Source organism: Micromonospora chokoriensis (assembly GCF_000718555.1).
In the GTDB taxonomy this organism is placed as follows: domain Bacteria; phylum Actinomycetota; class Actinomycetes; order Mycobacteriales; family Micromonosporaceae; genus Micromonospora; species Micromonospora chokoriensis_B.
Genome location: NZ_JOAN01000003.1, coordinates 1 through 224,038, shown reverse-complemented (window position 1 = coordinate 224,038; position 224,038 = coordinate 1). Strand labels below are relative to the sequence as shown.

The window sequence follows — 224,038 nt, the reverse complement described above, 5'->3', positions numbered from 1 at the left end:
CGGCGACGAAGTCGTCGACCACGTCCTCGTGGAAGCGGTCGGCCATGTCCCAGACGTAGAACGGGATGCCGATCACGTCGGCGGCCCGGCGGGCGTCCCGGGAATCCTCCAGGGTGCAGCAGCCGCGCGCTCCGGTCCGATAGGTCTGTGGGTTGCGGGCCAGCGCCAGGTGCACGCCGGTCACGTCATGCCCGGCCGCCACCGCGCGAGCCGCCGCCACGGCCGAGTCAACCCCGCCCGACATCGCCGCCAGAACCCTCACCGACCGACTCCCTTCACCGTCCGCACAGCAACCCTATCCACCAGCTCCGAAAACCCCCGAACCCTGCTCAGCGGGGGGTGCGGAGGGCGGCGGCCCGGCGGGCTCGGTCTACCGCCGCCGGGAGGGCCGCGATGAGGGCGTCGACGTCGGCCTGGGTGCTCGTGTGGCCCAGCGAGAAGCGCAGCGAGGATCGAGCGCGGTCGTCGTCGGCGCCCATCGCGAGCAGCACGTGTGAGGGCTGAGCCACGCCGGCCGAGCAGGCGGAGCCGGTCGAGCAGGCGATCCCCTGGGCGTCGAGCAGGAGCAGCAGAGCGTCGCCCTCGCAGCCGGGGAAGGAGAAGTGCGCATTGCCGGGCAGCCGGTCGGTCGGGGCGCCGTTGTAGATCACCTCGGGCACCGCCTGACGGACCCGCTCGACCAGGTCGTCGCGGAGCGCGGCCACCCGGGCCGCGTACTCCTGCTGGCCCTTCACGGCCCTCTCGACGGCGACCGCGAAGGCGACGATGCCGGCGGTGTCCAGGGTGCCGGAGCGGATGTCGCGTTCCTGGCCGCCGCCGTGCAGCAGCGGCGTGGCCGCCACGTCCCGGGCGAGCAGCAGCGCGCCTACCCCGGTGGGACCACCCAGCTTGTGCCCGGTGATGGTCAGCGCGGAGACCCCGCTGGCGGCGAAGTCGACGGGCACCTGACCGACCGCCTGGATGGCGTCGGTGTGGAACGGCACGCCGTGTTCGGCGGCGACGGCGGCCAGCTCGGCCACCGGCTGGACGGTGCCCACCTCGTTGTTCGCCCACATCGCGGTGACCACGGCCACCCGGTCGGCGTGGGCGGTCAACTCGGCACGGAGCACCTGCGGGTCGAGTCGACCGGCGGCGTCCACCGGCAGCCAGCCGACCTCGGCGCCCTCGTGCTGGGCCAGCCAGTCGACCGCGTCCAGCACCGCGTGGTGCTCGACGGCGCTGGAGACCACCCGGCGGCGGTCGGGGCCGGCTCCCCGGCGGGCCCAGAAGATGCCCTTGACGGCCAGGTTGTCGCTCTCCGTGCCGCCACCGGTGAAGATCACCTCGGAGGGCCGGGCGCCCAGCACGGCGGCCACCTGCTCGCGTGACTCTTCGACCCGGCGGCGGGCACGGCGGCCCGACGCGTGCAGGGAGGACGCGTTGCCGACCTCGCGGGCGGTAGCGACGTACGCCTCCAGTGCCTCGTCGAGCATCGGAGTCGTTGCCGCGTGATCCAGGTAAGCCATCACCGTTCAGCGTACGGCCGACACCTTGGGGGCCGGATGCCGGAGGGGACTCCACCCAACGGCCGGGATGGAACTCCCACCCCGGGCCCGGTCAGGCGGGCACCGCGGTGACGACGATGTTGTCGCGGTATTTGCGCGCCTTGGCGTCGAACGGCCCGCCACAGGTGATCAGAGTCAGCCGCGGCTTGCCGTCGCGGGCGAAGTACCGGTCCAGCGGGATCTTGGTCTTGGCGTACTCCTCCCGGGCGACCACCCGGTAGCGCCGGGCCGCGCCGTCGCTGCCGGTCACGGTCACCGTGTCACCCTGGTCCAGCTCTCGCAGCCGGAAGAACGCACCCCTACCCTGCTCGGCGCTGTCCACGTGACCGGCGACGACCACCGAGCCGGCATCCGCCTCAAGGCCGGGGCCGTAGCGGTACCAGCCGATCTCATCGACGCTCGGCGGCACCTCGAACTCGTTCGTCCGCTCGTTGATGCCGACCGCGTCGACGGTGGCGGTGACGTCGATCGCCGGGATCAGCAGCCGTACCGGCGGGATGGTCTCCGCGCTGGAGGGCAGCTCACCGGCGGTCACCGGCACGGACGGGTCGCCGCTGGCGGTAGCGGTCGGCGGGGCGCTGGCCAGCGCGCTCGCCTGGGCGGCACCCACGGTCCTCGCCGGCTGGGCGGCGCACGCCAGCAGGGCGGCGACGGTGAGCGCGGCAACGCCGGCGGCCAGGGCCGCCAGCGCGCCGCGATTGCGCACCGTCACTTGCGGCCGGTCCGTGCGGTCGCCATCCGCACCCCACCACCGAGCAGCAGGAGTACGCCGGCACCGGTGAGCACGTACCACCAGGTGCCCACGCCCGTGCCGGCCTGACCACCGTCACCGCTGGGCACGCCGCCCGGGGCGGAGTGCAGGCCGGTGATGGTCTGGGCCACCACGTCGAGGGTCTTGCCCTCGGCGGAGCCGATCGCGTAGACGATCGTGGCGGTGCCCTCCTTGAGGTTGAGGTCCGCCGGGCCGATGGCCACGGTGTCGGTGCCGGCCAGCACCACGTCCGCCTTCACGTTTCCCGCGTCGACGTCGCCCTTGGCCTCGTTGGGGTTGGTGAGGCCTTCGAAGACCGGGGTGCCACCGGCGCGTACGTCGACCGCCGGGGCGGCGGCGGTGTGCCGGACGATCAGCCGGGCCTTACCGGCAGCGACCTTCGAGACGTCGTTCACGAACGGCGTGATCTTCGGCTGGCCGGCGGCGTCGAGGTGCGCCGCGATGCTGATGTTCGCCCCGCCGGGCACCGCCGCGTTGTCGGCCTTGAGGATCGCGCTGCCGATCGGCTCGCCGGGCTTGGTGAGCGCGATGTCGTAGTCGCCCTCCTCCAGGTTCAGCGGGCCGGCGACGTCGCCGGGCTTGAAGTTCTCCAGCGTCTTCTTGCCGTTGACGTAGACGTCGACCGGGGTGTCCGGGATGCCGTGCACGACGGAGACCTTCGACGTGGCGGCGTACGCGGGGGTGGCGGTGAACGCGCCGACGCCAGCGAAGGCCAGCGCGGCGACCGCGCCGCCTGCGGCGACCCGACGGAAGTACGAGAGCTGCATGTCTGCCTCCTGATAGTTGGTGCTGATTCGTCAGGCCTGGCTTGCAGAACGGGTTACGCCGACTCTCGGACGGCTGGATGCGAGTTGGCGGCGCTTTTCTTTTCCGGCTCCGACTGCATCCAAAGCGGGCCCAGGGGGCGAAGAGCTGCTGAGATGACATCGACCGGAGGAGTGGGGCGAGGGCTGTGGCAGCTACAGTCGGGCATGCCCCATCGAAGGCGAGCCGCCCGATGACGGCCTCACGACAGGAACCGGACCCTGCAGTGGACGACCTCGACCGCCGGTTCCAGGCCGGCGACGACGTGGCGCTCCGCGAGGCGTACGACCGCTATGGTCGTGCCGTGCTCCACCTGGCCACGTCCATGCTGGCCAACCGCAGCGACGCCGAGGACGTCACCCAGGCGACGTTCGTCGCCGCCTGGCTGGGCCGTGACACGTTCGACCCGGCCAAGGGGTCGCTGATCGGTTGGCTGCTCGGCATCGGCCGGCGGAAGGTGATCGACCGGATGCGCGCCTCGGCCCGGGAGACCCGGGTGGTGGAGACGGTTCGACAGCTGCCCGAGCCTGCGCCGGCCGACCCGGACCCGGACCGCGTGGTGGACCGGTTGGTGATCGCCGACGAGCTGGCTCGGCTCCCCGACGACCAGCGACGCATGCTGGAGTTGGCCTTCTACGACGACCTGACACACCAGCAGATCGCCACGGTGACCGGAGTGCCGCTGGGCACCGTGAAGAGTCACATCCGGCGCGGCATGGCGAGCTTGAAACGCAGATGGGAGGTGGACGGTGCAGCACCTGGACCACGACCGGCTGGTCTTTCTGGCGCTCGGTGAGAGCGAGGCGGACAACGGGGAGCGCACCCACCTCGGCACCTGCGCGCGCTGCCGCACGGAGCTTTCGACCCTCCAGCAGGTGGTGGGGCTCGGCACCGAGACGCAGGACCTGGCCGGCCTTCCCGACCCGCCGCAGCACGTCTGGCAGGGCATCGAAGCCCAGGTCAGAGCCGCGTCGGCCGGGTCGACGCGGACCGAGGCCCGTCGACCCCGGGTGCCCGGGCAGGCCCCGGGAACGGCCGTCGAGTCGACGGTTACCCGACTGGACCCGACGCGCCGGTCCCGCCGGGGTCGTGGTTGGTCCCGTTGGGTGGCCACCGCGGCGACCGCGGCCGCCGCTGCGGCGGTCGGTGTGCTGGGCACCGTCTCCGTGCTCCGACCGGACGACCCGACCCCCACCCCGACGACGCCGGTGGTGGTGGCGAGCGCCCCGCTGGCGGCGTACGGGTCGACGCCGCCGGCCGCCACGGGTGACGCCCGGGTTCTCCAGGACGGCCAACTACATCTGCATGTGGCGAATCTCCCGAGCGTCCCGGGGTACTACGAGGTCTGGCTCATCAATCCGACGACGATGAAGATGTTCTCGGTCGGCACCCTGGGGGGTGGTCCAGACGCCCTGCTGCCCCTACCCCCGAATGTCGATCTCAAGAGCTACTCGGTGGTCGACGTCTCCGCCGAGCAGTACGACAACAACACCAGCCACTCCGGTGACAGCCTGCTGCGGGGCACCCTGACGGGCTGATCGGCGGGCCGGTTCAGCTCCCCGGCCCGCCGGTCAGCTCCCCACACGGCAGTGGCCGCCCGGGAAACGGGCGGCCACCGTGCTGTCGCAGGGTCACTTGCGCTTGCGGATCTCCTCGGCGGCCTGCGGAACGACCTTGAACAGGTCGCCCACCACGCCGAAGTCGGCCAGCTCGAAGATCGGCGCTTCGCCGTCCTTGTTGACCGCGACGATGGTCTTCGAGGTCTGCATGCCGGCCCGGTGCTGGATGGCACCGGAGATGCCGAGCGCGACGTAGAGCTGCGGGGAGACCGTCTTACCGGTCTGGCCCACCTGGAACTGGTGCGGGTAGAAGCCGGAGTCGACGGCCGCCCGGGACGCGCCAACCGCGCCGCCGAGCAGGTCGGCCAGCTCCTCGACCAGCTTGAAGTTGTCGGCGTTGCCGACGCCCCGGCCGCCAGAGACGACCACGCCGGCCTCGGTCAGCTCGGGGCGGGAGCCCTTCTGCTCGGCGACCCGCTCGACGACCTTGGCCAGCTTGTCGGTGTCGGTGACCGACACGCTGAGCTGCTCGATCGCCGGGGCGGCCGCCGCCGGGGCGGGGGTGACGGAGTTGGGCCGGACGGTGACCAGCGGCAGGCCCTTGGTGACCTTGGACTTGACGATGGTGGAGCCGGCGAAGGCGACCTGCGTCGCGGTGCCGTCGGCGTCCAGGCCGACCACGTCGGTCAGGATGCCGTTGTCGAGCTTGACGGCGAGCCGGGCGGCGATCTCCTTGCCCTCCTGGGCCGAGGCGAGCAGCACGGCGGCCGGCTGCACCCGCTTGACCAACTCGGCCAGCACGGTCGCCTTGGGGGCCACCAGGTAGCCGTCGATCTCGTCACCCTCGGCGGCGTAGATCTTCTCCGCGCCGTACTCGCCCAGCTTGCCGCTCAGGGCCTCGGCTGCGCCGGTGCCGCCGAGCACCACCGCGCTCGGGGTGCCCAGCTCACGCGCGAGGGTGAGCATTTCCAGGGTGACCTTCTTGACGCCGAATTCCTTGGTGGCTTCGACGACGACGAGAACCTCAGACATGTCAGATCCCCCTCTCACACGAACTTCTCGGTGGCGAGGAACTCGACCAGCTTGACGCCGCCCTCGCCCTCATCAGTGATCTTGGCGCCGCCGGAGCGCGGCGGGCGCTTGGTGTGCTCGACGACGGCGCTGGTGGCACCGTCGAAGCCCACCTCGTCGGACGCGACGCCGAGAGCGGCAAGCGAGAGCGTCTGCACCGGCTTCTTCTTGGCGGCCATGATGCCCTTGAAGGAGGGGTAGCGCGGCTCGTTGATCGTGTCCCAGACGGAGACCACGGCCGGGGTGGAGGCGGTGACGACCTCGTAGCCCTCCTCGGTCTGCCGCTCGACGGTAAGCGTCGCGCCATCGACGGTGAGCTTGCGGGCACCGGTGAGCGCCGCGACGCCCAGCCGCTCGGCGATCATGTGCGGCATGACCTGGACGCGGCCGTCGGTGGACTCGGCGCCGCAGATGACCAGGTCGGCACCGAGCTGACCGAGAGCGGCGGCGAGCACCTTGGAGGTGGCCACGGCGCAGGAGCCGTGCAGGGCGTCGTCCAGCACGTGCACGGCCTTGTCCGGGCCCATGGAGAGCGCCTTGCGGATCGACTCGGTCGCCCGGTCCGGACCCATGGTCAGGATGGTGACCTCGCCGCCGTGGGCCTCCTTGATCTTGAGGGCCTCCTCGATGGCGTACTCGTCCATCTCGTTGATCACGTTGTTCGCCGAACCACGGTCGACGGTGTTGTCGTCATTGCGCAGGTTGCGGTCCGCGCCCGAATCAGGCACCTGCTTGACGAGTACGACGATGTTCATCGCGCTTCGACGACCCTCCTGTGTGGTGTTGCGATTCGCTCGCCCGGTCTGGGGCGCAGCGTCACCCGTAGGTCGACGCCAGGTCAACCGTGGGCTGTTGTGCAGTTGCCCACGGCGCAATGTTACCTGCCAGTAGGTTGCGCTCCTGCGGCACTCAGAGTGACACAGCTCACCGACGCGCGGACGGTCAGGCCGGCTCGGCCAGCGCGACCCGGATCTGGTCGATGGCTGCCGCCTCGACGGGGGCCACCCCGTCGTGCGCCCGGGCCACCCGGTCCGCGGCGGCCAACACCAGCGAGCGGTACGCCTCCACCTCCTGCGGCGACTTCTCCCGCAGGATCCGCACCGCCTGCCCCAGCGCCGGCAGCACCACCGACTCGATCTCCAACTGCGAGTCTCGGGGCAGGCTCGGCAGCGGGCCGGTGGTCAGCGCCTCCTTGACCGTGCCACTGGCATCGGCGAGCGCGCCGGACGCGGCGATGCTCTCCCGGATCACCCCCAGGACGCCCGGGTCGGCGTTGGAGACCAGGAAGACCGCGCCGAAGGCACCGGTCTTGAGGGTCAGCCGCTCCTCGTCCGTCAACCGCTGCTCCATGATCACGGAGTGTAGACGTACGGGGTGGTCGTGGTGACCGCGACGAGGCCGAGTCGCTGGAGGATCGGCCGGCTGTCCTCGGAGCAGTCGACCTGGATGAGCGTGCGACCCCGCTGCTCGGCCAGCCGGGCCCGGTAGTTGACCAACGCCCGGTAGATGCCCTTGCGCCGCCACTGCGCCAGCGTCGAGCCACCCCAGAGCGTGGCGAAGCCGGTGTTCGCCAGGAACCGCACCCAGCCGGCGCTCACCACCACCCCGTCCACCTCGGCCACCACCACGGTGATCGAGTTTGGGTCGGCGTCGATCTCCTTGGCCAGACCCCACACGAGGTGCGAGCGGTCCTCCTGCCAGACCTCCTCCTCCATGGCGGCGATCCGCTCCAGGTCGGCCCGGGAGGTCACCTCACGCAGGCGTACCCCCTCGGGAACCACAGGCAGCGCGGCGGCCAGCGGCGCGACCGGCCCGACCACGACGGTCTCCCGGTCCTCCGGTACGAAGCCGGCGGCGCGCAGGCGGTCCGCGAGGTCAGCCGGCTCGTCGTGTTCGTTGAGCTTCCACTCGACCGACATGCCGCGCTCGCGGAAGTAGCGCACCTGCCGGGCGATCAGCTCGTCCAGCGCGTCCCCGGTCAACCCGCCCAGGTCGCGATAGGTCAGGAAACCACCGGCGTCGAGCCCGATGATGCGGACCAGCGGCCCGTCCCGCTCCACGGTCACCCCGGCCGGGATCGGGTCGGGGATCTCCGGGCGGATCTGGTTGTCATAGGCGGCACGCAGCGTCATTGCGTCGAGATCAGTCACCGGCCCAGGCTAAGTGGGGAGGGAAGCGAATAATCGACACCGTGTGGAAGACGATCAGGCGGTGGTTCGACCCGGCCGAGTCGGGCTCGGTCGGCGAACGGCCCGACTACCGCTTCTCGCTGGCCAACGAACGGACCTTCCTCGCCTGGCTACGCACCGGGTTGGCGCTGGTCGGCGGCGGGTTGGCCGCCGCGCAGTTCCTGCCGCCGCTGCCGATGAGCCACCTGCGGGAGGTGATCGCGGTGGCGCTGCTGCTGCTCGGCGCGGCGGTGGCGATCCGCGCAGTGGACCACTGGGCCCGTACCGAGCGGGCCATCCGGCTCGGTCGGGAGCTGCCCGCGTCCCGGTTCCCCGCCATCCTCGCCCTCGCCGTCGGCGCGGGGGCGGTGCTGCTGGTGGTCGCTGTCCTGCTGCGGGCGATCGGCGGGCGGTGAGCAGCGGACGCGACCCGGGGCTACAACCGGAACGCACCCGGCTGGCCTGGCGGCGCACCCTGCTCACGGTGACCGTGGTGACCGCGCTCGCCGTCCGGCTGGCGTCGACCGGCGACCCGACCGGGGCGCTGATCGCCGGTGTCATCGTGCTGGTGTGGGGCGCCCTGCTGGTGCTCTGTTGGCCACGCGGCACCGGCACCGGTCCGGCCCGCACCGGCGGGCGGACACTGCCCCTGGCCACGGTGGGCACCGTGGCGCTTGCGTTACTGGGAGTGCTGCTGGTGATCCGCGGACTGTGGTGACGCGCATCGGTGCGCCATGATGGGTGGATGGCCCGGCTGTACGTTCTCCTCTTCCTGGTGCAGATTGTCCTCGCCGTCTGCGCGCTGATCAGCTGCCTCTCCGCCGAGGAGGGTCAGATCCGCGCCCTCCCCCGGATCGCCTGGGTGCTGATCATCTTGTTCTTCCCGCTGGTCGGCTCGATCGCCTGGTTCGTCGCCGGCCGGGAGCCCAACCCGGGTGCCCGCAAGGGCTGGCCGGGCGGGATCGGCACCACCGAGCGGCAGCGCCCCCGGCCGGTCGCCCCCGACGACGACCCGGAGTTCCTCCGCTCCGTGCAGGAGCGCGCCCAGCAGCAGGACCAGGAGCTGTTCCGCCGCTGGGAAGAAGACCTGCGTCGACGCGAGGACGACCTGCGCCGCCGCGACGGCGAGCCGCCGCGCGAGGGTGACCGCCCCGAGGTGTGAACGCGCCGAGGTGTGAACGCGCCGCCGCCGCCCGGGCAGGGCGACGGCGGCGACAGCTGCGACTCAGGCCAGGTTCGACGACCGGGGGTACGCGTCGGTCGGGTCGGTGAGCACGTTCACCAGGTACGGCACTCCGGAGTCGAACGCGCGCTGCAGCGCCGGGCCAAGATCGGCTGCCTTGGCGACCGTCTCCCCCGCTCCGCCGAGCGCGCTGACCACCGTGTCGTAGCGCAGCTCCGGCTGCAGGTCGGCGGCCACGTCGTAGCCGTACATGGCACGCATCGGGTGCTTCTCCAGCCCCCAGATGCCGTTGTTGCCGACCACGATCACCACCGGCAGCTTCTGACGGACCAGCGACTCGACATCCATCAGCGAGAAGCCGGCCGCGCCGTCGCCCATCAGCACGCAGATCTGCCGGTCCGGGTGACTGACCCGGGCGCCCATCGCGTAACCCATGCCGGTGCCCAGGCAGCCGTACGGGCCCGGGTCCAACCAGGTGCCCGGCTGCGCCGGCTCCAGGTACCGCCCGGCGTACGACACGAAGTCGCCGCCGTCGCCGATGGTGATCGCGTCCGGGGCCAGCACCCGACGCAGCTCGCCGTAGATCCGGGCCGGGCGGATCGGGTCGGTCTCGGCGGCCATCTCCGCGGCGTCGCGCGCCTTCGCCGCGTCTTCGGCGACGCGCAGGTCGGCGATCCAGTCGGCGTGGTCGGCCCGGTCGCCGGAGTGGTCGGCCAGCGCGGAGAGGATCAGGCGCAGGTCGCCGGCGGGGGCGGCGGCCGGCTGCACGTGCGTCGCCCGCTGGCTGGGCGCGTCGACGATGTGCACCACCTTGGCGTCACCGAAGTCACCGAAGCTGAGCCGGAAGTCCAGCGGGGTGCCCACCACCACGACCACGTCGGCGCCGGAGAGCGCGGCCCGGCGGGCCTTGGCGAACGCGAGCGGGTGCGTCGGCGGGAGCGAGCCGCGACCCATGCCGTTGGTGAAGACCGGCACCTGTAGCGCCTCGGCGGCCTCGCGCAGGGCGGCGACCGCGTCGCCCGCGTACACGTCGGAGCCGGCGATGATGACCGGTCGCTGCGCCCCGGCGATGAGCATCGCGGCGCGACCGACCTCCTCCGGATCCGGCGCGATCGGGTCGACGCCGGTCACGGCGGGCAGGTCGGTCTCGGCGACCGAGAAGACCGTCTCCAACGGAAAGTCGAGGAAGGCCGGGCCACGGTGCGGAGTGAGCGCGGCGTTGAGCGCGGCACCCACCGCGCGCGGGATGTCGTCGGTGCTGAACACCGTCTCGGCGTGCTTGGTGACCGGGGCGACAAGCGGCAGGTGGTCCATCTCCTGGAGGCTGCCGGAGCCCCAGCGGAACGCGGGCGCCCGGCCGCCGAGCACCAGCACCGGGGAGGCGTTGAAGAACGCGCTGGTCAGACCGGAGATGCCGTTGGTGACACCGGGCCCGGCGGTGAGCACGGCGAGGCCGGGGCGGCGCTGCAACTTGGCCACCGCCTCGGCGGCGAAGACCGCGGACTGCTCGTGCCGGACGTCGTAGATCGGGAAGTCGGTCTTGTACGCGGCGTCGTAGAGCGGGAAGACGTGCCCGCCGGAGAGCGTGAACATCTCCCGTACGCCGTGCGCGCGTAGTGCCGCGAGCGCCAACTCGCCGCCGTGACCCTCGATCCGCTCCGTCATGTCGCTCCCATCGTCCGTGGCCGGGATCACAGGTTACCGGCCAGTCACCTGCCGCCCGGACCGTGGCCCCGACTCACGGCGGTCGTCCAGGTCAGCGCCGCCGAAACGGCCGAGCCCGCCCGGTGGGGTCGTCCACCGGGCGGGCTCGGTCGGTACAGCGCTGAGGGTGTCAGCGCGTCTTCAGCACCACCGACACCGGCTCGGTCCGGTACGGGGTGTCCGTCTCGAACGCCAGCCGGGCCGCGTACTCACCGTGCCCGGCGACGGCGGCAACGGCGGCCGACACCCGGACGGTGACGGTCCGGCCCGCCGGGATGGTCACCTCGGTCTTGTTAGCCGACAGCCACGACACGTCGGTGCCGCGGATGCAGGACTCGGCCCCCGGCAGTTGGTACGCGGCCGCGGACAGGTCTTCGACCTTGTCCAGACCCGCGACCTGGAAGGTGCCGCAGGCGGCACCGCCCCGCATGCTGGGCTGGGGAAGGTCCAGCAGCCGCGACCAGAGCCCGGTCGCCGCGTCGAACTCCCACACCTGGGCCGAGACCCCGTTGCCGGTCTTGCCGCCCATCAGCCGCAGCTTGCCGTTGACGCTGACGGACGTCATGCCGTAGTTCGACGCCGGCAGGCCGGTCGTCGGCACCCAACTGTTCGACTCGGGGAAGTAGCGGTACGCCGCCATGGTCGAATCCCGCTGGACCGGTAGGTAGCCACCCGCGCACATCAGCCCGTCGCCGATCGCACCGCAGGAGAGGAAGGCCGCGCCCTGGGGGTAGTCGGCCAGCGGGGTCCACCGGTCGACGTCGGGGTCGTAGCGGTACACCCGCTGCGAGGGCGGGCCGCAGCGCGCATCCTCGCAGCCGGAGACCACATACAGCTTGCCGTCGAGCGACACCGCCGCGCCGCTGTAGAGCCCCACGGGCAGGTTCGCCCGGCGCGACCAACTGTTGGTCATCGGATCGTAGGCGAAGGTGGTGTTCGTCACCTCGCCCAACGTGTTCGTGCCGCCGGTCACGTAGAGCTTGCCGTCGACGAAGCCGCCTACGGCACCGCCGCGCGGCTCGGGCAGGTCGGCGATCCGGTTCCAAGTCCGGGCCTGCGGGTCGAAGACCCACCCCTCTCGCAGGGTGTACTCGTAGCTGAGGCCGCCCACCGAGTACACCGTGCCGTCGTTGTCGGCGACCACGTTGTCGGCCACCCGCATCGGCAGGTCGGGCATGCTCACCCACGCGCTGCCGTCCCCCGCCTGCTGCGACGGCGACTGCGCCGAGCGGGCGGCGACGAGCTTCGCGTCGCTTGTGTAACCGCGGTCCTGCTCGACCAGCCGGACCGTCATCGGCTGCTCGCCGTCGTTGGTGAGCCGGATGTCGCCGGTGGCGGAGCGACCTGGCTTGGCCGAGAAGGACAGCGCCGACTCGTCGACGGTCAGCCGCCCGCTCTCCAGCAGCCAGTCCCGCTGTACGACGCGGTCGCTCTTGACCTTCAGTTTGCCGGTGGCGTCGGCGTACCGCAGACCGGTCACGGTCATCGGCACCTGGCCGTCACCCTCGGCGAAGAGCCAGTAGAAGCCGTCGCCGAGCGCCGGGTCGTCGGCCGTGTCCAGGCTGGTGGCCTTCGCCGTCACGTCGGTGCCGGCCGAGACGGTGGCACCGACGAGCGCCCCGCCCGTGTTGTCGTCCCGGATCTGCCCGGCGATGATCCCGCCCGGCACGGCGGCACACGTCCGCCTACCGACGAAGGCGTTGTCCAGCTGCCACCAGTAGGAGGCGGAGCCCTCGTAGCGGAACCGCGCCTGCACCCCGGACTTCCCCGCCGCCTGCGGGACCGGGATCTCCAGGTGCCCGCGTACGTCGACGTCCGGGAGGCGGAACGCCTCCTTCCAGGTCGCCCCGTTGTCCAGGCTCAGCTCGACGAACCCCTTCTGCACACCGAAGTTGGAGGAAGGGAAGTCAGTGTCGAAACCGATCACCGGGTTGGTGATGCCGCGCAGATCCATCGACGGCGTGACCAGGGCCGAGTTGAGGTCGCCGGACTGCTCCCAGGTATTGATGACGGCGAACTCACCCTGACCGCCGGTCAGGTTGCCCTGCTTGCCGCGGTCGTCGAAGCGCCAGGTCTGGCCGGCACCGGACTCGTCGGTGACCCGCCAGCCGTCCTTCGGCCCACTCGCCCAGCCGGCGAAGTCGGAGCTGAGGCCCTGGTACTTCCAGGCGTACCCGGGCGCCGAACAGGTCGAGGCGTCGATGGCGAGCTTCACGTTCTTCCGGATCTCGCTCGACCCCCCGTTGGCCTCGGGACCGACTGCGGCGGACACCGTGCTGGTGACGTACCCCGGCATCTGCACCGGGGAGACGTGCAGCGCGTAGTCGCCGATCGGCAGATCCACGTCGTACCGGCCGGTGTACGGGTCGGTGAAGACCGCGTCGCCCGGGTAGCCGTCGATAGAGACCTTGGCGTAGATCGGCCAGCCGTGCCCGGAGGCGTCGGTGACGACACCGGTGACGCGCCGGGTCTGCATCGCGGTCATCGTGAGGTTATTGGTCACGCTCGTCTTGGCGACAACGGTGACCTTGGCCGGCTGTGGTGCCTGGTAGCCGAACTCGGTGGCCACCACGTCGTACGTGCCGACCGGGGCGAACAGGCGGTAGCGGCCCTGCTCGTCGGTCACCGCGTCGTACGTCGCGCCGGTCGAGTCGGTGACGGTGACGGAGACGCCGGCGAGCGGGCCCTCCGGCTTGCCGTACGAGTTCTTGCCGCTCGTCACCGTTCCGACGATCTCGCCGGCCGGGCCGAGGGTGAGCGCGGAGACCCCGTTGGGGCTGCCCAGGCCGGTGGGACCGTCCCAGCCGAAGCCGGCCTCGCACCGCAGGTCGCCGCAGTACCCGTTCGAGCCCTGGGTGATGTCGAAGAGACCGGCGGCCTTGTCCTTGCGGTACGGGTAGGTCACCGGGTACGTCCCGGGTAGCGGATCGCCGGCCAGCGCGGACATCGCCGCGACGAGCGGGGCGGCCAGTGACGTTCCGCCCCACTGGGCCCAGCCCTCCTGGCCGAGGGTGTTGTAGACGGCCAGGCCGGACTCTGGCGCGGCCGTGGCGGAGATGTCGGCGCTGGCGCGCTTGTCATCGCAGCGCGTGTCGATGTCGGCCTGGTACGCCGGCTTCGCCTCGTAGAGGGAGCAGCCGCTGCCCGCCGATGTCCACGCGGTCTCCGACCAGCCACGGGCCGAGGAGCGGTTCCGGGTCAGCTGGGTGCCGCCGACCGACAGCACCTTCGGGTGGGTCGCCGGGTAGCTCTGCACGTTGCCGATGTCGCCGCTGGACACCGTGATGACGACGCCCGGGTGGTCGTAGTGGGCCGCGAAGTAGCTCTGGTACGGCTTCTCACCGGGGACGCCGTACGAGTTGGAGACGGCGACCGCGCCGAGCCGGACCGCGGTGTCGACGGCACGGCCGAGGTTCTCCCCTCCGTTGTCGTCGGCCTGGACGAGCAGGATGTTGCACTTCGGGCAGGCCGACGAGACGGCATCCAGGTCCAGAGCGGCCTCGATCGACCAGCCCTCGTCCTCGATCGGGTAGTTCGTCCCGCCGTTCTGATCCACCTTCCGGAAGCAGCCGTTCGCGGTGGTGCAGGGCGGCAGTCCGTAGTGGGCGCGGAACACCGCGAGGTCGGCCTCGGCGGCGGCGTAACCGAACGCGCCGACGATGGCCACGGTCTGGCCGGCGCCGCCCGAGGGCAGCTTGTAGGCGGACTTGATGTCGGCCGGCCCCAACGCTCCCGGCGGCGGGGACGTCGTCTTCAGGCGTCGCTGGCTGTCCTGGCTGGAGAGACTGACGGCGAAGCAGCGGGCCCAGGGGCCGTCCTTGCCGGCCTCGGCGGCGGAGGCGGTGTTGCAGCCCGCGGGCGTGTACCGCCGCGCGTCCCAGTCAGCGGAGGGAGACGGGCTGGGCACCGGGGCCGCCTGCGCCGCGGTGACGGGCAGCGGGCCGGTGGCCAGCAGCGACAGTGTGACCGCGGCGACCAGCCCGCGCAGAAGGACCCGCTGGGTCCGTCTCCGGCGTAAGCGCTCGACCATCCAGTTACTCCTCGTCAGAAGAATCATGGACACGGCTCGCCGTTGAGACCGCGAACGCACCACCCGCCAGGCGCGCATGATCCCTGACACAAAAACCGGCGTACGTCGAAGGATGATCTTGGCATGGACCAGAAAGTACGGACAATGTCCCGGGGCATTCATGTTCCGGACAGCTGGCTGGTTCCCGACGGAGGCCTCGGATGTGGCGTGCGGTGGGCGTGCCCGAGCCCGACGGGCTCGTGTACGAGGCGCTGGCTCGGCGTCGCCAGGCGGCCCTCAACGATCTCCTCGGCGACGTCGCGCTCTCCCGGGCACAGCTGAGAAGCGCGCTCGGCCGCCTGGTCGACGGTGGCCTGGCCAGTCGACTACCGGGCCGCCCGGCCCGCTACGCGGCAACGTCACCGGACCAGGTGGCTACCTTCCTGATCGCCGAGCAGGAGCGCGAGCTGCTCCGCCTGCGCCGGCACGCTGACGAGTTGGCCAAGGACATCCGGCGGCACGAGGGGCCGGGTCAACACCCGGCCGAGCTGGTCGAGGTCATCGAGGGGGCCGCGAACCTCCGGGCCACCCTCGTCCGGCTGCAACGTGAGGCGCGGGTGCAGATTCGCGGCATGGACCGGCCGCCCTACCTGGACAACCCGGCCAGTGGCAACACCGAGGAGACCCAACAGCTCGCCGACCGCGGCCTCACCTACCGGGTGATCTACGACCGGTCGGCGTTGGCCATCCCGGGGCGGATGGCGGAGATCTGGCGGGGCATCCAGTCCGGCGAACGCGCCCGAGTCGCCAGCAACGTGCCGATGAAGATGCTGCTCTGCGACGACCGGTTCGCGCTCATCCCCGTCCTGGCGGCTGGGCAGCTGACCGACGCCGCGTACCTGGTGCACCCGTCGTCACTGCTGGACGCGGTCGGCGGGCTGTTCGAGGCGCTCTGGGAGCGGGCCGTCGCCATCAACCGCTCGGTCGGCGGCGCGCGGAACGGCCCGCTCGGCCCGACCGAGGGCGGGAGCGGCCCGACCGCTGAGGAGCAACCGGACCGACTCACCGACCGCGACATCGAGCTGCTCGGCCTGCTGGCCGGCGGGGCCACCGACGAGAGGATCGCCCGGACGCTGGGCTGGAGCGTGCGGACCGTGCACCGACACGTACACCGGATCATGGCGATGGTCGGCGCCGAGACCCGATTCCAGGCCGGGATGGAAGCGGTCCGGCGCGGCTGGGTGTGACGACCCCGGGCCGGTCAGCGGCCGGTGAAGCCCGGCTTGCGCTTCTCGACGAAGGCCGCCATGCCCTCCCGCCGGTCGTCGGTGGCGAACAGCGCCGCGAAGAGCTGACTCTCCCAGGCCAGGCCCGAGTTCAGGTCCATGTCCAGGCCGCCGTCGACCGCCAGCTTCGCCGCGCGCAGCGCCTGCACCGGCCCATTCAGGTACGGAGTGATCAGCGCGACGGCCGTGTCGTACACCTCTGCGGCCGGGGCGACCCGGTCGGCCAGACCGATCCGCAGCGCCTCCTGCGCGTCCACCATCCGCCCCGACATGATCAGGTCCTTGGCGCGGGCCGGGCCGATGAGGCGGGCCAGCCGCTGGGTGCCACCCGCACCCGGGATGACGCCCAGCTTGATCTCCGGCTGGCCGAGCTTGGCGTCCTCGGCGACCACCCGCCAGTCACAGGCCAACGCCAGCTCGCAGCCGCCACCGAGCGCATACCCGGTGATCGCGGCGACGACCGGCTTGGGGATCCGGGCGATCGCGCCGAGCGCGCTGGACAGGTTCGCAGCCCGCTCAGCCATGTCCACGTAGGACATCTCGGCCATCTGCTTGATGTCCGCTCCGGCGGCGAAGACCTTCTCCCCGCCGTACACGATGACGGCGCGGACCTCGGGATCGGCGGTGGCCGCCGCGGCGGCGGCGCGCAGCTCCTCCTGCACCTGGGTGTTGAGCGCGTTCATCGGCGGCCGCTCCAGCCGGATCGTGCCGATGCCGTCCTTGGTCTCCAGCCGAACGAACTCGCCCACGCTGCCCTCACTTCCTCGTCGAAGTCGCGTGCCAACCTTACGACCCGGCTCGTTTGGGTAAGTAGTGTGGTGTCAGCCCCGTGGGCGGGAGTCCAGCCATGACGACGTACTACGACGACAGATCGGTGCAGGTCACCTCGACCACCGTCCGCGTCGACGGCCGCAGCTACGCGCTGGCCGACATCACCGTGATCTGGCACCGCCGTGGCACCCGTTCCTGGCGGGTCCTGGTGGGGCGGGGTGCGATCGGTGCCGCGCTCGCCGGTCCGCTTGTCGCCGCGGTGCTCGGCATCGGCCTAGCCGTCTGGCTGCACCGCTCACCCACCGTGACGATCGCGATCGTCGGCGCGTCGGTGCTGGTCGGGTTGGCCGTCGGGCCGGTCGCCGACTTCCTCTTCGAACACCTGGACCGCTCGTACGCCCGGGGCAGCCGCCAACTGGAGATCTGGGCCCGATGGCGCGGTCAGCCGGTGCGCTTGCTGCACACCCGCGACGCGCTGCGTTTCGGGCAGATCTACCGAGCGGTGCAGCGCGCGGTAGAGCACAGCCAACCGGCCCGCCCCGTCACCCGCCGCTAGCTCCCCGGCTCTGGCCTTCGTCCCGGCCCTCCCCCGACGAGGTTCGAGCGCGACGAGGTTGCCTGCCGGTGGTTAAGCTTAGTGATGACCCTCTATTACCGGGACGACGCGGTGCAGGTGACATCCGAGTCGATCCGGGCGGGCGGTCAGGTGATCGCCCTGTCCGACGTGACGTTCGTCTGGCACGAGCGGGGGCAGAAGACCCTGGCCGTACGCGGCCGTGTGCTGGGTCGCGGTGTGCTGGTCCTGCTGCTCTCGCTGCCGCCGCTGGTCGCGGTGGTCTGCGTGCTGTCACTGGCGTGGTCGGCACAGGACCGGGGCAACTGGCAGCTGGCGCTGATCATCCTCGCCGCCTGCGCGGTGGGGGCGTTGGCGCTGACACCGTTCCTGGAGATCCCCCTGGGCTGGCTGGACCGCTCCTACGAGCGCGGCAGCCACGTGCACGAGCTGTGGGTGCAGCACCACGGCCGGGAGGACCTGCTGGTGCGCACACCGGACGCGCTACGGTTCGGGCAGATCTACCGGGCCGTGCAGCGCGCCGTCGAACAGCAGGGGGACCATCGATGACCACCCGCCGTGGCGAGGCCGTCGCTTTGGCCGGCCTGCTCGCCGCAGCCGGCGTCACCCATCTGGTACGCCCCGGCCTCTACGACCCGATCGTGCCGCGCGCGTTGCCCGGCCCGGCCCGGTTCTGGACGTACGCCAGCGGGGTCGCCGAGCTGGCCGTGGCGGCGGCGGTCGCGAACCCGGCCACCCGGCGGGCCGGCGGTCGGGCCGCCGCCGCGCTCTTCGTCGCCGTCCTGCCGGCGAACGTGAAGATGGCCGTGGACTGGCGACACCGCCGCCCGACGAAGCGGGCCATCGCGTACGGTCGGGTGCCCTTGCAGGCGCCGTTGATCTGGTGGGCGCTACGGGTGGCCCGCGCCGACACAGCCGGTCGAACCTCACGCTGACCGGCCCCGTCGGGCGGTTGTGGCACAGCCGACGCACACTTGATCCCATGGCGATTCCCCTCCCCACCCCGGCCGCCGTGGTTGGCCTGACCCGCTCCGCTCTCGACCAGGCGCTCGGCTCGGCCGCCTCGATGGCCGCCGTGCCCGCCCGCGCGTTCGCGGTGCTGGACGGGGTGGAGGCGTTGCTGGCCCGGATCAACGGCGTGGTCGACCGGATCGAGACCACCCTGGACCGGACCGACCAGGTTGTCGCGAAGGCTGACGCCGTGGCCGACCGGGCTGCCGGCACCGTGCAGACCGCTGCGCAGGCGGCCACAACCGCAGCCGAGCTGATGGCGGCGTACGAGCCGGCGCTGCGCCGGGCCGCACCGATGACCGAACGGTTCGTCGAGCAGCTCAGCCACGAGGAGATCACGGCGGCGATCCACCTGATCGACGAGTTGCCCAAGCTCAAGGAGCACCTGACGGCGGACATCCTGCCGATCTTGGCCACGCTGGACCGGGTCGGTCCCGACCTGCACGACCTGCTGGACGTGACCCGCGATCTCAAGCTCGCCGTGGCCGGCATCCCTGGGCTGGGCATGCTGCGCCGACGCGGCGAGAAGCTCGTCGACGATCCGGCCCTCTGAGCGCCGCCGGCCTGCGCACGGACGGGCCGGTGCGGTCAGGCCGGAACGTACAGCTCGTCGATCTCGGCGCGCTGCGGTAGCGCCACCGAGGCACCGAGCTTGCGGACGCAGGCAGCGCCGGCCGCCGCCGCCCAGCGCACCGCGTCGACCAGGTCGCGCCCTTCGCCCCAGCCGACGGCCAGCGCGGCGGTGAACGCGTCCCCCGCGGCGGTGGAGTCGACCACGTCGACACGTACCGCCGGCACGTGCACCTCGGTGCCGTCCCGGTCGACGTACCAGGCGCCCTCGCCGCCGAGCGTGAGCACGGCCCGGGGGGCCAGGTCGAGCAGCGCGCGGGGCTCCTCCCGACCTCGGCCGGCGAGCGCCTGTGCCTCGCCCTCGTTGACGACCAGCAGGTCCACGGCGGCGAGCAACTCGGGCGGGAGGTCCCGTGCCGGGGCGGCGTTCAGGATGACCCTGGTGCCGGCGTCGCGGGCGGCCACCGCGGCGGCGGTCACGGTCTGCACCGGGATCTCCAATTGGGCGACCAGGACGTCCGCCGCGCGTACCGTGGCCAGCTCCTCGTCGGTGAGGCCGACAAGCGCGTCGTTCGCTCCGGGGGTGACCACGATGGCGTTCTCCCCCTGGGCGTTGACCATCACCAGCGCTACCCCGGAGGCGCCGTAGACGACGCGCAGCTGACTGGTGTCCACGCCGGCCGCGGTGATGCGGGCCTTGAGGGTGACACCGAAGCCATCCGAGCCGATCGCGCCGAGGAAGGTGCAGGAGGCGCCGGCCCGGACCGCGGCCACGGCCTGGTTGGCGCCCTTACCGCCGGGCACCATCACGAAGTCGGTGCCGAGCATGGTCTCGCCGAGTCGCGGCAGCGCGGGTGCCATCGCGACCAGGTCCATGTTGGCGCTGCCCACCACGGCAACCCGGGTCTGCGGCACGGTCGTCTCCGCCCGTTCCGTCGCTCAGGCGGCGCGGGCCGTGAAGCGGTCGCCGGACCGCTCGACGACCAGCGGCAGACCGAAGGTCTTGGAGAGGTTGTCACCGGTCAGCACCTCGGCGAGCAGGCCCTGGGCGACTACCCCGCCCTCGCGCAACAGCAGCGCGTGGGTGAACCCGGGCGGGATCTCCTCCACGTGGTGGGTGACCAGCACCATCGCCGGGGCGTCCGGGTCGTACGCCAGCTCGGCCAGCCGGGCGACCAGGTCTTCCCGACCGCCCAGGTCGAGCCCGGCGGCGGGCTCGTCGAGGAGCAGCAGCTCCGGGTCGGTCATCAGGGCACGGGCGATCTGCACCCGCTTGCGCTCGCCCTCGGAGAGGGTGCCGTAGCGGCGTTCGGCGAGGCCACCGACGCCGAGTTGGCTCAGCAGCGCCTTCGCCCGCGACTCGTCGCCACGGTCGTAGTTCTCCCGCCAGCGGCCGACCACCGACCACGCGGCGGTCACCACCACGTCGCTGACCCGCTCGTCGGCGGGCAGTCGCTCGGCGAGCGCGGCGGTGGTGAGCCCGATCCGGGTACGCAGCTCGTTGACGTCGGTGCGGCCGATGCGCTCGCCGAGCACGTGGGCGACGCCCGTGGTGGGGTGCAGCCGGCCGGCGGCGAGGTTGAGCAGGGTGGTCTTGCCGGCGCCGTTGGAGCCGAGCACGACCCACCGCTCGTCTAGTTCGACGCGCCAGGTCAGGTCCTCCAGGAGGGCGGTGCCAGAGCGGCGTACACCGACGCCGTCGAGGCTGACCACCAGATCCGGGTCCACGAAAGCGGCGGCAGGCGCGGCGCCGGCAGCGCCGGGGATCAGGTCACCAGTCACCGCACCATCCAACCACGCAGCGCCGAGGCGCCCCCCCATGGGCGGCGCCTCAGCCATAGGGTGAAGCGCCGTGTCATTGATCACCAAGACCGAAGGACGGTTCATGCCCCGTCGAGGTACGGAGCCGCGCCGATGAGCGCGGTCATCGAGATCGAGGGTCTGCGCAAGACATTCCACAGCATGCGCAGCGGCCGACGCGTGGCGGTGGACGGGTTCGACCTGCTGGTCGAGGCGGGCCAGATCCACGGCTTCCTGGGCCCCAACGGCTCTGGCAAGACCACCACCCTGCGGGCGCTGCTCGGGCTGGTACGTGCCGACAGCGGGCGGATGACAGTGCTCGGCGAACCGTCGCCGGAGCTGCTGCCCCGGGTGGCGGGCCAGGTGGGCGCCATCGTGGAGAGCCCGCAGTTCTTCGGCAACTTCAGCGGCTACCGCACGCTGCGGTTGTTGGCCCGCGCCGGTGGGGTGCCGGTCTCGCGGGTTGACGAGGTGCTGGATCTGGTGGGCCTGAGCGACCGGGGCGACGAGCGGGTGAAGGGCTACTCGCTGGGCATGAAGCAGCGCCTCGCGGTGGCGTCCGCGCTGCTGAAGGACCCGCGATTGCTCATCCTGGACGAGCCGGCGAACGGGCTGGACCCGGCGGGCATCCGGGAGATGCGGGACCTGATGCGGTCGCTGTCGGCCAGCGGGGTGACAGTGCTGGTGTCCAGTCACATCCTGGGCGAGATCCAGCTGATCTGCGACCACGTCACGATCATTTCCCGGGGGCGGCGGGTCGCGTCCGGCCGGGTGGACGAGGTGCTGGCGGGCCACGATCGGCATGAGTTCCTGGTCCGGGTGGCCGAGCCGGAGCGCGCCGTCGAGCTGCTGCACGCGGCCGACCTGACGGCGGTCGTGGACGGTGAGGCGTTGGTGGTGGGCGGGGTGGACGACCCGACGGTGATCAGCCGGGTGCTCGGTGAGCAGGGGCTGTGGGTGGGCGAGCTGACGCCGCTGCGGCCGGATCTGGAGAGCGTCTTCCTGGAGCTGACCGGCGCGTACGAGCATCCGTCGGTGCCCCGGCAGGTCGACGACTCGTCGCTGCCGCACGGCGAAGCTGTGATCGATCTCGACCGGGGGGTGGACGCGTGAACCTGGTGCGTGCTGAGTTGGAGCGGCTGTCCGCGCGTCGCTTCGTGCAGCTCATGGTCGTCCTGTTGGTGTTGGCGTTCGCCGTTACGGCGGCGACCACGCTTGTCGGCTCGCACAAGCCGACCGTCAGTGAGCTGAACTCGGCGCGGGAGCAGGCCGCCGACGCGCGCCGGAGCATGGAGGTCACGCACCAGCAGTGCCTGGCGTACCAGGATGACTCGTTGCCGTCCGGCACGAACGAGACCTTCCCCTCCGACTGCTCGGCGATCGACCCGATCCGGCAGGACCGGCTGCCGATCGCCGCGGACTATCTGTCGGGCGTGTTCAACTTCGCCGACCAGGCGCGGCCGCTGCTGTACTTCCTCATCGCGTTCCTGGTGCTCTTCGGGTTCCTGGTGGGTGCCTCCTACATCGGCGCCGACCTGAACTCGGGCGGCGTGGTGAACCTGCTGCTCTGGCGACCGCGCCGGATGACGGTGCTCGCCGCCAAGTTGGGCACCCTGCTCGGCACGGTCCTGGTCCTGGCCCTGCTGGCGTCGGCGGCCTACCTCGCCACGTTCTGGATGATCGGGCAGACCGCCGGGTTGCCGGGCCGTCTGGACGGCGACTTCTGGCGTTCACTCGGCGCGGTGCACGGCCGTGGTCTGGTGCTGGTGTTGCTGGCTTCCGCGGTGGGCTTCGCGATCGCCACGCTGGGTCGGCACACGTCGGCGGCGCTCGGCGCGCTCGCCGCGTACGCGGTGGTGTGGGAGTTGGGCGGTCGTCTGGTGCTGGAGATCATCGACGCCCGGCGGCCGGATCGGCTGATGCTCTCCAGTCACATCGGTGCGTGGCTCAGCGGTGGGGCCCGGTTCTTCGACCCCCGGCTCTGTGCCGGCAGCTCGGGTACCGACTACTGCGAGGGTTTCTACAGCCTGACCTGGCCGACAGCTTTGGCGGTGCTGCTCCTACTCACCGGCGGGCTGACCGCGGCGGCGTTCGCCGTGTTCCGGCGTCGCGACCTGATCTGAGTCGCGGTCCGTCGGGTCGCCCGTTTCCGGGTGGCCCGACGGACCGGCAAGTGGCAAGAGCTTGCAACCTGCGGACGTCCGATGAAATATTCCTTCACATGACCGCCGCAGCGGGCTCAGCCGACGGTGGAGCCGAACACCTCGTCGCGCACCGCGTCGAGGGCGGTGCGCAGCGCGCCGTGCAGGATCGGCTCCTCGGTCAGCCCGGTCGGCACCACCCGAGGTTGCACCAGAGTGATCGCCGCGACCTCCTGCTGCACCCGGTCGGCGAGCGCGGCGCCACCGGCCTGACCCACCTCGCCGGCCAGCACGACCAACGGCGGGTCCAGCACCACGCAGGTGCTGGCCACACCGAGCGCGAGCCGACTGGCCAACTCGTCGAGCATCGGGCCACCGTCGGCACCGGCCGCCACAGCCGCGCGGACCGCCTCGGCGGCGTCGGCGTCGGGGTAGCCGTGCTCACGGGCCACCGCGCGCACCGAGTCCGCGCCGATCAGCTGCTGGAAGGCCGGCTTGGCGCGACGGGACACGTCGCGCGGAATGGGCGCACCGGGCACCGGCAGGTAGCCGATCTCGCCGGCCGCACCGCTGCTGCCGTGGTGCAGCCGCCCGCCCAGCATGATCGCCAGGCCGACACCGGCACCCACCCAGACCAGCACGAAATCCCCCAGCCCCTGGGCGGCGCCGGACTGCGCCTCCGCCACCGCGGCCAGGTTGACGTCGTTCTCGAAGACCACCGGCGTGTGCAGGTCGTCCCGGAGCGCGGCGAGCAGACCACTGTGCCAGCGCGGCAGGTTGAAGGCGAAGGTGATGTCGCCGGTGCCGGGATCGACCAGGCCCGGCGTGCCGAGCACGATCCGTCGTACGCTGCTGAGCTGCGCCTGGGCGCTGCTCGCCGCCTGCACGACGGCGTTGTGCACCACGCCCACCGGGTCGTCGGTGTCCCGGGTCGACTGCTCCACCCGGCCGATCACCGCACCGGTGATGTCGGCGCACGCGGCCACCACCCGATCCGGCCCGACGTCCACGCCGACCACGTGCGCGCTGCCCGGACGGACGGCGTAGAGCTGGGCGTTCGGCCCCCGCCCGCCGGCCTGCTCGCCGACCCGCGTGACCAGGCCACGCTCCTCCAACCGCTCGACCAGTTGCGAGGCGGTGACCTTCGACAGCCCGGTCAGCTCGCCGAGTCGAGCCCGGGTCAGCGGGCCACGTTCGAGGAGCAGTTCCAGCGCGGCACGGTCGTTGAGCGCCCGCAACAGGCGGGGGGTGCCGGGCAGCCGGGTCGCACTCATGACACGTCCTCTATTTTTAGTAAACTTTGCTAACCATAAAACGACCTGCGAACGGGTAGCCGTAGCGTAACGGCCACCCGGCGGTGGGACGCTCGGCCGATCGGCAGGGCCAAGACCACCACCGGTACGACTTTTCGTACCCGCGGGAGCACCGAAGGGGGAAGATCACGTGGGGTTGGATCCAGGACTGCGCCGGCTGGCGCTGGGCACGCTGCTCGCCGCGTACCCGGGACCGGTCCCGCCGGACTGGGCGGTCGACCTGCTCGCCGACGGGCTGGCCGGGCACACCCTGTTCGGCACCAACGTGCACAACCCCGCGCAGGTGGCGGCGAGCACCGCCGCGCTGCGCGCCGGCCGGCCGGACGTGCTGATCGCCATCGACGAGGAGGGTGGCGACGTGACCCGGCTGGCGCACGCCACCGGCAGCCCGTACCCCGGAAACGCCGCCCTCGGCGCCATCGGCGACGTGGCGCTCACCCGACGGGTCTACCAGTCGATCGGCGCCGACCTGGCCGCGCTCGGCATCAACGTCAACCTCGCCCCCACTGTCGACGTCAACACCGCCGACGACAACCCGGTGATCGGCACCCGGTCGTTCGGCGCGGACCCGGTGCGGGTGGCCGCCCACTCGGCCGCCGCCGTGACCGGGTTGCAGGCCGCCGGCGTGGCCGCCTGCGCGAAGCACTTCCCCGGGCACGGCGCCACCATCGCCGACTCCCACCACGAGCTGCCCACCGTGGACGCCTCGCTGGGCCTGCTCCGCCAGCGGGACCTGCCGCCGTTCGCGGCCGTCGTCGCCGCCGGCGCGCGCGCCGTGATGACCGCGCACATCCGGGTGCCGGCGCTCACCGGCGCCGACCCGGCCACCTTCAGCCGGGCCGTCCTGGTCGACCTGCTGCGCGCCGAGTACGGCTTCACCGGCACCGTCATCACCGACGCGCTGGAGATGAAGGGCGCCGCGGTGGCTGCCGGCGGGGTGGGGCCGGCTGCGGTCCGGGCCCTGAGCGCGGGCGCCGACCTGCTCTGCATCGGCGCGAAGGTCGACGCCGAGTTGGTCGAGCGGGTGGCCGCCGAGATCGTCGACGCGCTCACCGATGGCCGGCTCAGCCGAGCGCGGGTCGAGGAGGCCACTGGCCGCGCCGCCGACCTCGCCGCCTGGACCCAGGCTGCCGGCGGGTCGCCCGCCATCGAGGACACCGAGCTGGGGTACGCGGCAGCGCGCCGAGCGGTCCGGGTGGAGGGCCTGCTCACCGGCCTGGACCAGCCACTTGTGGTGCAGCTGCACACCGAGTCGACGATCGCCGAGGGGCGAGTGCCGTGGGGCCTCGGCCCACACCTGGACGGGGTGCCGGAGCTGCGGGTGATCGCCACCGAGACCGACCCGGCCACCCTGCGCGGGCTGGCCGGCGACCGTCCCATCGTGCTGGTCGGACGCCACCTGCACCGGCTACCCGGCGGCCCGGAGCTGATCGCCGACCTGGCCGCCCAGCACCCGGTGACCGTGGTGGAGATGGGCTGGCCGGCACAGTGGCGACCGGCGGGCGTACGCGCCTTCGTGACCACGTACGGCGCGAGCCACGCCAACGGTCGCGCGGCGGCCGAGGCGCTCGGCCTGGCCCGCTGAAGACCCAGCGCCATCCGGTCGGGCTCCAGACTCGACCGGATGGCGCCCTCGGCGCTGCCCGACAGTGTCCACAGTCACCAGCCGCCGCTTCTTGAACATGTTCAACACTCGCCCTAGGCTCATGGCGTCGGTAGTTGAACACGTTCAAGAAGGGCGTCCACATGGACATCAAGGTCTGGATGTACGTGATCTACCTCGCGGTCAGCGTCGGCCTGACCATCTGGGTGGCTCGGGCACTGTCCCGCAACGGGCAGGTCTTCCTGGAGGAGGTGTTCGCCGAGGAACGACTCGCCCGAGCAGTCAACAGCCTCCTGGTGGTCGGCTTCTATCTGCTCAACCTCGGCTACGTCACGGTGGCGATGAAGCACCCCGACCCGGTGACTTCGACAAGCCAGGCCATGGAGGAGCTGTCCCTCAAGATCGGCCTCGTGCTCCTCGTGCTCGGCGCGCTGCACTTCTTCAACGTCTTCGCACTGGGCCGCTACCGCCGAAACCGACTCCGTCAGCTCGCCACCCACCCTCCGATCACCCCGATCGGCCGACTCCCCATGCAGCCCACCCCACCCGGATCACAGCCGGTCGGCGCGCACCCGGTCGGCGCGCACTCGGCTGGCCCGCACCCGGCTGGCCCGCACCCGGCTGGCCCGCACCCGGCTGGTCCGCAGCCGGGTGCCGGCCCGACGAACAACCCACCGACCCGATGACCGTGCCACCGGCCGACGGCGTCGGCCGGCTCCCGGGTCCCACCGTGCTCGGGGGCGGTGGGATCCGGGGGTTCACCGTGCTGTTCGACGCGGCCTGCCCGCTCTGCCGTGCCGCCCGCCGGTGGTTGGCGTCCCGCGCCCAACTCGTACCCCTGGAGTTCGTGCCCGCCGGCTCCGCCGAGGCCCGGCGGCGCTTCCCCGCCCTGAACCACGACGCGACACTGCGCGACCTCACCGTGATCGCCGACAGCGGCGAGGTGTACGCGGGTGACGGCGCCTGGTTCGCCTGCCTCTGGGCGTTGGCCGACCATCGGTCCATGGCCGAGCGGCTGGCCCGACCGCACCTGCTGCCCCTCGCCCGACAGGTGGTGGCCGCCGCCTCGGCGGTGCGGGAGCGGGTCCGCGACCCATCGGCCGAGCCGACCGACGACCTGGCGGGATACGGTGACCCCGATGACCGAGCAGCCTGCCCCGACGACCACTGCGGGTGATCCCGCCACCGCCCGAGGCGAGCAGACCCGGCAGCTGATCCGGGACACCGCGATGCGGCTGTTCCGCGAGCGCGGTTACGCCCAGACCACCATGCGGGCGATCGCGCAGGAGGCCGGCGTGGCGGTCGGCAACGCCTACTACTACTTCGGCTCCAAGGACCACCTGATCCAGGAGTTCTACGCTCAGTCCCAGGTCGAGCACCGGGCCGCCGCGCAGCCCGTGCTGGACCGGGAGGAGTCGTTCGGCGCCCGGCTGGCCGGAGTGCTGCACGCGGGGGTCGACGTGGTGACGCCCTCGCACGAGTTCGCGGCGACCTTCTTCAAGACGGCGGCCGAGCCCACCTCCCCGCTGAGCCCCTTCTCCGCTGAGTCCTCCGGCCCCCGCGAGGCGTCCATCGAACTCTTCGCCGAGGTGCTGACGGGCTCGACCGCCAAGGTCGACGCCGAGCTACGCCAGCAGCTACCCGAGCTGCTCTGGCTCGCGTACATGGGCGTGATCCTCTACTGGGTGCACGACCGATCGCCGGGACAGGTCAAGACCCGCCAGTTGATCGACGGGGTCGTGCCATTGATCGACCGGCTCGTGGCGCTGTCCCGACTACGGGTCCTTCGCCCCGTGACCCGACAGGTCCTCGACCTGATCCGCACGCTACGTCACTGACCCGGCCGACGTTCCCGGCCAACGAAGCCGCAGGTCAAGTCTGGTTTTCGACACTCCGAACCGACAGCTCCAGCCTTGCCCCGAGCCCGTTCGATACGTAGCGTGATCGACACGCAGCGGCTCGCTCACGGCGAGGCCGCTACACCCGCAACCGGGGGCCTGGGGGGAGGTTGCGGACCGTGGATCCGGCCCGGGATCCACGGTCCGCGCCCATTGCGACCCCGCTCAGCGCGGATAGACCCCGTACGCGCGCCAGCCCCGGTCCGGGAAACCGGCCGCCTCGGCGACCCGCGCCGAGGCGTGATTGTCCCGCTCGTGTAGGTAGGTGGGCACCGCCCCCTCGTCGAGGACCCGCCGTGCCGCCTGAGCCACCAGTCGACGGGCGAGGCCGCGGCCCTGGGCGGCCGACACGGTGCCGACGGCCAACTCGCGCCCGTACGCGTCGTGCCGTTTGATCCCGGCGCCAGCCAGGTAGGCGCCGTCCGGGTCGCGGACCACCAACACCGGAAGGTCGAAGAGTCGCAGCCACGGCGGCAGCCCGGGGGCGGTCGGCTCGGTCCACTCCCCCACGTCGGGCAGCGGCGCGGGTGCCAGGCTCCACCGGAAGGGGCCGTCGTGCACGCAGAATTCGGGCCGACCGACGGTCTCCGGCAGCGCGGCGAGCAGCCGCGTCGGCGTACGCCGCGTCAACGCGCGGATCGCCGCGACCCGGTCCGGCGCCACGGAGAGCACTGCGCTCTCCCCGGTGTCCACGGCGAGCGCGGGGCGTAGCCGGCCATCCCAGGCCGGCTCGGCCCGCCGCTGCGAGGCGACCACGTGCAACCCCGGCCCGGCCGGCCACTGGCCGAGCCAGGTGGCCAGGTGCAGGTGAAGTCGCCGGTCGAGCACGCGCACCTCCCGGTCAGCCGACTCGTCGTGGATCACCGTACGCCGGACAGCAGGGACGGGCGGACGATACGTCCGGGCCGGGCGGACGGGAACCAGGTGCATGAATCGACCGTCATATGTATTTCCATACCTGGACACCTTTGTTTGGGACGGTAGGCGCATGCCGATTCAGCCGAACGACCACTACCAGCAGAACCCCGAGCGACTCTGGCGGGCGGCGGAGACCGCCGGGGGCAATCCGCCCCAGCCGCGCTACCGGAACCCCCGGGCGGTCGGCGGCGGAGCCCTGTCGTGGGCCGGGCTGAACGAACTGCCCGTTGGCAGCTCCAGTCGGCACCGCCTGAACACCCACTGACGCACCAAGCGTGGTTCAGTTTTGGTGCATTAATAGCTCCCACCTTGGTGTATTGTCACGCCATGACTCGCATCACCGTAGACGTGAACGACGAGTGGCTGGACGCCGCCAGGGAGGTGCTTGGCACCGACACCAAGGTGGCCACCATCAATGCCGCACTCCACGCGTTCGCCGTACGTCGGCAGGCCCGCGAGATCGTGTCTGCGTTCGACCAGGTGGAGATGGACTTCGCCGGCTCTATCGATGCGTGGCGTTATGGCGGCGGTCGCGACCTGAACTCGCTCGCCGAGCAGGCGCGCGACACCGAGGCAGCTTGATGGCTGGTCAGATTTACCTCGCGGACACCTCGGTCTACGTCCTACAGGGCCGCCACGCGTCGGTTCGGCGGCGTTTCGAGACATTGCTGACCGAGGGGCGGCTGGCCGCCTGCCACATGACCAGCCTGGAATACCTCAACAACGCACCCCATCCGAAGGGGTACGAAATTCTCTGGCAGGCGCTGCGCGGGCATCGCTGGATGGACGTGTCGACAACAGCCATGGACCGCGCCCTAGCGGTTCATCGCATCCTCGCGGCTGACAGTCAGCACCGCAACTTCCGGCTACCCGATCTGATCATCGCGGCGACCGCTGAGGAGAACGGCGCGACAGTACTGCACTATGACGCCGACTATGACCGGATCAGCGCTGTCACCGGCCAGCCCACCGAATGGGTGGCACCGAAGGGCAGCCTCTGAACGTTCGTGCGCGGGGCGACACACCGGAGGAGGTCCAGCGGCGGCTTTCGCACACCTGTCGGGTAATTTCTTGTGGTCCGTCAACCCGGCCTACGACAGGAGAAGCTCCGCGCATGGGCAAGAAGACGATCCACGTCTCCGACTTCACCGGCACGGTTCTACAGCAGGACGACGAGGTGGTCCGCGTCGTCGTACTGGAGCACCCGGACCTGGTCGCCGGGCCCGTGCAGTTGGACGCCACCCCGGGCGAGGTGGAGAGCATCGACGACGCCGCGCTGGACGTGGCGGTGGTCGAGATCCACGACCGGCACGGTGGCGGTGAGCCCCGTCGGGTGGTCTTGACCGCGAGCGAGTTCGACGCGATGGCCACCGACATGCCGATGGCGCAGCTGTTGAAGACGGCCGAGCGGGTCCGCCCACCGAAGGCCCGCAAGAGCGCCGAGAAGATCGACTACGGCACGTTGGAGCACGCCGGCAGGCCGCACCGGGGCCGGGTCACCGAGGAGGAGGCCCGTCTGGTGCGCGAGCAGCTCGACGAGGTCAACAAGCGCCTCGCCGACGCGGGCGTGCGCCAGATCGACCCGGCCGATCCGGAGCACGCCCTGCGTTACGGCTTCCCTGAGGCGCCCTGACCTCGGGCCCTCACTCCTTGGCGGCGACGACGGCGGCGAGGGCGGCGGCAAGGTCGCCCTCGACCGCCGCCTTCTTCAGGCCGAGGTTGGTGAGCACGCCGTTGCCGTCCTCAAGCTCCAGCAGGGCGAGCAGGATGTGCTCGGTGCCGACGTAGTTGTGCCCGAGGCGCAGCGCCTCCCGGAAGGTCAGCTCCAGCGCCTTCTTGCCGCGCGCGTCGTACGGGATGAGGTCCGGAACCTGCTCGGCCCGCGGCGGGAGTACGGCGCCGACCGCCTCGCGCACCGCCTCGGGGGTGGCACCACGACCAGCCATCACCCTGGCGGCCAGCGCCTCCGGCTCGGCCAGCAGGCCCAGCACCAGGTGCTCGGGCCCGATCTCGGCGTTGCCGCTGGCGCGGGCCTCCTCCTGCGAGGCCATCACCACGTTGCGGGCGCGGGGGGTGAACCGGCCGAAGCCGGCGTTCGGGTCGAGCGCCGCAGCGTCGGTCGCCTTCGGCACGAAGCGCTTCTGGGCGGCCTGCTTGGTGACACCCATGCTGCGGCCGATGTCGGTCCAGGAGGCGCCCGAGCGCCTGGCCTGGTCGACGAAGTGCCCGATCAGGTGATCGGCGACCTCGCCGAGGTGGTCGGCGGCGATGACCGCGTCGGTGAGTTGGTCGAGCGCGTCGGTGTGCACTGTCTTGATCGCCTGGATCAGGTCATCGAGCTTGACGGTGTTACTCATCTGAAGAGGATCTGTCATGCGTCAACCATAGGTTGACGCATCCGGCTCGTCAACCTTGAGTTGACGATTCGATCATGCTGCCATCGCGGCGTACTCCGGTAGGCGCTGGGCCACGGCCGCCGGGGCCGGCATGGCGGCGATCTCCTCGGCGACAGCGCGAGCCGCGTCGCGCTGCTCGGCGTTGCCGTGCTGCGGCAGCAGGCGGTGGACCTGCTCGGCGATGGCGCCCGCATCCACCTCCCCGGGGAGGAGCCGAAGACCAACCCCGGCCGCGGCGAGGGCCTCCGCGTTGGCGAACTGGTCCGCGCCCTGCGGCAGCAACAACTGGGGTACGCCCGCCGCGAGCGCGCCGAGGGTGGTGCCGCTGCCCCCGTGGTGCACCACCACGTCGACGAGCGGCAGCAGCTCCGCCTGCGACACCCAGGACTGCACGGTGACGTGGTCGGGGAGCTCACCAAGCTGCTCCGGAGCAACCCGGCCCGCCGCGACCACCACCTGCGCGTCCAGCGTCGCCAGAGTGGCGATGGCCGTGCGGAGCAGTTCCGGCGTACCGAACGCCGTGCCGAGGGTCAGATAGATCAACGGCCGGGACGCCGGACGGCCCACCCACTCGGGCAGCGGGGCCGGTGTCGAGAAGGGCACCGGCCGCAGCTCGATCCGACGTTCGGTGGCGAGGAAGTTCCGGTCCTGCAGCGAAGGCGGCCAGATGTCGAGGTGCGGCCGACCGACCACCTCGGCGTTCCTGGTGGGGAGTTCGAGGCCGATGCCGTCGGGGAACATCCGGCCGAACCCGTGCCAGATGCCCGGGATGCCGGCCCGCTGAGCCGCGACGGCCGCCCCCGGCAGCCCCCACTCGTGCACCACCAGGTCGGGCCGCAGCCGCGCCAACTCCGGTTCGAGATCCTCGGCGTACACCTCGTAGAAGGCGTCGCCGGGACGGAATGGTCGCAGGCCGTGCGCGGCGAGCGGCTCGTGCACCGCCGAACCGGCGGCGAAGTGCACCTCGTAACCGGCATCTCGGGCGGCGATCGCCAGCGGGATCAGCGGGTAGGTGTGACCGACGGACGCAAGACTGGCGAACAGCACACGCATGGCGTCGGACCCTACCTGCCGCACAGTCGGGCCGGTCGCGTCCGACGGCCCCGTATACGGTGGGCTCCGGTCGAGCGCGGTTCACCAGCGGGGAGGGCGGTCATGCGTCTGCACGTGGGGTGCGCCATGTGGAGTCACAGGTCGTGGCCGGGCCACCGGCTGCCACCCGCCGAGCGCCTGCGGCACTACGCCAGTTGGTGCGACGCCGTGGAGGGCAACACAACGTTCTACGCGACCCCGGCCCGGGACACCGTGGCCTCGTGGGCGGCGCAGACGGACCCCGACTTCCGGTTGGTCCTCAAGCTTCCCAAGGTGATCACGCACGAGCGTCGGCTCACCGACGTCGGCGCACCGCTGCGCGCCTTCCTGGACGCGATCGAGCCGCTCGGCCCGCGCGCCCACGCCCTGTGGATCCAGCTACCTGGTTCGTTCGGCCCCACCGACGTCCCGGCCCTGGCCCGTTTCCTGGAACGACTCCCGCAGTCCCACCGGTACGCGGTGGAGGTCCGCCACCCCGAGTTCTTCACCGACGCCCGCGCGGCCCGACTGCTCGAAGCGACCCTCGCCGCCGCGTCCGCCGAGTGGATCCCCTTCGACACGACCGCCTTCTTCGCGAGCCCGCCGACAAGCGACGCGGAACGGGACGCCTGGACCAAGAAGCCCCGCGTGCCGCTCCGGTCGCTCGCGCTGACCGACCGGCCGATCGTCCGCTACCTCGGCCGCGACGACTCGACGCGCACGGTTCAGGGGTGGCAGCACTGGGTCGACGTGACCGTCACCTGGCTCCGCGAGGGACGCTCGCCGACGATGTTCATCCACACCCCGGACAACGCCGACGCGCCGGCGCTCGCCCGGCGGTTCCACGAGGAGGTACGGGCCCGCGTACCCGGGCTCGACGCGCTGCCCGAGCCGATCCCGGTCGAGCCGCTGACGCTGTTCTGACTGGCTCGGTCAACGCTGCTGGTCGAGCAGTTCGTCGAGGTGGGACGCGGTGCTGATCAGCGAGAGGTGGCTGAACGCCTGTGGGAAGTTGCCGATCTGCTGACCGGTCGGGGCGATCTCCTCGGAGTAGAGACCGAGTGGGTTGCTGTAGGTGAGCATCTTCTCGAAGGTCAACCGAGCGTCGTCGAGCCGACCGGCCTGGGCGAGCGCCTGGACGTACCAGAAGGTGCACATGTTGAAGGTGCCCTCGGTGCCGGCGAGGCCGTCCGGTGAGGCCTTCGGGTCGTAGCGGTAGACCAGGCTGTCGGAGACCAGTTCGGCGTCCATCGCCCGTAGCGTCGACTCCCACATCGGGTCGGACGGCGAGATGAAGCCCAGTCCGGCCATCGCCAGCAGCGACGCGTCCAGGATGTCGGTGTCGTAGTGCTGCACGAACGCTTGCCGCTTCGGGTGGAAACCGCGCGTCATGACCTGCTCGTAGATGGCGTCACGCTGGGCGGTCCAGCGGGTGATGTCGGCAGGGCGCCCTCGACGCTGGGCGACGCGGATGGCACGGTCGAGCGCCACCCAGGACATCATTCGCCCATAGGTGAAGTCCTGCCGACCGGACCGGGTCTCCCAGATGCCATCCTCGGGTTGGTCCCAGTGCGCACAGAGCCAGTCCATCAGCTCTGCCGTCTTCCGCCACCCCCGGTACGGCGTGATCAGCCCCTCGCGGTCGGCGAGGTCGAACGCGACGAGGGCCTCGCCATAGATGTCGAGTTGCAGCTGACCGGCCGCCCCGTTGCCGATTCGCACCGGCGCCGACCCGCGGTACCCCTCCAGGTGGCCCAGCACCTCCTCCTGAAGGTCCGGTGAACCGTCGATGCGGTACACGATCTGCAGGGGCTGGCCTCCGTCCCGGGCCTCGGTGATACGGGCGCCGAGCCAGGACAGGTACTTCTGGGCCTCGTCGGTGAAGCCCAGGCGGAGCAGCGCGTGCACCGAGAAGGACGCGTCCCGGATCCAGGTGAAGCGGTAGTCCCAGTTCCGCTGCCCGCCGACCTGCTCCGGCAGCCCCGCGGTGGGTGCGGCGACCAGAGCCCCGGTCGGCGCGTACGTCATCAGCTTGAGCGTCATCGCGGACCGCTCGACCATCTCCCGCCAGCGGCCGGTGTAGCTGGATCCGCCCACCCACCGCCGCCAGTAGTCCCGGGTCTCGGCGAGCAGTTCGCACGCCTCCTCGGTGCTGAGTGCTCGAGGCGCGTGCGGGCTGGCCGTCTCCAGGCTTACCCCGCCGATGTCGCCCGCGTGCAGCGTGAACGACGCGGACACGCCCTCCGCGTCGCGGTGGAAGTCCCCCACGTGGAACGCCCGCTCCACGTTCTTGAAGGCGCAGAGGGTGAAGCTCAGGGTCTGGCTCCGGAAGACGTCACCCTCGGGGTGCACCTCAAGCTCGTACGGATCACGCCCGTAGTTGAACCGCGGGCGGCAGTCGAAGCGGAACCGCATGCTCCCCCGGACCATCCGGACCAGTCGGATCAGCCGGTGCTGGTCGGTGGCGTGCTCACCGGTGACGGGCATGAAGTCCAACAACTCCCCCACCCCGTCGGCGCTGTGGAAGCGGGTGATGAGGATCGGCGTTCCGGGAAGGTAGAGCTGCTTGCTGGTGTAGTCGATGCCGTCGGGCGCGACCTGGAAGTGGCCGCCCTTGCGGCGGTCCAGCAACGCGCCGAATATGCTCGGCGAGTCGAACCGGGGCGCACAGAACCAGTCGATCGCGCCGTCACTGTCGATCAGCGCGGCGGTCTGTAGATCGCCGATCAGTCCGTGGTCCTCAACCGCTGGGTAGCTCTGCACGCTCTCCCCCGCCATCCGTCCTGGCAATGGCGGCGACTACCCGGGATCTGACGGACTATTCGGCCGGCCGGGGCGTTGCTGCCGTCGGCCTGTGGCCCGGGACGGGGCGTACGCCAGCGTCAGCCCCGTCCCGGCACGCTCAATCAGTACGCGCGGAAGCTCTTGAACTCTCCCTGCCCGAAGGTCCGGAGCGTGCCCAAACCAACTTCCCACCCGGAGCAGTCCGTCGTGTAGTAGAAGAGGGTCTGCTGGACGTTGCTCCAACCGATGAGGAGATCGGCGGTCGGGGGCACCGGCTCGCAGGAGCCAGTCGGCGCCGGGTAGTGCGCCACCGGCGTCTTCCCGCTGTAGAGCACCAGGCCGGTTTCCTGAGTCTGCGCCGAGGCGGGCGAGGCCAGGGCGCCAAGTCCGGCGGTCATGACTGCGGCCATGGTCACCACTGCACCGGCTCGCTTTGCTCTTGCTCGCATACGCACACTCCTACGTCTCGATGGGACTGACGATCATCCTCGCGGCGCTTCGTTGACACCGCAAGCATTTAGTTGAGTTGTTCACCTAACTCTCAGCCGACGAGGCCGACACTCTGGAGCGCCGTCCACTACGGAGGCGAATCGTCCGCCGTCGCCGATAGCGTCAGCACCGACGACATCGACGAGAGGACACCTGATGAGCCTGCGGGGATTTGCCACCCTCAACATCTGGGCGGACGACGTGGAGGCGGCCACCGCGTGGTACGCGGACTTCCTCGGCGTCGAGGCGTACTTCATGCGCCCAGGCCCCGACGGGCGCCCGGCCTACACCGAGTTCCGCATCGGGGACTACCAGGCCGAGCTGGGCATCATCGACCGCAGGTACGCGCCGGCCGGCACGACCACGGGGCCCGGCGGCGTGATCATGCACTGGTACGTCGACGACCTCGACGCGACAGTCGAGCGGCTGCTGGCGATGGGTGCCACGGAGTACCAGCCGATCACTCCGCAGGGGGATACCGGGTTCATCACCGCGTCGGTCGTCGACCCGTTCGGCAACGTGCTGGGCGTCATGAAGAACCCGCACTACCTCGACGTCCTCGCGTCGCTGAAGGCGACCTGACGTGGCTGGCCGGACTCAGTCCCACTCGTCCCGGTCCGCCGTCCGCCGCAGCAGCGCTGCCGCTTCGTCGGCGTCCAGTCCACTGGCCATGAGCAGGTCGTGTGCCGCCGTACGGAACTCCCCGACGGCGATCATGCCTGAGTAGCCCAGCCGGTGCGTGTGCGGCCGGGTGGGATCCGGCGCGTCGGCTCCCTGCGCCCGGCCGACCAGCTCGACAGCCGCCAGGACCTGCTGCCGCGCCTCCTGCGGCTGCGCACGCGCGCGGATCGCGCATCTCAGGGTCTGCACGCTGTCGGCCAACAGGTCGATGGCGGCGGAGAACTCCTCCGGCACCGGCTCGCCGTTCCGGAGCGCCCTCGTGAGTCTCCTCGTGATGGCCCGGCAGCTGTAGAGGCTGCGCTCCATGTGCCGGACGGCGTCGGTGTAGAAGCCCAGGGACGGGCGTTCCCGCCACCGCAGCGGCGCCAGTCGCACCACCTCCTGTGCGGCGCCGAGCCCCTCGTCCAACGCGGTCAGCCGGGCACCGAGACCCCGTAGCGTGTCGAGGCTCCGCTGGGCGCCGCCAAGATCCCGCAGGCGCAGCGCCGCGGCCAGGTCGTGCATGGCGGCGATGGCGGGGTCGAGGACGGGTTCGGCCAACCGCCGCACGGTCCGCTGCGGATGGATGGGCACCAGCAGCAGACCGACCGCCAACCCGACCAACCCGCCGACCGCGGCGTCGACGAAGCGAGGGACGGACAGGTCACGCACGGGCGGCTCCAGGGTGGCGATGAGCACCGCGGTGCCGCCGGCCTGCGTGAGCAGTGAGCCGCCGCCCTTGAGCAGCACGGCGACGATGATCGCCAGCACGACTACCACGCCGGTCTGCCACGCCCCGATGCCGAACAGCGGCATGAGCGCGTCGCCGACGGCGAGCCCGAGAACCACCCCGACCAGCAGCTCGACGGTGCGTCGCAGGCGTGAGCCCATCGAGGCGGCCACGATGCCGACCGCGGTGGTGGGTGCGAGCACCGGAACGGGATTGTCCAGGAACTGGTACCCCACGAACCAGGCGATCGCGGCCGCGACGCCGGCCTGCACGGCGAGCAGCCCAAAGAGGCGCAGCCGCCAGGCACGCGTGCGCAGCCCGTGCCGCACCCGCTCGCGCAGCCGGGCCCAGACCCGGCCGGCCCGGAACCCCCCGTGCGGGGCCGGGTCGGTGTCGGCTGCCGGCTCCTGCTTGGCGGGCATCCGCGCCGCTTACCCAGCCGAGACGCGACTATCCCGGCATCGGTGGCTGCGGGTCGGGCCCGAACCAACTGCGGAGCCGTCAGCGCTGTGGTATCAGCCGGCGATCGGGGTCACAAGATCCATATCATGCGGTCGGATCGTGGATGGTTCGACCCGTCTCGCCGAGCCTCCCTTGTGGAGTGCGAACATGCCCGCCATGGATATCTACGAAGACAGCCGCACCGTGTCCCGCGCCGACCTGGCCGGCTGGTTGCGGCAGCTGGCGAACCAGCTCGAGTCTGACGGCCGGATCTTCTACGGTGCCGCTGGTGCGGTCGCCGTCGCCGACAAGGTGAAGTGCGAGCTGGAGATCGAGCGCGAGAACGAGACGGAGGTGTCCGTCGAGATCGAGTTCTCCTGGACCGAGCCGGCGCCCGTGAAGGCGGCCGACGAGGTCGAGGAGACCACGAAGGAGGCTGACGAGGTCGAGCAGCCCGAGAAGGACGCTGAGACGACCGAGGCGACGCCGCAGGCCTGACCAAAACCTCGATGCCCTAGGGTGCTGCGCGGTTGATGACAGGCGAGGAGAGTCATGACGAGCGCCGTACACAGTCGCAGGCATCGATTGGTTGACGTGTGCCAGGAGTTGGTGAGCACGTCCTGGTTCAACCTGGTCAGCTTCGTCGTCATTCTCGTTAACGCGGTGGCGCTGGGTTTGGAGACGTACGGCCAGTCGGTCGTCGTCGCCGGCGCCCCGCTACGGGCCCTCGAATACGCGTGTCTGGCCTACTTCGTGGTCGAGTTGCTGGTGCGGTTCGGCGCGCACCTGCGCAACCCGGTCAACTTCTTCCGCGACCCGTGGAATGTGTTCGACCTGCTCATCATCATCGCCCCGCTGGTGCCCGGCGTACGCGAGAACGTCACGATGCTGCGCCTGCTGCGTCTGGCCCGCATCGTCCGCGCGTTCCGCCTCTTCCCCAGCCTGCGCATCATCCTCGTGGGAATCCGACGCAGCCTGCCCGGGCTCGGCAGTTTTCTTCTGGTCACGGTCCTCGTGCTGTACGGGTACGCGATGCTCGGCTGGATGATGTTCGGTGCCGCCCTGCCCGAGCGATTCGGCACCGTCGGGCAGGCGATGCTCACGCTGTTCCTGCTGCTGTCGCTGGACGGCATCACCGACACGCTCCAGGCCGGCCGTGAGGTCACCGAGTGGGCGGTGCTGTACTACGTCTCGTACATGGTCGCCGCCTGCTATCTGCTCACCAACCTGCTGGTGGGTGTGGTCATGAACGCGCTCGACGAGGCCCATCAGGAAGAGCGCGCGGCGGCGGCGCAGGCCGCCCGGCCGACAACCGACTCCGACCTCGACGAGCCGTCGGTCCACGAGCAACTCGCCCAGCTTCGCGCGATCATCACCAACCTTGAGGATCGGCTGCCGGAGGCCACTTCCGGCACTCCACGCGGTTAGCTCGCAGCCGGCCGGAGTCAGCTAATCCCCTGTGGAGCGCTTCGCCACCTGATGATCTAATCAGCCGGAAATTTCAGGTACGGGCGGGATGCCCGCCCGTAGGCTCGAAGGAGTGCGCATGACTGTCGCCGCCGATTTCTCCAAGCTGGTCGTCAAGGCATACCAGGAGAAGAGCCTCGCCGAGCTTGTCGACTGCCCGGTGAACGCGATCACCGGCGTCAGCGCGGGCGACGCCAAGCTGCTCAAGGAGGCGTTCAACATCGTCACCGTCGGTGACCTCGGCCGCAGCCCGTACTTCCGCACCGCTCAGGCGATCGTCGCCCTGACCGGCGCCACCAAGTAACGCCCTCGATGGCCGAGCGCCCGGCGGGAATACCCGCCGGGCGCTCGTCGTACCTTCTCTACTGCCGTACCGGTCAGATCCCGCCCAACCGAGCACCACACGGCGATGCCGGATCGAGCGTGACGTCGTACGTCAGCGTGAAGCCCGCGCTGACCGTCTGCCGCTTGGCCGACGCGGTCCACCCGTCCCGGCTGACCAACGCCTGGTACGTCCCGGCCGGCAGCCAGGAGACGTAGTGCCCCTGGGCGTCAGCCTGCACGGTGTAACCGGTCTTTCCGCCGGTGCCGGCGAGGTTGAGCCGGACGCTAGCCGCCAGCGGCAGCCGCTGGCCGGCACAGGTCAGGCCGGTGACGGTCCCCTGGATCTTGCCCCAGTCGGCGGGGGCGGTGACCCCGACGTTGACACCGACGTTCGACACCGGGTACGGGGTGTCCGCCTTGAAGCCGAACTCACCCCGGTAGGCGCCGGGCTGAGCGATGCCCGCCTCGGCGGTCGCGTTCACGGTGACCGTGATCGTCTTGGACGCCCCGGCCGCCAGCGTGAACGTGGCCGGCGTCGTCTCCAGCCACGGCGCGTCCGCGGTGTCGCAGCCACCGTATCCACTCAGGTGCTCGGCCTCGCTGGTGAGACCGTTGGGCTGGAAGCCACCGAACTTGTACAGGCCGCAAGCCATCGCGCCGCGGTAGGAGGCGACCTGCACGTTCGGCAGGTCCCGCCAGGCTCGGGCTCCCGGGTCGTACGCCACCGTCCGGTTGGTGACCGATCGCGGGGTGCTGGTGACTCCGCCGGAGACCACCAGCAGGTTGCTCGCCACCGCGGTCTGCGAGCCCCAGAGATCGATCGGCAGATCCGGAAGCTGCGTCCAGACGTTGGTCGTCGGGTCGTAGCCGTAGGTGCTCCGGTTGGCCTGCTCGGCAGCCCCACCGGCGCAGTAGACACCGCTACCGATACCGCCGCACGCGACGTACGCCACGCCCAGTGGGTAGTCGGCCACCGCGCTGAACGTCCGAGCACTCGGGTCGAAGAGCACCACGTCCTTCTTCAGCTCGACGCAGTCCCCGTCGGCGCAGCCACCCACGATGACGATCTTGCCGTCGACCACCGCCGTACCGGCCGCAGCCCGGGGCACCGGGTTCATCGTGCCGACCAGCGTGCTCCAGGTGCCCTGCTTGGGGTCGAAGACGTCCACCGCGGGGATCGCGGAACCCGTCGCGGACCAGCCACCGAGCACATAGATCTTGCCGTTCACCACCGCCGCCGAGGGCCTGCTCCGCCCCCGGGGCATCTCGGCCAGCGCACTCCACCCAGAGGTGTCCGGGTCGTAGCGCCAGAGCGATCGCTCCGCTCCGCTGCCCGCACCGCCCCCGATGGAGTAGACCTTGCCGCCGACGCTGACGGCGGCGTTGTCGGTGATCTGCGCCGGGGCGTTGGCGATCGGGCGCCACGCCGAGTCGCTCGCCTGCGGCGCGGTGGACGGGGACTTGGCCCCGCTGGCACCGACCGGTCCGCCGGTCATCGCCCTGGTGATGCCGGAGACCGGCTGCTCGACGAGTGCCGCCCCCTTGCGGGCGGTGAGCCCGTCGGGTTGCCCGGCCCGCTTCAACACCTCGACCGTCGCCGGCGCGCTGCCGGTGTTCTTCACCGTCACCGTCGTGGACCGGGTACTGCCGTACGGCTGGTTCACCTCGATGCCGGTCTGGCTGACGGTGACCCGCCCGACCTTGAGCGCGATGTTCGCCTTGTTGACCCGGTCCGCGACGACAGTGACATCCTTGAGCGCCGTCTGGTACGGACGCTTGGCCGCCTCGAACGTGTGCGTCCCGGTCAGCGTGGAGAGTAGCCAGTAGAACCCGTCACCGATGTTCGGGTCGGCCGGCGTCGCCTCGGTTACCGCCTGCTGCGCGGGTGCGTCCGGGCTGGCGACGGCGACCCCGTTGACCCCGTCGCCGGTGTTCTTGTCCGTGACGAAGCCCGCGACCAGCCCGGAGGCCGGGGTCGGCGTGCAGGCATGGTCGACGACCTCGACGTTGTCCACTCCCCACCACCAGGCGTAGTAGCCCTGGTAACGGAAGCGCACCTTGACCTTCGTCGCACCCGCGGCCATCTCAAGCGGGACCACTTCCTGCTTGGGGCCCTGCCGGTAGTCGTCACCGTGCCAGACGTTCTGCCAGCTCGTTCCGCCGTCGACGGAGACATCGACGTCACCCATGTCGTCGGGGCTGGTGGCCAACAGATCGCTGTTGAACCGCAGGTACGGCGCGCGGGTCCCGGCGAGGTTGAACGTCGGCGAGATCAGGTCAGAATCCTGCGGCTCGTCGCCCTGCAGGGAACTCTCGGCGACGGCGAAGTTGCCGCTGCCGCCGGTGTGGTTACCGCGGTTGCCCGGATCGTTGAAGGCCCAGGCCGGAGAAGAGGTGCGGTCGACCACCGACCAACCGGCCGGCACGCTGGTGCCGTCGAAGGTCTCGGTGCCGGCCAGCGGCGCGGAGAAGCTGCCGGCGTAGCCCGGGGTGGTGCACCCGTGGTCCACCGGAACCTTGATGTTGGCCGTCTTCGCCACGTCGGCCACCTGCACCGTGCTGGTCACCTTGCGGTAGCCGGCGTAGTTCGAGGTGGTGACCAGGGTGTGGGTGGTGTTGGCCGGCACGCTGAACGAGTAGTTTCCGGTGATCGGGTCGGTGAAGACCGGCCCACCGGGACGTCCACTGACATCGATCTTGGCGTAGAGCGGCCAACCATGGCCGGAGCCGTCGGCGACCTTGCCGGAGACCGTCACCATCGGCTGCGCCGCCAGCGCGAAGTTCTCGGTGCGCGAGCTGCCCACGGCCACCGTCACCGTCACGGTCCGGCTCACGTAGCCGTACGCGGTGGCGGTCACTGTGTGTTCGCCCGGCGTCAGAGCCAGCGTGTAGTCGCCATCGGTCCCGGTCGTCACCGCCGGTGCTCCGCTGGCCGCGATCGTGACCCCGACCAGAGGCGCACCGCTGGCCGAGTCGGTGACCCGGCCACTGACCCGGCCGACCGCGCCGCGCGGCGACTTGAGCACCGCCTGGTACGCGTTGAGCCGGCCCTCGCCGAAGACGTTGTTGAAAGCAGCGGTGCCGCCGCACTCGGTCGCGTCGACGTCGGTGGCGGTCTCGTTGAGCAGCTTCTCGGTCGCGGCGAGGTCACCGCGCAGGCTCGGCGCGGCGGACCACATCAGCGCCACCGTCCCGGCAACGTGCGGAGTCGCCATCGAGGTGCCGCTGATCGTGTTGTAGCCGCTGCCGGGCCAGGTGGACCGGACGTCCTCGCCGGGGGCGGAGATGTTCGGCTTGATCCCGCCGTCCGCCGACGAGGTGCCCCGGCTGGAACGGTCGTAGACCTTGTTGGCCGAGTTGTAGCCACCGACCGCGTACGACCCGGGGTAGTCACCCGGGGAGCTCACGGTGTCGCAGTTGGGGCCCTCGTTGCCGGCGGCGAAGGCGGCGAAGATGCCGGCCGCGTCCCAGGCGTCCACGACCTGCTTGTACCAGAGGTCGCCCTGGCCACCGCCCCAGGAGTTGTTGATGATGTCCGGGCGCAGGTCGGGGCGAGGGTTCTGCCCGTTACGGTCGGTCGGGGCGAGCATCCACTGACCGGCGAGCATCAGGGAGCTGTTCGAGCACCAGTCGCCCTCGCACGCCTTCGCGGCGATCCACTTGGCGCCCGGCGCCACACCGACCTGGTTGCCGGCACCGTCGTCGCCGACCATCGTGCCCATCGTGTGGGTGCCGTGGCCAGAGGTGTCGCAGGGCAGGCCGCCCTGGCAGACCCCGGACGGGTCGACCCAGTTGTAGTCGTGGTTGAAGGTGCCGTCGCCGTTGTTTCCCCGGTACTTGCCGACCAGGGCCGGGTGGTCGTACTGGACGCCGCCGTCGATGTTGGCGACGACGACGCCCTCGCCCCGGTCACCGAGCTCGTCCCAGATCCGCGGCGCACCGATGCTGGCGACGCCCCACTCGGGCGTGGCCGCGTCGGCCTTGGCGGCGGTCTTACCGGGCGTCGGCTTGACCACCTGGAACTTCCGGACCGACTCGATCTTGGCCACCTCGGGACGGGCGGCGATCGTGTTGAGCAGGGCCGCGTCGCCGTCGACCTGCACGGCGTTCGCGATCCAGAACGGGGTGTACTTCGCACCCTTGTTCCTGAGCAGGCCACGCAGGCCCGCCTGGGTACGATCGGCGGTGCCGATGAGCTGCTGGTGCACCTCGGCGGCCTGGGCGTCGGCGTCTCGCAACCTCGACGCCGCGTCCAGCTTCGCCTGCTCCTTCAGGTAGACAATGAAGGTGGCGCTGCCCTTGCCGGCCAGATCCTTGCGCACCTGGGCGTCTACGTCAGCTTGCGCCGGGGCAGCGAGGGCGACCACCGGTTGTGCCGTAAGGCCGAGGGCGGCGGCCATCGCAATGGCGACCGTCGGCCGGACGATGCGCCGGCCTACCCTCCGGCCTGTTGATGGTTCTGACAACTCTCCTCCAATTCGGCGGCACCCGATCGACTCGGGTGCGCCCGCATCGACGGCTCCGGGGTAGCCGGCGCCGCCCGATCTCGCATGTGCACGGTGGATGACCTGTTCACACCAGGCCCTGGCCATCTTCAGTACAGACGCACGCAAGATCAATGCGCCCGAACTGTGAGGTCCAATTCACTTTCCGGCCGCAAATCCCTCGTCCTTGCAGGGATGCGCCAGCAGTGTTCAAGTTCGGTGACCAGCATGTTTCGGGCGTGTCAACCGCTCAGCGGCGACATGCGGAGCGGGGCACTCACCGTCGAGTTTCGACGGTGAATGCCCCGCAGCCGACGTGCGCGTCAACTCACTGCGCCGCTCGCAGCGTCCGCCACACCGGCGTCAGTTCGACGGGCTGCCGTAGACGGTCAACTCGACCGAGTCGACGAATTGGCAGCCGTCGTACGGGCCGGGGCACGTGCCACCCTCATCGGCGACCTGGTTGCCGAGAATGGTGTAGCGCACGTACCGAACCGCCTGAGTGGCGGCCGGTGCCAGCGCGACGCTGTTCATCACATCACGGTTGGCGATTCCGAAGTGGCCAGTCGAGGCGACCGTCCAGGCGTTGCCGTCGGGCGAGGTCTCCACCCGGTAGTCACCCGCCGAGGCGCTGCCGTCGTCCCCGCAGGTGCCCGACGGGTTGATCGCGATCTCGCTGACGTCAACCGGCGCGGGGAGGCTCACCACGATGTACCTCGGGTCCATCGGCCCAGTCGGGCTGGCGAAGACCGCCTCGCTGCCCCAGCCGCTGCCCTGCGACTGATCGATCAACGAGCTCGGGCCGCAGGTGTACTCGGTGTAGTCGGGCCCGTTGAAGTCGACGACCGCACCGCCGCCGCTCAGCGCTGCCCAGTCACGGCGCAAGGACCAGTTCTGCACGTTTCGGCCTGGCTCGATGGTCAGCTTGGTGGCCAAAGCCGGGTCGAATCCGGATTGCGATGAGGCGATGACCTTCGGATAGGTGCCCCGGACGATGTCGGTGATCCGGTACGTTCCGGTCGCGTCCGTGGTGGCGGTGTAGGAGCCGGCAAAGCCAGAAGCGTGACCGGCAAGCGAGACCACAGCGCCGGCCACCGGCGCACCGGTGCTCTCCTGGGTCACCTTCCCGGTGAGCGTGCCGCGCGGCGCGTTCGGTCCTGGCGGCATCGAGAAGTCCTCGACCGGCCGGGTGTCGTCACCGCCCGTCGCGCCGGCGAACCAACCCATCCCCCGGGCCGCGAAGACCTTCCAGATCTGGGCCCGCTTGCGGCCCTCGTTGACGACCAGGTCGGCCTGCAGGATCGAGTTCCGCATGTCGAGGAACGACGGATTGGTGGGGGCCAACTCCATCGCCCGGGTCACCAGCGATTCGCTCAGCGACTGACCCAGTGCCGTACGCAGATCCCAGAGCGTCTCAGCCCAGATCTCGCCATCGGAGTGGACTTCGACACCGCGACTCACTCGGCCGAAGTCACCATAGGTGTAGCCACCTGAGCCGGCCTCGGGGTTTCCTGGGCAGATCGACGCCTTCGCGCCCACCGGGCAGTCCAGCGGCTGGGTCCGGATCCCGAGCCCAGCGGTGAGGTAGTCACCAACCACTAGCTGACCCGGCGCGGCCGTGTCCTTGGTCAACCCTTCGTTGACGAGGTAGTCGAGGGCGTACCAGTCGCTCCACGCCTCGCCCATCGCGCCGCCCTGCGGGCCGGTCAGGGTAGAAACGCCACTGGCGTCCACCACCAGCCGATTCGAGAGACCGTGGGTGTACTCGTGGTAGACGACGTCTGCCGAGTCACCGGAGTTGCCGGCGATGACCGGGTCCGTGCTGTCGGTGGGGTCATGGAACAGATACATCTGCATGGTCGGCGCAATGCCGTCCGGCGGCGTGCTCATGTTCGCGTTGTTCACGTGCCTGCTGTTCGGAAGACCACCTGCGGTGTTCGCCCCGTCGAGCCCCTGGACCTCCACGGCGTCGCCATCGGTCACCTCGAAGTTGCCCGCCGCCGAAGTGAAGCCGATCGGCGACTCGGCGAGGTGGTCGTGGAAGTTGTTGGCGAGGAAGAAGAGCTGGGTGGCGTTCTGCTTCGCGTTGGCCTGCCAGGAGTACGGCACCTTCGGATCCCACGAGCACTGCCCCGCTGCGGAGCAGGGCGCGCCCACCTGGCTCGTGAAGTCCTTGAACGGGTACTCGAAGCGCCCCGGCGAGCTGGGGCCGACCTCTTCACCCTGGTCGGCGACGTCGTTGTCGTTCAGGTCGAGGAAGACATGCGCGTTCGCCCCGGAGAGGGTCGACGAGCCCTTCGGCAGCCACTGGCCAAACGACTTGCTCCGCTGGTGGCCCGCCGCGCCCGGCGCCCCAGGACTCAGGGTCCACGCGTCGCCGCGGTCGTTGGCGACCAGGTCGGACCGGAAGAGAACCCGGCCGCTCTGCGCGTCGATGACGTGCAGGTAGCCCTCCTTGCGCAGCACGGTCTGCCAAGCCACGCGCAGGCCGCCAGGGGCCTGGAAGACCACCCGCTGGGCCTGATCGCCCGAGCTGAACTCGGTGAGCTGCGCGGCGTCGGCGCGCTGGGCGGTCACCTTGGCTGCGGTCGAACCGGCCACATCGCGTAGCGCCGCGTCGCGGGCCTGGGCTGCCGTCACCTTGGCGAGCCCGGTGGTCGCCGACAGGGTCGCCACCGGCGACCCGTTGACCTGAATCAGCCGGCCGTCCTTGGTGACATCGGCCTTGAGGCCACCACCGAAGAGCGGGACTCCGTCCACCGTCTGCTGGAGGCTCAGGTGATGCGTGCCGGCGATGTCTACGTAGTCCTTGCGCAGCCGCAGGGCGTCGACCTCGTCGGCGTCGAGCATGAACACGCCCTGATGCGCCTTGATGTAGCTGAGCGCGACGGTGAGCGGTGGCCGGTGGCTTGGCCCGGTGAGAAAGCCGTCCAGGCGGGCCACCTGACGCGGCGTGCTGGTGAACGGGTCGATGTCGACGATCCCCTGGATGCCCAGCTCGGACCGGAGGCTGACCACCGCGGCAGACGTGTTGGCCGTCGTTGACGCGCGCCGCGCGTCGATGGCGGCAGAGCTGCCGCTGCCGGTGCGAACGTCATACGGCTTGAGCCGCTGGCCGTTGCCCTTCGCCGGGGCGGGAGCAGACCCTGCGGCATTCGGCGCGGCGTGGCCGACCGTCGGCGAGAGACTGAGGCACAGGACCGCCGCGGCTGCGGCGCCCATAGCCAGCCGTGCTCGCCGGTAGCGGTGGGTCTCTCCACTCGGGGAGAGCGGCCCTGGTGCAGGTGCGTGTTTCACGTGTTCCTCTCGTAACAGGTCGCCCGGAGACCCGAGGATCGGGCTTCTGGGCGTTAGGCAGAACAGGGGACAGCAGCCCAAGGGATGTCCGCTAAGGCACCGCAGTGCGCTGCACGCCCAATGACGAAGCGGGGGCGCTCGCTGTCGAATACGACGGCGAGCGCCCCCGCCTCAGGGGTCGGGTCAGCTCAGGGAGCTGCTACCGCCCGGCTGCACCACGCCGTTCACGGTGAGCTTGTACGGCGCGTACTGCGTCACCTGCTCGGTCGGGTCGTCGTACGCCACGATGGCCACGACCTTCGGGAACGCGTCCAGCACGGCCAGCTCCAACTTGCCGATCGTGACGTCGGACTTGCCGTTGGACTCGAACTGCCAGGCGATCGAGTGCTTCTCGTCGATGCCGACGAGCCGCAGGTTCCAGTTCTTGACCGCGGTCGGCCGGATCTCCGTGGGCGAGTCGAACGGTGCCAGGCTGGCGCCGTCACTGACCGTCTTGCCACCGACGGTGATGTCGTCGAGCAGCAGGCCGCCCTCATTGACGCCGCCATCGCTGACGTAACGGAAGCCGAGCAGCACGGTCTTGCCGGCGTACGCCGACAGGTCGTACGAACGCGCCTCGAAGCCCTCGGTCGTACCGTTCAGCGCCGGGCCGAACGGCCCGTCGACGGTGTGGTCGCCGGGGATCGCGGTGTACGTGGTGCCACCGTCGGTCGACACGGTCACGTAGCCGTAGTCGTAGCCGAACTCGGCGCCGTACTTCGCGGTGAACCGCAGCGTCGGGTCGGTGGTGGGCACGGCCACCGAGGTGACCGCGGTCGAGTCCAGGTTGCTGGCGTTGCCGGAGAAGAGAACGGCGTTGCCCGGGCGGTCCGCGTCCTGAGTGGTGGTCGTCCACGTCAGCGGGAGCGCGGGCAGGGTCTTCGCGCCCTGGAACTTCACCGACTTCAGGTCACGGCCGCTGAACAGCTTGCCCTTACCCGCACCCAGCTGCACGTAGTCGGCACCGTTCGGCGCGGCACCCGGGGTGCCATTGGCCGCAGCGCTGGCCAGGTTGACGGTCGAGCGCAGGCTCGGCGTGGTGACCCGGCTCTTGGAGACACCGAGGGTGATCCCGAGCCGCGCGTCGCCGACGACCTTGTCCAGCAGCGTCATCGACTGGTAGTCGTGGATGACCTGGTAGACGTCGTGGACCTTGACGGACTCCAACTGGGCGTCGAGGCTCGCGAGGCCCTGTCGCGCACCGTCGCGGTGCAGCCGGGACATGAAGTCCATGCCGTAGCGGTCGTACAGGAACAGCATGAACGAGTACGCGTTGCCGTAGTCGGCGAGCACCGCGTTCGGGTTGGGGCTCTCACCCCACAGGGTCAGGGAGTTCTCCGGCCCACCGCAGTCGCGCGGGTTCGCGTTGTACGGCGTCTGTACGATGCCGAAACCCTGGTAGCAGTAGAGGTGGCTCTCTGCCCCCCGGTCGAAGACCGTGGCCTTCGAGTCGCTGTAACCGGTGAGAGACATGGCGAAGTCGGACAGACCCTCGTTGATCCAGTTCGTCTCGTGCGGGTCGGCGTAGTACTGCAACAGGTGCTGCCACTCGTGCGCGAAGATGCCCTCGTAGCTGTACGGCCGGGCGGCGCGGCTGGTGCACAGGTCGTTGGTCGGCTCGTCCAGCGGGTTCGCCGTCATGCGGTGCAACCAGTCGAACGCGTCGATGGTCATCACATTACGGTCGACCTGCTCGTTGATGTCCGCGGAGAAGAAGCCGGCGACGTAGGTCGGCGCAGCCGGGAAGCTGTAGTAGTTGTCGTCGCGCACGTTGTCGACGAGCGTGACGGTCTTGTTCCCGGCGCCGGTGTAGACCCCGCCGTTTCCGTTGGCGTCCGGCTTGATCCTGGCGTGGGTGCCGTCCCGGTCCGGCGGGGTGCTGAAGGCCTTGGTCTCCTTCGGGTACATGTTGTTGTCGAACTCGTCGACGAGGTAATTCACCTGCGCGTCGGTGATCTGCGTCGAGGTGGGCACCTGAGCACGGCAGTCACCGGCCGGGAACGCCAGGTCGTTGGCGACCCAGACCTCGATGTGCTCACCGACGGCCCGCAGCGTGTAGTCCTTGCGGTACAACGTGCCGTGGGCGTCGTCACTTCCGAGCCACTGGCGGACCGTACCGACCGCCGGCGTCTGGACCGCCTGGGCCTGCGTCCGCGCGCCCGTGCGCGGCTGGTACCGCGCAGGGGTCTCGACCGGCCGACCGTCCAGGGTGAAGTCCTTGCGGGTGAGCTCACGCATGTCGCTCGGGGCCGCAACCTTCGGCGTGGCAACCTCTGCCGACGCCGGTGACGTGGCGGCTACGACGGTGAGAGCCGGTAGGACGAGGACGGCGGCGAGCGCCCCAACCATGCGGGTGCGTGCCATGGAACCTCCTTCGGGTGATTACCCGGGTACCCGCGAGCCTGGCCGAGGGTGCCCGGCCGCTCACGTTGATCATCAAACCGTCGACACGCTAGTCGCCGATGCCGGAGGTCTGCGATGAAGAAAAGGAGCGATAGATATCACGCTAGGGAAAAAACGTTTCGTAACATCCACATGCTCAGGGTCATGACTATGGTCGCGCTCCCACGTCCATAGTGGACAGTGCGAGAACCGTTGCGGGGCCTGGCCAGGACGTCAACGGGTCTCCGTACCTTAAAGATGGTTTAAGACCCTTGGAGTCGCCGGCAGGTAGCGCCTAACATTCGGCGGCCGTGGCCCTCCGGGTCGGCCTGTCTGCTGGTGGAGAGTGACCCATGTCGTACGCCTCGTTCCACGATCCGGACCCGAACCCGTCGCCGTTCCGTCCTGGTCTCGCGGGTCGATTTGCCGGTAACAGGCTGGGCATGGCCGCGAGCGTGGCCGTCGTGCTCGTCGTCGCCGCCGCGGGCGTGTACCTGGCCACCGCCAGCGACGAGCCGGCGCCGTCGAACGCAGCCAACGCCCTCGAATACCCGTCGCCGTCGGCAGCGCAGGCTGAGTCACCCGGCGCGGCCCCGTCGGCCTCCGCGACGCCGTCGACGTCCACGAAGCCGTCGACGCGAACGACACCGTCGACCGCTGCCACGACGAAGATCCCCGTGACCGGCTGGATTCCCGTCGACCGGGCGGCCTGGAAGGCGCAGGCCGACGCGTACCAGGCGCTGAAGATCGACCCCGCCCCGTCCAGCGTGGGCAACCTCCCGGAGTTCCGGGCGGACTGCCAGTACAGCCACCGACTGCCGGACGATCCGATCGTCGCCCCCGGCCTCCCGGGCGCCTCACACATGCACTCGTTCGTCGGCAACAAGGCAGTCGACGCGAACACCGTCGCCGGGGACCTGACCAAGTTCACGGCCACCTCCTGCAAGCCGGTTCAGGACCACTCGGCCTACTGGGTGCCCACGCTCTACGACAACGCGACCGGGAAGCCGGTCGAGACCACTGGTTTCCGGGTCTACTACCGCTCGCTCGCGAAGAACTCGACCGGCCAGATGCCGATGCCCAACGGCCTGCGCATGATCTCCGGCGACGCCAAGAAGAAGAAGCCGACGCCGCGCGGCGCGACCGGTCAGTTCTACTGCGCCTTCTACGGCCCCGGCGACCTCGACGGCATCGCCCGCAGCACCAATGGCAACTGGCCCATCTGCGGTGGCGACGCGACGCTGCACTTCATGATGCAGTTCCCCGACTGCTGGGACGGCAAGCACCTGGACAGCCCCAACCACAAGGACCATGTGGCGTACGGCGGCGGTAACGGCTGCCCGACCAGCCACCCGGTCCGGATCCCGGCGATCACCTTCGACATCCAGTACCCGGCCAAGGGCACCCCGGCGGGCTTCTACCTCTCCTCCGACAAGGAGGGCAAGAGCGCCTCGTCGATGCACGGCGACGCGTTCGTGATGTGGGACGTCAACACCATGAACAAGCGCACCAAGAACTGCGTCCAGGGGCGCCGGACCTGCGACAACTACGGCTACCAGAAGTAGCCCGGGGCCAGGCCCGTGTCGGCCTGGCCCCGGTGTCTGATCGGTCAGCTACGCAGCGTCCACCGCTGGTTCGCGCCGCCGTTGCAGGACCAGAGGATCACCTTCGTGCCGTTGGCGGTGGCAGCCCCGTTGGCATCGAGGCAGAGCCCGGACTGGGCGTTCGTGATGGTGCCGTTGCTGTTGACGTTCCACTGCTGGTTCGTGCCGCCGTGGCAGTCCCAGATGATGACCTGGGTGCCGTTGGCCGTTCCGTTCCCGGACGCGTCCAGGCACTTGTTGCCGTACACGGTCAGTTGCTTGCTGGCGGTCTGGGTCCATCGCTGGTTCGTGCCGCTGGAGCAGTCCCAGAGTTGCGTCTGGGTGCCGTTTGTGGTCGAGGAGTTGGGCACCTCGACACAGCGGCCGGACTGGCCACCCACGAGCTGCCCGACCCCCGTACCGCTGCCACCGCCCTGCTGCTGCCGGACGATCGACGTCGACTCCGCCGACCGGTTGCCCTGCGCGTCGACGACGTAGAGCCGGTACTCGCCCTGAGTCGTCGGCACGGCAATCGACGTGGCGGTGCCGCCCGCCCTGGTCATCGTCGCCCCGGCGGTGAAGGTGGTGGTGCCGGACGGCGCCAGCCAGACCGACTTGGTGGCGTCGCCGGTGCTGCGGATCGGGATCGACGCCGTCGCACTGGCGACGAACGTGCTGGCCGGCAGGACGTAGTTCGGCGCGGAGAAGTTGCTCGCCGGGATGATGTCCCGGTACGCGTCCTCAAGGCCGGAGTTCGCCGCGATGCCGTAGGCCGCCGCCGGCCAGACATAGTCGGAGGAGACGATGATGTCGGCGACCGTGCTGTTCGGCAGATTCTTGTTCGAGACCTTGTTGATCGGGCCGTAGATCTGCGTGATGCTCAGGTCGTGCTTCCGCCCGAAGTCGTCCGAGTTGATCATCCAGGTGACGTTCTTGTCGATGCTCAGCACGTTGTCGCGGAACGTGATGAACGCCGATCCCTCATCCGGGTGCAGGCCATACTTGTGCCCCGACGGAACGCCCTGCAAGTAGTTGTTGGTGATCGTGGTGCCGGGCTGGCTGCCCAGCGTGTAGATGGGACCGGTGTCGCTGAGACGCTGCACCGTGTCGATGATGTGGTTGTAGCTGATGGTGTTGTTTCGCGCCGTCGTGGTGGGCCGGTTGGGCACGATCGATCCCGATGACCCGTCGAAGTTCCACCAACCCCAGCCGAGCGTTATGCCGGACCACGGGGTCTTCTCGATTCGGTTGTGCTGGATGGCGAGGGTGTCGGCGAAGTAGGCCGAGATGGGGCTATGCCCGTTGAACAGGACGGCGCTGTCGTAGAGGTAGTTGTTCTTGATGTCGATGTTCTTCGGCAGCCCCTCGACCTGCGCGGAGTACTTCTCCCGGTTGGTCGAGGTGCCGTCTCCGATGTAGACGTGCTGCGGATGGCCCACGAGGATCGCGGACCCGGCGATGTCGTTGGTGTGGTTGCCGATCAACTGTGTGCCCTGCACGTCGTTGACCATGCTGATCCCGTCGGCACCGGTGTGTTGGACCCGGTTGCGTTGCAGGAGGATCCCGTCGGCGTTCTGCACCTGGACGATGCCGGGGACCACGTCGACGTTGCGGTAGTAGTAGACGTGGAAGTTGCCCTTTGCGTACACGTTGGCGCTCAGATTGCCCTGCTGCGCCTGCTTGAGGACCGAGCCGGCGACGTTGACCAGGTTCCAGTCGGAGTGCTGCACCGTCAGGCCGGAGAACGTGATGTTGCGCGCGTGGCTGCTCGTCGAGGTGCCGGCGACCCGCAGCACGGTGGAGACGTTGTTCGGCGCGTAGACCGTCGCGGTCGACATGTTCTCGGCGCTGGCCTTGTAGTAGTAGACCGTCCGGCTGCCCTTGTCGAAGTAGAACTCACCGGGGGCGTCCAGGAACTCGTAGGCGTTCATGAGCTTGTGCGTGCCGCCGACCTGGGCGTTGCCGTTGAACGAACCCTGGGCGATGGCCGCGCCGGGCTGCTGGAAGAGGGCGACCCGGTTCGCGCCGTCGGAACTTGTGGTCACCTGACGGACGCCCACGATGGCCGTGGTCCAGGTCGTGCCCGTCTCGATCTCGATGTCGTCCTGGTTGCGGGCGACGGCGGGGAAATCGTTCAGGCTGTATTTTGCGCCGTCACACTGCGACCCCGACTCCCAAGCCCACGCGGCCTGGTTGGCGGTGATGTTGTACGTCCCGTAGCAGCCCGCCGAACTGATCGTCTTCGACGCCATGAATGCGCGCTTGTCATTGACGTAGAGCGCCCGCAGTTTGTTGGCGCGGTCCAGTGGCGCCTTCCAGATATTGCCGCTGTGCTGCGACCATCCGGTCACCGGGACGCCGCCGTCGAGGACCGGCGTCTCGCCGGGATAGGCGGCGTAGGCGACCCGGAACCCGTTGTTGCCGGAGTCGCTGGCACCGAACTCGACAGTGCTGGTGACTGGGTATCTCCCACCACGGAGATACACGTTGATGTCACCGCTCATTGTCGAATTTATCGTGCGAACCACGTCCCGTGCGCGTTCAACCGTCTTGAACGGCGATTGAATGGTTCCCGGGTTGGCGTCATTACCGTCGAGAGCGACATAGTAGGTCGCCTGGACCGCGGCCGATGCCGGCAGTTGGTTTGTCAGCACGGCCGGCAGCGTGGCGGCGACAAGCGCCGCCACCGCCAACGCTGACATTCGAGCAGCGGATACGACTGTTCTCACGTACTTTTCCTCTCATTTGCCGTCGACATTCAACCGCAGACTTATCGAGCGACCAAGTACGGAGACAGCGACGCCACTAAGGGCCGGCGGGGGATTATTGTCGCCCAGCCGCGCTCTCTGTTAATCGCCTCGAAATCTTGCTCGAAGCGTAGGTCACACGTGTGATGAATGCAACCGTCAATCGTGGGCCGCCTATGTGCAAATCCCCACGGATCGGACCGGGCCGAGGCGCAAACATCCGCCCCGGCCCGGGTTCTGATCACCTCAGGGTGAAGTCCGCCAGCCGCAGCGGGGAGTCGAACACCAGGTACACGTCGTGGGTGCCGGCGGCCCGAGCCACCTCGGCGCTGGTGCTGACGTAGCGGTATTCGTCACCGGTGCTGGGCACGGTGGCGGTGCCCAGCAGCCGACCGGTGGGCGAGCCCAACCGGAGCTGGATCGTGCCGGCACCCGCGCCGGCCTTGGCGACAGTCGCAGTGAAGGTACGTGCGCCGGCACGCAGCGCGGAACCGTCGAAGGAGATCCACTGACCGGCCGCGGTGGCACCGACCGCCGTACCGCTGGGCTTCGTCTCGTCGACGAGCCGCACCCCCGCGTACCTGTCGAAGTTCTCGGCCCTGGTGGGCCGGGACAGGTCGCGGGCCGGGATCGTCTCACCGCGGACCCGGACCGCAGCGCGGGCTCGGACGTCCCCGGCGGACGCCCCGACCATCAGGTCGTAGACGGACGACTCGACCACCCACCGGCTGCGGGTGACGTCCCAGTGCGCCAAATCGGCGGCAGGCAGGCGCAAAGTCACCGTCCGGGTCTGCCCCGGCGCGAGTTTCACCTGCTGGAACGCCTTGAGCTGGCGGATCGGCGTCTTGTCCCGCGAGGTGCGCTGGTGGGTGTAGAGCTGGACGACCTCGGCCCCGGCCCGGCTGCCGACGTTTGTCACGTCGACACTGGCCACGATGGTACCGTCGGCCGCGACCGACTGGGCGCCGGTGCGCAGCTGGCCGTACCGGAAACGGGTGTACGACAGACCGTGGCCGAACGGATAGAGCGGCTTCGCGGTGCTGTACAGGTAGGTCTGCCCGGACGAGATGATGTCGTACTCCAGCAGGTCCGGCGGTAGTTGCGAGTCCGAGCGGTACCAGGTCTGAGTGAGCCGACCGGACGGGTTGCGGTCGCCGAACAGGACGTCGGCGACGGCGTGACCGGTCTCCGCACCCGCGTGGGTGGTCCAGACGATGGCCGGTACGTGCTCCTGCGCCCATCCGAAGGTGACCGGGTAGCTGGTCTGGAGCACGAGCACGGTTCGCGGGTTGGCCCTGGTGACAGCCTTGACCAGCGCCTCCTGGCCGGCGCTCAACGCCGTGGAGGTCCGGTCGTGCGCCTCGCGGCCATTGATGAACGGGTTGCTGCCGACCACCAGCACGGCGGTGTCGGCCGTCTTCGCCGCCGCCACCGCCCGGTCGATTCCGCTGCTGATCACCTCGCGACTGAAGTGGGTGGCGGCGGCCGGGGTCGATGCGCCGAGCTTCAGCGCGCCGTCGTCGCCGACCGTCACGTACGTGTCGACGCCGAACCAGCTCTCCTTGGTCTCGTAGCCGACGTAGCGCAGCACCACCGTGCCGTCGGCCTGCGGCTCCAGCTTGAACTGCTGCTGGACGTACCAGCCGTTGGGCTGTTCGTCACGGGTGAGGAACGGCCCCCAGTTGTAGCCCAGGTAGCGGCCGTTGGCCGCGTTGCGCAGCGTCACCACGTCCTGTCCCCAGTCGACCACGTCGAACTGGGCGACGAGCGCCGGGGTGACGCCGGTCCCGAGGACCGGGTCGGCGTCGGTGGTGCCGGTGGCCGAGACGTACCGGCCGGTCGACACGTCCTTCAGGGCGATCCGGTCCGCCCCGTCGAGCCCGCTCACACTGGCCGAGCTGCCCAACCGTTCGCGGATGCCGCCGAGCGCCGTCACCCGGTACGGCAGGTCGCCGCCGTACCAGTCCGAGTAGAGGGTGTCGGCAAGCGGGCCGAGCACGGCCACCTTGCGGGTCCGGGCCGGGTCCAGTGGCAGCGCCTGCCGTTCGTTCTTCAGCAGCACCATGGCCTCGCCGGCGGCCTGCCGGGCGAGGCGCTGGTGTTCGGGGCTGTTGATGACGTCCGGGGTGATGCCGCCGTACCGGCCGCCGCCCGGGTCGAACTCACCCAGCCGGAACCGGACGTTCAGGATCTCGCGAATCCGGGCGTCGATGTCCCGCTCGGTGAGCAGGCCGGTCGCCAGCGCCTGCTTGATCGCGGTGATGGTCGGCTGCGCGTTGGTGTCGTCGGTGATGAAGCTGTTGAGGCCGGCCTTGATGATCGCGGCGTTCCCCTCGGCCTGGGTGGCGTAGTACCCCTGAGAGGCGACGAGATTGTTCGGGGCCCAGGCGTCCGTGACGTTCATCAGCGGCTGGTCGGTCCAGCCGCGTACCACCGTGGCCAGGTCCGGGTCCACCGTGGCCGGACGGCCGTTGACCAGGTTGTACGCGGCCATCATCCCGGTCGCCGCGTCGGCGGCGATGGCCGGTTTGAAGGCGGCGCGGTCGTACTCGTTGAGCACCCGAGGCGGCACGTTCGAGGAGGTCACGTCGCGTCGAACCTCGTTGTTGTAGGCCAGGTAGTGCTTGAGCGTCGGCGCGCTCTTCAGGTGGTTCGGGTCACCGCCGGTCATCCCCGAGCCGTACGCCGTGGAGATCGCCGCGGTGAGCAGCGGATCCTCGGAGTAGCCCTCCTCGTTGCGACCCCACCGGGGATCGCGCAGCAGGTTGACCACCGGCGCCCAGAGGTTGAGACCCCAGACCCGGGGGTTCTGCGCGTGGTAACCGCGCGCCTCGTCGCCGACGGCCGAACCGACCTGCCGGATCAGGTCGGGGTTCCAGGTGCTCGCCATGCCCACCGGCTGTGGGAAGACGGTGCCGCGAGCCTTGACCACCGCGCCGTTGTTGTCGATGTCGGTGGACCAGGCCACCCCGTGCAGCGCCTCGGTGCCGGTCTTGAACAGGCCGATGCCCAACCGGGGGATGGCCGGCTGGTACTGGTGCAACCAGGAGATCTTCTCGTCCTGGGTCAGGCGGCCGAGCAGGTCGTCCACCCGGGCGTCCACCGGCAGGTGTGGATCGCGAAACGGGTAGGCGGGCTCGGCGAGGGCGGTGCCGGGAACGGCCGGTAGGGCTAGCAGGGCGAGCGCGAGCGCGGTAATTCCGCGCCGAAGGCGCCATGTCCGCATGCGGTTCTCCTCATGTCGTTCGACAGACGCCCGATGGGCGCCGAGACCGGCGTGACCAGGCTCGACACCCGGCTGACGGGCCTGAACGACGGATCGTCGAAGCGCTTCGACAACCCGGCCGCGTCACCACGGCCATGATTGTTGTGATCCGCGAACTATAGATGGACGCCAATGCAGGGGCAACCAGGCGTCCCAGATAGACGTTCGCTGCTCCACCGTGTCGGTGCGTCTTGTTAGCCTCCGGCCGTGGAGGTGCGCTTGCTTGGCCCGGTCGAGGCTCTCCTCGACGGGCGCGTTGTGCCCATCCGTCGTCGACAGGAGCGACGGCTGCTCGCCATCCTCGCGATGCGTCCGGGCCAGTTTCACTCCGCTGAGCGACTCATCGACCTGCTCTGGGAGAGCCAGCCACCGGCACAGGCCCGGGCCGGGCTACAGGCCATGGTCTCGCACCTGCGGTCCACGCTGGAGCTGAGTCGATCAGTGGAGCCGGCGCTGCTCGCCCGACCCAACAGCTACGCGTTGGAGATCGCGGCCGACCGCATCGACGTGCACCGCTTCCTTGCCCTGGTCACCGAGAGCCGAAGTGCCACCGACCCGGGTGAGCGCATCGCACTGCTCACTGCCGCACTCGGCCTGTGGCGTGGTGCCGCCCTGGCCGATGTCTTCGACGACGTCCAGCGCGTCCGACTCTTCCCCGACCTGGACGAGGCGCGGCTGAGCGCGCGGGAGGCGTTGCTCGACGCGCGCCTCGCGGCAGGGCAGCACCGGGAGATGCTGACCACGCTCCATGAGCTGATCAGCGAGGATCCCACCCGAGAGCGCCCGGTCGAGTTGTTGATGTTGGCCCTGGGCGGATTGGGTCGGCGCAACGAGGCCATCGCGGCGTACGCCGCACTCGCCGACCGGCTCGCCGCCGACCTCGGTGTCGCTCCCGGCGAGCAGATCCAGGCGACGTATCGGGCCCTGCTCCACGCGGCGGCACTCGAGAACGTCGCGCCGACGACCTCGACCAGCGGCCCGGCACAGCTACCACTGCCACCGGGGCACTTCGTCGGCCGTGGCGCCGAGTCGCGTCAGCTCGACGAGCTGTTCGCCAATGCGGCGGGGCCGCAGGTCCTGGTGCTGTCGGCGGTCGTCGGCACGGCGGGCGTCGGTAAGACGGCAACCGCCATCCGATGGGCACACAGCGTGCGGGGGCGCTTCCCGGACGGGCAGCTCTTCCTCAACCTGCGGGGCTACTCCGCCGGCCGCCCCTTGCGCTCGGCAGAGGCGCTCGGTGCTCTGCTGCGCGGTCTGGGCGTCTCAGCGGCCCGCATTCCGGTCGAGCCGGAGGAGGCCGCAGCGCTGTACCGCACAGTCGTCGCCGACCGCCGCCTGCTGATCGTGCTGGACAATGCCCTCGACGCCGAGCAGGTTCGGCCGTTGCTGCCCGGCTCGGCGCACAGCCTGGTGCTGGTCACCAGCCGCGACCGCCTGACCGGGCTCGTGGCACAGGAGGACGCGCACCGCCTGACCATCGGGCTGCTACCGGAGTCCGACGCGATCGAGCTGCTCACCGTCCTGCTCGGCGACGACCCGCGAGCCGCCGAACGCGACGCGATCCGGGAGCTCGCCCACGTCTGTGGCCGTCTCCCCCTCGCCATCCGCATCGCGGCCGCGCTGTTGCGCGACGAACCGGGGCTCGCTGTGTCGGCGTACGTGCGGCAGCTCAGACAGCGCACCATCGCCGCCCTGGCGATCGACGACGATCCCAGCTTCGCCGTGCAGACGGCGTTCGACCTCTCCTACACCCGACTCTCGGGCGACGCCCAGCGCATGTTCCGCCTCCTCGGCACCGTGCCCGGCCTCGCGTTGCCGGTCGACGCGGTCGCCCACCTCGCACAGACGACGACCGACGCGGCCCATCGCACGCTGACGCGACTCGCCTCGGCGCACCTGCTGGAGCGCGACGGCGACCGCGTCGTCCTGCATGATCTGCTGCGGCTCTACGCCGGCCAGCACAGTGCGCGGCAACCCGGCCGGCCGGAGGCGCACGGCGTACTCTCCCGCCTGTTCGCGTGGTATCTCGTCCGCGCGCAAGCAGCCGGTGATCTGCTGGCGCCAGGGCGGATCCGTCTTGAGCTTCCGGCCGGTTTGGCGGCCCAGGCCGCCGGCTTCCCCGACCGCGCCGCGGCGCTGGCCTGGCTGGAGGCCGAGGAGTCGAACATGGTGGCGCTGATCAGGGCAAGCGCCGACGGCCCGTCGAGGGCCGCTGCCGCGCTGCTCGCCGACCAGCTCCGCACGTACTTCTGGGTCACCCGCAATTCCCTGAACTGGCTGCTGGTGGCCCAGGCGGCGCTGCACGCCTCGGGCGACAGAACACACCTCGCGCTGCGGGCGTCCGCGCACCTGAGTCTGGGCAACGTCTACCACCTGACCGGCAACCACCTGGTCGCCATCGCCCACCAGCGGCGGGCGGGTCACCTGTTCCGCAAGGCCGGACACGTGCAGGGGCAGGCCGCGGCGGCCGGCTCGCTCGGGGCGGTCTTCGGCGACCTCGGGCAACTGGCGACAGCGGCGGCCTGCTTCGAGCACGCGCTGCGGTCGAACGAACGAATCCAGCACCGCTATGGCATCGCGGTGATGTCGAGCAACCTCGGCACGATCTACGCGATGTCGGGTCGACTGCGGTTGGCGGTCGACCGGCTCACTGCGGCCATCGCCATTCACCGAGAGGACGGCGCACGGCCAAACGAGGCGGTCATCCTCAACAATCTCGGCCTCCTGCACATCAATCGTGGCGACTACCCGGCTGCCCTGGCCGAGCTCCGGGCGGCGGTACTGACGGCCCGCGAGGTCGACATGGCGTCGATCGAAGCGAACGCGCTCGCCGGTATCGGCCAGATCCACACGCTGCGCGGCGAGGTGGCAGAGGCGAATACCGCGCTCACCGCCGCCCGAAGCCTCGCCGACCGGGCCGACGACCATCTCTGCAAGGCGTCGATCGACATCGCCGAGGGGGCACTGCTCCAGTTGACCGGCGACCCCGCCGGCGCGGCAGCCACGCACACCCGCGCCGCCGAGTGGGCCAGGTCGGCGCGCCTGCCGGCGACGGAGGCCGAGGCCCTGGTCGGTTTCGCCGCAGGCGTCGCGGAGCGGACGCCGCTGTTGGCCGGCGCGTCCCTGGAGCGGGCGATCACCCTGGCCCGCCAGGCCGGCGCCACGGTCATCGAGATCGACGCCCTGGCGGCGCTGGCTGACATCGCGCGACGGCGCGGCGACCACGCTGAAGCGGCACGGTACGCCGGGGAGGCGGCACACCGGGCAGGAGTGATCGGGGCACCCCTGGTACGCGCCCGCGCACTGATCACCCTGGGCCACCTGGAGGGTGGCTCGCGGGCCTGGCAGGAGGCGTTCGACATCCTCCACGCGCTCGGCTCGGCCGAGGCGAGCGCGGTCCGGGCCCTGCTCGAGCGGCACGATGGTCGGGCGGTCGGTGCCACGGCCGGGTAGCCGGCCGTACCGCAAGGGATCGAAGCTCGCGCGCGGCGGCGCTGTGGCGATGCGGGATGCCCGAGTGATGCGACGGCGATGAGCCGCCGGCGGACGCTGCCCCCACAGTCTCCGCTTCAGGAAGGTCCAGATGAGACGCATCCTCAGCGCGACGGCCGCGATCGCCGTCGTGGCAACACTGCTGCCCGGTCCGGGCGCCGCTCACGCCGCACCGCAGGAATCCAGAGCGCCGTCGGTTCGCCCGGCTGAGCCGAACCGGCCGCCGGCCACCGCCGACGATCCTCCGGACCGGCTCGCCGACCCAGCGCGGGACATCGGCCGAAACTGGCGCCGCTCCACCGACCGGGCCGTGACCACCTCCAGCGACGGGTCCGGTCTGCACGTGCTGGTGGCCGACGCCTCCGACGGCTACCGCTGGCGTACCGCCGCCACGCTCCTCGAACCCGGGTTCCCCACCGACCAGTGGATCGGCCAGTTCTGCGTCACCGGGTCTGGTCGTCGCGCGCTCGTCGTGTACGCGCCGAGGGAATTCGCCAACCGTGACGAGCTGCTGTCCGGTGGCGCGTTCGCGGCGGTCGTGGACCTCCGGTCCGGGGCCGTGCACAAACTGCCCGACCGGGTGTCGCTGGCCTACCACAACCCCGGTTGCGGTGCTGGCGAGACGGCCGCGTTGTCCCGCCGGGACACCCGCCGCGACGGGACGTTCGAGACCTGGGCGGCCACCGTCGACACCGTTCGCGGCGTGCGCGTCTCCGCCGTCCGCACGCCGGGCCAGGTGACGTCGCTGCTGCCGTACCGGGACGGGCTCGCCGGAGCGATGGGCCGGGCCGTGGTCCGGCTCGACCGGGGCGGACACGTACGCGAACTGGCCCGCGCCGAGGCACCGCCGCACCGGCTGTTGGCCGACGGCGCGAACGGGCTGGCCTTCCAGGTACGCCGCGGCGACCACGTCGTGCTCAACCGCTTAGTCGGCGGACGGGTCAGTACCGTCCGCACCGCCCAGGTCGGCACCGAACGGTTGCGTCCGGGTGCCGGCGGCACGGTGTACGTCGTCGGCACCCGGGCGGGGAGTCAGACGCGTACCGGTCTGCCGTCGGGTTGGCGGGCGGTGGACGCCCCACCGGACAGTGACGTGTCCACCACCGGGGCGCTCGTCGTCACCAGCGCCGCGACCGGTCGGGAGGCGGCCGGTCGAGCCGGCGACGCACCGATCGGCTCCCGCGCGCAGCGGGTCACCATCTCGACCCGGCTGACCGGCTCGGCGAAGGCCCTGCGGTTCTCGACGGTGCCCGGCGACGCGGCGGCGATCGACGCGCCGGTAGGTGCCACCTCGACGGCGGCCGACCCGCCGGTGGACACCGCGCGGGTGCCCTACGACCCGGACCGGTCCTGTGCCATTCCGCGCAACGACAGCTCCATGCAGGTCTACCAGCCCTCCACCGAGCAGGTCGAGTGGGCGGCGGACCGGGCCGTGAAGGGCGCCCTGACCTTCGAGCGGCCGGCCAACTGGAAGAACAACGGCATGCTCGCGTACACGCCGCAGGGCACGATGTTCCCGCCGATGCCGCTGGCCGGCGGCGGCAGCGTGCCCGCGCAGGTGCTGCTCGGAATCCTGGCCCAGGAGTCGAACATGTGGCAGGCGAGCTGGCACATCGTCGACGGGTCCGGGGGAAACCCGCTGACCAGCATGGGCTTCTACGGAATCTCCTCCGGTGACCGGCTGACCGCGCGGCAGATCAACTGGAACAAGACCGACTGCGGGTACGGCGTCGGGCAGGTGACCACCGGCATGCGCAAGGTCGACACGAACACCACTATCGACGGCCTGCAGTGGACGTACGAGCGGCAGAAGGCGGTGGCGCTCGACTACACGGTCAACGTGGCCGCTTCCCTGCGCATTCTGCAGACCAAGTGGAACACCACCCGCAACTACGGGCTGATCGCCAACAACGGCGACCCGCAGTACATCGAGAACTGGTGGTTCGCCCTGTGGGCGTACAACACGGGCTTCTACTTCCCCAGCGGCTCGCAGCCCTGGGGCGTGGGCTGGGCCAACAACATCGCCAACACCGACTATCCGGCGGACCGGGCCATGTTCCTCACCCAGCCGAGCAGCGTGCCGTACGGCAACCCGCCGGTCTACGACGAGGTCGGCTACGACAACGCCAAGCACCCGAACCACTGGTCGTACCCGGAGCGGGTGACCGGCTTCGCGTACACCTCGCTGCGGCGCTACGACTACCAGGACAAGTACTGGGGAACGACGTACGTGACCGCGGACGACCGGGGCAAGCTGGAGGCGCAGCCGGGGCACAACGGCCTCTACACGTTCTGCCAGTACGCGGTGAACCAGTGCGACCAGTCCATGCCGCCACACGTGCCGGCGCAGTACCCGTCGACGAAGGCCGGAGCCTGCCAGCGCGACGACCTGAAGTGTTGGTGGAACGGGCCGGTGACCTGGGTTGACTGCGCCGCCAAGTGCGGCAAGGAGAACCTCCGCTACTTCGCCACCGCGCCGGAGCCGACGGCGTACAACATCTATCCGGCGCCCCGCAACGGGGACGGCTCCTGCACTGTCGACGGGCTGCCGGCCGGCACCCGGATCATCGACGACATCGATGTGCTGTCGGCCACCGGGCCGGAGGGCTGTCGACCGACGTACGCCAAGGGTGGCACGTTCGGGCTGACCTTCGGCGCGATGGGCGGCCCGAACGGCGCGACCATCTACCCCTCGAAGGTCGACTTCCACCAGAGCTCGCACGGGTTCGGCGGGCATGTCTGGTTCGCCCACACCATGCAGCGCAACGACCCCGGCGACGGTGTGACGAACGACCCGCTGAAGGTCACCGGCACCTGGACCATCAACCCGACCGGCGCGTGGACCCGGGTGTTCGTCCACATACCGGATGCCGCCGCGTGGACCCGGCAGGCCGATTACGCGATCACCGCACCGGGCATCGCGACCAAACACCGGGTCCTGCCCACCCGACTGGAGGCGAACACCTGGGTTCCCCTCGGCGTGTTCGACTTCCGGGGCTCCGGCACGCCGAAGGTGGAGCTGACCAACATCACCCGGGACGGCAACTACAGCTCCGACGTGGCGTTCGACGCCATCGCCGTACAGCCGCTCAGCGCCAAGCCGAGCCACTTCGTCGTGGGCCTGGGTGACTCGTTCAGCTCCGGTGAGGGCGCGGGTTACTACAGCCGGGTCAGCGACCAGTACGGCAACGACTCCGCCCTGCGCAACGCCTGTCACCGCAGCAGCAAGGCATGGTCCCGGCAGATCAGGATCCCGGGTACGCCCAACAACCGGAGCATCGGCGAACTCAGCGACGGCAACGATCCGAACCTGGACTTCCACTTCGCCGCGTGCAGCGGCGCGGTGACCGCCAACCTGATGCTCAGTCAGAACGGAAGCGCGTCACCACCGGCGTCCGGTGCAACGATCCGGGGGCAGTTCGGCGAGCTGACCCAGCTCGACCAGGGTTGGCTCGACGAGAACACCACACTTGTCGTGCTGACCATCGGCGGCAACGACCTGAAGTGGACCGACGCGTTGATCGCCTGCGCGACGGCCCTCAACTGCGCCTCGCCCGGGTTCGTGCGGCAGGGCGATCCCAGGCCGCTTCGGGACATGATCACCGACCGGATCAACGGGTCGGTGAAGGTGGACACCGAGCGGGTGATCCGCGAGATCCGCTCGAAGGCGCCCAACGCCATGATCATGCTCGCCGGCTACCCGCAGGTCTTCACCAGCGGCAGTCAGTACCAGGTGCCCGCGTACCGGCCGCTGCCGGAGATCGGGGGCATCGGGTTCAGCGCGGACGAGGTCGCCTTCCTCAACGAGATGGCCGGCAAACTGGTCATCACCATCGGCTCGACATTCGACCTGGCGGTGAAGACCAACTACGTGGACGTACGGGGGGACTACGCCGACCACGAACTCGGCGGGCCGCTGCTGAGCGAGGGCTACTTCAACTCGCTGTGGGTGCCCGGCGAGTACTACACCCAGCAGGGCGAGGACGACGAGGACGGCGAGCCTCCCACGTCGAAGAACAGCCCCCACTCCGGGCACCCCAACGTCGCCGGCTTCGCCGCGTACGGGCGGGCGCTCTCCAACCGTCTTCTGCCGATCGGCTACACCTGGTAACACCGGCAGCCCCACGGATCCCGCCCCCGTTCGCGGGGGCGGGATCCGTGCCGTTTACGCCGCCTCCGGCGATGAACGCGCGATGCGGCGGCGATGTCCGGCACGCCGAGCATTGACACGTCAGCCAAGCAGGCAAGAGAGGACCAGCGAGATGCGATTGGGCACCAGCAGTTTGAAGCGCGCGGCCGTCGCCGCGCTCGTCGGCGCGTCACTGTTCACCGGGCTTCCGGCGGCGCCGGCACAGGCGTCAGGCTCGTGTTCGTCAGGTACCGCGGCGGCGTTGTGGCCCGCCCCGTTCAGCCTCCAGGTGCGGCGGACCTCGTCCTGCACCTACTACGCGCGGTTCACCATCGCCGATCGAATCTGGGGTGCCGGCAGCACCGTAAATTTCAAGGTGGAGCGGCAGGTCTGGACTTCGTACGGCTGGATGATCATCGATTCCCGGTCCAGGAGCATGCTCTGGGACCGCCCGGACTACTACGACACCGCCACGGTGGACGGCTACCCCGCCAGCTCCAGCAACCTGGACCAGCATCACGCCTGCTACTCGCTCAACGGTGGTGGCTGGACCTGCACCGCGTGGGCTGACCTCTGAGCCTGACGCCACTCGGGGGGTGTGGTGCCTCGCTCTGGGGCACCACGCACGCTCGGTCCGGAGAGGCCGCGAACAGCGACCCCTCCGGACCGAGGGCGGGTGCTACTCGTTGTCGATCGAGCCGTCGGAGCCTAGGGCCGTCGCGTGAAGTTCCAGTCGGTAACTGGAGTACAGGCCGGGTACCCGGCCTGAGGTGCAGTTCGCCGGACCGATGTTCCCGCTCTTCACGATCACCTGGTTCTGGTAGTCACGGATGCGGAAGCTCGCGCCGATCGTGCCACCGCAGACCCGGTAGTCAATGAAGTGACTGATGTAGTTGGACGGGATGTAGTACGTCTTGCAGCCGGTCGACAGCCCGCTCACCGAGCAGTAGTCGCTGGTGGCCAACGCCGGGGACGCGACCAGCAGCGACGCCGCCGCTCCCGCGACCGCCGCGAGGGCCAGGTTCTTCCGGGCCCGTCTGGTGATTCTCACCGTGCCTCCTGGTGGGTGATCAGCCCCGTGCTGTCGGGGACACCTCGTTGGTTGGTTGCCTGCCCGCCCGGCGCTGCCAAGGAAACGCCAACCCGCGCTGGGCACGCTGATGACCAGGCCGTACACAGGTACGGTCGGCATGGAGGTCATCGCATGGAGTTCCGGATCCTCGGCCCGCTGGAAGTGACAGTCGAGGGAACGCCGCTGCCGCTCGGCGGGCGCCGGCAGCAGCGGATCCTGGCCGTGCTGCTGTTGCGGGCGGGCCGGGTGGTCACGGCGGACAAACTCGTCGACTGTCTCTGGCCGCTGCGGCCACCAGCGACCGCGCCGAGCCAGATCCGCAACTGCGCCGCCGCGCTGCGTCGACAACTCATCGCCGGCGGGCTTGCCGAAAACTCGCTGATCCGCCGGCCGGGCGGCTACCGGCTGACCGTGGATCCCGGTGCCCTCGACCGGAACCGGTTCGACGAGGAGGCCCGTCGAGCACGACTCGCGCTGGCCGACGGTCACGCTCCGCAGGCCGTCGAGGCCTTCCTGCGGGCCGAGGACCTGTGGCGCGGACCCGCCATCGCCGGTCTCGCCGACGGCATGCTGGAGCCCGAGGCCATGAGCCTGGAGGAGTCGCGGCTCCAGGTGATCGAGGACCGACTCGACGCCGAGCTGAGCCTGGGCCGGCACGCACGCGCCGTACCGGAACTCACCGCCCTGGCCCGGACCCACCCCGGCCGGGACCGCCTCCAGGCGGCCCTCATGGTCGCCCTTTACGGCAGCGGGCGGGTCGGTGACGCGCTGGCGTCCTTCGACCGGCTGCGAACGTCGCTGCGCACGGAGCTCGGCCTGGAGCCCAGTCGACGGCTGCGCGACCTGCGCCAGGCGATCCTCACCGAGGACGAGACCCGGTTGCAGCCGGTGGGCGCGTGGAGACCGGCGCGCGACGGTGGGCCTCATCTGCGGGCATCTCCTCTTCGTCCCGGAGGGCGTTGACGAGACCCAGCGTGGGCAGCCGGAACATCAGCGCGGCATCGTTGCCGCACCGCTGCTCGCGGGCACCCCTAGCCGATCTGGCGTGCGGAGATGGGACGGCCTGCGCGAATCAGCGCGGTTTCAGCCCCCTTTCAGGCTGCTCAATACGTTCGCGGCATGACAATCAAACGTTCCACGCGCACGAGGCGCGGGACTGCGGTGGCGGCGATGATCGCAGTCACCGCGGCAAGCGTGCTGTTCGGCGAACCCGCGTCGGCCGACCCCGTCCCCGTCACCGTCCCGCAGGCAGCGCTTACCGACCGGGCCTTCGGCCAGGTGGCCGAGATCCACATCGAGGGCGCCGATCGGATCAAGGCCGTCGTGTTGTCGGCCGAGTTCGCCCAGTGGCACCGGCTGCACCCGAACGCCACGGCCGCACAGGCACAGACCCAGCTCACCACGCGCAAACAGCTGCTCGACAGCTCGCTGACCGCGTTCGACCTGCTGGTGCCCGAGCAGGATCTGCTGCTCAAGTCCGTCGACATCCTGCTCGCCGCCCCCGGGGGCGACACCCGAACCTCGCCGGAGATCACCGGCCTGGTCGGGTCCGTGATCGGCAAGACGCTCGAGCCGTGGGACACCCGTGAGGAGCTCGCCTCCGGCGCGCTGCGTACCGCCCAGTGGCTGCGCGGTCGCGATGACGCGCTCGCCGCGGCGTGGTCCGCGGTCCGACAGGCTGCGGCAGCCAGCGCGCCGGTCGCCACCGCCTGGAACGCCGTGCTCGGTGCGCCGTTCGGGGTGGACATCACCAGTAACTACGACGAGCTCCGGCAGGACCCGGGGTTCGCGCACGTGGACCTCGACGCGATCCTGGCGCTACAGGGCGACTCGGTGGCGTACGTCGCGGCGGCCAAGCAGCAGCTGGCCTCCCTGCACGCGCAGCTACTCGGTCTGAGCTTGGAGATCCGCCTCGAGATCGGCGAGAACAACAGCAAGTGTCCGCCGGAAGGGCCACCGAGCGCCGCGTGCACCGCGGCGGCCAAGAAGGCTGCGGAGGACCGGGACAAGGCTCGGCAGCAGACGATCTCCGACGTCAAGGCCGGGGTGGGCATGGTGTCCACAATCATCGGGTTCGCCGACCCCGCCGTCGGCAAGAAGTCCAAGGTGATCGGGGAGGCCGTCCTCACCACGATCAGCGCGATCTCCAAGTACGCGGCGGCGATCACCGGCCGCGGCCTCGCCGACTCGATCTTCAGCACCGCCACGTTGGCGATGACCGGCAACGTCTTCGGTGCCGTGATGTCGATCGTCGGGCTCTTCGGCAGCAGCGGACCGTCGCTTGACGCGCAGATCCTTGCCCAGGTCAATGCGTTACGCAACGAGGTGCGTGCCCTCGGCGACGAGATGCGTGCCAGCTTCGCGCGGGTCGAGGCCCAGATCAACACGGTGTACGCGAACATGATGGCCCAGTTCGACAAACTGAACGCGGCGATCGCCGGCAACACCGCGCAGCTCACCCTCGTCCAGCAGCAGGTCGCCCAGCTTGGCCTGCGCCTGGAGGACATCGCCGCCACCGTGCTGGCCGCGATCGGCGACGCCACCCTGCACGACGCCCGCGCCGACATCAACAAGTACATCGGCTACCTGGAGAACTTCGGTCAACCGATTCCGACGTACAACGAGTTCGTCGGCCCGGAGAACGAGTTCCACCTGACCTCCACGCAGCTGGCCAGCGGCGCTGCCTTCGTGGTGCCCAGGACCGACGCCGACAACCCGGCGCTCGACCCGACCACCGTGCTGAACAGCTTCGGCGAGGCCCGGTCGATCAACTACCTGGCCCGGGTCGCCAACGGGCGTGACCCTTCGATGGCGGAACCGGCGACGCCGGTCGGCAACCCGACGGTGTGGAACCTCGGCGCGCAGGCGTACGCCATGTTGATGCTGCAGAACCCGACGTACGCCGCCCAGGTCAGCGCCGGCCGCGCGGCTCAGATCGAGGCGGAGGGCACCCGCATCGCCGACCTCGCGGCCAGCTTCGGTCGGCCCGCCAACGGCAACGCCAACGGCCTGATCACCGGGCTGATCAACGAGTACGTGGCCGCCACCAACGAGCTGTCGACAGCGCTGAGGGCCTTCCGGAGCAACGAGGTCCAGGTCCGCTACGAGCCGGACGCCAACGGCGTACAGGTGAAGACGCTCAAGGACTACGACCTGTTCTGGGACACCGACAAGCCGCTCACCCCGGCACCGGCGAAGGCCGACGAGGCGACGGTGCTCGCGTGTGAGGGCAGCAGGCATATCGACCGACCCAGCAACGTTCGCTACGACCTGATGTCGAACACGGTGCGGGCACTCCAGTACGCGTACACACCGCGCCACGACGAGCCGCCGGCCGGGGTACGGGAGTTGCCCGAGGTCGGCTACTGCTACACGCCGAGCTGGGTCCCCACCCGGATAACCGACAACGGTGGAGTGATCCGCGCCTACGGCAAGCTGCGGTTGCAGATCCACAGCCGGTTCCGGCTGAACTCGTCCGCGGCCTGGCAGAACTCGCGTACCGCCGACTACACCTGGCCCGACGAGCAGGTCTATCAGGTCTACTGCGAGTTCTTCAGTTGCAACAGCCAGACCACGCCCGAGCAGGCCCTGACCCAGAAGTGGCCGTCCGGCCGGTACGCCTTCGCGAACGGCGCGACCGCCACGAACAACACCGCGCTGGATGCCACGCTGACGCCGACCCTGCGCGGTTTCCTCCAAGCCCGGCAGAAGTCCATGTACGACCGGGTTCGGGACCTGAGCACGCAGGTCAGCGGTCCGGTGCCCACCGCGCTGAAGAAGGTGAACACGTCGGCGCGGCTGCTCCAGGCGTACACCCGGTTGGGTCTGCCCAACGCCCTCGACTCGGACGACGTGCTGTCCGCGAACCTGTTCGGGCAGTACCAGATTCCGGTGAACATGCCGACGGACACCAAGATCGGAAACGCCTATGCCAAGGCCAGCGGGAACTACGCAATCTGCGGGTCGCAGCCGTGCTCGCTCGACCCCAGCCGACCGCTGCGCGACCAGGTCAGCCTCAAGGTGCCCTGCGAGCCCGCGGTCGACGCGTCCAACCTGCCCGGTGACCCCCTCGGCGACTGTCTGATCACCAGCGCGCGGTCCCGCGCCAACGCGCTGATGCAGCGGTACGAGGTCTGGGCCGACCAGATGACCGCCGGTCTGCACCGCGAGCGGGTGCCGTGGATGAACGACACCCTGTTGGGGTTGCGCGTCACCACACGCCTGACCCACGCCAACTGAGCACACGTTGCCGGCGCCTTCCGGGGCGCCGGCAACGCTGTCTGTCAGCGGCGCTCCAGGTTCAGCGGCGTTCCAGGCCGCGCAGGATCAGGAGGCGGGTGGAGCCCATCCCGAAATGGTCGACCTCACCCGAGATGTCGGCAACCGCATGGACGATGGGCTCGACGTCGATCCCCCGCTCGCGCGCCCAAGCGCACAGCTCCCAGATCTCGATGAGTTCGTCGCGGGCGTCCTGAGGCTGGTCGCGGGCGGAGATGTGCACCAGTCGTCGGCGAAACTCGGCGGCGGCGGACGGCCATTCGCCGGTGAGACCGACGCCCCAACTGAAGGCGCGATGTGCGCGGAAGATCCGGCGGACCTCGCCTCTGGTCCCCTCGTCGCCGGATTCGTAGATGTCCAGCAGAGCGGTCAGGGTCGCTGCTGCCTCGACGGCTACTCCGGCTTCCTCCGCAGGCGGTGGAGTGGCCGACAGCTTCGCCTGCCAGTCCGGATCCGCCAGGTCCACCGGACGGTCAGCGATGTCCCGTAGAAGGGCGTCGATGACGGCGACGTCTTCTCGAATCGCGGCGAGGGTCATACCCGGGGAATGTATCGCCCCTGATCACTGACGAGCGACGAGCGTGTACGCGATAGCGTTCGGTGCCATGGGATCCGTGGACTTCGCCTTGGCGGTCATCGCCGCCGCCGGCAACCTGGCTCTGGCCGCTGTGCTGCTCAGCAAGAGCCGCGGCGGGACGAGGGTGCCCCGGATCTTCGGCCGCCCGCAGCCCCTCCCGCGTCTACGGGCCACGATGCACGCCTGCCTGGGGCTGGGGTTGGGCGTCGGCTGGCTCGCCAACGACATCTTCCCGCCCCACTCCACCGGCGACACGGTGCTGTTCAACGTGGTGCGGGTCCTGCTGCTGACGGCATTGGTCACCGCCCTGCTGAGCGCCTTCAGACACCCACGACCCATTGGTGACAAGACCGCCCGCTAGATCTGAAACTGCCGCGCGGTCACCGCGCCGGCGATCGCGCGTGCCTGATGCGGAACAGCCTCGTCACTCCGTAGGCAATCCTTGGACGTTGCTCTGCGGTTCCGACTCGCTGACGCGAGGCTGCGGAGGCCGCAGATGCAAGGTTTCAGCCACCGCCTGACGCATCATCCCCACCGCAGACGTCATCCCGTAGCGACGGTTGAGGATTTCCAGGATGTCCTCTTCGGTCTGGATACGACCCATCCTGCCCGAGCGCTTGGCTATGGCGGCCACGGCAATGCAAGCCCGCACCGGATCAAGGGAAACGGTGTTGGCCGCAAACTCCGTGGGCGAGAGCACTTGCAATCCGTGAGGCAACTTGTCCGGAGGGAGGTCCCGCACGTTGAGCGTGATGATGGCGCCGGCATTGGCTACAACCGCAGCGGCGACCAGATGTTCATCGTCGGGATCGGGAAGGCCGTACGTGCCTTCCAGGCCCTCCCACCCACTGACTTCCGCATCGTCGAAATGCTGCCGCACCTGCTCGATGAGGTGCCGCGCCCGCTTAGTGGCCTCGTCCGGCTCGTCGCCCCGCTCGATCAACTTCGTTCTCTGCTCGTACTCCAACTCTTCGAGCACGACCGAACTCCACACGGGCCGATACATACCCTCGATCGCAAGGGACAACAGGAAGTCGCGCTGCAAATCGGGCCAGAGAACACAGGTGTCGAGAAGCGCTGTGAACACCCGTCTATTCTGTCAGGCCCCTACGGCGTCGCGCGACCGCACTACGCGCCTCGCGCAGCCGCCGCGTTACCGCATCGAGGTCTTCTTCGTCATCAATGTCCATAGACGTTGCCTCAAGCGCCGCATACTGCTCTGCCCTGCGCTGCGCCCTATACGCGAGCAGGTCGGGCAGAAGGACTCGGCGGTGAGTTCCCAGTCGCTCAAACGGGATCTTGCCCTCGTCGAGCAACTTGACGACTGTTGGCCGACTGACTCCAAGCAGGTCGGCGGCTTGCTGGGTCGTCAGCTTCAGCGTCCGCGGAGCCACCGTCACTGCGAACCCCTGCTGAAGCGCCTCAACTACCTGGCGAAGCACGCCGTAGATCTCGGCTGGAAGCTCGACACGGTCGCCGGGGGTAGCTCCAGCCAGGAAGTACCGTGGCTCCACCGGCCCTCGGCCCGCCGTCTCATGCGCTTGCATAAAGTCGTGGACCTGGGCGACCTGCCCATCAGCTTCTGGCAGGTAGGTCTCTTCCTTGAGAGCAGCTGCAGTCATGGCCCCTCCTCTTCGAAAGCATCGTAACTCCCTTCGTTTCTTTCGTCCACGAAACGCTACTGCTTGGCGAGAGTGACGCGGAAATGGTGCCTTGCTGCACAGGGCTGGCCGATGCTGACGCCGGTGAGGGCCGCTCCGGACAGGTCCGTCCGGACGATCTCGCAGCCGAGGGGATGCCGCCCTCCCAGGTGATCCGCTCCGGTGCCGCGCCGGCCAGCCGAGAAAGCGGTCAAACATGTTCCTGACGTCGCCGGCGGTGCTCGGGTTGAGTCGGTGCAGGTCGTCGATGGCCTCGATCAGGCAGCCGGACAGGTAGAGCAGCAGGTTGAGCCGGCTGCCCCCGTGGACGGCCAGCAGGGCGAGCTTGGCCCGTCCACAGGGCCAGGGCTGCCCGCAGGCCCGGCAAAGCCAGAGCGGACGCAGCGGCACATGCTCCGAGGGCAGTTCCAGGTCCGCCTGAGCAGCAGATACTCCGTCGCCGCTCATCGGCGATCGCTTTCCCGCGTCTGCCACGAGCAGAGAACCAGAAGACCCGGGCGAACCGCTCCGCCTCCGCCCCAAGCTCCTCGTACAACTCGCGGCGGAGTGCGGCCTCCAGGGAGACGTCCGTCGACTCCACGCTACCCCCCGGCGTCGTCCAGTACGGTGCCTGGCCGGGCTTGATCCGCTTGATCAGCATCAGGCGGTCTTCTTCATCAAGAAGGATGGCCCGCACCGACCTGCGCCCGATCTCACGCACGACGTGCCCCTATCCATTTCCGGGACGAGATGCCGGCCCGGTCCAACGGCTCCCAAGCACCCAACGAGCGACCGCCACCAACCGCCATCGGCATCTTGTCGCTCACGCCGCTGAATCCCGCCTTCACGGATGCCGTACGCATCCACCTCGCTGAGCTGACAAGAGTGGCTGGCTCACCAGCCATCCAGACCTCGGCATGTCATGTAGCCGCGACCGGTTGCTCCTGCGCCTGAGTGAGGCTCTGCCGGTACTCCAGGGCCTCCGGGACCTCCTCGTACTGCAGCAGGCTGCCGGTCAACGCCAGAAGGTGTTCCTTGGCCTCCTCCGGCGTGGCATAGAAGAACTCTCGACGGTGATTGACCAAGTTGACACGCCGGTTAGTCAGCCGTGCGTGCATCTGCGCCTCGATGCCGACAGCATCTTCGGAGAAGAACAGAGCGTGGACATCGAAGTTGAAGGGCACCGAGGCGTCACTTAGTTCGCGTACCCGGTCGAACGGGTCCAGGCGACGGGTCATACCGACCTTGACCATCTTCTCGCCGAACGCACCGAGGTTGGAGATCACGTACACGTAGCCTGCCCGGACGTTGGCGGCTCGGCGGTCGACGTCCTGGATCGCGCTGTCGATCTGGGTCAATCGGTCCTGCATCTGGGCGGCACCGTCGGCATCACCTTTGGCCTGCAATGCTGCCATGGCGTTGGCGTAGTGCTGGCGTTCCTTGTCGAGCCGGGCTCGTTCGCGCTCGATCTCCTGCTGGGCACGTCGTTCTTCGCGCAGCCGGGCCTTCTCCTCCCGTTCCCGCTCTTTCTCCTCGGCCAATTTCTCCTGGTAGTCGGCGGTGAGTTCCAACTCCTTGACCCGCAGCCGGTGGTACCCCTCAGCGATCCGAATGTCCATCGTCTTGCCGAGCTTGGCGATGGTCGCCGCCACCTTTCCCAGCCGGTCGACGGCCGAGCCGAGCTTGTACGGCTTCAACCCCCGTACCAGGTTGTCCGCCTCGGCGTTGTACGCCCGAAGCATGAGTTTGGAGAAGTCGCGGATCATCGCGCGTCCCTCGGCAGCCGAGCCGTTGACCGTCCATCCGGTGGCAGCCTCGACCGCTCCCCCATCCTTCCTAGTCATAGCCTTAATCTGTTCTTGAAGGCGGCTTAGTTGACTCTGATAGGCGACCGCGTCCGACAGCGGATGCCGGTATTTATAGATACCCGCTTCCTGCAGTAGAGCGGTCTCCTCAGTGACCACGATCTGCTGCCGGAGTCCGCGGAGGCGTCGATCGAGTTCGGCCTTCTGGGCTTCGCCCTTCGTTGTCAGGTCGGCGATCTCACGACTGAGTCGAACCCGGTGCTGCTCAAGCTCAATCGCGGACAGCACGCCGAGCCGCGACATCTCTGCCCGCAGACCCGTCAGCTCTACGCGAACCTGATCCAGCTCGCTGCGGAGCTGCGCATTCTCCACAGCCAGTTCACGCGCCTTGCCCCGGGCACCGAACAGTGGAATCTCTGGACTCAAGTTGCGCTGCTGCGAGACGGCTGCGGGAGCACCAGCAGCCTGCGCCGCGGGCACCGCCGGGGCCGCAGGGGCCGGAGCCGGCGAGTCCGGAGTCCACAGCTGCCATCCCGGCGGGGGAGGGCCCCAGGCGGGATCTGGTGTCCAGCCGGCGGGCGGCACCCACCCAGCAGGCGGCGCTGGCCAGTTCGGTGGCGCGTTAAAGCGGTATCCCATTGTTCCCCCAGGTATCACCACGGCCCGACGAAAGTAGCGTCGTGGCCCACGACCGGACATCGACAACTCAGGTCGGCAGATCAGCCATCCAGACGGCCACGAATACCTAAGTGGAGACTTCAGTCTGGTTACCGACAGCGTTGAGCGTTGCTCATGAGACGCCGTGGCCTGGCCAGGCTTTCCTGCCTTTTGGTTCTCGACGGCGCAAACCTCTGCCCCCAACTGCACCGAGAGCACGTCGTTCAGAAGCAAAACGAAGGAGGCAAGGCGGTCGCTGGCGCTACCGTGCGGGATGCTCCTGAAGGTAACGACGAGTCGGCCTGCGGATCGCCGGCCTTGACGGTGGTATGTGCGGGTCGGTGAGGTCAGGAATGGCAAGCGCAGCCAGCTGCAGTCGAGGTAGCGACATCAGCGATCGTGGCCGCGCGCCACATCCGCGCGGACGTCGATGCTAAGGGCGAGGACGGCTATCCGGGTCAGCTCGGGAAGCTGGTCCTCGGTGAGAGCGACGCCCTGCAGGTTGTCCAGTGGTGCCGTGAAGGCGTGCAGTCGGCTGCCCCGCAGATCGGCGCCGTCGAAACGGCAGGAGTCCAGTTCTAGATCGCCGAGGTCGCACGACCGCAATGCGACGCCGGAGAGCCGGCAGTACGACCAGGTGCCGTGGACGAGGGTGCAGTCGGTGAAGGCCACCGAGCCGGCGGCGCTGACCCGGCTCAGGGCGGCGTAGTCGAACCGGCAGTTGTCGAACAAGACGTCCTTCAGGCGAACATCGACGAGCCGGGTTCCGGTGAAGCGGGAGCCGGTGACCGAGCACCGCTCAACGTTGACGCCAGTGAGGGCCGCCCCGGAAAGGTCGGTCCGGACGATCTCGCAACCGTAGAGGACACCGCCCTCCCAGGTGATCTCCCCGAGATCCGCTCCGGTGATACGGCAGCCTCGGATGCTCAGTTCGCCGAACTGTCGACCTCGCCAAGAGACGTCCTCCACAAGGCCGTCGTGAAGGTCGTCGTCGGGCAGGTCGGTGACCTGTTCGAGGTCTTCCGGGTCGAGGTCGGGCAGGAGGAGCGTCACGTCGCCCACGGTGGTCGTGCGCATGCCTCTCCAACCTGCGCGGGAGTGGGATGGGCACGCCGCCTCGCGCCTCGATTCGAGCCAGTCCGCTCCGCCGGTGCGACATCCCGTCCACCGACGCCAGCCCGGTTCAACGATTCCAAGCACCCAGCAAGCGACAGTGAATGAGAAAGGCCCCGACTTGGTGTTACCACCAAGTCGGGGCCTTTATTGCTGGTGCGCCGCCAGGGACTCGAACCCCGAACCCGCGGATTAAGAGTCCGCTGCTCTGCCAGTTGAGCTAGCGGCGCTCGTTCGGCAACGGAGAGAACATTAGCACCCCTCCAACGCCGGCTCCAATTCGGTTCCCCAGGTCCCCCCTTCGGTCGAGCTTTGCCGGCAAAAAGCCCCAAACCGACCACCGCGCGCAAGATCGGGGCGTGGGTTGCCGCAGGGATGCGGCACGATGTCCGCCAGGTACGCGAGAACAGAGGTGGGCATGGCACGGTTCACGCGAGCCGGGGCGGTGGTGGGCGCTCTGACTCTGCTGGCGTCGCTGGCGCTGACCGGGTGCGGCAGCGATGAGAAGAAGCCAGAATTCGTTGGCGGGGCGTCGTCAGACGCCAGCGCCGCCCCTGACTCGGCAACGCCGTCGGCGTCTAGCTCACCGAGCGGGCCCTCGCTCGCGCTGAGCCCGGCCGACGGCACGAAGAGCAGGCCGGTGAGCACGGAGATCAGCGCGAAGCTCCCGGGCGGCGCAAAGGTGTCCGCGGTCACCCTGACGGCTGACGGTGGCGGTTCGGTCGAGGGCAAGCTGCGTACCGACGGCTCGTCCTGGGTGCCGTCGGCTCCGCTCAAGTGGGGCACCCGTTACACGGCCACGTTGACGGCGAGCGCGTCGGACGGCACGAGCAGCCAGGGCACCAGCACCTTCACCACGATGGCCAAGCCGAAGTCGACAATCGGGTCGGGCCTGTACCTCTTCGACGACAAGAGTTACGGCGTGGCTATGCCGGTGGTCACCGAGTTCCACCCGGGCATCCCGAAGAAGGACCGGGCGGCGGTGCAGAAGCGGATGTTCGTCCGGACCGACCCGCCGCAGCCGGGGGCGTGGCACTGGGTCGACAACGGCACCCAGGCCTACTACCGGGCGCCGGAGTACTGGAAGCCGGGCACGACCCTCACCGTGCGGATCGCGCTGGCGGGAATGCCGCTGAGCAACGGCAAGTACGGCGACCTCGACCGCAAGGCCACCGCCAAGATCGGCCGGTCGTTGGAGATGAAGGTCGACAACGCCAACAAGAAGATGACGGTGTACGAGAACGGCGCGCCGGTGCGCACCATCCCGGTGAGCCTGGGCAAGAAGAGCACCCCGTCGTCGAGCGGCACGCTTGTCGTGATGGAGAAGAAGGAAGCCACGGTCTTCGACACCCGCGACGACCCGGACCCGGCCAACCGCTACGTGACCGACATCCAGTTCGCCCAGCGGCTCACCTGGGGTGGCGAGTACATCCACGCCGCGCCCTGGTCGGAGAACGTGCAGGGCCGGCGGAACGTCTCGCACGGCTGTGTGAACGTGTCGACGGCGAACGCCAAGTGGTTGTTCGAGAAGACCCGGATCGGTGACCCGATCACGATCAAGGGCACCGAGCGCAGGATCGACGCCGGTAACGGTTGGACGGCGTGGAGCCTGAGCTGGTCGGAGTTCGTCAAGGGCAGCGCGTTGCCGGTACCCAGTGGTGGAGCCGGCCCGGCGGTCTGAGCCGTCGACCTCGTTGCGCCGACCCGGCCGTTGCCGGGTCGGCGTACCGTTGCACTCCGCCGCGCGACGACGGCGCGGCGGCCCCCGCAGTCCCGGTACGGAGATGAGTCAGGCTCAGGAAACGCCGGATAGTAGCAGCATTCGGGCACTATTGATGGCGTGTTTCGGTTCACCCTCGGCAACCGGGGCCGGCTCTGGCGCGTCAGTAGGAGACGATGGGGCAGCGACCACGACTGTGAGGGAATCATGCGAGCTAGCCAGGAGCAGCTGATCAGGCCCGGTGGGCGGCGCCGCGTGCTCGCGGCGGGGCTTCTCGCCGTGGCGCTGGCCTTCACCTCGGCGTGCACCGACGGCGACGGCGGCAAGCCGTCCTCATGGCACGGCGGCAGCGAGGCCCCGGCACCGAAGGCGGCGGCGACAATCAGCGAGCCGGCGACCGACGCCAAGGACGTGCCGGCGTCCACCGGCATCACCTTCACCACGAAGGACGCCGTGGAGACCGCCGTCGAGCTGAAGGACGCGGCCGGCAAGGCGGTCGAGGGCACCCTCGCCAAGGATGGCAAGTCGTGGCAGCCGGCCAGCACGCTTGAGTACGGCACGAGCTACACGGCGACCGTGACCGCCACCGGCGACGACGGGCTCCCGGCCACCGCGACCAGCACCTTCAGCACCATGGCAAAGCCCGGCAATCAGATTCGGGTGAGCAGCTTCCTCGGTGACAACCAGGTGGTCGGTGTGGGCATGCCGCTGATCGTGAAGTTCAGCCGGAACATCCCGGAGGACTACCGCGACGACGTGCAGCGCCGGATGACTGTCACCTCGACCCCGGCGCAGGAGGGGATCTGGCACTGGGTCAGCCCCACCGAGATCCGGTACCGGCCGAAGGAGTTCTGGAAGCCCAACAGCAAGGTCTCCTACCGGGTGCGGGCGGGTGGCCTGCCGATGGGCGAGGGCTGGTACGGCCGCGCCGACCTCTCGGTGGACGTCAAGATCGGCGCGGCGACGGTCATGACGGTGGACAACAAGACCAAGCGGATGACGGTGACCCGCAACGGCGCTGTGATCAAGACCATTCCGGTCAGTCTGGGCAAGAAGAGCACCCCGTCGTCCAGCGGCACCATGGTCGTGATCGAGAAGCTGCGTAAGACGGTCTTCGACACGTTCGAGGAGCTGGGCCCGGAGGACGGCTACCGCACCAAGATTGACTTCGCGCAGCGCCTCACCTGGGGCGGGGAGTTCATCCACGCGGCACCCTGGTCCGAGGGTCAGCAGGGCAGCGTGAACGTCTCGCACGGCTGTGTGAACGTGTCGATGGCCAACGGCGAGTGGCTCTTCAAGAACACCCAGGTCGGCGACCCGATCACGGTCAAGGGCACCGAGACCAAGCTGCAGAACGGCAACGGCTGGACCGACTGGAACATGAGCTGGAACGACTACGTCAAGGGCAGTGCCCTTCCGTACGAGCCTCCCGCCGACCCGGACACCACCACCACCCCGACCCCGACCCCGGGCGGGACGGTCACCCCGTCCCCCACGCCGACGGCCTGATCCGAACGTCGAGAGCCCCCTCTTCGGAGGGGGCTTTCGCGTAGGCGCCCCCTAGCTCGCCCCTACAACGACTCAGGCCCCCTCTTCGGAGGGGGCCTGAGTCGTAAAAAAGCTGGGTGACTGATGGGAATTGAACCCGCCCAGAGGCCCTGGTCAGGGGTCCGATACCCTGCCTGACCTGCTAAAACAGTGGTCGCAACGGGTATCAACGGGTAGGGGCGGGCATCTGAATTCCCCTACCTCTCCCCTATTTCCCCTCCGGCTTCGTCGGCCATTTCGGGCAGGAGGTCACCCACCGTCTCAGCCTCCAGTTCCGCCGCCAGCGCTTCCGGATCGATGTGCTCCAGGGCCTCGGTGACCGCCTTCAGGATCCCTGCGTCGACCTCCGGCAGCAGGTGTCCGTAGATCCCGTCCGTGACCGCGATGGAGCTGTGGCCGAGACGCTGAGCGATCGCCGACAGCGGCACGTTCTTCGAGATCAGCCACGCCGCCTGCGTGTGCCTCAGGTCGTGGATGCGCAACCCCTCAAGGCCCGCCGCCTCCACCCACTTCAACCAGCCGCGCCGGAAGTTCCTCGCACGCACCGGCAACCCGGTAGTCGTCTTGAAGATCAGTTCGTCGCGGGCCTTGTCAACGACGAGCGGCGTCAGCGCGGCAGCGACCTTCGGAGTGAACGTCACTGTCCGCCGACCCCGCGCGGTCTTCGGCGTACCGAAGATCAGCGAACCGTCCGACATCTCGTGCATCGCCCGGACAACGGTCAGCCGCCCGCCGAGCACGTCGAGGTTCTTCAGCTGCAACCCCACGGCCTCGCCCCACCGCAGCCCCGTGGACACGAGCAGCAGCACCAGGGGCCGCCAGTGCTCCGGCACTGCGGTGTGCAGCCGCCCCGCCTCGGTCTCGGTCAGGAACCGCATCTCCTTCGGCACCAACTCCGGCAGCTTCGTGTCCCCGCACGGATTGGTACGGATCTTCCTGCCCTGAACGGCCGCCTTCATCAGGCTGTGCAGCAGGCCGTGGCACGACCGGACGGTCTTCGCGGACAGAGGCCGGCGGGCCCACTTCCCCGGACGTTCAAGATCCGGCAGGCCGCTCATCAGCTTGGTCACCCACGCCTGAATGACGATGTTGTTGACCTCGTCGAGGGTCAGGTGTCCGAGCAGCGGCACGATGTGCATCCGCAGCCGCGAGCCCTCGGACTGGACTGAGGTGGGCTTGAGGCCGGTCGCGTGGCCGGGCCACCACCGCTCCACCCACTCGGCGACGGTGAGCTTACCGGCGCGCGGGTCGATGAAGTCGCCGCGGATCTGGTCGGCCTTGAGGGTGGTCAGCCGCTTCTTGACTGACGTCTTGTTGGGCCAGCCCGCCTCGATCGTGACCTTCCTGCCGTCGACGATGTCGCGGATCCGCCAGGTCGGGCCGTTCTTCTCGATCCACACGCGGGGTCAGCTCCGGCGGAACAGGTCGATCATCCTCCGGGTGTCCTCGATCGCGGCGACCTTGTCCCGCTCGCGACGCTCCAGAATGAGCGCGATGATCCGGTCGCGCATCTCCGGCGTGAGCTTCTTGTCAGTGCGGACCAGCTCGATCTCTTCGTCGACTGGCGCGGCGGTGTTGTTCTCAGGTTGAGCTGGGGTCGGGTCGCGGCCTTCGAGGATTGCGGCCACGCTGCCTGACTCCCACCGCAGTGCCCGTTCGATGCCAGCGAACTTGAACTCGCTGGTGCGCCGGCTGCCGTCTTCGAGATATGACCAGGTGTTGCGGTCCATCTCGGCGGCTGCGGCTGCGGCCCGGACGCTCAGGCTCAGCTCGACTCGCCGCGCACGAACCCTCTTCGCCAGCAAATCTCGCCCTCCGCGCTCATCCATGCTCGGCATTCTGCCAGCGGACGGTGGCTGAATACAGCTAACCGTAGGGCCAGGACTCCCCCGTTCAGCCATTGTCAGCAACTTCCTGCCGCAGGCCCTTGCTTACACTGGCTGACAATGGCTAACGTTGGCGCATGGACAGACCAGCCCACGCGGGCGTCGAAATCGACGGCCCCAAGATCAGAGAGCTTCGGAAGCTCCGGGGCGAATCGGTAACCTCTCTCGCCTCCACCTGCGGGATCACCCGCCAGTACCTCTCCCAGATCGAGCGCGGCGACCGTCGCCGGGTGTCCCCGCCGGTTTACGCCAAGATCTGCAACGCGCTGAAGTTGTCGGGTGACCGCCAACGCCGAACCTTGCTGAAGGTTGCGGCATGAGCGAGCCGGCATTCCTCAGCATCCCGCAGCTCGCCGCCCGCTACGGAGTCTCGGTGGACTGGGTGAAGGTCCGCGTGAAGCAGCGCGAGATCCCGTTCACTCGGGCACCCGGCGGCAGGCTCGTACGGTTCACCGCCGAGGACGTCACCCAGATCGACTCGCTGTTCCTCCCCCAGCCGGCCCTCAATGGCCCGCTCGCCAAGCGGATCGCGGCATGACCGACATCCACCCGCTGCGGCTGCGGGCATTCATCGCCCAGGTCGACACCACTGGCGGCATCGACGCCTGCTGGCCGTGGCGTGGGCACCACAACGACGAGGGCTACGGAGTCTTCGGCAAGTCCGGCGCCGGCGCCCACCGCGTCGCCTACGAGCTGATGGTCCGCCCGATTCCCGAGGGCCTGAACATCGACCACCGCTGCCACAACGCCGACACCGCCTGCCCCGGCGGCGTGACCTGCCGACACCGGCTGTGCGTGAACCCGGCGCACCTGGAGGCGGTGACGCAGCGGGACAACGTGCTCCGCAGCCCGCACACGATGCCGCACCACAACGCGGCGAAAACCCACTGCCCGCAGAACCACCCGTACTCGCCGGAGAACACCTACTCCCGGGAGACCGCGAAGGGTCGCGCACGCCGCGAGTGCAAGACCTGTCGCCGCGAGCGCATCGCCGCCCGCGCCCAGAGCGCCGCCTGATCGACCCGGTGCCCACCCGGGCCCGGACACAGAACGACGCCCCCACCAACCGCCAAGTCCGCAGGGGCGTCCGAACCGAAAGGCAGGTTACCCGATGGAACCGCAGACCTGGTTCTTCACCTTCGGGGAGAACCACACCTTCCCCGGCACGGGGGAGCCGCTCGACTTCCGCTTCACGAAGGTGCGTGGCACCCGTGATGAGGCCACCGCCCAGATGCGCCGCCACTTCGGCGACCAGTGGCAGGGCCCGTTCCCCACCGCCGAGCAGGCCCGGGTTGTCGACTTCGGGTTGTCGCGGCTGCGGTCGAAGTTCTGGCCGAAGGCCGCCGCCGAGGTGACCCGATGAGCGCCGTGATCCGCGCCGCCGGCTTCGACAACTTCCGCCAAGCCCTGGCCGACGCCACCGACGAGCAGGTCACCGCCACCGAGGCGTACTGGGCGGACCGGACCGGGTCCAGTGCCGCCACCCACCGGGAGCTGGTCTGCAAGGAGGTCGAGTTCCGGCAGGCCGTGGCCCACGACATCGACACCGCCCACGCGGCCCTGGTCTCCGCGATGGCCCCGCCCACCCGATGGGAGGCACGGCGATGAGCCACACCGATCGCATCCTCAACCAGCGGCACCTCGACACGATGGTCGCCCTCGACACCATCACCCTGCTCGCCGCCCGCGTCCGCAAGCTCCTGTCGTACGACCGCCGGATCTCCATGACCCAGCGGTACACCTACACCACCAGCGCCCCCGAGCTGCTCGTCGGCTGCACCCTCGACACCAAGGCCCGCAACGGCGGAATCGTCGAGGGCGGCGACGACACCGGCCGCTACTTCGGCGTCTACCTCCGACCCGGCCTACTCACCGGCTTCGGGTTCTCCGCCTACGCCTCCGACGGCAACGCCACCGAGGCCGAGGCGTGGAAGAGGTACCACGCCGGCAAGGACACAACCGACCACTGGCACAAGCGCCGCAACATGATCCGACTGACGATCAACGGCGGCATGGACGGCGACTCCGGTCCGGCCCGCGACGACCTGATCGTGGTCCGCGCGTGGAACGAACACGGTGTCTGCGAAGAGAGGGTCATCGGCTTCGACACCGCCGCCTACTGGGCCGCGCGTGACACCGAGGGCGGTGCGTCGTGATCGACCTCGGCAGCATCAGCGTCATCGTCGACCGGCCCGGAGCCACCCCCGCACCCCGGCCCACCCCGCAACCCAAACCCACCGCCGACAACCCGCTGCCCAGCCGCATCGGCCCCACCGTCACCGACGCCGCCGGCTACACGGCATGGCTGGACACGCTGAGCCTCGACGAGCTGATCAACGAGTGCCGGCGCGGTGAAGCCGAGATCGAGTGGACCACCGGCAAGAGCATCGGGCAGGTGGCGTGATGCGCTCTCTCGACCTCTTCGCCGGCCCCGGCGGCTGGGACATCGCCGCACACGGCCTCGGATGGGACGTCGACGGAGTGGAAATCTCCACCGACGCCAAGGCCACCCGCGCCGCTGCCGGGCTGAAGACCATCGCCGACGACGTACGCGACGTCGACCCGATGCCCGGCGAGTACGACGCGCTGATCGCCTCGCCGCCGTGTCAGTCGTTCAGCGCCGCTGGCCTGGGCGCGGGACGTCGGGCGTTGGACGCGGTGCTGCACGGGGTGCGCCGCTACGCCCTCGGGGAGCGGCCCGCGTTCGCCGAGCTGGCCGACCTGACCGGCGACGAGCGCACCGCCCTGGTGCTGGAGCCGCTGCGGGTGGCGCTGGCGATGCGCCCGACGTTCATCGCCTGGGAGCAGGTCCCGCCGGTGCTGCCCGTGTGGCAGGCCTGCGCGGACGTGCTCCGGACCGCCGGCTACTCGGCCGCCGCGGGCTACCTGCACGCCGAGCAGTACGGGGTTCCGCAGACCCGCAAGCGGGCGTTTCTGCTCGCCCGGCGCGATGGCCAGCCTGCCGCCCTGCCGACACCGACGCACTCGCGGTACCACTCCCGCACGCCGGACCGGCTCGACCCGGGCGTCGCGAAGTGGGTCAGCATGGCCGACGCCCTCGGCTGGCAGGACGCGCCCGTCGAGGCAGTCAAGCGCATGGGCCGGGGCATGGTCGAGCGGCACGGGGAGCGCCCCGGCCGGTCGATCGACGCGCCGGCATTCACGGTCCGCGCGGCCGCCGGTGGTACCGAGCCGGGTGGCTTCGTGTGGAAGTTGCGGTCTGGTCAGTCATGGGAAGGCCGGGTCATCGAGCGCCGGATCGACCGACCTTCCCTGACGCTTCTCGGCAGCGCCAACAGGTGCCGATGGGAGCGGGGCGAGGAGACCCGCAAGGTCACGGTCGATGAGGTCGCCACCTTGCAGACCTTCCCCGCCGACTTCCCGTTTCAGGGCGGCAAAAGCGCGCAGCTGCTCCAGGTTGGCAACGCCGCCCCGCCGAAGCTCACCCGCGCTGTCCTGACCGCGGCGGTGGCGTGATGACCACACCACTCCCGCCGGTCTGCCGCCCCTGCCAGGACGCCAGAGACCGGTGGCTCGACAGCCGGCCGTCCCAGGTTCTGCCCCGACTCGGGTTCACCTACGGATCAGGCGCCCGACACGACACGACGACCGCCGGAATCCACGACAACCACCGCTCCCGATACGAGCGGTGGCGGCAGTTGGTCAAGTCCAACCGGGATCTGATCGCCCGCACCTGCCGCGAACAGGGCCACACCGAGGTTCCTGCCGAGAAGGTGCCTGCCGTCATCGAGCTGCCGCTGCTCGACCTGATCGTCGCAGAGGAGGCCGCGTGATGGCCCGCCTCATCCTCGCCGTAGCCGCCCTCGCCCTGGTCATCGCCGCAGCCGTCTACGTCGGCGAAGTCATCGGCGAGCGCCGCGCCAACCGCAGCATCACCGCCGACCTTCAGACGCTCAGCTCAGAGCTGCACACCCAGTACGCGGCGCTGCTGGCCATCCCCGGCGACGACTACCCGGCCATCCTGCACGGCCGGATGGTCGCCGACGAGCACCGCGAGCGCTGGTTGCCAGCCCTCGACCGGCTCGCCGGCCGCAAGCACCTGCGGAGGGTCGCGTGACCCGCCTGCGGATGGCCCTCGACGCCATCGCCGCCGTCGTCACCGCACCCTTCACCCGCCCCGACCCCTGCTGCGACTACGAGGCGCTGGCCGAGGCCATCTGCGCCCAGGCCGCCCGCACGAACGGAGACAAGCCGTGACCGACACCTTCCCCGAGGCCCGCCGCTGGGTCGATGACTACGCAACCACCACAGGCGGGGCCAAGGCCTACGTCGCGCACCAGCTCGCCAATGCCGCCGCCGGGTTGCTCGCCAAGGTCGACGAGCTGCACACCCAGTTGACCGACAGCCGCACCGAGCGGGACAGCGCCGAGCTGGCCGAGACCCGCGCGCAGCGAGACCTCAACAGCGACCTCCTCGACGGTGCCGCCAAGGCGCTGGGCATGGACCTCACGGACCCGGATGTGCACTACGCCTACGAGATCCCGACCAAGGTCGCCGAGCTGGTCGCGGACCGGGATGGACTCATCAAGGTCTTAGCGAAAGCCATCGTCGACCTCAACGAGACCACCGCCGCCCTCGCCAAGTCCCGCGAGCAGGCCGCCAACCTCGCCAACGAGAACGGCCGGCTCGTCTCCGAGAACGCCCGGGTACGGCAGCAGCGCGACGACCTGAAGGCAGTCGTCGAGGCCGTGAGGGTGTGGCGCGAATCCAGCGACGTCCAAACGGTCGGCCTCGACGACGAGGGCATGGCACTGGTCGATGCCTACGACGCCTACGAGATCGACCGCACCCAGGCGGTGGCGTCGTGAGCTACGACCTCCACGACGGCACCGTCCACGCCTGGGCCACCAACCCCACCCCACCGGCCACCTGGCGGCAACGCCTCACCCAGTGGATCGGACTCGACCGGCAGACCAGCACCGGCGGACGGCACCGCCCCGGCAACGTTCGCCCCGTCGACCCCGGACACCTCCTCACCCCCGCCGCCCTGCAACTCGCCACCCGCACCACCGAGGCCGTGCACGCCGACGTCGACCAAGACACCGGCTTCTGGGCACCCCGCGACATCAAGCCCACCGGGGCGTGGACCCAACCGGCGGGCGTCGCCACCGACGACGAGATCCAGCAGTGGGCCGCCGACGGGGCGGCCATCGACGACCAGACCACCACCACGGGGGAGGAGGACCAGTGACGAACGAATACGGACCCGACAAGACCTGCCAGCGCACCGCCTGCGCGACCGAGCCGGCGCACTTGGGCGGGGAGCACATCGACCCGCGCAGCGAGCGCTACGACGGACCGAGCACCACCCTCAACGCTCTGGGCGCCGGGCCGCGTAAGGCCGCTCGCGCGCTGCTCGCCGCTGGGGCTCCGATGCCCGAGGTCGTCGACATGGCCAAGGAGATCCTCCGGCTCAAGGGGCAGGTCGCCGCCGAGCAGGTCGACAAGGACCGCCAGGTCCGGGCCGCCGGTGACCGGGCGCTGGACTGCACCGAGCACGGCAAGGTCATCGCCGACCTGGAGAAGCAGGTCCACCACTTCGACCAGCGCGCCGCCGCCTACGACAAGTCCCGCCTCACCTGCGTGAGCGGACTGCACGAGATCGGCGAGCACCTGAGTGCACTTCAGGCCAAGGCCAAGCAGGGCGGGCAGTTGCCGTCCAGCAAGGAACTGGTCGACGCACTCGCCAAGGCCGTCGCGAAGCTGAGCGAGCGGGGGCGGGTGAAGTGAGCGCGGCGACCCTGACCCGACTGGCCCTGCCGCTCGACGCCAACTGGCGGCTGCGGGGGCACTGCGTCACCCGGCCCGTCGATCCCGACGTCATGTACCCCGACCACGACGCCGAGGACAGGGCCCGCGCCAAGCGCCAGTGCGGCGGCTGCCCCGTCCAGCGCGAGTGCTTCATCGACTCGATCGACCAGCGGGACTTCGAGGGCGTACGGGCCGGGATGACCGGCGGAGAGCGCAAGGCGTGGTTCGACGAGCACCACCCCGACGGCAAGCGGCTCAGCGCCGAGCGGGCCGGACGCGGCAAGACCACGCCCATGGGCTGCGCGCGCTGCCAGGTGCCACGCCTCCAGCACGCGGCGAAAGACCACTCCTACCGGCCGCCGGCCATGCGCACCGTGCTGGCCCGCGCCGCCGCACTCAAGAACGGGAGCAAGGCCGCATGACCGCCATCGAACAGATCACCCTTTTCGGGCCGCCCGTGCCCGTTGAGGTCGCCCCGCCGCGCAAGGTCGACGGCGTCCAGTGGGCCAGCTACAACCCCGTCAAGCGCGTCCAGTGCCAGCACTGCGTGCTCGTCACCCACGAGCAGCGCGGCGCCGGGCCGGTCGACATCCGCAGCGCCAAGCGGCGGCGGGTCACCAGTGACGGGGAGCTGCTGCTCTGCAAGGACCACGCCGACCGCCAGTACGCCGAGGACGAAGCGGCCGGGCTGGTCGGCAAGGACAAGAAGGTCGCCTCGAAGCGCAAGCAGAGGCCGGCGTCATGACCACCACCGAGGTCATCGTCACCGAGCCCGGCCTATACCCGGGTATGCCCGAGGACGTCTACCACGCTGACCCGGTTCCCGGCGGCAGCCTGTCATCGACCGGCGCCCGGAAGCTGCTGCCGCCGTCCTGCCCGGCCAAGTTCCGGCACTGGCTCGACTACGGGCAGGCGCCCAAGGACGCATTCGACCTTGGCCACGCCGCACACCTGAAGGTGCTCGGGACCGGCGCCGAACTGGTCGTGGTGGAGGCCCCGGACTGGCGCACCAAGGCCGCCAAGGAGGCGAAGGCCGCCGCGCACGCTGCGGGCAAGGTACCGCTGCTGGAGTCCGACCACGAGCGTGTGGTCGACATGGCCGCCGCCGTGCGCCGGCACCCCATCGCCGGGCCGCTGCTCGCGCCCGAGGCTGGGCAGGCGGAGGTGTCCGCGTTCTGGATCGACCAGGCCACCGGCGTGTGGTGCCGCGCCCGCTACGACTTCCTCCGCCACGCCGTGCCCGGCCGGCGCCGACTCATCGTCGACTACAAGACCACGACCTGCGCCGACCCGGAGACCATCCGCCGGACCGTCAACAGCTTCGGCTACTTCCAGCAGGACGCCCACTACGGCGACGGTGCCGTACGGCTCGGCCTCGCCGACGACCCCGCGTTCGTCCTCGTCTTCCAGGAGACCGAGGCCCCGTACCTCATCACCGTCGTGCAGCTGGATCCGGTCGCCCGACGCATCGGCCGCGACCTCAACGCGCAGGCCCTCGGCATCTACGCCGAGTGCGTCCGCGCCGACGAGTGGCCCGGCTACAGCAACGACATCGAACTCATCGCCCTGCCCGCGTGGGTGGAGCGCCAGCACACCAAGGAGATCTGGTGACCAACGCCATCGACCGCATCACCGCGCCCGCCATCCCCACCCCGGCGCACCTCGGCCAGGCCACCGCCATCGAGCAGTCCAGGGCCGTCGCCGAAGTTCAGGCCGCCGTCGTCGCCGCGAAGCAGATGCCCCGTGACATCGACCGGGCGCTGGCCGACATGCGCCGCTCCTGCGGGCAGCCGGCGCTGGCGTCGCGCGCGTTCTTCAACTTCCCGCGCGCCGGGCAGACCGTCTCGGGGCCGTCCATCCACCTCGCCCGGGACCTCGCCCGATGCTGGGGAAACATCCAGTACGGCATCGCTGAGCTGCGCCGCGACGACGCCGCCGGCATCAGCGAGATGCAGGCGTTCGCGTGGGACGTCGAGACCAACACCCGCAGCGCCTCGATCTTCATCGTCCCGCACAAGAAGGACACCCGCGGCGGGGCCAAAGACATCACCGACCTGCGCGACATCTACGAGAACAACGCCAACCAGGGCGCACGCCGCGTCCGTGAGGCCATCTTCGCCATCTTGCCCACCTGGTTCACCGAGGAGGCGCAGGAGTTGTGCCAGAAGACGCTGGCCAGCCCCAGCGGTCCGGACCTGGCCCAGAAGATCGGCACGGCGATCAAGGCGTTCGAGCGGCGCGGGATCACCCTCGAGCAGTTGGAGCAGAAGGTCGGCGTCAAGCGAGCCGACTGGACGGGCGAGGAGTTCGCGCAACTCGACGTGCTGTTCGGCTCGCTGCGCCGCGGGGACATCAGCCAGGACGAGGCGTTCCCGCCGGCTCGGGTCACCGCTGACGACTACGCCCCTGCGGGTGCGTGAGCCATGGCCACCGCGACCGCTCATCGCTCGACCGTCACCCCGCATCGGACCGTGAAGGACCGGATGCCGCCGACCTGCCGGCTGCACCCCGCAGCCCGTCAGGCTGGCTGCCCCGCCTGCCGAGCCCGGGACGCCTGGTACAACCGCCAGCGCCGCCGCCAACTCAGCGCCGGCACCTGGCAGCCACTCACCCCCACCGGCCCGGTCGCCGCGCACATCGAGTCCCTGCTCACCGCCGGGTGGACGCTGCGCCAGATCGCCGAGAAGGCCGGCGTCGATCAGGGCGCCATCAGCGACATCCGGCGCGGCCGGCGCGCACGGGGCGTCACCGCGCTCATGGCCGCCACCCTGCTCGGCGTCACCGGACCCGCCCCCGAAGGCTGGACCGTGCCCAGCGTCGGCACCCGCCGCCGGCTGCGCGCGCTCGGGGCCATCGGCTACACCCGCCCGCACCTCGCCCGGCTGCTCGGGGTCAGCACGTGGGTCATCAACCAGTGGCTCGAAAGCGAGCGGGTCCTCACCACCACCCGCGACAGGGTCAAGGCGGTGTTCGACGAGTACTGCCTGATCCCCGGCCCGAGCGAAGCCGCACGCCGCCGGGCGAAGTACTTCGGGTCACCGCCACCGCTCGCCTGGGACGACATCGACGACCCGAACGAGCAACCCAACCTCGGCGACACCAAGCGCAGCGACGACTACGACGAGACCACCGTCGGCCAAGCGTGCGAGGGCCGGCTCACCTACGCGCAGATCGCCATGCACCGACCCGACCTCATCGAAACCGTGCGCCGGCTCGCCAAGACCCTCACCGACGCCGAGATCGGCCACCTCCTGCGCTGGCCCGGCGCCAACGACCAGCGCACCGCGCGCAGCCCCAGCCGGGCCACCAACTCCATCACCAAGGTGCGCCTCGACAACGGCATCCCCGCCTGCTCGCGGCCCCCATCCATCGCCCCACGCATCCGCACCGGCACCCGCCGCACCACCCAGGCCGCCTGATGACGGCCCGCCCTGACACCGGAACCGGCCGGGACGCCCGCGCTCACGTCGCGGCAGGGCCCCACACCACGACCACCACGACCAACAGGGGGGACCTGATGACCAGCACCACCCCAAGCGCCGACGAGGTCCGCGCCCTGCCGTACCAGGACACCGCCCAGCGCGCTGTCGCCGCCCTCACCAGCGGACAGGAGACGTTCACGCTCACGCAGGTCGCCTACCTCACCGCCCTCGCTTTCCAGATGGGCGTAGCCACCGCCGACGGACCGTCCGACGACCCCGCGCTGTGGAACCTCGCCTACCAGGCCGGCTACATCAACGGAAACGACGACGGCGAAGAACGCACCCTCGCCGAGGTCTGGGAAGGGCTGCGGTACGCGTTTAGCGGACCCAGGCGCAAGGCCCGCGACGGCGTACCCGGCAACCTCACCGCCGCCGACGCCCTCTGGTGGCACAACGAGGCCGTCAAGCGACGCGACGCCCGCCGGGCCGCCGACCGAGCCGTGCCCCGCGCCGGTGACTTCCCCGGCGGCAGCCGCGGCGTCGACTGGGAGACCGGCCGCCCGGTGCGCGAACTCCGGGTGGCGGCGTGACCACCGTAGACATGGACCTGCCCGTCAGCGAGTACGACGGCGAGCTCTGGCCCGAAGGCTGGGAAGAGTTCGAGCCCGCCGCCGAGGTCGCCCAGCAGGCACTCAACTCCGGCGCCACCACCGTGCCGCTGGTCAATCTGCCCGACGCGTTCTGGAGCAGCCGGCCCCTGTTCAAGCACATCCGCGAAGCCGCCTGGGCGTCCGTCACCTCCGCCGACGCCGTCCTCGGATCGCTGCTGGCCCGCGCCTCGGCGATGGTCCACCACCACATCAAGTTCGACTCCGGCCGCGGCCCCACCGGCTCGCTCAACACCTTCGTCAACCTCATCGGCCCGTCCGGCGCCGGCAAGACCGAGGCGATGCGCACCGCCACCCGACTGATCCTGCCGCCCCGCTACCTGGCCCGCCTCGACGGCACCCCAGACCCGGAGCTGTACCGCGACGGCATCGGCCTCGGCACCGGCGAGGGTATGGCCGAGGCGTACATGGGCTGGATCCAACAGGAGACCGGCGAGCTCGACCGCAAGGGCGAACCGAAGACGGAGAAGGTCCGCGCCCAGGTCCGGCACAACGCGTTCTTCTACGCCGACGAGGGCCAGACCCTCACCAAGATGATGAAGGAGCGCCAGGGGACCACCGTCGGCATGGCGATCCGCACCGCCTGGACTGGTGGGGCACTCGGGCAGGCCAACGCCCGCGAGGAGAACACCCGCTTCCTGCCGGACGGCTCGTACGCGATGGGCATGCTCATCGGCTACCAGCCGAAAGTCGCTCAGGATCTGCTCGCCGACGGTGGGCCGGGCACCCCGCAGCGGTTCCTGTGGCTGTCGGCGATCGACCCGCACATCCCCGACGAGCCGGTGCCGCTGCCCGACCCGACGCGGCTCACCCTCGGCGGCGACCTGGTCCGCGACATCAACCCGGTCGTCACGTTCCCGCCGGACCTGCGGGCGCAGCTGCGGCGGGAGCAGTTGGCCCGCCAGCGCGGCGAGGTGGTCGTCGACGAGCTCGACTCGCACGTGCCGCTGATGCGCTGCAAGCTCGCCGCCCTCCTGGCTCTGCTCGATGAGCGGTTCGAGGTCACCTGGGAGGACTGGGAGCTCGGCGGACTGATCTGGGCCACGTCGTGCGCCGTCCGTGACCGGCTCATCGAGTTCGGCCGGCAGGAGGCCGAGATGACCCGACAGGCGCAGCTGGAGAAGCGGCGGCAGGAGGCCGTAGCGATCCGCCTGGCCGAGCGTGGCGTCGACTCGACGGTGGAGCGGGTGGCGGCCTGGATCTGCGACAAGGTCCGCGAGAAGGGCCCGATCGCGAAGGGGAAGTTGCGCAAGCTCCTGCCGGCCCGGGACCGCGATTGGTTCGAGCCCGGTCTATCTCACGCCGAGGCGCTGCGGTGGGCAGTCATCGATGAAGACCGCTTCGTCAAGCCCGGTCCGGCACGCGTGGACAGGGGGGGTGGACAGGTGGACACGTGTCCACCCCCTGGGGGCGAAAAAGGGGCTCCAGAGGCCGAAATCGGGGATCGCGGAAATGAGTGACGAAATGACTACGGAGAGCCACATGGGCCCTGACCTCTATAAAGAAAGATCAACTAACAAAAAAACCCCTGACTACGTGACGCGCGCGAGGCGAAACCGCGAGGGGTCGGGGGTGGACATGTCCACCTGTCCACCCCCCAGCCCGGATGTCCACCCCACGGACCCCGAGCCCGTCGGTCCTCTTGCCGAGCAGTTCCTCGACCGGCTCGCAGCGCAAGACACCGACCCGGCCGCCCGCCGCCGCGCCGTCCTCGACCGCCTCAGCCGCGCCAACACCACCAACCCACTCGTCCGCCCCAAGCCCTGAGGAGCCCGCCATGACCCAGCCGACCCAGACCGCCGAACACCACGCGCCGCTGCTTGCCCTCACCGCCGACGAGACCCAGGCGGTCATCAAGGGCGCGCTGATCTTCTACGCCGGAGAGGGAGCCATGGACGGCGACACCTACCACGCGCTGCACGACGCGCTCGTCAAGCTGTTCCCCGCGAAGGCCACCACCGAGGTGAAGCCGTGACCGCCCCCAAGGTGCTCGGCCTCGACCTTTCACTCACGTGCACCGGCGTTGCCGGCAACGGCTGGACCGACACCATCGAGCCCGTCAAGCGCGGCGCCGCCTTCCGCGACCGCAAGGACAAGACCCGCGACCGGCAACTGCGCGACGCCTACCGGCACCACCGGCTCCGCACCATCCGTCAGCCGATGAGCGCCTACCTCGGATGCGCCGACCTGGTCGTCATGGAAGGTCTCGCGTTTGACGCCCACGACACCGACCGGCAGCAAGCCGGCTTGTCCTGGATGGTCCGCGACTCCCTCTGGCACTGGGAGGTCCCGTACGCCGTTGTCTCGCCGTCCGTGCTTAAGCAGTTCGTCACCGGCGACGCGTTCGCCAGCAAGGACGACGTCAAGGCCACCATCGCCGACTGGTTCGCCTGGTTCGACGGCGGCCATGACGAAGCCGACGCCGCCGGCCTCATGGCCATGGGCTACGCGCACCTCGGGATGCCGCTCGGCCCGCTGCTGGAGCACCAGGTGACCGCCCTGGGCAAGGCGGCGTGGCCAGAGATGCCCGCGCCCTGCGCCCACGAATGGCACGGCGCGGACGGTGGGCGCTGCCCCGGCTGCGGTTGGGACTCCCACCCGATCCCCGCCGGGCCGACCCCGCCGATTGTGCTGGACGACTTCCCGGACGTGGCCTTGGTGCCGGGCCAGGCCGGACGGCACGCCGGCACCCACACCATCGACCTGCCCGCACAGGAGGCGTCGTGAAGCCCGACCGCGCTTGCCCCGACTACCCGAACGAATGCGTCCACCCATGGGCGCACGCCCGCACCTACGAAGAGGTGAAGGCGGCCGAGGCGAGGTACGAGATCGACGACACCGTGAACATCAACTTTCGTGGAGCGGTGGTAACGGCGGTCAGCGCGCGCGGGGCGATCCAGGTCCAAAGCGCGGGCTGCTCGTTCTGGGTCCACCCGGACGACAGCGACACCGAGATCACCCGGTGCTGACTCCAACGACCCATGCCCCTAAAAGCAGCGTTCTGCCCCTACAGATGGATCTAGAGAAGGAAACAGAGATGACCGAGCCGAATCCAACCGTCGTGGAGCCGGACCCTTCGCTGGTCCTGCTGCTCTCTGACGAACTGCGCCGCTCCGCCGAGGCGGGAGAGACGAACGTCGCCGCCGCCGAGCGCGTCCTGACGGTTCTCACCGTCCAAGGCCGGGTGCTCAACCCGAGCAGCGACGTGCACGACGTGTGCGGAGCCATCGCCCGTTTGGTCCGCGCCACCGTCATCGGCAGCGCGCAGGAAGCCGTAGCCCGTGCCGCCTATCGGGCTGCTCTGGCCGAGGCCCAGCACACCGGTTAACTCCCATTAACCCGTGAGATCCACAGACAAGACGATCACTAAAGGAGAGATCGACATGCCCACCACAGCCATCACGACTCCGGTCGCCGACATGTCCAACATCGAGTTGGTGTGTGCTGCCGCCACCGCCGCCCGTGGCGGACCCCGACCGCAGGGCGGTTCATGGGTGCTCGGCCGCTTGGGTGACTCGCTGGCCGAGTTGCTGGAGCAGGTCGCCGAGAACTACGACACCGACCGCGACGACAGCCCGGAGTGCCCGAACTGCTGCGCTGGCAGCATCCCGTGCGGCCCGCACCCGCCGATCGACTTCCACTCCGTCTGCGGGGGGCCGGTCGACCAGTGCACCTGCCTCGACCCGGCGGTGCGGGTCGCCCGCGCGCTCCTGAGTCAGCCGTGACCACTGACGTCGCCGTGCGGCACGAGCTGGGCGACCACCTCGCCCAGCTCACCGCCGCCTACCTCGCCACCCTCCACCCCAACACCGCCAAGGCCGCCCTGCATCGCGATAACTGACGAATGGAGATCGACGTGACCGACGTAGTCGCGCGGACGTGCCCGACATGCAGAAAGCTCCGCCCGGCGGACGACTTCCGCTCTGCGGGCCATCGCGCACAGTGCGGGCAATGCCGTGAGCGGACGAACGTCGCAGCCCGTGAAGCGCGCGACGGGTGGTCACCAGCTCGTGTGACGCACCTCTGGCGGCGGTATCGGATCCGCCCGGCCGAGTACGACCGCCTGCGGGAGGAGCAGGACTACTGCTGCGCTATCTGCGGCATCCACGAGTGCGACCTTCCGGTCCTGCGGTCGGGGCGTCCTCGCCTCGACGGGCAGCCGGCCGCCCAGCCGTTCCGACTGGTGGTGGATCACTGCCACGGCTCCGGCCAAGTGCGCGGGCTGCTCTGCCAGGACTGCAACATCGCCATCGGCTGCGCCAAGGACTCGCCGGAGATTCTGCGCGCGGCGATCACCTACTTGGAGGCACGCAACGGTGCCTCCAGCCCTCGTTCGTGAGAGCTGACATTCCCAAGGACCAGAAAGAGAGATCGACATGACGACCGACGGCAGCCGCAACAGCGAACTGAAGCAGGTACGTGCCGAGCGGGACTGGTTGTTCGCCGCCGCCAACTACGACACGCGGATGCGATTTCTCGCATGGGTGGCCGAGTCACACCAAGCGGAGGAGGCCAAGGCGGACGCGCTGAAGGGCCGAGGCTTCATCGTCTTTGCCAACGACACCGTCGATGAGATCGACGAGGGCGACGAGGTCAGCACCTGGACCGCACCCGGCCTGTACGACGCGCTGGCGTTCGCCGGGTACGCGCGGACCTCGGACCCGGACACGAAGACGTTCGACGGCTGTATCGACCTACGTACCGACGGCAGGACGGTCGTCATCTTCACGACTGGCAAGAAGCCGTACGAGCACGTCCTGCCCGCCGAGGTGGCCGAGGTCTTCCTGCGCTGGTACTGGGACAACGCCGAGGCCCAGCCGTGAGCGACCTGACCCCGGTCGACTGGGCACCCGCCACCCGCGACACCCACCTCTCCGACGACGCCTGGGCCCTCATCGACGAAGCCACCCCACCCAGCACCCGCCGCGCCTACCGCGAAGAGTGGAACCGCTTCACCCGCTGGTGCGACACCGAACAACGCACCCCACTACCCGCCACCGCCCAAACCCTCGCCCAATACGCCGCGCACCTCGCCGGCCGCGACCTCGCACCATCCAGCATCGGCAAAGCCATGGCCGCCATCACCAAAGCCCACCAGACCGCCGGCCACGGTGAGCCCGACCGGCGCGGAGCCCGGGAGGTCCTGCGCGGCTACCGACGCCGCTACGCCCGCACCGGCGGCACCACCAAACGGGCACCCGCCCTCACCCTCGACGCCCTACGCGCCATGGTCGCCACCCTCGACCCGGCCACCCTCGTCGGTGTCCGCGACCGCGCCATCATCGTCCTCGGCTTCGCCATGGGAGCCCGCCGCAGCGAGATCGCCGCCCTCAACCTGACCGACCTCGAACCCCACCCCGAGGGCATCCAGGTCACCGTGCGCCTGTCCAAGACCGACAAGGACGGCACCGGACGGATCGTCGCCGTGCCGTACGGCTCCAACATCGCCACCTGTCCCGTGCGCAGCGTGGCCCAGTGGCGGGAAGCCCTCGCCCACCACGGACGCGACACCGGGCCGCTGTTCCTGCGCATCGACCGGCACGGCCGCCTCGGGCACGTCGCCACCGGCAAAGGCGACCCCGACGGGCGCATCACCGGCGAAACCGTCGCCGCGATCGTCCGCCGCGCCGCCGAGGCCGCCGGCCTGGACGCCGCGCAGGCGTACTCGGGGCACTCGCTGCGGCGCGGGTTCGCCACCGCCGCGTACTCCGCCCCCGACGCCGACCTGGTCCGGATCGCCCGGCACGGCGGCTGGAAGGAGGGCTCCGCCGCGCTGTTCGGCTACCTGGAGGAAGTGGACCGCTGGCGGAAGAACCCCGCCGCCGGCATCGGCCTGTGAAGGAGACACCCATGGACGACATGCAGCGCTACCGCGAGATCCGCGACAACGCCGACCCCGAAGACCCGGTGAAGACCCTCCGCCTGTCGCTGATCGTCGCCTGCGACGAGGCGCTCGCCGAGGCGATCCGGCTGGAGCGGCAGGGCAAGCCCGGCAAGGTGCGGGCGCTGGGCTTCACCGAGACCGCCGACCTGCTGGAGCGGGCCGAGTCGGCGATCCGTCGGCAGGTGGCCGCCGAGATACGGGTCGAGGCCGCGCGGTCTGAGGAGCAGGACGGCAAGGGCTACACGTACGCCTACGGATTCGCCGACGCGGCTGACTTCGTAGCCCGTCACCTGACCGACGACACCACCGCGCCGCGCTGAGCGGCACCAACGAGGAGGACAACGACATGATCGTCACCGTCACACCAACCATCGGAGATGGCACCGTCGTCCGCTGGTACTACGACGCCGACGCACTCGCGGACCTGCACGGCATCGAGCCGATGGTCAGCGCGTCTCGCAACGGCGTCCGCATCGGGACGTACCTGCACTGCGTGCCCGACGAGATCATGACCACCGCGCAGGACGCGTACGAGCAGCTGCGACGCGACAGCGACGCCGACCTCAAGCACCTCGCCACCCACACGCGGGCTGGCCTGTTCGCACCGCTGGTGCCGGTGACCCCGTAAACGACGGTGGGCCAGCACCTCGCCGATGCTGGCCCACCCCGGACACCCCGTAGGACGCCCGCACTGATCACCGGCCAGCCTACAAGGGGGGACCCGAACCATGACGATCCTCTGCGTCGCCGCGCACTGCGGCATGCCGCACCACCACACCGACGACTGCACCGACCCGGACTGCCATGGCTGCCTGCCCCGCCTGGCCGCCGACGGGCTTCGCCTGTGCGAGGTGGACACCCGTCGTCTCGCCGAGGACGCCCGCACCGCCGCCGTGCTGTACGACGACCTGGCGCTCACCCTGATGCCGGGCGGTCGCGGCGGTGAGCGGGTGTCGACGTCCAGCACCGGCGCGCCCATCCCCGACAGCGGCGTCATGGAGGCTCGGGACGCCATCTACAGCACCCTCACCGCACTGGTCCGGTTCATCTCCGAAGAGCGAGGCATCGTCATCCCGTGGGAGTGGCGCACGGAGACGCTGCCGGAGGGCTTTATTGGCCCGCCACGGCGCATTCGGGTCGGGGTGGGGTACGCATCCGCCCTGAGCGCGTACATCGCCACACACACCGTCTGGCTGGCCGCGCACCCCGCTGCTGACGAGCACGCCCGGGATCTGCGGGACATCGCCTCCGACCCGCGCACCCGACGTCTCGCCTACCCGGCCGGCTCGGACCGGTTGTACATCGGGGACTGCCCGCTCATCGTCCGCGACCTCGACGGCGTGGAGTCCGTATGCGGGACGCGGGTGTACCAGCACGGTGAGCAACTGCTGATCCAGTGCGCCGGCTGCGGCACCGACGAGACCGTGGAGTGGTGGCAGCGGCAGATCGTGGGCGAGGTGACGGCCACGGTGGACGCGTACGCGGCGGCGGCCGACCTGGCGCTGCGGCACCACCGGCCGGTGGATCCGGCGTTGCTGCGGAAGTGGGCGTCGTTGGAGGCGCGCAAGGCGGAACGCAACGAGGCGTACCAGCCGCGCATCAACCGGTGCGGGAAGGATGAGCGAGGCCGGACCCTGTACGACCTGAAGGAGCTGCGTGACTACGCGGAGCGGGTGTGGGCGGCGGTGGCCGCGTGAGTACCGCGACGTTCGGCCGCTGGTGCTTCACAGGGGGCTGGGTGTTCATGGCTGCCTTGACGGCTGCCTGGCGGCTAACGGACTGGCCGGACTGGGTAGGCGCATCCGTCGTCGTCGTGGTCGGCCTCTGCTCGTTCCGCCTGATAGATCGGCTGGCACCGCCAGCGCGCCAGCTTGACACTGATCGTTCACACCCCGATTCTTAGGGTGGCTGAAATGCGATAGCGCCACACGACTCCGAAGCCCCGCCGTTTCCCCCGAGATGGCGGGGCTTCGTCGTACCCGGGGGCGGGATAGCGGACAGGCTGACTGTGGCGGACAGCCTGCCCGCACCGCACAGCGGGGGGCGCAACAAACCCGGGGGCATCACGCTGAGGGGGCATGGCATGGCCACCACCACCCAGCGAGGCTACGGGTGGGAGCACCAGCAGGCCAGGGCCAAGGCCCTCGCCCACCTGCGCCAGGCAGGCACACTGCCCTGCCCGTTCTGCCACCAACCCATGACCACAGCCATGCGGTTGCACTACGACCACTACCCACCCATCGCCCTCGGTGGTGGTGGACCAGGCACAGTGCGCCGCCTCGCCCATGCGTCATGCAACTGCCGAGCTGGCCAGGAGATAGGCCAGCAGCGCCGTGCACGCACACGCACGCGAGCGAAGCGTAAACCGAAGCCCAACGCGACCAACTCGCGCAGATGGTGACGGTGGGTGAGGGTAGGGGGGCACCCCCGGCACGCAGAGTGACCCTCCATGACCCTTCGCCTTCCGTCAGGCGTCTCTCCCCCCGGCACTGGATCTTGGAGGCGGCTTGTGGGCACCCCGGCAGCTGAGCGGCAACGCAAGTCGCGGGCCCACCGCGCTGGTGACCACTCGCTTTGCGTCGGGGGTCGCTGTGACGCCGTGACAGTCACAGAATCAGTCACGCCGGCCGTCACGCCGGCTGTGACAAAGCCAGCCGTGGACCCGAAGGCGCCGCAGCTCGGGACGCGGGGGCGGCGCCTCTGGAAGCAGTGCACCGACGACGGCGCGGCACTTAAGCCGGCCGAGCGGGTGCTGCTCGAAGAGGCGTGCCGCACCGCCGACCGGCTGGACACCCTCGATCGGATCCTGCGGGGCGACGAGGACGCGTGGATGCGGTTCCGGTCACTGAACGACGACGGGTCGATCGTGTCGGTGGTCGTCAACAACGTGCTGTCGGAGGCCCGGCAGCAGCAGGTAGCGCTCAAGGCGCTGCTGGCCGAGCTACGCACGTCACGAAGCACAGCTGCGGGCCGCGCCGGTGGACGTGGCCGACCGGCCGCCCCGTCAAGCGGCAAGAGAGGCGGCGCCGGTGTTACTGACATCGCCGACCGCATCGCTGCACGGCGCCGCAACGCCGCGGGTTAGCACCCATCCGCCGTACGTGGACACGTTCGGCCCAGACGCGGTCGAGCTGATGGCCCGCTGCGGGCAGGTCATGGACGGCTGGCAGGCCGACGCCTTGGACGTGATGCTCGGCATCCGCCCGGACGGCAAGTGGGCCTGCTTCGAGTACGCCGAGTGGTGCCCGCGCCAGAACGGCAAGGGCGGCATCCTCGAAGCCCGTGCGATGGCCGGCCTGTTCGCGCTCGACGAGCGCCTGATCATGTGGAGCGCTCACGAGGTCAAGACCGCGATGGAGGCGTTCCGGCGCATCCAGTGGCTGCTCGGCCAGATTGGTGAACGGGTAAGCGAAACCCTGTTTGAGGTTGACGGGTCGCTGGTGAAGGTCATCAACCAGAACGGCGACGAGGGGTTGGAGCGGCTCGACACCGGACAGCGCCTGAAGTTCATTGCCCGCAGCAAGGGCAGCGGCCGGGGCTTCTCCGGCGACGTCAACATCATCGACGAGACGTTCGCCTACACCCCAACGCAGCAGGCAGCGCTGATGCCCACCATGTCGGCGCGCCCGAACCCGCAGATCATCTACGCGTCGAGCCCGCCGTTGACCGCGGCAAGCGGCGAGGTGATGTTCGCGCTACGGCTGCGCGGCGACGGGACCGCTCCCCGCCCGAAGGACACGCCTGACTGGGTGCAAGACGAGGCGCTCGGCTACCGCGACTGGGGCCTCAGTGGCGACCTCGACAACCTTGACGGGATCGACCTGGGCGACGAGGTGAACTGGGCCGCGACGAATCCGGCCAAGGAGATCCGCATCAGCCGTGAGCACATCGCCCGCGAGAACAGGGCGATGTCGCCCGAGGACTTCGCCCGTGAGCGCTGCGGGATCTGGCCGCGCTGGTCTGGCAATGAGGTGCCCACGTGGCAGGTGATCGGTGAGCCCGAGTGGGACGCGAAGCGGGACCCGCTCTCGCAACTGGAGGGCAGACCGGCCATCGGCGTTTACGTCCCGCCGGACCGGTCGTACGCGGCGATTGGCCTGGCCGGCGCGAGGCTTGGCGGCGGTCGGCATGTCGAGGTGGCCGGCAACGGCCAGGTTCTGGACTACCGGCCCGGCGTGCGCTGGGTGGTCGCCCGACTCAAGGAGCTGGAGCGGCACGAGCCATCGGTGCTGGTCATTGATGACAAGGCACTGGCTGAAGAGGCCGAAGAGGCTGGCCTGACAGTGCATAAGGCGAACGTGGCTGACGTGGTTACCGGCTGCCAGTTGCTGTACGACGGCGTGGCTGGTCGGGACCTGGCAGGCCGGGATGTGCACCACCTCGGTCAGAAGGAACTCGACGACGCGGTGGCCGGCGCGGTGAAGCGGGACGTGGGCGGTTCGTGGGCATGGGCGCGCCGCGACCTGGCCGTGGACGTAACCACAGCCGCCGCGGTGTCGCTGGCCTTGTTCGGCCATTCGACACCGCGGGTGCACCGCCCGACTACCAGCGAACCGTGGGGAGCGTGGCTGTGAAGCGCAACCCGAGACGGCGGATCAGCCGTGTCATGCGGGCACGGCTCGCCTATTCGATCGGGGTCCTCCTGGTCGCCGTTGGGATCGGGCTGGCGCTCGGTCTTGGCTGGGGTCTTGTGGCTGCCGGCGTCGGGGTGGTCGCCGCCGCCGTGCTGCTCTACGACGTCGACGAGCCGGAGCCGGTCGAGCAGGAGGGGGCGCGGTTCAGGTGACGAACCTCCTGCGTGCCGCAGGCCGATTGCTCGCGACGCGGCACGATGAGCTGCACGGCTTCCAGGGCAACCAGTACTGGGGCTACCCGCTGTCGTCGTGGCGCCCGAACGAAGAGGGCATCGGCTCCGACTTCACCAACCTGGTCAGCCAGGCGTACAAGGCCAACGCCATCGTGTTCGCCTGCGAGCTGACCCGGATCGCTTTGTTCTCCGAGGCGCGCTTCCAGTGGCGGCAGTTGCGCAAGGGTCGACCGGGTGACCTGTTCGGCACCGACGATCTGAGCATCCTGGAGCGCCCCTGGCCGGGTGGTACGACTGGTGACCTGCTGGCCCGGATGTTGCAGGATGCTGACTTCGGCGGATCCGCGTTCGTGGCCCGCCCAGAAGAGCGGCCCGACAGGCTCATGCGGCTACGCCCGGACTGGGTGACGATCGTCATGGGCTCGCAGGACGCGCCTGACGAGGCGAACGTCGCGATGGACGCCGACTTCCTGGGCGTTATGTACCACCCCGGCGGTCAGGGCTCTGGTCGAGCGGCGATTCCGTTGCTGGCCGATGAGGTCGCTCACTTCGCGCCGAACCCCGATCCGCTGGCCGCCTACCGGGGCGTCTCGTGGCTGACGCCGATCCTGTCGGAGATCCAGGCTGACCGGTCCGCAACGGCCCACAAGCTGGCGTTCTTCACCAACGGGGCGACCCCGCAGATGGTCGTGACCCTCGGCGCCGAGGTCAAGCCGGAGGCGTTCAAGGACTTCGTCGCCAAGCTCGACGCCGGGCACCGCGGAGTGAGCAACGCCTACCGCACGCTGGTCCTCGGCGGCGGCGCATCGGTCAACGTGGTCGGCAAGGATCTGGCGCAGCTGGACTTCAAGGCCACCCAGGGTGCTGGGGAGACGCGCATCGCTGCTGCGTCGGGCGTCCACCCGGTGGTTGCGGCGCTGTCGGAGGGTATGGCGGGCAGCAGCCTCAACGCCGGCAACTTCAACGCCGCGAAGCGCCTGGTCGCCGACCGCACACTGCGCCCACTGTGGCGTGGCGCCTGCGCGGCTCTGGCGAACATCGTCCCCGCGCCATCGGGCGCCGAGCTGTGGTTCGACGAGCGGGACATCTCGTTCCTGCAAGAGGATCGCAAAGACGCCGCCGAGATCGAGCAGATCAAGGCGGCGACGATCCGTCAGCTGGTCGACGGGGGCTTCGATCCGAAAACCGTCATCGCCGCCGTTGAGGCCGAGGACATGACCATGCTCCGGCACACCGGCATGTTGTCGGTGCAACTCCAGGCACCGGGCGCGACGCCACCGGCTCGACCGATCAGTTCACAGACGGCACTGGAAGCGGGAGGCACACCGTGAGCGACTTCATCCGCGCTGTCGCGCTCGATGACATCCGGATCCGCTCTGGTGGTACCGGCCGCACCGTCGAGGCGTACGCGGCCATCTTCGACGAGCCGGCGGAAATCATCGACGCCGACGGGCACTACTTCGAGGTGAATCATCGGTCGGCGTTCAACCGCACTATCTCGCGGCACCAGGGCGCCGGGTTTCCGGTGGTCTACAACCACGGCATGACGATTGCTGGCACGCCCAGCGATCGCGGCTCGGTGCCGATCGGCGTCTCGAAGGAGGTGCGGGTAGACGCGCGAGGCGTGCTCACGATCAGCGAGTATGGCAACTCCGAGCTTGCGGACGAGGTTCTCGAAGCCATCCGCATGGGCGCGGTGAAAGCCCAGTCGTACGGCGGGCGCTTCGTCAAGTCGGACCCACAGTTGCGGCCTGGTCAGCAGTACCGGGCCGGCGCGGGCGGGAGACTGCGCACCGTCACCCGTCTTGAGGTGATGATGCGTGAGTTTGGGCCAACGCCGTTCCCGGCATTTGCCGGAGCTGCCATCACCGGTGTCCGAGCGCAGCAGGTGCTCGGCGCTCTCCTTACCGCCCCTGCCGAGCGGCGGCAGGCGCTGCTCGACCAGCTCGACCGGCTGACCCCTCCCCTCGCCGAGGTGGACCCGGACAGTCTGGATCATGTCGACCCTCCGGAAGTCCCGGACACCGTCGAAGCGACCGAAGACTCGCCCTCGCGGCCCTCCGCTCGGTCTGTCCCCCTGAGCACGCGCATCCGCGCTGCTCGACTTACCCGAGGATGGGAGTAGCCCTCATGGGCCTCAAGCGCGCGGATGAGATCCGCACCCGGATGGACTCCATCCGGTCTGACCTGGCAACCCTGGAGAAGCTCGACCAGAACGGCGAGGCCGACGAGACGGCGCACCAGCGCCTCGACGACCTGCTCGCCGAGTCCGACCTGCTCGCCGAGGAACTGAAGCCCCTGGCCGAGCGTGAGGAGCGCATCGCCCGTGTGCAGCGCGCGTCGCTGGTCGAGGCGAACCGCGACGAGCCCGCCGACGAGCCGCGCACCGAGCGCAGCATCTCTGAGCGCGGCGCCCCTGAGCTGGGTCGGCGGCGGTCGATCCGTAACCCGTACGAGAACCTCGACGCCGTTCGCGGTGGACTGGTCGAGCCGGCTGACGTCCGCGCCCGCGCGGTCGCCGCCATCGAGCAGTACGCCGCCCGAAGTGACCATTGGGCGCTCGCCCATGACGGCGCGGAGCAGGCCACGAAGCTGGTCGAGAAGACCGGCGCCCGGTTCGGTACCGCGGTGGCCCGACAGATGCTGATCACCAGCACCCCCGAGTACCTGGCGGCGTTCCAGTCGTACATGGAGGATCCGGGTGGCATGTCGTCTCGGGCGGCGCTGTCGCTGACCCCGGCGAACGGCGGCTACCTGGTGCCGTTCACCCTCGACCCGACGATCATCCTGACGAACAACGGGTCGGCGAACCCCTACCGGGCGTACGCCACGATCAAGACCACGGCCACGAACGACTGGAACGGCGTCACCAGCGCCGGTGTCAGCGCCGAGTGGACCGCGGAGGGCATCGAGGCCGCCGACGCCAGCCCGACCGTCGGTCAGCTGAAGATCACCCCGCAGAAGGCCGACGCGTACCTGTTCGGCTCCTACGAGGTGCTCGGCGACTCCGACATCGCGCAGCAGCTGCCCGAGCTGCTCGCCGACGCCAAGGACCGGCTGGAGGAGTCGGCGTTCGCGGTCGGCACCGGCACCGGCCAACCGTGGGGTGTCCTGGCCCGCGGTACCACCCTCGCCGCCGCTGCTGGTACGGCTGCGACCGGTCCGACCGCCGCATCGGTCTACTCGCTGATGGGTGCCCTGCCGGCCCGCTGGCGCGGCCCGCGGGCGAACAACGTCTGGCTGGCGAACCTGACCACCATCAACGCGCTGCGCAACGTGCCGTCGTTCACCGGCTCGACTACGTCCATCGTCAACGACAACGGCGACGTGCCGACGCTGCTCGGTAAGCCGCTGCTGGAGTCAACCTCGGTGGTCGGCGCGTTCGCGAACGCCGCCAAGGTGCTGGCGTTCGGTGACATGCGCCAGTACTACATCGTCGACCGCATCGGCATGTCCGTGGTCTACGACCCGGTGGTTCTCGGCGCGAACCGTCGCCCCACCGGCCAGGGTGCCTGGTACGCCTTCTGGCGGGTCGGCGCCGACGTTTCGACGGCCGGCGCGTTCCGCGTCCTGACCCTGACCACCTGATCGGAGAGTGAATCATGGCAACCAGCGACCCGAACAAGGCGGGTGCCGCAGCGGCCAGCAAGGCTGAGGCGGCAGGTTCGTCCTCGGCCCGCGCGGCGAAGACGCAGAACCCCGGCGCGGGGGCGGCCCAGTCCGGCGGCGACCAGCGGATTGCGGGCGACGCATCCGTGATCGCCGCACCGGTTCGTGGCGACATCACCGTCACAGAGGGCCAGTCGGCGCCGTTTTCGACCAAGCCGGGCGATGTGCCGGTCGACCCGCGCAGCGGACGGCCGTTCGAGGACAACCCGAGCGACGGCCTGAAGGGCGTGCACGGTGAGGACACCGTCGGCGCGACCGGTCTCGTCGTCCCGGGTGTCGACCCCGACCGGATCCCGGCAGAGGTCACCCCTGGTGTGACGCCGGATGCGGGCGGCGACAAGCTGTTCGCGGCGGCGCTGGCGAAGGCCCCGAGCCTGACTCGGGAGTTCGTCGACAAGATGGGCATCACCGACGAGATGCTCGGGCAGATCGCCCGAGGCGAGGTCCCGCCGCCGCCGGCCATCGGCCCGATCTACACGGCGGACCTGTACCTGACGCCGGGAGGCTGGCAGCAGACCCCGCCCGGGGTGAAGCCGGAGGACGTTGGCAAGAACGCCACCGCCCGCTGACCGAACGACCACTGCGGAACGCCCACCGGTCGCATCAACCGGTGGGCGTTCCCCGCCCCGGGGAGGGTCCATGGCGCTTGGTGACTCGTACGCCACTGTCCCGGAGCTGAAAGCTCGCATGGATGTTGAGGACGCCGTCGACGACGTGCGGCTGGGCGAGGCCCTGGCCACTGCTTCCCGGGAGATCGAGGCGTGGTGTGGGCGCCAGTTCAACAAGACCACTGACGCGTCGGCGCGGCTGTTCGCGCCGGACAGCACCGTGCTGGTGGTGGTCGACGATTTCCACACCACCGCGGGCCTACAGATCGCCGTCGACGCGACCGGGCTTGGCTCGTTCGCTTCGTGGCCACCCAGCGCCTACCGGCTGGAGCCGTTGAACGGGATGGTCGGCGGCCAGCCCGGCTGGCCGTACTACCGCATCCGTCCGCTGGGCGGGTACGGCGCCTTCTGGTGGGGCGTTGACGGGCTAATTCGGGTGACCGCGCAGTGGGGCTGGGATGCGGTTCCGGGCCCTGTCAAGGAGGCATGCCTGATCATGGCCGCCGAGTCGTTCAAGCTAGGTGACGCCCCATTCGGAGTGGCGGGTTTCGGTGAGTTTGGGCCGGTCAGGGTGCGCATGAATAGCCTCGCAGAGCAGAAGCTGGCCCCGTATCGGCGCGACGCGATCCTGGTGAACTGACGTGGCGGCGACGATCGACCAGATCATGACCGCGCTCAAGGTGCGGCTGGGCACCGTCGACGGCCTCCGCGCCTACAGCTACGCACCCGACGACCCGACCCTCGACAAGGCGGCAGCGTTCCCGCTGGTGCCCGAGATTCCGTCCTACCGGGAGGCGATGCGCCGAGGACTGATCGTCTACCCGTTCCGCATTGCGCTGCTGACCGGCGCGCAGCTTGACCGTTCGGGTCAGTTGCGCCTTGCGCAGTACGCCAGCGCGACGGGTGTCCGATCGATCCGCGCGGCGCTGGAAGACGGCGACAAGACCCTCGGCGGCCTGATCGATGACCTGGTGGTCGACAGCTTCAACCCCAACGGCCTGCAAGAGGTGGGCCTTCTCAACTACTACGGCGGCACATTCGCTGTCCGCGTCATGGCGCCGGGAGGGTGAGAGATGGCTGAGCGTAAGAGCCTGCCGAAGTTCGAGGTCATCGGACCTTGCCGGGTGGCGGGGGCGGAGAAGGGCGAGACGGTTCAGCTCGACCCGGCGGAGGTCAACATCGACGCGCTGATCGAAGCTGGACACATTCGTCCGGTGAAGCGGACGGGCGGCCAGGCATGAGCAGCTTCGCTCTGACCGATGCGACGACGTGGGTCGCCGGCTACGACTTCACGACCAACCTCAACCAGATGTCGCTCGCCGTGGAGGCTGAGCAGCTCGACAGCACCACGTTCGGCGGCGGAGGGTTCCGGTCCCGGGCCGGCGGTCTGAAGTCGGTGTCCGCGCAGCTCGCCGGGTACTGGGAGTCCGCCGCGGTGAACGCCCCGGATCCGCAGGCGTTCCCGGATCTGGGTGTCGCCGACCGGGTGGTCACGATGGCACCAACCCCGACGGAGGGGTCGGTGGCCTACTTCGCCCAGTTGGGGAAGTTCGGCTACCAGCTCTTCGGGGCGCAGGGCGAGTTGACCCCGTTCAGCCTGTCCATGGCCAGCACCAACCCGGCCGGGCTGATCCGTGGTCAGGTCGCTAAGGCTAAGGGCAGCGTCTCGGCGACGGGCGCGACCGGCTCGGTGCTGCAACTGGGCACGGTGTCCGGCACCCAGTACCTGTACGCGGTGCTGCACGTCTTCTCGGCTGGCACGACGCTGACGGTTCAGGTGCAGTCGGCCAGCACGGTCGGGTTCGCCTCGCCGACCGTGCGGGGCACGTTCGCGGCGGCGACGACGCAGGGTGGTTTGTGGCTGGCCCGGGTGGCTGGCCCGATCACGGACGCCTACTACCGCCTGAACGTTTCCGCCGTCACTGGCAGCTTCGTCGTCGCCGGGGCCATCGGCATCGGTTCCTGACCACCCGTTCTTTCGCAGCCCCGCCCGGACTGACCGGCGGGGCTGTCGCGTATCCAGAGGGAGATGCACCGTGGGCTCATTCGCCTTCGTCGACGCGGTTGTGACGGTGAACGCCGTCAACCTGTCGCAGTTCGTCCGCCAGGCCACGATCAACGCGTCCGCCGACCAGCTCGACGACACCGCGATGGGTGACACCTTCCGGTCCCGCCTCGGCGGTCTTAAGGACTGGACGATCGCGCTGGAGTTCAACGAGGACTACGCCGCTGGTGCGGTCGACGCCACGCTGTGGCCGCTGCTGGGCACCGTGGTGACGGTGACCGTGAAGGCCACGTCGGCGGCCACCAGCGCCACGAACCCGCTCTACTCCGGGCCGGTGCTCGTGTCGGGTCACACCCCGGTCGGTGGCAGCGTCGGTGACCTGGCCACGGTGGGCGTCACCTGGCAGGGCGCCGGGCCACTGACCCGCGCCACGTCCTGACCGATGGGCATGTCCGTCCGGGTGACCGGGTCGTCAGAGCTTCTCCGGGTGATGACCGTGCTCAAGGAGACCGGGAACACGGGGCTGGGCAAGGGCATGGCCGCCGGTTTCCGACTGGCCACCGCACGGCTCGGTCCGGCGGTTACCGCTGAGGTGCCGAAGGCCATGCCGTCTGGCTACGCGCCGATCCTGGCCCGCAGCCTGCAGTTCCGCACCGAGATCCGGGCGTTCAAACACGTGGCCAGGGTGACGTGGCGGGTCTACGGCGACGGGCAGAAAGAGCGGCGCGACGTGCCGCAGCTCAACCGGGGCATCCTGCGGCACCCCGTGTACGGCCGCTCACGGGCGTTGAAGCGGCACGCCTTGCACAAGGCGACGTCGCGGGTGAATCCGTGGGTGGCGCAGAAGGTCCGTGCCGGGTTTGTGGACCGGCCGGTGGACCGCCTGGGCGTCGACGTGCGCCGCGAGATGGACAAGGTCATCGACGCGGTGGCCGCGAAGATTGCGAGAGGCTGACCGATGAAGCTGCTGCCGGCGATGCGGTTCCGGTTCCACGAGGACGACCACGAGCGGTACGGGTCGGACTGGTGGGTGTACGACGAGGCCGCGCTGGTGCGGGTGCCGGCTCGGGAACTGGTGGAGGTCGAGCGGCAGACCGGCATGGTGCTGCGGGAGATGATGCGCGGTGTCCGTGCGGATTCGACTGCGGCGAACCTCGCGGCAATGTGGGTGGCCCGGCGGCTGGCTGGCGTTCGCGTCAAGCGGGGTGACGACATGGTGCCCGAGCCGTTCGATGGCTTCGAGCCGCTGGTGATCCTGGCCGACTGGGAGCCGGTGCCGGCCGCCGATGATGTGGACCCCCCAGCTTCTGCCTCGTCGACGTCGCCGCCGAACGCGGAGGCGTAGCCGGCCTGCTCGACGAGGTGGGCCCGCGCTTCTCCCGGCATTACGTGGCGATCAGCCCGCCGGTGCTGCGGGAGATGACGTTGCGGGAGATCCACGCGCATCTGCTGCCGCTGGCCCCGACGCCCGCTGATGAGCGGGCTGCCCTGATGGCGCAACACCCGGTGAATCAGGGAGGTCACGGTGGCTGACAAGCGCGACATCTTGATTAGGTTGTTGGGCGAAGAGACCGTCGCCAAGATGGCGGACAGGGCGGGCGGCGGGCTCGATCGGTTCGGCGACAAGCTCGACGCTACGGAGAAGGACGCCGCGGACCTTGACCGGCAGATCGCCGACGTCGAGGACAGCCTGAAGACCCTCGCGGTGGCTTTCGCGCGCACCGGTGACGCCGCTGACCGGATCGACATCACCAAGGCGATCCGTAAGCAGCAGACGGAGTTGCGCAAGCTGACGAAGTCTCGGGATCTGCTGCCCGACTTCGGCAAGGCGGGCGAGGACGCCGCCGAGGGGTTCGGCGCCCAGTTCATCGCCCGGATCGGGCCGATCCTGGCGAAGGCACCGATGGGTGCGACGGGTGGTGTGATCGGCGCGGGTATCGCTGCGGTGGTGGTGCCGATGCTCGGCGCGACCATTGCTGGCGCGGTGCTCGGTGGTGTCGGTGTCGGCGGTGTCGTCGGCGGCGTGAGCTTGGCGGCGAAGGACTCCCGGGTTCAGGCCGCATCCAAGGTGCTCGGGCGGACCATCGTCGGGGACCTTGAGGATTCGGCCGCCCGGTTCGTTGATCCGACCATCCAGGGCATCGCGATCATCCGCGATGAGTGGTCCGAGGCGGCCAGCGACGTCGACGACATGTTCGCGGCGACGTCCCGCTATGTGGTGCCGCTGGCGCGGGGTATCGGCGGCCTGGTCCGCGAGATCGGCCCGGGGCTGCGTCAGGCGGCGGAGGCGGCTGGCCCGGTGGTGCGGGAGCTGTCCGAGGGCCTGCCTCGCATCGGTGACGCGATCTCGGATGCCCTGTCTGACATCTCGGGTAGCGCCGATGAGGGCGCGTCGGCGGTGCGTGGCCTGCTGATGGGCCTGGAGTCGGGGATTCGGACGACCGGAACTTTCGTTGCCGGCCTGTCCGACGTCTACCGCGCGTTGGTGAAGACCGGGCAGGGTGGTGCCCACTTCGCCGAGGGCATGGCCGGGTGGCTGCCGATCGTCGGGGACAAGATCACCGACAACCGTGAGCGGATGGACGAGCTCGCGGCCGCCCTGGAGGGTGGCGGCGAAGAGGGCCAGGAGGCGGGGGACAGTATCTTCGGTGGGCTGATGAAGGCCGCCGAGGGTGCGAAGACTGCTGATGTCGAGGTGAAGGCGTTCACGGACACCCTGGCCGAGCTGCGTGACCAGACGTTGGCGATGTACAACACCGAGATCGCGTTCGAGCGCAGCCTTGATGAGACGGCGGAGGCGGCGAAGAACGCCAAGCGGGGCATCGACACGAACACCGAGTCGGGCCGTAAGAACATGGAGACGCTGCTCGGGCTGGTGCGGGAGACGAAGGCCCACGCGTCTGCTGTGGCCGAGCGCATGGGGTCTGAAGAGGCTGGTGCGGCGGTCACGGAGCAGGGTCGGGCGGCGTTCCTACGGGCTGCCGACGCGATGAAGGTCGAGAAGGGCGAGGCGAAGCGCCTCGCCGATCAGCTGTTCGGCATTCCGAACGTCAAGCGTGAGGTTGACGTCAAGACGAAGCAGCACCCGATCGACTTGACGACCCTCGCCGGCAGGATCGCCGCGATCAAGAGCAAGAGTGTCGTGATCAGCGTGCACAACAAGATCACCACGACTCGCACCGAGGGGCGCAACGTCGGCATCGGCGATGGCATCGGCGGCCGGGCCTCGGGTGGTCCGATCAAGGCCGGGACACCGTACATGGTGGGTGAGGAAGGGCCGGAGCTGATCACCCCTTCGGCCGACGGGTTCGTCCACGACGCCAAGAAAACCGCGCGGTTGCTCAGCGACTCGCGCTCGGCGGGCGTGGCGCTCGGCGGTGGTGTGGCGGGCGGGCAGACGGTCATCAACAACTACTTCACCGTGAACGTCCCGTCGACGGTAAACCGTGCTGAGGTGGGCCGGGAGGTTGTGGAGGCGGTCAAGGCGTACGAGCGGTCGTCCGGCAAGGGGTGGCGCACGTGAGCGTCCCCGGCGTGGCGGATGTCATCGTCGAGATCGGGTTCACCGGCCCGCTGACCGGCACCCAGCTGCACCTCGACGACGCATCCCGGGGCCTACTGGACACCGGCACGCTGGGCGACGCGGGGCTGTGGTCCGACGTCAGCCCGTGGGTGGCGTCGTTCTCCACCCGGCAGGGCACCACCCGGGTCGACGGGCCGGTCGTGAGGTACGAGGGCGGCACCGCGTCACTGGTACTGCGCAACGAAGATCGCAGGTTCGACCCGACGAACCTCGGCGGCCCGTACGTGGCGGCCGGGGTGACGCAGGTGGAGCCGATGCGGGCCATCCGGTTCCGCGCGGCCTGGGGTGGCGTCACCTACCCGCTGTGGGAAGGCTTCACCGACGAATGGAAGGTCGTCTACACCGGGCCGGAAACCTCGGAGGTGCATCTCACCTGCGTGGACGCGTTCGCGGTGTTCGCCAGCTACGACCGGGGCGCATCAGCACCAGCTGGGGCCAACGAGGGGTCCGGGGCGCGCGTTAACCGGATCCTCAACTCGGTCGGCTGGCCGGCGACGGACCGGCTCATCGACCCCGGACACAGCCAGATGCAGGCGACCACCCTGTCCGACAACGCGCTGGCCGAGCTGCTGCTGACCGCCGACTCGGAGCTGGGCGAGTTGTATATCGACTCGCAGGGGCGGGTGCGGTTCCGGCAGCGGCGGGACCTACTGACGGCCACCAGGTCGAATACACCGCAGGCGGTGTTCGACGACGCTGGTGGTGGTCTGCCGTACCACGACGTGACGGTCTCCTACGACCGGCAGTCGATGTACAACCGGGTGAGCATCGCCCGGGTGGGCGGCAGCGCCCAGGTGGTGGAGGACTCCGCGTCGCGTGACGCGTACCTGACGCGCACCTATTCGCGTACGGATCTGCTGGTGACGACGGAGGCGGCGTCACTCGACTACGCCAACTGGGTGCTGCATCAGGCGTCCAAGCCTGAGCTGCGGTTCGAGGCCATGGTGCTGCTGCCGCAGGGTGACCCGGACGTGCTGTATCCGCAGGCATTGGGCCGTCAGCTCGGCGACCGGGTGACGGTGGTGCGCCGCCCACCAGGTGGTGGGGATCCGATTGATCGGGATGTGCTGGTGCGGGGCATCGAGCACGAGGTGACGCCGGGCGAGTGGCGCACTCAGTGGGTGTTCCAGTCGGCCAGCCGTCTGTCGTTCATGGTGCTGGACAGCCCGACGTTGGGTGTCCTCGACACCAACGCCCTGGGCTACTGAAGGGGGAAGCGTGCCATTCAAGACGTTCACCGTCGGCGAGGTGCTGACGGCCGGCGACGTGAACAACTACCTGGCCAAGCAGGCGGTGATCTCCTGCACCAGCGGCACCCGCCCGTCGTCGCCCGGCGCGGGGATGACGATCTACGAGACGGACACCAACCTGCTGCGGATCTACGACGGGTCGGGGTGGGCGCTGATCGGGCAGTACTGGCCGGCGACCACCACGGACCGGCAGGGCGGCGCGTACACGATCACCAACACGGCATTCGACGTGACTACGACCGGTGGCACGTACGCCTCCTGCGGGTTGGCGTTCACCGCGCCCGTGTCAGGCAGTGCGGTCATTCACTACACGGCGCAGCTGTCGAACAGTGGTGCGTCGTCGTCGACATTCGTCGCCCCCGTGGTGCGCACCGGAGCGGTGGTCGGGTCGGGTTCCAGCGTCCTCGTCGGTACCGACGGCAACGCGGTGAAGAACACCGGGACGACCGACCCCCGTTTCGGCGCGCACTACCTCGTGGCGGGCTTGACCGCCGGCAGCTCGTACAACGTTCGCCTTGAGCACCGCGTTGACGCGGGCACCGGCTCGATCCGCAACCGCAGTGTCACTGTCGCCCCCGTCACCTGATCGGAGAAATAACCTGTGGTCGATTCCGACCTTGTTCGGCTCGTCGATGTCGCCGCCGCTGACCGGCAGTACGCGGTGGCCAACAGTCAGGCTGTGATGGCCGACGTGGGGGGTTTCGTCGAAACCTGGGGCAGCTTGGCCGCCTGGTCGTCGTCCACGTTCGCCCGGGTGCAAGCGGGCCGCCTGTACTCGGACTCGCAGAATGGTCATTCGGGTGCCAACCGGTCGCTCGCGCTCGCCGCTGGGGAGACGATGCGCGCGGTCATCAACGTGCGCACGGTGTCGGGCGGGACGTCGGGCGGTGTGATCGTCGGGGTGTCCAGCGACCCGGCCGGCGCGGAGTTCACCGCCGGGGGTGCTGCGAGCCGTGGCCTGTACTTCCGGACGCAGAGCGGCGACATCGCCGCGTTCACCAACGGCACCGCCACGAGCTTGGCGGCGTTGCCGGCCGGCACCGTGGACTGGACGGTCACGGTCACCGTGGACGACACCTGCCTCTCGGTGGTGGCGGTCTCCGGCAGCACCGAGGTCCGGTACCGCACGTCCCGTGGCACCGTCAACAACCTCGTCGTGTTCAACTCGGACACCCGGGAGCTGGCCGGGTCGAGCATCGGGCCGCTCGGCGTTCGCCGGGGCCTGGTGACGGTGACGCCGAGGTCGGGCATTGAGGGTGTGCGGCGCACCGTGCACTGGACGACCGTCGCAGGCACGTACGGACTGCGGGTGGCCCTGCCGCCGGCATACGACGCGCGCAGGCCGTCGCCGCTGGCGCTGTGCTTCCACGGCAACGGCAGCGATGAAGTCCACTTCAGCGACAATGCGAACGGGCGGGCGGTCGCCGCCGCCCTGTCCGCCGCTGGCTACATCGTGGTGTCCGCCGCGTACACCCCGGGCACGAGCACGTGGGGCAGCGACCGCGGCCTCGACGCCTACGTCCAGGCGTACCGGTACGTGCGTGACCGGTACGCGATCGGCGCGACGGTGCTCTACGGCAACAGCATGGGCGGTCTGGAGTCGCTGCTGACGCTGCGGCGACGGTCTATTCCTGCTGCGGCGTGGGTGGGGACGTCGCCGGTGTGCAGCCTGGCTGCCGCGTACGCCAACCCGGCGTTCACGGCGACGATCGACGCCGCGTACGGCATCAGCGCCAGTCGCCCGTATGCGACGGCGACCGCCGGCCACGACCCGGCCGTCAACGCAGGTGGCTGGGAGTTTCGGGGCTTGCCGATGTTGTTCCTTGCGGCTGCGGATGACGTGCCGGTGCCGCGCTCGCAGCACACGGACGTGCTGGTCCCGGTGCTGGCTGAGGCGTCGAGCGTTGAGGTCATCTCGACGGTCGGCGGGCATTCGTTCGATGTCGCGCCGTACGCGGACGACATCGTGGCGTTCTTCGACGCCGCGCTGGGCCGCTAGTCCCGGAACGACCAGAGCAGCAACGGCAACACCACGGCCACCAGGACGTGAAGCGCGATGAGAATCGCGATCGCGTTCAGCTTGCCACGCCGCTCTTCGTCGGGTGCCGAATCCATGGCCGCCAGTATGCGCCGTCCGGTCAATGGCTCCAGCCGGCTCCACCTTCACCGGCGTCGATGCGCGCCTGGATGTGCGGAGGCAGTTCACCGTCAGGGCTCGCAGCTCGCATCCGATCCAGCACCCCGTTCACGAGGTTGGCGGTGACGACACTGCCGACCGGCACGCCGGCCTCGATGAGTTCTTGGGGCGTCAGTGGGATGCGGTCACCTGCGCGCAGGTGGCGTGGCTGAGAGTCCATAACCCCAGGACAGGAGCCCCAATGGCCCGCGCAGCGAACATGCAGGCCCTGACCAGCGACATCAAGCGCCAGTGGCCCGGCGTCACCGTCTACGGGATCGGCGACGAGGCGCACAAGGCGCGGGCGTCGGACCACAACGAAGACGACACCGCCGGCAGCAAGGCCGCCCAGTCCGACCCGGACGGCCGGGCCGAGCACCGCGCCATCGACATCATGATCGGCAAGGCGTTCACGAAGGCCGACGCTGACGCGCTGGTCGCCCGGATCCTGGCCGACCCGAAGGCACGCGGCCGGCTGTACGGGGTGATCTGGCACGGCTCGCAGTGGTGGCGGTCGAACGGCTGGGCCAGGCAGTCGCGCACCAGCGACCCGCACAACGACCACATCCACTTCAGCGGCCTGGCCGCCGACGACGAGAACACCGCGACCTGGCCCGCAGTGGCCGTGAAGAGAGCCCCGACCAGCAGCGTGGAGGACGACATGACCGCGAAGGCCAGCAGCATCATCGAGGCGTGGGGCGTCGGCGACCCGTCCGTCGAGCCGGTGAAGTGGCGGCAGCGGGACGAGGCGTACCAGGCTGAGGACGTTGCATGGCGCAAGCGGACCGACGCCACCTTGGCCGCCGTGCTCGCCGCAGCCAAGGGCCTCAACACCCAGCAGATCCTGGCCCGCATCGACCAGGTCGCCGCGGCCGAGTCCGAGCGTGACGCCGCCCTGGCCGAGCTGGTGCGCGCCAGCCAGTCCGGGGAGCTGACCGCCGAGCAGGTGCTGGCCAAGCTGCGCGACCTCCTGCCGGCGCAGGGGTGACGCCCCCAGCGCCACCTGAACTGGCCGACCGGAAGGCAGGGAATGTGAGTGAGGCTGGAGCGGGTATTAACCGTCGTCCGGGACGCCGGGTGCATCGGAGTGGGCCTGTGGGGGATCGCGTACCAGCAGGTGACAGGACGCGTCAGCTGGGAACTCCTGGCCGCGTTCCTCGCCCTGCTGGGGGCCCCTGGGGTGTGGCACCTGTGGTCCATCAAGCCAAGCGGCAGTGGGACCGGTGGTACCCCCGACTCGTCGTCGCCACCTCAGCCTCCGCCGTCGCCTACGCCATCACCGCCATCGCCCAGCGTCCCGGGAGGTAGCCCGTGACCACGAAAGCCATCCGGGTTTGGTACGCGATGACGGTCACGTTCGTGGTGGTGGTCGCGTTCGGGGCGGCGTCGGTGCTGTACGCCAACGAGCGTGCGGAGCGGTCGGAGCGGCGCGCGGAGCAGATTGACCGGGAGTCGAACCGCAGGTGGTGTGCGTTGCTAGTGACGTACGACGACGCGTACCGGGATTCGCCGCCGGTGACGGACACGGGGCGGACGCTGGCGACTGAGGTGTCGCGGCTGCGCACCCAGTTCGGCTGCGACTAGTAAGCCTCCGGTTGGCGCTTGCGCCACCTCCCGTACTGCTCACCGTCGGCGTACACCCGCTCCAGCTCGGCCCGTGCCCCGGCTTCGTCGGGGAAGTCGACCATCGTCGTCGCCGCCTCGGCCGGCGAGTTCAGGCGCACCTCCCAGCCCGTCCCGTCCATCCGCTCGAACAGCCTGATCAGGGCCAGCGGGAGGTGCGGGTCGTCGCCGTACAACCAGCCCGCCTCGCGGAGCTGCGGAAACCCAGCCATGACCACAACCCTAGGAGCCCCGATGTTCCAGACCTACGGCAAGGCCATCGCCGCCGTCATCGCCGCGGCCCTCACCGTCGCGTACGGCGCCCTGTCCGGCGACCAGCACATCGACCCCGACGAGGGCGTACAGATCGCCATCGCCCTCGCCACCGCAGCCGGCGTGTACCTGGTGCCGCTCGCCCCGCAGTACCGGTGGGGCAAGACCGCCGTCGCCGTGGTGCTGTCGGTGCTGCAGGTCCTGACCACCGTCATCCTCGGCGGCCTCGACGCGAACGAGTGGATCGCCCTGGTCCTCGCTGCGGCGACGGTCCTCGGTGTGGGGGTGGCCCCGGCGGCATCCGACAACGGCATCCGCAGCAAGGCCCCGGCCGTCGGCTGACCTTCCCCGTAACGCACTGCGCCCCTCGCCTTCGTGGCGGGGGGCGCTTCGTGCTGTCTGGGTCAGGCCGGCAGCGGGATTAGCGGGGTGTCGAGCATGTCGTTCCACCGGGCGTCGATCTCGGCCTGCCGGCGCTCGTCGGCCTCGCAGGGCCTGCAGGCGTCCATGGTGCCGCCGCTGGGGGCGGGGACGGTGCGGGCGTTGTCGGCTCCGCAGATCTCGCATCCGATGTTCGCCATGTCCGCCCCCTCCACCTTGTCTTGCTGACATGGACAACGTTACTCGCGTCCACATAGGTTGTCAAGCCCAACAGGACAACGTATGGTGGGGCGCATGGACGGCTACCTGACCAGCGAAGACCTCGCCACCCGCCTCGGCGTCAAACGCGAGTCCATCTACCGCATGCGCACCCGCGGCGACCTCCCCGACCCCGACGACACCATCGGGCGTACGCCCGTCTGGAAGACCGACACCATCACCGCGTGGGAAGCCGACCGCCCTGGTCAGGGCTGGCGCAAAGGCAAGACCAGCGAGCAGAGCTGACCCCGAACGCACCACGGGCCCGCACTCTTCGGAGTACGGGCCCGCGTTCGTCGTGCTCGGATCAGGCGGCCACCTCGTACTGCCGGCCGCCACCGCGCACCCGACCAGCCTCAGCCAGATCCCCGAGCAGCTGGTGCACCCGACGCACCGACAGGTCGACCGTGTCGGCGATCCGCTGCGGACTGGTGTGGCCAGCGCGGATCGCGTCGAGCACCTTCTCGTGGCTGGGACCGAGCGCCTTCAGCGCCTCCCGCTGCGCCTGAGTGACGAATTCCGTCCACCTCGGGAACGGGGCCAGCCCGAACGACTCCAGCGCGGCACCGTCGCCGCCCGTGGCCGGCTGAGGCTCCGGCTCACGAGTGGCTCGCAGCCGCACCCCCGCCAGCGACGCCTTCCGGTCCGCGTACGACCGCTCCCGCGCCCCGTACGCCGAGCCCATCGCGAAATTCTCGGCTGGGTCAGACAGCCCCCGCCACTCGATCCGGGACGGCCAGTGCTTCTGGAGCCGGTCGTTCAGGTAGTAGCTACGGAAATGCGCCTGCCGCTCGCCCGGAGCCGGCTTCGTCACCATCCCGTAGCCGCCGAACCGGGGGAACTTCTTCGGGTTGTCCTCCACCCCGAAGATGGTCTTCGCGTTCGGATCGTCGCCAGCCAACATGATGCCGTTGCCGGTGAGCAGGCTCGACCGCAGCGCCTCGCAGTACGGGCTACCCGCCCCGCCGAACGCCCCCAGCGTCGGCTCCTGGGATGCCAGCAGCAGCGCGATGCCCACCTTGCCGCCCTCGCGGGCGACGGTCGACGCGATGCGCTGGGTCTCCTTCCACAACGCCGGGTTCTGCTCCTTGTCGAGCGGCTTGTGGCACTCGTCGATGATGCCCAGCACCCCGGGCCGGTCGGCGATGGGACGGAAGCCCTCCACCTCCATCTCAACGTTCTCCTGCTGCCGGAGCAGCATCAGCAGCTCCAGGCCGACGAGCATCGCGTGGATGCGATCGAACGTGCCCGCGAACAGGTCGGCGTGGCGCATGAGCAGCGGCGACGACGCGCCCCGCTGCCCGTCGGCGTAGAAGATCACCGTGGGGTGTGACTCGCTAGCGGCGAGGGAGAACGCGATCGAGTCGATGAGCCGGGACTTCCCCGACCCGGTGCCGCCCTGGATGAACCCGCCCCACAGCCGGTTGTCGGTGTACGCCCGCCAGGTGGCCACGCCCTCACCATCGGCGAACGGGCCGAGCCGCACCCGACCGGTCGCCGAGTCGAACGCCGACGGGCCCGGCCAGTCGACGGCCTGCTTGATCGGGGAGCGGGTGACGATCGTCAGCAGCAGCGTCGGCTCGGGCTCGGTCGGGTGCGGCTCCAGCAGCATCTGCTGGTCGGCCTGGAGGTGCAGCCCTCCACGCAGCCGGCCCATCGCGGCGATAGCCATCTCCAGGGTCTGCTTGCCCGCCCGCAGCTTCAGCGCGTACCGCACGCCAGCCGCGATCGGCTCCTCAGCCGTCAGCCGCGACCCGGGCAGCGCCCCGTCGCTGGCCCCGTTGTTCTCCGCCCACAACCGCTGGTAGCCCGACCGGGTCACCTTCGGCTGGATCAGCCCGACCGGGTGCTGCCGCCACCAGTGCATCGACAGCGCGTACGCCACGGCCATGAGCAGCCCCACCGCGCCCAGAGACAGGCCGGCGAGGGTCACCCCGGTCAGCCAGCCGACAGCCACACCCAGGAACGCCAGCGCCCGCCGCCGGGCCCGCTTGTCGAACACCCGACGGCGGACCCGCGTGGCCGCGACCACGGCGATCACGAACGCGGACCCGGCCACCCACACCGCGACGGTCCGCTCGTCGCCGACCGCGTGCACCGCGACCCGGCAGGCAACCGCCGCGACGACAAGGGTGCCGACAGCGGCGTGCGGGGCGAGCTGCGGACGCAACCCACCCTCCACGATCGGCGCCACCCGCTCCGGCACCTCGGTTGTCGTGCTCATGGTTCTCTCCTCAGGTGTCCCGGCTTCCACCGCAGGGAGCGGACCGCGCTGGCCCACGCCCCACGGCGGTAGCCGGGTCAGCCGTTGAGCAGGTATTCCTTGTTGGCCGCGCCGGGCTGCGCCTGGTACGCCTCCTTCAGGCTCTGCTGCGCCTCCAGGGTCGCCTTGTGCGCGTTCCACTTGTCGGCGGCGATCCCAGACGCCTCCATCGCCTCCCGGGCGGTGTCGATGGGCTCGCCGTCCATGTCGCCCCGCTGCAACGCGCCGATGTAACCCTCGGCTCCGGCGGTGGCGAACGACTGGTGGGCGGACGCGGCGGCCTCGGCGAACGCGATGGCGGTGGACAGGCCGGCGGCCTCGGGGTTCGACATGTCGATCTCCTTGATGGTGTTCGGGTTGGGGAACTGGATGATCTGGGCGGTGTGCTCGGCCGCAGCCGGGCAGCCGCAGTCGGCAGGCGGGTTCAGCCGGCGGTAGGCCTTCTGGCACCTCTGGCACATGGGCTCGCCCTGGTTGGTGCGCATCCCAGTCCAGCCATCGGCGAGAGGCTTCGGCGTCTCCCCCTGCGGCACCGGCTTCTCCTCTCGCAGTGCGCCGGGGCTGTGGGAACTGCAAGGCGTGTCGAACGGGTTGGGTTCCCCGCAGTCCGGGCAGCGACCCCGCGAGTCCCGGTGAGACCGGGTGCCCGACTCGGCCAACTTCGCCAAGGCCACGTCCTGCAGCGTGCGGATCTTCTCCTCCCGCGCCTCCGGGGACCTCGACGACGTACGCGGCCCGAAGGTCTGGTCGAGTCCGCCCTGCGCCTCCCACTCGGCGTTACGGCGTTGTTGCTCAGCCAGGCAGCGCGGGCACGGACGGCCATCGAGCACCACCTCGCCCTTGCACTGCGGGCAGTTGCGGGCGTTGTTGGGGTCGTACACCCGCTCCGTCTTCGGCTGCGCCTTCGGCTCCCGGACGATGCCGATCATGTCGTCGACCGGCTGGGCCTTCGCCTTCGCCGACTTCCGACGCTTCTCCGTGTGCGCCACCATCGCGTCGGACATCAGATCGGCGAACCACTCCCGACCCCCGTACCGGGGCTGCTGCGCCGGCCGCTGACCAGCCGCGATAGCCCGCTCACGCTTCAACTCGTAGCGCGGGTTCGGGGTGCCCTTCACCGCGTGCACCAGATCCTCAGCGCCGCGCTTCGCGAAGTAGCCGATGACGAAGCACCACAGCAGCACGATCTCCATGTCACGCCTCCGCGGTCGCGCTGGAGGACTTCTTGATGACCCGGCGGGCCATCAACAGCGACGCCACGATGCACGCCAACGTCAGGCCGACCGCCGACTGCTCGCCCGTCCACTCCGTCAGCGCCTCGTTCACCCACACCTGCGACGAGTCCGCCCAACTGGAGATCGTGTCGCCGAACTTGCCGTCGACCGCCGTGGCGATTGACGGGGCAACGATCGCCGAGATGACGGCGAACCAGTTCGGCGTCCCGTCGATGAACGCGTCGATCAGCGAGCCGACGACCGCGACGATCAGCAGCAGGATCGGCAGCCACGACCAGGGCAACGCCTCCAGTACCGTCTCGATGACGTCGCCGACGAACGTCTCCGCGCCGAACGCGCCGCCGAGGAACGCGATGCCGAACGACAGCCAGGCGAGGGTCTTCACCCCCTTCTGCCTGAGCGACTTCATGGTCTTCTTGGCCACGGGGTGGCTCCCTTCAGAGGAACACCCGCAGCGCCAGGTCGACGCCGGGGTGGATGAGGTGGTCGACCGTCCAGGCGACCGGGGGCAGGAACGACAGGAGCTTCACGGTGACGCCGACGACCAGAAGCCGAGCGAAGCGCTCCGTCAGCCACTCCCACAGCCGAGCGCCAACCAGGCCAGGGACCGCGACACCGCGCAGGTACGCGATGCCGAGAGCACGGGCCGCGCCGTGCAGGTCCGCCGTGTACCGGCCCCGCTGCGCGTACAGGCGCATCGTGTCGACGGCCGGGCGGCGCTCGGTGAGCAGCTCCGGCGGGGTGAAGTTGTCCTTGAACTTGGCCAGCCACGCCGCCGTGTCGAACGGGCGACGGTCACTGTCCGTCATTGCAGAGTGCAGAGTTGCCGGCGTCTCCGAGCCGATCTCACGCTCAGCGGGGTCGGGGGCGAAGTCTGAAGTGCAGACTTCAGAGTTACGTTCGGTCACGGTCTGGGTCACGACGCACCCACCGGGGTGATAGAGAGCAGGAACCCCGCGAACGCCACGACGAGCGCCAGGATCGCCGCGTACACCGCGAGCAGCGTGCCGAGGCTCTGGTCACCCTTGCTGCGCTCCCTCGGAGCCGCTGGACGGATCACCTCCAGCGGCTTCCCGCGGGCCAGGGCAACATCCGTGCTGGTGGTCTGGTGGGACATGATGGGCATCTCCTTCTTGGAGGCGGCGCCCGGTCCGGCTGTAGGAGGTGGGGCCGGGCGCCGCAGCTTCATTGGCCGGCCGGCTCGAACGAGTGGCCGTTGGTCTTCAGTCGGTCGCGCAGCGTGGACTCGGGCACGCCCTCCGCCCGCGCAGCCGCGCGGTTCGACTCACCGCTGCGCACCCGCGCGACCGCGCGCAACAGGGCCGCCTCGCGCTCGTCAGCAGAGGGCTCCGCGACCGGCTCCGTGGGGGTGCGCAGTACCACCTGTCCGCGCCGCGCGGAAGCCTGCGCGACCTGCGGCAACTGCATCTGCGCGGGCATGCGCGGCAGATCCGGCTCGGGGTGCGCGACAGGGTGCGCGGGAACCTGCGCGACGGGGTGCGCAACACCGTCGAGGATCAGTGCGCGAGCGTCCGCGCCGCGCTGGTGACGCTCGCGCACCTCGGCCAGCATCTGCGCGGTCGCGCCCTCCGCCAACTTGCGCAGCTGACCCTCGCGCGACGCGACCAGGCGGGTCGACCCGGTGTCGATCAGCCGGGCCAGCCGGACCATGCGGTCCACGTTGCGGCGGCGGAACACCTCGCTCAGGTCATCGGCGGAACCCGGCTTCAACAGCCCCAGCTCCACACCAACCCGGCGGGGCGTCCAGATCCACGACGACTCCTGCCGGGCAACCTCGGGTAGGTCATCCTTGATCCGCGACGACCACTGCCACGCCACCGCCATCGGCATGAAGAACCGGATCACCTGACCCGACAGGTTGTCAGCGTGGCTGCCGGCGGCGAGGCCAGCGACCAGGGCGATGATCCAGACCGCGCGGATGTGTCGGCGCGGGTCCCGGCCCTCGGCGATCTTCTTCCGCGCCTGGTTCGCCTCCGACAACATCAGGATCTCGGCGAACGCGAACAGCAGGACCGCCTGCCACTTCGCCAGGTGTAGCGCCCCGGTGGCGACCTCCCACATGCCCTCAGCGGAGAAGCCCAGCGCGATCACCGACGCGGCGAAGGTCAAGGTGGCGCTGCGACCCTTCTGGCTGCGGGTCACCCGGGCCAGCACCAGCAGCACGGCGACGAGCAGTGCACCGATGGCAAGGATGGCGGTGCGGTGCTCGCTGGCGAAGGCCAGCCACGAGTCGATCCGGTCGGCGCTCATCGGGCACCCCCGCGCAGGTTCCGCAGAGCGGCCACGCTGAACGCGACACCCGTGAGCGAGCACGCCAGTCCGGCGGCGTCATCGAGCGGGAACGACAGGGCGACCAGCGCAAGGCTGATGGTCAGGTAAACGCGGCCTCGGAACCGACGGGCGCTCATCGCTCCGCCCCCACCCGGATCAGGAACTGGGCCTGGCCCGCCCCGTCGGTGACGAACACCCGGGCGTGATCCAGGCCGTACGCCACCGCCAACCCGCGTGCGGTGTCGACCGCCTCGGTGTGGTGACGGGCAACGAACCGCTCAGTCCGGGCGAACACGTCACCGGCGGCGTAGAGGTCCACTCGGTACTCCATGGCTCAGGCCTGCCGTCCGCGCACCAGCAGCGAGAACAACTCGGCCGCCAACACCTCGGCGTCCGCGAGGCCCATGCTGAACGAGCCGTCCTCCGTGCGGAAGAACACCTGCACCGGTCCGATCTCGCCCTCGGCGTCGAAACGCTCCAGCGACACCTCAACCTCGTGCTTCTCCGGCCCGTTCGTGCACACGATCGTGCGGACCGCGCCGTGGTGGAACGTCACACCCGGGTCCGGGGTCCGCCGGTCCTCGTCGCCCTTCCAGCAGTCCGTGCACCACGGCGGGCACGGCGCTGGGAAGGACGGCGCAATCATGGGGGCACCAGTCGGCGCGTGCTTCACGGTCCTGTTGGTCGTGGCAGAATCAGTCACGGTCTTCAGCCCTTCTGAGGTGGGGTTCGGAGACAAGGCCCTCGGTCGGTGTTCGCGCACCGCCGGGGGCCGCATTGCGTTTAGGCGACGCGCCGGCGCTCGTTGTGGCACTGCCGGCAGGCTCGGAAGCCGCGCTTCAGCGGAGCGGACCGCAGGTTGTCGGCAGTGAGTGCGTGCCCCTGCGGGCAGTGGGTCTTCGCCGCGTTGGCGGCGGCGAGGGTGCTCCCTCGAAGCAGGTTCTCGCGTGTAGTCACCGGCTCCAGATGCTCTGGGTTGACGCATCGCCGCACCCGGCACAGGTGGTCGAGGCTCAAGCCATCTGCAATCTCGCCGACCAGCAAGAAGTAGGCAGCTCGGTGCGCAAGAACCGGCTGCCGCATGTACGTGAACTTTCCGTAGCCGTTGTCGGTCAGGCTCTGCGCCCAGACCCAGCAACCGGTCCTGACGTCAACGACAAACGCTGCACGAAACCGTTCGAGGGCAGCGTCGCGGTAGATCTCGGAGTCGGTCAGGTAATCCAGGGACCCGTAGCGCAGGTGGTCATTGGTGCCGTTGCGCAGCGCTTCGCGCTTCCGACGCTGAAACTCGCGCGACCGCGTCCGCTGGCACTCCCTACACGTCCGCTGCCCGTTGCCGCGCAAGTAGGTGTTGATCTCATCGAACGGGTGCCCCTTCGAGCATCGATCGGAGGTCATCCTGCCGCGCACGTCCCACCTCCATCGTCGTCAAACTCTTGCATCTGACCGTATCAGGCATCAACTCGTGCATCAACTAGTAAGCGATGTGAACGGCCAACATCCTGTGCGATGATTGCGCCGTGGATCAGGAACGGAAGCCGGTGAGCACGGCCCGGGCGGCCAGCGCCCTCGGTGTGCACCCGTCGACCCTGTGGCGGTGGCACGAGAAGGGCCGCATCACTCCGGCCTGGAGAACTCCCGGTGGGCAGGCCCGGTGGGACCTGGAAGAACTACGACAGCAGCTCGGAATACACGCGAGAGGGGACCACGTGCCCGAGGCATCCACTAAGCCCGAACCCAGCCCCGTAGTGGCCAGCATCGTCACCAGCGACCTGGGCGTCCTCATCGGCCGCCGCAACGACGGCAAGCCACCGTGGACGTTCATCGCCGGTGAGATCGAGCCCGGAGAGTCCGCCGCCGACGCCGCCGTCCGCGAGGTCAAAGAAGAAACCGGGCTGCCCGTCACCGCCGCCGAGCGGGAGATCGGCCGCCGAGTGCACCCCAAGACCGGGCGGACCATGGTCTACCTGGCGTGCCGGCCGATCGGGAAGCTTGACGTGTTCGTCGGCGACAAGGACGAACTAGCCGAGGTGAAGTGGGCCAGCCTCGACGAGGTGCAGGAGCTGCTGCCCGGGTTGTTCGAACCGGTGCTCGCCCACCTTCAGCGGGAGTTGGGCAGCTAGAACCACCGCGCACCACCGCGGCCGCTCCGGATCGGGGCGGCCGTCTCTATGCGCGTTGACCGCGCCGGGGACCGCACATGTTCGCATATGTCGTTCGGCCCCTAGGGCACTAAGTGACCGAGGCTCCGTACCTTCCCCACTGTGATCAACAGGTCCAGTCGCGACCCTGCCTACCGGCAGATCGCCGACCTGTTGCGCGCCCAGATCCTCGACGGCCGACTGCGGCCCGGGGACCTGCTCCCGTTCGAGGGCCGCATCGCCCAGGAGTACGGCGTTGGCCGGGTGACCGCACGTGCTGCGCTGCGGGTACTACGCGAAGAGGGGCTCACGGTCACTGAGCGCGGCTACGGTACTTACGTGGTCGAGCCGCAACCCCGCGTAGTGGTGAGGATCCCGCGCGGCTCCCGCGTCTGGTCGCGGATGCCCACCGAGGATGAGCGGATCGCGCTCGGGATCGAGGCGGGCGTGACGGTGCCGGTGCTGATGTACCAGGTCGGCGGACAGTCACCGAAGGGCCCGTACGCTGCGGATCGAACGGACTTCACCACCGCGTAGCCCGCAGCACGATCGGCGATCTTGATAGCGTGAGAACGGTGCCGATCAGCGGCGTGTGGTGAATGTGATCTCACGAATGGTGCACGTGTTCGCGCTCCCAACGTGGATCAAACGGTCAGCCGGACAGGAATCCCACGCTGACCGTTCGTGCCAAGATCGCCGCCGCAAGGTGCAACGTGCAAGGAACTAGGGAACGATAGCTACCTCACGGTGATCACGACGACACTCATGAACGTCCCCACGCAGGGGGCACCAGCACCAATCGAGTCCCGTAAATCGGACGCAGCGCGGCACCCCGGGGGGGCGGTGAAGCCATGAAGACCAGCACCATCCGACGTCTCATCCTCGGTGCAGCGTGCGGTGTCGCTGGCGTCCTCGCCTTCAGCACCCCCGCCCACGCCGACGACGGAACCCAGCAGCCGGGGGGTGTGCTGGGCACCGTCGTTGAAGTCGTCAGCGAGGTGCTGCCCGAGCCCACCAAGGAGCCCGAGCCGGCCAAGGAGCCCGACGAGGTGCCGGCCGCCGAGTCCGAGCAGAGCGACGAGGCGGGCCACGGTGCCAACGAGCCGGCCGCCGAGCCGGAGCCGACACCCGCCGACCAGCCAACCCAGGCCGGCGACGAAGAGTCGGCGGCCGAGACACCCGCGCCGCCCTCCAGCCCGATCGAGCAGGTCACCGACGGGCTGGAGCAGATCGTTGAGCCAGTCAAGGACGTCGTCGAGGACGTCACCACGCCCCTGCCGGTCCCGTCGACGCCCGCGCCGGCACCGGTCGTCACCCCGGCACCCACGGAGCCGACCCAACCGGCCGAGACTGCCCGAGTCGACGTGCCGGTCGAGACCGAGACCGCTACCGAGCAGCCCGAGCACCTGACGGCCGAAGCGCCAGCCGTCGACCCGCTGCCCGTCCTGCCCGTGGTCGGACCCGTCGCCGGCAGCGACACCATGCTCCCCGGACTCACGCCAGTGTCGGTCGGCGAAGAGCAGCCAACACGCGCACCGCAATGCGACGAGCGGCCCGCTGAGAGCACCCCCGACCACGGCCGCGGCGTCGTCCGCACCATCACCGACCGGCGCACCGGACTACCCACCGCCAGCAGCGACGCCCCCGCCAAGCCGTGCCCACCACCGGCGCCGGCCGGCGACCAGGCCATCAACGCCGTCGCCACCACCGGCCACGCCGGGGCTCACAGCGAGCTGTACGCGGCCACCACCACCGGCGTCACCTGGCCCACCCTGGACCGACTCCAGCAACTGCGTGCACGCGGTGACCTCCCCGCCTCCCGCAGCACCCACGTGGAGCCCGGACCCGCCTGACCTCGCCGCGCCCGCACGCGACAGCGGGCACCGCCTGGAGGCCGGTACCGCGACCCGACCTCCGTTCACCCTCGTTCCACCACCCGAACGGAGTTGATCGCAGAATGAGCACCACCGCACCGAAGCCCCCGACCAAGCGACTGTTCGCGTCGGCCGTTACCGCAGGCACGCTGGCGGCAGCGACCGCCGCCATCCTGTCGATGGGGTACATCGTCGAAGGCAGCATCCCGCCGGGCCGGATGACCGCCTACTGGTTGGCCGAGGTGGCGCTCCTGGTCACCGCCGTCACCCTCGGCGGCCGGTACTTCGCGCAGCGGTGGCGCCGGGCGGCGTGGCGCGACGGTCACGCCGCCCGCATCGCCACAGACGCTGCCAACATGCCGCTGGCCCGCATCCAGGCGGAGCTGGAGGATCTGACTGAGGCGGTCTACGACCTGGCGGACGCCGCCGGCCGGCCGCGTTCCCCCCGCGCCTACCCAACGGGCAGCACCTACGCCAGCCGGGCGGTTCAGGGCGACACGGTCCTCATCACCCGCAACGCGCAGCCCAGTAGCAGCGCTGACGCCCCGGTCCAACTGGCCGAGCGGACGCCGACTGACCCGATCGCGGAGGCCCGCGCCGAGGGGTACGCCGAGGGGTACGTCGACGGGATCGCGCGCCGCGACGAGGGGGCCTCGCCGAACTGAGTTCCCCTACCAGTCCCCTAAAGATGATCAGGGCCCCTCGCTTGAGGGGCCCTGACCTGCGTGAATGTAGATCCACACGTGGGGTGACTGATGGGAATTGAACCCACGACAACCGGGACCACAACCCGGTGCTCTGCCAACTGAGCTACAGCCACCATGCCGCCGTCGCCCGGTCGATCGCCCCGGGCGGGGTGCGGACCAATAATAGCCACACCGCAGCACGCCTCGTCCAGCGGGTTCCCTGGTCCCCGAGACCAGCGGCCGCGGGTCAGAGTTCGGCGGCGATGGCCTTGGCGGTCTCGACGTCCGGGCCGGGCAGCGGGACGAAGACCGTGCGCCGGTAGTACTCCAACTCCCGGATGCTCTCCCGGATGTCGGCCAGCGCCCGGTGCGCGAGGCCCTTCTGCGGCTGGCCGAAGTACACCCGGGGGTACCAGCGACGGCAGAGTTCCTTGATCGACGACACGTCGATCATCCGGTAGTGCAGGTGCGCGTCGAGGCGGGGCATGTCCCGGGCGATGAAGCCCCGGTCGGTGGCGATCGAGTTGCCGCACAGCGGCGCCGTACGCGGATCCTTCACGAAGGTGCGCACGTAATCCAGGACCAGGTCCTCGGCCTCGGCGAGGGTGACCACCGAGCGGCGGACCTCCTCGGTGAGGCCGGACTTGGCGTGCATCGTCTGGACGATCTCCGGCATCCCCTCCAACGCCGCCTCGTCGGCGTGGATGACCACGTCGACTCCATCACCAAGCACGTTGAGGTCGGGATCGGTGACCAGTGCCGCAACCTCGATCAGTTTGTCCCTGCCGAGGTCCAACCCAGTCATCTCACAGTCGATCCAGACGAGGAGATCAGCCACCGGGACAGCCTACGCGCAGCCCACGCGCTGCGGCTGCGCGCTCTCGGCGGGCCGGCCCGCTAGGGTTTCGGGGTGCCAGCAGAACCCGTCGCACCGCCCGCCGTCACCGAAGACGATCCCGGTGGCCGTACGGTCCGTCGTCTGGTCGCGGTGGTGGCCCTCACCGCCGTGTTGCCAGCGCTCTACCTGCCCGGCCTCAAGCACAACTTCTTCGATCTCAAGATCTATATGTCCGCGATGGACTGGTGGCGCGTCGGCCACCCGCTCTACGACTACGTCCAGCCCGACCGGGTGCAGGGCGAGCTGTACTTCACGTACCCGCCATTCAGCGCGCTGCTGCTGTGGCCGTTCGGTCTGCTGCGGCTCGGCACCACCGTGGCGATCTTCACGGTGCTCACCGTGCTGGCCGTGGTGCTGACCACCCGGTGGTTGGTGGCCCCGCTGATCGCCCGACACGACCTGCCTCGAACGTTCACCCTGATCGCTGCCGTCCTGCTGGTGCTTGCGGTGGAGAGCACCCGCGAGACGATCACCTTCGGCCAGATCAACATGCTGCTGGTCGTGCTGATCCTGGCCGACCTGCTGTTCGCGGTGCCGCAGGCGCGACGCTGGGCCGGGGTGGGCGTGGGGCTGGCGACGGCGCTCAAGCTCTTTCCCGGCATCTTCATCGTGTACCTGCTGGCCACCCGGCGGTGGCGGGCCGCGGCGGTGGCCAGCGCGACCGCCGCGGCGGCGACCCTGCTCGCGGCGGCGATCGCCCCGGGTGACTCGTGGCGGTTCTGGACCCACGAGCTGTGGGCCACCGAGCGGGTGGGTCGCCCCGACTACGTCGGCAACCAGTCGCTGTTCGGCCTCCTCAGCCGGTTCACCGCGCCGGAGAAGCCGGAGCGGCTGCTCTGGCTGCTGGTGGTCGCCGTGGTCGCGGCGTACGGGCTCTGGCGGGCCGCCCGCGCGGCACGGGCCGGTGACCCGTTGACGGGCCTGACGCTGACCGGGTTGGTTGGTTCGCTGGCGAGCCCGATCACCTGGACCCACCACATCTACTGGTTCGTACCGGCGGTGGTGCTGCTCGTCGACGCGGCGTTGAGCGCCGAGGGCCCCCACGAGGTGCGCCGACGTCGGTGGCTGGCCGGGCTCGCGCTGGGTATCGCCGCCGTGACCATCTACGGCGTGGTGACGTTCCAGGCCTGGGGTGCGGCAGTGGTCCGCACTCATGACCCGCTGGACTTCGTCCTGCAGAACACCTACGTGCTGCTCAGCCTGCTGCTGCTAGCGGCGTTGCCGGTTCGTTCGGGGCACAGTGCGGAAAATCGCATCAATTGGACAGAACTCCCGAGTAGCCATGATCGGCGCTAATCTGTCCTCATCTACCTCAAGCGTCGCTCGGGTAGCACCGATCCCCCGGTGAGAGCGGCCCTCCGCGTCGGCAGCGCGGAGGGCCGCTCGCCGTTTCGCCCGCCAAGCGCCAGCCAAGCCCGTCACCCCGTGGCACTGCCACCGGCCGGGCCGTCACCCGGTGGGACCGCCACCGGCCGGGCCGTGGCCTCGTCCGCGTCGGACGGCGGCCAGGCGAGACTCAGCGTCACCTCCGGTGGGCGGGGCAGTCGGGCCGGCTCGTCCAGGTCGGCGAGGGTGTCCGGTCGTGCCGGTTCGGCGCCGATCGCCGACCGGGGCCGCTCTCCCAGACCGGAACCGACCGGGGCGAGTTGTCGGGCCGGGATCGGCGGGGCCGAGTCGGGTTCCCGGGCGCCCAGAGCACTCAGCGAGGTGACCCCGAGCCGCCCGGCGAGCACCGGCACCTGGTCCGGCTCGACCACGAAGATCACCTCGCGTGGACGCAACGGTCGCAGCAGGAGCAGCGCCGCGCACACCATCAGCAGGACGCCGACGGTCAACAGACCCCACGTTGCCGGGCCGGTCCACCCTGCCCGCAGCTCGGCGCGCAGCTCCAGGGCCAGGTCGCCGCCGCCGTCGGGGCGCATCACCACCAGGCTCATGGGTTGGCCCGCGAGGTCGTCCGCACTCCACTCGAGCGAGCCGATCCCCTCACGTACCCAGAAGGGTCGGCCCAGCGGCGCGAACGGCTCGCTGACCCCCGGGGTGTCGGCGGCCGGGCCGGCCGGATCCAGCCGGACCGGCAGCGGGCCCCGGGCCAGCGCCATCCGGCGCACCGTGGCGTGCGGCACCGCCTCCAGCCAGCCACGCACCTCGGCGGTGGGCGCCAACCCGACGAAGGCCGGGCCGTCCGTGGTGCGGGCCTCCAACCGCAGCCGAGTCTGCGCGGTACGCGCGAAGGGCGCCTCCTGCCGCAGCAACCGGTCGAGGTCGGTGACCACGACCGCGTGGCCGGGTGTGCGGACCGTCTCGAAGCGGGCCGCGAAGGCCCCATCGGGGTCGGCGTGTCGGGTCACCAGCCACAGCCCGCCACCGGCGAAGAGCGCCGGAATTCCCACGACCAACAGCAGCACTCCGGCGATCACCCGCACGAACCGCATCCGCACCGTCCCCCTCCGTAGCCAAAACACCCGGCCGACCTTACCGACGTAGACCGTCTGATCAGGGGATATCCACGGCACGGTCGCACCGACTCCGGAAAAGCACGCTGGCCCGCCGGATGAATCCGGCGGGCCAGCGGGTGTGGCGGGGTCAGACCTTGGCCACCGGCTCCCGGCGGGTACGCGTGAACGCCAACCCGCCCAGCACCAGGCCGGCCAGGCCGGCGACGAGTCCGGCCACCCCGAGGCCGAGCGCGAGCCCGTTGCCCTCGTCGTCGTCGTCGTCATCATCGTCGTCGGGCGCCGCGACGGCAGCGGTCGGTGTGGCCGAACCCGCCGGCGCTGCGGCGGCGGCCAGGGTGAGCACCGGCGCCGGGTGCTCCGGCTCGGTGCCCGGCGCCGGCTCCTCGATCCAGCGCGAGATGTTGCCGTCCGAGTAGGTCTGCAGGGTCTTGAAGACCATCGAGTCGACCTTCGGCAGCGGCCCCAGCGAGACGGGGAACTCCTGGAACTGCCCCGGCTTCACCCCCGCGTCGCCGGACGCCGTCCAGGTGATCTTGGACACCGCCTCGGTGAGCGGGCTGCCGTGCACCTCGATCGGCGGGTCCACCTTGCGCTTCTCCGTCGCCACCGTCCAGCCGGGCACCGGCATCGTCGACACCGAGCCGACCGGAGCGTTCTCCGGGAGCACCACCTCAAGCTTGACCGTCGACGCGCTGTCGCTCTCGTTCGGCACCCGGAACGCCACCCGGGCGTAGCCGCCCTGGGCCGCCTCCTTCGGGTTCACCGTGACGTGGGCGGACGCCGATCCGGCGAAGCCGAACACAGCGGTAGCGGCGGCGGTGAACGCCAGGACGGCAGCGGCGCTTGCGGTACGCCGGATTCGGGTCATGGGTTTTGCGAACCTCTCTAACGGATGGGCACGGTGGCGGTCACCGTGGCCTGGTCGATGTCGGTCGTACGGGCAGTGATCTTGATCTCCCAGTCACCGGCGGCCGGCAGGCTGATGTCGCCGTAGGCGTGGCTGTCCGTCAACCGCAGCAACGGCACCTCGATCGGCTCGATGCCGGCCGAGGGCAGCGCGGCGGTCGCCTTCCACTCCGCGATCAGCAGTGGCTGGTTGTCCTTGCCGTACGCGTACAGGTGCACCGAGTTGTTGCCCCGCTCGGCCGGGCTCACCTCGACCTCCATCGAGAAGAGCGGGCTGGACAGCCTGGTGCTGAACAGGCCGGACTCGGCCCCGGCAGACGGGCCGGCCGCGGCGGTGCGGGCGGGTGTGGTCTGCACGAGCGTGGCGGACAGGGCCAGCACCACCACGGTGACGGCCAACTCCGCCAGGACCGCCCGGCGCACCGGGACCGGGCGTTGCGCCGCGACGCGGCTACGCACCAACTGCCGGGAGTACGCGGCCACGGCGATGACAAGCGCGAACAACCCGATCTTGGCGAGCAGCAACCGCCCGTACGTGGTCTCGAAGAGCGCCTGCGGGGTGGCCACCTCGATCAGCGCCTGGACGGTGCCGGCCAGCAGCAGCGCCGAGACGGCGAGCGCCGCCCAGCGTGACCAGATCGGCAGGATCGCGCCCAACTCCCGCTCGTCGGCCTGGCGCAGCAGGAAGACGGCGAGCATGAGCAGACCGCCCAGCCAGACCGCCATGCTGCCCAGGTGGACCGCGTCGACGACCACGGAGACCGCCGGTGCCGGGGAGGCCGCCGGGTGCCCGGCCAGCGGCCAGGTCAGCAGGGCGGCGCCGCCGAGCACGGCCAGGATGATCGCGTCCGTGCGGCCGGCAGGCCGGGCCAGCAGCGGGCGGAGCAGGAAGATCGATGCCGCCAGCAGTCCGAGTCGGACCAGGTGGGCGGCGCCGAAGGCGCTGCCGAACACGCTGCCGAACCCCTCGCCGGTGACGTCGAAGAGGCCACCCCCGGCCGTGTAGGGCACCTGCAGCCACAGGTCGGCGAGGGTGGCGACGGCCACCAGGCCAAGGCCGGTCCAGGCCAGTCGGGTCGGCCCTCGTCGGGAGAGCCGCCGTGGCCAGAGGGCGGCGAGCACCAGCGCCGGCCCCACCAGCAGCACCAGGCCGACGTAGCCGAGGAAACGGGCCACCTTCACGGCCGTCTCCACCACCGGGTTGGCGCGGCTGTCCGTGCCGGAGTCGACAGGTGGGGTCGAGGGTGCGCCGACCGAGTAGGTGAACGCCCCGGAGACCGGGTGACTGTCGGCGGAGATCACCCGGAAGCTGACCAGGTAGGTGCCGCGCGCACCGGCCGGGTCCACCGGGATGGTCACGACCGCGCCGTTGAACGTTGGTTCGCCCCGGTCGGCCCGGGAACCGTCCGGCGCGATGATCCGGATCTTGCCGGGGACCTTCCGGACCGACTCGCTGAACGTGAGAACCACCTCGGGCGGCCCGCTCGGCACGATGGAGGCCGCGGCCGGGCTGGTGCTCTCCAGCACCGCGTGGGCGCTGGCGGGGGTGGCCGGCGCGATCAACAAGGCCACGACGGTGACCAGGAGGCCGGCGGCTGCGGCCAGCCTGGCGGCCCAGCGGCGGGGGGCGACAGTCATGCCGGCCATGGTCGCCGATCGGTGTCCCATTCGGCGACCCGAGGAGGGTGATCGCACGTCATGACCGGGTAGTCGGCTCGGGGTGGGGAAAAGTTCCCGACGTGGCGCAGACCATCCAAGAGGCGAACGGCCCTGACGCTCCGCCGGCTGCCGCGTAACCTGGGTTGTCGTGATCCCTGTCCCGCGTGACTCCGGTGCCGCCGGTCCGGCAGAGCCGGTCGATGAGGTCGCCCGGGACCCGGCAACCGAGTGGGCGCTGACCGCCCGCGACGGTGACCCGACCGCCCAGGCGGCGTTCGTTCGGCTGACCCAGGCCGAGGTGTGGCGGTTCGCCGCCGCCCTGGTCGACCCGGACAGCGCCGACGACCTGACCCAGGAAACCTACCTGCGGGCGTTCCGGGCCCTGCCCGCCTTCGAGGGTCGCTCCAGCGCCCGCACCTGGCTGCTCGGCATCGCCCGGCGAGCCTGCGCCGACCACCTCCGCATTGTCGTTCGGCGTCGGCGGCTCGACGAGCGCCTGACGGCGAACGCGTACACCGACCGCCCGCACCCGGACCCAGCCGGCCAGCTCGGCGCTGCCGACCTGGTCCGCCGTCTCGGCGCCGAGCGGCGCTCCGCGTTCGTGCTCACCCAACTGCTCGGCCTGTCGTACGCCGAGGCCGCCGCCGTCGAAGGGGTGCCGGTGGGCACCATCCGTTCCCGGGTCGCCCGGGCCCGCGACGAGTTGGTCGAGGCGGTCGGCGACGCCCTGACCGGCTGAGCACGGAACTTCCGACGCGGACGGGACGACAAATGAGCGTGACTGCACCTTCCACCCCTGGCGGCCGTTGGCCCGTGATCCGCCCCTGGCTCGGCATCGCGGCCCGACTGGGCCTCGCCGCCGTCTGGCTCGTCGCCGGCGCGTCGAAGGTCACCGACCTCGCCGCCTCCGGGCGGGCGGTAAACGCATACCAGGTGCTGCCGTACGACGTGGCGACCGTGATCGGCGCGGCCCTGCCCTTCGTCGAGCTGGCGTTGGGCGTGCTGCTGCTGCTCGGGCTGGCAACCCGGCTCGTCGCCGGGGTCTCCGCCGCGCTGCTGGTGGTCTTCATCGTGGGGATCGCCTCGGCCTGGGCGCGGGGGCTGGCCATCGACTGCGGCTGCTTCGGCAGCGGCGGACAGTTGGCGGAGGGGCAGGCACCCAGTTACCTCCCGGAGATCCTCCGGGACCTGGGATTCTTGATTCTGGCCGGATTTCTGCTGATCTGGCCGCGTACGCCGGTATCGGTGGACGGGTGGTTGTCCGGCGAACCCGTTGTGGAGGACGAGGATGAGTAGTCGCAAGGGGCAGCGGGACGCCGCCCGGGTGGTCCGCGAGCAGCTCGCCCGTGAGCGGCGTCGTCGCCGCACGATCTGGGTCTCCGTCGCTGCGGTCCTCGTCCTGGTCATCGCCGGTGGCGTCGGCTGGGCCGTCTGGTCCAGCCAGCGCTCCGACAGCTTCACCACCCCGCCCGGCGCCAACGACGCCGGCACCGGCATCGTCGTCGGCGGCGGCCCGGTCACCGTCGACGTCTACGAGGACTTCCTCTGCCCGGTCTGCAAGCAGTTCGAGCAGAGCAGCGGGGCGACGCTCGAACAGTTGGTGGCCGAGAACAAGGCGAAGGTGGTCTACCACCCGGTCGCGTTCCTCAACCGCTTCTCCACCACCGAGTACTCCACCCGGGCCTCGGCCGCCTCCGGCTGCGCCGCGGCCGGCGGCAAGTACCACGAGTACGCCAAGGCGCTGTTCGACAAGCAGCCGCCGGAGGGCAGCGCCGGGCTCACCGACGACCAACTGATCGACATCGGCACCGGCGTGGGCCTCGACCGCGGCAGCTTCGGCAGCTGCGTGAAGGACAAGACGTACCGGACGTGGACCGAGCACGTCACCGACGACGCCAGCCGCAGCAACGTCACCGGCACGCCGACCGTCAAGGTCAACGGCCAGCCCCTCGACAACCCCACCCCGGACGCTCTCACCGCAGCCGTGGCGGCGGCCGGGAAGTGATCCGTACCCTGCTGGCCCGCGCCGGCCTGGTCGCCGCCGCGGCCGCCCTGGTGACCCTGATCAGCGCGGCGCCCGCCGCCGCGCACGGCGCGGACGCTCCGGACGGCACCGACTACCGCACCCGGACCACCGGGGTCGCACCGGCGCGGCCAGGGCTGGAGGTACGCGTCATCGAGGCGGGCGCCCGGCTGGAGCTGACCAACCGCACCGGCCACGCCATCGAGGTCATCGGCTACTCCGGCGAGCCCTACCTGCGCGTCGGCCCGGACGGGGTCTTCGAGAACAGCCACTCCCCCGCCACCTACCTGAACCGCACCATCACCGGGGACACCGCGCTCCCGGCCGAGGCCGACCCGGCCGCCGCACCGTCCTGGCGGAAGATCGCCGACGGCAGCACGGCGCGGTGGCACGACCAGCGCGCGCTGTGGCAGGAGTCGGCGCCACCGGCGGCGGTACGCGCCGCACCGGACCGCGAGCACCGGGTCCGGGACTGGACGATCCCGCTGCGCGACGGCGCCGACCCGGTGCTGATCGGCGGCACGCTGGACTGGGTGCCGCCACCCGACGCGTACACCTGGTGGGCGGTGAGCATCGTGGGGCTGCTCGCGGTAGGCGCGCTCGGCCTGGTCGCCGCCACCGCCCCGGCCGGTGCCCGCGCGCTCTCCGCGCTGGGCGCGTTGCTGATCGTCGGCGGCGCGCTGGCCGTCGTCTACCCGGTGGGGCGGGAACTGGACGCGGGCGCGCAGGGCGTGGGCGGGGTGCTGGTCGGGCTGCTGTCCGGGCAGATCTGGTCGCTGCTCACCGGCCTCGGCGCGATCGCCGCCGGTTGGTACGCGCTGAGCCGCCGCCCGGCCGCCGACTTCGTGGTCGCGCTGGCCGGGGCCTGCCTGGCGCTCTTCGCCGGAGCGGCGAACGCCGCCGTGTTCGGCCGCGCCATCGCCCCCGTGCCCTGGTCGCCCGAGGCCGCCCGCGTGCTGGTGGCGATGTTCCTGATCACCGGCACCGGCGCGACATTCGCCGGCATCCTGCGGCTGCACGCCGCCTCCCGCGCCGCCACAGCCGCGCCGCCGGTCGAGACCGCGACGAGTGGGTCTACGACGGCGGGGTGAAGCCGTAGGGCAGCTCCAGGCGGTGGCGGGCCAGCAGGGCCGCGTCACGCAGCAGGGTGGGGGTGGGGGCGTCGGCGACGATCCGGCCGCCGTCGAGGATCACCGAGCGCTCACACAGCTCCGCCGCGTACGGCAGGTCGTGCGTGACCATCAACAGGGTCACCGGCAGGTCGCGCAGGATCTCGGCCAGCTCACGACGGGCCGCCGGGTCCAGGTTCGACGACGGCTCGTCGAGCACCAGGATCTCCGGGTGCATGGCGAGCACGGTGGCCACCGCCACCCGGCGACGCTGCCCGAACGACAGGTGCTGCGGCGCCCGGTCCCGGTGCTCACCCATCCCCACCGCCGCGAGCGCCTCGTCCACCCGGGCGGCCAACTCGGCCCCACGCAGACCCAGGTTCGCCGGCCCGAACGCCACGTCCTCCGCCACCGTCGGCAGGAACAGCTGATCGTCCGGGTCCTGGAAGACGATGCCCACCCGGCGACGTACCTCGGCCAGGGTGGCCCGATCCGGCGTGACCGTCAGCCCGCCGACGCTGACGCTGCCCTCGGTCGGGGTGAGGATGCCGTTGAGGTGCAGCACCAGCGTGGTCTTCCCGGCCCCGTTGGGCCCGAGCAGCGCCACCCGGTCGCCGCGCGGCACGGTCAGGTCCACCCCGTGCAGGGCGACGTGCCCGTCCGGGTACGCGTAGCGAACACCCCGAACGTCCAGCGAGACAGCGGTCTGCACGACACCGATCATGACAGCACGACGGCGGTGGCGGCGATGGAGGCCGCCAACACCGGCACGGTCGCCGCGACCAGCCACTGGCCGACGCTCGCCGCACCCTCGCCCTGCCACACGGCGGGCATCCGCCCGGTGTAACCCCTCGACAACATCGCCAGATAGACCCGCTCACCGCGCTCGAAGGCGCGCAGGAACAACGCCCCGATCCCGGCGGCGAAGCCGCGCAACTGCCACAGGAAGCGCGGGTCGTCACCCCGGGAGATCCGGGCCACCCGCATCCGCCGCGCCTCACCGACCAACACGTCGAGATAGCGCAGCATGAACGTGGCGATCTGGGTGAGCACCTGCGGGCAGTGCAGCCGGTCCAGCCCCACGATCAGGTCCCGGGTGGTGGTGGTCCCGGCGAGCAGCAGCGAGACGAGCACCCCCAGGGTGCCCTTGGCCAGGATGTTCCACGCGCCGTGCAGCCCGTCCACGGACAGGCTCAGGCCCAGCACCTCGACCCGGTCGCCGCTGCCGAGGAACGGCAGGGCGACGGCGAACACCACGAACGGCACCTCGATCAACGCCCGGCTGAGCAACCACCGCGGCCCCACCCGGGCCAGCGCCGCCACCACGGCCACCAGCAGGGCGTACGCGCCGAAGGCCCAGAACGCCTCGCGTGGGGTGGCCACCACGGCGATGGTGAAGACCACCATCGCCGCGATCTTCACCTCGGGCGGGAGCCGGTGCACCGGCGAGTCCGACTCGCGGTACAGCACGTGCCCGTGACCGGCTCCCATCCGCGTACCCCCGCTCAGCCGTTGGCGTCGGCGTGACGCCGCTCGTCGGTGGACGTCGCGGCGTCGCCCTCGGCGGGCGTGGTGCCGTCGATCGGCGTGCTGCCGTCGGTCGGCGTGGTGTCTCGACGGCGCAGCAGCCAGAACCCGCCAGCGCCGATCGCGAAGGTGACAAGCACCCCGAGCACCCCGGAGAGGCCGGTGGAGACGAAGCTGTTCTGCACGCCCCGTACGCCGTAGTCGGCGAGCGGGCTGTCGGCCAACTCGTGGTCACGGGCCTGCTGGGCCGGGCAGCTTCCCCCGACGATGTTGTCGTCGGCGTCGACGGTGCAGCCCTTGAGCAGGGACGAGTCCAGCCCGTCCGGGTGGGACGAGGCGTAGTTGCTCACCACACCGGCCAACAGCAGGGCGACCAGCAGGCCGCCGGCCAGGAAGGCCCAGGATCGGTTCTTCATCGGGCACCTCCGGCGACCGGGACGGCAGGGGCGACGGGCGTAGGCAGGGAACGCAGCGCGTACACCAGGTCGGGGCGTACCTTCGCGACGGTGAGCACGGTGGTGGCGGTGATCAGGCCCTCACCGATGCCGATCAGCAGGTGCACGCCGGCCATCGTGCCGGCCAGGCCACCGAGGTTGTTGCCCAGGTCGGTGGTGCCGCCGAGCCAGTACTCCAGGACGAAGCCCTGCGACGCGACCACCACGCTGATCATCGCAGCGACGAAGGCGGTCACGGCCAGACCGGCCCGCGTACGGGGCAGCACCCGCAACAGCACCGCGATCAGCACGTACGCCACAGCGGTGCCGAGCAGCGCCATGTTCGTGATGTTGAGGCCGAGCATCGCCACACCGCCGTCACCGAAGATCAGTGCCTGCACGACCAGCACCACGGCCACGCAGAGCGCGCCGACCCACGGGCCAACCAGCATGGCGGCGAGCGCACCACCGAGCAGGTGGCCACTGACACCGGCCGTGAAGATCGGGAAGTTCAGCATCTGGACGGCGAAGATGAACGCCGCCACCAGGCCCGCCATCGGGGCCAGCCGGTCGTCCAGGTCGCGCCGACCGCGCAGGACGCAGACGGTGAGCGCGGCGAGAGCGAGCGCAGCGAAGACCGCTGCCACGGGGCCATCGATGATCCCGTTTGAAATGTGCATCGCCAGTGTCTCCACGCGACCTCCCACGCGTCAGCGGGCCCGACCGGGCCGGCGTGGGTCAGCCTATTTCCCAAGCATCGTTGTTGCCAGAGTCTGGCAACAACGGATGGCCTTGATCACCTTTCCACCGGCAATGAGGGTCAGGTCGCTGGTCTCCGCACACGCCGGGTGCCTCGCTGGCGGCGATGCTCGCCGGGGCGGCGGTAGGGTCGGGCCATGACCGCGCCCGACCGTCTCTCCCCCGGTGATCCCGCGCCCGAGTTCACCCTCGCCACCGACACCGGCGACCAGCTCTCCCTCGCCGACCTACGGGGTCGCAAGGTCGTCCTGTACGCCTACCCGGCCGCGATGACCCCCGGCTGCACCAAGCAGGCCTGCGACTTCCGCGACTCGCTCGCCTCGCTCCAGGCCGCCGGCTACGAGGTCGTCGGCATCTCCCCCGACAAGCCGGAGAAGCTGGCGAAGTTCCGCGAGCGCGACGCGATCACCTTCCCGCTGGTGTCGGACCCGGACAAGGCGGTGCTGATCGCGTACGGCGCGTACGGCGAAAAGCAGCTGTACGGCAAGACCGTCACCGGCGTGATCCGCTCGACGTTCGTGATCGACCCCGACGGCAAGATCGAACGGGCGCTCTACAACGTCAAGGCCACCGGGCACGTCGCCAAGCTCCGCCGCGACCTCGGCCTGGACTAACCCGCAACATCACCGAGGTGATGCGGTCTCCACCATTCTCAGGAGGCCGGGCTCAACACCGCTGAAGCCAGACGCTCTAGACTCAGCGAGTTGGCGGGAGTGGCGTAATGGCAGCCGCGATAGGTTTAGGTCCTATTGTCCGAAAGGGCGTAGGGGTTCGAATCCCCTCTCCCGCACAGGTCAACACAGAACGCGCGGTTGTCGGGCGCGTCACTGTCGTGGGTCGCGGGCCCGGTCGTCGGGTCAGGATGGCGGGCGTGAGTCTGCGCTTCGTCCTCGACCCCGACCTGACCCCGCAGTTACGCGCCGAGATCGTCGACCTCTGGGTAGTCGTCAGCAACGCCGGCGGCGCGGTCGGCTTCGTGCCACCGGTTACCGCCGCCGACGTTCAGGTCATCGCCGACCCGACCTTCGCCGGCATCGCCGACGGACCGGATCGGCTGCTGGTCGGCTACTCCGGCGACCGACTGGTGGCCATGTTGATCTTCAGTGACAACCGGTTCCCACTCAAGGCGCACTGGTGTGTGTTGAAGCGGGTGATGGTCCACCCCGGCACCCAGGGCACCGGTTACGGCTCGGCGCTGATGACGGAGGCCGCCCGGCTGGGCAGGGAGTTCGGCCACGAGGCGCTGCACGTCACGGTGCGCGACGGGCTGGGGTTGGACAAGTTCTACGGCCGCCTCGGATATCGGGAGATTGGCCGGCTGCCGGGCGCGTTGCGGGTGGCCCCCGATGACGACCGGGACGAGATTCTAATGTGGCTCGATCTCGCCGACTGAGCGCTCAGCCGGCGCACCAACGGGCGTTCGACCTGGTCGAGCTGGTGTTCGGCGCGTCGGTGGCCGGCGCGCTCGCTCTCGCCACCTCGACCGGGCGGCGAGCCGGAGTCGGCGTGCCGACGGGTCGGCTGGCGGGCGGTCGGGCCGACGCGGACACCCGTGGGGCCGCCGCGCCGCCGGGTAGGTACATCCGGACCGTGCTGTTCTGCACCTGGCCCGGTGCCATTCGGATGCCGCCGGCGGTGACCCGGTTTCCGTACACGTCGCTGACCCGCAGATTGAACGGGCCCGGCCCAGCGCCGGAGGCGATCAGCCAGTAGTTGTAGTCCTGCCGGGCGGCCGACTGCCACGGACCGCTGTCACCCTGCCGGACCTCGACGGAACGCAGCGGGTTGCCGTGGTTGCCGACCCGGACGGCGAACCACCACTGCGACGCGCCCTCCTTGATCCGGAAGGTGAGTGGTCCGGGCAGCGGCGGGTTGACCACCGCGCGGTAGGTGACCGGGACCTGACCCTGGACCGGTTCGGCGATCCGGGCGAACGCTTCGCGGGACAGGTCGAGGTGGCCGGGAGCGCACTCCGGGCACTGGTCCATGATGAGCACCCGGACGGTGCCCTTCGGGCCGATCACGTCGAGGAATCCGCCGCAGGCGGCGCCGGCGGAGTACTCCGTCGGGCCGAGCGCGACGTAGAGCCGGTTGGCCGGGGCAGCCGGGTTCGAGCAGTTGCCGCCGGCGCCGTTCGAGTCGTAGAAGGTCGCCTTGCCGCTCTGCGTGGCGTTGCCGGTGGGTGGGGCGGCGGCGAGCGGTCGACCGGCGGCGCAGGCCGGGGTGGAGCCGGAGCGCAGGGTGAGGGTGAGCCCGAGCGTCGCCGCGAGGACCGTGACGCCGGTGGCGACCAGCCAGGGCTTCGCACCGGACGACGGCGCGGGCCGTTCCGCTGGCGGATGGTCCAGGTCGATGTTGATGTCGACAGCGCTTCCGTCCGTCACGACGGCGATGCTGCCGGACCGGACGCGTGCCGACAAGCGGGCTAAGCCAAAGCTAAGACAGCGTCGACGGACGGTGACCGGAGGGCGCCGATTGCCGGACGGCCGCCGCGGTCAGGGCGCGACGACGATCGGGGCGTCCACTGTGATCAGCCCGCTGTCGAGTGGCACCAGGTTCAGTCCGAAGAGGAGTTTCTGCTTGACGTTGCGGTGGCGGCCAAGGGTGCGCAGCGGCTCCTTCGTGCGTACCCCGGTCTCCTGGTCGGTGGTGGTCACCACGCAGCGTTCGCACGGCCCGGCGGCGCGAAACCGCCGGTCGCCGATGCGCAGCGGCCGGCCGACCCAGTCGTCCTCGGCCCAGGCCGGCGCACCGGCGACGACCAGGTTGGGCCGGAAGCGGGTCATCGGTACCGGCTCCTCCCCCGCGTCGGCCAGCCAGTCGTTGAGGGCATCGAGGGAAGCGGCGTTCGCCAGCAGCAGCGGGTAGGCGTCGGCGAAACTGACCTGGTCGCCGGTGTCGTGTTCGCGGTCCCCGGCGGCCAGGTGGCGAGTCGGCTGGGCCAGCCAGACCAGCCGGACCGGCCGGCCGAGCAGGGTGCCGAGCCACTCGTCGGCCGCCGGACCGGCCGGCAGCGCGGGGACGGGAAACTTGCGGCTGCGGAAGGTACGCACCCCGATTGGTTCACCGCCGGCCGGCTCCGGCACGTCGAGGTCGGGCTGCCCGTCGGCGCGCAGCGACAGGCCGCCGGGGCGCACAGAGGCGCGCAGGCCGACCAGCCGGGTCGTCTCCCGCTGGGTGACGCCGACGCCGTCGGCGTCCACGACCATCCAGCGCCGGTCGCCGGCCAGGCCCCACGGATGCACGAACGCGCCGTCGTGGTCGAGCCGGTGACAACCCTTGATGGGGTACGTGTGAATCGAGGTCAGCCGCACCTGGTCACCATGCCACGCCGATTCCGTCGCCCGGGTACCAGTGGTTGGCGGGGCTCTCCCGGTAGGCGAGGAAGCGCCGTCCGGTGCGTTCGGCGTGCTCGGCGAGCACGTTGGTGCTTGTGACGTTGTCGGTGAGCAGGATCGCGCCGGGGGCGAGCTTCGGCTCCACCGCGTCGAACTCACGCTTCTCGTGGGCCCGGCTGTGGTCGCTGTCGTGCAGGAACAGGTCGACCGGGCGGTCCAGTGCGCCGATCGAGGCAATCGAGTCGCCGATCACCAGGTCCACGACCTCCGACCACGGAGCGACCTGGGCGAGGTAGCCGGCCTCGGGGTTGATGTCCAGCGAGGTGACCCGGCCCGGGTGCCCCTCCTGTGCGTTGCGCAGCAGCGCGGCGGCGAGGACGCAGGTGCCCAACCCCTTGTCCACGCCGGTCTCCACCACGTGTGCGGGATGGGTGGCTCGGACGATCGCGTACCAGCCGACGCGTCGGGCATAGCGGACTTTCTTGTCGGCCAGGCCGCGACGGGCGGCCCGGGCGGTGGCCTGCTCGATGTGTTGCCGTAGCACGTCGTCGGACTCGATTTCGGCAACGTAACCACGGACCTGCTGGACCGGGATGTCGCAGACCACGCTGACGAACCAGGCCAGGTGGTGACGGCTGAGCTTGGTCAGCTCATAGGTGTAGTTGTGATGTTCCCGGGAGGTGACCAACCACCGGGCCGAGGCGCGCAGCACCTTGGCGTCGTGGCGGGCGACCCGGGCGAGCCGCTTGGGGAAGGCGGCGACGGGTGCGAGTGGGGTACGGGCGATGGCTCGGCGCAGCTGCGTGGCGTCCACCGCTGCTTCATACCAGGTTCAGGCAATCGTCTGCGGGAAAAGTCTTTTGGGCCAGGATCTATAGCCGGATGGGCCGGACGGGGGTACATGACCGTAACCCGCAATCAGTAGCATCGCGGCATGCAGTATCGCCAGGAGTACGCGGAACCCCAGACCCAGTTCATTGACGCGCAGTCGCCACCTGAGCCGACTGAGGCGCCCCGATCGCGGCGCCGCCGCCCTCGGTGGCAGAAGGTCGCCCTGATCACCTTTCTGGTGATGGCGTTGCTGGGTGGTGGCGGTCTGATCGCAGGCGGGCTCTACTTCCGGTCGATCAATTCCGGGATCGAACGTGTTGACGCGTTCGATGGCGTGCCGGAGGAGTCGCGACCCGAGGTCGTCGCTCAGGGCGCTATGAACATCATGATCCTCGGTAGCGATTCCCGCGATCCGGAGAACAGCTCTGGCTCCCGGACCGACACCATCATCCTGGCCCACCTTCCGAAGGACCGGCAGAGCGCCCAGCTCATCTCGATTCCCCGGGACAGCTGGGTCAGCGTGCCGGAGTCGCCGCAGGGACGGGGCGGCAAGGACGCCAAAATCAACGCGGCGTACGCGTGGGGTGGCGTTCCGCTCATGGTGCAGACCCTGGAGAAGTTCACCGGCGTCCGCATCGACCACGTGGCGATGGTGGACTTCGCGGGCTTCAAGGAGATCGTGGATGCGCTCGGTGGCATCGACATCACTGTGGACCAGGCCTTCACGTCGAAGCACTCGTTGAACCCGGACGGCCGGCGGGAATTCGTCGCGGGCCGGCAGACCATGGACGGGGCCACCGCCCTGGACTACGCCCGCGAGCGGTACGCGTTCGCCGAAGGCGACTTCACCCGGATCAAGCACCAACAGCAGGTCATCAAGGCGATCCTGGACAAGGCCGTCTCCGGTGGCACGCTGGCCAGCCCCACCAAGTTGAACTCGTTCGTCCGGGCCACCGCCGACGCCGTCGCGGTCGACGAGTCGATGTCTCTGGTTGACCTGGCAATGCAGCTGCGGCACATGCGCAGCGGCCAGCTCGGCTTCTTCACCTGCCCCACGACGGGCACCGGCCGGATGGGCACCGAGAGTGTCGTCCTCGTCGACAAGCCCAAGGCCAGCCGTGTCTTCGACGCGGTCCGCCGCGACTCGGTGGAGGAGATCGCGTCCGCAGTAAAGTAGACAGCGGAAATCGACCCTTCGTCTATACCGGCGGGCCTGACCTGGTCGTATCCTTCCTTCGCCCTTCGGCTCGATGTGTCTACTTCCGAAGGACTAACGGGGGAAAGGTTGACCATGTCAGGTCATTCAACGACAAGCCGATCAGGCGCACCCGCGCAGTGGCCCGGCGAGCCCGACCCGGTGGAGCGCAGGGTCGAGCCGGTGACGGTTCCCAAGACCGTACCGGCGCCTCGGCCCGGTCTGGAGACCACCGCGGTCCTGCCATACGCAGGGTCCCGAACCTCGTCCCGGACGCGTCTACTGCGGGCCTGGATGATGACGGTTCCGATCGACATCGTCGCGCTACTTTTCCCTCTGGTGATCTCGCAGGACTACTGGCGTGGCACCCTCGTCAACGCCGGGCTCACCATGGCCATCTTCGCGGCCGGCGGGCTCTACCAGGCCCGCCGGCACGTGAGCATCCTGGACGAACTCCCGAGCATCGTCGGGCGTCTACTGGCCTCCGCCGCGGTGGTGGCCATCATCGCCGCGGAACGGCACTCCTCGGTCGAGTACGTCGGCGGCTTCATGCGGGGCGTCGCCATCTCCGCCGGCCTGGTGATCGTTGGCCGGGCGCTCAGCCGGGCACTCACCATCCTGGTGCGCAAGCGTCGTTGGGTGGAGCACAACGCCATCATCATCGGCAGTGGCCCGGTCGCCTTGGAGCTGGCCCGTTTGCTGCGTCGGTACCCGCAGTACGGCCTGCGCTTCGTGGGCTGTGTCGACGTGACGGCACAGCAGGATTCCGCCGTGCTTCCGCTGCTCGGCAGCCTCAACGAGTTGGAGAAGCTGGTCCGGGTGCTGAAGTGTGAGGTGCTGGTCATCGCCGACCCGGACTGCCCGGAGTCGGAACTGATGGACACCCTCCTGCGGCCCGGCAGCTCACGCTGCGACCTGTGGGAGGTGCCACGCCTGTGGGGTTCCCGCTCGCAGGGCGGGTACCCGGACCACATCGGGGCCATCCCCATCGTGAAGGTCGGCGACATCTCGCTCTCCGGTCCGCGTTGGGCGATCAAGCGGGCCTCCGACGTCGTCTTTGCCGGCCTGTCCCTGTTCCTACTGAGCCCGGTGCTGCTGCTGTGCGCGCTTGCGACGTTCATCGACGGGGGTCGCGGGATCTTCTTCTACCAGGAGCGCATCGGCCGGTTCGGCAAGCCGTTCAACGTCGTCAAGTTCCGGTCGATGCGCCCGGTCGACGAGACCGAGTCGCAGACGAACTGGTCGATCGCGAACGATCGACGGGTCGGCCCGATCGGTCGGTTCATGCGCCGCACGTCCCTGGACGAGCTTCCTCAGCTCTGGAACATCCTGCGCGGCGACATGAGCGTGGTCGGGCCGCGACCGGAGCGGCCGTACTTCGTGGAGAAGTTCTCCGCCGAGTACCCGAACTACGCGATGCGGCACCGCGTCCCGGTGGGGTTGACCGGGCTCGCCCAGGTCAGCGGCCTGCGCGGTGACACGCCAATCTCCGACCGGGCGCGGTTCGACAACTACTACATCGAGAACTGGTCGCTGTGGCTGGACGTCAAGGTCGTGCTCCGTACGGTCTCCGAGGTCTTCCGAGGCGGCGGCCGCTGACGGCCAGCGTCACCGCGAACTGAGCAGCGGCAGCAGGTGCGCCCGGTAGCCACCCAGGTGGCGATCCGGGTCTCCGGCCAACACGTGGGCGAGGACGGTGCCGAAGACGTCGCGGAAGTCCGTCGTCGCCTTGAGGTCACCGTCGTCCAGGTCGGTCAGGCTGGGCTGCTCGCCGTAGAACCCGCCGGCCACCCCATGGCCGAGGACGAACACCGGCCCGGCTGTGCCGTGGTCGGTGCCGTCGGAGGCGTTCGCCCGGACCCGCCGGCCGAACTCGCTGTAGACCACGACGGTGACCCGTCGGCCGGCCGCGCTGCGGCCCATCCGGTCCACGAAGGCGCTCAGCGCGTCATCCAGGTGCCGCAGCAGCGTCTCCTGCCACACCCGCTCGCCAGCGTGGGTGTCGAACCCGCCCAGACTCACCGAATAGACCCGGGTAGGGACCTGGGACTCGACACACCTGGCGACGAGCGCCAACTGGGCGGAGAGCGCGTTGTCGCCACCCGTCCCGGTGGCCGGGACACCCTCGCCGCCGCTGTGGCCCTGCTCGTCGGAGCCGCTGCCCGCGGACTTCATCACCGCACGGTTCATGGTGATGAGGTCCGCGTAGGAGGCTGCGGCCCGCGCCTGCATCTCCGACTCACCCGGCTCGACCTGGCCGAGGGCCGAGACCACATCGGGTGAGACGCCCGACGGCAGGGTGAGCCCCCGATAGCTCACGCAGACGCCGATGCGGGACTTGCCCACCAGCATCGGCGGAAGCGCCGGCTCGAAGCTGACGGCCGTCTCGGTGGCGGCACTGATCCCGTCGAGCCACCGCCCCACCCAGCCGGTGGGGGCGGGAGTGCCGGGGGACGCCGTCTGCCAGATATCCATCGACTTGAAGTGGCTACGGTCCGGTTTGGGGTAGCCGACGCCGAGCACGATGCCCAACTGTTTGGCGTCCCACAGTCGTCTCATTCCCCGCAGCATCGGGTTGAGACCCAGTGTCTGGTCGAGCGGCAGCACCTGCGCTGGCGCGTACGCCAGCTCCGGCCGGGCGCTGTGGTAGGCCGCGTCCGCGTACGGGACAACGGTATTGAGCCCGTCGTTACCGCCGTAGAGGGTGACCAGGACGAGCGTTGGTAGGCCACCCTCGACGTCGCCGGCTCTGGTCTTCTCGGCAGTCCTGAGCAGTTCGTGGAAGCCCAGCACGCCGGCACCGGCGGCCAACGCGCCGCCGCCGACCACCCCGGACGCGATGAGGAACCGTCGTCGAGTCAACGCATCCATGCCTACCCACCCACTCTGGTCACGTCACCAGGTACTCAGGGCTGACCAGCCCGAGCATCAGCTTCAGTCGGTCGTTGCGGGCGTCGCGCAGCACGGCGTACGTCCGGTCCGTCCAGCGGTCGACACAGAGCAGGTGCGCGACGGCCTCCGGTGTCAGCGGACCGGGGCGGACCAGGTCGACGAGGATACCGGCGATCGTCAGCCGCACCTGGGCCGCGGCGGAGGTCAGCCAGGCGGCACCCGCCGGCCACCCGCCGACACTGGGCGGGGCGAACGGGCGCTGACCCAGCGCTTCCATGGCCCAGTAGATCCGGCTGAACACCTGCTCGGGCATCGCCGCCGGCCGCAGCCCGAGATGCCGCATGGCGCCGACGAGCCACTCGACCGGCTGTTGGACCATCGTCCCGCGCGTCGCCTGGAACGCCTCGTCGCCGAAGAGCACCCTCAGCATCGCCATCGGCGCCGGGAACTCCGCCGCCATCGCCTCTCGGGTGCGTTCCGGGATCGGCTGGGTGCTGGAGGCATACCGGAACCACAGTCGGGACGCGATGAACCGCCTGCAGGTCGGGTGCTGGAGCAGAAGGTCGACCAGACCATTGGCGTCGAAGTTCGCGGTGGCACCGAGGATCGTCTTGCGGCCGGTGTCGCGGTCCTTAGGTTCGGAGACCAACTTCTCGCGGTCGAGGATGACCCGCCAGCCCGCCAATGCGCGGCCGGCCTCCTTGATGTCCCGTTCGGTGTACTGCCCGACGCCGAGCATGAACAGCTCGAACAGCTCGCGGGCGAGGTTCTCGTTCGGCGCGGCCTTCTTGTTGTGCTGCCCGTCCAGCCAGTAGACCAGCGCCCGGTCGAGCACCATCCGGTGCGCCAGGTCGGCGAAGTCACGCGCCTCCCGGAACTCGCGTAGCTGCCCGAACATGAGCTGAGGGCTGCGGACCTTCGCCACCGAGGTCGCCCAGTGACCGTGCCAGAAGAAGATGAGCTTCTCGACCGCCTGATGGTCGGCCACGGTCATCCGGTCGAGCCACCAACGGGCCAGCGCGACGGTCTGCTCGGTGCGACGCCGGCTACCCACCACCTGCTGGGCTTCGGTGGCGCGGGGCAGGAGTACGAACGGGTCAGGCCCCAGATTGGGCACCGGCGCGCTGGTCGCGCCGACATCCGGGCCGGCTGGAGCCACCAGACCGGACAGTGTCGATGCGTAGCCGAGTCGGCGTGCGGCACCTACCTCCGCCGCGGTGGGCCCGAAACCGGCCCGCCGAAGCAGAAGGACGATGTCGTCGGTCATGCGTCCACAGTAAGGGAGTGTCGGCATTCCCCGCAGACGGGCCGGAACCGGTTACTCGGCGATACAAACTGACCGAAGAGCCATTTCATCGGCGTTACCTAGACCTCCATTCGGGCTGAAAACAGTACATAAAGTGCGGACTTTCGCTGCCTGCGCTGGGCCCGCCCGCGCAGGCCGTCGGGCCACCATTGACAGGAGGGCCGGCGTTGAGGTCTATTAACCCGGGCTTGACGGGCAGCCCTCGCTGCTGCCCGTCTGCGGGCGCGCCCGGCACAGCCTCGTTGGGCTGGTGGAGCGCGCTAAGCCGAACGGGGACCGGAGGTAACGGGGGTGCGTCCCTTGATGCACGCACCACCGCTGCCGCGCGGTCTGCAGACCTGCGGCCGCAGCGCAATCAAGTGGCCGGACGAATCCGGAAGAGACACGTGACGACACCACCTTCGCCCCCGGAACCCCTCTCCGGAGCCGGGTCGGCAGCACCGACGATCCTGGTCCTGGGCACCGCCGAGTGGAACTCTCCGATCGCCACGAATCAGCACTACGTCGTACGGGAACTGGCCCGTGACTTCGACACCCACTTCGTGGAGTCCCTCGGTCTGCGGCGGGTGCGGCTCGACGCGAAGGACGTCACCCGCATCGCCAAGCGACTGCGGCACTCGGTTGTCGGCCACGAGAAGACGGCTACCTACCGCCCCATTCCTGACCGGGTCAACGTCATCTCGCCGCTCATCGTGCCGATCCACCAGGCACCGACGCGACTGCCCAACCGATTGCTGTTGGAGCGGGCCGTGGCCGAGTGGCGGCGCAGCCCGAGCCCACGGATCCTCTGGACCTTCACGCCGGTGACGTACGGTCTCGAGCAGTACGCGGACTACACCCTCTACCACTGCGTCGACATCTTCCAGGCATTCCCCGGCATCGACGGCTCAGCCGTCTCCGCTGGCGAGCGGAAGCTCGCGAACCGGGCCGACCTGACCATCGGCACCAGCGGGGCGGTCACTGCCCACCTGACCGACGTCGGGTTCAGTGAGGTCCTCACCCTGCCGAACGTCGCGGAGATCGACGTCTTCTCCGCCGCCAGCCAGCCGGCGTCGCAGCGGCGTCCCGCGGCGTTGTTCGCGGGCAACCTCACGCCACACAAGCTGGACTTCGAGCTGCTGCGCACGCTGGCCACCGCGCTTCAGGGGCACGGCGAGCTTCTCCTCGCCGGCCCGATCGCGGCCGGCGGCGGCGGGTTCGACCGCGAACTGGCCGAGCTGGAACGGCTCGGCGCCCGCTACCTGGGCATGCTCCCCCTCGACCAACTCGCCGCCGCAGCGGGCACGTGCAGCGTGGGCTTGATCCCGTACTCGCTGAACGACTACACCGCAGGTGTCAGCCCGCTCAAGTGCTACGAATACCTCTCCTCCGGTCTGAGCGTGGTCAGCACGCCCATCCCGGACGTCGTCCAGGCGGCACAGGCAACCGCACACATCACGGCCGCGACCTCAGCCACCGCCTTCGTCGACGAGGTGCTGGCCAGGATCCGGCCCGCTGCGGACGACGTGCTCGCGGCTCGCATCCAGTACGCCAGCGACTTCGGCTGGAGTTCCCGGGGCGGCCTCCTGCGCGAGATCGCGCACCGGATGCCACGGCGTGCCGGCGAGGTGGTGACGCGGCCGGCGGGCGACGCTGGAAGGTCTCGTGGCTAGGGTCCGTCCGGCCGCAGCCTGGGCGATCGCGATCGGATCGGCGCCATGGTCTGCGGTCTGTCTCGTGCTATTCCTGGCTGTGCCGCAGTTCTACCTGTTGCCCGAGGGCAGCACCGACGTCGCGGCGTCGACGTTTGTCACCATTCTGCTGGTGCCGGGGGTGCTGTTGGCGGCCCGGCGCGGCTCCGGCACCAGCCTGCTCCGCCTCGGCCTCTTCCGCGTCCTGATCGCCCTGCTCGTGGTGCGGCTGCTCGCACTGGCCTGGTCGCCGGACGCACGGGCCGGTCTACCGTTGATCATTCTGCTCGGCCAGTTCATCGTCACGCTGGCGCTGATGATCCAGGCGGTCCGCCAGGATCCCGGCCTGCTCCGCCGGATCGAACGCTGGTACTGGCCCTGGATCGTGTTCGAGGCGGTGCTCGTACTCGTCTTCCGGGTCCTGCCCGGTGTGGAGGACGCCTTCCTCCGTTCGGTCGCGGGCATCGTCAGCGGGCAGAACACGGTCGCGGCCCTCTTCACGGGCAGTCCGAACAACGTCTTCGACGAGGCGAAGTCCGGCGGGGTCTTCGTCAACGCGAACGTCGCCGGGCTGTTCCTCGGCGTGAACGCGGCCGCCGCGTTCGCCGTCGCCGCCGTCACCGGGAGCCGTTGGACCCGAGTGGTGGGCTTTGTCGCCCTCGCGGCGGTGCCGATCACCGGCTCCAAGTCGGCGACGGTCCTGGCCGTCTTCCTGCCCGCATCCGTATTCGCCGCCAAGCGGCTCATCCGGGCACGACGGGCCGCCCAGTCGGGCGCGCTCGGGCACGGCAGCCACCGCCGCCAGCTGAGGCGAGCGCACCGCCAACTGGCGCTCGGGCTCGCCGGCGTGGCTCTGCTCGGCGGCGTCGTGGCCGTACTGGTCGCCGCCGACCTCAGCTTCACCCAGGCGTTGGCCAAGTCCTTCGGCGACCGGACGGCCATCTGGGGCTTCGGCGTCGAGGCGTTCCTGCGGGATCCGCTCCTCGGCCTTGGTTACGGCGGCTGGGACGCCGGCTTCGGGGCCTACGCCCGCGAGCACGGCATCTACCGCAGTTTCCCGCCGCACAACGTGCTCCTGGCTGCGTGGGCCGCGACAGGTCTGGGCGGATTCGTCCTGACCGCTGTGTTCTTCGCGCTAACCCTGCGGCTCGCCGTGCGCGCCGCGCGGACCGGCGAAGGCCAGTATCGGACCTTCGCGCTCTGGACCACCGCCGCGATCGCGTGGACGCTGATCCACGGTCTGGGCGACAACACCGAGATCTTCGGCGACATCCACCTCATTCCCATTCTTTCGCTGCTGGTCGCCTACCTCGTGGTGGGCCACCGCGAGGAGTCGAACGACCATGCAACTGCCCACCGTCGGGATCCTGCGACATCAACAGTTCCTGCCGTCGGAGACGTTCATCCCGAACCAGGCATTGGCGATGCGCACCTTCCGGCCGTTGTTCGTGGGCCGCGACCCGGTTCCGACCAGGCCGGGGACCGAATCAGTTAGCGTCGCCGAGTTCGGCAGGCCGGCGGTTCTGTCGTACACGTTGACCCGCCGTTCGGAGGCGTTGGTCGATGCCCTCGCGAAGCGTGACACCGCGCTGCTGCACGCCCACTTCGGCGTCGAGGGCGTGTACGCGGTGCCCACCGCGAAGGCCCTGAAGGTCCCGCTGGTCACGACCCTGCACGGCTTTGACGTGACGGTCAGTCGGGCGAAGATGGTGGCCTCGAAGAAGCCCTCGTGGTTGAACTACGTCACCTGGCGGCACTCCCTCTTTGCCGAGGGCGCCGTGTTCATCTGTGTGTCCGAGCACATCCGACGACGCGCGGTGGAATGGGGTTACCCCGCCGAGCGATGCCACGTCCTCCCCATCGGGGTGGACGTCGAGGCCATTCAGCCCTCCGGTCCCGTCGACGCACCCCGGATCCTGCACGTCGCTCGGCTGGTCGAGAAGAAGGGGACGCAGTACCTGCTGCGAGCATTCGCCGAGGTACGCAAGGCGATCCCCGCCAGCGAGTTGGTGCTTATCGGCGAAGGCCCGCTTCGCGACTCACTCGCCGCGCTCGCCCGGGAACTCGGAGTTGAGGCGGGAGTGCGTTTCCTGGGCGCGCAGAAGCACAGTGACACCCTCCGCTGGCTGAGCCAGTCGACGCTGCTGTGCCTGCCGAGCGTGACGGCCCAGGACGGTGACCAGGAGGGGCTGGGGATGGTGCTGCTGGAGGCGGCCGCCTCCGGTAAGCCGGTGGTCGGAACCCATCACGGTGGTATTCCCGAAGCGGTGACGGACGGGGCGAACGGCTTCCTGGTGCCCGAGCGTGATGTCGCCGCGCTCGCGGACCGGTTGATCGAACTACTGCGCGATCAGAACCTTTGTGACCGGTTCGGCAAGGTCGGGCGGCAGACCGTCGAAGACCAGTTCAACCTGAGCCGGCAGACCGTCAAACTCGAGTCGTTGTATAGGGACCTGCTGTGATCGAGTCAATTCTCATCCATTCCCGATCGACGCCGCACCACCACACCGGCGGAATGGAGACGCTCGCCTGGCGGCTGGCCGCCGAGTGGGCTCTGCACGTGCCGCGGGTGCAGATTGTCACCACGGCGATCCCGGGCCAGACCGGCACGTTCACCGAGGACGGCGTCGAGGTGACGCCGTTGGCGGGCACCCGGCCTGGTCGTTACTCCCACGCCTGGTGGGAGGAGTCCCGCGCGCACTGGCTCGCTACCAGCAGCGCACCGAGCGTGGTTTTCTCGGTCAGCGCCGGCTCCTACTCGGCGGTCCGCGAGCGGGCCCGGCACCCCCGAACGCCGTTCGTACTCCAGGTCCACGGCACGTCCGCCATGGAGCTCGGGTCGAAGCTGCGGGCGCCCACCGCGCGTTCCCTGGCCGGCACGCCCAAGAATGCCTTCTCACTGGTCCGCGACCTGGCTCGCTACCGGGACTTCGACCGCCTCGTCGCGGTCGGTGAGAACGTGGTCGAGTCGCTGACCGTCGCACCCCAGAACTGGGCGGCGACGCCGGACAAGGTCCGCCTGATCCCCAACGGTGTCCGGGCCGAGGACCACGCGTTCGACGCCGCAGCCCGGGGCCGGATTCGGCGTGAGTTGGGGATCGACGAAGAGACCGTGGTGGTCGGGTGCGTCGGCCGCCTGCACGTGCAGAAGCGGGTCGACCGGGCCCTGCAGGCCGCGGCGGTCCTGCGCGACCGCGGCCTCGGTGAGCGGTTCCGCTTCGTGGTCGTCGGTGACGGCCCGGACGAGGGCCGACTGCGGGGCCTGGTCCGCAAGCTCCAGTTGAAGGACATGGTCCGGTTCACCGGGCGGGTGGAGGCCGACACGGTGCGCGACTACTACTCCGCAGCCGACGTGTCCCTGCTCACCACCGCGCGTCTGGAAGGGCTTCCGATGGCGGTGCTGGAGGCGTTGGCGTCCGGCCTGCCCTGTGTCGTCACCGCCGGGTCCATCCGATCGGACGCACTGAGCCGAGTGCTGCACGAGGTGGACACGCCGGACTCCGACGCGCTCGCCGACGTGGTGCAGAAAGTGACAGCAGATCGAGGGCCCCGCGCCAACCTGCTGCCCCCGACCTTCCTTCTCGACCATTGCGCGCGCGACTACCTGGCCGACTTCGCCCGCCTGATCACACAACGCCAGGCCTGAGCATGGGCAAGGTCTTCTTCCGTCTGGTTCTCGGCGGCATCGCCGGCAAGATCCTTGGCGTGCTCCGCGAGGTCCTGCTTGCCGCGCTCTTCGGAGCGGGACGAGTGGTGGCGGCCAACCGCATCGCGCTGACGGCGACGTTGATTCCCATCAACTTCTTCACCGCCGACGCGCTCTCCGCTGGGTTCCTGCCGCTGTACGTGCAGTACCGCCAGGAGCGGCCCACGATGGCGCAGGCGCTCTACCGCGCGGTGCACCTGCTGTTGGCCGTCTTCTCCGTGGTCCTGGCCGTGGCGCTCATCCTCGGCCGGGATCTGTGGGTCGGGCTTCTCGGCCCCGGGCTCGATCCACAGACCGCGGACATCGCGGCGACCATGCTCGGCATCGCCGCGCTGGGCGTGCCGTTCTACGTCCTCTACAACCTGTACACCCTGGTCGGCCTCGCGAACGACGACGTCCGACTGATCAACCTGCGCCCCTCGTGCCAGAGCATCGGGCTGATCCTCGCCACGGTGATCGCCTGGATGACGGGTCAGGTGTCCGTGCTGGCGTGGGGTTTCACCCTTCCGTACATCGTGCTGTGGTGCTTGGGCGCCCACTGGCTCCGACGCCAGGGCTACCTGCGCGAGGGCGACGAGACCGGTCCCCACCGGCCGGACCGGGCCGCCGCCAAGCTGGCCCTCCAGATGTTCTGGCGCCGGCTGCGGCCGCTGCTGCTGATTCCCGTGATCCTTCAAGGGTCGATCGGTGTCGAGCGGGCCGTCGGCTCGCTGCTCGGCGTGGAGGTGGTGGCGGCCACCGAGTACGCGCGTTTCGTGGTCGACTCGTGCATGGCTCTGCTCGCCGCGCCGTTGGGCCTGGCCGGCCTGGCTTCGTTCGCCCGCATGAAGGCCCACGAGGTGGGCGACGGGCTGCGTCGACTGATCCCGCCGGTGATCCTGGTGGCCATCCCGCTCGCCCTGATCCTCTCCTTGAACAGCCGGGGAATCGTCACTCTCCTGTACGCCCGGGGCGAGTTCGACGAGCGTGCGGTGGACGTCTCGTCGGTGCTGCTGCTGGGCTTCGCGCTCGGGATCTGGGCGCACGTGCTCGGCTACACCTTCGTCAAGGTGCTGAACGCCCGGGGCGCCAACTTCAAGGTCGCGATCGTGATGGCGGTCTCCTTCGGCGTCCCCATCGCCGTCAACCTACTGCTGTACAAGCAGTGGGGCGCCTTCACCATCGGCGCTGCCTCGTCGGTCGGTGGCCTTCTGATGTTCCTCATCTCGGCTCGGTTGCTGTCGGTGCTGGGCTTCAGCATGCGGCTACTCACCATTGCGCTGCCCGGTGCGGCCGCTGCCGCTGCCGCCGGGTACCTGCTGGCGGGCCCCGGGCTGTTGCGCCTCGCCGCGTCCTGCGTGGCCATCCTCCTGATCTGGGTCGGCTACGTGGCTGTCGTGCCCCAGCTTCGGCGTACGTTCCTGTCGTTCGTCCTGAAGAAGCTCGGTCGCGGCGTCGACGAGACTCCGCAGGCCGATCTCGCGGAGATCAAGTGAGGACCCGATGACTGTGCAGACCGGTCTGCCGGCCGGGATGACCGGCACGCCGGGCAGCCCGGCCCTGCCGGCCCCGACGGCACCCCGCGAGACGGCCTCCGGACCGTCGAGCCCGCCTCGCGGCAACCGCCTCTACATCCTCGATCTACTGCGCTTCTGCGCTGCCGTCGCGGTCCTCTGCTACCACGTCTTCGTGGACAACCGGGGAGCCTGGGGCACCGAAGCGGGTCAGCTGTTCGGCGACACGATCGTGAGAGTCTCCCGCTACGGCTGGATGGGTGTCGAGTTCTTCTTCGTCATCAGCGGCTTCGTCATCTGCATGAGCTGCTGGGGCCGATCGGTAGCCGACTTCTTCACGTCACGGGTCACCCGGCTCGTACCCGCCTACCTGTTCGCGGTGCTGTTCACCTCGGCGGTTCTCATGCTCTGGCCGCTCGCGAGCGGTCGGCCGCAGCCATCGCACATCCTGATGAACCTGACGATGCTGCAGTCGTTCGTCGGCATCCCGCACATCGACGCGGTCTACTGGACCCTCTTCGTCGAGCTGAAGTTCTACCTACTCTTCGCGATCGTGGTGTGGTTCGGCCTCACCTACCGGCGGGTCGTCCTCTTCTGCGTGTTCTGGACGATCGCCGCGCTGTTCGCCCAGTCCTCGGATTCGCCGCTGCTGGTGTCGATCGTCGAGCCGAAATTCGCCCCGTACTTCATCGCCGGCATTGCCCTCTATCTCTGTCATCGTTTCGGGCCGAACCTCCTCCTGACCGGCATCCTTGGCGTCTCGGTGATCCTGGCGATCCTCGAATTGAACAGGCGGGTAGCGGAACACAACGCGAACCGACCGAAGCCGGTCGTCTCCTTCGAGGTGGCGCTACCGGTGCTGCTGGTCTTCTTCGCGGTGATGACGTTTGTCGCGCTCGGGTTCCTCTCCGGCGTGCGATGGCGTGGGCTCACCGTCCTCGGCGCGTTGACCTACCCGCTGTACCTGCTGCACCTTCAGATCAGCCGCGTCGCGGTGAGCCGCCTGCATGACTCGGTGCCGCCCTGGGCGCTACTGACCGCGCTGCTGGTCGGCGTACTGCTACTCGCCTACCTCGCCCACCGCTTCGTGGAGCGGCCCGGCGCAAAGTTCCTGCGCCGAAAGCTCCAAGAGAGCTTCGCGCAGGTCCGGTCGGGGTCAGACCACGAGCATGGTGCGGACGGTGGCGGGCCGGGGAGATCTAGTACGGGTCCGCTGGCTCGCGACCCGCTCGGCATGGTCGGGCCCAGTCAATCCGCGAACAGCGAGCGCCCCAGCGAACGCCAGGCGGCGAGCAGTGATCCATACGGCGGTTCGGTTCGGTCGGACGCCGGAAGTCCCGTGGCATGAGGAGCAACAAGTGGTAGATAACCTTTCCGCCATCCCCGAGGCCGGCGCGCCACGGCCCCTCGACGACCTGAAGAGCGCCCGTGTTGCGCTCGTGCACGAATGGTTCGGGGCCACCGGTGGCTCGGAGAACGTCTTCCGGCAGATCAGCAGCCTGCTGCCGGAGGCGGAGCGCTTCGTGCTCTGGAAGGACCACGACGCCGTCGAGCCCAACCTGCGGGAGTCCTGGATGGCGCGGACTCCGCTGCGCAAGACGAAGGCAGGGGCGCTGCCGTTGATGCCCCTGGTGTGGCGGACCCTCAGCCAGGAGCGGTTCGACCTGGTGATCTCGTCGAGCCACGCGTTCGCCCACACCGTGCGGCTCGGTTCGTCGGAGGAGACCCGGTACCTCAGCTACGTGCACTCCCCCGCGCGGTACATCTGGAGTCCGAACTTCGACGGTCGGGGCTCCAACCCGATGCTGACCGTGCCGCGGCGCATGCTGCAGACCGCTGACGTCCGGCTCAGCCGCCACGTGAACGGTTACGCCGCGAACTCGGAGGAGGTGCGGGCCCGCATCGCCCGTTACTGGAAGCGGGACGCGGTCGTCATCAACCCTCCGGTGGACGTCGACTACTTCGCGGCCGCGTCGGCGGCGGACCAGAACCAGCCGCGTGAGTACCTGCTCGGGGTTGGACGGTGGATCCCGTACAAGAACTTCGACCTGATCATTCAGATCGCCGAGGCGGCCGGACTCCCGGTGGTGATCGCCGGCTCCGGTCCGGAGGAGACCGCGCTGCGGCGGGCCGCCGAGCGGGTCCGCGTGCCGGTGACGTTCGAGGTGCGGCCTTCGAAGGAGCGACTGCGCCAGCTCTACTGGGGTGCGCGGGCTCTGCTCTTCCCGGTCCACGAGGACTTCGGAATCATTCCGGTCGAGGCCCAGGCCTGTGGGACTCCGGTGGTGGGGTTGCGCCGCGGCGGCCTGCTGGAGACCGTCGTCGACGGGGAGACCGGTTTCCTCATCGATTCCCAGGACCCGGGGAGCTTCGTGCCGCTGGTCCACCGGCTGTCCGAGCTGTCGCAGGACCGCGTCCGGGCACACGCCAACGGGTTCTCGGAGCAGCAGTTCGCGGCTCGGATGACGGCTTGGATCGCCGACGCCGGACGCTGACCGCCAATGGCGCGGATGTGCGTGCCGACCGCACGCACATCCGCGCCATGGTTCAGTAGACGAGGACGGCGCGTAGATAGGTGGCGATCCGACGCAGTTGATTGGCCTCCTGCATCGGACCGGTCAGCCGCAGCACGAACTGCCGGTCGATGACGCCGTCCGGGCCGCCCCGGTAGTAGGCGACGACGGCCAAGGCGTGTCGCTGCTCGCCGTCGGTGTTGATGAGCGCCTCGCCCAAGGTGGTGGCCTGGCCGCTGCGAATCCACCGCGCGCCCCATGCCTCCTCGGCCATCCGCATGGCGGTCTGGCGGCGCTCGTCACACGGCTGCGGGCAGGCTCGGACGATCAGCTCACCGCCCATTGTCGACTCTCCCGATGCCGATCGGCCGCAGTTGTACTTCACGAACCCTTCGGTCTTACCTGCCAGGGTGCAGGTCCAGTCCATCGGAACCTTGACCGGGAAGCCCAGCCCTTCGAGGTTGGTCAGCGTCCGCACGTTGTCCCGCTCGGTGAACGTCGGCCACTGGGCCGGCCACTTGCCGCTCTGCGGCGGCTCCATGCCCGGTGACTGTGGCGGCGCGGCGGGCATCGAGGGCGGCTCGGGGGTGGCGCTGTTGGCTATGTCCGTCGGCTTGTCGCCCGAGCCCTTCCAGATCGCCAGGCCGCCGCCGCCGGCCAACAGCACCAGGACCAGGGCGCCGATGCCGATCCAGAGCCCGGTGCGCCGGGGTGGCGGCGCGGACGGGGCGATGCGACGTACCGGTGTGACGAACGCGTCGACGCTCGGCGCACTCACCGGGGAGATCTGCGCGGCCGGCGGTGACGAGGTCACCGTGGCCGGCGAGATGGGCACGCCGGAGATGGGGTGCGGGGTCGCGGACACCAACTGGCCGGGGATCGGGCCGGTCTGCACGGCCCAAGGCACCTGCGGCCCACCGGAGATCGGCTGCGGTGGGGCGGACACCGGCGGCGCGGACACCGAGGGCGGGGCGGACACCGAGGGTGGGGCGGACGTCGGTGGGGCCGCCGGCGGGGCCGGGGTGTACTCGACGCCGAGCGCCCGAAACAGCTTCTCGGCACCGGGGCCCGCCTCGGCCGGGTAGGCCACCCAGGGCGCGGCGGCGGAGAAGTCGGCGTACGTGTAGGGGACCGGGTCGGCCGACTGGGCCAGCAGGTCGGCAGCCCCGGCGAACGCTTCCCGCCAGCCGGGGGTGGCGGCCACGGTGGCGTCGAGCACCGCGACGGTGACGAATCGGCCCTGCTCGTCGATCGCGGCCCATGCCTTCCCCACTGGAGACCCGCCGAGCGCGTGGGTGAACCTGTAGGGGCCTTCCGGCTGCATGCGCACTCCTCCGTTGAACCGCCGTGCGGATAGTACCGACCGTCGGCCAACCCGGCCTGCCCCGCCCGGGGCGACCAGTGGTGGCCGGAGCCGCTTGCTAGTGAAAGTTCTCATGCATAGAGTCGGGCCATGAATGAAGGAGCTGTCGCAGCCCCCGCTGACCGGGTGCTCGACCTGTTCCAGGGAGTACGGCTCACCCCCACCCAGCGCCGCATCGCGCACTGCCTCGTGCAGCACGCCCCCACCGTGGCGTACCTGTCCGCCGCCGAGGTCGCCGAGCTGGCCGGGGTCAGCCAACCGTCGGTCACCCGGTTCGCCGTCGCGCTCGGCCACGACGGCTACCCGGCGCTGCGCCGGCGGCTGCGCGACCTCACCGCCGCGACGCCGGGCGAATCGACGGACGCCGGCAACGAACTCCAGCAAGCGGTACGCGCGGAGATGACCAACCTGGACCGGCTCGCCGGACAACTCGCCGACCGAGACCGAATCGCCGAGACCGGGCGGTTGCTCGCCGCGAGTCGCCCACTGCCGGTGCTCGGCCTACGCGCCGCCGCGCCACTGGCCGCGTACTTCGCCTACTTCGCCGCAAAGGTGCACCCGGACGTGCGGGTCCTCGACGACGGCGGCAGCCTGCTCACCGACCGCCTGGAGCAGGCGGCCGAGGCCGGAGCGTCCGCCGTGCTCGCCTTCGTGCTGCCCCGCTACCCCCGGGAGACCCTGGACGCGCTGCGCGACGCCCGCGCCGCCGGGATGACAGTGGTGGCGATCACCGACTCGCCGGTCAGCCCGGCCACCGAGCACGCCGACGTGGTGCTCGCCGCCGCGGTCGGCGCGCAGCTCGTCTTCGACCTGCACACCGCCCCGATGACCCTGGCCATGGTGCTGTTGCAGGCGATCTGCGACGCCACGCCGGCCGACACCCAACGCCGACTGGAGGCGTTCGAAGCCTCCGCGGCCCGCCGACAGTTGTTCCTCGGTTGACCGGAGGAGACCCAGAGATGACCCAGCCCATTCGTGCCGCACGAGGCAGCCAGCTCACCACCCGCGGGTGGCAGCAGGAGGGCGCCCTGCGGATGTTGATGAACAACCTCGACCCCGAGGTGGCCGAGCGCCCCGACGACCTGGTGGTCTACGGCGGCACCGGCAAGGCCGCGCGGGACTGGCCGTCGTACCACGCATTGGTCCGCACGCTTACCGACCTGCGCGAGGACGAGACGATGCTGGTGCAGTCGGGCCGCCCGGTCGGCGTGATGCGTACGCACGAGTGGGCTCCCCGGGTGCTGCTGGCCAACTCGAACCTGGTCGGCGACTGGGCGACCTGGCCGGAGTTCCGCCGCCTCGAACAGCTTGGCCTGACCATGTACGGGCAGATGACGGCCGGTTCCTGGATCTACATCGGCACGCAGGGCATCCTCCAGGGCACCTACGAGACGTTCGCGGCGGTGGCCGCGAAGAGGTTCGACAGCACCCTCGCCGGCACGCTGACGTTGACCGCCGGCTGCGGCGGAATGGGCGGCGCACAGCCCCTCGCGGTCACCATGAACGGCGGCGTCTGCCTGATCGTCGACGTGGACCGCACCCGGCTCGACCGTCGGGTGCACGACCGCTACCTGGACGAGGTCGCCGACTCCCTGGACGACGCAATCAGTCGGGTCCGCGCGGCGAAGCGGGACCGCCGGGCACTGAGCGTCGGCGTGGTCGGTAACGCCGCCGAGGTCTTCCCGGAGCTGCTCAGCCGTGGCGTCGAGATCGACATCGTGACCGACCAGACCAGCGCGCACGATCCCCTGGCGTACCTGCCGGTGGGGGTGGAGCTGGCCGACGCCCGGGACTACGCCGCCGCGAAGCCGGCCGAGTTCACCGACCGGGCCCGCGCGTCGATGGCGACGCACGTCGAGGCGATGGTCGGCTTCCTCGACGCCGGCGCGGAGGTGTTCGACTACGGCAACTCGATCCGAGGTGAGGCGCAGCTCGGCGGCTACCAGCGCGCCTTCGACTTCCCGGGCTTCGTGCCCGCGTACATCCGGCCGTTGTTCTGTGAGGGTCGGGGCCCGTTCCGGTGGGCGGCGCTCTCCGGCGACCCGGCCGACATCGCGGCCACCGACCGGGCCATCCTCGACCTGTTCCCGGAGAACGAGTCGCTGGCCCGTTGGATCAAGCTGGCCGGCGAGCGGGTCGCCTTCCAGGGCCTGCCGGCCCGGATCTGCTGGCTCGGCCAGGGCGAACGGGACAAGGCGGGCGTGCGATTCAACGACATGGTCGCCTCCGGTGAGCTCTCCGCCCCGGTGGTGATCGGCCGGGACCACCTGGACACCGGCAGCGTCGCGAGCCCGTACCGGGAGACCGAGGGGATGGCCGACGGCTCCGACGCGATCGCCGACTGGCCGCTGCTCAACGCCCTGGTCAACACGGCCAGCGGTGCCTCCTGGGTGTCCATCCACCACGGCGGCGGGGTGGGCATCGGGCGGTCGATCCACGCCGGGCAGGTGTGCGTGGCCGACGGCACCGCCCTCGCCGGTCAGAAGATCGAACGGGTGCTCACCAACGACCCGGCGATGGGGGTCATCCGGCACGTCGACGCCGGCTATGACAGCGCCCGCGAGGTCGCCGACCGCACCGGAGTCCGGGTCCCCATGACCGAGGGGCCCGCGTGAGCGACGAGCTTTCCGCCCGGTTCCGGGCGCTGTGGGACGAGATCGCGCCGGTCGGGCGGGACGCCGGCAGCGGTGGCTATCTGCGGTACGCGTTGACCGAGCCGGAGCAGGAGCTGCGCGCCTGGTTCCGCGCGCAGGCCGAGCAGCGCGCCATGCCGGTCACCGAGGACGGCAACGGCAACCTCTTCGCCCACTGGGGTGACCCGCAGTCGTCCGATGCGGTACTCACCGGCAGCCACTTCGACTCGGTGCCCCACGGCGGGGCGTACGACGGGCCGCTCGGCATCGTGAGCGCGTTCCTCGCCGTGGACGAGCTGCGCGCCGCCGGCGTCACCCCGGACCGGCCGCTGGTGCTGGGCGCCTTCGTCGAGGAGGAGGGGGCACGCTTCGGCGTACCGTGCCTGGGGTCGAGGCTGCTCACCGGGGCGCTGTCGGCCGAGCGAGCGGCCGGCCTGCGCGACGCGGCCGGGGTGAGCTTCGCCGAGGCGCTCGGCGACCGGCCGGCGGGCGCCCGCCCGGAGCTGTTGGGCCGGTTCGGCGCCTTCGTGGAGTTGCACGTCGAGCAGGGCCGCGCGCTCGTCGACACGGACGCGCCGGTCGCGGTGGCCAGCGCGATCTGGCCGCACGGCCGGTGGCGCTTCGACGTCGTCGGTGAGGGCAACCACGCGGGCACCACCCTCATGGCCGATCGGCGCGACCCGATGCTCACCTACGCGTTCACCGTGCTGGCGGCGAACAAGGAGGCCCGGCTGCGCGGCGCGCACGCCACCGTCGGCCGGGTCGCCGTCGAACCCAACGCCACGAACGCGATCCCGTCGAAGGTGACCGGCTGGTTGGACGCCCGAGCCGCCGACCCGGAGACGCTTACCGGCCTGGTCGACGCGGTGCGCGGCAAGCTCGCCGAGCGGGCCCGCCGCGACGGTACGACGGTGACCGTCACCGAGGAGTCGGCCACCCCGGTGGTCGCCTTCGACGGCGCGCTGGCCGAACGACTGGCCACGCTGCTCGACGCGCCGGTGCTGCCCACCGGCGCGGGGCACGACGCCGGAGTGCTCGCCGCGCACCTGCCCACCGCGATGCTCTTCGTGCGCAACCCGACCGGTGTCTCGCACTCCCCCGCCGAGGCTGCCACCGACGACGACTGCGCGGCCGGGGTACGGGCGTTGGCCCGGGTGCTGGAGGAGCTGACATGCCGGTGACACCGACCCGCTGGCTCGCTGAGTACGCCTGGCTGCCCGAGCACGCCGAGCCCACGCCCGACGTGTTGATCGAGACCGACGGGGGGCGGATCACCGGGGTGACGCCGCTGACCCCCGGCAGCCGGCCACCTGCCGGGGTCGACGTCTACGCCGACGCGGTGCCGCTGCCCGGTCTGACCCTGCCCGGCCTCGCCAACGCGCACTCGCACGCCTTCCACCGGGCGCTGCGCGGGCGCACCCACGGCGGGCGGGGTGACTTCTGGACCTGGCGGGACCAGATGTACGCCGTCGCGGACCGGCTGGACCCGGACACCTACCTGGCCCTGGCCCGGGCCGTCTACGCCGAGATGGCGCTGACCGGCATCACCAGCGTGGGCGAGTTCCATTACCTGCACCACCGCCCGGACGGCGGCGCGTACGACGACCCGAACGCGATGGGCGCAGCGCTGGTGGAGGCTGCCGCGCACGCCGGGATCCGCCTCACCCTGCTGGACACCTGCTATCTCACCTCCAGCGTGGACGGTCGGCCGCTCACCGGGCCGCAGCGCCGCTTCGGCGACGGCGACGCGGCCCGCTGGGCCGAGCGGGCCTCGGCGTTCCAGCCGACGGACTCGCACGCCCGGGTCGGCGCGGCCGTGCACTCGGTGCGCGCGGTCCCGGCCGATCAGCTGCGTACGGTCGCCGACTGGGCCCGGGAGCGGCAGGCGCCGCTGCACGTGCACCTCTCCGAGCAGCCCGCCGAGAACGACGAGTGCCGAGCCGTGCACGGGCGTACGCCTACCGCGCTGCTCGCCGAGCACGGCGTGCTCGGGCCGGACACCACCGCCGTACACGCCACCCACCCGACCAGCGCGGACCTGACCCTGCTCGGCGACAGCCGGACCGGGGTATGCCTCTGCCCAACCACGGAGCGGGACCTCGCCGACGGCATCGGCCCGGCCCGGCGGATGGCCGACGCGGGTATCCGGTTGAGCCTCGGCAGCGACAGCCACGCCGTCATCGACCTCTTCGAGGAGGCCCGGGCGGTGGAGCTGGACGAGCGGCTGCGTACCCGCCGGCGCGGCCACTTCACGCCGGTGGACCTGATGACGGCGGCGAGCGCTGCCGGGCACGCCGCGCTGGGCTGGGCCGACGCCGGGAGGATCGCGGTGGGTGCCCGCGCCGACCTGGTGACGGTACGCCTGGACAGCGCCCGCACCGCCGGAGTGCCGCCGGTCGGCGCGTTCTTCGCGGCCGGCGCGGCAGACGTCGAGCAGGTCGTGGTGGACGGCCGGGTGGTGGTGGCCGAGGGCCGGCACCTGAGCGTCGACGTGCCGGCCGAGTTGTCGGCGTCGATCGAGGCGGTGACGCCCTCATGAGCGGCAGTCTGCTGATCGACAACATCGGGGAGCTGGTCACCAACGGGGCCGGCGAGGGCCCGCTCGGCATCCACCGCGACGCCGCCGTGCTGGTCGAGGAGGGCCGGGTGGTCTGGGTCGGGCCGTCCGCGTCCGCGCCGGCCGCCGATCGGCGGGTCGACGCCGGTGGTGCCGCCGTGCTGCCCGGCTTCGTGGACAGCCACGCCCACCTGGTCTTCGCCGGGGATCGGGCCACCGAGTTCGCCGCCCGGATGGCCGGTCAGCCATACACCGGTGGCGGCATCCGGACCACTGTCGGAGCGACCCGCGCCGCGACCGACGACGAGCTGCGGGCCACCGTGCGCCGGCTGAGCGGGGAGGCGCTGCGCCAGGGCACCACGACCATGGAGATCAAGAGTGGGTACGGCCTGACCGTCGCCGACGAGGCCCGCTCGCTGCGGATCGCCGCCGAGACCAGCACCGAGACCACCTTCCTGGGCGCACACGTGGTGCCCGCCGAGTACGCCGATCGCCCCGACGAGTACGTCGAACTGGTCTGCGGGCCGATGCTGGCCGCCGCCGCTGCGCACGCGAAGTGGGTCGACGTGTTCTGCGAGCGGGGCGCCTTCGACGTGGACCAGACCCGTGCCATCCTGGCCAGCGGGCAGGCCGCCGGGCTGGGCGTACGGCTGCACGCCAACCAGCTCGGCCCCGGCGGTGGGGTGCAGCTCGGGGTGGAGCTTGGCGCGGCCAGCGTCGATCACTGCACCCACCTGAGCGACGCCGACGTGGACGCGCTGGCCGGCACGGCCCACCGCGACGGATCGGGCACCCGCACCGTGGCGACCCTGCTGCCCGGGGCGGAGTTCTCCACCCGCTCGCCCTACCCGGACGCCCGTCGGCTGCTCGACGCAGGTGTGACCGTGGCGCTGGCGACGGACTGCAACCCCGGCTCGTCGTACACCTCGTCGATGCCGTTCTGCGTGGCGCTCGCGGTCCGCGAGATGCGGATGACCCCGGCGGAGGCGGTCTGGGCCGCCACCGCCGGTGGCGCGCGGGCGCTGCGCCGCGACGACATCGGTGTGCTCACCCCCGGCGCGCGGGCCGACCTGATCGTGCTGGACGCGCCGTCGTACCTGCACCTGGCCTACCGGCCCGGTGTCCCCCTGATCCGCCAGGTAATACGCAACGGAGTTCCGCAATGACGAACGTGACCATCCAGCCCACCGGGATCACCGCCGACGACGTTCTCGCGGTGGCCCGCGGCACCGCCACGGTCGTCCTCGCCCCGGCCACCATCGACGCGATGGCGACCAGTCGGGCCATCGTGGACGGCATCGAGTCGTCCGGTCGGCCCGTCTACGGGGTCTCCACCGGGTTCGGGGCGTTGGCCAACACCTTCATCGCCCCGCAGCGGCGGGCGGAGCTGCAACACGCGTTGATCCGCTCGCACGCGGCCGGGGTGGGCGCCCCGATGCCGCGCGAGGTGGTCCGGGCCATGATGCTGCTGCGGGTCCGGTCCCTCGCCCTGGGCCGCTCCGGGGTTCGGCCGCTTGTCGCCGAGGCCCTGGTCGAGCTGCTCAACCACGACATCACCCCGTGGGTGCCGGAGCACGGGTCGCTGGGTGCCTCCGGTGACCTGGCGCCGCTGGCGCACTGCGCGTTGGTGCTGCTCGGCGAGGGCTGGGTCCTCGGCCCGGCCGGTGAGCGGCAGGACGCCGCCGACGCGCTGGCCGCCGCCGGGCTCAAGCCGATCGAGCTGGCCGCCAAGGAGGGGCTGGCGCTGATCAACGGCACCGACGGCATGCTCGGCATGCTGCTGCTGGCCATCCACGACGCGGCGCACCTGTTCGCCATGGCCGACGTGACGGCTGCGCTGGCCATCGAGGCGATGCTCGGCTCGGAGCGACCGTTCTTGCCCGAGCTGCACGCGATCCGGCCACACCCCGGTCAGGCGGCGTCGGCGGCGAACATCCACCGGTTGTTGCAGGACTCCCGGGTGATGGACTCGCACCGCGACGACCTGGCGCACGCCGTGCAGGACGCGTACTCGATGCGCTGCGCGCCGCAGGTCGCCGGTGCGGCCCGCGACACCCTGGACTTCGTCCGCACGGTCGCCGGCCGGGAACTGGTGTCCGTTGTGGACAACCCGGTGGTGCTGCCGGACGGCCGGGTCGAGTCGACGGGTAACTTCCATGGCGCGCCGCTCGGCTTCGCGGCGGACTTCCTCGCCATCGCTGCCGCCGAGGTGGGTGCGATCGCCGAGCGGCGGGTCGACCGGCTGCTCGACGTGACCCGCTCCCGGGAGTTGCCGGCATTCCTCTCCCCCGACGCCGGGGTCAACTCCGGGCTGATGATCGCCCAGTACACGGCGGCCGGGATCGTCGCCGAGAACCGCCGGCTGGCCGCCCCCGCCTCGGTGGACTCGTTGCCCACCAGCGGGATGCAGGAGGATCACGTCTCGATGGGCTGGGCAGCGGCCAAGAAGCTGCGTACCGTCCTGGACAACCTCACCAGCCTGCTCGCGGTGGAGCTGCTGGCCGGCGTACGCGGTCTGCAACTGCGCGCTCCGCTGGCGCCGTCCCCGGCCGGGCGGGCGGCCGTCGTCGCGCTCGGCGAGGCAGCCGGCGAGCCCGGCCCGGACGTGTTCCTCGCCCCGGTGATGGAGGCGGCCCGCGCCGTCGTCGCCGGGCCGGAGTTGCGCGCCGCCATCGAACGAGAGGTCGGCCCGCTGAGCTGACCTCGATCGGGTCGCTGTCGTCCGCCGCGGGTCAGGCGGCGGACGACAGCACCTCGTGCCCGTCAGGCGGCGGGCGGCAGCACCTTGGCGATCAGCTTGGCCAGCTCGCGCAACGCCTTGCCGCGGTGGCTGATCGCGTCCTTCTCCGCCGGGGTCAGCTCGGCGTTGGTCCGGTCCTGTCCGTCGCCCAGGAAGATCGGGTCGTAACCGAACCCGCCCTCGCCGCGCGGCGCACGCAGCACCCGCCCGGACTGCCGGCCGTCGACCAGGTGCTCCTTGCCGCCGGGCAGCACCAACGCCACAGTGCAGACGAACGAGGCCGCCCGATGCTCGTCGGGCACGTCGGCGATCTGATCCAGCATTAGCTGAAGGTTGGCCTGGTCGTCGCCGTGCTTGCCGGCCCAGCGGGCGCTGAACACCCCGGGCATCCCGTTGAGCGCGTCCACGGCGATCCCGGAGTCGTCGGCGATGGTCGGCAGACCGCTCTGCCGGCACCCCTCCCGCGCCTTGATCAGCGCGTTCTCGCCGAAGGTCAGGCCGGTCTCCGGCAGCTCCGCGTACTGCTCGACGTCGTCCAGGCCGAGCAGGGCGATCCGGTGCGCGCCGAGCGCGCCGTCCAGGATCCGCTGAAGCTCCACCAGCTTCTTGCGGTTACGAGTGGCGAGCAGGACCTTGTTCATGCCAATGCCTTTCGCTGGGCTTCGGCCAACTCGGCGCAGCCGGCGACGGCCAGGTCGAGCAGGGCGTCGAGCTGGTCGCGGGCGAACACGCCCGCCTCGCCGGTGCCCTGCACCTCGACGAAGTCGCCCGCGCCGGTGCAGACCACGTTCATGTCCACCTCGGCGGCGACGTCCTCCTCGTAGCAGAGGTCGAGCCGGGCCTCCCCGGCGATGATCCCCACGCTGACCGCGGCCACCGAACGGTGCATCACCTTCTCCGGCTTGCCGGCCAACGCCTTGCGGGCGGCGAGCCAACCCACCGCGTCGTGCAACGCGACGTACGCGCCGGTGATCGCGGCCGTGCGGGTGCCGCCGTCGGCCTGGAGCACGTCGCAGTCGAGCACGATCGAGTTCTCGCCGAGCGCCTTGAGGTCGATGCTGGCCCGCAGGCTGCGCCCGATCAGCCGGGAGATCTCGTGGGTGCGGCCACCGACCCGCCCCTTGACGCTCTCCCGGTCGGAGCGGGTGTTGGTGGCCCGGGGCAGCATCGCGTACTCGGCGGTCACCCAACCGAGCCCGGAACCCTTGCGCCAGCGGGGCACCCCCTCGGTGACGCTCGCCGTGCAGAGCACCCGGGTGCCGCCGAACTCGACGAGCACCGAGCCCTCCGGATGGGTGCTCCAGCCTCGGGTCAGGGTCACCGGTCGAAGTTGAGAGGGCCCTCGCCCGTCAGGTCGCGCCATGCCTGCACCCTATGCGGTGCGGCGATCCAACTCGCTCGGGGTGCCCCGTGGCGCGTCCGCGCCGTGCACACCGAGGAACCCGGCGACCGCCGCGGGCCAGCCGAACTCCTCGGCCCGCGCCTGGGCGGCCCGCCGCCGCTGCGCCTCCGGCCGGGCCATCAGGCGGGTCACCGCCGCCGCCATCGACACCCCGGAGCCGTACGCGGCCAGCCCCGCCTCGCCGACCACCTCGGGCAGCGCGCTTGCCGCGTTGACCACCACCGGAGTGCCGCAGGCCAGCGCCTCCAGGCCGGCGAGGCCGAAGGTCTCCACCGGGCCGGGCGCCAGCACCACGTCCGCGCTGGCCAGCAACGCGGCCACCGCGCTTCGATCCGGCAGGAAGCCGGTGAACGTCACCGGCAGCCCCGCCGCCCGCTGGGCCAGCGCGCCGCGCAACGGGCCGTCGCCGACCATCACAAGCACCGCCGGTACGCCCTCGCGGCGCAGCTCGGCGAGGGCCTGCACGGCCAACTCCGGCCGCTTCTCCGGGGACAGCCGGGCGCAGTGCACCAACAGCACCTCGCTGGAGTCGGCGTACCGCTCGCGCACCAGCGGGTCGGCCCGGCACGGGGAGAAGGTGTCCAGGTCCACCCCGAGCGGCACCAGGTCCACGTTGTCGACGCCGATCCGGTCGAACTCCTCGGCAGCCCATCGGGTCGTGCAGACGATCCGGTCGTACGCCCGAGCCGTCGCCCGGTTGAGCTGGTCGGCGGTCGGCCGGCGCAGCGCGTCCGGCACACCCCACTGGCCGAGCAGCCCGGTCAGCGACTCGTGCGACACCATCACCGACGGCACCCCGTGCGCCCGCGCCCACCGGCCCGTCCAACGCAGCGTCGACCGGTCGGAGACCTCCAGCCGATCCGGTGCCAGGTCGACGAGGAGCTGGGCCAACCGGCGTCGGCCGGCCAGCAGCCGGTAGCCGCCGCTGCCCGGCATCTCCGGCCCGGGCAGGGTGATCACCCGCCCCCACGGGTGTGTCTCGTCGGCGGCCCGCTGGCCGGGTATCACAAGCACCGGATCGTGCCCGGCCGCCAGGTAGCCCGCGCCGAGGTGCCGCAGCGCGGTACGCAGGCCGCCGGAGCGTTCCGTCACGAAGTTGGCGAGCCGGACGATCCGCAGCCCGCTGGCGGCCCCGGTCACGACGCCGCCGGCAGGCCGACGGTGGCGGCGACGGCGCGTACCGCGTGGTAGTGCCCGATCAGCTCGTCGCCGACGGCCGCCCAGCTACGGCGACTGACCGCGACCCGGGCGGCCAGCCCGTAGGCCCGCCGCCGGTCGGCGTCGCCGGCCAGCTCGGCCACCGCGGCGGCGAGGGCGTCGCCGTCGTTCGGCGCCACCAGCATCCCGGTCACGCCCTCGTCGACCAGGTCGATCGGGCCGCCGCTGGCCGGCGCTACGACCGGCACCCCGGAGGCCAACGCCTCCTGGATGGTCTGACCGAAGGTCTCGTGCGCGCCGGTGTGCACGAACAGGTCCAGGCTGGCGTAGAGCCGCGCCAGGTCCTCGCCCTGCTGCACCCCCAGGAAGGTCACCCCGGGCAGCTCCCGGGCCAACTGGCGGTGGGTCGGGCCGTCGCCGGCCACCACCACCCGTACGCCGGGCAGCCGGGACGTCGCCGCCAGCAGCTCCACCCGCTTCTCCGGGGCGAGCCGACCGACGTAGCCGACGAGCAGCTCACCGTTGGGTGCCAGCCGGTCCCGCAACGCCGCAGACCGTTTGGCCGGATCGAATCGAACGGCGTCCACACCACGACGCCACAGCCAGATCCGCTGTACCCCGTTGGCGATCAGGTCGGCGGCGGCCCGGGTGGAGGGGGCGAGAGTGCGCTGCGCCGAGTTGTGGATCTCGCGGATCCGACGCCACGCCGCCGCCTCGCCCCAGCTCACCCGGTACGCCCGCGCGTACGCCGCCACATCGGTCTGGTAGACCGCCACCGTGGGCAGCCCGTGCCGGCTGGCCAACGTGGCCGCCCGTGCGCCCAGGACGAACGGACTGGCCAGGTGCACCACGTCCGGCTCGGCCGAGAGCAACGCCCCGGTCAGGCGTGCGTTGGTCGGCACCCCCAACCGGAAGCCCTGGTAGCGGGGCAGCGGCACGCTGGGAATGCGTACCACCGGGTACGGCAGCCGGTCGATGCCCTGCCGGCCGGCGGCGGGCGGGGCAGGCGCGATGACCACCGGCTCATGGCCCCGGTCGAGCAGGTGCTCCGCCGTCCGCACCACGGAGTGCGCGACGCCGTTCACATCCGGTGGGAACGACTCGGTCACGATGGCGATCCGCATGCCCACACCGTGCGGGTGTCACTGGTGCGCCAGACGACCGCCCGCTGACCGGCCGGCAAACAGTTCGGCACAACACCGCGCCCCGGCCTCGCAAACCGGGACGTGGCGCGTCAGACGTCGTAGCTGGCGCCGGGTCGGACCACTTCGAGCGGCCCGGTGTACGCGGCGGCGGCCGACTCCAACGTGTGCGCCTCGCTGCCCCAGGCGGCCACCAGGTGGGTGAGCAGCAGCCGACCCACCTCGGCCTTGGTCGCCGCCTCGCCGGCCTCCCGGCCGGTCAGGTGCAGATCCGGCGGATTGTCCACACCGTCGAGGTAACTGGCCTCGCAGAGGAAGACATCGGCGTTCTGGGCCAGCCGCAGCAGCGCCTCGCAGGGCGCGGTGTCCGACGAGTAGCACAGCGAACGGCCGTCGTGCTCCAGCCGCACGCCGTACGTCTCGACGGGGTGGTTGACCCGGTCGACGGTGACCGCGAACGGGCCGATCGGGAAGGTGCCCGGCTGGAGCGCGTAGAACTGGTAGACGTCCTCCACCGAGCCGTCGTCGCCGTACGCGGCGCTGAGCCGGTCCGGCGCACCGGCGGGCGCGTACACCGGCAGCGCCGGATAGGGGCCGTCCGGGGCGTACCGGCGCACCACCACGTACAGCACGGCGTCGAACATGTGATCGCAGTGCAGGTGGGTCAGCAGGATCGCGTCCGGGGCGTGCAACCCCGCGTACCGCTGAAGACTGGACAGCGACCCCGAACCGAAGTCGACCAGGAGTCGGAAGCCGTCGGCCTCGACGAGATAGGCCGAGCACGGCGACTCGGGGCCAGGGAAACTGCCGGCGCTTCCCAGAACGGTCAGTCGCATCGAGTGGTCTCACTGTCACTATCAGTAGCACCTGTGCCGGCAATCGTTCCGGCAATGATCTCTACCGACGCGTACGCCACGCTGCGCAGCCTACGCTGGCGCACCCGGCCACAAGAATCATCCAGCCGAAGGTGTCACGAACGTGACACCCGCTCGCGGTACACCGGGCAGCGAACGGGCCGTCGACACACGTCGACGGCCCGTCACCGGAAGACCAGATCGGTCAGGCCCAGAGCTGCCCCTCCAGGGCGTCCTCGGCATCGGCGAGCGTGCCGCCGTACGCGCCGGTGGACAGGTATTTCCAACCGCCGTCGCAGACCACGAAGGCCACGTCGGCACGCCGGCCGTCGCGAACCGCCTCATGCGCCACCGCAAGCGCGGCGTGCAGGATGGCACCGGTGGAGAACCCGGCGAAGATGCCCTCCACCTCCACCAACTGGCGGGTGCGCAACACCGCGTCCCGGGTGCCGACCGAGAACCGCCGGGAGAGCACCGAGGCGTCGTACAGCTCCGGCACGTACCCCTCGTCGATGTTGCGCAGGCCGTAGACCAGCTCGCCGTAGCGCGGCTCGGCGGCCACGACCTGAATGCCCTCGACCTTTTCCCGCAGGTAACGCCCGGTGCCCATCAGGGTGCCGGTGGTGCCGAGCCCGGCCACGAAGTGCGTGATGCTGGGCAGGTCGTGCAGCAGCTCCGGCCCGGTCGTCTCGTAGTGCGCCCGCGCGTTGGCCTCGTTGCCGTACTGGTAGAGCATCACCCAGTCCGGGTGCTCCGCGGCGATCTGCTTGGCGGTGGCGACCGCCTGATTGGAACCACCCGCCGCCGGCGAGAAAATGATCTCGGCTCCGTACATCCGGAGCATCTGCACCCGCTCGGTGGAGACGTTCTCCGGCATGACACAGACCAGCCGGTAGCCGCGCAGCTTCGCCACCATCGCCAACGAGATGCCGGTGTTGCCACTCGTCGGTTCGAGGATGGTGTCACCTGCCCGGAGCCGGCCGGCCTCCTCGGCCGCCCGGACCATGAACAGCGCCGCGCGGTCCTTGATGCTGCCGGTGGGGTTGCGATCCTCCAGCTTGGCCCACAGCCGGACCGGAGGCGCCCCTTCGGGCACCGTCGGGGAGAGCCGGGGCAGGCCGACGAGCGGCGTGCCCCCACAGGCGTCGAGCAGGCTGTCGTACCGCGCCATGGCGGCCGACCTCAGCGAACCGCGACGGCGCCGTGCCGGCTGGCGGCTGCGGCGCTGTGCGAGCTGATCGCCGCGGCGGCGGCGAAGCCGAACGCGCCGCCGGCCACGGCCGGCAGGATGGTGACGCTGTCGCCGTCGGAGAGCTTGGCGTCCAGTGCGCCGAGGAAACGCACGTCCTCGTCGTTGACGTAGACGTTGACGAAGCGGTGCAGCGTGCCCGTGTCGGTGATCAGCCGGCCGCGCAGACCGCCGTGCCGGGAGTCCAGGTCGTTGAGCAGGTCGGCGAGGGTGTCGCCGGTGCCGTCGACGACCTTCGCGCCGCCGGTGTAGCTGCGCAGGATGGTGGGGATGCGAACCTCAATAGCCATGATGTCGAGCTCCTTGATCGGGTGTGCCTACGGTGACGGGACGAGCTTCGGCGCTGACAGGTCAGCGGCCGGAACACTCGTAGTCGACCGTCGCCGGGCTCTGCCCGAACATGTAGGACTGGACGGCGTGCGGGTCGACGCCGGCCTCCACGACCCGGACCGGCTCCTCGGTGACCACGCCGTCGACGATCCGGAACGAACGGATCTCCTCCGAGTCGGGCTCACGGGTCGAGACGAGCAGGTAGTGCGCCCCCGGCTCGCCCGCGAAGGAGACATCCGTCCGCGACGGGTACGCCTCGGTGGCGGTGTGCGAGTGGTAGATGACGACGGGCTCCTCGTCCCGGTCGTCCATCTCCCGCCACACGCGCAGGTGCTCCATCGAGTCGAACTCGTAGAAGGTCATCGACCGCGCGGCATTGTCCATCGGGATGTGCCGGGTCGGGGTGTCGCTGCCGACGGGACCGGCGACCACGCCGCACGCCTCGTCGGGGTGATCCCGGCGCGCGTGGGCGACGATCGCGTCGATGATCGACCGGTCGATGCTCAGCACGTACACCAGCCTAACGCCTGGCGCGCACGGGCCGAAGTGGTGCCGGTCACGCCTAGTCGATCAAGGCGTTGAGCAGCGACTCCTGTAGATACCCGAGATACGCGTAGACCGACAGTTGGAACACTCGGCTGGACCCCGGGTCCTCCGCGACCGCGTCGTCCAACTCCTCACCCAGATCCGTGCCGTCCTTGATCTCCAGGCGGACGCCCATCGCGAGCCGGGCGTCGTTCAGCGCCCGCAACCACGCCTCGGCCGCCTCGGCGTCCAGCCGCACCTCACCGCCGGCGTCATCCGGCAACGCGGCCAGGATCGCGCCGGCCTGATCGATCTTCGCGGTCTTCAGGTCGCCCTCGGTGTAGCGGCGGAACTCCGCGGTGTCCGGGGCATCCTCCGGGTAGACCGCCGGAAAGAGCCGACCGACCACCGGGTCGGTGTGGTCGAAGCCATCGGTGAGCAGACCCACCACCTCGGAGGCGACCTTGCGCAGCACCCGCACCTCGTCGACGGCGAAGACAGCGACGTAGCGACCGGCCTGGCGACGGAACATGCTCATGACTTGTCCACCGTCGCCCACAGCCCGTACGCGTGCAGCTGAGACGCGTCGTGCTCCATCCGCTCCCGAGCACCGGTGGAGACCACGGCACGGCCCTTGTGGTGCACGTCCAGCATCAGCTGCTCGGCCCTCTCCCGGCTGTAGCCGAAAAGCTTCTGGAAGACCCAGGTCACGTACGTCATCAAATTGACCGGGTCGTCCCACACGATCGTCACCCACTGCCGGTCGGACGCCGGCACCTCGTCAGTGGCCGGCGTCTCGACCGGTGCAACCTGCGGAGCCGCCATGCCCCCCATCGTGCCACCGGTTTCCCGGAACCGAGGAACCGGAACGCCGTCAGGCGAGCAGGATGCCGTGATCGACTGCATCGGAGAGCACCGCACCCAGCGAGAGGCGGATCACCTCGAACCGTCGGGAGATCTCCCGGGACAACCCCAACTCGACCTCACGCACCGCCCGCTGGGACCAGGCCCGCGCCGCGCTGTGGTCGTCCTTGCCGGGCGTACGCCACTGCTGCCAGCATCCACCGGACAGCGCCACCGCGACCGGCGGGAGCACCTCGTCCCGGAACGCCGTCGGATAACTGGTGGCGGCGTCGATCGCCCCCGGGCCGGTCAATTCGGCGACGCCGGCCGTGCTGGTGATCAATAGCACCTTGTCCAGGTCGTGGCCGGGCCGATGATCGACCAGGCCGTACTGCATGGCGGTGACGATCCGGCGTCGCACACCTTCGGTCGGCGGCGCGCCGAGCACCCGGGACGCGACGTCGGCCACGATGCCGCGCACCGCCTGATCGCACTGCGCGGTGGCCAACAGCGACAACGCCGCCATCTCCCGGTCCAGGAGATCAGGGAGGCCGGCACAGCCGACTCCGAACACGATCTCCTGAACGGCCCGCAGGTGAATGTTCGCCAATTCCAGGGCGAGGTGCTGGCGGATCCGCTGAGCGCACGAGCGCGCGTGGCGGTCGAGCCGTTCGGACCAGTCACCCGGGTCGGCGGCCACGGCGACGCGGCCCTGCTGGCCCGGCAGCACCGGTGGCTCGACGCTGGCCCGCTGCAACCCCTCCCGCGACGACCAGCCCACCAGCGCCCGCCGCAGGTCGGCAGCGGAGTCGGCGTCGTCGACCGGGAACCACCGCGCGCCGGCTAGCGACGGCACCGCGGCCAGCAGCGCCGCCCGATGTGCCTCCACCGTCACCGCTACCGCGTCCACCTCGGTCTCCGCACCCTCGACCGGCGGAACGGACGCCCCCGCGCCCTCCGTAGTCGCCGCGCCGTCGGTCGGCGGAGCCCACCCCGCCGCGCCGGGGGTGACCGCGAAGACGACCTCCACCGAGGTCGGGGCGACATCGGCGAGCAGGTTCAGCTCAGCCGCGGTGAAAGCCTGGTCGGCGGCGATCACGAAGAGCAGCGCACCGGCTCGTCCCACCGCTTCCAGCAACACCCGGGTGCCCGACACGCCGAGGGTGGCGGTGTCCGGAACATCGATCAGGGTGAAGTGCCGCAGCAGTGGCTCGGGCACACTCAGCTCGACCCGCCGGGGTGGACGGGCCAATGCCGGACCGGCGGCGTCTCGGTCCGCGCCGTACGAGTGCGGCTGGCGGTAACCCGGCACGAACGCCGCCCGGGTGGGCGCCTTGGCGTTGCGCACCACCAACCAACTGCCGGCCGGCACGGTGAGCATGAACGGATCGAGCCCGAGCAGGGTGGCGAGCACGGCGCGCCGCTCGGCACCGGCCGGACCGACGGCGACCACACCGAGCGGCTCGTCCGGCGCTGCGCCGGACACGCCGACCCGGGTCGGGAGCGGGCCGCAGGCGGGCAGGTCGGTTGGGCCGGTCATGTCGTCCGACGAGTCGACCGAGGGGAGAGGGCCCTGCTTCATCAGGTGCCTCCCGTTGCAGGTGACCGGGGTTCCGGTCGTGGAGATTCCGGTGCGACAACCCGGATGTCGGAAGACTACGGCCGGGCTGACGACCGGGCGGAACACCTCGGATACTCAGCGGTAATTGTGCGGCTACTCAACTTCGTTGGGTGACGGTACGAGCGCGGACGGATCCGGATCGATATGCTGCGCGAATGAGGCGATGGGAGTTCGTCGGCCGGACTGATGAGCTCAACCGCCTGCTGGCGGCGGTGACCGGCGAGGCCGGCCGAGGGCTCTTCTTCAGCGGCAGCGCCGGCATTGGCAAGAGCCGATTGTTGCGTGAGGGCGTGGGCGAGCTGCCCACCGACCGGTTCGCGATCTGGTCCATCGCCGCCAGCGCCACCACCGCCGCGCTGCCGTTCGGCGGGCTGGTCCAGGTCCTCCCCGCCGAGCAGCCCCAGGGCCTCTCCCCTGCCGGCGTCCTGCGCTGGGCGCTCAACCTGCTGCAACAGCAGGCGGCCGGCCGACGCATCGTGCTCGCCATCGACGATGCCCACCTGCTCGATCCGCCCTCGGCGGCGCTGGTGCACCTGGTCGCCCGCGCCGAGAACGCCACCGTGGTCGGCACCCTGCGCGACGGCGAGCAGATCCCGCTGCCGATCCGCGCACTCTGGACCGACGACCTGGTCGAGCACGTCGAGCTGGACCCGATGCCGCAGGCGGAGACCGCTGGCCTGCTGGCGGCGATCCTGGGCGGCCCGGTCGACCCGGGCTCCGCCGACCGGCTCGGCCGACTGTCGTCCGGCAACCCGCTGCTGCTACGTGAGCTGGTGCACGCCGCGAGCAGCAGCGCGGAGTTGAAGCAGACGTACGGGATCTGGAAGTGGACCGGGCGGTTGGAGCTGGCGCCCAACCTGACCGACCTCATCGACACCCGGGTCGGAAAGCTCACCGATGGCGTCCGCGCGGTCGTCGAGCTGGTCGCGTTCGGCGAGCCACTCGGCCTGCACCTGCTGAAGCAGGCCGCCGATCAGGCAGACGTGGAGACCGCCGAGGAACGCGGGCTGATCACCGTGGTCCCGCACGACCGACGCACCAACGTCCGGCTGGCCCACCCTCTCTACGGCGAGGTGATGCGCCGGCGCTGTCCGGTCAGCCGCACCCGCCGACTTCAGGCACGCCTCGCCGAGCTACTGGAACAGGTCGGCAAGCGCCGCCGCGACGACCTGTTGCGGGTGGCCGTCTGGCGACTCGACTCGGGCACCGCACAGGACCCGGCCCTACTGCTGGACGCCGCGGTGCAGGCCTTCACCCGCTACGACGTACCGCTGGCGACCCGCCTGGCGCGCGCCGCGTTGGACGCCGACGGCGGCTTCGACGCGGCGGAGCTGCTGGCCACCATCCTGATGTTCGCCGACCGGCCCGACGAGGCGATCGACGTCCTCGACGCGGTGACCCCCGAGCCCGGCGACGAACGACGACTCTGCCGCTGGCTGACCGTACGCGGAATGGTCAGCTACTGGGGGCTGAGCCGGGAGTCCACGGTGGAGGAGATCGCCAGCCGGGTCGAGCAGCTCAGCGACTCCGCCGACCGGGCCCGGGTGCACGCCTTCGAGGCGATCATGCGCCTGCACCGACTGGACACGGCCGCTGCGGTGCGGCTCAGCCAACGCGTCCTGGACCGGCCGGCGGCCGGCGTCGCCGCCCGCGAGCTGGCCCGCTCCACAATCGCGTACGTCCAGGCCGCCCAGGGCGAGCTGACCCGCAGCGGTACGGCGATCGCCCAGGTGCACTCGGCCGCGGCCAACTGGCGCACGGACATGCCGTATCTCCAGTTGGCCCTGGAGCTGGCCCGGGGCACCCGGCTCATGCTCACCGGCGACCTGGCCGGGATCGACGCGATCGTCGCCGACGAGTTCGCCGACCTCGCCGGGGAGGGAGACTTCCGCCTCGGCACCGGCTATCTGGCCATCCTTCAGGCGTACGCGGCCCGGTTGCGCGGGCAGAGCGACGCGGCGATGCGGACCTCGCTGAGCGCCTGCGCGGTGCTGGCCACGAGCCGGGTCTACGCCGGTCTGGCCCAGGCCGAACGCGCCCAGTCGGCGGCGCTGCGCGGTGACGCCGCACAGGCGGCTGCGGCGATGGCCGAAGCCGACCGCACCCACGCGCCGGGCATGGCGGTGCTCTACCCGTGGCTGGAGCAGGCCCGGGGCGCGTCGCTCGCCGCGTCGGGTGACCTGCCGGGTGCGGTCAAGCACCTCGGCGACCTGGTCGATCGGCTGCGCTCGGACGGCTTCGCCGGGCACGAGGTGCACGTCCTGCACGACCTCGTCCGACTCGATCAGGCGGGCATGGCGGTCGGGCCCACCTGCTCCGATGGTGGCCGGCGCACCGTCGCGCAGCGTCTGGCCGAGCTTTCCGAGCGGGTCGACGGGGTGCTCCCGCCGCTGCTGGCTCGGCACGCCCGCGCCGCGGTGACCGACTCCCCCACGGACCTGCTCGCGGTCGCCGACGACTACGCCGCGCTGGAGTTGACCGTGTACGCGGCCGAGGCCACCTCCCAGGCCGTCCAGCGGTTGCGCCAGCAGCACTCGGCCGCGGCCAACGACGCCCGGGAGCGCCTCGCCGGGTTGCTCGGGCGCTGTGACCTGATCCGGACGCCGGCGCTTCAGGCCGGCGCGCCAGTGCTCACCGAGCGGGAGTGGCAGGTGGCCCGCCTCGCCGCGCACGGTGCGCCGAGCCGGGCCATCGCCGAACGGCTCTACCTCTCGGCCCGCACCGTGGAGAACCACCTCCAGCGGATCTACGCCAAGCTCGGCGTCACCGGCCGGGCCGAGCTGTGGGCGGCGTTACGCTCGATCCCGGGCCACGAGGGCAGCGACGGAGGCTGAACCTTAGGCTGGGGCGGTGAGCAACCACCGCCCCGCGCTCCTGACCGACCACTACGAGCTGACCATGGTCAGCGCGGCACTTAAGGACGGCACCGCCGACCGCCGGTGTGTCTTCGAGGTGTTCAGCCGCAGGTTGCCCAGTGGCCGCCGGTACGGCGTGGTCGCCGGGACGGCCCGGCTGATCGAGCTGATCCGCGACTTCCGGTTCGACCCCAGCGAGGTCGAGTTCCTGCTGCGTACCGGGGTGGTCGACGAGGCGGCGGCGGCCTGGCTCACCGACTACCGCTTCACCGGCGACGTCGACGGGTACGCCGAGGGTGAGCTGTTCTTCCCCGGCTCGCCGATCCTCACCGTCTCCGGTGGCTTCGCCGAGTGCGTGGTGCTGGAGACGGTGGCGCTGTCCGTGCTCAACCACGACAGCGCGGTGGCCGCGGCGGCAGCCCGGATGGTGACCGCGGCGCGGGGTCGGGCACTGATCGAGATGGGGTCGCGTCGGGCGCACGAGGAAGCGGCCGTGGCCGCGGCGCGGGCCGCGTACCTGGCCGGGTTCCGGTTCACGTCCAACCTCGCCGCCGGTGCGCGCTACGGCATCCCGACCGCGGGGACCGCGGCGCACGCGTTCACCCTGCTGCACGACGACGAGCGGGCGGCGTTCGCCTCACAGGTCGCCACGCTGGGCAAGGACACCACGCTGCTGGTCGACACGTACGACATCAGCCAGGGCATCCGCAACGCGATCGCGGTGGCCGGGCCGGAGCTGCGGGCCATTCGGATCGACTCGGGCGACCTGGCGGTGATCGCTGCGCAGTCCCGCGAGTTGCTCGACTCGTTGGGCGCCACCGAGACCAAGATCATTGTTTCCGGTGACCTGGACGAGTACGCGATCGCCGCCCTGGCCGCCGAACCGGTGGACATGTACGGCGCCGGCACGGCCGTGGTCACCGGCTCCGGGGCGCCGACCGCCGGGCTGGTCTACAAACTGGTCGAGGTCGAGGGGCGGCCGGTGGTGAAGCGCTCCGAGCACAAGGCGACCATCGGTGGCCGGAAGGTCGCGGTCCGCCGGCACAAGCCGACCGGCACCGCCACCGAGGAGATCATCGTCCCGCAGGGCGTGCCGGACCGGCAGCCCAACGACCGCCTGCTCCAGCACTCGTACGTGGTCGCCGGTGAGCCGGTGTCGCTGCCCACCCTCGACGAGTCACGGGAGCACCTGCGTGAATGCCTGATCTCCATCCCGTGGGAAGGGCTGAAGCTCTCGGCCGGCGACCCGGCCGTGCCGGTCACCGTCGTACCCGCTGGCTGACTCATCCCCCCGAGAGAGGAGACCCCCGATGGCCAACGCACTGATCATCGTGGACGTGCAGAACGACTTCTGCGAGGGCGGTTCGCTGGCCGTCGCGGGCGGCGCGGGGGTGGCCGCTGCCATCTCCCGCCTGCTCGCATCCGAGCCGGAGCGCTGGGCGCACGTGGTCGCCACCAAGGACTACCACGTCGACCCGGGTGCCCACTTCGGTGATCCGCCGGACTTCGTGGAGTCCTGGCCCCGGCACTGCGTGGTCGGCACCAGCGGCTCGGAGTTCCACCCCGAGCTGGACACCGCCCGGGTCGAGGCGATCTTTCACAAGGGCGAGCACGCGGCGGCGTACTCCGGTTTCGAGGGGCACGCCGACGACGGCGAGTGCCTGGCCGACTGGCTGCGCCGGCACGACGTGGACCAGGTCGACGTGGTCGGCATCGCCACGGACCACTGCATCCGGGCCACCGCGCTGGACGCCGCCCGGGAGGGTTTCGCCACCACCGTGCTGCTCGAGTTGACCGCCGCCGTCGCACCGGCGACCACCGACGTGGCACTCCGTGCGATGGAGGGCGCCGGGGTGACCCTGCACGGCCAGCCTGTGATCAGGGCCGCATGAGGCACTAATTGGTTGGCCAAGGGGCTGCCACCGGTCGAAGATGTCGCCGGAGGTACGGACCCACGTGAACATGAAACCTTACCGGCGCGCGCTCGCCCTGCCCGGCCTGCGGTCGCTGCTGCTGGTCGCCGTCCTCGCCCGCATCCCGCTCACCGCGACCGGGGTGACGCTGACCTTCCACGTGGTGCTCGATCTTGATCGAGGCTACGGGGCGGCCGGCCTGGTCGGTGCGGCCGTCACCGTGGGCGCGGCGATCGGCGGGCCGCTGCTCGGCCGGCTGGTGGATCGGCGTGGACTGCGCCCGGTCCTGGTGCTGACCGGGATCGCCGAGGCGATCTTCTGGTCCACCGCGCCTTCGCTGGCGTACCCCCTGCTCCTGCCGGCCGCCTTCGTAGCCGGCTCCCTGGCCCTGCCCATCTTCTCCGTGGTCCGTCAGTCGATCGCCGCGCTGGTCCCCGAGGAGCAACGCCGCCAGGCGTACGCGCTGGACTCCATGTCGGTGGAGCTGTCCTTCATGATCGGCCCAGCGTTGGCGGTGGCCCTGGTCACCGCGATCTCCGCGCAGACCACCATGTACCTGGTCGGTGGCGGCATCGTCGCCGCCGGGATCGCCCTGTGGTTGGTCAATCCGCCGATCCGTGATGCCGCCGAGCCCACCGGCCCGCAGCGGCGAGTGCCGCGCCGGGAGTGGCTGACACCCCGACTGCTCGCCGTGCTGGCGCTCAGCGCCGCCGCGACCCTGGTGCTCGGCGGCACCGACGTGGCGGTTGTCGCCGTCCTACGGGCCAGCGGCGAGGTCGGCTGGACCGGCGCGGTGCTGGCCATCTGGGCGGTCGCCTCGCTGGTCGGCGGTTTCGCCTACGGCGCGGTCCACCGCTCGTTCTCCCCGCTGGCCCTGACCGCCGCCCTGGCCCTGTGCACAATTCCAGTGGGGCTGGGCGGTGCGCACTGGTGGCTGCTGTGTCTGGCGCTGATCCCGGCCGGCGCACTCTGCGCGCCGACCATCGCCGCCGGCTCGGACGCGGTCAGCCGCCTGGTTCCCGCCGAGGTGCGCGGTGAGGCGATGGGCCTGCACGGCTCGGCGGTCACCGTCGGCATCGCGGTCGGCGCGCCGCTCGCCGGGGCGGTGATCGACGCCAGCGCGCCACTCTGGGGCTTCGTGGTGACCGGTGCGCTCGGCGCGCTGGTCACCCTGGTGGTCCTCCCGATCGAGCTACGCCGCCGCCGCAACGCCGCCGCGGCCACCTCGCCACCCGTCGAAGCCGACCTCACCCCCGCCACCCGCTGAAGGCCGCCGCCGCAGCGGAACTGACGGCCGGCGTCCCTTGCCGGTCGCCGCGCGGCGCTCTCTGACCACGACGGCGACGCTGCCTGCGGATCGTGGTGTCCCCCGGGCAGCCGGCAGGCACACATGTTGATGAGCGTGATGTCTGTGAGTCATCACGATGACTCACAGACATCACGCTCACTAGGGACATGGCTTGCCCGGAGCCAGGCCGAGCCGGGCAGGGAGTGACAGTGGCTGGACATGGCGACGGGCACCGCTCCCGGTGTCCCGGGGGCGGCGCCCGTCGTACTGCTGAGTTTGAGCGTCAGTGCCGATCGATGTCGCTGGCGGTGTCCTCGCGGTAGCTGGCGCCGCCGTCCGACTCGCTGGTGAGCGGCTTGGCGCCACCCTCCGGCGGGCCTGCGAGGCTCTGGCCACCGGCGGCCAACTCCGGGAACTTCGCGTCGAAGGCGGGCCGCTCGGAGCGGATCCGCGGCATCCGGTCGAAGTTACGCAGCGGCGGCGGGCTGCTGGTCGCCCACTCCAGCGAGTTGCCGTGACCCCAGGGGTCGTTCACCTCGACCACCGGGCCGGTCTTGTACGACTTCCAGCAGTTGTAGATGAACGGCAGCGTCGAGATACCGGTGATGAACGCGCCGATCGTAGAGATCATGTTCAGCGTCGTGAAGCCGTCGCTGGGCAGGTAGTCGGCGTAGCGACGGGGCATGCCCTCGTTGCCGAGCCAGTGCTGCACCAGGAACGTGGTGTGGAAGCCGATCATGGTGAGCCAGAAGTGCACCTTGCCCAGGCGCTCGTCGAGCATCCGGCCGAACATCTTCGGGAACCAGAAGTAGATGCCCGCGAAGACCGCGAACACGATGGTGCCGAAGAGCACGTAGTGGAAGTGCGCCACCACGAAGTACGAGTCCGACACGTGGAAGTCGATCGGCGGGCTGGCCAGCAGCACACCGGTGAGACCACCGAAGAGGAAGGTGACCAGGAAGCCGACCGCCCAGAGCATGGGCGTCTCGAAGCTGATCTGGCCCCGCCACATGGTGCCGATCCAGTTGAAGAACTTCATACCGGTCGGCACGGCGATCAGGTAGCTCAGGAAGCTGAAGAACGGCAGCAGCACCTGGCCGGTGGCGAACATGTGGTGCGCCCAGACGCTCATGGAGAGCGCGGCGATCGCCACGGTCGCGGCGACCAGACCCTTGTAGCCGAAGATCGGCTTGCGGGAGAAGACCGGGATGACCTCGCTGATGATGCCGAAGAACGGCAGCGCCACGATGTAGACCTCGGGGTGCCCGAAGAACCAGAACAGGTGCTGCCAGAGCATTGGCCCACCGGTTGCCGGGTCGTACACGTGCGCACCGAGGATCCGGTCTGCGGCGAGCGCGAAGAGCGCGGCGGCCAGCAGCGGGAAGACCAGGATCACCAGGAGGCTGGTGACCAGGATGTTCCACGTGAAGATCGGCATCCGGAACATGGTCATGCCGGGCGCACGCAGGGTCAGCACCGTGGTGATCATGTTGACGGCACCGAGGATGGTGCCCAGACCGGAGATGGCCAGACCCATGATCCACATGTTGGCGCCGACACCGGGCGAGTGCTCGACACTGCTCAGCGGCGCGTACGCGAACCAGCCGAAGTCGGCGGCGCCACCCGGCGTGATGAACCCGGCGGTCGCCATCGTGCCGCCGAACAGGTACAGCCAGTAGGCGAAGCTGTTCAGTCGGGGGAAGGAGACATCGGGCGCACCGATCTGGATCGGCACGATGTAGTTCGCGAACGCGAACACGATCGGCGTCGCGAAGAACAGCAACATGATCGTGCCGTGCATCGTGAAGAGCTGGTTGTACTGCTCGGGCGACAGGAACTGCAGCCCCGGTCGGGCCAGCTCAGCCCGCATGATCAGGGCCATCAGGCCACCGATCATGAAGAACACGAACGCGGTGATCATGTACATGATCCCGATCTGCTTCGCGTCCGTGGTTCGCAGCAGCCGCGCGATGGCCGACCCCTTGACCGGCTCCCGGACCGGCCAGGGCCGGGTCACGACCGGCTTGGGTGCGACGGTGGTCACGAGTGGCCTCCGGTTCTCGGTTGTCCCGCTCGGCACACGCTGGTTATCGGCGGGCCGTCATCCGCAAGGAGGATAGTCCCCGGCAGGTCGCAGCGCCGCGTGGGGTGGCGTGACACGATCTACAACGGGGCTACAGCGGGTCGAGCAGTAGGCGGTAGTGCTCGCCGAAGATTCGGCCGCCGCGTCCGCGTAACAACGGGTCGCGCAGCGCCGGCGGCACGTCCCTGGTCCGGTTGCGGTCCCGGGTCCGGTCCCGCACCCATCGGGTACGCGGGCGGCGACGACTCTCGTACGCCACGAGCGCCGCCTCCACGCTGTTGGCGGCGCGCAGCGACTCGGCCAGCACCACGGCGTCCTCCAACGCCATGGCCGCACCCTGGGACAGCGTCGGCGCGGTGGCGTGCGCGGCGTCGCCGATCAGCAGGACGCGCCCCCGGTACCAACGACCCAGCTCCACCTCGTCGGTGATCCCGACGTGCACCTCGTCGAGCGCCGCCAGCACCTCGGGTACCGGGCCGCGATAGTCGGCGAAGAGGTCCCGTAGCCGGGCCAGCGGGTCGGCGGGCTCCTCGGTGCCGGCCTCGTCGGCATAGAGGTGCAGTCGCCCAGCGCCGATCGGCACCATCAGGAACCCGGAGCGCTGACCGAGCAGCGCGGTCCACTCGGTGACAGGTGGGCCGTCGCGCAGGACCGCCCGGTAGACCACCTGCCCGACCGGGCGCGGCGGACCACCGAGCGCGGCCAGCGCACGGACCGAGGAGCGGGGCCCGTCGGCACCGATGACCAGGTCGTACTCCGTGGTGGTGCCGTCGGTGAAGGTGACGCCGACCGCGCCAGGGAGAAGGTTCAGGGTGCGGACCTCGGCGCCGTGCCGGACGGCACCGCCGGCACCGCTGAGCAGCACCCGGTGCAGGTCGGCCCGGGGCAACGCCCGGCATTCGCCGACGCCTACCCAGAGGGCATCGAGGTCGACCTCGCAGAGTTTCGCGCCGGCGGCGTCGAAGAACCGCTGCCGGTGGATCACCTGCCCGATCGGCCGGACCGGGTCGTGCAGATCGAGCCGGCGCAGTGCGCGGGCGGCGTTGCCGGGCAGATAGAGGCCGGTCTCGGTGGACTCCCCCGGTGGCAGCTTGTCGGTGACGTCCGGCCGGAAGCCCGCCAGGCGTAGCGCCCGGGCTACGGCCAGGCCGGCGATGCCCGCGCCGACGACGAGAATGCGCAGGGGGGAGCCACCCATGGTGGTGTACGCCTCCGGAGGGGGAACGGCACGCGTTGGAGGCAACACGCTACTCGGAGCGATCGGTGCACACCAGGCCCAATCGGTCCGCCAACGACCGCTCGTCGGCGGCCCGCACCGCTTAGCTGGCTCTCCTCTTCCAGCCGACCGGTGGGGGCATGGCAATCCTCACAATTCACCAGTTTGACGCGTACGGTTGCGCATCAGTTTCAGACATGTGAATGTGTCGTTGAGCGTGGGAGCGCTCCCGCACTGCCCCACCACATCCGGCGCTCGGGCACGCGCCGAGTCAAGGAGCGTCATGAAACGTCAACTTCGGGCCCTGGCCGCCGCCGGGTTGCTGGTCGCCAGCTCACTGGTGGCGGTGGCCCTCGGCGGCAACGCCTCCGCCGACACCCAGATCTGCGAACAGTACGGCTCGACCACCATCCAGGGCCGGTACGTGGTGCAGAACAACCGCTGGGGCACCACCGCCCAGCAGTGCATCAACGTCACCAGCAACGGCTTCGAGATCACCACCCTGAACGGCAGCAGCCCCACCAACGGGGCGCCCACGGCGTACCCCTCGGTGTTCTTTGGTTGTCACTACACCAACTGCTCCCCCGGAACGAACCTGCCGATCCAGGTGAGCCAGATCAGCAGCGCCACCAGCAGCATCTCCTACCGGTACGTCAGCGGCGCCACCTACAACGCGTCGTACGACATCTGGCTGGACCCGTCACCCAAGCGGGACGGGGTGAACCAGATGGAGATCATGATCTGGCTCAACCGGCAGGGCCCGATCCAGCCCATCGGCTCGGTGGTCGGCACGGCCAACCTGGCCGGCCGCACCTGGGAGGTCTGGCGGGGCAGCAACGGCTCCAACAACGTCATCTCGTACGTGGCGCCGTCGGCGATCTCCAGCCTGAACTTCAGCGTGCTGGACTTCATCAACGACACCCGCAACCGTGGCGCGATCACCAACTCCTGGTATCTGACCAGCATCCAGGCCGGTTTCGAGCCGTGGCAGGGCGGCGTCGGCCTCGCGGTGACCTCGTTCTCGGCAAACGTCAACGGTGGCGGCAACCCCACCACCCCGCCGCCGACGACCCCGCCGCCGACGGGTGGTGCGGCCTGCGCGGTGAAGTACACGGCGAACTCGTGGAACAACGGCTTCACGGCCGACGTGCAGATCACCAACACCGGCTCCAGCGCGATCAACGGGTGGACGCTCACCTACGGCCTGCCCAGCGGTCAGCAGGTCACCAACTCGTGGAACGCCACGGTGAGCCAGAGCGGGTCGACGGTGACCGCCCGCAACGTCGGCCACAACGGGTCGGTCGCACCCGGGGGGACGGCCAGCTTCGGCTACCAGGGCACCCTGAGCGGGGCCTACTCGTCGCCGACCAGCTTCTCGCTCAACGGGGCGACCTGCTCGCGTAACTAACCTGCCTTTGTCGCCAAGCAGGGGCGTGACCGGGAAGGTCACGCCCCTGCTTGGCTGCTCGTCCTACTTGGAGTCGATACCGGCTTCGACGAACTCCCGGATGAGGGCCAGCATCCGGTCGATCATCCGCAGCTGCGTGTCGGCGTCAAGGCCGCTCAGGTCGCAGCGACCAGACAATGCCTCCGGCACCTCCAGAGAAGCAATGACATACGGCCACGAGAGACCGGTGTGGCGGCCGAGGGCCCGCCTCATGGGGATTCTGCGAACGTCCAGGAATCCCCGGGGCCGGCGAACAAGCTTTCACCGGTCGCGAGTTGCAGAGACCAGTGCTCATCGTCGCCGTCGGGGCCGGTGCAGGCGAACAGCAGCAGCCTCAGCCCTTCGAAGCTCAGGGTCAGGTCGAGGTGTCGGGAGACCTCGACGGACTCCAGCCGTCTGCCATCCAACTCGGTGATCATCCGCCCCATATGCTCCCGATCATCTTCGCAGGCGGCGAGGAAGTGTGCGTCGCTCTCGAGCCTCCATGCCGCCATGTCGACGAACAGCAGAGACCGGCCCAACTCGACGCTTATCCAACTTCCACCGAGGGGGCTCAGACGGGCCTCTCGCACCACGGCCCCCTCAAGCTGCATCAGCAATCCCTGCACCTGCCGCTGGTCAGCTTGAGTCAGCGCCACCGGTTCCACACTCCCGCCAACTCCAGGACGCCCCTGGCCCGATATCCAATATTCGCCCGGTGGGTGATCGCAGCGACCACTGCTGCCAGCGGCTAGGGTCGGACCTGGCGGTCACTGGAAAGACGCGCAGCCGGCAGCCGTCGAAGACGAAAGTCGTGTCGAGGCTCGGTGCCTCCACCTGCACCGCGCGGAGAACCTTGCCATCGACAATCGCAACGGCCCGCCGCAGAACGTCTGCGTCGTCACCGGCGCCGACCACCACGTCTGCTTCGGACTCGATCCGCCAGGCGATGGAGTAGACCCGGACATCCCATCGATACGCCCGTGCCTCATCGAGGATGCTGAACAGCAAGCTGTCTCTATCGCGCAAATGTGCGCCCTGAGCGGTCAATCCACGCAGAGCGCACAACTCGGCGAGCAGACCTTGGACGTCAGGCACTCCTCGGACGCCCCCATCCTGCCGAGATCCCCTCGGGTTCCTTGAAGTCGGGGCATCCTCGCACGTGGGACACCCCGACTTCCAGGAAATTGAGTCGATCAAGCCGAGGCGGGCGCATCAGGGTCGAGGTGGGCGCGTCAGACGCGGGTGAGGCGTACGGCGTCGGCGATGACCAGACCCGTGGTGTTGCTCCACCGGCTCACGCCCACCCGGTTGGCGTCCCCGGCCGGCAGCGTGAAGGTGCCGAGGGTGCGCCACTGCCCGCCGGTCGCACGCTGGTCGACGCGTACCGTCTGGTTGCCGGTGCTGCTCGCGACGATGTAGGGCGCCGCGCTGTTGTAGCCGGAGTTTGCCGGCCACCAGGCCTCGACCCGGTAGTTGCCGGTCGCCGGGACGTTGAACCGATACCATGCCACGTCGCTGGCGGCGACCGGGTCCGCGTAGCGGTAGTCGGCGCCGTAGCGCTGGCTGGAGTACGACGACACGCCCCAGTTGGCGCTGGCGGTGAACCGCCCGCTTGTGGTGTTGTCCACTGTGGAGGACCACGCGGTACTGCCGGCCATCCTCGCCGCCACGTCGGCCCGCATCACGTTCAGGTCGATGAACGACGGGTCGATCTTGCCGGTGGTGCTGGTCTCCCGGTGGCCCCGGGCATAGCTGCTGTCCCGGCCGAGGCGGGTGAGCACGGCGGCGGTGGCGGCGAGTGACGCGTCGTACTGCGCGGCGGTCATCTCCTGGTTGACGCCGTTGTAGTCGATCTCCCAACCGATCATCAGGGTGTTGCCATCCCCGGCGGGGATCGGCCCGCTGCCGCCGCTGACCCCGGCGTGGTTGCACCGGCCGGCGGAGATGACGTGGAAGACACCGTGGTAGTCGACGAGCGCCTGGCAGAGCGGCCCGGGCAGGTCGGAGCGGCCGTTGATGCAGATGCCGAGCGCCGGGTGCGGGTTGCTGGCGCTGGAGGTCGAGGCGGTGTGGTGCCAGAGCACCCCGATCGGGTCGAAGGAGCCCGGCCGCATCCGGTTGAGCCAGTCGCCCTCGACCACGACCTGGACCCCGGCGGCACGCAGCACGTCCACGAGCCAGGGGATCGTCGCCATCAGGCGCCCTGGAGCAGGTCGGCGAGGCACTCGGCCTTCGGCGCGGCGCTCGCCGGCGCGGGTCGAGCGGCGAGGGTGGTCAGCGCGGCGGCCACCAGGGCGGGGATGCCGAGCACCCCACGACGGCGCAGACGGACGGACGGGGATCGGGCCATGGCGGTCCTCCAGCGGCGACGGGTTCACACGCATCGACAAGCGTGATGACGGCACGCTATACCGTCATGAGCGTCGATGTCGACACCCTTCACGACCGGGTCGGACCTTGAAGGAATCCGCCGGTTCAGGCGTCGCCGAGTGCGTCGATGTCGCGCATCTCCTCCGCCGTCAGCGAGAAGTGGAAGACGTCGAAGTTGGCGCTGATCCGCTCCGGGGTCACCGACTTCGGGATGACCACGATCTCGTGGTCGATGTGCCAGCGCAGCACCACCTGCGCCGGCGAGACGCCGTGCGCGCCGGCGATCCTGGTCAGCACCGGGTCGCTGAGGTCGCTGGTCTTGAACGGGCTGTACCCCTCCAGCACCACGCCCCGGTCCCGGTGCTCGATGTGCCGCTGCCGGTCGTACAGCGATGGGCTCCACTTGATCTGGTTGACCGCCGGGTTCTCCTCGGTCGACTGGATCAGCTCGTCGATCTCGCCGGTGCTGTAGTTGCTCACCCCGACCGCGCGGGCGAGATCCTCGTCCCGGGCGGCGAGCAGCTCGCGCCAGAGCGGGATGCTCTCCCCCGGTGCCGACGGCGGCCAGTGGATCAACCAGAGATCCACGTAGTCGACGCCGAGCGCCTCCAGGCTGGCCTCAAGCGTCGCGCGCTCCCGGCCTACCCGATCCGGTGGGAGCTTGGTGGTGATGAAGATGTCCTCCCGGCGCAGCCCGCTCTCCCGCACCGCCCGGCCGACCTCCCGCTCGTTGCCGTACACGGTGGCGGTGTCGAGGTGCCGGTAGCCGGTGTCGAGCGCGGCCAGCACGGCGTCGTACCCGGTCTCCCCGGTGGCCTGCCAGGTGCCGAAGCCGAGCAGAGGAATCCGCACGTCACCGGGGAGCAGGGCGGTGGGCTGGTCGGTGAGGTCCATGAGGTCCGTTCTACCCCGCCGCGCGCTCGGCCGCCGAGCAAACCGGACACTCCGGCACCCAGCGGCTGGTCTTGGCCGGTACGCACTGGCAGACTCCGCATCGATGCGGTCTACGGCGAGGAGCGACGTGCACCTGACCCACCTGGACTGCCCGCGCTGCGGTCGGGAGCACGCCGCCGACCAGCTGCAGAACCTGTGCGAGTGCGGATCGCCCCTGCTGGCCCGCTACGACCTGCCGGCCGTGGCGAAGGCGGTCACCCCGGAACGCTTTCCGCTGCGCCCGGCCGACCTGTGGCGCTACCGGGAGCTGCTGCCGGTCGCCGACCCGCGGCACGTCACCACGTTGGGCGAGGGCTGGACGCCACTGCTGCGCGCCCCGGCGTACGGCACCGAGATCGGCATCGCGGACCTGATGGTCAAGGACGAGGGGCTGGTCCCGACCGGCTCGTTCAAGGCCCGAGGCGCGGCGGTCGGCGTGAGCCGGGCCCGTGAGCTGGGCGTCGAGCGGATCGCGATGCCCACGAACGGCAACGCCGGGTCGGCCTGGGCCACGTACGCCGCGCGGGCCGGAATCGGCGCGACAATCGTCATGCCGCTGGAGGCGCCGAGCATCTGCCGGCGCGAGTGCGTCGCCGCCGGGGCCGACCTGCGCCTGATCGACGGGCTGATCGGCGACGCCGGTCGGCGGGTCGCCGAGCTGATCGCGGCGTCGAACGGGGAGATCTTCGACGCCGGCACGCTACGCGAGCCCTACCGGCTCGAAGGCAAGAAGACGATGGGGTACGAGATCGTCGAGCAGCTCGGCTGGCAGATCCCCGACGTGATCATCTATCCGACCGGCGGCGGTGTCGGCCTGATCGGCATCCACAAGGCGCTGCACGAGCTGCGTGAGCTGGGCTGGATCGACGACAAGCTGCCCCGGTTGGTGGCGGTGCAGTCCACCGGCTGCGCGCCGATCGTGCGGGCGTTCGCCGCCGGTGAGGATCGGGCGCAACCGTGGGCGGACGCACACACCGTGGCGTTCGGCATCACCGTGCCGGCGCCGCTTGGCGACGAGCTGATCCTGGCGGCGCTGCGGGAGTCCTCCGGCACGGCCGTCGCCGTCGACGACGCGGACATCCTCACCGACCTGCGGGACTTCGCCGCCCGGGAAGGGCTGCTGCTCTGCCCGGAGGGGGCGGCCTGCTTGACGGCGGCGCGGCAACTGCGCGCCGGCGGGTGGATCCGGGCCGGCGAACGGGTCGTGGTGCTCAACACCGGCGCCGGGCTGAAATATCCGGACACGGTCGACGTCTCTGGCGTACCCGTGGTGGTGTAGCTCAGTAACTGTCCGGCTCGGTGATCCGCCAGGCCGCGTTGATCAGCCCGATGTGCGAGAGCGCCTGCGGGGTGTTGCCGAGCTGCACGCCGGTGGTCAGGTCGATCTGCTCGCTGAAGAGCCCAACGTCGTTGGCGTACCCGACGACCCGGTCGAAGAGCGCCTCGGCGCGCTGCGGCTCACCCGTCATCACCAGGCACTCCACCAGCCAGAACGAGCACAGCAGGAATCCGGCCGGGTCGGTCGTCCAACGCCGCAGCAGACCGTCCTCGGTGCCCAGCTCGCGCTCGACCATCGCGATTGTCGAGCGCATCCGCGGGTCCGTGGCGGGCAGGAAGTGCGTGACCGGCAGGGCGAGCACCGAGGCGTCCAGCTCCGCCGACCCGAACGCGCCGGTGAACGCCCCGATCCGGTCGTTCCACCCCTCGCGCAGCACGGTGTCGCGGATCTCGTCGCGTACGGTGGCCCACCGACCTGGGTCGGCGCGGTCGCCGAGCCGGTCGGCGAGCCCCACCGCCCGGTCCATGGTCAGCCAGCAGGCCACCTTGGACGACACGTAGTGGCGCTCCTCGTCCCGGGTCTCCCAGATGCCCCGGTCCGGCAGGTGCCACGTGGCGGCCACCTGCTCGGTCAGCCCGAGCACCATCTCCCGCAACTCGTCCTCGAACGTCGCGCCGAGGTAGTCGCGCAGCCGCCACACCGCCGCCATCACCTCACCCGGCACGTCGAGCTGCCGCTGCCGCCAGGCGTCGTTGCCGACCCGCACGGGCCTGCTGTCGTGGTATCCGCGCAGGTGGTGGCAGTGGTGCTCGGAGATGTCGCGCTCGCCCTCCAGCCCGAAGAGCACCGGCACGGGCTCATCGCCGAACCGGCCGATCGAACGGGTCACCCAGGCGAACAGCCGGGACGTCTCGTCGGGGCAGGCCGCCACCCAGAGCGCGCGCATCGTCAACGAGAAGTCCCGCAGCCAGGAGTAGCGGTAGTCGTAGTTCCGGTCGCCGCCGATCTGCTCCGGTAACGAGGAGGTCAGCGCGGCGACGACCGCGCCACTGCGGGCGTAGGTGAGGCCGGTCAGGACCGTCGCGCTGTGTCTGACCAGCTCGGGGTAGCGGCCGGAGTATCCGTGCGTCTCCCGGAACGCCTGCCACGCCTGCGTCGTCTCCGCGAGCGTGGTCAACGGGTCCATCCGGGCCGGCGGATCGCCGTACGCCTCGCCGAACGCCAGGTCCAGCCCGATCACCTGACCGGCGGAGACCTCGAACTCGTGGGTCACTCGGTCGGTGCCCGCCCGCAGGTGCAGACCCCCGGCGCGCAACACCAGCACCACCGGGCCGGCGCCGGCCAGGACCCCGCCGTCCGGCTGCTCGTGCAGGTACGGCGTGAGCAGGCCGTACTCCGGGCGGGGTGCGAAGTCCAACGCCATCCGCACCCGCCCGGACAGACCCTCGACCACCCGGATCAGCACGGCCGGTGAGTTCTTCCCCAGCTCGTGGGCACGGGCACCGACCTCGGCGGCGAGTGCGTCGGTGACCGCCACGCTGCCGTGCGGGGTGTGGTGCACAGTGCGCAGCACCAACGTGTCCGGCAGGTACGCGCGCTCCACCCGGTGACCCGGGCCGCCGACACCGACCGGTGCCAGCCGGAAGTGGCCCGCTCCCGGGTCGAGCAGCCGCGCGAACACGGCCGACCCGTCGAACCGGTGCGGGCACCACCAGTCGATCGAACCGTCCTTGCCGACCAGGGCACCCGAACGAGAATCCGAGAGGAATCCATAGTCGGAGATCGGCGGCTGCTGCTCCACCCGCCGGGGGTACCCGCATCGGCCCGGATCAGACAGCCGCCGACCGGCTCACGCGGTCGGTGGCTCGTCCTTGCCCGCCTCCTCCGCCGCGTCGGCCTCTTCCTTGGTCTTGTGTACGGCCTTGTCGGCGTGCTCCGGCGGCCCGTAGACGGTGTACAGCACCAGCGGGTTGGGCCCGGTGTTGACGAAGTTGTGCTTGGTGCCGGCCGGCACCACGACCAGGTCACCCGCGGCGACCTTCCGCGTGTTGCCGCCGACCTTGGCCTCGCCGACGCCACTGACGAAGGTCAGGATCTGGTCGATGCCCTCGTGCACCTCCTCGCCGATCTCCCCATCGGCGGGGATGGTCATGATGACCAGCTGGGTGTGCTCACCGGTCCACAGCACCCGCCGGAAATCCGGGCTCTTTTCGGCGACAGTCGCGATCGTGAAATGTTCCATGCCCACGCTCTTACCCCGTTCGGCAGCGCGCCACGCCGGGACTCGCAGATGGTGGAACTCCTCACGGTTGGCAGGTTTGGATCTGCGCTGACCGGGGATCGACAACGCTGACCGGAGCTAACGGCCGGTCGAGCCAGGTCCCCGCCGGCGTACCGCCGAACGGCTGCGGTGGTGGGAGACGGCCAGAGCACGGCGACGTTCCGACCTCGGTCGAAACGGCGCCGTGCGCTCTTGTGTGCCTAGCGGTGTAGCCAGGTGAGCAGGTCGGGTGGGGCCAGCGCGGCGGCTCGTTGCTGGTAGCTGGCTTGCGCGCCAGCGTCCAGCAGGTCGCGGCCCTGGCCCGAGCCTCCTCGACGGAAGAACGCCTGCCGGTCCCGCAGCACGCCGAGCGTGTCCGGTGCCAGCCGGTCGGCGCGCTCCCGCATGCGGCCGAAGGTGGCCGCCTCGACCAGCTCCGGCCCCGGGGCCGCGAGGCCCCACCGGTCGGCGAGCCGGCGCATCTCCCCACCCAGGTCGGCCAGCAGGTCGTCGTAGTGCACCAACTCGACGTTCGGCTCGTGCCGGCGAGCCCAGGCGTCACCGAGGTGCAGCAGCACCCCGGGGAGCGAATCCAGCTCGGCACGGGGGTCCACCTCCCGCTCGACCCAGCTCGGCAGCCACTGCTCGATCGGCGGACGTTCGCGCGGTGGCCCGGCCGGGACGGGCTGACCCGTCAGCTCGGCGAGGCGCGTCCGGTCCAGGTTGCCGGTCTGGTGGTAGAGGGAGACCGCCATGTCCAGCGGGTGCCGGGCCACCACCACGTAGTGCACCCGAGGGTCGATCGGCACCCCGTCCAGCGGAGTGTGTGTCTTGATGAACCGCCGGTGCGGCGCAGCGGCCAACCGGTCGTACACCGCCTCTCGGGGCTCGGCCAACCAGTCCAGCCACGGTGACAGCACGGTCAGCGGTGCCGGCAGCTCCGGGGTGCCCAGCACCAGGAGCGCACAGATCATCTGCATCCAGGTGGTGCCACTCTTGGACCGGGTGCTGATCACGATGTCGCCGTCGCGGAACGGAAAACCGATCCACCGCGCGCTGTCCTCGTCCTCGGATCGGTACCGGTGAAGTGGCGTGGGCATCGGGGCATGGTAGTCGCCGAACCGACAGGCGGGCAGCCGATTTCCGGCTTACATCCTTGGGACATATGCGCATGCCTGGCTAGATTGAACTATGGTGCCCGCCCACGGGGGCCGGGCGACGGCACCGGTCTACCGCCCCATCCTCGCCAACCGACGAGGCGAGCTGGAGGCCCTGAGCCACCTCGACCCCGCGTACGCGGCACTTGTCGCCCCGATCCTGGAGATCGGCGCGGTCGACAGGTCCATGATGGACGCCGTTCGCCGGCTGCCGCCCGGGTTGTTGCCCGCCATCGACGTCAGCGCGCTGCCCGACATCCCCGAGGCGGAGCTGACCCGCTGGGGCGTACCGGTGGTGCCGGTGATCGGGCTCGCGGAGAGCGACCACCGGCTGGTCGCGCACGGCATGGCGGCGCGGGCGTACGGCCGGCGCGCGCTCATCCGGCTGCGGGCCGGACAGGACCGGGCCGGACCGGACGCGAGCACCACCGCCGTGGAGCGGATCTGGCGGTTCATCGACCTCGCGCCGGAGGAGTGCGACCTGCTGGTGGACGCGGGGGACGTGTGCTGCCCGGCGGACGTGCGGGCCGCCGAGCCGCGGGTGCGCCACCTGCTGGACTGGGCACGCCGGCACGCCTGGCGGTCGGTGACGGTGGCGTCGGGCGGAATGCCGCCGACGCTGTCCCGGCTCCCCACCGACGAGCCGATCCAGCTGGGCCGTTGGGACTGGCAGCTGTGGCGACGACTGGCCGACGCCGGGGTCGATTACGGCGACTACGGCGTCCACCCGGCCTTGCCGGGCACCGGTGACCCCGGCGACCGGTTGCCGACGGTGCGATACACCGACGACGGCAGTTGGTGGGTCTACCGCTGGGCGCGACGCGGCGGCCGGGGCGACGAACGGTTCGCCGACCTGTGTCGCACGCTGGTGTCGGCGCCGCACTGGCCAAGCACCGGGGCGGCCTTCTCCTGGGGTGACCACGAGTTGCTGCGCCGGGCCCGCCGGGGCGCCGGCGCCGGCTCGGCCGCCAACTGGGCGGCGTGGAGCACCTCGCACCACCTGGCGTACGTGCTCGCCACGCTGTTGCACCCGGCCGGCGGCGTCGCGCCGAAGTGGCACCCCGGGCAGGGTCCGCCCCCACGGGGGCGATCCCTGCGGTGAGGCCGGGCCCTACTGCTTCTCGGTGAAGCCGAACTGGATGATGCCCTCGTCATCGACGGTGGCGTCCACCGACGCGTCACCGAGCAGTTGGGCGGCGTCCTCGTCCAGGAAGATCCGGGCACCCTGGTTGTCGACCACCCGATCGCCCTGCACCGGCTCGGGCACCAACTCCACGGTGAGCGAGCCGGCCTCGGTGTCGGCGGCAATGCGTACCCCGCCGTCCTGGGCGACGTCCTGCTGGTTGGCGAGGTCACGAATGACGAGCACGGCGTTATCGGTCATGGTGAGCATGTGTGGAACTCCTCGTGGATTCTCGGCTCGCGGTCGGATACCGCGCGGACCGGACAGTCGGCCCGCGTTCGAGCACACGTGGGAGGCGACAGAAGGGGCGAACGGTCATCGCCGTCGCATCGAATCGGGGCAGCTGACGGCCCCGCCACTCCCCACCGTGCCCGCTGACCGACCATCCGTCAAATAGAGCCAGGTCAGTGGAGAGCGGTGGACGCCGGGCAACCCTCGGCACCGTTCGTCACACTGGCCACAGAGCGCATTCCGCCGACGACCACCTGACCTGCGAATACGCTGAGTGAATGAGTGACTTCCGTCGGTACGCGGCCGAACTCCTCGGCACACTGCTGCTGGTGCTCTTCGGAGTGGGCAGCGCGGTCGCCGCGCGAGTTCAGGGCGGCGTGGTGGTGGTGGCGTTGGCCTTCGGGTTCGTGATGGTGGCCCTCGTCTACACGATCGGCCCACTCTCCGGCAGTCACGTCAACCCAGCGGTGACGCTCGGTGTGCTGCTCTCGGGAAAGATCTCGATACTCGGCGCGGTGGCGTACTGGATCGCGCAGTTCGTCGGCGCGACACTGGCCGCCTTCGTGCTCTGGGCGCTGACCCGCTGGGGTGACGTCGCGGACCAGACCGGGGCCCTCGGCACGAACGGTTACGGCGCGCACATCAACCGGGGCGGCGCAGCCGTGCTGGAGGTCGTGCTGACCTTCCTCTTCGTGCTGGTCGTGCTGGTGGTGACGAGTCGGAGCGAGAATCCGGGCACCGCCGGCCTGGCGATCGGGTTGGCTCTCGCCGCGACCCAACTGGTGGGCGTGACGCTTACCGGCGCGGCGGTCAACCCGGCCCGCGCGTTCGGCCCGGCGGTCTTCGAGGGCGGCGTGGCCCTACGGCAGCTCTGGGTGTTCATCGTCTTCCCGCTGATCGGCGGGGCGCTGGCCGCACTTGTCGCGCCAATGGTCATGGGGGCGCAGCGGCACTACTGGGGTGGGCACGAGAAATCGGTGGGCAAGCCGAGCTAGCCGAGGCGGCAATATCTTTCGGCCGAGGGCCTTCTCGGGCGAATATCTCCGTGGCAGCATCAGCGCATGCATCGCCGTCACTTTCCCCGGGCCCTCGCGCTGCTCGCGCTGGTCGCCACCGCGGCCACCGCCGCCGCACCCGGTGCCACGGCCGAGTCGCCCACCCCCGCGACGACCCAGCTACGCGCCACCATCGACACGATCCTCGCCGACACCCGGCTGACCGGCGCGCAGGCGTCGGTGGTCGTGGTCGACACCAGCACGGGACAGACGCTCTACGACCGCAACGGTGACCGCCGGCTGGTCCCGGCGTCCAACACCAAACTGCTGACCTCGACGGCAGCCCTTGAGCTGCTCGGCCCGGGGCACCGCTTCACCACCGACGTACGCGCCAGCGGTAAACGCCGTGCGGGCCTGCTCACCGGCAACCTCTACCTGCACGGCGGGGGCGACCCGACCATGCTCGCCGCCGACTACGACGCGCTCGCCGCGCAGGTCGCCGCCGACGGCGTACGGGTGGTCACCGGAAACCTGGTCGCCGACGACACCCGCTACGACCGCACCCGACTCGGCCCCGACTGGACCTGGGACGACGAGCCCTACTACTACGCCGCCCAGGTCTCCGCGCTGACCGTCGCCCCGGACACCGACTACGACGCGGGCACCGTGATCGTGCACGCCGCACCGGCCGACCGGGCCGGGGCCCCGCCGGTGGTCACCACCACCCCACCCACCGGGTACGTCCGCGTCGACAACCGCGCCCAGACGGTCAGCGAGGGCGAGACCTCGATCTCGATCGAACGCGAGCACGGCGGCAACACGGTCGTGGTGACCGGCCAGATCGCCGTCGGCGACGAGCCCGCCAGTGACTGGGTGACCGTCTGGGAACCCACCGGCTACGCGGCCGACGTGTTCCGGGCCGCGCTGCACCGGCACGGCGTCCGGGTGCTCGGCCGGACGGTGCTCGGTCAGCCCACACCGGAGACGGCCCACCCGGTGGCACGACATGACTCGATGAGCCTGGGTGAGCTGATGACGCCGTTCCTGAAGCTCTCGAACAACGGGCACGCCGAGGTGTTGACCAAGGAGATCGGCCGGGTGCTCTCCGGCTCGGGCACCTGGACGGCCGGAATCACCGCGATCAGCGAGTACGTCGCCGACACCGGAATGGACACCGGGAAGCTGCGCCAGCGCGACGGCTCCGGGCTGTCCCGGCGCAACCTGGTCCCGGCGGCGGAGTTCGTCGACCTGCTGAGCGCCGTCCGCACCGAACCGTGGTTCACCACCTGGTACGCGGCGCTGCCGATCGCCGGGCAACCCGAGCGGTTCGTCGGCGGCACCCTGCGCAGCCGGATGGCCGGCACACCGGCGGCGGGCAACGTGCACGCCAAGACCGGCAGCCTGACCGGTGTCTCTGGGCTCTCCGGCTACGTCACCAGCGCCGATGGTCGCCTGCTGGCGTTCTCCATCCTGCTGAACAACTACCTGACGGCGTCGGTCAAGCCGCTGGAGGACCAGATCGCCGTAGCCCTGGCCGGCTACCGCGAGGGGCCGGTGACCACGGCACGGGTGGCACCAGCGGCAGCGCCGGAGACGCCTCGCACGCCAGAGGGCGTCGAGTGCTCCTGGGTCAAACCGATCACCTGCTGAGCGGCGGCCGGGAGGCGCGGGTGCGCCTCCCGGCCCGGCGAGCGCTCAGGCCGGACGGTCTGGTGGGGGGACCACCGCCGTCGGATCACCACGCTCGATGAGCGCGGCGATCTCAGCAGCCCGCAGCCCGCGCAGCGCCAGCACCCGGGTGCCCCAGCGGTGCAGGCGGCACGGGTGCGGGCTGGCATCGTTGCGGCAGACCATTCCCCCGGACCACCGCCGGGGGGCGTGCACCACCACCGCCCGTACGGCGAACTGGGTGTCCTCGCCCGTCACGTACGGCGGCAGGGGGATGTCGCGAAGAACCTCCCCGGACTCACCGGCACCGGGCGAAGCGGCTCGACGGACGCGGTGATCGGTGCTGCTACTCATCTCCGCTGCCTCCACACTGGATGGTCGGATGGGGACAGCAGAAAGTTACGACGTCATCGACCGTCCGCGACGGACAAACTGTCCCGCTGTGCAATCGCGCAGCGCCCGGTTCTTCAGTCAGCGCACCGTCACGGCCTGGAGCCCGACGTTGCCGCAGTGCGGCGTGAAGGTCTTCTCGACGGTCCAGTTCAGCAGCAGCCGGGCACCCTTCGGCAGGGTGAAACGGATGGTGAACTGGGCACTCTGACTGGTGTACGGGTCTTCCAGTCGAGCGGTGCTGGCGGGCCCACCGGTGGAGAGCCGCGCTTCCAGGCGGCCCCGAGCCATCCAGATGCCGCCGTATAGCTGGACCGTGCGCGGCTCGCCGCTGCCGGCGACGGCGAGGCTGAACCCGTTCCCGACACCGCAGGTGTAGACGCCGTTGGAGCTGCCGTGCGTCGACCGCTCCGGCGAGCCGTCGGACCAGCGGACGTACTCCTGGTTGCCGTCCCAGCCGACCCGCCGGCCGGCGCCACCGGAGTCGATGATCTCCCCGGAGCCGGAACGCTTGCGGATCGTGGACCTGCCGCCACGCTCACCCCAGTGCATCCAGTCCCGGGTGCCCACAGCGGTGAGGTCGACGGCGGCGGGCATCTCCCCGCGGCTCACCGACAGCGCCGGCGAATCGGGCTTGGCCGGCGGCGGGGCGGGCGGCACGCTGGCCGACGGTGTCGGGTCCGGCGAGGGCGGGCGCTGGCGCGGACGCAGGCCCGGCATCGCCGGCCCCGCCTCGCCGGTGCGCCCCTCAGCGGCCGGGAGAACCGGGAAACGGCCAGGCCCCTGACCTGCCTGGTCATCGCTCGGCTCCCGACCGGACCGACTACCGAGATAAGAGATCAACACCACCAGGCAGGCGAGTACGGCGACCCCCTCCACGGCCCAGCGTCGCCGCTGGCGGGACCGGGCGACACGGCGCAGCATGCTGCGGGTGCCCCCGGCGGTGATGGCACGCGGACGGTGCCTCGGCGGCGTGTCGCCAGCACTCGATCCAGCCCGCGCGCGGTCTTCGTCCGCCACCGACCCCTCCAACTCCACCGCCCGGCCGTCCTGGACCGCCGCGGACAACCACAACGTCCACTGTGGGCCCTTTCACGTACGCGCGGGCGTGACGACACGCTAGATCCGGACGGCCGGACGTGTCCAGCCCACAACGGGACGCAGCCGGTGAACTGGCTCGCTCAGACGGCCTTCTCGCGTCAGCCGACCCGGAAGCCGAGCAACTGCGCGATGACCATTGCCTGCTGCACGTCGATGATCGCGCCGGCCCGCTCGACGACCGTCGGGTCGAGCGCGGTGAGATCGCTGCCCCGCAGGTCGGCGCCGCCGAGCCGAACGTTGATCAGCTGCGCGCCGGAGAGGTCGACACCGGTGACCGTAGCGCCGGTGAGGTTGGCCCTGGTCAGATCCACCTCGCGCATGCGTACCCCGGTCAGCCGGGCACCCCGCAGGTCGGCACCGGGCAGCGCGGCGAAGGACCAGTCGCCGCCGTCTACCGTCAACGGACGCAGATCGCACTCGGTGAAGGTGCTGCCGACCAGCTTGCAGCCGGTGAACTCGGCCTCGAAGAAGTTGCACCGTCGGAAGACGCAACGGGTGAAGGCGGAGTCGACGTGCCGGGAGGCGTTGAACGCCACGTTGCCGAAGGTGCACCCGGTGAAGACCGCCCCTCTGGTCACCGCCTCGGTCAGGTCCACCCCGAAGAACTCGCACCCCACGAAGTGCCGGTCGGTCAGCTCCTCGCCATACCAGTCTTCGTCGCGGAAGGTCACGTCCTCGGTCAACTCCGGCATCCGGCCAGGCTAGTGGGCCCCGCCGACAGCCAGCGGCCGGCGGGCCGGCGCCGACCCCCTTCCGGTGGTGGCGTACCGGCGAGTAGTTTCGGCGGCGTGAGCGTGGCGCGGAGCAAGGACCCGGATCAGATCGGTTTCGACCCGGCGCGGCTGGCGCGGATCGACGAACACTTCGGCCGGTACGTCGACGACGGCCGGCTGGCCGGCTGGCAGGTGGTGGTCACCCGGCGCGGCGAGGTGGCGCATTCCTCGACGTACGGGCTGCGCGACCGGGAGTCGGGCGCACCGGTCGAGGCCGACACGCTCTGGCGGATCTACTCGATGACCAAGCCGGTCACCTCGGTCGCGGCGATGATGCTGTGGGAGGAGGGCCGGTTCGAGCTGACCGACCCGATCAGCCGCTGGCTGCCCGAGTTCGCCGACCTGCGGGTCTACTCCAAGGGGTCGGCGCTCAAGCCGTTCACCGTGCCGGCGATCGAGCCGATCCGGGTCTGGCACCTGCTCACCCACACGGCCGGCCTGACGTACGGCTTCATGCAGACCTCGGTGGTCGACGGGCTCTACCGGGCCGCCGGCTACGACCTGTACCCGCCGGCGGACGTCGACCTGGCCGGTGCCTGCGCGGCCTTCGGCGAGCTGCCGCTGCTGTTCCAGCCCGGCACGGCGTGGGGCTACTCCGTCGCCACCGACGTGCTCGGTCGGCTCGTCGAGGTGATCTCCGGGCAGAGCCTCGACGCGTTCTTCGCCGACCGGATCTTCGGCCCGCTGGGCATGACCGACACCCGCTGGTGGGTCGATGGCGACGAAGCCGATCGGCTGGCCGCGCTCTACGTACCGGAGCCGCGCAGCGGCCGGGCGGTCCGCTACGACAGCCTCGGGTCGCTCGCGTTCAGCAAACCCACGCTGCTCTCCGGCGGGGGCGGTCTGATCTCCAGCGCCGCCGACTACCACCGCTTCACGCAGCTACTGCTGCGCGGCGGCGAGCTGGACGGGGTGCGGCTGCTCGGGCCGCGCACGGTGCGGTTCATGACCCGCAACCACCTGCCCGGCGGGCAGGACCTGGGCACCCTCTCCACCGGCGGCTTCGCCGAGTCGACCCTGGACGGGATCGGCTTCGGCCTGGGCTTCGCGGTCACCGACGACCCGATCCCCAGCCGGGTGCCGAGCAGCGTCGGCGAGTACTACTGGGGTGGGGTGGCCAGCACCGCGTTCTGGGTGGACCCGACCGAGGAGATCACCGCGCTGCTGTTCACCCAGCTGATGCCGTCGAGCACCTACCCGCTCCGCTCCCAACTGCGCCAACTCGTCTACGCCGCCCTGGTCGACTGACCGGCCCCCGGAACGGTCAGTCGGCGAGGCGGGCGGGGAAGCCACCGGTGGCGATCGGGCCCCAAGCGTCGATGGTCACCCGGATCAGCGACTTGCCCTGGCGCACCATGGCCGCCCGGTAGTCGTCCCAGTCCGGGTGCTCGCCGGAGATGCTGCGGAAGTACTCGACAAGCGGCTCCAGAGCCTCCGGCAGGTCCAGCACCTCGGCGGTGCCGTCGATCTGCACCCAGGGGCCGTTCCAGTCGTCGCTGAGCACGCAGGCCGAGACCCGGGGGTCGCGGCGGATGTTCGTCACCTTGGCCCGCTCCGGGTAGGTGGAGACGACCAGTCGCCCCTGCCCGTCGATCCCCGCGGAGACCGGGGAGGACTGCGGTCGGCCGTCGGCCCGGGTGGTCATCAGCACGACGCGGTGTCGCGGCCGGAGGAAGTCGATCAGGTCATCCCGGTCGACCCGGGTGTTCCGTGCGATGCTGCGCGCCATTCGTCGTTCCTACCAGGGCACCGGCGCAGCGCCGGCGGCGGGTCAGCGGGGCCGGGCCGTGGAGCGGTGCACCGCCTGGGTGGGCACCCGGGGGCGACCGGACGGCCGCCAGGCCCGACCGTTGGCGTAGATCACCCGGAAACCGAGGTACGACGCGAGCGGCGCCCAGTGGGCGGAGCCCATCCGCAGCTCGGCGGCATTGTGCCGCTGGCCGTTGGCGAGCACGTCGAGGAGAACAGTTTCGAAGGCTGCCGATTCGACCCAGTCGACTTCTCGGGTAAAACCGCAGATCAGAGCAGCTCCGGTGACTTCCAGGAACTCGCGCAGCACCGCGTCCGAGGCCCGCAGCACCGAGCAGCTGCCGAAATAGAGTCGCCTTCCCTCGGCGCGGCCGGCCATCAGCTCGGCCACCTCGTTCAGCTCCACGGACTGCCAGTCGGTGAGGCAGAGCCGGCTCGGCTCGCCGTGCATGGCGAAGAAGCCGACCCGGTGATCGGCGTACTGCTTGAGCAGCCAACGATCCAGGAAGTAGAACAGCTCGTCGCGGGTGGCCGCGTCCTTGTGGATGAAGCGGATCTTGCCCAGCCGCTCCAACAGCTCAAGGGTGGGCAGCACGGAGCCTCGCTCGTTGAGGTCACGGTGCCACTGACCCTCGACACAGAAGACGCCACCGCGTGCCACGCGCACCTCCGCCAGTCCGCCGCCCGGGGCTGACGTTACCGGCTGCCGCCGACCCGGGAACATCACCCTCCGTGTGGCGGATTGCGACGTTCGGTGTGCTTGACCGCAGGAGAGGCGATCGGCCGGAAATGGCTGTTTCGCAAATCAGCCGAATTCCCAGGCAATCCCCAGGAGTCGCAGTTTGTGAGGACGATTCTCGTTAACTACCTCCAACCGTCTCGATCAGTGCGAGGGTGGAAATCGCGGGACTTCTCGGTCGATGTCCCGGAGCCACCCCATTCGCTCTCCTATCGGGAGGACTTCTGTGCGCGTAAACACCTTGAAGCGGGTCGCCGTCGCATTCGCCCTGGCGCTGCCCGGGGCGGCAATCGCCACGGTGATCGCCGCACCGGCGGCGTATGCGGACGGCTGTTACACCTGGAACCGCACCCTGACCCAGGGGCGCTCCGGCGACGACGTCCGCCAGTTGCAGATCCGGGTCGCCGGGTGGGCGGGCTACCGGGACATCGTGGAGATCGACGGCCGCTACGGACCGAAGACCGCCGCCGCGGTCAAGCGGTTCCAGCAGGCGTACGGGCTACGCGCCGACGGCATCGCCGGCCCGCAGACCTTCGCCAAGCTCTATCAACTCCAGGACAACGACTGCACGCCCGCGCACTTCAGCTACAGCGAGCTGGACAACGGGTGCGGCGGAAGCGGGTACAGCGGCGGCCCGCTGTCGGCGGCCCAGACCAAACAGAACGCGCTGCGCACCATGTGGAAGTTGGAGGCGCTGCGCAAGAGCCTCGGCGACAAGCCGCTCAACGTGTCCAGCGGGTTCCGCAGCCGGGCCTGCAACAACCAGGTCGACGGAGCGGGCGACAGCCAACACCTGTACGGCAGCGCGGCCGACGTGACCTCACGGTCGTCCTCGCTGTGCCAGATCGCCCGCGACGCCCGCGACAACGGCTTCAGCGGGATCTACGGGCCGGGCTACCCCGACCACGACGACCACGTGCACGTCGACTCGCGTCGGGAGAACAACAGCGACCGCAGCTCGAACACGACGAGCTGGTCCGCGCCGGACTGCGGGATCGGCAACTGAGCCGCCCGCTCAGAGCGACGTCGGCCCGACGCGGAGGGGGATCTTCGCGCCGGGCCGACGTCATGTCGCCCCGGGTCGGGTGCGCGCAGGGGTAGCGCGCTCAGCTCGCCCGGGGCCAGCGCGGCGCGGTGACGGGGGGAGTCACCGGCCGGCCAGCAGCGGTGGGCCGTACCCCCTGGGGGGCGACCCGCGCGGCCTGCTGCCGCGACGGCCCGGTCGCCGTGAACGGGAAGGGCACGTGCACGAACGGATTGCCGTGCCGGATCAACGCCTCGATCTGCCGCTCGTTGAGCCCGTGTGTCTCCAACACCCGTCGCCCCCAGCGGTGCAGCCGGCACGGGTAGGACGCACCATCGTTGCGGCACAGCGGCCCGGTCGGCCACTCCTCGGCGGTGTGCACGACCACCGCCCGGACCGCGAGCCGGACATCCTCTGGGGTCAGCGATGCCGGCATTGGCACCTCACCCAGTACCTGATCGATGGGATCCGTCGACTGCTCACCAACTCGCACGGCAGGCCTCCCGCAGTTCGGCAGCGGTACGGCGGACCCACCGCACCGACATCCTCAGCCATGAGTACGGCGGGCACCTGACGAAAGTTCAATTCCCGTACGCGGCAAGGAGATCCTCCGCCGACAAGCGGTCGCTGGGCAGCCGACGCCCACCACAACTCCATGATCGTGCCCGGCCGCGACCCGTCAGTCGACGAGGCCGGCGTCGTGCACGAGCAGGGCCACCTGGACCCGGTTGTTCAACTCCAGCCGGGTCAGCAGCCGCGAAACGTACGCCTTCACCGTCGCCACGCTCATGAACAGCTCCCCAGCGATCTCCGCGTTGGTGTGGCCTCGCCCCAGCGCGACCGCCACCTGCCGCTCCCGCTCGCTGAGCCCGGTGAGCAGCCGCAGGGCCCGTTCCCGGCGGGGGTCCGGGCCGACCGGGCCGGGGGCGGCGGCGGTCACGTGGGCGATCAGCTTCCGGGTCACCGTCGGGGAGAGCGTCGCCTCACCGGCGGCCACCCGGCGCACCGCGCGCACGATCTCGGCCGGCGGGGTGTCCTTGAGCAGGAAACCGGCCGCCCCGGCGCGCAGCGCCCGCAGCACCTGCTCGTCGGCATCGAAGGTGGTCAGCACAAGCACCTCCGGCGGGTGCGGCTGGGCACGCAGCGCCTCGGTGGCGGTCAGCCCGTCGACCCGGGGCATCCGGATGTCCATCAACACCACGTCCGGGGCGTACGCGGCGACGGCGGCTGGCACCTCGCCACCGTCGGCGGCCTCACCGACCACGGTCAGGTCCGGCAGGCCGCCGAGGATCATCGAGAGCCCGGCCCGGACCAGCGCGTCGTCGTCCACGATCAGCACGCGCACCGGCGGCACGGCCGCCTCGGCAGGGCTGGTCACGCTGGCCACGGCAGCCAGGCCGCCAGCCGGAAGTCACCTGCGTCGTCCCGCCCGTAGGCGAGTCGGCCGCCGGCGAGGGTGACTCGTTCGCTGATGCCGACCAGGCCGGTGCCGGCGCCCGGCAGTGTGCCGCCCGCCTGCGTACCGACCGGCCACCGGTTGCCGATCGCCACGGTCAGCCCGGTGCCCGGCCCGCCGGCCACGTCCACGGTGACGGCCGCGCCGGCCGCGTGCTTGCGGGCGTTGGTCAACCCCTCCTGCACGATCCGGTACGCGGCCCGGCCCAGCGCCGCTGGCACCTGCTCCGGGCTGGCGACGCTGTCGCTGACGTTCACCCGCACCCCGGCCGACCGCGACTCGGCGATCAGGGCCGGCAGGTCGGCGAGGGTGGGCTGCGGCGGCTCCGGGGCGTCGCCACCACCGTCGTCCTCGGCGCGAAGCACCCCGATGACCTCCCGCAGGTCCTGCAGGGCGGCGTGCGCGCTGCCCCGGATCACTCCGGCGGCACGGGCCACCTCGTCGGCCGGCGCGTCCGGGCGGAACTCCAACGCTCCGGCGTGCAGGCTGAGCAGCGAGATCCGGTGGGCCAGCACGTCGTGCATCTCCCGGGCGATCCGGGTGCGTTCGAGGTGACGGGCCTGGGTGACCCGCAGCTGCTGCTCGGCCTCGGCCCGCTCGGCCCGCTCCCGCAAAGACACGATCAACTGCCGCCGGGCCCGGACGAACATCCCCCAGGCCAGCACGGCGAGAGTGATCACCACGCCCCACGACACCGTGGCCCAGTACGGCCAGTTCGGGTCCGGACGTGTCCAACTGAAGACCAGGTTGGTGACGAGACCAGCACCGGTGATCGCGATCGCCACGGCGGTGCGCCGATGCACCACCACCGTGAAATAGAAGATCAGCAACGGTACGGCCGCGGCCATCGAGAACAGGTTCAGCGGCAGGGTGGCCACCGCCAGCCCGAGGGGCCACCGCCGCCGTACCCAGAGCAGCCCGCAGCAGACCAGCCCGAGCACCGCGTCGACGCCGACCATCCAGTCGTGCGGCAGCGGAATCGCCGCCTCCGGGGCGGGCGACAGGGCGTCCATGGTGGCGAACAGCACCCAGAGCAGCCCGATCAGGAAGGCGAGGCTGTCCACCACCCAGTCACGCGTGGTGCGGCGCGGGTGCGCCCGGTCACGCTCGGCGGGCACGACCAGCTCCCCCGGCAAGAGCCAGGGGTGCTCCGGGACGGCGATGCTGGTCACGCGCCCATGCTAGGCAGCATCGGGCCCCGGCAACCAGCTACCAAAGTCGAGATCCGATGATCGACCAAGGTCGACGCGGCACCGACCGGTGGCCGCAGCGGATGGCCGGGCGGCGCGGGCAGGCTCAACCACATGATCACCGTGGAGAACCTCACCAAGCGATACGGGCCACACCCGGCCGTGGACGACGTGTCGTTCCAGTGCGAGCCGGGCACCGTCACCGGCTTCCTCGGCCCCAACGGGGCGGGCAAGTCGACCACCATGCGCATGATCTGCGGGCTCACCGCGCCAACCGCCGGCCGCGCCACCGTCTCCGGGCAGCCGTACCGGGAGCTGCCCAACCCGGGGCGGGAGGTCGGGGTGCTGCTGGACGCCTCCGCCCAGCACGCCGGGCGCACTGGCCGCGAGGCGTTGACGCTGTCCGCGTACACCATGGGTTTGGACCGGCGCGAGGTCGCCGCGAAGCTCGACCTGGTCGGGTTGAACGCGGTGGCCGCGAAGCGTCGGGTACGGGCGTACTCGCTGGGGATGCGCCAGCGGCTCGGGCTGGCGCAGGCGCTGCTCGGCGACCCCCGGGTGTTGATCCTCGACGAGCCGGCGAACGGCCTGGACCCGGAGGGGATCTTCTGGATGCGCGGGCTGCTGCGTGACTTCGCCGACCGGGGCGGCACCGTGCTGCTCTCCTCCCACCTGCTGCGCGAGGTGGAGGCGGTCGCGGACCGGCTGGTGGTGATCGGGGGCGGCCGGATCGTGGCCCAGGGCGACAAGAACGAGTTGCTGGCCGGCGGCGGCACGGTGGTCCGGGCCCGCGACGGCGCGGCGCTGCGCCGGGCGCTGGACGCGGCCAACCTGAGCGCCGCCGACAGCTCGGAAGGGCTGCTCGTGCAGGCCGACGCCGAGGCGGTCGGCCAGGCCGCCGCCGATGCCGGCGTCGCGCTGGCCGAGCTGCGCCCCGCCAGTGGCGGCGGCCTCGAACAGCTCTTCCTCACCCTGACCGCCGGCGAATCCACCAAGGAGGCCGTCCGATGACCACCACCACCGCGCCCGCCGCCGGCGCCGTCGTGCCCCGGCACCATTCCCCGGTACGCCGACCGTCGCTGCTCCGGCTCACCGTCGTGGAGCTGCGCAAGCTCGTCGACACCCGGGCCGGACGCTGGCTGCTGATCACCATCGGCCTGATCGCCGCCGTGGTCGTCACCCTCCAGTTGATCTACGCCGAGGAGGCCGACCAGACCTTCGCCAACTTCTTCGTCCCCTCGCTGTTGCCGGTGGGGGTGCTGTTGCCGGTGCTCGGCATCCTCTCGATCACCAGCGAGTGGTCGCAACGGACCGCCCTCACCACGTACGCCCTGGTGCCTCGCCGGGAGCGGGTGGTGACCGCCAAGCTGGTCGCGGTCATGGTGGCCGCCCTCGCTTCGGTGCTGGCCAGCCTCGCCCTCGCCGCCGTCGGGACGCTTGTGGCCTCCGCCATCGGCGGCGCGGGCACCTGGCAGCTCGACGGGTCGCTGATCGTGAACGCGATCATCCTCCAGGTCACCAGCGTGCTGATGGGTGCCGCCTTCGGTCTGCTGCTGCTCAACCCGCCGCTGGCCATCGTCGGCTACTTCCTGCTGCCCACCGTCTGGGGGGTGCTGGGCGAGATGGTCCGGCCCCTGCGCGGCCCCTCCGAATGGCTGGACACCAGCAAGACGATGGAACCGCTGTTCAGCAGCGACGCGCTGACCGGCGAGCAGTGGGGGCGGATCGCGGTGTCCCTGCTGGCCTGGATGGTCCTTCCGCTGGCCGCCGGGCTGTTCCGGACGCTGCGCCGCGAGGTGTCCTGACCATGGACGTGGCCGGCTACCGTCCCCGCACCGTGGTCAGCGGCGGCCCGCTGGAGCTGGCGGTCCTGTGGGGTGGCTTCCCGCTGCTCGGCGCGGGCGCCGGATGGCTCCTCGCGGCGACGACGGGCTGGCTCGCCCGGCTGCCCTGGGTGCCGTTCGGCGACCTTATCGAGTGGCTGGACCGGCTGCCCGAGCCGCAGGCCACCGGCGGCACCATCGCGGTCGGCGTCCTGGCCGGCCTGGTCATCGCCGGGATCGGCACCGCCGAACGGCTGATCGTCACCGTCGACGCGGCGCAGGTCCGGCTGCGCCGCTCCGACGAGAAACGGACCGTCGCACGGATCGACACCCGGGTGGTCTTCCTCGCCGACAAGCACCTGGTGCTGCTCGACGCCGACGGCGCGGAGTTGGTCCGGGAGTCGACGGACCTGCCGGCCACCCAACTGGCGACGGCGTTCCGCACCCACGGCTGGGGTTGGGCGGACGACGACCCGCACCGGTCCGCGTACCGGCTGTGGGTGCCGGACCTGCCCGGGTTGCCCGCCGGCGCGGATGCGCTGCTGCGCGCCAGGGAACGGGCCATTGCGCGGGACCGCCGTGACGACGCCCGAGAACTGCGCCGGGAGTTGGGCCTGATCGGGGTGGTGCTGCGCGACGAGGGCAAACGGCAGTACTGGCGGTTGACCACCCGGGCCCTCGCTCCCGGGCCGGAGCAGCCGACTTCGGCCGAGCGGGAGGCAGACGGGCGGTAGCGTCTGTCCCAGCAGACCCTGGGAGCCGCGCCATGACCGAACAGCAGCCATACCGGGTGGTGTCCCGACACCCCGGCTTCGAGCTGCGTCGGTACCCGGCCCACCTGGTGGCCGAGATGCAGATCCAGGCGTCGTTCACCCGAGCGCCGATCGAGGCGTTCCGGCCGCTGGCCGCGTACCTCGGTGGCGCGAATCGGGCCCGGCACCCGATCGTGTCGGCCGCGCCGACGATGGCGGCGGCCAGCGGCTCGGAGAAGATCGCCATGACCGTGCCGGTGGTGCAGATCGAGGGCGAGTGGCCAGGCGCGTACCTGATCCAGTTCGTCCTGCCGGCCACCTGGACCGCCGCCACCCTGCCCGAGCCGGTGGATGCCCGGGTGCGGATCCGCGCGGTTCCGGGGCGACTGGCGGCGGCGATGCGGTTCTCCGGGCGGTGGACGGAGAAGGCGTTCAGCCAGCGGGCGACCCTTCTCGGCCGGTCGGTGACCGCGGCCGGGCTGCAACCGACCGGCGCCATCCGGTACGCGCGCTTCGACCCGCCGTGGAAGCCGTGGTTCCTGCGCCGCAACGAGGTAGTGCTGCCGGTCGTCGAGTGAGCTGATCGCGCGGTCATCCGACGAGGCCGACCGGCGACCGGGCGGGACGGTGCCGCAGCATCCGCCACGTCGGCAGCACGCTGGACAGCACCGCGAGCAGCAGACACAGCCCCACCACCCCGGCGACCACCGGCCACGGCACCACCAGGTCGACGGGTGCGCCGACCTGCTCGGCGAGACCGGCCCGGATGCTGAGCAGCCCGACGAACGCGACCGCCCCACCCAGCAGCGCGCCGATCAACACCACCAGGGCCGACTCCGCCGTGACCAGCCAGACGACCTGCCGTCGGGTCGCCCCGGCCAACCGGATCAGCCGCAGGTCCGCAGCCCGGCCGGCGGCGGCCAGCAGCAGCGTGTTGGCCACCGCGATGGCCCCGTAACCGGCGGACACTCCGATCAGCAGCAGCGTGAAGAGCCAGACGAGGCGGTCCTCGGCGGCGTCCGCCTCGGCCGCCCAGCCCGGGACGTCGAGGATCCGCGCGCCGACGGGCGGATCGATCCGGTCGGAGACGTACACCGTGGACGTCAGCGCCGACGGGTCGTGCGCTCGCACCACGGCCCGGGGCACGAGCAGGTCGCCGGGGATCGAGGTGTCGGTGACCACGGCGACGACGCGCAACGACACCGACGTCCCGTCGGCGAAGACCACCGGGTACGGCTCGGACGGCCGCCGGCCCGCCGAGGCGGTGACCACCACCGTGTCGTCGCCCGTCAGGTCGCCGAGCGAGCCGGCGACGACGGTGAGCACCCGGTTCGCGGCGGCGAAGCCCTCCGGTTCCACGCCGAGCGCGGTCATCGGCTGGTTATCCGGCGACGTTGCGGGGTCGGTGCGGTAGACGGTGGTCGGCAGCAGGGCGGTGCCGCCGGTCGCGGTCACAGCCTGGTCGGACAGACCGGGTGCCCGGTCGGGCACGACGATCCAGCCGGCGTTCACGTTGTCCGCCCGACCAGCCGCGTACGCGTTGGTGGTGGTGCGCACCATTCCGGACACCAGCACGGCGAACGCGACAGTGAGCAGCACCGGCGCGGCGATCGAGGCGGTCCGCCGGGTGGCGGTCAACGCCCCACCCCGGACCAGCATCCCGATCGCGCCACCGGGCCGCCGCACCGGAGACCGCAGCAGCCGTACCAACGGCCCGACCACCACCGGGGCGAGCACGGTGGCACCGGCCACCAGCGCCATCACCGCGTAGAGGGCGTACTGCGCCCCGACCCGGGCCTCGTCGGCGGTCGCCGTGCCGAGGCTGAGCACGGCCCCCGCCGCGACGAGCAGCGCCCCGGCGACAGCCCGCAGCCGCCCGATCGGTCGCTGTTGCACCGCAGCCTCGCGCAGCGCCTCCAACGGGCGGACCCGCGCCGCCCGGCGGGACGCCGACCAGACGGCCAGCAGCGCGATCACCGGTCCGGCGGCGAGCGAGACCGCGACCGGCCAGAGTTCGTAGTGGACCCGGAAGGTCGACGGTTCGTAGCCGACGTCGACGAGCAGCCGACCCAGCAGCGGGGCGAGCGCCGCGCCCACCAGCAGGCCGACGAGCCCCGCCGAGGCGCCGACGGCGAGCGCCTCCGCGTACACCATGCGGCGAACCTGGCGTGGTGTGGCGCCGACAGCGCGCAGCAGGCCCAGCTCGCGGCGGCGCTGCGCGATGGTGAACGCGAAGGTCGAGGCGACCACGAACACCGTGACGAAACCGGCGAGAGCCGCCGTGGCGGTGAGCACCTGCATGCCGATCCAGCGGGTGCGGGCGTCGTTGCGAGGCTCCAGCGCGCCACGGGCGGCACCGGTTAGCACCCGTCCGTCGCCGCCGACGACTCCGCGAGCCGCCGTGGCGACCCGCTCGGGGTCGGCCCCCGGCGCGAGGACCAGCCCGATGGCCCGGACGCCGGGGGCGAGCGCGGCGGCGACCGCGTCCGCGACATGGACGCCGGGCCCGTCGACCAGACCGGTGACGGTGTACGCCTGCGGGCCCACCGCCGTCAGCAGGGTGACCGGTGCGCCGACGCGCAGCCCGAGCGCGCGGTCGACGACCACCTCACCAGGTCTGCGGGGCTGCTCGCCGGCCGTGAGGCGCAGCCCACCCAGTTGGGCGCTGGACCAGCCGTGCCCCTGGTGGGCGTCCTCCCGTTGGCTGTCGGGGGCGGGTCGACCGTCGACGAGCGGCTGAGCGTAGAAGGTCCGGTCCGGCACCGCCGCCACGACGTCCGGCAGTGCGGCCAACTGGCCGACGAGCTGCGCCGCCACGCTGGCGGACCAGGGCCGGGTCGGCACGAACTGGTCGGCCGACGCACCCGCCTCGGGGCTCTGCACGACGACCGCCGCCCGGGCCAACCGGTCCGGCACCTGCGGACGCCCGGACGCGAGCAGCAGGGTTGCCGCCGCGACAAGCGTGACCCCGATGGCGACGGCCACGAACGCACTGGCCGACCGCCGGACGCTCAGCACGACGACTCCGCGACGATTTCCCGCTCGGCGATCCGGGTGGCGACTACCGCTGCGGTGATCGGGCCGGTCAGCTCGTCGACGACTCGGCCGTCGGCCAGCAGGAGGACCCGATCGGCGTACGCGGCGGCGGCCGGGTCGTGGGTCACCATCACCACGGTCTGCCCGTGCTCGTCGACGAGTGCTCGCAGCAGCCGAAGCACCTGCCGGGAGGCCGCGCTGTCGAGTGCCCCGGTCGGTTCGTCGGCGAAGACCACCGCCGGTCGGATGATCAACGCTCGGGCCACGGCGACGCGCTGCTGCTCGCCGCCGGACAGCTCACTCGGCCGGTGCCCGGCCCGGTCGGCGAGACCGACGGCGTCGAGTGCGGCGGCGACGTCCTGGGCCGGCGGGCGACGACCGGCCAGGCGCGACGGCAGCTCGACGTTCTGCGCGGCGGTCAGCGTGGACACCAGGTTGAACGCCTGGAACACGAAGCCGATCCGGTCGCGCCGCAGCCGGGTCAGCGCGTCCTCATCGAGGTCGTCGAGGCGGGTGCCGTCGATCGTGACGATCCCCTCGGTCGGGCGGTCCAGCCCCGCCGCGCAGTGCAGCAGGGTGGACTTTCCCGAGCCCGAGGGGCCCATCACCGCCGTGAACGTGCCGCTCGCGAAGCTGGTGGTCACGCCGTCGAGCGCCGTCACCCGTCGGGTTCCGGTGCCGTACACCGCGCGCAGCCCCGTCAGGGTCACCGTGTGTGTGGTCATGACCGTTACGGTCCCGAATGCGGGGGTGCCGCGCGTCGTGCCGGGGCGGGCACTTTCCGACCCTCCCCCGGGTGGAGTCGGAGGCCCGCAAGCGCCGGCACGTCATCCTCCGGGATGACCACCCGCGGGCCGACGCGGTAGGCCCAGCCGGCCGATACCGTTCGACGGGTGACCGCTCTCCTGCTGACCCGACGGATGCGGCCGGTGGATCTGTACATCGTGGATGCCCTGCTGGCCGTGGCCGTCGGTGGGCTGCTCTGTCCGTACGCGGCGCTGGAGTCGCCGCTGCACGGGGGCGTACGCGAGCCGCTCTGGGTGTCCGTGCTGGTCGGGATGGCCCTCGGGCTGCCGCTGGCCGCCCGGCGACGGTGGCCGATGACGGTGGCCGTCGTGATCAGCTCCGTCGCCACCGTTGCCCTGATCACCGGGGTGATACCCAACTTCGCCGCCGCCGCGCCGGCGTTCGCCATCGGCCTGTCCTTCTACACGGTGGCCGTCTCGACGCCCACCCGCCGGTCGATGCTCTGCGCCGCCGGTTGTCTCGCGCTGGTGAGCGTCGCACTGGTGCTGACCGCCGGTGACCTCTGGTCGCGGACCGGCGCGGTCGTCTACGCCGCCGTCATGGTCGCGCCGGCCTGGTTGATCGGCTGGTTGATCCGGGAGCGACGAGCCCTCGCCGCCCGGCAGAGTGACCAGTTGGTCAGTCAGGCCGCTGCTGAGGAGCGGTTGCGGGTGGCCCGGGAGCTGCACGACGTGGTCGCGCACACGCTGAGCCTCATCGTGGTGAAGGCGGCCGTAGCGAACCACGTCGCCGAGGCGGACCCCCGCGAGGCGGGCGCCGCGCTGCGGGTCATCGAGGAGACGGGCCGCAACGCGCTGGCCGACGTCCGCCGGGTGCTCGGCGTCCTGCGCGAGGACACCCCGTACGCGCCGACGCCCGGGCTGGACGAGCTACCGTTCCTCGCCCGGCAGGCGGCGATCGGCGGCGTCGACGTCCAGCTCGACGTGCGGCGGGAGGCGTCGGCCGGCGCGGTGCCCGAGTCGGTGGGCCTCGCGGTGTACCGGATCGTGCAGGAGGCGGTGACCAACGTGGTGAAGCACGCGGCGCCGGCCGCCTGTCGGGCTACGGTGACCGTCCGGCCCGACGAGGTGCGGGTGGAGGTGACCGACGACGGCCAGCGGTCGGTCCTGCTCGGCGGGGAGGGGCACGGTTTGATCGGCATGCGGGAACGGGTGGCGTTGCACGGCGGGGAGTTCCGCGCCGGCCCACGCTCCGACGGCGGCTTCGCGGTGACGGCCAGCGTGCCCTACCGGGTGGTCGCGTGATCCGCGTACTGATCGCCGACGACCAGGCTCTGCTGCGCGGCAGTTTCCGGCTGCTTGTCGATCTCAGCCCGGATTGCACCACCGTCGGTGAGGCGGGCACCGGCGTGGAGGCCGTGGCGTTGGTCGGGCAGCACCGGCCGGACGTGGTGCTGATGGACGTCCGGATGCCGGAGATGGATGGCATCGAGGCGACCAGGCGGATCTGCGCCGACCCGGCGACGTCCGGCACCCGGGTCATCATCCTGACCACGTTCGACCTCGACGAGTACGTCTACGGGGCGCTGCGCGCCGGAGCCAGCGGCTTCCTACTCAAGGACACCCCACCGGCGGACCTGCTGACCGGGATCCGGGTGGTCGCCGCCGGGGAGGGGCTGCTCGCGCCGACGGTGACCCGCCGGTTGATCGACGAGTTCGCCCGGCAGCCGGAGCCGACCCGACCGCTGCCCCGACAGCTCGACGGGGTGACCGAACGGGAACGGGAGGTGCTCGCGCTGATCGCCCGGGGGCTGTCCAACGCGGAGTTGGCCGCGCACCTCAACCTCAGCCAGGCCACCGTCAAGACGCACGTCGGGCGGTTGTTGACCAAGCTGGCGGTGCGTGATCGGGCGCAACTGGTCATCGTCGCCTACGAGACGGGCCTGGTGGGGCCGGGCGGCCTACGCTGAGCCAGTCGGCCCGCACCCGAGGAGGAGCCATGACCAGGTACGTCGCCCTGCTGCGCGGGGTCAACGTCGGCGCCACCACCCGGCTGGCGATGGCCGACCTACGCCGGATCGTCACCGACCTCGGGCACGAGGACGTCAAGACGTACCTGCAGAGCGGCAACGTGGCCTTCGGCAGCACGGTAAGCGATGCGGAGAAGCTGGCCGCCGGGATCGAGCGGGCGCTCACCGACGAGCTGGCGATGACCGTGCCGGTGTTGGTGCGCAGCGGCCGGGAGTTGGCGGCGATCGCCGGCGGCAACCCGTACGCCGACCGGGAGGATGACCCGACGCGGCTGCTGGTGGCGTTCCTCGCCAGCGCGCCGAAGAAGTCCACGGTGGACGCCCTTGCCGTGCCCGGGAGCGAGAACGTGTCGTTCACGGTGACCGGCCGGGAGGTGTTCCTGCACTACGTCGACGGCGGTTACGGGCGGTCGAAGTTCACCAACGCGTACCTGGAGAAGAAGCTCGGCGTGGTGGCCACCACCCGCAACTGGAAGTCGGTGCGGGCCCTGGCCGAGTTGACCGCCGCCTGAGCGCGGTGAGGGTCGCGGCCCGGCGACCCCCACCGACACCGCTCAGAAGTGGTACGCGGTCTCGTACTCGGGCACCAGCACCCGGCTGCGCGGCGAGATCCGGCGCACCGCCGCGATCATCTCGTTCAACCGGGTGCGGTCGGTCGGGGCGACCGGCGGCGGGTTCTGCAACTCCGTCTCGAAGTTGTCGTAGTGCACCGGCACCACGACCTTCGGGTAGTCGAGGCCGGCCAGCAGCCGGGGCAGGTAGTCGCCGGTGGTGGTGGCGTTCTGCATGGCCACCATCGCCACGTCGGGCGACAGGCCGGTGAGATTCCGCTCGGCGACGTCGCTGGCCCCGGTGAAGTAGACCGACGGGCCGCTCTCGACCCGCAGCAGGTAGCCCAGCGTGTCGCCCTCCGGCAGGTCCGCGATGGTCGCCGGCTGCGCCGGCTGACTCACCCGCACCCCGGGAAAGGCCACCGAGTACGACGGGTTGCGGCTGTGCAGCGAGCCGACCACCTCGATGCTGTGGTCGCCGAAGTCCAGCACCTCCCCACCCTTCACGGCGCTGAGCTGCGAAGAGGGCAACCCGTAGGCCAACCCCAGGTGGTACGCGGTAAGCGTGCCGAACACCCGCGCGCCGGTGCGCTTGGCGATGTAGGGCACGTCCATGAAGTGGTCCCAGTGGGTGTGCGTGACCAGCACCGTCGTGGCCTTGTCGACCCGCGGGTCGATCACGTCGGTGCGCACGGTCAACTTCGTGTCGGTCCTGAACGGCCCGGTGAACAGCCCGGTGTCGATCCGGCTGAGGAACGGGTCGACCAGGACGGTGCGGTCGCCGATGTCGACGCGCCAGCCGGCCGTACCCCACCAGCGGAAGCTGACCGCTCCCTTGCGGCGGGCGGTCGGCGCGGCTGCGGCGGTCGACGGCGCGGCGTGGGCCGGGGTGACGGTGCCGGTGGCGAGGCCACCGGCGGAGACCAGGGCGGTGGTGGCGGCGGCGTCGCGCAGGAAGCGTCGGCGGTCGAGACTGGGCATACGGATCTGCTCCCCGTGGTCGGGCGGTTGGTCGACCACGAGCCAACCAGCGCCACCCAGCCCCGGTCCAAGATCGAAGACCAGGGCTCCGATACGCCACCGGATATCGGGCCTGCTCAGTAGGGATGCTGACACGCTCGGACGGGTGCGAAATCAATCGCCGCGCAGCGCCTCCACGGCCGTCCGGGCGGCCTCCCCCATCGCCAGGTCCACGTCGATGCGGCGCGGGGTCAACTCAACGGCTCGGGCGAAGACGGCGATCGCGTACCGGCCGCCGTCGGGGTATTCGGCGACCCCGGCCTCCAAGTGGAACCCGGGCAGGGTGCCGGTCTTTCCGGAGACCCGGACGCCGGGCGGGAAACCGGCCGCCAGCCGGGTCCAGAAGATCTGTTGGGCCATCCAGGTGCGGACCATCGCGCAGGCCGCCGCCGGCCCGGCCTCGTCCCGCCAGATCAGCGTGAGCAGGCGGGTGATCTCCCGGGCGGTGCTGGAGGTGGTGTGCGCGGGGTCGAAGACCCGCATCGCCCGGACCCGGTCCGCCGGCAACGTGGGGAAGATCCGGGCGAACTCCGCCTCGGTCCGGGCGCCCACGTCGGCGAGCATCATCTCGACCAGTTCCCGAGGACCACCGAGGAGACGGGTACGGGTCAGCCCCAGCTCGACGGCGAGCATCGGCAGCAGGTCCGGGCCGACCCGGCGCAGCAGCAGGTCGGCGGCCGTGTTGTCGGTGACCGACATGGCGAAGTACGCGAGGTCGCGCAGCGACACCTCGGCGTCGTCGGTGCAGCCGGCCAAGCCCCACCCGCCGAGCCGGTCGGCGGCGGTGACCAGGACCCGCTCGGTCGGATCCAACTGACCGGCCTCGACCTGCCGGGCGAACTCCAGCACCAGTAGGACCTTGAAGATCGAGGCGATCACTACCTGCTCGTCGGCCCGCACCCCGATCTCGCGACCGCCACCGGCCGGACCGCCGTCGTCGGGGCGCACGTCCAGGTCGACCGTGTCCAGGTCGACGACGTGCAGGCTGGCTGTCACCTGAGCAGCGGCGAAGATGGCCTCGATGCGTTCCTCCACGTCCACGCCAGCACGGTATCCAGCGGCGTCGGGCCGGCGCTGGCGTAGGGTCCGGGCCGTGGATCTGCTCCGGCACCTGCGGCACTTCGTGGTGGTCGCACACGAGCTGCACTTCGGGCGGGCCGCGGAGCTGCTCGGGATGGCCCAGCCGCCACTGAGCCAGTCGATCCAACGACTGGAGCGTGAGCTGACGGTCGAGCTGTTCGACCGATCCCGTCGCCAGGTCCGCCTCACCACCGCCGGGGAGCTACTGCTCGGCGAGGCGGAGGAGCTGCTCGCCGGCGAGGGTCGACTGCGCAGTCTGATGGGGCAGATTCGCGCCGGTGAGCTGGGCGTACTCCGGGCCGGGGTGCCACCGGAGACGCCGGCCGTGACGCTGCGCTCGCTGCTGGACGGGCTCACCACCCGGGCACCCGGCCTGGACGTGGAGCTGCACGAGCTGACCACTGCCGAGCAGGTGCGGATGCTCGCCGAGCGGACCCTGGACGTGGGGCTCGTGCACCACCCGGTGGCGGCGGACGGGCTGCGCTTCGGCGCCCCGGTCGACGTACCCCTGGGGGTGCTGCTGCCGCGCACCTCGCCGCTGGCCCGCGGCCGTGCGGTGACGCTCGCGTCGCTGGCGGGTCTGGATCTGGTGGCCGCGCCGCGCGCCACCGCGCCGGGCTGGCACGACCACCTGCTGGCGGTGTGCCGACAGCATGGTTGGCACCCGGCCCGGGTACGCCCGGCCCGCAACCCGGAGTTTCTCTGCGGGCTGGTGCTGGCCGGCGGCGGGGTGGCCGTGGAACCGGCGGCGGTGGCCCGCCGGGAACCCCGGATGGCCTGGCGGCCGATCACCGACGCGCCGCTGGCGAAGCGCACCTCGGCGGCCTGGCCGGAACGGTCGGCGCACCCGGCGGCGGCGATGTTCGGTCAACTCGCCGCAGAAGTGCTGGCCGACGCCGAGCCCAGTACGCCCACGCCGCCCGCGACCTCGGTGCCGGCGGCGCGGCCGTGGCCGGTGCTGTTCGACACGACCGGGTGAACCGATCCGGCGTTATGTTCCTCACTCCGCATTGTGCGGTGATTCGGCCCGTTGCGCGGGTATGGATGACAGGGCAACGACGATGACGCGAAGGAGCCGCAATGGCGAACACGATTCCCGACATCACCCTGAACGACGGCACGACCATTCCCCAGCTCGGTTTCGGGGTGTTCCAGATCGAGCCGAAGGACACCGTTGCGGCGGTCACCACCGCCTTGGAGGTGGGCTACCGGCACATCGACACGGCCCAGATGTACGGCAACGAGGCCGAGGTCGGCGAGGCGGTCCGCGTCTCCGGTCTCGACCGCAGCGCGGTCTACGTGACCAGCAAGCTGAGCAACGCCTTCCACGCCCCCGACGACGCCCGTAAGGCGTTCGACTCGACGCTCGCGGCGCTGAAGATGGACTACATCGACCTGTTCCTGATCCACTGGCCGCTGCCGACCCTGTACGACGGCGACTACGCCTCGACCTGGAAGGTGCTGGAGGAGATCCAGCGCGACGGCCGGGCCCGCTCGATCGGCGTGTCGAACTTCCAGGTGTCGCACCTGGAACGGCTGGCCGCCGAGACGAGCGTCGTGCCGGCGGTCAACCAGATCGAGGCGCACCCGTACTTCACCAACGACGAGGTCCGCGCCTACGGCCGCGAGCACAACATCCTCACCGAGGCGTGGTCGCCCATCGCCCAGGGCAAGGTGCTCAACGACCCGACCGTTGTCGACATCGCCCAGCAGCTCGACCGGAGCCCGGCGCAGGTGGTGCTCCGCTGGCACGTGCAGCGCGGCGACATCATCTTCCCGAAGTCGACCACGCCGAAGCGGGTCGAGGAGAACACTCGGATCTTCGACTTCTCGCTTGACGACGCGGCGATGGAGCGGATCACCGAGCTGAACAAGGGCGAGGCGGGCCGGCAGGGCCCGAACCCGGACACTTTCGCCTACCTGCCCAACTGACCTGAGCCCGCCGACTGGCGGGTGATGTCCCGGTGAGCGCTATACCGCACAGTCATAACCATGACTCTGCGGTATAGCGCTTTTCCGTGTGCTCAGCAGCCCCTGAACCACGCCCGCTAGATCTGATCTAGCGGGCGTCCGTCGTCATCTCGCGCCTTCACGATGGAAGGGGGTGGCGATGACTCCGTTGCGGATCGCCGTGATCGTCGGCAGCACCCGGGAGAGGCGGGTCGGCGACCAGGTCACCCACTGGTTCGTCGAGCAGGCGGAACGGCACGACGACCTGGCGGTGACGGTCGTTGACCTGACCGAGTACGACTTCCCGGCCGCCTACCCCGCCGAGCCGACCGCCTCCATCCGGGCGTTCGTCCGCGAGGTGGGCCGGGCGGACGCGTTCGTCGTGGTCACCCCCGAGTACAACCACAGCTTCCCAGCACCCTTGAAACAAGCCATCGACTACGCGTACGACGAGTGGCAGGCCAAAGCGGTCGGCTTCGTGTCGTACGGCTGCCGGTCCACCGGCCTGCACGCGGTCGACCAGCTACGCACCGTCTTCACCGCACTGCACGCGATGACGGTGCGCGACGTCGTCGGGATCGACCTGCTCGCCAGCGAGCCGACCGCGCAGTGCACCGACGAGCTGCGCCGCGACGTCGACGTCCTGCTCGACCAGCTCCGCTGGTGGGGTCTGGCGCTGCGCGACGGCCGGGCGGCTCGGCCCTACGCCTCCTGAACACGTCCAACACGAAGGGTAAGAATCATGAGTAGACGCACCACCGGCCTGGCCATCGAGGCCGAGGGGCTCACCCGCTCATTCGGGGACACTCGGGCGCTGGCCGGCATCGACCTGCGGGTGCCCGCCGGCACCGTCTACGGTCTGCTCGGCCCCAACGGCGCGGGCAAGACCACAGCGGTCCGGGTGCTCGCCACGTTACTGCGGCCCGACGGTGGCTCGGCCCGGGTCTTCGGGCACGACGTGGTCACCGAGGCCGACAAGGTCCGGTCCCGGGTCAGCCTCACCGGCCAGTACGCCTCCGTCGACGAGGACCTGACCGGTACGGAGAACCTGGTGCTCCTCGGCCGCCTGCTCGGCCTACGCAAGCCGGCCGCCCGGGAGCGCGCGGCGGCCCTGCTCGCCGCGTTCGGTCTGACCGAGGCGAGCGACCGCCAGGTCAAGAAGTACTCGGGTGGGATGCGGCGACGCATCGACATCGCCGCCAGCATCCTCAACACCCCGGATCTGCTCTTCCTCGACGAGCCGACCACCGGTCTCGACCCGCGCAGCCGCAACCAGGTGTGGGAGATCGTCCGGGCGGTGGTGTCGCACGGCACGACGGTGCTGCTGACCACGCAATACCTCGACGAGGCCGACCAGCTCGCCGGCCGGATCGCGGTCGTCGACCACGGCCGGGTGATCGCGGAGGGCACCCCTGGTGAGTTGAAGTCGTCGGTCGGCTCCGGCACCGTCCACCTGCGACTACGCGACCCCGGGAAGCGGCCGGAGGCGGAGCGGGTGCTCCGGGAGGCGCTCGGCGTGCCGGTGCAGCTCGCCGCAGATCCGGTGGCGTTGACCGCTCGCGTCGGCGGGGCCGGCACCGACCTCGACGCCAGCGCCCAGGCCGCTCGCGCGCTCAGCAACCTGGCCCGTGCCGGAATCGTCGTCGACAACTTCTCCCTCGGCCAACCGAGCCTGGATGAGGTCTTCCTGGCCCTGACCGATCACCCCGCCGTGCCGACCGACGAGCGCGACGACGAGCTGGAGGCAGCCCGATGAGCGACACCACGACCACCACAACCGAACGGGCGCCGTCCGTCTACGTCCCGTCCGCCGAGGCCCTGGCGACAGTGCTCGCGCCTGGTGCCCGACCGCCCCGGCCGAGCGCGCTGGGCGCGTCGCTCACCTTCGGCTGGCGGGCCATGCTGAAGATCAAGCACGTGCCGGAGCAGCTCTTCGACGTGACCGCGTTCCCGATCATCATGGTGCTGATGTTCACGTACCTGTTCGGTGGCGCTCTCGCCGGCAGCCCGCGCGACTACCTGCAGTTCTTCCTGCCCGGCATCATGGTGACAAGCGTCGTCATGATCACCATGTACACCGGCATCGGCCTCAACACCGACATCGAGAAGGGCATCTTCGATCGGTTCCGGACGCTGCCCGTCTGGCGCCCGGCCGCCCTGGTCGGCATGATCTTCGGCGACGTGCTGCGCTACATCCTCGCCGCCCTGGTGATCCTGGGCCTCGGGCTGGTGCTCGGGTTCCGGCCCGCCGGCGGGCTGGTCGGCGTTGCCGTCGGGATCGGGCTGCTTGTGGTCTTCTCGTTCGCGTTCTCCTGGGTGTGGACGTTCTTCGGGCTGATCCTGCGCAGCGAGAAGTCGGTGATGGGGGTCAGCATGATGGTGCTGTTCCCGCTGACGTTCCTGAGCAACGTCTTCGTCGAGCCGAGCACCATGCCCGGCTGGCTCCAGGCGTTCGTGAAGGTCAACCCGGTGACGCAGCTGGTGGCCGCGATCCGCGGCGCGATGAGCGGCGACTCGGACCCGTCGGCCACGATGTGGCTCCTACTGTGGAGCGCCGGCTTCGTACTGGTCTTCGGCACCCTGACCATGTACAAGTACAACCGCCGCTAACCCTGCCCGTACCCCGCACCCCCGTTGCGTTAGCGATCCCCCGCTTACGCCGATCTTGCACTTTCTGTCGCCGAGATACCCCCAATGCCGCCTATGCCGCGACAGCAATCGCAAGATCGCGGAGAAGGCGCGGCTCGGCTTCGTCGATCATGGAGTTGTGGTGCCTGCTTTGGTGCTGTACGGGCACTTTGTCACCCACCACAACTCCATGATCGGCGAGGTAGTGCGGATTGATGAACATCTGGTCCGGCTTACGCATCGCTGTCGTCACACCCTTACTCGCGCGATCTTGCGCTTTCTGTCCCGGCAGATGTGGCAAATCAGCCCGAACCGACGACCGAAAGTGCAAGATCGCGGAGCGCTGAGGCTGGGGCTGGGGAGCGTGGGGGTGGGGTGGGG

234 protein-coding genes, 3 tRNA genes and 2 pseudogenes (1 of these 239 cut by a window edge) are annotated in these 224,038 nt (G+C 70.4%); 140 read left to right on the top strand and 99 right to left on the bottom strand.

Annotated elements, in window-relative coordinates:
- From mnmA to IF46_RS0106525, 4 genes are all read right to left on the bottom strand, one after another.
- Positions 1–262, bottom strand: the 5' end (the start) of a protein-coding gene (gene mnmA / locus IF46_RS0106540) for a tRNA 2-thiouridine(34) synthase MnmA (RefSeq protein WP_036391250.1). The gene continues 812 nt to the left of window position 1, outside the view; the window shows 262 of its 1,074 coding nt (coding positions 1–262); its start codon is at positions 260–262; its stop codon lies beyond the left edge, outside the window.
- Positions 263–329: 67 nt separating this feature from the next.
- Positions 330–1,505 carry a cysteine desulfurase family protein gene (locus IF46_RS0106535; protein ID WP_030487375.1) on the bottom strand — a complete coding sequence of 392 codons (1,176 nt, stop codon included), beginning with the start codon at positions 1,503–1,505 and terminating at the stop codon, positions 330–332.
- A 91-nt stretch (positions 1,506–1,596) separates the two neighbouring features.
- Positions 1,597–2,256 carry a class F sortase gene (locus IF46_RS0106530; protein ID WP_030487374.1) on the bottom strand — a complete coding sequence of 220 codons (660 nt, stop codon included), beginning with the start codon at positions 2,254–2,256 and terminating at the stop codon, positions 1,597–1,599.
- Positions 2,253–3,083 (bottom strand): DUF4397 domain-containing protein, encoded by an 831-nt coding sequence (locus IF46_RS0106525; RefSeq protein WP_030487373.1) that lies wholly within the window; start codon positions 3,081–3,083, stop codon positions 2,253–2,255. The genes IF46_RS0106530 and IF46_RS0106525 overlap by 4 nt, the downstream gene beginning before the upstream one ends.
- A 230-nt stretch (positions 3,084–3,313) precedes the next feature.
- On the opposite strand from IF46_RS0106525, the gene IF46_RS0106520 reads away from it, so the two are divergent.
- Positions 3,314–3,916: an RNA polymerase sigma factor gene (locus IF46_RS0106520; protein WP_030487372.1), complete on the top strand. Its 603-nt coding sequence runs from the start codon at positions 3,314–3,316 to the stop codon at positions 3,914–3,916.
- Entirely contained in the window at positions 3,870–4,658 is a 789-nt protein-coding gene (locus IF46_RS0106515; protein ID WP_030487371.1) for an anti-sigma factor, read from the top strand. The genes IF46_RS0106520 and IF46_RS0106515 overlap by 47 nt, the downstream gene beginning before the upstream one ends.
- Positions 4,659–4,751: 93 nt before the next feature.
- Here IF46_RS0106515 and IF46_RS0106510 read toward each other — a convergent pair whose 3' ends face one another.
- From IF46_RS0106510 to IF46_RS0106495, 4 genes are all read right to left on the bottom strand, one after another.
- Positions 4,752–5,711, bottom strand: a complete 960-nt coding sequence (locus IF46_RS0106510; RefSeq protein ID WP_030487370.1) for an electron transfer flavoprotein subunit alpha/FixB family protein — start codon at positions 5,709–5,711, stop codon at positions 4,752–4,754.
- A gap of 14 nt (positions 5,712–5,725) precedes the next feature.
- Positions 5,726–6,505 (bottom strand): electron transfer flavoprotein subunit beta/FixA family protein, encoded by a 780-nt coding sequence (locus tag IF46_RS0106505; RefSeq protein ID WP_030487369.1) that lies wholly within the window; start codon positions 6,503–6,505, stop codon positions 5,726–5,728.
- Between the two features lie 187 nt (positions 6,506–6,692).
- Complete coding sequence (locus IF46_RS0106500) at positions 6,693–7,106, bottom strand: hypothetical protein (RefSeq protein WP_030487368.1); 414 nt, start codon at positions 7,104–7,106, stop codon at positions 6,693–6,695.
- Positions 7,103–7,900 (bottom strand): GNAT family N-acetyltransferase, encoded by a 798-nt coding sequence (locus tag IF46_RS0106495; protein WP_030487367.1) that lies wholly within the window; start codon positions 7,898–7,900, stop codon positions 7,103–7,105. Before IF46_RS0106495 ends, IF46_RS0106500 begins: the two co-directional genes overlap by 4 nt.
- A gap of 41 nt (positions 7,901–7,941) precedes the next feature.
- Between IF46_RS0106495 and IF46_RS0106490 the strand changes: the two genes are divergently transcribed.
- From IF46_RS0106490 to IF46_RS0106480, 3 genes are read left to right on the top strand one after another with little or no spacing between them, the layout of a single operon-like run.
- On the top strand, positions 7,942–8,334 hold the full coding sequence (locus IF46_RS0106490; protein WP_030487366.1) for a YidH family protein: 393 nt from the start codon (positions 7,942–7,944) through the stop codon (positions 8,332–8,334).
- Entirely contained in the window at positions 8,331–8,636 is a 306-nt protein-coding gene (locus IF46_RS0106485) for a DUF202 domain-containing protein (RefSeq protein WP_030487365.1), read from the top strand. The genes IF46_RS0106490 and IF46_RS0106485 overlap by 4 nt, the downstream gene beginning before the upstream one ends.
- 27 nt (positions 8,637–8,663) lie before the next feature.
- A complete protein-coding gene (locus IF46_RS0106480) occupies positions 8,664–9,080 on the top strand; it encodes a PLD nuclease N-terminal domain-containing protein (RefSeq protein ID WP_030487364.1) in 417 nt (138 codons plus the stop codon).
- Between the two features lie 63 nt (positions 9,081–9,143).
- Here the strand turns inward: IF46_RS0106480 and IF46_RS0106475 are convergent, their stop codons facing one another.
- The gene (locus IF46_RS0106475) at positions 9,144–10,766 is read right to left on the bottom strand and encodes an acetolactate synthase (protein WP_030487363.1); all 1,623 of its coding nucleotides are present in this window, start codon (positions 10,764–10,766) and stop codon (positions 9,144–9,146) included.
- A 169-nt stretch (positions 10,767–10,935) separates the two neighbouring features.
- A complete protein-coding gene (locus IF46_RS33150; RefSeq protein ID WP_051723729.1) occupies positions 10,936–14,835 on the bottom strand; it encodes a kelch repeat-containing protein in 3,900 nt (1,299 codons plus the stop codon).
- Between the two features lie 200 nt (positions 14,836–15,035).
- Between IF46_RS33150 and IF46_RS0106465 the strand changes: the two genes are divergently transcribed.
- Complete coding sequence (locus IF46_RS0106465; RefSeq protein ID WP_051723728.1) at positions 15,036–16,061, top strand: helix-turn-helix transcriptional regulator; 1,026 nt, start codon at positions 15,036–15,038, stop codon at positions 16,059–16,061.
- A gap of 14 nt (positions 16,062–16,075) precedes the next feature.
- Here IF46_RS0106465 and IF46_RS0106460 read toward each other — a convergent pair whose 3' ends face one another.
- Positions 16,076–16,849 (bottom strand): enoyl-CoA hydratase/isomerase family protein, encoded by a 774-nt coding sequence (locus IF46_RS0106460; RefSeq protein WP_030487360.1) that lies wholly within the window; start codon positions 16,847–16,849, stop codon positions 16,076–16,078.
- A gap of 98 nt (positions 16,850–16,947) precedes the next feature.
- On the opposite strand from IF46_RS0106460, the gene IF46_RS0106455 reads away from it, so the two are divergent.
- The 4 genes from IF46_RS0106455 to IF46_RS0106440 all read left to right on the top strand — a co-directional run bounded on the left by IF46_RS0106455 (position 16,948) and on the right by IF46_RS0106440 (position 19,009).
- Positions 16,948–17,427 (top strand): DUF6232 family protein, encoded by a 480-nt coding sequence (locus tag IF46_RS0106455; protein ID WP_030487359.1) that lies wholly within the window; start codon positions 16,948–16,950, stop codon positions 17,425–17,427.
- A gap of 84 nt (positions 17,428–17,511) precedes the next feature.
- Positions 17,512–17,994, top strand: a complete 483-nt coding sequence (locus tag IF46_RS0106450; RefSeq protein WP_030487358.1) for a DUF6232 family protein — start codon at positions 17,512–17,514, stop codon at positions 17,992–17,994.
- Complete coding sequence (locus tag IF46_RS0106445; protein ID WP_030487357.1) at positions 17,991–18,380, top strand: membrane protein; 390 nt, start codon at positions 17,991–17,993, stop codon at positions 18,378–18,380. The genes IF46_RS0106450 and IF46_RS0106445 overlap by 4 nt, the downstream gene beginning before the upstream one ends.
- A gap of 47 nt (positions 18,381–18,427) precedes the next feature.
- The gene (locus IF46_RS0106440; protein WP_030487356.1) at positions 18,428–19,009 is read left to right on the top strand and encodes a hypothetical protein; all 582 of its coding nucleotides are present in this window, start codon (positions 18,428–18,430) and stop codon (positions 19,007–19,009) included.
- A 35-nt stretch (positions 19,010–19,044) separates the two neighbouring features.
- Here the strand turns inward: IF46_RS0106440 and IF46_RS0106435 are convergent, their stop codons facing one another.
- Both IF46_RS0106435 and IF46_RS0106430 read right to left on the bottom strand, forming a co-directional pair.
- Positions 19,045–19,941, bottom strand: a complete 897-nt coding sequence (locus IF46_RS0106435; RefSeq protein ID WP_030487355.1) for a ribokinase — start codon at positions 19,939–19,941, stop codon at positions 19,045–19,047.
- A 24-nt stretch (positions 19,942–19,965) separates the two neighbouring features.
- Positions 19,966–20,847, bottom strand: coding sequence for an ABC transporter ATP-binding protein (locus IF46_RS0106430; protein ID WP_030487354.1), 882 nt, complete (start codon positions 20,845–20,847; stop codon positions 19,966–19,968).
- A gap of 93 nt (positions 20,848–20,940) precedes the next feature.
- Between IF46_RS0106430 and IF46_RS0106425 the strand changes: the two genes are divergently transcribed.
- Complete coding sequence (locus IF46_RS0106425) at positions 20,941–21,939, top strand: ABC transporter ATP-binding protein (protein WP_030487353.1); 999 nt, start codon at positions 20,941–20,943, stop codon at positions 21,937–21,939.
- Positions 21,936–22,949, top strand: coding sequence for an ABC transporter permease subunit (locus IF46_RS0106420; RefSeq protein WP_030487352.1), 1,014 nt, complete (start codon positions 21,936–21,938; stop codon positions 22,947–22,949). The genes IF46_RS0106425 and IF46_RS0106420 overlap by 4 nt, the downstream gene beginning before the upstream one ends.
- A 116-nt stretch (positions 22,950–23,065) precedes the next feature.
- Here IF46_RS0106420 and IF46_RS0106415 read toward each other — a convergent pair whose 3' ends face one another.
- On the bottom strand, positions 23,066–24,241 hold the full coding sequence (locus IF46_RS0106415) for an ROK family transcriptional regulator (RefSeq protein WP_030487351.1): 1,176 nt from the start codon (positions 24,239–24,241) through the stop codon (positions 23,066–23,068).
- A gap of 169 nt (positions 24,242–24,410) precedes the next feature.
- Between IF46_RS0106415 and IF46_RS0106410 the strand changes: the two genes are divergently transcribed.
- The 4 genes from IF46_RS0106410 to IF46_RS0106395 all read left to right on the top strand — a co-directional run bounded on the left by IF46_RS0106410 (position 24,411) and on the right by IF46_RS0106395 (position 27,721).
- Positions 24,411–25,865: a glycoside hydrolase family 3 protein gene (locus IF46_RS0106410; protein ID WP_030487350.1), complete on the top strand. Its 1,455-nt coding sequence runs from the start codon at positions 24,411–24,413 to the stop codon at positions 25,863–25,865.
- A 134-nt stretch (positions 25,866–25,999) separates the two neighbouring features.
- Positions 26,000–26,569, top strand: coding sequence for a hypothetical protein (locus IF46_RS0106405; protein WP_232233955.1), 570 nt, complete (start codon positions 26,000–26,002; stop codon positions 26,567–26,569).
- Entirely contained in the window at positions 26,566–27,060 is a 495-nt protein-coding gene (locus tag IF46_RS0106400) for a thiol-disulfide oxidoreductase DCC family protein (RefSeq protein ID WP_030487348.1), read from the top strand. Before IF46_RS0106405 ends, IF46_RS0106400 begins: the two co-directional genes overlap by 4 nt.
- Positions 27,023–27,721: a TetR family transcriptional regulator gene (locus IF46_RS0106395; RefSeq protein WP_030487347.1), complete on the top strand. Its 699-nt coding sequence runs from the start codon at positions 27,023–27,025 to the stop codon at positions 27,719–27,721. The genes IF46_RS0106400 and IF46_RS0106395 overlap by 38 nt, the downstream gene beginning before the upstream one ends.
- 225 nt (positions 27,722–27,946) lie before the next feature.
- On the opposite strand, the gene IF46_RS0106390 is transcribed toward IF46_RS0106395, so the two are convergent.
- Entirely contained in the window at positions 27,947–28,609 is a 663-nt protein-coding gene (locus tag IF46_RS0106390; protein WP_030487346.1) for a GNAT family N-acetyltransferase, read from the bottom strand.
- Between the two features lie 160 nt (positions 28,610–28,769).
- On the opposite strand from IF46_RS0106390, the gene IF46_RS0106385 reads away from it, so the two are divergent.
- From IF46_RS0106385 to IF46_RS0106370, 4 genes are all read left to right on the top strand, one after another.
- Positions 28,770–28,964, top strand: coding sequence for a hypothetical protein (locus IF46_RS0106385; RefSeq protein ID WP_030487345.1), 195 nt, complete (start codon positions 28,770–28,772; stop codon positions 28,962–28,964).
- Positions 28,965–29,026: 62 nt separating this feature from the next.
- On the top strand, positions 29,027–29,281 hold the full coding sequence (locus tag IF46_RS0106380) for a type II toxin-antitoxin system VapB family antitoxin (RefSeq protein WP_030487344.1): 255 nt from the start codon (positions 29,027–29,029) through the stop codon (positions 29,279–29,281).
- The gene (locus tag IF46_RS0106375; protein ID WP_030487343.1) at positions 29,281–29,700 is read left to right on the top strand and encodes a PIN domain nuclease; all 420 of its coding nucleotides are present in this window, start codon (positions 29,281–29,283) and stop codon (positions 29,698–29,700) included. The genes IF46_RS0106380 and IF46_RS0106375 overlap by 1 nt, the downstream gene beginning before the upstream one ends.
- 113 nt (positions 29,701–29,813) lie before the next feature.
- The gene (locus IF46_RS0106370) at positions 29,814–30,332 is read left to right on the top strand and encodes a hypothetical protein (RefSeq protein WP_030487342.1); all 519 of its coding nucleotides are present in this window, start codon (positions 29,814–29,816) and stop codon (positions 30,330–30,332) included.
- A 10-nt stretch (positions 30,333–30,342) separates the two neighbouring features.
- Here the strand turns inward: IF46_RS0106370 and IF46_RS0106365 are convergent, their stop codons facing one another.
- Together IF46_RS0106365 and IF46_RS0106360 are read right to left on the bottom strand one after the other, a co-directional pair.
- Positions 30,343–31,074, bottom strand: coding sequence for a Clp protease N-terminal domain-containing protein (locus IF46_RS0106365; RefSeq protein WP_030487341.1), 732 nt, complete (start codon positions 31,072–31,074; stop codon positions 30,343–30,345).
- Positions 31,075–31,128: 54 nt separating this feature from the next.
- Positions 31,129–32,148, bottom strand: coding sequence for a glycosyltransferase (locus IF46_RS0106360; protein WP_030487340.1), 1,020 nt, complete (start codon positions 32,146–32,148; stop codon positions 31,129–31,131).
- Between the two features lie 126 nt (positions 32,149–32,274).
- Between IF46_RS0106360 and IF46_RS0106355 the strand changes: the two genes are divergently transcribed.
- Complete coding sequence (locus IF46_RS0106355) at positions 32,275–33,090, top strand: DUF72 domain-containing protein (RefSeq protein ID WP_198041385.1); 816 nt, start codon at positions 32,275–32,277, stop codon at positions 33,088–33,090.
- Positions 33,091–33,099: 9 nt separating this feature from the next.
- Here the strand turns inward: IF46_RS0106355 and IF46_RS0106350 are convergent, their stop codons facing one another.
- Positions 33,100–34,929, bottom strand: a complete 1,830-nt coding sequence (locus tag IF46_RS0106350) for a glycoside hydrolase family 15 protein (protein WP_157562699.1) — start codon at positions 34,927–34,929, stop codon at positions 33,100–33,102.
- Positions 34,930–35,072: 143 nt separating this feature from the next.
- Positions 35,073–35,348, bottom strand: coding sequence for a hypothetical protein (locus IF46_RS0106345; protein ID WP_198041374.1), 276 nt, complete (start codon positions 35,346–35,348; stop codon positions 35,073–35,075).
- Positions 35,349–35,595: 247 nt separating this feature from the next.
- Between IF46_RS0106345 and IF46_RS0106340 the strand changes: the two genes are divergently transcribed.
- On the top strand, positions 35,596–36,021 hold the full coding sequence (locus IF46_RS0106340) for a VOC family protein (protein ID WP_030487336.1): 426 nt from the start codon (positions 35,596–35,598) through the stop codon (positions 36,019–36,021).
- A 15-nt stretch (positions 36,022–36,036) separates the two neighbouring features.
- Here IF46_RS0106340 and IF46_RS0106335 read toward each other — a convergent pair whose 3' ends face one another.
- The gene (locus IF46_RS0106335) at positions 36,037–37,251 is read right to left on the bottom strand and encodes an FUSC family protein (protein WP_051723725.1); all 1,215 of its coding nucleotides are present in this window, start codon (positions 37,249–37,251) and stop codon (positions 36,037–36,039) included.
- Positions 37,252–37,438: 187 nt separating this feature from the next.
- Here IF46_RS0106335 and IF46_RS0106330 point away from each other — a divergent pair, with 187 nt between their 5' ends.
- From IF46_RS0106330 to IF46_RS0106320, 3 genes are all read left to right on the top strand, one after another.
- Positions 37,439–37,768 (top strand): amphi-Trp domain-containing protein, encoded by a 330-nt coding sequence (locus IF46_RS0106330; protein WP_030487334.1) that lies wholly within the window; start codon positions 37,439–37,441, stop codon positions 37,766–37,768.
- A 54-nt stretch (positions 37,769–37,822) separates the two neighbouring features.
- Entirely contained in the window at positions 37,823–38,698 is an 876-nt protein-coding gene (locus IF46_RS0106325) for an ion transporter (protein ID WP_051723724.1), read from the top strand.
- A gap of 118 nt (positions 38,699–38,816) precedes the next feature.
- Positions 38,817–39,041, top strand: a complete 225-nt coding sequence (locus tag IF46_RS0106320; protein WP_030487332.1) for a hypothetical protein — start codon at positions 38,817–38,819, stop codon at positions 39,039–39,041.
- A 73-nt stretch (positions 39,042–39,114) separates the two neighbouring features.
- Here the strand turns inward: IF46_RS0106320 and IF46_RS0106315 are convergent, their stop codons facing one another.
- From IF46_RS0106315 to IF46_RS0106305, 3 genes are all read right to left on the bottom strand, one after another.
- The gene (locus IF46_RS0106315) at positions 39,115–43,461 is read right to left on the bottom strand and encodes a S8 family serine peptidase (protein WP_157562697.1); all 4,347 of its coding nucleotides are present in this window, start codon (positions 43,459–43,461) and stop codon (positions 39,115–39,117) included.
- Between the two features lie 447 nt (positions 43,462–43,908).
- The gene (locus IF46_RS0106310; RefSeq protein WP_036391244.1) at positions 43,909–46,767 is read right to left on the bottom strand and encodes a M36 family metallopeptidase; all 2,859 of its coding nucleotides are present in this window, start codon (positions 46,765–46,767) and stop codon (positions 43,909–43,911) included.
- A 258-nt stretch (positions 46,768–47,025) separates the two neighbouring features.
- The gene (locus IF46_RS0106305) at positions 47,026–49,245 is read right to left on the bottom strand and encodes a choice-of-anchor J domain-containing protein (protein WP_030487329.1); all 2,220 of its coding nucleotides are present in this window, start codon (positions 49,243–49,245) and stop codon (positions 47,026–47,028) included.
- Positions 49,246–49,706: 461 nt separating this feature from the next.
- Between IF46_RS0106305 and IF46_RS0106300 the strand changes: the two genes are divergently transcribed.
- Positions 49,707–50,828, top strand: a complete 1,122-nt coding sequence (locus IF46_RS0106300; RefSeq protein ID WP_051723722.1) for a DUF1996 domain-containing protein — start codon at positions 49,707–49,709, stop codon at positions 50,826–50,828.
- Between the two features lie 44 nt (positions 50,829–50,872).
- Here the strand turns inward: IF46_RS0106300 and IF46_RS0106295 are convergent, their stop codons facing one another.
- Both IF46_RS0106295 and IF46_RS0106290 read right to left on the bottom strand, forming a co-directional pair.
- The gene (locus IF46_RS0106295; RefSeq protein WP_232233954.1) at positions 50,873–53,548 is read right to left on the bottom strand and encodes an RICIN domain-containing protein; all 2,676 of its coding nucleotides are present in this window, start codon (positions 53,546–53,548) and stop codon (positions 50,873–50,875) included.
- Positions 53,549–53,834: 286 nt separating this feature from the next.
- Positions 53,835–56,819, bottom strand: coding sequence for a glycoside hydrolase family 3 protein (locus IF46_RS0106290; RefSeq protein ID WP_030487326.1), 2,985 nt, complete (start codon positions 56,817–56,819; stop codon positions 53,835–53,837).
- A 246-nt stretch (positions 56,820–57,065) separates the two neighbouring features.
- On the opposite strand from IF46_RS0106290, the gene IF46_RS32295 reads away from it, so the two are divergent.
- The 3 genes from IF46_RS32295 (at position 57,066) to IF46_RS0106270 (ending at position 65,056) form a co-directional block, all read left to right on the top strand.
- Positions 57,066–60,311, top strand: coding sequence for an AfsR/SARP family transcriptional regulator (locus IF46_RS32295; RefSeq protein ID WP_036391242.1), 3,246 nt, complete (start codon positions 57,066–57,068; stop codon positions 60,309–60,311).
- Positions 60,312–60,441: 130 nt separating this feature from the next.
- A complete protein-coding gene (locus IF46_RS0106275) occupies positions 60,442–64,461 on the top strand; it encodes an SGNH/GDSL hydrolase family protein (RefSeq protein ID WP_084597789.1) in 4,020 nt (1,339 codons plus the stop codon).
- 151 nt (positions 64,462–64,612) lie between these two features.
- A complete protein-coding gene (locus IF46_RS0106270; RefSeq protein WP_030487323.1) occupies positions 64,613–65,056 on the top strand; it encodes a hypothetical protein in 444 nt (147 codons plus the stop codon).
- A gap of 102 nt (positions 65,057–65,158) precedes the next feature.
- On the opposite strand, the gene IF46_RS0106265 is transcribed toward IF46_RS0106270, so the two are convergent.
- Positions 65,159–65,530 carry a hypothetical protein gene (locus IF46_RS0106265; RefSeq protein WP_030487322.1) on the bottom strand — a complete coding sequence of 124 codons (372 nt, stop codon included), beginning with the start codon at positions 65,528–65,530 and terminating at the stop codon, positions 65,159–65,161.
- Positions 65,531–65,683: 153 nt separating this feature from the next.
- On the opposite strand from IF46_RS0106265, the gene IF46_RS0106260 reads away from it, so the two are divergent.
- Both IF46_RS0106260 and IF46_RS0106255 read left to right on the top strand, forming a co-directional pair.
- On the top strand, positions 65,684–66,514 hold the full coding sequence (locus IF46_RS0106260; protein ID WP_051723720.1) for an AfsR/SARP family transcriptional regulator: 831 nt from the start codon (positions 65,684–65,686) through the stop codon (positions 66,512–66,514).
- A 207-nt stretch (positions 66,515–66,721) separates the two neighbouring features.
- Complete coding sequence (locus tag IF46_RS0106255; protein ID WP_157562694.1) at positions 66,722–69,790, top strand: hypothetical protein; 3,069 nt, start codon at positions 66,722–66,724, stop codon at positions 69,788–69,790.
- Between the two features lie 61 nt (positions 69,791–69,851).
- On the opposite strand, the gene IF46_RS0106250 is transcribed toward IF46_RS0106255, so the two are convergent.
- Positions 69,852–70,367, bottom strand: coding sequence for a hypothetical protein (locus IF46_RS0106250; RefSeq protein WP_030487319.1), 516 nt, complete (start codon positions 70,365–70,367; stop codon positions 69,852–69,854).
- 67 nt (positions 70,368–70,434) lie between these two features.
- Here IF46_RS0106250 and IF46_RS0106245 point away from each other — a divergent pair, with 67 nt between their 5' ends.
- Entirely contained in the window at positions 70,435–70,767 is a 333-nt protein-coding gene (locus IF46_RS0106245; protein ID WP_157562691.1) for a hypothetical protein, read from the top strand.
- A gap of 63 nt (positions 70,768–70,830) precedes the next feature.
- Here the strand turns inward: IF46_RS0106245 and IF46_RS0106240 are convergent, their stop codons facing one another.
- The 7 genes and pseudogenes from IF46_RS0106240 to IF46_RS0106220 form a co-directional block, all read right to left on the bottom strand.
- Positions 70,831–71,493: a PIN domain-containing protein gene (locus IF46_RS0106240; protein ID WP_084597788.1), complete on the bottom strand. Its 663-nt coding sequence runs from the start codon at positions 71,491–71,493 to the stop codon at positions 70,831–70,833.
- Between the two features lie 4 nt (positions 71,494–71,497).
- Positions 71,498–72,028: a helix-turn-helix domain-containing protein gene (locus IF46_RS0106235; protein ID WP_030487316.1), complete on the bottom strand. Its 531-nt coding sequence runs from the start codon at positions 72,026–72,028 to the stop codon at positions 71,498–71,500.
- A 201-nt stretch (positions 72,029–72,229) separates the two neighbouring features.
- Positions 72,230–72,514, bottom strand: a pseudogene (locus tag IF46_RS35610) (hypothetical protein); the annotation flags it as partial.
- Between the two features lie 28 nt (positions 72,515–72,542).
- Positions 72,543–72,767 (bottom strand): annotated as a pseudogene (locus tag IF46_RS33630) (NUDIX hydrolase); the annotation flags it as partial.
- A 199-nt stretch (positions 72,768–72,966) separates the two neighbouring features.
- Positions 72,967–74,331, bottom strand: coding sequence for a DUF4041 domain-containing protein (locus IF46_RS0106230; protein ID WP_232233953.1), 1,365 nt, complete (start codon positions 74,329–74,331; stop codon positions 72,967–72,969).
- Between the two features lie 567 nt (positions 74,332–74,898).
- Complete coding sequence (locus tag IF46_RS0106225; protein ID WP_030487314.1) at positions 74,899–75,585, bottom strand: pentapeptide repeat-containing protein; 687 nt, start codon at positions 75,583–75,585, stop codon at positions 74,899–74,901.
- Positions 75,586–75,775: 190 nt separating this feature from the next.
- Positions 75,776–75,851: transfer RNA gene (locus IF46_RS0106220), tRNA-Lys, on the bottom strand.
- 188 nt (positions 75,852–76,039) lie between these two features.
- Here IF46_RS0106220 and IF46_RS0106215 point away from each other — a divergent pair.
- On the top strand, positions 76,040–77,302 hold the full coding sequence (locus IF46_RS0106215; protein WP_030487313.1) for a L,D-transpeptidase: 1,263 nt from the start codon (positions 76,040–76,042) through the stop codon (positions 77,300–77,302).
- Positions 77,303–77,548: 246 nt separating this feature from the next.
- On the top strand, positions 77,549–78,850 hold the full coding sequence (locus IF46_RS0106210; RefSeq protein ID WP_030487312.1) for a L,D-transpeptidase: 1,302 nt from the start codon (positions 77,549–77,551) through the stop codon (positions 78,848–78,850).
- 236 nt (positions 78,851–79,086) lie between these two features.
- Here IF46_RS0106210 and IF46_RS0106205 read toward each other — a convergent pair whose 3' ends face one another.
- Together IF46_RS0106205 and IF46_RS0106200 are read right to left on the bottom strand one after the other, a co-directional pair.
- Positions 79,087–80,289, bottom strand: a complete 1,203-nt coding sequence (locus IF46_RS0106205) for a tyrosine-type recombinase/integrase (protein ID WP_030487311.1) — start codon at positions 80,287–80,289, stop codon at positions 79,087–79,089.
- A 6-nt stretch (positions 80,290–80,295) separates the two neighbouring features.
- Positions 80,296–80,718: a helix-turn-helix domain-containing protein gene (locus IF46_RS0106200; protein WP_198041373.1), complete on the bottom strand. Its 423-nt coding sequence runs from the start codon at positions 80,716–80,718 to the stop codon at positions 80,296–80,298.
- 134 nt (positions 80,719–80,852) lie between these two features.
- On the opposite strand from IF46_RS0106200, the gene IF46_RS0106195 reads away from it, so the two are divergent.
- The 52 genes from IF46_RS0106195 (at position 80,853) to IF46_RS0105940 (ending at position 114,442) form a co-directional block, all read left to right on the top strand.
- Positions 80,853–81,095, top strand: coding sequence for a helix-turn-helix domain-containing protein (locus IF46_RS0106195; RefSeq protein ID WP_030487309.1), 243 nt, complete (start codon positions 80,853–80,855; stop codon positions 81,093–81,095).
- Positions 81,092–81,313, top strand: a complete 222-nt coding sequence (locus IF46_RS0106190) for a helix-turn-helix transcriptional regulator (protein WP_030487308.1) — start codon at positions 81,092–81,094, stop codon at positions 81,311–81,313. Before IF46_RS0106195 ends, IF46_RS0106190 begins: the two co-directional genes overlap by 4 nt.
- Positions 81,310–81,792: an HNH endonuclease signature motif containing protein gene (locus IF46_RS0106185; RefSeq protein WP_030487307.1), complete on the top strand. Its 483-nt coding sequence runs from the start codon at positions 81,310–81,312 to the stop codon at positions 81,790–81,792. The genes IF46_RS0106190 and IF46_RS0106185 overlap by 4 nt, the downstream gene beginning before the upstream one ends.
- Before the next feature lie 94 nt (positions 81,793–81,886).
- Complete coding sequence (locus tag IF46_RS0106180; RefSeq protein ID WP_030487306.1) at positions 81,887–82,138, top strand: hypothetical protein; 252 nt, start codon at positions 81,887–81,889, stop codon at positions 82,136–82,138.
- Entirely contained in the window at positions 82,135–82,383 is a 249-nt protein-coding gene (locus tag IF46_RS0106175; protein ID WP_030487305.1) for a hypothetical protein, read from the top strand. The genes IF46_RS0106180 and IF46_RS0106175 overlap by 4 nt, the downstream gene beginning before the upstream one ends.
- Positions 82,380–82,931: a hypothetical protein gene (locus tag IF46_RS0106170; protein WP_030487304.1), complete on the top strand. Its 552-nt coding sequence runs from the start codon at positions 82,380–82,382 to the stop codon at positions 82,929–82,931. The genes IF46_RS0106175 and IF46_RS0106170 overlap by 4 nt, the downstream gene beginning before the upstream one ends.
- The gene (locus IF46_RS0106165) at positions 82,928–83,179 is read left to right on the top strand and encodes a hypothetical protein (protein ID WP_030487303.1); all 252 of its coding nucleotides are present in this window, start codon (positions 82,928–82,930) and stop codon (positions 83,177–83,179) included. Before IF46_RS0106170 ends, IF46_RS0106165 begins: the two co-directional genes overlap by 4 nt.
- Positions 83,179–84,252, top strand: a complete 1,074-nt coding sequence (locus IF46_RS0106160) for a DNA cytosine methyltransferase (RefSeq protein WP_084597812.1) — start codon at positions 83,179–83,181, stop codon at positions 84,250–84,252. The genes IF46_RS0106165 and IF46_RS0106160 overlap by 1 nt, the downstream gene beginning before the upstream one ends.
- Positions 84,252–84,569: a hypothetical protein gene (locus tag IF46_RS0106155; protein WP_157562685.1), complete on the top strand. Its 318-nt coding sequence runs from the start codon at positions 84,252–84,254 to the stop codon at positions 84,567–84,569. The genes IF46_RS0106160 and IF46_RS0106155 overlap by 1 nt, the downstream gene beginning before the upstream one ends.
- Entirely contained in the window at positions 84,569–84,853 is a 285-nt protein-coding gene (locus IF46_RS0106150) for a hypothetical protein (RefSeq protein WP_030487300.1), read from the top strand. The genes IF46_RS0106155 and IF46_RS0106150 overlap by 1 nt, the downstream gene beginning before the upstream one ends.
- Positions 84,850–84,993, top strand: coding sequence for a hypothetical protein (locus IF46_RS34265; RefSeq protein ID WP_157562683.1), 144 nt, complete (start codon positions 84,850–84,852; stop codon positions 84,991–84,993). The genes IF46_RS0106150 and IF46_RS34265 overlap by 4 nt, the downstream gene beginning before the upstream one ends.
- Positions 84,990–85,604 carry a hypothetical protein gene (locus IF46_RS0106140; protein ID WP_030487299.1) on the top strand — a complete coding sequence of 205 codons (615 nt, stop codon included), beginning with the start codon at positions 84,990–84,992 and terminating at the stop codon, positions 85,602–85,604. The genes IF46_RS34265 and IF46_RS0106140 overlap by 4 nt, the downstream gene beginning before the upstream one ends.
- Positions 85,601–85,987, top strand: coding sequence for a hypothetical protein (locus IF46_RS0106135; RefSeq protein WP_030487298.1), 387 nt, complete (start codon positions 85,601–85,603; stop codon positions 85,985–85,987). The genes IF46_RS0106140 and IF46_RS0106135 overlap by 4 nt, the downstream gene beginning before the upstream one ends.
- The gene (locus IF46_RS34695) at positions 85,984–86,526 is read left to right on the top strand and encodes a hypothetical protein (protein ID WP_051723715.1); all 543 of its coding nucleotides are present in this window, start codon (positions 85,984–85,986) and stop codon (positions 86,524–86,526) included. Before IF46_RS0106135 ends, IF46_RS34695 begins: the two co-directional genes overlap by 4 nt.
- On the top strand, positions 86,523–86,969 hold the full coding sequence (locus tag IF46_RS33140; RefSeq protein WP_051723714.1) for a WhiB family transcriptional regulator: 447 nt from the start codon (positions 86,523–86,525) through the stop codon (positions 86,967–86,969). Before IF46_RS34695 ends, IF46_RS33140 begins: the two co-directional genes overlap by 4 nt.
- Positions 86,966–87,292: a hypothetical protein gene (locus IF46_RS0106120; RefSeq protein WP_030487296.1), complete on the top strand. Its 327-nt coding sequence runs from the start codon at positions 86,966–86,968 to the stop codon at positions 87,290–87,292. Before IF46_RS33140 ends, IF46_RS0106120 begins: the two co-directional genes overlap by 4 nt.
- Positions 87,289–88,158, top strand: coding sequence for a PD-(D/E)XK nuclease-like domain-containing protein (locus tag IF46_RS0106115; protein WP_030487295.1), 870 nt, complete (start codon positions 87,289–87,291; stop codon positions 88,156–88,158). Before IF46_RS0106120 ends, IF46_RS0106115 begins: the two co-directional genes overlap by 4 nt.
- Positions 88,155–88,967: a hypothetical protein gene (locus IF46_RS0106110; RefSeq protein WP_036391237.1), complete on the top strand. Its 813-nt coding sequence runs from the start codon at positions 88,155–88,157 to the stop codon at positions 88,965–88,967. The genes IF46_RS0106115 and IF46_RS0106110 overlap by 4 nt, the downstream gene beginning before the upstream one ends.
- A 3-nt stretch (positions 88,968–88,970) precedes the next feature.
- Positions 88,971–89,966, top strand: a complete 996-nt coding sequence (locus IF46_RS0106105; RefSeq protein WP_030487293.1) for a helix-turn-helix domain-containing protein — start codon at positions 88,971–88,973, stop codon at positions 89,964–89,966.
- Positions 89,967–90,064: 98 nt separating this feature from the next.
- A complete protein-coding gene (locus tag IF46_RS0106100; protein WP_157562680.1) occupies positions 90,065–90,559 on the top strand; it encodes a hypothetical protein in 495 nt (164 codons plus the stop codon).
- Positions 90,556–92,097: a hypothetical protein gene (locus tag IF46_RS0106095; protein WP_030487291.1), complete on the top strand. Its 1,542-nt coding sequence runs from the start codon at positions 90,556–90,558 to the stop codon at positions 92,095–92,097. Before IF46_RS0106100 ends, IF46_RS0106095 begins: the two co-directional genes overlap by 4 nt.
- 112 nt (positions 92,098–92,209) lie before the next feature.
- Positions 92,210–92,404, top strand: a complete 195-nt coding sequence (locus IF46_RS34260; protein WP_157562678.1) for a hypothetical protein — start codon at positions 92,210–92,212, stop codon at positions 92,402–92,404.
- Between the two features lie 10 nt (positions 92,405–92,414).
- Entirely contained in the window at positions 92,415–92,612 is a 198-nt protein-coding gene (locus IF46_RS0106090; protein WP_030487290.1) for a hypothetical protein, read from the top strand.
- Positions 92,609–93,364 carry a hypothetical protein gene (locus tag IF46_RS0106085; protein ID WP_051723713.1) on the top strand — a complete coding sequence of 252 codons (756 nt, stop codon included), beginning with the start codon at positions 92,609–92,611 and terminating at the stop codon, positions 93,362–93,364. The genes IF46_RS0106090 and IF46_RS0106085 overlap by 4 nt, the downstream gene beginning before the upstream one ends.
- Complete coding sequence (locus IF46_RS0106080; RefSeq protein ID WP_030487288.1) at positions 93,361–93,606, top strand: hypothetical protein; 246 nt, start codon at positions 93,361–93,363, stop codon at positions 93,604–93,606. The genes IF46_RS0106085 and IF46_RS0106080 overlap by 4 nt, the downstream gene beginning before the upstream one ends.
- Before the next feature lie 68 nt (positions 93,607–93,674).
- Entirely contained in the window at positions 93,675–93,965 is a 291-nt protein-coding gene (locus tag IF46_RS0106075) for a hypothetical protein (RefSeq protein ID WP_030487287.1), read from the top strand.
- 55 nt (positions 93,966–94,020) lie between these two features.
- A complete protein-coding gene (locus IF46_RS0106070; protein ID WP_030487286.1) occupies positions 94,021–94,362 on the top strand; it encodes a hypothetical protein in 342 nt (113 codons plus the stop codon).
- Positions 94,363–94,649: 287 nt separating this feature from the next.
- The gene (locus tag IF46_RS33135) at positions 94,650–94,976 is read left to right on the top strand and encodes an endonuclease VII domain-containing protein (RefSeq protein WP_051723712.1); all 327 of its coding nucleotides are present in this window, start codon (positions 94,650–94,652) and stop codon (positions 94,974–94,976) included.
- Between the two features lie 37 nt (positions 94,977–95,013).
- A complete protein-coding gene (locus IF46_RS0106055) occupies positions 95,014–95,460 on the top strand; it encodes a hypothetical protein (RefSeq protein WP_030487284.1) in 447 nt (148 codons plus the stop codon).
- Positions 95,457–96,476 carry a site-specific integrase gene (locus tag IF46_RS0106050; RefSeq protein WP_030487283.1) on the top strand — a complete coding sequence of 340 codons (1,020 nt, stop codon included), beginning with the start codon at positions 95,457–95,459 and terminating at the stop codon, positions 96,474–96,476. The genes IF46_RS0106055 and IF46_RS0106050 overlap by 4 nt, the downstream gene beginning before the upstream one ends.
- Before the next feature lie 11 nt (positions 96,477–96,487).
- Positions 96,488–96,841 carry a hypothetical protein gene (locus IF46_RS0106045; protein ID WP_030487282.1) on the top strand — a complete coding sequence of 118 codons (354 nt, stop codon included), beginning with the start codon at positions 96,488–96,490 and terminating at the stop codon, positions 96,839–96,841.
- A 26-nt stretch (positions 96,842–96,867) separates the two neighbouring features.
- Entirely contained in the window at positions 96,868–97,149 is a 282-nt protein-coding gene (locus IF46_RS0106040) for a hypothetical protein (RefSeq protein WP_030487281.1), read from the top strand.
- Between the two features lie 100 nt (positions 97,150–97,249).
- Positions 97,250–98,218 (top strand): hypothetical protein, encoded by a 969-nt coding sequence (locus IF46_RS0106035; RefSeq protein ID WP_030487280.1) that lies wholly within the window; start codon positions 97,250–97,252, stop codon positions 98,216–98,218.
- 959 nt (positions 98,219–99,177) lie between these two features.
- Positions 99,178–99,606, top strand: coding sequence for a hypothetical protein (locus IF46_RS32280; RefSeq protein ID WP_051723711.1), 429 nt, complete (start codon positions 99,178–99,180; stop codon positions 99,604–99,606).
- A 16-nt stretch (positions 99,607–99,622) separates the two neighbouring features.
- Positions 99,623–101,095, top strand: coding sequence for a hypothetical protein (locus IF46_RS0106025; protein WP_051723710.1), 1,473 nt, complete (start codon positions 99,623–99,625; stop codon positions 101,093–101,095).
- Complete coding sequence (locus tag IF46_RS34255) at positions 101,086–101,307, top strand: hypothetical protein (protein ID WP_157562675.1); 222 nt, start codon at positions 101,086–101,088, stop codon at positions 101,305–101,307. The genes IF46_RS0106025 and IF46_RS34255 overlap by 10 nt, the downstream gene beginning before the upstream one ends.
- Positions 101,304–102,659 carry a phage portal protein gene (locus tag IF46_RS0106015; protein ID WP_051723709.1) on the top strand — a complete coding sequence of 452 codons (1,356 nt, stop codon included), beginning with the start codon at positions 101,304–101,306 and terminating at the stop codon, positions 102,657–102,659. Before IF46_RS34255 ends, IF46_RS0106015 begins: the two co-directional genes overlap by 4 nt.
- A complete protein-coding gene (locus tag IF46_RS0106010; protein WP_030487275.1) occupies positions 102,656–103,453 on the top strand; it encodes an HK97 family phage prohead protease in 798 nt (265 codons plus the stop codon). The genes IF46_RS0106015 and IF46_RS0106010 overlap by 4 nt, the downstream gene beginning before the upstream one ends.
- Positions 103,454–103,458: 5 nt before the next feature.
- Complete coding sequence (locus IF46_RS0106005; RefSeq protein ID WP_051723708.1) at positions 103,459–104,916, top strand: phage major capsid protein; 1,458 nt, start codon at positions 103,459–103,461, stop codon at positions 104,914–104,916.
- A 14-nt stretch (positions 104,917–104,930) separates the two neighbouring features.
- A complete protein-coding gene (locus tag IF46_RS0106000; protein ID WP_030487273.1) occupies positions 104,931–105,566 on the top strand; it encodes a hypothetical protein in 636 nt (211 codons plus the stop codon).
- A 70-nt stretch (positions 105,567–105,636) separates the two neighbouring features.
- A complete protein-coding gene (locus IF46_RS0105995) occupies positions 105,637–106,245 on the top strand; it encodes a phage gp6-like head-tail connector protein (protein ID WP_030487272.1) in 609 nt (202 codons plus the stop codon).
- A gap of 1 nt (position 106,246) precedes the next feature.
- Positions 106,247–106,675, top strand: a complete 429-nt coding sequence (locus IF46_RS0105990) for a hypothetical protein (RefSeq protein ID WP_232233952.1) — start codon at positions 106,247–106,249, stop codon at positions 106,673–106,675.
- 3 nt (positions 106,676–106,678) lie between these two features.
- Positions 106,679–106,846: a hypothetical protein gene (locus tag IF46_RS34250; protein ID WP_157562670.1), complete on the top strand. Its 168-nt coding sequence runs from the start codon at positions 106,679–106,681 to the stop codon at positions 106,844–106,846.
- Entirely contained in the window at positions 106,843–107,571 is a 729-nt protein-coding gene (locus IF46_RS0105980; protein ID WP_030487270.1) for a hypothetical protein, read from the top strand. The genes IF46_RS34250 and IF46_RS0105980 overlap by 4 nt, the downstream gene beginning before the upstream one ends.
- 70 nt (positions 107,572–107,641) lie before the next feature.
- A complete protein-coding gene (locus IF46_RS0105975; RefSeq protein ID WP_030487269.1) occupies positions 107,642–108,049 on the top strand; it encodes a hypothetical protein in 408 nt (135 codons plus the stop codon).
- 3 nt (positions 108,050–108,052) lie between these two features.
- Entirely contained in the window at positions 108,053–108,565 is a 513-nt protein-coding gene (locus IF46_RS0105970; RefSeq protein WP_030487268.1) for a hypothetical protein, read from the top strand.
- 3 nt (positions 108,566–108,568) lie between these two features.
- Positions 108,569–108,955, top strand: a complete 387-nt coding sequence (locus IF46_RS0105965; protein WP_051723706.1) for a hypothetical protein — start codon at positions 108,569–108,571, stop codon at positions 108,953–108,955.
- Between the two features lie 17 nt (positions 108,956–108,972).
- Entirely contained in the window at positions 108,973–109,143 is a 171-nt protein-coding gene (locus IF46_RS34245) for a hypothetical protein (RefSeq protein WP_157562666.1), read from the top strand.
- Positions 109,136–111,133 carry a hypothetical protein gene (locus tag IF46_RS0105955; RefSeq protein ID WP_051723705.1) on the top strand — a complete coding sequence of 666 codons (1,998 nt, stop codon included), beginning with the start codon at positions 109,136–109,138 and terminating at the stop codon, positions 111,131–111,133. Before IF46_RS34245 ends, IF46_RS0105955 begins: the two co-directional genes overlap by 8 nt.
- On the top strand, positions 111,130–112,401 hold the full coding sequence (locus tag IF46_RS0105950; protein WP_157562662.1) for a hypothetical protein: 1,272 nt from the start codon (positions 111,130–111,132) through the stop codon (positions 112,399–112,401). The genes IF46_RS0105955 and IF46_RS0105950 overlap by 4 nt, the downstream gene beginning before the upstream one ends.
- A 10-nt stretch (positions 112,402–112,411) precedes the next feature.
- Complete coding sequence (locus tag IF46_RS0105945; protein WP_030487264.1) at positions 112,412–113,029, top strand: hypothetical protein; 618 nt, start codon at positions 112,412–112,414, stop codon at positions 113,027–113,029.
- Between the two features lie 15 nt (positions 113,030–113,044).
- Positions 113,045–114,442, top strand: a complete 1,398-nt coding sequence (locus IF46_RS0105940) for a hypothetical protein (RefSeq protein ID WP_030487263.1) — start codon at positions 113,045–113,047, stop codon at positions 114,440–114,442.
- Positions 114,443–114,581: 139 nt separating this feature from the next.
- On the opposite strand, the gene IF46_RS35085 is transcribed toward IF46_RS0105940, so the two are convergent.
- Positions 114,582–114,800: a hypothetical protein gene (locus IF46_RS35085; protein WP_157562659.1), complete on the bottom strand. Its 219-nt coding sequence runs from the start codon at positions 114,798–114,800 to the stop codon at positions 114,582–114,584.
- 21 nt (positions 114,801–114,821) lie between these two features.
- Here IF46_RS35085 and IF46_RS0105925 point away from each other — a divergent pair, with 21 nt between their 5' ends.
- Both IF46_RS0105925 and IF46_RS0105915 read left to right on the top strand, forming a co-directional pair.
- On the top strand, positions 114,822–115,607 hold the full coding sequence (locus IF46_RS0105925) for a hypothetical protein (protein ID WP_157562656.1): 786 nt from the start codon (positions 114,822–114,824) through the stop codon (positions 115,605–115,607).
- A gap of 323 nt (positions 115,608–115,930) precedes the next feature.
- Positions 115,931–116,203, top strand: a complete 273-nt coding sequence (locus IF46_RS0105915) for a hypothetical protein (protein WP_157562653.1) — start codon at positions 115,931–115,933, stop codon at positions 116,201–116,203.
- Here the strand turns inward: IF46_RS0105915 and IF46_RS0105910 are convergent.
- Entirely contained in the window at positions 116,200–116,454 is a 255-nt protein-coding gene (locus tag IF46_RS0105910; RefSeq protein ID WP_157562650.1) for a hypothetical protein, read from the bottom strand. The genes IF46_RS0105915 and IF46_RS0105910 overlap by 4 nt on opposite strands.
- A 22-nt stretch (positions 116,455–116,476) precedes the next feature.
- Here IF46_RS0105910 and IF46_RS0105905 point away from each other — a divergent pair, with 22 nt between their 5' ends.
- On the top strand, positions 116,477–116,836 hold the full coding sequence (locus tag IF46_RS0105905; protein ID WP_030487259.1) for a hypothetical protein: 360 nt from the start codon (positions 116,477–116,479) through the stop codon (positions 116,834–116,836).
- A gap of 62 nt (positions 116,837–116,898) precedes the next feature.
- Here the strand turns inward: IF46_RS0105905 and IF46_RS0105900 are convergent, their stop codons facing one another.
- A complete protein-coding gene (locus IF46_RS0105900) occupies positions 116,899–117,075 on the bottom strand; it encodes a hypothetical protein (RefSeq protein ID WP_157562647.1) in 177 nt (58 codons plus the stop codon).
- A gap of 94 nt (positions 117,076–117,169) precedes the next feature.
- Here IF46_RS0105900 and IF46_RS0105895 point away from each other — a divergent pair, with 94 nt between their 5' ends.
- Positions 117,170–117,379: a helix-turn-helix transcriptional regulator gene (locus IF46_RS0105895; protein WP_051723704.1), complete on the top strand. Its 210-nt coding sequence runs from the start codon at positions 117,170–117,172 to the stop codon at positions 117,377–117,379.
- Positions 117,380–117,440: 61 nt separating this feature from the next.
- On the opposite strand, the gene IF46_RS0105890 is transcribed toward IF46_RS0105895, so the two are convergent.
- From IF46_RS0105890 to IF46_RS35080, 9 genes are all read right to left on the bottom strand, one after another.
- Complete coding sequence (locus IF46_RS0105890; RefSeq protein WP_030487256.1) at positions 117,441–119,357, bottom strand: hypothetical protein; 1,917 nt, start codon at positions 119,355–119,357, stop codon at positions 117,441–117,443.
- 77 nt (positions 119,358–119,434) lie between these two features.
- Positions 119,435–120,589, bottom strand: a complete 1,155-nt coding sequence (locus IF46_RS0105885) for a hypothetical protein (protein WP_030487255.1) — start codon at positions 120,587–120,589, stop codon at positions 119,435–119,437.
- Position 120,590: 1 nt separating this feature from the next.
- Positions 120,591–121,055: a hypothetical protein gene (locus IF46_RS0105880; RefSeq protein WP_030487254.1), complete on the bottom strand. Its 465-nt coding sequence runs from the start codon at positions 121,053–121,055 to the stop codon at positions 120,591–120,593.
- Between the two features lie 13 nt (positions 121,056–121,068).
- Entirely contained in the window at positions 121,069–121,440 is a 372-nt protein-coding gene (locus tag IF46_RS0105875; protein ID WP_030487253.1) for a hypothetical protein, read from the bottom strand.
- Between the two features lie 107 nt (positions 121,441–121,547).
- On the bottom strand, positions 121,548–121,748 hold the full coding sequence (locus IF46_RS0105870) for a hypothetical protein (protein WP_157562644.1): 201 nt from the start codon (positions 121,746–121,748) through the stop codon (positions 121,548–121,550).
- 68 nt (positions 121,749–121,816) lie between these two features.
- Positions 121,817–122,902, bottom strand: coding sequence for a helix-turn-helix domain-containing protein (locus IF46_RS0105865; protein WP_030487251.1), 1,086 nt, complete (start codon positions 122,900–122,902; stop codon positions 121,817–121,819).
- Between the two features lie 154 nt (positions 122,903–123,056).
- Positions 123,057–123,254, bottom strand: a complete 198-nt coding sequence (locus IF46_RS0105855) for a hypothetical protein (protein ID WP_030487250.1) — start codon at positions 123,252–123,254, stop codon at positions 123,057–123,059.
- Between the two features lie 3 nt (positions 123,255–123,257).
- Positions 123,258–123,569, bottom strand: a complete 312-nt coding sequence (locus tag IF46_RS0105850) for a hypothetical protein (RefSeq protein ID WP_030487249.1) — start codon at positions 123,567–123,569, stop codon at positions 123,258–123,260.
- Between the two features lie 137 nt (positions 123,570–123,706).
- Positions 123,707–124,333, bottom strand: coding sequence for an HNH endonuclease signature motif containing protein (locus tag IF46_RS35080; protein WP_232233951.1), 627 nt, complete (start codon positions 124,331–124,333; stop codon positions 123,707–123,709).
- A gap of 110 nt (positions 124,334–124,443) precedes the next feature.
- Between IF46_RS35080 and IF46_RS0105840 the strand changes: the two genes are divergently transcribed.
- The 4 genes from IF46_RS0105840 (at position 124,444) to IF46_RS0105825 (ending at position 127,603) form a co-directional block, all read left to right on the top strand.
- Complete coding sequence (locus tag IF46_RS0105840) at positions 124,444–125,046, top strand: NUDIX domain-containing protein (RefSeq protein WP_198041372.1); 603 nt, start codon at positions 124,444–124,446, stop codon at positions 125,044–125,046.
- A gap of 141 nt (positions 125,047–125,187) precedes the next feature.
- On the top strand, positions 125,188–125,601 hold the full coding sequence (locus IF46_RS33620) for a GntR family transcriptional regulator (protein WP_030487246.1): 414 nt from the start codon (positions 125,188–125,190) through the stop codon (positions 125,599–125,601).
- 314 nt (positions 125,602–125,915) lie between these two features.
- Complete coding sequence (locus tag IF46_RS0105830; RefSeq protein WP_030487245.1) at positions 125,916–126,917, top strand: hypothetical protein; 1,002 nt, start codon at positions 125,916–125,918, stop codon at positions 126,915–126,917.
- Positions 126,918–127,021: 104 nt separating this feature from the next.
- A complete protein-coding gene (locus tag IF46_RS0105825; RefSeq protein WP_030487244.1) occupies positions 127,022–127,603 on the top strand; it encodes a hypothetical protein in 582 nt (193 codons plus the stop codon).
- A gap of 79 nt (positions 127,604–127,682) precedes the next feature.
- Here IF46_RS0105825 and IF46_RS0105820 read toward each other — a convergent pair.
- Both IF46_RS0105820 and orn read right to left on the bottom strand, forming a co-directional pair.
- A tRNA-His gene (locus IF46_RS0105820) sits at positions 127,683–127,758 on the bottom strand.
- 113 nt (positions 127,759–127,871) lie between these two features.
- Entirely contained in the window at positions 127,872–128,462 is a 591-nt protein-coding gene (gene orn / locus IF46_RS0105815) for an oligoribonuclease (protein ID WP_084597782.1), read from the bottom strand.
- 72 nt (positions 128,463–128,534) lie between these two features.
- Between orn and IF46_RS0105810 the strand changes: the two genes are divergently transcribed.
- Positions 128,535–129,818, top strand: a complete 1,284-nt coding sequence (locus IF46_RS0105810; RefSeq protein WP_030487242.1) for a glycosyltransferase 87 family protein — start codon at positions 128,535–128,537, stop codon at positions 129,816–129,818.
- A 122-nt stretch (positions 129,819–129,940) separates the two neighbouring features.
- Here IF46_RS0105810 and IF46_RS35720 read toward each other — a convergent pair whose 3' ends face one another.
- The 3 genes from IF46_RS35720 to IF46_RS0105795 form a co-directional block, all read right to left on the bottom strand.
- Complete coding sequence (locus tag IF46_RS35720; RefSeq protein WP_051723702.1) at positions 129,941–130,957, bottom strand: hypothetical protein; 1,017 nt, start codon at positions 130,955–130,957, stop codon at positions 129,941–129,943.
- Positions 130,958–131,108: 151 nt separating this feature from the next.
- On the bottom strand, positions 131,109–131,849 hold the full coding sequence (locus IF46_RS0105800) for a YcnI family protein (protein ID WP_030487240.1): 741 nt from the start codon (positions 131,847–131,849) through the stop codon (positions 131,109–131,111).
- Between the two features lie 17 nt (positions 131,850–131,866).
- Entirely contained in the window at positions 131,867–133,534 is a 1,668-nt protein-coding gene (locus tag IF46_RS0105795; RefSeq protein ID WP_030487239.1) for a copper resistance CopC/CopD family protein, read from the bottom strand.
- A gap of 160 nt (positions 133,535–133,694) precedes the next feature.
- On the opposite strand from IF46_RS0105795, the gene IF46_RS0105790 reads away from it, so the two are divergent.
- From IF46_RS0105790 to IF46_RS0105775, 4 genes are read left to right on the top strand one after another with little or no spacing between them, the layout of a single operon-like run.
- Positions 133,695–134,285: a sigma-70 family RNA polymerase sigma factor gene (locus IF46_RS0105790; protein WP_030487238.1), complete on the top strand. Its 591-nt coding sequence runs from the start codon at positions 133,695–133,697 to the stop codon at positions 134,283–134,285.
- A gap of 32 nt (positions 134,286–134,317) precedes the next feature.
- Entirely contained in the window at positions 134,318–134,842 is a 525-nt protein-coding gene (locus IF46_RS0105785; protein WP_030487237.1) for a MauE/DoxX family redox-associated membrane protein, read from the top strand.
- The gene (locus IF46_RS0105780) at positions 134,835–135,551 is read left to right on the top strand and encodes a DsbA family protein (protein WP_030487236.1); all 717 of its coding nucleotides are present in this window, start codon (positions 134,835–134,837) and stop codon (positions 135,549–135,551) included. The genes IF46_RS0105785 and IF46_RS0105780 overlap by 8 nt, the downstream gene beginning before the upstream one ends.
- Entirely contained in the window at positions 135,548–136,660 is a 1,113-nt protein-coding gene (locus tag IF46_RS0105775) for a hypothetical protein (RefSeq protein WP_084597781.1), read from the top strand. Before IF46_RS0105780 ends, IF46_RS0105775 begins: the two co-directional genes overlap by 4 nt.
- On the opposite strand, the gene IF46_RS0105770 is transcribed toward IF46_RS0105775, so the two are convergent.
- The 4 genes from IF46_RS0105770 to IF46_RS0105755 are packed head-to-tail and all read right to left on the bottom strand — an operon-like array spanning position 136,644 to position 139,334.
- Positions 136,644–137,402: an energy-coupling factor ABC transporter ATP-binding protein gene (locus tag IF46_RS0105770; RefSeq protein ID WP_030487234.1), complete on the bottom strand. Its 759-nt coding sequence runs from the start codon at positions 137,400–137,402 to the stop codon at positions 136,644–136,646. The genes IF46_RS0105775 and IF46_RS0105770 overlap by 17 nt on opposite strands.
- Positions 137,399–138,169, bottom strand: a complete 771-nt coding sequence (gene cbiQ, locus IF46_RS0105765) for a cobalt ECF transporter T component CbiQ (RefSeq protein ID WP_030487233.1) — start codon at positions 138,167–138,169, stop codon at positions 137,399–137,401. Before cbiQ ends, IF46_RS0105770 begins: the two co-directional genes overlap by 4 nt.
- A 14-nt stretch (positions 138,170–138,183) precedes the next feature.
- A complete protein-coding gene (locus tag IF46_RS0105760) occupies positions 138,184–138,621 on the bottom strand; it encodes a PDGLE domain-containing protein (RefSeq protein ID WP_030487232.1) in 438 nt (145 codons plus the stop codon).
- Positions 138,618–139,334, bottom strand: coding sequence for an energy-coupling factor ABC transporter permease (locus IF46_RS0105755; protein ID WP_030487231.1), 717 nt, complete (start codon positions 139,332–139,334; stop codon positions 138,618–138,620). Before IF46_RS0105755 ends, IF46_RS0105760 begins: the two co-directional genes overlap by 4 nt.
- Before the next feature lie 201 nt (positions 139,335–139,535).
- On the opposite strand from IF46_RS0105755, the gene bcp reads away from it, so the two are divergent.
- The 3 genes from bcp (at position 139,536) to IF46_RS0105740 (ending at position 140,791) form a co-directional block, all read left to right on the top strand.
- Positions 139,536–140,012, top strand: coding sequence for a thioredoxin-dependent thiol peroxidase (gene bcp, locus IF46_RS0105750; protein ID WP_030487230.1), 477 nt, complete (start codon positions 139,536–139,538; stop codon positions 140,010–140,012).
- A gap of 93 nt (positions 140,013–140,105) precedes the next feature.
- A tRNA-Leu gene (locus IF46_RS0105745) sits at positions 140,106–140,188 on the top strand.
- 81 nt (positions 140,189–140,269) lie between these two features.
- The gene (locus IF46_RS0105740) at positions 140,270–140,791 is read left to right on the top strand and encodes a GNAT family N-acetyltransferase (protein WP_030487229.1); all 522 of its coding nucleotides are present in this window, start codon (positions 140,270–140,272) and stop codon (positions 140,789–140,791) included.
- 4 nt (positions 140,792–140,795) lie between these two features.
- On the opposite strand, the gene IF46_RS32270 is transcribed toward IF46_RS0105740, so the two are convergent.
- The 3 genes from IF46_RS32270 to IF46_RS0105725 form a co-directional block, all read right to left on the bottom strand.
- Positions 140,796–141,782, bottom strand: coding sequence for an expansin EXLX1 family cellulose-binding protein (locus tag IF46_RS32270; protein ID WP_198041371.1), 987 nt, complete (start codon positions 141,780–141,782; stop codon positions 140,796–140,798).
- A 111-nt stretch (positions 141,783–141,893) separates the two neighbouring features.
- On the bottom strand, positions 141,894–142,712 hold the full coding sequence (locus IF46_RS0105730) for an MOSC domain-containing protein (RefSeq protein WP_030487227.1): 819 nt from the start codon (positions 142,710–142,712) through the stop codon (positions 141,894–141,896).
- A gap of 4 nt (positions 142,713–142,716) precedes the next feature.
- The gene (locus IF46_RS0105725) at positions 142,717–143,550 is read right to left on the bottom strand and encodes a class I SAM-dependent methyltransferase (RefSeq protein ID WP_030487226.1); all 834 of its coding nucleotides are present in this window, start codon (positions 143,548–143,550) and stop codon (positions 142,717–142,719) included.
- 240 nt (positions 143,551–143,790) lie between these two features.
- On the opposite strand from IF46_RS0105725, the gene IF46_RS0105720 reads away from it, so the two are divergent.
- Positions 143,791–144,744, top strand: coding sequence for an LCP family protein (locus IF46_RS0105720; protein ID WP_420063549.1), 954 nt, complete (start codon positions 143,791–143,793; stop codon positions 144,742–144,744).
- A 357-nt stretch (positions 144,745–145,101) separates the two neighbouring features.
- Positions 145,102–146,361, top strand: a complete 1,260-nt coding sequence (locus IF46_RS0105715) for a sugar transferase (protein ID WP_232233950.1) — start codon at positions 145,102–145,104, stop codon at positions 146,359–146,361.
- 9 nt (positions 146,362–146,370) lie between these two features.
- On the opposite strand, the gene IF46_RS0105710 is transcribed toward IF46_RS0105715, so the two are convergent.
- Both IF46_RS0105710 and IF46_RS0105705 read right to left on the bottom strand, forming a co-directional pair.
- Positions 146,371–147,633 carry a DUF1501 domain-containing protein gene (locus IF46_RS0105710; RefSeq protein WP_030487223.1) on the bottom strand — a complete coding sequence of 421 codons (1,263 nt, stop codon included), beginning with the start codon at positions 147,631–147,633 and terminating at the stop codon, positions 146,371–146,373.
- A 19-nt stretch (positions 147,634–147,652) separates the two neighbouring features.
- Positions 147,653–148,921 carry a DUF1800 domain-containing protein gene (locus tag IF46_RS0105705; RefSeq protein ID WP_051723699.1) on the bottom strand — a complete coding sequence of 423 codons (1,269 nt, stop codon included), beginning with the start codon at positions 148,919–148,921 and terminating at the stop codon, positions 147,653–147,655.
- 425 nt (positions 148,922–149,346) lie between these two features.
- On the opposite strand from IF46_RS0105705, the gene IF46_RS0105700 reads away from it, so the two are divergent.
- From IF46_RS0105700 to IF46_RS0105670, 7 genes are all read left to right on the top strand, one after another.
- Positions 149,347–150,612 carry a glycosyltransferase gene (locus tag IF46_RS0105700; protein WP_198041370.1) on the top strand — a complete coding sequence of 422 codons (1,266 nt, stop codon included), beginning with the start codon at positions 149,347–149,349 and terminating at the stop codon, positions 150,610–150,612.
- A gap of 64 nt (positions 150,613–150,676) precedes the next feature.
- Positions 150,677–152,125, top strand: coding sequence for an O-antigen ligase family protein (locus IF46_RS34690; RefSeq protein ID WP_030487220.1), 1,449 nt, complete (start codon positions 150,677–150,679; stop codon positions 152,123–152,125).
- Complete coding sequence (locus IF46_RS0105690; protein ID WP_198041369.1) at positions 152,055–153,092, top strand: glycosyltransferase; 1,038 nt, start codon at positions 152,055–152,057, stop codon at positions 153,090–153,092. Before IF46_RS34690 ends, IF46_RS0105690 begins: the two co-directional genes overlap by 71 nt.
- Positions 153,089–154,276, top strand: coding sequence for a glycosyltransferase family 4 protein (locus IF46_RS33120; protein WP_157562625.1), 1,188 nt, complete (start codon positions 153,089–153,091; stop codon positions 154,274–154,276). The genes IF46_RS0105690 and IF46_RS33120 overlap by 4 nt, the downstream gene beginning before the upstream one ends.
- A 2-nt stretch (positions 154,277–154,278) precedes the next feature.
- Entirely contained in the window at positions 154,279–155,811 is a 1,533-nt protein-coding gene (locus IF46_RS0105680; protein ID WP_030487217.1) for a lipid II flippase MurJ, read from the top strand.
- Positions 155,812–155,818: 7 nt separating this feature from the next.
- The gene (locus tag IF46_RS35075; RefSeq protein WP_051723697.1) at positions 155,819–157,177 is read left to right on the top strand and encodes an acyltransferase family protein; all 1,359 of its coding nucleotides are present in this window, start codon (positions 155,819–155,821) and stop codon (positions 157,175–157,177) included.
- 10 nt (positions 157,178–157,187) lie between these two features.
- A complete protein-coding gene (locus IF46_RS0105670; RefSeq protein ID WP_232233949.1) occupies positions 157,188–158,324 on the top strand; it encodes a glycosyltransferase in 1,137 nt (378 codons plus the stop codon).
- Between the two features lie 52 nt (positions 158,325–158,376).
- Here the strand turns inward: IF46_RS0105670 and IF46_RS33115 are convergent, their stop codons facing one another.
- Positions 158,377–159,666, bottom strand: coding sequence for a hypothetical protein (locus tag IF46_RS33115; protein WP_157562622.1), 1,290 nt, complete (start codon positions 159,664–159,666; stop codon positions 158,377–158,379).
- A gap of 129 nt (positions 159,667–159,795) precedes the next feature.
- Between IF46_RS33115 and IF46_RS0105660 the strand changes: the two genes are divergently transcribed.
- The 6 genes from IF46_RS0105660 to hutH are packed head-to-tail and all read left to right on the top strand — an operon-like array spanning position 159,796 to position 167,596.
- A complete protein-coding gene (locus IF46_RS0105660) occupies positions 159,796–160,647 on the top strand; it encodes a MurR/RpiR family transcriptional regulator (protein WP_030487213.1) in 852 nt (283 codons plus the stop codon).
- A gap of 17 nt (positions 160,648–160,664) precedes the next feature.
- A complete protein-coding gene (gene hutU / locus IF46_RS0105655) occupies positions 160,665–162,320 on the top strand; it encodes a urocanate hydratase (protein ID WP_030487212.1) in 1,656 nt (551 codons plus the stop codon).
- Complete coding sequence (locus IF46_RS0105650) at positions 162,317–163,519, top strand: allantoate amidohydrolase (protein WP_030487211.1); 1,203 nt, start codon at positions 162,317–162,319, stop codon at positions 163,517–163,519. The genes hutU and IF46_RS0105650 overlap by 4 nt, the downstream gene beginning before the upstream one ends.
- The gene (locus tag IF46_RS0105645; protein WP_030487210.1) at positions 163,510–164,877 is read left to right on the top strand and encodes a formimidoylglutamate deiminase; all 1,368 of its coding nucleotides are present in this window, start codon (positions 163,510–163,512) and stop codon (positions 164,875–164,877) included. Before IF46_RS0105650 ends, IF46_RS0105645 begins: the two co-directional genes overlap by 10 nt.
- Positions 164,874–166,061 carry an imidazolonepropionase gene (gene hutI / locus IF46_RS0105640; protein ID WP_030487209.1) on the top strand — a complete coding sequence of 396 codons (1,188 nt, stop codon included), beginning with the start codon at positions 164,874–164,876 and terminating at the stop codon, positions 166,059–166,061. Before IF46_RS0105645 ends, hutI begins: the two co-directional genes overlap by 4 nt.
- Positions 166,058–167,596: a histidine ammonia-lyase gene (gene hutH, locus IF46_RS0105635; protein ID WP_030487208.1), complete on the top strand. Its 1,539-nt coding sequence runs from the start codon at positions 166,058–166,060 to the stop codon at positions 167,594–167,596. The genes hutI and hutH overlap by 4 nt, the downstream gene beginning before the upstream one ends.
- 62 nt (positions 167,597–167,658) lie before the next feature.
- Here hutH and rdgB read toward each other — a convergent pair whose 3' ends face one another.
- The 11 genes from rdgB to IF46_RS0105580 all read right to left on the bottom strand — a co-directional run bounded on the left by rdgB (position 167,659) and on the right by IF46_RS0105580 (position 176,720).
- Positions 167,659–168,276 (bottom strand): RdgB/HAM1 family non-canonical purine NTP pyrophosphatase, encoded by a 618-nt coding sequence (rdgB, locus tag IF46_RS0105630; protein ID WP_030487207.1) that lies wholly within the window; start codon positions 168,274–168,276, stop codon positions 167,659–167,661.
- A complete protein-coding gene (gene rph, locus IF46_RS0105625) occupies positions 168,273–168,998 on the bottom strand; it encodes a ribonuclease PH (protein WP_030487206.1) in 726 nt (241 codons plus the stop codon). The genes rdgB and rph overlap by 4 nt, the downstream gene beginning before the upstream one ends.
- A 9-nt stretch (positions 168,999–169,007) precedes the next feature.
- Positions 169,008–170,177, bottom strand: a complete 1,170-nt coding sequence (locus IF46_RS0105620; RefSeq protein ID WP_030487205.1) for a glycosyltransferase — start codon at positions 170,175–170,177, stop codon at positions 169,008–169,010.
- A complete protein-coding gene (locus IF46_RS0105615) occupies positions 170,174–171,319 on the bottom strand; it encodes a glycosyltransferase family 4 protein (protein WP_030487204.1) in 1,146 nt (381 codons plus the stop codon). The genes IF46_RS0105620 and IF46_RS0105615 overlap by 4 nt, the downstream gene beginning before the upstream one ends.
- A gap of 110 nt (positions 171,320–171,429) precedes the next feature.
- A complete protein-coding gene (locus IF46_RS0105610; protein WP_030487203.1) occupies positions 171,430–172,173 on the bottom strand; it encodes an MBL fold metallo-hydrolase in 744 nt (247 codons plus the stop codon).
- A 223-nt stretch (positions 172,174–172,396) separates the two neighbouring features.
- Positions 172,397–173,362 (bottom strand): PLP-dependent cysteine synthase family protein, encoded by a 966-nt coding sequence (locus tag IF46_RS0105605; protein ID WP_030487202.1) that lies wholly within the window; start codon positions 173,360–173,362, stop codon positions 172,397–172,399.
- An 11-nt stretch (positions 173,363–173,373) separates the two neighbouring features.
- Entirely contained in the window at positions 173,374–173,730 is a 357-nt protein-coding gene (locus IF46_RS0105600; RefSeq protein WP_030487201.1) for a MoaD family protein, read from the bottom strand.
- Positions 173,731–173,791: 61 nt separating this feature from the next.
- The gene (locus IF46_RS0105595) at positions 173,792–174,280 is read right to left on the bottom strand and encodes a Mov34/MPN/PAD-1 family protein (RefSeq protein ID WP_030487200.1); all 489 of its coding nucleotides are present in this window, start codon (positions 174,278–174,280) and stop codon (positions 173,792–173,794) included.
- A gap of 52 nt (positions 174,281–174,332) precedes the next feature.
- Entirely contained in the window at positions 174,333–174,833 is a 501-nt protein-coding gene (locus tag IF46_RS0105590; RefSeq protein ID WP_030487199.1) for a DUF2017 domain-containing protein, read from the bottom strand.
- Positions 174,830–175,120: an ATP-dependent Clp protease adapter ClpS gene (gene clpS / locus IF46_RS0105585; protein WP_030487198.1), complete on the bottom strand. Its 291-nt coding sequence runs from the start codon at positions 175,118–175,120 to the stop codon at positions 174,830–174,832. Before clpS ends, IF46_RS0105590 begins: the two co-directional genes overlap by 4 nt.
- A gap of 49 nt (positions 175,121–175,169) precedes the next feature.
- A complete protein-coding gene (locus IF46_RS0105580) occupies positions 175,170–176,720 on the bottom strand; it encodes a hypothetical protein (RefSeq protein WP_030487197.1) in 1,551 nt (516 codons plus the stop codon).
- A 194-nt stretch (positions 176,721–176,914) separates the two neighbouring features.
- On the opposite strand from IF46_RS0105580, the gene IF46_RS0105575 reads away from it, so the two are divergent.
- Genes IF46_RS0105575 through IF46_RS0105560 form a run of 4 tightly spaced genes read left to right on the top strand, consistent with a single transcriptional unit; the run spans position 176,915 to position 182,794 of the window.
- On the top strand, positions 176,915–179,593 hold the full coding sequence (locus IF46_RS0105575) for a LuxR C-terminal-related transcriptional regulator (protein ID WP_030487196.1): 2,679 nt from the start codon (positions 176,915–176,917) through the stop codon (positions 179,591–179,593).
- Positions 179,594–179,609: 16 nt separating this feature from the next.
- Entirely contained in the window at positions 179,610–180,896 is a 1,287-nt protein-coding gene (locus IF46_RS0105570) for a nicotinate phosphoribosyltransferase (RefSeq protein ID WP_030487195.1), read from the top strand.
- A 28-nt stretch (positions 180,897–180,924) separates the two neighbouring features.
- The gene (locus tag IF46_RS0105565; RefSeq protein ID WP_030487194.1) at positions 180,925–181,506 is read left to right on the top strand and encodes an isochorismatase family protein; all 582 of its coding nucleotides are present in this window, start codon (positions 180,925–180,927) and stop codon (positions 181,504–181,506) included.
- 40 nt (positions 181,507–181,546) lie between these two features.
- Positions 181,547–182,794 (top strand): MFS transporter, encoded by a 1,248-nt coding sequence (locus IF46_RS0105560; RefSeq protein ID WP_030487193.1) that lies wholly within the window; start codon positions 181,547–181,549, stop codon positions 182,792–182,794.
- Positions 182,795–183,098: 304 nt separating this feature from the next.
- On the opposite strand, the gene ctaD is transcribed toward IF46_RS0105560, so the two are convergent.
- Positions 183,099–184,859, bottom strand: a complete 1,761-nt coding sequence (gene ctaD, locus IF46_RS0105555) for a cytochrome c oxidase subunit I (protein WP_030487192.1) — start codon at positions 184,857–184,859, stop codon at positions 183,099–183,101.
- Positions 184,860–184,989: 130 nt separating this feature from the next.
- Positions 184,990–186,096 (bottom strand): FAD-dependent monooxygenase, encoded by a 1,107-nt coding sequence (locus IF46_RS0105550; RefSeq protein ID WP_030487191.1) that lies wholly within the window; start codon positions 186,094–186,096, stop codon positions 184,990–184,992.
- Positions 186,097–186,397: 301 nt separating this feature from the next.
- Here IF46_RS0105550 and IF46_RS0105545 point away from each other — a divergent pair, with 301 nt between their 5' ends.
- The gene (locus IF46_RS0105545; RefSeq protein ID WP_030487190.1) at positions 186,398–187,522 is read left to right on the top strand and encodes a GH12 family glycosyl hydrolase domain-containing protein; all 1,125 of its coding nucleotides are present in this window, start codon (positions 186,398–186,400) and stop codon (positions 187,520–187,522) included.
- Positions 187,523–187,585: 63 nt separating this feature from the next.
- Here the strand turns inward: IF46_RS0105545 and IF46_RS0105540 are convergent, their stop codons facing one another.
- The 6 genes from IF46_RS0105540 to IF46_RS0105515 all read right to left on the bottom strand — a co-directional run bounded on the left by IF46_RS0105540 (position 187,586) and on the right by IF46_RS0105515 (position 190,807).
- Positions 187,586–187,774, bottom strand: coding sequence for a hypothetical protein (locus IF46_RS0105540; RefSeq protein WP_030487189.1), 189 nt, complete (start codon positions 187,772–187,774; stop codon positions 187,586–187,588).
- Positions 187,771–188,199 (bottom strand): hypothetical protein, encoded by a 429-nt coding sequence (locus IF46_RS0105535; protein WP_157562621.1) that lies wholly within the window; start codon positions 188,197–188,199, stop codon positions 187,771–187,773. The genes IF46_RS0105540 and IF46_RS0105535 overlap by 4 nt, the downstream gene beginning before the upstream one ends.
- Positions 188,180–188,551 (bottom strand): hypothetical protein, encoded by a 372-nt coding sequence (locus IF46_RS0105530; protein ID WP_157562619.1) that lies wholly within the window; start codon positions 188,549–188,551, stop codon positions 188,180–188,182. The genes IF46_RS0105535 and IF46_RS0105530 overlap by 20 nt, the downstream gene beginning before the upstream one ends.
- A 224-nt stretch (positions 188,552–188,775) precedes the next feature.
- A complete protein-coding gene (locus IF46_RS0105525; RefSeq protein ID WP_030487186.1) occupies positions 188,776–189,738 on the bottom strand; it encodes an N-acetylmuramoyl-L-alanine amidase in 963 nt (320 codons plus the stop codon).
- A complete protein-coding gene (locus tag IF46_RS34685) occupies positions 189,738–189,893 on the bottom strand; it encodes a hypothetical protein (RefSeq protein ID WP_198041368.1) in 156 nt (51 codons plus the stop codon). Before IF46_RS34685 ends, IF46_RS0105525 begins: the two co-directional genes overlap by 1 nt.
- Positions 189,894–190,018: 125 nt before the next feature.
- Positions 190,019–190,807 carry an aldo/keto reductase gene (locus tag IF46_RS0105515; protein WP_030487185.1) on the bottom strand — a complete coding sequence of 263 codons (789 nt, stop codon included), beginning with the start codon at positions 190,805–190,807 and terminating at the stop codon, positions 190,019–190,021.
- Between the two features lie 127 nt (positions 190,808–190,934).
- On the opposite strand from IF46_RS0105515, the gene IF46_RS0105510 reads away from it, so the two are divergent.
- Positions 190,935–192,125 (top strand): threonine synthase, encoded by a 1,191-nt coding sequence (locus tag IF46_RS0105510; RefSeq protein ID WP_036391219.1) that lies wholly within the window; start codon positions 190,935–190,937, stop codon positions 192,123–192,125.
- Position 192,126: 1 nt separating this feature from the next.
- Here IF46_RS0105510 and IF46_RS0105505 read toward each other — a convergent pair whose 3' ends face one another.
- The 3 genes from IF46_RS0105505 to IF46_RS0105495 form a co-directional block, all read right to left on the bottom strand.
- Positions 192,127–193,926 carry a glycoside hydrolase family 15 protein gene (locus IF46_RS0105505; RefSeq protein ID WP_030487183.1) on the bottom strand — a complete coding sequence of 600 codons (1,800 nt, stop codon included), beginning with the start codon at positions 193,924–193,926 and terminating at the stop codon, positions 192,127–192,129.
- Positions 193,927–193,974: 48 nt separating this feature from the next.
- Positions 193,975–194,367 (bottom strand): cupin domain-containing protein, encoded by a 393-nt coding sequence (locus tag IF46_RS0105500; RefSeq protein WP_030487182.1) that lies wholly within the window; start codon positions 194,365–194,367, stop codon positions 193,975–193,977.
- Between the two features lie 239 nt (positions 194,368–194,606).
- Positions 194,607–195,485: a sulfotransferase domain-containing protein gene (locus IF46_RS0105495; RefSeq protein ID WP_036391217.1), complete on the bottom strand. Its 879-nt coding sequence runs from the start codon at positions 195,483–195,485 to the stop codon at positions 194,607–194,609.
- A gap of 91 nt (positions 195,486–195,576) precedes the next feature.
- Between IF46_RS0105495 and IF46_RS0105490 the strand changes: the two genes are divergently transcribed.
- A complete protein-coding gene (locus tag IF46_RS0105490; RefSeq protein WP_030487180.1) occupies positions 195,577–196,644 on the top strand; it encodes a beta family protein in 1,068 nt (355 codons plus the stop codon).
- Between the two features lie 9 nt (positions 196,645–196,653).
- Here IF46_RS0105490 and IF46_RS0105485 read toward each other — a convergent pair whose 3' ends face one another.
- Positions 196,654–196,935 carry an adhesin gene (locus IF46_RS0105485; protein WP_030487179.1) on the bottom strand — a complete coding sequence of 94 codons (282 nt, stop codon included), beginning with the start codon at positions 196,933–196,935 and terminating at the stop codon, positions 196,654–196,656.
- Positions 196,936–197,234: 299 nt separating this feature from the next.
- Here IF46_RS0105485 and IF46_RS0105480 point away from each other — a divergent pair, with 299 nt between their 5' ends.
- Both IF46_RS0105480 and dacB read left to right on the top strand, forming a co-directional pair.
- Positions 197,235–197,951: an MIP/aquaporin family protein gene (locus IF46_RS0105480; protein ID WP_030487178.1), complete on the top strand. Its 717-nt coding sequence runs from the start codon at positions 197,235–197,237 to the stop codon at positions 197,949–197,951.
- A gap of 66 nt (positions 197,952–198,017) precedes the next feature.
- The gene (dacB, locus tag IF46_RS0105475; protein ID WP_030487177.1) at positions 198,018–199,601 is read left to right on the top strand and encodes a D-alanyl-D-alanine carboxypeptidase/D-alanyl-D-alanine-endopeptidase; all 1,584 of its coding nucleotides are present in this window, start codon (positions 198,018–198,020) and stop codon (positions 199,599–199,601) included.
- Between the two features lie 45 nt (positions 199,602–199,646).
- On the opposite strand, the gene IF46_RS0105470 is transcribed toward dacB, so the two are convergent.
- The 3 genes from IF46_RS0105470 to IF46_RS0105460 all read right to left on the bottom strand — a co-directional run bounded on the left by IF46_RS0105470 (position 199,647) and on the right by IF46_RS0105460 (position 201,802).
- Positions 199,647–199,973: a hypothetical protein gene (locus IF46_RS0105470; protein WP_030487176.1), complete on the bottom strand. Its 327-nt coding sequence runs from the start codon at positions 199,971–199,973 to the stop codon at positions 199,647–199,649.
- 117 nt (positions 199,974–200,090) lie between these two features.
- On the bottom strand, positions 200,091–201,077 hold the full coding sequence (locus IF46_RS0105465) for a hypothetical protein (protein WP_232233948.1): 987 nt from the start codon (positions 201,075–201,077) through the stop codon (positions 200,091–200,093).
- A gap of 131 nt (positions 201,078–201,208) precedes the next feature.
- A complete protein-coding gene (locus IF46_RS0105460) occupies positions 201,209–201,802 on the bottom strand; it encodes a pentapeptide repeat-containing protein (protein ID WP_030487174.1) in 594 nt (197 codons plus the stop codon).
- A 96-nt stretch (positions 201,803–201,898) separates the two neighbouring features.
- On the opposite strand from IF46_RS0105460, the gene IF46_RS0105455 reads away from it, so the two are divergent.
- Positions 201,899–203,131, top strand: a complete 1,233-nt coding sequence (locus IF46_RS0105455; RefSeq protein WP_030487173.1) for a serine hydrolase domain-containing protein — start codon at positions 201,899–201,901, stop codon at positions 203,129–203,131.
- Between the two features lie 16 nt (positions 203,132–203,147).
- On the opposite strand, the gene IF46_RS0105450 is transcribed toward IF46_RS0105455, so the two are convergent.
- Complete coding sequence (locus IF46_RS0105450; protein WP_030487172.1) at positions 203,148–203,612, bottom strand: PPOX class F420-dependent oxidoreductase; 465 nt, start codon at positions 203,610–203,612, stop codon at positions 203,148–203,150.
- A gap of 42 nt (positions 203,613–203,654) precedes the next feature.
- The gene (locus tag IF46_RS0105445; RefSeq protein ID WP_030487171.1) at positions 203,655–204,293 is read right to left on the bottom strand and encodes a DUF6642 family protein; all 639 of its coding nucleotides are present in this window, start codon (positions 204,291–204,293) and stop codon (positions 203,655–203,657) included.
- Between the two features lie 304 nt (positions 204,294–204,597).
- On the opposite strand from IF46_RS0105445, the gene IF46_RS0105440 reads away from it, so the two are divergent.
- The gene (locus IF46_RS0105440; protein ID WP_030487170.1) at positions 204,598–205,377 is read left to right on the top strand and encodes a D-Ala-D-Ala carboxypeptidase family metallohydrolase; all 780 of its coding nucleotides are present in this window, start codon (positions 204,598–204,600) and stop codon (positions 205,375–205,377) included.
- 100 nt (positions 205,378–205,477) lie between these two features.
- On the opposite strand, the gene IF46_RS32255 is transcribed toward IF46_RS0105440, so the two are convergent.
- The 3 genes from IF46_RS32255 to IF46_RS0105425 all read right to left on the bottom strand — a co-directional run bounded on the left by IF46_RS32255 (position 205,478) and on the right by IF46_RS0105425 (position 208,023).
- Entirely contained in the window at positions 205,478–205,831 is a 354-nt protein-coding gene (locus tag IF46_RS32255; RefSeq protein ID WP_232233947.1) for a hypothetical protein, read from the bottom strand.
- Positions 205,832–206,074: 243 nt separating this feature from the next.
- Complete coding sequence (locus tag IF46_RS0105430; protein ID WP_232233960.1) at positions 206,075–206,689, bottom strand: response regulator transcription factor; 615 nt, start codon at positions 206,687–206,689, stop codon at positions 206,075–206,077.
- 80 nt (positions 206,690–206,769) lie between these two features.
- Positions 206,770–208,023 carry a sensor histidine kinase gene (locus IF46_RS0105425; RefSeq protein WP_030487167.1) on the bottom strand — a complete coding sequence of 418 codons (1,254 nt, stop codon included), beginning with the start codon at positions 208,021–208,023 and terminating at the stop codon, positions 206,770–206,772.
- A gap of 132 nt (positions 208,024–208,155) precedes the next feature.
- Here IF46_RS0105425 and IF46_RS0105420 point away from each other — a divergent pair, with 132 nt between their 5' ends.
- From IF46_RS0105420 to IF46_RS0105405, 4 genes are read left to right on the top strand one after another with little or no spacing between them, the layout of a single operon-like run.
- On the top strand, positions 208,156–209,052 hold the full coding sequence (locus tag IF46_RS0105420) for an ABC transporter ATP-binding protein (RefSeq protein ID WP_030487166.1): 897 nt from the start codon (positions 208,156–208,158) through the stop codon (positions 209,050–209,052).
- The gene (locus tag IF46_RS0105415; RefSeq protein ID WP_030487165.1) at positions 209,049–209,846 is read left to right on the top strand and encodes an ABC transporter permease; all 798 of its coding nucleotides are present in this window, start codon (positions 209,049–209,051) and stop codon (positions 209,844–209,846) included. Before IF46_RS0105420 ends, IF46_RS0105415 begins: the two co-directional genes overlap by 4 nt.
- A gap of 2 nt (positions 209,847–209,848) precedes the next feature.
- Positions 209,849–210,598: a hypothetical protein gene (locus tag IF46_RS0105410; protein WP_030487164.1), complete on the top strand. Its 750-nt coding sequence runs from the start codon at positions 209,849–209,851 to the stop codon at positions 210,596–210,598.
- 32 nt (positions 210,599–210,630) lie between these two features.
- A complete protein-coding gene (locus IF46_RS0105405) occupies positions 210,631–211,194 on the top strand; it encodes an SOUL family heme-binding protein (protein WP_030487163.1) in 564 nt (187 codons plus the stop codon).
- A gap of 13 nt (positions 211,195–211,207) precedes the next feature.
- Here IF46_RS0105405 and IF46_RS0105400 read toward each other — a convergent pair whose 3' ends face one another.
- Both IF46_RS0105400 and IF46_RS0105395 read right to left on the bottom strand, forming a co-directional pair.
- Positions 211,208–213,634 carry an ABC transporter permease gene (locus IF46_RS0105400; RefSeq protein WP_030487162.1) on the bottom strand — a complete coding sequence of 809 codons (2,427 nt, stop codon included), beginning with the start codon at positions 213,632–213,634 and terminating at the stop codon, positions 211,208–211,210.
- Positions 213,628–214,377 carry an ABC transporter ATP-binding protein gene (locus tag IF46_RS0105395; RefSeq protein WP_030487161.1) on the bottom strand — a complete coding sequence of 250 codons (750 nt, stop codon included), beginning with the start codon at positions 214,375–214,377 and terminating at the stop codon, positions 213,628–213,630. Before IF46_RS0105395 ends, IF46_RS0105400 begins: the two co-directional genes overlap by 7 nt.
- A gap of 168 nt (positions 214,378–214,545) precedes the next feature.
- Between IF46_RS0105395 and IF46_RS0105390 the strand changes: the two genes are divergently transcribed.
- The 3 genes from IF46_RS0105390 to IF46_RS0105380 are packed head-to-tail and all read left to right on the top strand — an operon-like array spanning position 214,546 to position 216,940.
- Positions 214,546–215,703, top strand: a complete 1,158-nt coding sequence (locus IF46_RS0105390; RefSeq protein WP_030487160.1) for a sensor histidine kinase — start codon at positions 214,546–214,548, stop codon at positions 215,701–215,703.
- Positions 215,700–216,368, top strand: coding sequence for a response regulator (locus tag IF46_RS0105385; RefSeq protein WP_030487159.1), 669 nt, complete (start codon positions 215,700–215,702; stop codon positions 216,366–216,368). Before IF46_RS0105390 ends, IF46_RS0105385 begins: the two co-directional genes overlap by 4 nt.
- Before the next feature lie 29 nt (positions 216,369–216,397).
- Positions 216,398–216,940, top strand: coding sequence for a DUF1697 domain-containing protein (locus IF46_RS0105380; RefSeq protein ID WP_030487158.1), 543 nt, complete (start codon positions 216,398–216,400; stop codon positions 216,938–216,940).
- A 42-nt stretch (positions 216,941–216,982) separates the two neighbouring features.
- On the opposite strand, the gene IF46_RS0105375 is transcribed toward IF46_RS0105380, so the two are convergent.
- Positions 216,983–217,960 carry an MBL fold metallo-hydrolase gene (locus tag IF46_RS0105375; protein ID WP_030487157.1) on the bottom strand — a complete coding sequence of 326 codons (978 nt, stop codon included), beginning with the start codon at positions 217,958–217,960 and terminating at the stop codon, positions 216,983–216,985.
- A 153-nt stretch (positions 217,961–218,113) separates the two neighbouring features.
- The gene (locus tag IF46_RS0105370) at positions 218,114–219,040 is read right to left on the bottom strand and encodes a serine hydrolase (RefSeq protein WP_030487156.1); all 927 of its coding nucleotides are present in this window, start codon (positions 219,038–219,040) and stop codon (positions 218,114–218,116) included.
- Between the two features lie 52 nt (positions 219,041–219,092).
- Here IF46_RS0105370 and IF46_RS0105365 point away from each other — a divergent pair, with 52 nt between their 5' ends.
- From IF46_RS0105365 to IF46_RS0105345, 5 genes are all read left to right on the top strand, one after another.
- Positions 219,093–220,058, top strand: a complete 966-nt coding sequence (locus IF46_RS0105365) for a LysR family transcriptional regulator (protein WP_030487155.1) — start codon at positions 219,093–219,095, stop codon at positions 220,056–220,058.
- Between the two features lie 101 nt (positions 220,059–220,159).
- A complete protein-coding gene (locus tag IF46_RS0105360; RefSeq protein ID WP_030487154.1) occupies positions 220,160–221,011 on the top strand; it encodes an aldo/keto reductase in 852 nt (283 codons plus the stop codon).
- Between the two features lie 178 nt (positions 221,012–221,189).
- A complete protein-coding gene (locus IF46_RS0105355) occupies positions 221,190–221,744 on the top strand; it encodes an NADPH-dependent FMN reductase (protein WP_030487153.1) in 555 nt (184 codons plus the stop codon).
- Positions 221,745–221,771: 27 nt separating this feature from the next.
- Entirely contained in the window at positions 221,772–222,785 is a 1,014-nt protein-coding gene (locus IF46_RS0105350; RefSeq protein WP_030487152.1) for a daunorubicin resistance protein DrrA family ABC transporter ATP-binding protein, read from the top strand.
- Positions 222,782–223,639: an ABC transporter permease gene (locus IF46_RS0105345; protein ID WP_030487151.1), complete on the top strand. Its 858-nt coding sequence runs from the start codon at positions 222,782–222,784 to the stop codon at positions 223,637–223,639. The genes IF46_RS0105350 and IF46_RS0105345 overlap by 4 nt, the downstream gene beginning before the upstream one ends.
- 91 nt (positions 223,640–223,730) lie before the next feature.
- On the opposite strand, the gene IF46_RS34235 is transcribed toward IF46_RS0105345, so the two are convergent.
- On the bottom strand, positions 223,731–223,898 hold the full coding sequence (locus tag IF46_RS34235; protein WP_157562617.1) for a hypothetical protein: 168 nt from the start codon (positions 223,896–223,898) through the stop codon (positions 223,731–223,733).
- Positions 223,899–224,038: the final 140 nt, after the last annotated feature.

What these genes read in the sequence shown, in the direction of transcription:
- IF46_RS0106360 (WP_030487340.1), bottom strand. Translation starts at nt 32,148, where the DNA reads ATGCGTGTGCTGTTCGCCAGTCTTGCGTCCGTCGGTCACACCTACCCG.
- IF46_RS0106170 (WP_030487304.1), top strand. Translation starts at nt 82,380, where the DNA reads ATGAGCCACACCGATCGCATCCTCAACCAGCGGCACCTCGACACGATG.
- IF46_RS0106315 (WP_157562697.1), bottom strand. Translation starts at nt 43,461, where the DNA reads ATGGCCGCCGCCCTCGGCCTTACGGCACAACCGGTGGTCGCCCTCGCT.
- IF46_RS0105430 (WP_232233960.1), bottom strand. Translation starts at nt 206,689, where the DNA reads ATGATCCTCGGCGGCCTGCCGGACCTGACCGTGGTCGGTGAGGCCGCC.
- IF46_RS0106090 (WP_030487290.1), top strand. Translation starts at nt 92,415, where the DNA reads ATGACCCAGCCGACCCAGACCGCCGAACACCACGCGCCGCTGCTTGCC.
- IF46_RS0105780 (WP_030487236.1), top strand. Translation starts at nt 134,835, where the DNA reads ATGAGTAGTCGCAAGGGGCAGCGGGACGCCGCCCGGGTGGTCCGCGAG.
- IF46_RS0106075 (WP_030487287.1), top strand. Translation starts at nt 93,675, where the DNA reads ATGACCGAGCCGAATCCAACCGTCGTGGAGCCGGACCCTTCGCTGGTC.
- IF46_RS0106415 (WP_030487351.1), bottom strand. Translation starts at nt 24,241, where the DNA reads ATGAGTGCGACCCGGCTGCCCGGCACCCCCCGCCTGTTGCGGGCGCTC.
- IF46_RS0105525 (WP_030487186.1), bottom strand. Translation starts at nt 189,738, where the DNA reads ATGGCGACGATCCCCTGGCTCGTGGACGTGCTGCGTGCCGCCGGGGTC.
- IF46_RS0106000 (WP_030487273.1), top strand. Translation starts at nt 104,931, where the DNA reads ATGGCAACCAGCGACCCGAACAAGGCGGGTGCCGCAGCGGCCAGCAAG.
- IF46_RS0105850 (WP_030487249.1), bottom strand. Translation starts at nt 123,569, where the DNA reads ATGATTGCGCCGTCCTTCCCAGCGCCGTGCCCGCCGTGGTGCACGGAC.
- IF46_RS0106395 (WP_030487347.1), top strand. Translation starts at nt 27,023, where the DNA reads ATGACCGAGCAGCCTGCCCCGACGACCACTGCGGGTGATCCCGCCACC.
- IF46_RS0106180 (WP_030487306.1), top strand. Translation starts at nt 81,887, where the DNA reads ATGGAACCGCAGACCTGGTTCTTCACCTTCGGGGAGAACCACACCTTC.
- IF46_RS0106480 (WP_030487364.1), top strand. Translation starts at nt 8,664, where the DNA reads ATGGCCCGGCTGTACGTTCTCCTCTTCCTGGTGCAGATTGTCCTCGCC.
- IF46_RS0106105 (WP_030487293.1), top strand. Translation starts at nt 88,971, where the DNA reads ATGGCCACCGCGACCGCTCATCGCTCGACCGTCACCCCGCATCGGACC.
- IF46_RS0105380 (WP_030487158.1), top strand. Translation starts at nt 216,398, where the DNA reads ATGACCAGGTACGTCGCCCTGCTGCGCGGGGTCAACGTCGGCGCCACC.
- IF46_RS0106520 (WP_030487372.1), top strand. Translation starts at nt 3,314, where the DNA reads ATGACGGCCTCACGACAGGAACCGGACCCTGCAGTGGACGACCTCGAC.
- IF46_RS0106465 (WP_051723728.1), top strand. Translation starts at nt 15,036, where the DNA reads ATGTGGCGTGCGGTGGGCGTGCCCGAGCCCGACGGGCTCGTGTACGAG.
- IF46_RS0106150 (WP_030487300.1), top strand. Translation starts at nt 84,569, where the DNA reads ATGGCCCGCCTCATCCTCGCCGTAGCCGCCCTCGCCCTGGTCATCGCC.
- IF46_RS0105995 (WP_030487272.1), top strand. Translation starts at nt 105,637, where the DNA reads ATGGCGCTTGGTGACTCGTACGCCACTGTCCCGGAGCTGAAAGCTCGC.
- IF46_RS0106185 (WP_030487307.1), top strand. Translation starts at nt 81,310, where the DNA reads ATGACCGACATCCACCCGCTGCGGCTGCGGGCATTCATCGCCCAGGTC.
- IF46_RS0106475 (WP_030487363.1), bottom strand. Translation starts at nt 10,766, where the DNA reads ATGACGGAGCGGATCGAGGGTCACGGCGGCGAGTTGGCGCTCGCGGCA.
- IF46_RS0106290 (WP_030487326.1), bottom strand. Translation starts at nt 56,819, where the DNA reads ATGCGGACATGGCGCCTTCGGCGCGGAATTACCGCGCTCGCGCTCGCC.
- IF46_RS0106325 (WP_051723724.1), top strand. Translation starts at nt 37,823, where the DNA reads ATGACGAGCGCCGTACACAGTCGCAGGCATCGATTGGTTGACGTGTGC.
- IF46_RS0106255 (WP_157562694.1), top strand. Translation starts at nt 66,722, where the DNA reads ATGATCGCAGTCACCGCGGCAAGCGTGCTGTTCGGCGAACCCGCGTCG.
- IF46_RS0106370 (WP_030487342.1), top strand. Translation starts at nt 29,814, where the DNA reads ATGGGCAAGAAGACGATCCACGTCTCCGACTTCACCGGCACGGTTCTA.
- IF46_RS0106225 (WP_030487314.1), bottom strand. Translation starts at nt 75,585, where the DNA reads ATGCGCACGACCACCGTGGGCGACGTGACGCTCCTCCTGCCCGACCTC.
- IF46_RS0105360 (WP_030487154.1), top strand. Translation starts at nt 220,160, where the DNA reads ATGGCGAACACGATTCCCGACATCACCCTGAACGACGGCACGACCATT.
- IF46_RS0105460 (WP_030487174.1), bottom strand. Translation starts at nt 201,802, where the DNA reads ATGCCGGAGTTGACCGAGGACGTGACCTTCCGCGACGAAGACTGGTAT.
- IF46_RS0105450 (WP_030487172.1), bottom strand. Translation starts at nt 203,612, where the DNA reads ATGGCGCGCAGCATCGCACGGAACACCCGGGTCGACCGGGATGACCTG.
- IF46_RS0105470 (WP_030487176.1), bottom strand. Translation starts at nt 199,973, where the DNA reads ATGAGTAGCAGCACCGATCACCGCGTCCGTCGAGCCGCTTCGCCCGGT.
- IF46_RS0105485 (WP_030487179.1), bottom strand. Translation starts at nt 196,935, where the DNA reads ATGCTCACCATGACCGATAACGCCGTGCTCGTCATTCGTGACCTCGCC.
- IF46_RS0105565 (WP_030487194.1), top strand. Translation starts at nt 180,925, where the DNA reads ATGGCCAACGCACTGATCATCGTGGACGTGCAGAACGACTTCTGCGAG.
- IF46_RS0106375 (WP_030487343.1), top strand. Translation starts at nt 29,281, where the DNA reads ATGGCTGGTCAGATTTACCTCGCGGACACCTCGGTCTACGTCCTACAG.
- IF46_RS0105970 (WP_030487268.1), top strand. Translation starts at nt 108,053, where the DNA reads ATGGGCATGTCCGTCCGGGTGACCGGGTCGTCAGAGCTTCTCCGGGTG.
- IF46_RS0105660 (WP_030487213.1), top strand. Translation starts at nt 159,796, where the DNA reads ATGAATGAAGGAGCTGTCGCAGCCCCCGCTGACCGGGTGCTCGACCTG.
- IF46_RS0105965 (WP_051723706.1), top strand. Translation starts at nt 108,569, where the DNA reads ATGAAGCTGCTGCCGGCGATGCGGTTCCGGTTCCACGAGGACGACCAC.
- IF46_RS0105545 (WP_030487190.1), top strand. Translation starts at nt 186,398, where the DNA reads ATGAAACGTCAACTTCGGGCCCTGGCCGCCGCCGGGTTGCTGGTCGCC.
- IF46_RS0105885 (WP_030487255.1), bottom strand. Translation starts at nt 120,589, where the DNA reads ATGGAGATCGTGCTGCTGTGGTGCTTCGTCATCGGCTACTTCGCGAAG.
- IF46_RS0106335 (WP_051723725.1), bottom strand. Translation starts at nt 37,251, where the DNA reads ATGCCCGCCAAGCAGGAGCCGGCAGCCGACACCGACCCGGCCCCGCAC.
- IF46_RS0105580 (WP_030487197.1), bottom strand. Translation starts at nt 176,720, where the DNA reads ATGAAGCAGGGCCCTCTCCCCTCGGTCGACTCGTCGGACGACATGACC.
- IF46_RS0105900 (WP_157562647.1), bottom strand. Translation starts at nt 117,075, where the DNA reads ATGGCGAACATCGGATGCGAGATCTGCGGAGCCGACAACGCCCGCACC.
- IF46_RS0106155 (WP_157562685.1), top strand. Translation starts at nt 84,252, where the DNA reads ATGACCACACCACTCCCGCCGGTCTGCCGCCCCTGCCAGGACGCCAGA.
- IF46_RS0106045 (WP_030487282.1), top strand. Translation starts at nt 96,488, where the DNA reads ATGGACGACATGCAGCGCTACCGCGAGATCCGCGACAACGCCGACCCC.
- dacB (WP_030487177.1), top strand. Translation starts at nt 198,018, where the DNA reads ATGCATCGCCGTCACTTTCCCCGGGCCCTCGCGCTGCTCGCGCTGGTC.
- IF46_RS0105405 (WP_030487163.1), top strand. Translation starts at nt 210,631, where the DNA reads ATGACCGAACAGCAGCCATACCGGGTGGTGTCCCGACACCCCGGCTTC.
- IF46_RS0105540 (WP_030487189.1), bottom strand. Translation starts at nt 187,774, where the DNA reads ATGAGGCGGGCCCTCGGCCGCCACACCGGTCTCTCGTGGCCGTATGTC.
- IF46_RS0106345 (WP_198041374.1), bottom strand. Translation starts at nt 35,348, where the DNA reads ATGACCGCCGGACTTGGCGCCCTGGCCTCGCCCGCCTCGGCGCAGACT.
- IF46_RS35075 (WP_051723697.1), top strand. Translation starts at nt 155,819, where the DNA reads ATGACTGTGCAGACCGGTCTGCCGGCCGGGATGACCGGCACGCCGGGC.
- IF46_RS0105680 (WP_030487217.1), top strand. Translation starts at nt 154,279, where the DNA reads ATGGGCAAGGTCTTCTTCCGTCTGGTTCTCGGCGGCATCGCCGGCAAG.
- IF46_RS0106440 (WP_030487356.1), top strand. Translation starts at nt 18,428, where the DNA reads ATGGCGATTCCCCTCCCCACCCCGGCCGCCGTGGTTGGCCTGACCCGC.
- IF46_RS0105855 (WP_030487250.1), bottom strand. Translation starts at nt 123,254, where the DNA reads ATGGAGTACCGAGTGGACCTCTACGCCGCCGGTGACGTGTTCGCCCGG.
- IF46_RS0105560 (WP_030487193.1), top strand. Translation starts at nt 181,547, where the DNA reads ATGTCGCCGGAGGTACGGACCCACGTGAACATGAAACCTTACCGGCGC.
- IF46_RS0105710 (WP_030487223.1), bottom strand. Translation starts at nt 147,633, where the DNA reads ATGGATGCGTTGACTCGACGACGGTTCCTCATCGCGTCCGGGGTGGTC.
- bcp (WP_030487230.1), top strand. Translation starts at nt 139,536, where the DNA reads ATGACCGCGCCCGACCGTCTCTCCCCCGGTGATCCCGCGCCCGAGTTC.
- IF46_RS34685 (WP_198041368.1), bottom strand. Translation starts at nt 189,893, where the DNA reads ATGGCCCGATCCCCGTCCGTCCGTCTGCGCCGTCGTGGGGTGCTCGGC.
- IF46_RS34235 (WP_157562617.1), bottom strand. Translation starts at nt 223,898, where the DNA reads ATGCGTAAGCCGGACCAGATGTTCATCAATCCGCACTACCTCGCCGAT.
- IF46_RS0106295 (WP_232233954.1), bottom strand. Translation starts at nt 53,548, where the DNA reads ATGTCAGCGTTGGCGGTGGCGGCGCTTGTCGCCGCCACGCTGCCGGCC.
- IF46_RS0105420 (WP_030487166.1), top strand. Translation starts at nt 208,156, where the DNA reads ATGATCACCGTGGAGAACCTCACCAAGCGATACGGGCCACACCCGGCC.
- IF46_RS0106510 (WP_030487370.1), bottom strand. Translation starts at nt 5,711, where the DNA reads ATGTCTGAGGTTCTCGTCGTCGTCGAAGCCACCAAGGAATTCGGCGTC.
- IF46_RS0106450 (WP_030487358.1), top strand. Translation starts at nt 17,512, where the DNA reads ATGACCCTCTATTACCGGGACGACGCGGTGCAGGTGACATCCGAGTCG.
- IF46_RS0106190 (WP_030487308.1), top strand. Translation starts at nt 81,092, where the DNA reads ATGAGCGAGCCGGCATTCCTCAGCATCCCGCAGCTCGCCGCCCGCTAC.
- IF46_RS0106340 (WP_030487336.1), top strand. Translation starts at nt 35,596, where the DNA reads ATGAGCCTGCGGGGATTTGCCACCCTCAACATCTGGGCGGACGACGTG.
- IF46_RS0105495 (WP_036391217.1), bottom strand. Translation starts at nt 195,485, where the DNA reads ATGCCCACGCCACTTCACCGGTACCGATCCGAGGACGAGGACAGCGCG.
- IF46_RS0106210 (WP_030487312.1), top strand. Translation starts at nt 77,549, where the DNA reads ATGCGAGCTAGCCAGGAGCAGCTGATCAGGCCCGGTGGGCGGCGCCGC.
- IF46_RS0105895 (WP_051723704.1), top strand. Translation starts at nt 117,170, where the DNA reads ATGGACGGCTACCTGACCAGCGAAGACCTCGCCACCCGCCTCGGCGTC.
- IF46_RS0105605 (WP_030487202.1), bottom strand. Translation starts at nt 173,362, where the DNA reads ATGGCGCGGTACGACAGCCTGCTCGACGCCTGTGGGGGCACGCCGCTC.
- IF46_RS0105760 (WP_030487232.1), bottom strand. Translation starts at nt 138,621, where the DNA reads ATGAAGAACCGATCCTGGGCCTTCCTGGCCGGCGGCCTGCTGGTCGCC.
- IF46_RS0105645 (WP_030487210.1), top strand. Translation starts at nt 163,510, where the DNA reads ATGCCGGTGACACCGACCCGCTGGCTCGCTGAGTACGCCTGGCTGCCC.
- IF46_RS0106070 (WP_030487286.1), top strand. Translation starts at nt 94,021, where the DNA reads ATGCCCACCACAGCCATCACGACTCCGGTCGCCGACATGTCCAACATC.
- clpS (WP_030487198.1), bottom strand. Translation starts at nt 175,120, where the DNA reads ATGGCGGCTCCGCAGGTTGCACCGGTCGAGACGCCGGCCACTGACGAG.
- IF46_RS0105600 (WP_030487201.1), bottom strand. Translation starts at nt 173,730, where the DNA reads ATGGCTATTGAGGTTCGCATCCCCACCATCCTGCGCAGCTACACCGGC.
- IF46_RS0106400 (WP_030487348.1), top strand. Translation starts at nt 26,566, where the DNA reads ATGACCGTGCCACCGGCCGACGGCGTCGGCCGGCTCCCGGGTCCCACC.
- IF46_RS33150 (WP_051723729.1), bottom strand. Translation starts at nt 14,835, where the DNA reads ATGGTCGAGCGCTTACGCCGGAGACGGACCCAGCGGGTCCTTCTGCGC.
- IF46_RS0105575 (WP_030487196.1), top strand. Translation starts at nt 176,915, where the DNA reads ATGAGGCGATGGGAGTTCGTCGGCCGGACTGATGAGCTCAACCGCCTG.
- IF46_RS0106425 (WP_030487353.1), top strand. Translation starts at nt 20,941, where the DNA reads ATGAGCGCGGTCATCGAGATCGAGGGTCTGCGCAAGACATTCCACAGC.
- IF46_RS0106035 (WP_030487280.1), top strand. Translation starts at nt 97,250, where the DNA reads ATGACGATCCTCTGCGTCGCCGCGCACTGCGGCATGCCGCACCACCAC.
- IF46_RS0106005 (WP_051723708.1), top strand. Translation starts at nt 103,459, where the DNA reads ATGGGCCTCAAGCGCGCGGATGAGATCCGCACCCGGATGGACTCCATC.
- IF46_RS0105925 (WP_157562656.1), top strand. Translation starts at nt 114,822, where the DNA reads ATGGCCCGCGCAGCGAACATGCAGGCCCTGACCAGCGACATCAAGCGC.
- IF46_RS0106455 (WP_030487359.1), top strand. Translation starts at nt 16,948, where the DNA reads ATGACGACGTACTACGACGACAGATCGGTGCAGGTCACCTCGACCACC.
- IF46_RS0106100 (WP_157562680.1), top strand. Translation starts at nt 90,065, where the DNA reads ATGACCAGCACCACCCCAAGCGCCGACGAGGTCCGCGCCCTGCCGTAC.
- IF46_RS0106195 (WP_030487309.1), top strand. Translation starts at nt 80,853, where the DNA reads ATGGACAGACCAGCCCACGCGGGCGTCGAAATCGACGGCCCCAAGATC.
- IF46_RS0106215 (WP_030487313.1), top strand. Translation starts at nt 76,040, where the DNA reads ATGGCACGGTTCACGCGAGCCGGGGCGGTGGTGGGCGCTCTGACTCTG.
- IF46_RS0105905 (WP_030487259.1), top strand. Translation starts at nt 116,477, where the DNA reads ATGTTCCAGACCTACGGCAAGGCCATCGCCGCCGTCATCGCCGCGGCC.
- IF46_RS0106380 (WP_030487344.1), top strand. Translation starts at nt 29,027, where the DNA reads ATGACTCGCATCACCGTAGACGTGAACGACGAGTGGCTGGACGCCGCC.
- IF46_RS0105865 (WP_030487251.1), bottom strand. Translation starts at nt 122,902, where the DNA reads ATGAGCGCCGACCGGATCGACTCGTGGCTGGCCTTCGCCAGCGAGCAC.
- IF46_RS0105785 (WP_030487237.1), top strand. Translation starts at nt 134,318, where the DNA reads ATGAGCGTGACTGCACCTTCCACCCCTGGCGGCCGTTGGCCCGTGATC.
- IF46_RS0105705 (WP_051723699.1), bottom strand. Translation starts at nt 148,921, where the DNA reads ATGACCGACGACATCGTCCTTCTGCTTCGGCGGGCCGGTTTCGGGCCC.
- IF46_RS0105410 (WP_030487164.1), top strand. Translation starts at nt 209,849, where the DNA reads ATGGACGTGGCCGGCTACCGTCCCCGCACCGTGGTCAGCGGCGGCCCG.
- IF46_RS0106300 (WP_051723722.1), top strand. Translation starts at nt 49,707, where the DNA reads ATGGCCGCGAGCGTGGCCGTCGTGCTCGTCGTCGCCGCCGCGGGCGTG.
- IF46_RS32255 (WP_232233947.1), bottom strand. Translation starts at nt 205,831, where the DNA reads ATGCCGGCATCGCTGACCCCAGAGGATGTCCGGCTCGCGGTCCGGGCG.
- IF46_RS0106160 (WP_084597812.1), top strand. Translation starts at nt 83,179, where the DNA reads ATGCGCTCTCTCGACCTCTTCGCCGGCCCCGGCGGCTGGGACATCGCC.
- IF46_RS33115 (WP_157562622.1), bottom strand. Translation starts at nt 159,666, where the DNA reads ATGCAGCCGGAAGGCCCCTACAGGTTCACCCACGCGCTCGGCGGGTCT.
- IF46_RS0106535 (WP_030487375.1), bottom strand. Translation starts at nt 1,505, where the DNA reads ATGGCTTACCTGGATCACGCGGCAACGACTCCGATGCTCGACGAGGCA.
- IF46_RS0105490 (WP_030487180.1), top strand. Translation starts at nt 195,577, where the DNA reads ATGGTGCCCGCCCACGGGGGCCGGGCGACGGCACCGGTCTACCGCCCC.
- IF46_RS0105355 (WP_030487153.1), top strand. Translation starts at nt 221,190, where the DNA reads ATGACTCCGTTGCGGATCGCCGTGATCGTCGGCAGCACCCGGGAGAGG.
- IF46_RS0106445 (WP_030487357.1), top strand. Translation starts at nt 17,991, where the DNA reads ATGACCACCCGCCGTGGCGAGGCCGTCGCTTTGGCCGGCCTGCTCGCC.
- IF46_RS0105870 (WP_157562644.1), bottom strand. Translation starts at nt 121,748, where the DNA reads ATGTCCCACCAGACCACCAGCACGGATGTTGCCCTGGCCCGCGGGAAG.
- IF46_RS0106385 (WP_030487345.1), top strand. Translation starts at nt 28,770, where the DNA reads ATGCCGATTCAGCCGAACGACCACTACCAGCAGAACCCCGAGCGACTC.
- IF46_RS0105345 (WP_030487151.1), top strand. Translation starts at nt 222,782, where the DNA reads ATGAGCGACACCACGACCACCACAACCGAACGGGCGCCGTCCGTCTAC.
- IF46_RS34250 (WP_157562670.1), top strand. Translation starts at nt 106,679, where the DNA reads ATGGCTGAGCGTAAGAGCCTGCCGAAGTTCGAGGTCATCGGACCTTGC.
- IF46_RS0106310 (WP_036391244.1), bottom strand. Translation starts at nt 46,767, where the DNA reads ATGGGCGCCGCAGCCGCGGCGGTCCTGTGCCTCAGTCTCTCGCCGACG.
- IF46_RS0106305 (WP_030487329.1), bottom strand. Translation starts at nt 49,245, where the DNA reads ATGGCACGCACCCGCATGGTTGGGGCGCTCGCCGCCGTCCTCGTCCTA.
- IF46_RS0105515 (WP_030487185.1), bottom strand. Translation starts at nt 190,807, where the DNA reads ATGGACCTCACCGACCAGCCCACCGCCCTGCTCCCCGGTGACGTGCGG.
- IF46_RS0106275 (WP_084597789.1), top strand. Translation starts at nt 60,442, where the DNA reads ATGAGACGCATCCTCAGCGCGACGGCCGCGATCGCCGTCGTGGCAACA.
- IF46_RS0106330 (WP_030487334.1), top strand. Translation starts at nt 37,439, where the DNA reads ATGCCCGCCATGGATATCTACGAAGACAGCCGCACCGTGTCCCGCGCC.
- IF46_RS0106355 (WP_198041385.1), top strand. Translation starts at nt 32,275, where the DNA reads ATGTGGAGTCACAGGTCGTGGCCGGGCCACCGGCTGCCACCCGCCGAG.
- IF46_RS0105375 (WP_030487157.1), bottom strand. Translation starts at nt 217,960, where the DNA reads ATGCCCAGTCTCGACCGCCGACGCTTCCTGCGCGACGCCGCCGCCACC.
- IF46_RS0106260 (WP_051723720.1), top strand. Translation starts at nt 65,684, where the DNA reads ATGGAGTTCCGGATCCTCGGCCCGCTGGAAGTGACAGTCGAGGGAACG.
- IF46_RS0106040 (WP_030487281.1), top strand. Translation starts at nt 96,868, where the DNA reads ATGATCGTCACCGTCACACCAACCATCGGAGATGGCACCGTCGTCCGC.
- IF46_RS0105500 (WP_030487182.1), bottom strand. Translation starts at nt 194,367, where the DNA reads ATGGAACATTTCACGATCGCGACTGTCGCCGAAAAGAGCCCGGATTTC.
- IF46_RS0106120 (WP_030487296.1), top strand. Translation starts at nt 86,966, where the DNA reads ATGACCGCCATCGAACAGATCACCCTTTTCGGGCCGCCCGTGCCCGTT.
- IF46_RS0105415 (WP_030487165.1), top strand. Translation starts at nt 209,049, where the DNA reads ATGACCACCACCACCGCGCCCGCCGCCGGCGCCGTCGTGCCCCGGCAC.
- IF46_RS0105480 (WP_030487178.1), top strand. Translation starts at nt 197,235, where the DNA reads ATGAGTGACTTCCGTCGGTACGCGGCCGAACTCCTCGGCACACTGCTG.
- IF46_RS0105350 (WP_030487152.1), top strand. Translation starts at nt 221,772, where the DNA reads ATGAGTAGACGCACCACCGGCCTGGCCATCGAGGCCGAGGGGCTCACC.
- IF46_RS0105770 (WP_030487234.1), bottom strand. Translation starts at nt 137,402, where the DNA reads ATGATCGGTGTCGTGCAGACCGCTGTCTCGCTGGACGTTCGGGGTGTT.
- IF46_RS0105550 (WP_030487191.1), bottom strand. Translation starts at nt 186,096, where the DNA reads ATGGGTGGCTCCCCCCTGCGCATTCTCGTCGTCGGCGCGGGCATCGCC.
- IF46_RS0105980 (WP_030487270.1), top strand. Translation starts at nt 106,843, where the DNA reads ATGAGCAGCTTCGCTCTGACCGATGCGACGACGTGGGTCGCCGGCTAC.
- IF46_RS35720 (WP_051723702.1), bottom strand. Translation starts at nt 130,957, where the DNA reads ATGCGGTTCGTGCGGGTGATCGCCGGAGTGCTGCTGTTGGTCGTGGGA.
- IF46_RS0105590 (WP_030487199.1), bottom strand. Translation starts at nt 174,833, where the DNA reads ATGAGCATGTTCCGTCGCCAGGCCGGTCGCTACGTCGCTGTCTTCGCC.
- hutU (WP_030487212.1), top strand. Translation starts at nt 160,665, where the DNA reads ATGACCCAGCCCATTCGTGCCGCACGAGGCAGCCAGCTCACCACCCGC.
- cbiQ (WP_030487233.1), bottom strand. Translation starts at nt 138,169, where the DNA reads ATGGGAGCCGGTCACGGGCACGTGCTGTACCGCGAGTCGGACTCGCCG.
- hutI (WP_030487209.1), top strand. Translation starts at nt 164,874, where the DNA reads ATGAGCGGCAGTCTGCTGATCGACAACATCGGGGAGCTGGTCACCAAC.
- IF46_RS0105615 (WP_030487204.1), bottom strand. Translation starts at nt 171,319, where the DNA reads ATGCGGATCGCCATCGTGACCGAGTCGTTCCCACCGGATGTGAACGGC.
- IF46_RS0106430 (WP_030487354.1), bottom strand. Translation starts at nt 20,847, where the DNA reads ATGGGGGGGCGCCTCGGCGCTGCGTGGTTGGATGGTGCGGTGACTGGT.
- IF46_RS0106365 (WP_030487341.1), bottom strand. Translation starts at nt 31,074, where the DNA reads ATGACAGATCCTCTTCAGATGAGTAACACCGTCAAGCTCGATGACCTG.
- IF46_RS0106200 (WP_198041373.1), bottom strand. Translation starts at nt 80,718, where the DNA reads ATGGATGAGCGCGGAGGGCGAGATTTGCTGGCGAAGAGGGTTCGTGCG.
- IF46_RS0105825 (WP_030487244.1), top strand. Translation starts at nt 127,022, where the DNA reads ATGAGCACCACCGCACCGAAGCCCCCGACCAAGCGACTGTTCGCGTCG.
- IF46_RS0105795 (WP_030487239.1), bottom strand. Translation starts at nt 133,534, where the DNA reads ATGGCCGGCATGACTGTCGCCCCCCGCCGCTGGGCCGCCAGGCTGGCC.
- IF46_RS0106320 (WP_030487332.1), top strand. Translation starts at nt 38,817, where the DNA reads ATGACTGTCGCCGCCGATTTCTCCAAGCTGGTCGTCAAGGCATACCAG.
- IF46_RS0105890 (WP_030487256.1), bottom strand. Translation starts at nt 119,357, where the DNA reads ATGAGCACGACAACCGAGGTGCCGGAGCGGGTGGCGCCGATCGTGGAG.
- hutH (WP_030487208.1), top strand. Translation starts at nt 166,058, where the DNA reads ATGACGAACGTGACCATCCAGCCCACCGGGATCACCGCCGACGACGTT.
- IF46_RS0106115 (WP_030487295.1), top strand. Translation starts at nt 87,289, where the DNA reads ATGACCACCACCGAGGTCATCGTCACCGAGCCCGGCCTATACCCGGGT.
- IF46_RS0105875 (WP_030487253.1), bottom strand. Translation starts at nt 121,440, where the DNA reads ATGACGGACAGTGACCGTCGCCCGTTCGACACGGCGGCGTGGCTGGCC.
- IF46_RS0106055 (WP_030487284.1), top strand. Translation starts at nt 95,014, where the DNA reads ATGACGACCGACGGCAGCCGCAACAGCGAACTGAAGCAGGTACGTGCC.
- IF46_RS0106505 (WP_030487369.1), bottom strand. Translation starts at nt 6,505, where the DNA reads ATGAACATCGTCGTACTCGTCAAGCAGGTGCCTGATTCGGGCGCGGAC.
- IF46_RS0106245 (WP_157562691.1), top strand. Translation starts at nt 70,435, where the DNA reads ATGGGATCCGTGGACTTCGCCTTGGCGGTCATCGCCGCCGCCGGCAAC.
- IF46_RS0105395 (WP_030487161.1), bottom strand. Translation starts at nt 214,377, where the DNA reads ATGACCACACACACGGTGACCCTGACGGGGCTGCGCGCGGTGTACGGC.
- IF46_RS0106270 (WP_030487323.1), top strand. Translation starts at nt 64,613, where the DNA reads ATGCGATTGGGCACCAGCAGTTTGAAGCGCGCGGCCGTCGCCGCGCTC.
- IF46_RS35085 (WP_157562659.1), bottom strand. Translation starts at nt 114,800, where the DNA reads ATGGACTCTCAGCCACGCCACCTGCGCGCAGGTGACCGCATCCCACTG.
- IF46_RS0105690 (WP_198041369.1), top strand. Translation starts at nt 152,055, where the DNA reads ATGCGCACCTTCCGGCCGTTGTTCGTGGGCCGCGACCCGGTTCCGACC.
- IF46_RS0105830 (WP_030487245.1), top strand. Translation starts at nt 125,916, where the DNA reads ATGAAGACCAGCACCATCCGACGTCTCATCCTCGGTGCAGCGTGCGGT.
- IF46_RS0106525 (WP_030487373.1), bottom strand. Translation starts at nt 3,083, where the DNA reads ATGCAGCTCTCGTACTTCCGTCGGGTCGCCGCAGGCGGCGCGGTCGCC.
- IF46_RS0105910 (WP_157562650.1), bottom strand. Translation starts at nt 116,454, where the DNA reads ATGGCTGGGTTTCCGCAGCTCCGCGAGGCGGGCTGGTTGTACGGCGAC.
- IF46_RS0105610 (WP_030487203.1), bottom strand. Translation starts at nt 172,173, where the DNA reads ATGCGACTGACCGTTCTGGGAAGCGCCGGCAGTTTCCCTGGCCCCGAG.
- IF46_RS0106235 (WP_030487316.1), bottom strand. Translation starts at nt 72,028, where the DNA reads ATGACTGCAGCTGCTCTCAAGGAAGAGACCTACCTGCCAGAAGCTGAT.
- rdgB (WP_030487207.1), bottom strand. Translation starts at nt 168,276, where the DNA reads ATGAACAAGGTCCTGCTCGCCACTCGTAACCGCAAGAAGCTGGTGGAG.
- IF46_RS0106175 (WP_030487305.1), top strand. Translation starts at nt 82,135, where the DNA reads ATGAGCGCCGTGATCCGCGCCGCCGGCTTCGACAACTTCCGCCAAGCC.
- rph (WP_030487206.1), bottom strand. Translation starts at nt 168,998, where the DNA reads ATGGCGCGACCTGACGGGCGAGGGCCCTCTCAACTTCGACCGGTGACC.
- IF46_RS0105800 (WP_030487240.1), bottom strand. Translation starts at nt 131,849, where the DNA reads ATGACCCGAATCCGGCGTACCGCAAGCGCCGCTGCCGTCCTGGCGTTC.
- IF46_RS0106250 (WP_030487319.1), bottom strand. Translation starts at nt 70,367, where the DNA reads ATGACCCTCGCCGCGATTCGAGAAGACGTCGCCGTCATCGACGCCCTT.